Origin of the sequence: Pseudarthrobacter sp. NCCP-2145 (assembly GCF_023708005.1) — a bacterium.
GTDB classification, from domain to species: Bacteria; Actinomycetota; Actinomycetes; order Actinomycetales; family Micrococcaceae; genus Arthrobacter; species Arthrobacter oxydans.
The window spans coordinates 57,672-222,886 of record NZ_BRCG01000006.1 but is presented as its reverse complement, the minus strand read 5'-3'; the positions used below and the strand labels follow the sequence as shown (position 1 = coordinate 222,886).

Sequence of the window (165,215 nt, the reverse complement as noted above, 5' to 3'; positions counted from 1 at the left end):
CTTCACCCGTCTGGACCCGATCAAAGCCAAAAACAACGCCATCAAAAAGCTCAACAACCTCGGCTTCAACGTCACCATAACCCCCGCTACCGCAGCCTGACAGCCATCACCTTCGTATTAGGATGGTGCTAGCCGTAAGCGGTACTCCAGGGTTACCAGCCCACAGACGAACCTCAGCATAGGAGTCAGCATGCCCATTGCAACCCCAGAGATCTACTCCGAGATGATCGACCGCGCAAAGGCGGGCGGCTTCGCATTCCCGGCCGTGAACGTGACGTCCTCGCAGACGCTGAACGCGGCCCTGCGCGGCTTCGCCGAAGCCGAGTCCGACGGCATCGTCCAGGTCTCCACCGGCGGTGCTGCCTACTGGTCCGGCGCCTCCACCAAGGACATGGTTGCCGGTTCCCTGGGCTTCGCGGCGTTCGCCCGCGAAGTCGCCAAGAACTACGGCGTCAACATCGCCCTGCACACGGACCACTGCCCCAAGGACAAGCTGGACGGCTTTGTCCTGCCCCTGCTCGCTGCCTCCGAGGCTGAGGTCAAGGCCGGCCGCAACCCGATCTTCAACTCGCACATGTGGGACGGCTCCGCCGAGACCCTGCAGGAAAACCTGCGCATCGCCCGTGAACTGCTGGAGCGCACCGCTGCCGCCAAGATGATCCTCGAGGTCGAAATCGGCACCGTGGGCGGCGAGGAAGACGGCGTTGAGAACGAGATCAACGAGAAGCTCTACACCACGGTGGAAGACGCCCTGGCCACCATCGAGGCACTGGGCGCCGGCGAGAACGGCCGCTACATCACGGCCCTCACCTTCGGCAACGTCCACGGCGTCTACAAGCCCGGCGGCGTCAAGCTCCGTCCGGAGATCCTGAAGGACATCCAGGCCCAGGTGGGTGCCAAGATCGGCAAGGACAGCCCGTTCGACCTCGTCTTCCACGGCGGCTCCGGCTCTTCGGACCAGGAGATCGCCGACGCAGTCTCCTACGGCACCATCAAGATGAACATCGACACCGACACCCAGTACGCCTACACGCGTCCGGTGGCCGACCACATGTTCAAGAACTACGACGGCGTCCTGAAGGTCGACGGCGAGGTCGGCAACAAGAAGACCTACGACCCGCGCGTCTGGGGCGCCTCCGCCGAAGCCGGCCTGGCAGCCCGCGTGGTGGAAGCCACCAAGCAGCTCGGTTCGGCCGGAAAGACCTTCTAGATGTCGGACGAGTTCCGCCGGAACCTGATGGGCCCGGAACCTACGCTCCTGCCTGCCGAGACCGAGGTCTACGAGCAGCTTGACGCGGGCCAGGAGGCCCTGGACCTCGTGGCCAAGCACCCCACATCCTCGCTGTTGTGGGCCGTGCTGGCCGAGGAGGCCTGGGCGGAGGGGCGCACCATCGATTCCTACGCTTACTCCCGGGTGGGCTACCACCGGGGACTGGACTCGCTGCGCCGCAACGGCTGGCGGGGCGTGGGGCCCATCCCGTGGGAGCACGAGCCCAACCGGGGGTTCCTGCGGGCCCTGTACTCGCTGGGCCGGGCCTCCGCCGCCATCGGCGAGGCGGAGGAGCCTGAGCGGATCGAGAAGTTCCTGAACGACTCCGACCCGTCGGCGAAGGCTGCCATCGAGGCGAAATAGCAAGCACTGAATAAAGTACGACGGCGGCAGGTCACCTTTTGGAGAAAGGGTGACCTGCCGCCGTCGTAAGCGGTGATTCTAATGGCATGGGCCCACATCCGCAGGGTGGCCGGCGCTGACTTGCGGGGTTAGGGCGCGGATGGGGATTTCTGCAGGCCCGTACGTGCCATGGCGTCGGTGTAGGCCACGCGCATGTCCTCGAGGTACTCCTCCTGGCGGGCGGGCGAACCGGCGAACGCACGGCCGCTGAGGGAACGCACCTTGTAGGTCTTCAGGCCGCGGCGCCACAGCAGCGGAACTTCGGTCTTCAGCAGCAGGTTGGCGAGGCGGTTGGCCTCGGTGCCGTGCGCCACGATCACCGACGCGCGGGGAACCAGCGCCAGGAACTTCAGGAGCGGCTTGAGGCCGGCGGAGATCTGGTCCGGGGTGAACTTTCCGTTGGGCTCTCCCGGGAGGTGCCACGGGTGGACGTTCCACGGCATCACGAATTCGGGACGCAGGCCCAGCTTCCACTGGATGCCGAGCATCCGGGTCACGGCATCGTGGTCCCCGGGGGTGATGAACCCGGACTTGTCAGCCTCGCCGATGTTCGAGTACAGGCTGATGATGCGGCACTCGTCCACATCGTGCATGGGGTCGACGTAGGGCACTACGGTGCCGGGCTTGGCGTCCTGCAGGGAATCGCACAGTTCATTGACGGCCGCGACGTTGGGTTCGTAGCGGCGGCTCAGGAGTTGCTCATGGAAAGATTCGGGTGCCAGGGCTGTCATGTAGTGCTTGATCTCCTGCGGGGATTGTTGTTGCTTCCGCCGGTGAAAATGGGCGCACGACGGCACAGCTCATCAACGGCGGTTAGTTGGGGTGGGCCGATTCCTGGTCGGCCTTTCCCAGTTTAGCAAGCCCCGCGAAACGAAACGCCGGTCCAGGGCAACCAATAAACGCGGTCCGCAGGGTTTCGCAACGTAATAACTGACTGCAGATTCCTGTCACGTCCATTGACAGCATTCGTTCAGGTTGGTTGGCTTTTGTCACAGCCGGCATATGGGGGATCACCGCTGGCTGGACACACCCTATGCACTCGAAAGAGGTACCGCACCGTGAGAAAAACCCTGGCAACCTTCAGGACCCTGGCAGCAACCGGAGCGCTGGCTTTGGCGGCAGTGACCGTCCCGGCGCCGGCCCTCGCCGTCGGCGAAGGCCCCAATTACGACGGCAACGGCCAGATCACCACATCGAAGCTTGCCACCTACGACCAGATGGTTGCGTTCCTCAAAGACCAGGACGCCCGCCAGCCCGCCATGGAGCTGGAAGTCATTGGCCAAACGGTCAAGGGCCGGGACATCCACCTGGTCAAGTACATTTCGGACCCCGCCAACCCCACCATCCTCTACCTGACTCAGCAGCACGGCAACGAACAGCTCACCACCGAGGGCGCCCTGGAATTCGTCAAGCACCTGGGCACCGGCAAGTCAGGGGACATCCTTGACGGCGTGAACATCCTCGTTGTTCCCATGCTTAACGCCGACGGTGCGATGGGGGACGTTAACTTCTCCCTGGACGACTACCTGGTCAAGGGCGACCGCAACATGACCCGCTACAACGCCGAGGAAGTGGACCTCAACAGGGACCACGTGGCCAAGGTCCAGCCTGAAACGCAGGCGCTGCACAACAACGTGATGCGCAAGTACCAGGTGGACTACATGATCGACCTCCACCACCAGGGCACGCGCAGTGAACGTGACGGAAAGCTGGTGTCCGGCTCGATCCTGTACCCCACCACGCCCAACGCCGATCCGGCAGTGGTGCAGAAGTCCAAGCAGCTGGGCGCGGTGGTCTTCGACAATGTCGACTCCACTGGCTGGGGCCACCTGGGCAAGTACGTGGGCGGCAGCGCCGAGACCATCAGCCGCAACGGCATCGCCGTGGAGTACGGCATTGCGACGCTGCTCTTCGAGATGCGCGGCATGTCCGACCACTACCTGGACGGCTACGCCCTGGGGCTGCGCAGTAACGGCTACCTGATCAAGCAGACCGTCACCACGCTGACGGCCACCGCCGCCGCCATCGCTGACGGTTCAATCGCCGACGCCGACACCTCCTTCTGGGACAGCCTCGCCACCCAGACCTCCCGCCCGGGTGAGGAAGCCGACGACGAGTAGCGGCCCACGCTGACGCTCCGCCGCGGTCCCTTCCTGCAGCAGCCCGCGCTGCGGGAAGGGCCGCGGCGGACCAACGAGTGGACAAAGTCGCCCATCGGCTAAACTTGGGTGGTAAGGGCCCCGGAACTCTTGCGTCGCTGTGCCGCCATCGGACCAGTGACAGCCGGTACATTCGGGGCATTCTCATGAACGGCGCTGCGCAGGACCGCCACAGTGTGGCCGGAACCTGGCAGCCCGAACGAATGGGGGAGGATCCCATGCCAGCAATTGTGATCGTAGGAGCCCAGTGGGGCGACGAAGGAAAAGGCAAGGCCACCGACCTGCTCGGCGGCCGTGTTGACTACGTCGTCAAGCCGAACGGCGGCAACAACGCCGGGCACACCGTCGTCGTAGGCGGTGAAAAGTACGAACTCAAACTGCTGCCGGCAGGCATTCTCAGCCCCAACGCGGTCCCCATCATCGGCAACGGCTGCGTGGTCAACCTCGAGGCCCTCTTCCAGGAAATCGACGGCCTGCAGGCCCGCGGCGCCGACACTTCAAAGCTCCGCGTTTCCGCCAACGCCCACCTGGTGGCCCCCTACCACCAGGTCCTGGACAAGGTCACCGAGCGCTTCCTCGGCAGCCGCGCCATCGGCACCACCGGCCGCGGCATCGGTCCGGCCTACATGGACAAAGTGGCCAGGCTGGGCATCCGCGTGCAGGACGTCTTTGACGAATCCATCCTCCGGCAGAAGGTGGAAGGCTCCCTCCGCCAAAAGAACGAACTCCTGGTCAAGGTCTACAACCGCCGCAGCGTCGTGGTGGATGAAATCGTGGAGTACTTCCTGTCCTTCGCCGAACGGCTCCGCCCGCTGGTCATCGACAGCACGCTGGTCCTGAACACCGCCCTGGACGAGGGCAAGGTGGTCCTGATGGAGGGCGGCCAGGCAACGTTCCTGGACGTGGACCACGGCACCTACCCGTTCGTGACCTCTTCCAACCCCACCGCCGGCGGCGCGTCCGTTGGGTCGGGCATCGGGCCCACCCGCATTTCACGCTCCATCGGCATCATCAAGGCCTACACCACCCGCGTTGGTGCCGGGCCGTTCCCCACGGAACTCTTTGACGAGATGGGCATGTACCTCCAGAAGACCGGCGGTGAGTTCGGCGTCAACACCGGACGCCCCCGCCGCTGCGGCTGGTACGACGCCGTCCTGGCCCGCCACGCATCGCGGGTCAACGGCTTCACGGACTACTTCGTCACCAAGCTGGACGTGCTCACCGGCATCGAGCAGATCCCTGTCTGCGTGGCCTACGACGTCGACGGCGTCCGGCACGACGAAATGCCCATGACGCAGACCGAGTTCCACCACGCCGTACCGATTTTCGAGTACTTCGAAGGCTGGACCGAGGACATCACCGGCGCCCGCACCCTCGCGGACCTCCCGGAAAACGCGCGCAACTACGTCCTGGCGCTCGAGAAGCTGTCCGGGACGCGCTTCTCCGCCATCGGCGTGGGCCCAGACCGGGACCAGACCATCGTGGTGAACGACCTCATCAACGACTGACCGGTCCGTGATCGGGTAGAAGCAGGAAATTACGACGGCGGCGGGGCACCTTTGCAAGGGTGTCCCGCCGCTTGCGTCCGCCCGGCGGGAGGGTCCTGCGGCAATTTACACAGGGTTAACGTGGTTGGTCTTGTGAGGCTGCCGGGAAGCCCGCGAGACTCGTTTGTACACCCTGTGACTGCGAGGAAGGACTTGCCATGGCCGGGAAATTCGAGGCATTTGTGGACTCTGATTCGTCTTTCAGGTTCCGGCTCCTGGCCCCTGACGGCGCAGTCATGGCCGTATCCGGCCCGTACCAGGACAAGGCCGCCCTCGCTGCCGGCATCGCCGCCGTCCGGGAGTGCGCCGGTACAGGTCTGGTCACCGATCTTTGTTCCACCCCCGGGGCCGCAACCCGCCAGGCACCCGCCCGCGTCCCTGCTCCGGCGGAGGAACCGGCCACGGCTGCACCACGGACCGAGTGCGACGACCAGCGCGTCCCCGCCGGAGGGCACACCTTTGTTCTCGCCAAGGGCCCGCGGCGGCAGGGCACCCGGCCCCGCTGGACCGCCTCGGTCCGCTGACCCGAAAAAGTTTTCAAAGTTTTTTCGGTGGCGCGTAACCCTTTACGTGCCTGCGGCGATTACCCCTATGTAGCGCCGGCCTGGAACTTGTCCCCCATCACGTTCCAGGCCGGCTCTTTCACTTTCCGACGGCAGGGGCAGCTGCCTTGTCGGACCGGCAGCATACGCGTGGCGGTCCCGGGCGGTGGTTACTCGGCGGTAAAGTGGGGCGGGGAAAAGGCGTTCCGCATGCCGGACGGCCTCTCCGCGCAATCACACCCCATCTTTGACCGAAAGCTCCGCGTCCGTGACTGATGCCCTGACAGACGAGGCCCTGGACGGCCCCGCCGGGACAGCGGTGTTCAGCGTTGTCTACCGGACGTATGCATCACAGGTCCTGGGCTATCTGACGGCCCGGGGAGTCGAGGATCCGGAGGCGGCCATGCAGGAAGTGTTCCTCTCCGTCCTGCCGCGCCTTGGCTCGGTGCACGGGGGAGCCGCCGGGCTGCGCACATTCATCTTTTCGGTGGCCCATGCCCGCATGGTGGACGACTACCGGCGCCAGAGCCGTACTCCCGCCAATCTCCCGTTCGAACCTGAGCTGGACAGGCGCGAGGATTCGTCGGCGGAAACGGAAGCGCTGGAGCGGATAGCACCGCAGGAGGTCCTTGGCCTGCTGGATGCGCTGCCGCAGGACCAGCGCGAGGTACTGGCCCTCCGCCTCGTGGCTGGACTTACCGTGGAGCAGTCCGCGGAAGCCATGGGCAAGAGCGAGGGCGCCGTCAAACAGCTACAGCGCCGGGCGCTCCTCAAGCTCCGGGAACTTGCGGATGTGAAGGAATACCTTAAGCCATGACACCACAGGCGCCCCACACAGCGGACACTGTGGAGGAACTGCTCCTTGAGGCGGGCTTTGGGCAGGACGCAGGCCTGCGCCGGACCCTCCTGGCAGTCGGTTCCCTGGCGGACCTTCCCGTGCCGGCTCCCACGGGACAGCTGGCTGCCCTGCTGGCCGCCGGTCTCTGCGCACCCGGGACGGACGCGCAAGGCAGCGATACGGCGGAAGGCACCCCGAACGACGAACCCGGGCGGCGCCGCCGGCTGCGCGCGCACCGGCCCACCGTCGTCGGGCTGGCACTGGTGGCGGGCATGGGGATGGGAGTTGGCACCGTGGCAGCCAGCTCCGCCAATCCTGCCCATACCGGCAGCCCCTCAGTCCAGCAGCTGCTTGAGGACTGGTCCCCCTCCTGGACTATCCGGACACCCCAGGCCGCCGCGCCCGGACCGCTCCAGGATGGCAGCAACGACGCTGCGCAGGATAACGGCGGGCCGGCGGGCGGCACCGCCCCTGGCAGTGAACCGCCGGTGGAGACGCAGCCTGCGGAGGAGTCCGGGCAGGCCACAGCTGTCCCTTTGCCCGGCCAGGGCGGGCAGGAACCCGGCGAAGGTCCCGCGGCCGACGGACAGGACGGGACCACGGAACGGAAAGAGGCCGCAGAAGCCGACGCGGCATTAGCGCCGGAACACACCCGTGGGCCTGATGCCGGGAACCGCAACGGGAGCCATCCGGACAACCCAGGACAACCGCCAGTGGATGCTCCCGGTGTGCCGGGAACAGCCGGACAGGGACCATCAGGCCAGGGAGCCGGCGCAGCCGCCGCAGATAACCCTGTCCCCGGGGCCAAGTGGCGGGACAAGTTCGTCCGCTAGCTTTACTGACGTGAGAGGTTGGGGACGCTGCGCAGCGGGGTGCACGCTTGCCGCCGCTGCCTCCGCGTAGGCTGAACCCATGGGCCACACGAACGATCCTGCAGTCATAGAACGCCTGATGCGCACCAAAGGACGCTGGGCCATTGTCGGCCTGAGCACCAACGAATGGCGGGCCGCGTTCGATACTTCGCTGTTCATCCGCGACCGGCTGGGCATGGAAATCATCCCCGTCAACCTGCCCGGCGACCCTGTCCACGGCGAACCCGGGTACCGCAGCCTCCTGGACATCCCGGCCGCCAAGCTGCCCATCGACGTCGTGGACTGCTTTGTGAATTCCCAGAAAGTTGGGGCCGTCGTGGACCAGGCGATCGCGGCAGGCGCGAAGGCGGTATGGATGCAGCTGGGGGTCGTCGATGAGGCGGCAGCCAAACGGGCCAAGGACGCGGGGCTGGACGTGGTGATGGACAGCTGTCCGGCGCAGCAGGCATGGAAGTTCAATCTCTGACAGGCTCTCAGCCTTAGCTCTTCAGCAGCTCCGGATAGTGCCGCTCCGTGACATCCGGGTGCGCCCGCATCCTGCCTTTCAACATGTTCATTCCAAACGAGGCCAGCAGGGGGTTCGCCGGATCATCCGTGATTCCCCTCGCTGCAGCCTTCAGTTCCGGCGGCAGCGGCACCGGGTGGATGACCGCGTCGAGCCGTGGCGACCAGAAGAACGGAACGGAGTACCGGTCCACCCCCGGCGGCGGTGCCTGTACCCGGTGGATGGTGGCCGCCAGGTAGCCTTCCGTGGCCACCTCAAGCATTTCGCCGAGGTTCACCACCAGCGCCCCCGGGAGCGGCTCTACCGGAACCCACGATGCCGCACCCGGCGGCAGGACTTCCAGCCCGCCCACGTCGTCCTGGAGCAGCAGCGTGACGAATCCGTAGTCTGCGTGCGATCCCACGCCCTGGTCTCCAGCGGCCTCCACCACGCCGCCCACATAGTGCACCAGCTTGCCCATCCATGCCGGCGACCCCTGGAACGGTTCGTCGAAGTAGTCCTCAGGAAGCTGCAGGGAAACGGCGATCCCCCTGAGCAGCTCCATCCCCACCCCGGACATCAGTTCAGCCCAGGCCATGGCCACGGGGCGAAGCTCGGGGAACGATTCATCGGGCCAGAGGTTGGGGCCCTGCAGCAGCCAGAACGGCTGGTCCTCCGGATAGTCCCTAACGGGCTGCCGCTCGGGCGAGTAGTCGATCTGCTCCCGCGCGTCTGCCTTTCCCTGGGTGACCTCGGTGCCCATGCGGGTGTAGCCGCGGAAGTGTGGTGAAAGCCGGTTGTCCAGTTTCAGGCGCTCCTCGAGCGGAAGGCTGAAGAAGCGCCTGATGGTGTCCAGAAGCTGTTCCGGTTGGCCGGGGGCCGCGCCATAGCCCGTGATCTGGAAGAAGCCCACATTGTGGGTGGCGTACCGCAGCTGCTCGATGAAATCCGCGCTGAAGGACCCGTCGGCCTGCCGCGCCGTGCCCAGGTCCAGAACAGGTATCAGCCCCTGATCGCGTGCCATCCTCGCAGACTAGCACCGGACGCGTTGGCTTTATAGGCTTCCTGGATGGACCCCGACGCACTGCGGAAAGTTTGCCTCTCATTCCCGGGCGCCTACGAGGATTACCCCTTCGGGCCGGAGACCGCTGTCTTCAAGGTGCGCGCCTCCAGTGCCGGCGGTTCCCCGACCCAAGGCAAGGTCTTTGCCTTGTCGTCGATGAGCCCGGACGGCTACGTGAACCTCAAGTGCGAGCCGGGCCTCGCGGTACAGCTCCGTGCCGCGCATCCTGAAATCACGGGGGCCTGGCACATGAACAAAACCCACTGGAACGGTGTGCGGCTGGATGGGGCGCTGCCTGACGACATGGTCAGGGACATGGTGGAGGACTCCTACGACCTTGTGGTGGCAGGCCTGAGCCGGAGGCAGCAGGAGCAGCTGGGATGGGCCCGGCTGAGCGGAGCGGCTGGTACGGAACGTGGCTGAGAAAAGGCCGGCCCGGGGCGGGCTCAACTATCCCGGGATCGGCAGCACCCAGCGCGCCACCGCCCCTGCGGGCTACCCGGAGGTCCTGGAGGAAGCCTTCCTGGGTTGCGGGATGGCGGTGTACCAGCGGGTAGCCGCCGGCATCCTGGGCTGGGAACTGCAGCGTCGGGCGGGGCTCCGCGTCCGTGCCGATTCACCCGTGGCGGCACCGGGGGTGCGGGTGGTCAGCGGCTTCGGTGCCGGGCCTTTCCGGCTGAACGCACCATGCCAGGTGGTGTGGGTTAGGAAACCTGCGCAGGAGCGGATTCCGCAGTCAGCCGGATTTGGCTACGGAACGTTGCCCGGGCATCCCGCCCGGGGCGAGGAATCCTTCGAAGTGGAGATCAACGGGCGCGGGGAGGTGTTCCTGCGGATCCGGGCCTTCAGCAAACCAGCCAACTGGTTCTACGCTGCCGGCGGACTGGTCACCCGTGCTGCACAGCGCCACGTGACGTCCCGGTACATTGAAGGGGCACGCACTCTCGCCTCGGAAGGAATGCCCCCGTGATCTTCATTGTCGTCAAGTTCAAGGTCAAGCCCGACTGGTCGGAGCGCTGGCTCGACCTGGTGGCCGGCTTTACCCAGGCCACGCGGCAGGAACCGGGAAACCTGTGGTTCGACTGGTCCCGCAGCGTGGACGACCCCAACGAGTTCGTCCTGGTGGAAGCTTTCAAGGACGACGCCGCCGGCGACCACGTCAACAGCCCCCACTTCAAGCAGGCCATGGCAGACATGCCGCAGGCCCTGGCAGAAACCCCCAGGATCATCAGCCGCCAGCTCGACGGCGAAGGCTGGGACCGGATGGGCGAACTCACCATCTGAGCCCATCGACTGCTCCGTATCTGGCGTTTTGGCCCTCCTAAACGGCAGTTAGGGAGCAGTCGATAGCATGAAGGCATGTGGATCGGCTGGATCGAATTCGACATCCTCTTGGGCGACGTCCAAAGCCTCAAGGAAAAGCGCTCGGTCATCAGGCCGCTGCTCGCAGAGCTCAGGCGGCGCTTCGACGTCTCCGTCGCCGAGGTGGGGGACCACGACCAGTACCGGCGTTCGCAGGTGGGCGCCGGGCTGGTGGCGGCTGACCGCGCCCATCTCATTGAGGTGCTGGACGCCGTCGAACGCTTTGTGGCAGCCCGGCCGGAGTTCGAACTGCTCAGTGCGCGGCAGCGTGACCACCATAGCGAGGACTAATCCCCGCCCCCACCCATCGATTGCTGAGTAATTGTCGTTTTCAGGCGCCAAAACGACACCTGCTCAGCAATCGATGGGGGATGTGGATAACTTCTGCGTGTCCCGGTCCATTCTGGTGTCATGGACCGATGAAGACCCCACGCCCCCTGCCGGAGGAGCTCCGCGGCCGCCCGTTCACCCTCGTCGACGCCTCGCTGGCCGGAGTGTCCTCACGCCGCTGGCGGCACAGTTCGATGGAACGCTTCGGCCGGGGCATCCGGATGGAAAGCGCGACGGCGGCACTCCCCTTGAGCGTCGGGGTGCGGCCTTTCATCGAAGTCAACGGGCGATGCGCCGCATCGCATGCCACCGCCGCGGAACTCCATGGCCTGCCACAGCGGCGGCAGAACGAAGGCCTCGAGGCCTACCACCTCATCCGGCCCGAAGGCGCAGCGCATCTGGCGCGCCCGCACGTCATCGTCCACCGGATGAAGCTCTTTAGGGGCGAGGTGATGTCGATGGGCGGACTCCCCATCACCACCCCTGCGCGCACCTGGCTGGACATGGCGGAGATGTTGGACTCCGCAAGGCCAAAGAAGCCATGGAGCTCATCCGGGCGGGCTCGGATTCGCCCCAGGAAACCCTGCTTCGGCTGGCGCTGATCCGGGCAGGCATGCCCGAACCTGAGCTGAACGTCGCCATCACCGACAACACCGGCCAACGGCACCATGAACCGGATCTGAGCTACCGCACATACCGGATCGGGATCGAATACGAGGGTGAACACCACGGCGAGGAAGGACAGATCGTGCGGGACATTGCCCGCTCGGAGCGCTACACCGCCCTGGGGTGGACTGAAATCAGGATCTCCAAGCGCCACATGCTCAACGATGCGAAACCTGCGGTTGCCAAAATCCGCACAGCGCTGGTGCAGGCCGGCTGGCGACCGGGGCGTTAAGCATCGATGCTCCCCACCGGCTCCCGGCCTTCGCAAGCTCAGGCCGGGTCCCTCGCCGGTGTGGGCCCCCGCACCTGCCGTTCTAAGGGTTCAAAACGGCAGGTACGGAGCAATCGATGGGTGGGGTGCCTAGCCGAAGTACTTTGGCAGGGTCCCTTCGTGGGCTTCGCGGAGGGCGTCCAGGGACAGGGACTCCACGCCGTTGATCTCCAGGGTGCCGCTGGCCGCATCCACCACACCGATACGCGTGTGGGCGAAGCCGCGGGCGGTGCACATGTCCGTGAAGCGGACTTCCTCCGAACGGGGAACCCCAACAATGGCGCGGCCCTGGGATTCGGAGAAGAGCGCCGTGAACAGGTCCACGCCGTCCCGGTCCAGGACGTCCTGCAGGGCAATCCGGGCACCTACGCCGTAGCGCAGCGAGGACTCCACCAGGGCTGCCGCAAGGCCGCCTTCGGACAGGTCGTGGGCCGAGTCGATCATGCCGTCGCGTGATGCGTTGATCAGGATCTCGCCCAGCGCGCGTTCGGCCTCAAGGTCAACCTTGGGCGGCTGCCCGCCCAGGTGGCCGCGCATGTTCGCCCACTCGGAGCCGTCCAGCTCGGCGCCCGTGGTGCCCAGCAGGTAAATGGCCTGGCCGTCTTCACGCCAGCCCGACGGCGTACGGCGGGCAACGTCGTCGAGCTTGCCCAGGACCGCCACCACGGGGGAGGGGTGGATGGGCGTGGTGCCCGTCTGGTTATACAGGGAGACGTTGCCGCCGGTGACCGGGATGCCCAGCACCATGCAGGCGTCGGACAGGCCGCGGATGGCCTCGGCGAGCTGCCACATGACGTCCGGGTCCTCGGGGGAACCGAAGTTCAGGCAGTCGCTGACGGCCATGGGTACGGCACCCGCGGTGGCCACGTTGCGGTACGCCTCGGCCAGGGCCAGCTGCGCGCCGTGGTACGGGTCGAGGTAGGTGTAGCGGCCGTTGGCGTCGGTGGCGAGGGCCACGCCCAGGCCGGTTTCCTCGTCGACGCGGACCACGCCGGCGTCATCGGGGAATGCCATGGCGGTGTTGCCGCCCACGTAGCGGTCGTACTGGTTGGTGATCCAGTCCTTGGAGCACATGTTCGGCGATGCCACCAGCTCGGTGACGGCCTTGGCCAGTTCTGCGGGGGCAGCGGGCCGGCCGGCGTCCTGGACAGAGCCGGTGAAGGTGTCAGCCTGCACGCGGTCCTGCCACTCGGGGCGGGCGTACGGGCGGTCGTAGACCGGTCCGTCGTGTGCCACGGTGCGGGGATCGACGTCGACGATCACCTCGCCTTCCCAAGTGATGATGAGGCGGCCGGTATCGGTCACTTCGCCGAGCCAGGAGTACTCCACGGCCCACTTGTCCATGACGGCCTCGAACGCTTCCACGTTCTCCGGGGTCACCACGGCCATCATGCGTTCCTGCGACTCGGACATCAGGATCTCGCCCGGGGTCAGGGTGGGGTCGCGGAGCAGGACGGAGGTCAGCTCAACCTGCATGCCGCCGTCGCCGTTGGAGGCCAGCTCCGACGTGGCGCAGGAGATACCTGCAGCGCCGAGGTCCTGGATGCCTTCAACGAGGGAACCCTTGAAAAGTTCCAGACAGCACTCGATGAGGACCTTCTCGGCGAAGGGGTCGCCCACCTGCACCGCGGGGCGCTTGGACGGCTTGGTGTCGTCGAAGGACTCGGAGGCCAGCACGGAGGCGCCGCCGATCCCGTCGCCGCCGGTGCGGGCACCAAACAGGACCACCTTGTTGCCCTTGCCGGAGGCGTTGGCCAGGCGGATGTCCTCGTGCCGCATGACGCCGACAGCCAGTGCGTTCACCAGCGGGTTGCCCTGGTAGACGGAGTCGAAAACCATTTCGCCGCCGATGTTGGGCAGGCCCAGGGAGTTGCCGTACCCGCCGATGCCTGCGACGGCGCCGTGCATGACGCGTGCAGTGTCTGGGTGGTCGATGGCGCCGAAGCGCAGCGGGTCCATCACGGCAACGGGGCGGGCGCCCATGGAGATGATGTCGCGGACAATGCCGCCGATGCCGGTGGCCGCGCCCTGGTAGGGCTCAACGAACGACGGCGAGTTGTGCGACTCGATCTTGAAGGTCACGGCCCAGCCGTCCCCAAGGTTGGTCACGCCGGCGTTTTCGCCGATGCCCACCAGCATGTCCTTCTTCATTTCCTCAGTGACCTTCTGGCCGAACTGGCGCAGGTGGTTCTTGGAGGACTTGTAGGAGCAGTGCTCGCTCCACATCACGGAGTACATTGCCAGCTCGGCGCCGGTGGGGCGGCGGCCCAGGACCTTGACGACCTCGTCGAACTCGTTCTGCTTCAGGCCCAGTTCGGCCCAGGGGAGCTCGACGTCCGGGGTCTTGGCCGCGTTTTCGACCGTGTCGATGTTGAACTTCTTGGTGGTTTCCGTGGTCACTTGGCGCCTCCCACAATCTTGTTCAGGACGGAGGTGAAGAAACCGAGGCCGTCGGTGTCGGACCCGGCGATACCCGTCTCACGGGACACAACAGTCTCGGGGCCGAAGCCGACCTCCACGGCGTGCTCGGGGTGCGGCATGAGGCCCACCACGTTGCCGGCTGCGTTGGAAATGCCGGCGATGTCCCGGCGGGAGCCGTTCGGGTTGAAGCCAACGTAGCGGAACACCACGCGGCCCTCGGCCTCAAGGGCGTCCAGGGTCTTGTCGTCGGCGATGTACTGGCCGTCCTGGTTCTTCAGCGGGATGGTGATCTCCTGGCCCGCTTCGTAGTCCAGGGTCCAGGCGGTGTTGCTGTTCTCGACGCGCAGGACCTGGTCGCGGCACATGAACTTCAAGTGGTCGTTCTTGATCATCGAGCCGGGCAGCAGGTGCGACTCGGTGAGGATCTGGAAGCCGTTGCAGATACCGAGCACCGGCAGCTTGGCGTCGGAGTTGGCGGCGTCGATGATCCTGGACATCAGCGGCGCGAAGCGGGCGATGGCGCCGGCGCGGAGGTAGTCACCGTAGGAGAAACCGCCGGGAATAACCACGGCGTCTACGTCACCGAGTTCGGTGTCGGCGTGCCAGAGTTCGACGGCGGTGCCGCCGGCGAGGCGGACGGCGCGGGCGGCGTCGCGGTCATCAAGGGTGCCGGGGAACGTGACGACGCCGATCCGGGCGCCGGCGAGCCTGCTGGCCACTGCAGCGTCGCCGGGGGCGTCTCCGATCAGGGGGAGTTCAGTCATGTCAGGCCTCGACGACCTCGACGTTGACGACGTCCTCGATCACGGGGTTGGACAGGAGGGTTTCCGCGGCGTCGCGGGCCTGGGCCAGGATTTCCTCGGTCACCTCGCCGTCGACCGTCAGTTCGAAACGCTTGCCCTGGCGGACAGAGCTGAAGCTGGTGAAGCCCAGGCGGGGGAGAGCGCCGACGATCGCCTTCCCCTGCGGGTCCAGAATCTCGGGCTTGGGCATGACGTCAACAACGATCCGGGGCATCCGGTAACTCCTGTGCGTGAGCTTGGGTAAGGGCGCAGCGGAGTGGTGCCGTCTCACGCCGTTCCGGGTCCGGGGCACGTTGTGTTAGACAGTGACGTCAGGCCGTGAGTTCAGACAATGAGGACGGGCGCTCCGCGAGCTTGCTCGTCCATTCTACCGGCCGAAGGGCCACAGCCTGTATTCGGCCGGTTGCGGCAGGACGGCCGCGGGCAGCCTGCCTGCCGGACGGGTGCCGGCAGCGGTTTCCGGCCCCCGTGCTGTGGAGTTGGACGGGCGGCATCACTAGGATTGGTGGATGGCTGAAAATTCGAAATCCGTGCTGTTGCCCGTGGTCGCCGCAGCAGTGTTTGCAGGGCTGGGCCGGATGGTGCTCCAGAAGATTAAAGCCGACCGTTTCGCCCGGGAGAACCGGGTGGCGGGGCCGGTGGATGAGAAGACCCGGCAGTGGATCAGCGACGTGGTCCGTACGCCGCGCCAGTAGCGGCGGAGCGTATTCCGCTGGGTTCAAGGGCGTCCTTCAGGGCGCCCTTTTTTCGTGCCCTTTCCCCCTGTGGCAGGAATCCGGCGGGCGGGCGTATGACTGGCGGAAAATTCAGTTTTGTGTCCTATGTCATATTCAGCTATCAGTCTGTACTCTGTGATCGGCTGGTCTCACGAAATGACAAAATCTGTAACTTCGCGTGCCATGCCGTGTCGTTTCGGGCCCCCAACCATGGCTGGGCCGGTACATCGTGAAAGGTTTGCACGTGAGATCTACTGGAAAAAGCCCCATGCGGGGCGGGGGATTCCGGAAGGCAGCGGCGCTTGCCGTGGGCTTGCCGCTACTCCTCACCTCGATGGCCATCACTCCCGCCACCGCGGCGCCGGCCGGGCAGGACAACGCAGTAACAGCCAAGGAGAATGCACCCGCCGACTTCAAGGACGGACGCTACATCGTTGTCCTGGCAGGCGCCGCAGCGGCCGCGTATGAGGGGGAGACGCCCGGACTTGGTGCAACCAAGCCCGAGAAGGGGCGGAAGCTGGACGCAGGCGGACCCAACTACCGGGCCTACGACGCACACCTCCGGAAGCAGCAGCGGGAGGTCGCTGCCAGCCAGGGGGTAACCCCGGGAAAGCAGTTCACCGCTGCCCTCAATGGTTTCACGGCAGAACTGACCGCCGCCCAGGCCATGGAGCTGTCCAAAGACGACCGCGTGCTGGTTGTGGCCCCGGACGTGGAGAACGCCCCGGACTACACCACCACCGACTTCCTCAAGCTGACCGGCCCCGATGGGGCCTGGGCAACCCAGTTCGGCGGCGAAGCGAACGCCGGCAAGGGAGTGGTTGTGGGCGTCATCGACTCCGGCTACGCCCCGGACAACCCCTTCCTGCAGGGGGAACCGGTCCAGCTGCTGACCGGACCTGCCCAGGTGGGCGTGCCCTACCGCACTGCTGAGGGCCGGATCGCCATGCTCAAGGCTGACGGCACCACCTTCGAAGGAGAATGCCAGAAAGGCGAGGGGACGGGAGCCTCCTTCGACGGCTCCCTGTGCAACTCCAAGGTCGTCGGGGCCAGGTACTTCGCCGACACCTTCATGCAGTACGTAGCCCCGGAGAACCGGGCGCCCGAGGAACTCATCTCGCCGGTCGACGTCGGAAGCCACGGAACCCATACCGCCACCACGGCCGCCGGCAACGCCAACGTGGAACAGGTGATCGACGGCGCAAGCTTCGGCAAGAGCTCCGGCGTTGCTCCCGCAGCCAAGGTCTCGGTGTACAAAGTCTGCTGGGAAGACACCAACCCTGACACCGGCGGCTGCTACTCCTCCGCCTCCGTCGAGGCAGTGGACGCCGCCATCAAGGACGGCGTGGACGTCCTGAACTACTCCATCTCGGGCAATAACAACAACACCACCGACCCCGTGGCCCTGGCGTTCCTCAACGCCGCCGCCGCAGGCGTCTTCGTCTCCGCTTCAGCCGGCAACTCCGGTCCCACGGCGTCCACCGTCAACCACGCCTCGCCGTGGCTGACCACGGTCGCCGCGTCGACGTTCCCCAGCGACCTGCTGGGCACCGTCAAGGTCTCGGACGGATCGCTGTACCGCGGAGCCTCCATCATGAAGTCGGAAGTGGCTGACAAGCCCGTGGTTGTTGCGGCGTCAGCGGCAGCGGCCGGGGTGGCCAACGCCAACCTTTGCGGCCCCGGCAGCCTGGATGCGGCCAAGGTGGCAGGCAAGGTTGTTGTCTGCGACCGCGGCGTGGTGGACAGGACTGCCAAGAGCCAGGAGGTGCAGGACAAGGGGGGCGTGGGCATGATCCTGGTGAACCTCACCAGCAGCTCCGAAGATGCCGATAACCACGTGCTGCCCACAGTCCACGTCAACGCGCCCAAGAGCCTTGAACTGAAATCAAAGCTGGAGGCAAACCCCGCGTTGACAGTCAGCCTGGTCAAGGGCGACCTCACGGGCCTGCCGCCGGCGCCTGCGCCCCAGATCGCCGGTTTCTCCTCCCGCGGACCCACCCTCGCCGCCGGCGGCGACCTGCTGAAGCCGGACATTGCGGCTCCGGGTGTGAACGTCCTGGCGGGCGTCTCCACCATCGGTAACGACGGCGACCAGTTCGGCTTCATGTCAGGCACCTCCATGGCTGCCCCGCACATCGCAGGGTTTGGCGCGCTGGTGCTCAGCAAGCAGCCCACCTGGTCCCCCGCCACGGTCAAGTCGGCCATGATGACCACGGCCTACCCGCTGGTCAACGCCGATGGTTCGCCGAACGCTGATCCCTTCCATGGCGGCGCAGGCCACATCGACTCAACCCGCGTCCTGGATCCGGGCCTTGTCTACAACTCGGGCATCAAGGATTGGCTCGGCTACCTCAATGGGCAGGGCGTGGACACCGGCGCACCGCAGGCCGACACCATCGCCGCCCGGGACCTGAACCTGCCGTCCGTTGCGCTCGGCAGCCTGGTGGGGGAAGTGCAGGTCAAGCGCCAGCTGACCGCGCTCGTTCCGGGTATGTACCGGCCGGAGGTCAACATGCCCGGCTTCAACATCCAGGTGGAGCCGAAATCGCTGAACTTCGCCAAGGCAGGACAGACCCGCGAGGTCACCCTGACCATCAGGAACGCCAGCGCTCCGGTGGGCAAGTTCAGCACGGGCACCCTTACCTGGAAAGGCCCCCGCACGGTCAGTTCGCCCATCGCCATCCGGCCCGTTGATGCACAGATCGCTCCGTCCTTCTCCTTCAGCTCGGCCACGGGCAGCGGGAGCGGCACGATGGAACTGGTGTCAGGTTCGGACAACCCCATCAACGTGGGCGTGGAGGGCCTGGCACCCCTGAGCCAGACCGCCATCACCAAGACACCCGGTGAATACGCTCCCCGGAACGACGACCACAACGCGCTCCTCCGGGTGACGGTACCGCAAGGAGCATCCTTCGCCCGCCTCGGTGTCCAGGCGCAATCGGACGACGTCGACTGGGACATGGTGGTCTACGCACCCAATGGCTCGGGTGGACTGACAGCCACCCAGGTGGCGACTGCTTCCGCCAGTGAGTTCCTGGACCTGGAGTCTCCGCGCGCGGGAACGTACTACCTGGCAGTCAACCTGTACTCCACTCCGGACAACGGACCGGCCAGCGCCTCCGTCCAGGCCGTTACCTTCGCGGGTGACGCCGGCAACCTCACTGTGGAACCGAACCCGGTCGTGGCTCCCAACGGAACTGCCACCTCGGCCACTGTGTCCTGGACGGGCCTCTCCGAAGGTGCCTACCTGTCCCGGCTCAGCCTGGGCGGCAACGGCATCAGGACCTGGGTCAACGTCCAGGTGGGCGCTGCGCCTGTTGCCCCTGCCGGGGCTCCGCAGGTGGCGTTCGCAGACGCCGTACCAGCGGTGTAGCGGCCTGACGCTAGAGAAGAAGACAGGATCCCGGGCGCTCAACCGCCCGGGATCCTGTCTTTTGTTTATCCGGCCTTAGCAGGGCCCTTAGGCTCCGCCCGCGCTCCCAAGCAACGCCGCCATGGCATTCCAGCGCGAGATTTCGCAGCCATCCGTGCGCGTGAACACAGAATCAACGGTGCGCCCATGAAAGATGCCCGTGACCACGGCTACCTGGGGCCCGCCGTACTGCTGGGTGCACAGCCGGGGTGGGCCGGGCTTGGGAAAGAAGATGCCCTCGCCGTACTTTTCCACCGCTGCCAGGGCCGCATCAGGGTCCGGCAGGGTGGTGGCCGGCTGGGCGCGGCCGCCGTCGGCCACCAGCCGGAAGACATGTTCGACGGCGGCAGGATCTTCCCGGAGCCTGACGGTCAGGTCGATCACGCCGGAACCGTCCTGGACAGTGCCTCCAGTTCCACGGCCAGCTTCTCCCGGAGGGCAGCCGCTTCCGCAGCGAAGGAGCGCTGGTGCTCCACGTACTCGGCCTTGCCCTGCGGCGTCTCGATGGGAATTGCGGGGTAGCCCCACTCCGCAAGATCGTAAGGGGAAGCCTGCATGTCCATGGCGCGGATCCGCCAGGACAACTCAAAACAGTCCATCACCAGCTCGCTGGGCAGGGCCGGCAGCAGCTTGTACGCCCACTTGTACAGATCCATGTTGGCGTGGAGGCAGCCGGGCTGTTCGAGGTGGCGCTGGGTCTCGCGGCTCGGCGCCAACTCATTCAGCGGGACGGCGTCCGGAGTGTAGAAGCGGAACGCGTCGAAGTGGGTGCAGCGGATCCGGTTGTCCTCCACCACCTTGTCCGTGCCGGCCGGCCCCAACCGCAGCTGCAGGTACTCGTGGCGCAGGTCGAACCTGTCCTGGTGGTACACCATGGCCCATTCGTGCAGCCCGAAGCAGCCGAACTGGGCGGGGCGTGCTGCGGTTCCGCGCAGGATGACGCCCGCAAAGGCGATTGCCTCGCTGCGGTCGGCAAGAAAGGCGTCCCGGTCAAAGGTGACCGCGGTACTCCCTTCCGGCAGCCCCAGGAAGGCAAGCTCGCCGTCGTCGAGCCGGCGGTAGTGCTTCCAGTCAAGGCGCCCAGCCGCTTCCCGGCCCAGCAGGACGTGCCCTGCGCCGGGGTGCCAGCGGCGCAGCTGGCCGGGTTTCTGGGTGTAGTAGGTGAAGAGGAAGTCTTCCACCGGGTGCTTTTTGCCTGCCGACCTGCGGGCCAGGTAGGGGTCCGCGTAGCGGCTGACGCGCAGTTGGTGTGCCTTCTCCAGCGCCTGCCATTCGTCCGCCGCGAGGAGCCTAGGCTCCACCGGCAACACCAAGGACATCCCTTGCAGCATCCCAGCTGCCGATCTCACAGCCATTGGTGCGCGAGAAGGCAGTGTCTACGGGGACACCGTCCACAACTCCCGTCACGGTGGCTTTCTGGGGGCCGCCCCACTGCTGCGTGCAGGCCTGCGCGGTTCCCGGGACGCTGGGGCTCAGCAGCCCCGCGTTTTCTTTCAAGGCGGAGCAGGCTGCATCCGCGGCGGGATGCACGCTCTCGGCAGCGGGGACTCCGTCTGTGCACACCAGGGTGTAGCTGGTCTCGGGTTCTCCCTCTGCGGTGGTCACGATGATGGACAGTTCGGCATTGCCCTGCCCGGGTCCGGAAGGCGCCGCTGAAGGTACCGGGGCGGGGGCGGGGACGGAGGTCTCAGTGTCGGCGGACGGGCTGGCGGATGGGCTCTCCGACGCGGTGGCGGAGGCCGTGGGAGTTGCGGAAGGTTCGCCGGAAGGGCTGCCGCCCCCCTGGTCCGGGGAGCACGCCGGGAGCAGCGTTGCTGCCAGCAGCAGGGCGAGCGCCGTTTTCCTCATGGACCGTGGCCTGTCCGTCATCCCCTTATTCTACTGCCGGTTCTGGTTCTGTCTCCTGGCCGGAGGTAGCCGCAATCAGCCCCATCATGGAGGTGTGCAGTTCCGTGACCTGGGCTCGGGTCAATCCCAGGCGTTCCATCATTGTTCCCGGGACCTTGAGGGCCTCCTGGCGCAGCGCGGCGCCCTTCGTGGTCAGTTCGACGGCGAGGGCGCGCTCGTTGCCGTCCACCCGCCGTCGCGTGATCAGTCCCGCAGCCTCAAGCCGGCGGAGCAGGGGTGAGATGGTGGCCGGTTCCTGGGCAAGGGCGTCGCTGATGTTCCGGACAGTGCGCGGACTCGCCTCCCACAGGCAGAGCATCACCAGGTACTGCGGGTGGGTCAGGTTCAGCCTTTCGAGGACGGGCTTGTAGGCACCCACAACGCTGCGCGCAGCCACCGTCAGGGCGAAGCACAACTGGTGCTCCAGGAGCAGGTCCTCGTCCTGCCCCGGTTCGGTGCCGGTCGCCGTCTCCATGCTCCTCCAATTGTTAGTGCACTAACTGTTAGCGTACACTTCCAGTAGCTATCATGTCAGGTAAGGAGCCGGGTTCATGGGCAAGGGCAACTCTGAAGGCAAGGAAAACGCGTCGCAGCGTTTCATGCGGGCCACAGGAAGGCTGCGGGCCATCTTTGGTCCGGCCAACCGTTCATCCCTTGTCCACGACATGACGGAGGAAAACCGCAGGCTGCTGGCCCAGCGTGAGGCGGAGACCCAGCAGTGGGAGACCGTCACCAGGCCCGATGGCAGCACCTACGTTGTACCCAGGAACCCGGAAGACAAGTCACTCCGCTGAGCCTGCCAATTTGGGGTCCGGGCGGGAGCCTTTTCCGGTCCGCAGGCATAAAATAAGGGCACTGGCTCCAGCACGGAGGCATGGACTCTTTCCCCCGGATAGTCGGGAAGGGGGTGGAAACAGTGGCACATGTAGTCAACAGGTTCATGGGCCTGACCGACAGGCTCCGGTTCTTCTTTGGGCCCGCCGCGCGGCTGGACCCCGATACGCCGGTGGTGCACAGGCACGATGCCTTCGAACAGGCCTCGGAAGAGGAACTCTCGCACTTTGTTGTGGAGACCGATGCTGCCGGCCATCACTACGCCGTACGACGCGAAGACCTCGAGAAGCAGGGCTGAACCGGTCCCGGTTGCTCCGGCCACCCCCGACAGCAGGACATAAAAAAGCCGGGCCCCTTTCCGAATGAACGGAAAAGGGGCCCGGCTTTTCGTTGCCGGCTAGCGGCCGGTGCCGCCGTACACGGTGGCTTCGCTTTCGCTGTCCAGGTCAAAGGCCTTGTGGATGACACGGACAGCCTCATCCAGCAGGTCCGCGTGCGTCACCACGGAGATGCGGATCTCGGAGGTGGAGATCATGTTGATGTTGATGCCGGCGTCGGACAGCGCTTTGAAGAACGTTGCTGACACGCCCGGGTGGGAGCGCATGCCCGCCCCGATCAGGGACAGCTTGCCGATCTGCTCGTTGTACTCGATGCTCTCGAACCCGATCTGGTCCTGCGCGGCATGAAGGGCTGCCAGCGCGTCGGCGCCCTCCACGATGGGAAGCGTGAAGGAAATGTCCGTCCGCCCCGTGCCATGGGTGGAGACGTTCTGCACGATCATGTCGATGTTCGAGTGGGCGTCGGCGATGACCTGGAAGATCGCTGCGGCCTTGCCGGGGATGTCCGGAACGCCAACAACGGTGACCTTGGCTTCGGAACGGTCGTGCGCAACGCCGGAGATGATTGGCTGCTCCAAGGCAACTCCCTCTTGTGTGGTGATCTTGTCTTCGGCGCTGGGGATGACCCACGTGCCTTCGTGCTGGCTGAATGAGGAACGGACGTGCAGGGGGACGCCGAACCTGCGGGCGTACTCCACGCAGCGCAGGTGCAGGATCTTGGCTCCGGACGCCGCGAGCTCGAGCATTTCCTCGCTGGAAATCCGCTCGATCTTCTGGGCGGAGGGAACAACGCGGGGATCAGCCGTGTAAATGCCGTCCACGTCCGTGTAGATCTCGCAGACGTCCGCTTCCAGTGCGGCAGCCAGGGCCACGGCAGTGGTGTCTGAACCGCCCCGGCCCAGGGTGGTGATCTCGTTGGTGGCCCGGCTCATGCCCTGGAAGCCGGCCACGATTGCGATGTTGCCCTTGTCCAGGGCGGTGCGGATCCGGTGGGGGTCGACGTCGATGATCCGGGCCTTGCCGTGGATGCCATCGGTGATCATGCCGGCCTGGGAACCGGTGAAGGACTGGGCGGAGGCGCCCAGTTTGTTGATGGCCATGGCCAGAAGTGCCATGGAGATGCGCTCACCCGCGGACAGCAGCATGTCCATCTCGCGGGCCGGCGCGGAATCCGTCACCTGCCCGGCAAGGTCGAGGAGCTCGTCAGTGGTATCACCCATGGCCGAGACGACCACCACAACTTCGTTACCGGCTATCTGTGCGTCCACCACGCGTTTGGCTACCCGCTTGATGCCGTCCGCGTCCGCTACGGAGGATCCGCCGAACTTCTGCACGATGAGCTGCTTTGTCACCGCACGGCCGGCGGGCGGCTCCTGCTGCTGCGTTGCGTTGTGCACTTCGGTAGTGGGCGTACTCATGCGCGTACCTTCACTGAATCAATTGGAGTCCGGCCAGACAGCCGTAACGCTGTGCTGGCCCTGACGCTGGGAACTAACGCCATCCATGGCGCGACTTCTTTTCCCAGTTTATCGCCGCCCGCAGCCCGGGGTTGAATTGTGACCATTTTCAGGCCCGGGCTGCGCCGTTGCGGGGCGCGTTTGCTTGCGACAGGTGCAGCCAGGAGTCCTGGCAGGGCGGCGGAACCTGTTGCGTTGTGGTGTGCCGGTTTGTTGCGCCGTGCCAGGTGGCGCCCGGTCAGGTCAGGGCGTTGCGGCGGCCCTCGAAGGCGCGTCCCAGGGTGACCTCGTCCGCGTATTCCAGGTCTCCGCCCACCGGAAGCCCGGAGGCGAGGCGGGTCACCGTGATCCCGATCGTCTTCAGCATGCGTGCCAGGTACGTGGCGGTGGCCTCACCCTCAAGATTGGGGTCCGTGGCGATGATGACTTCCTGGATGGCGCCGTCGTTAAGCCGGGTCAGCAGCTCGCGGATCCGGAGCTGTTCTGGTCCCACGCCCGCGATGGGATTGATGGCGCCGCCCAGCACGTGGTAGCGGCCCCGGAACGACCGTGTCCGCTCCACGGCCAGAACATCCTTCGATTCCTCGACCACGCAGATCACGGCCGGATCCCGGCGGGGATCCCGGCAAATATTGCAGAGTTCCTGCTCGGTGACGTTGCCGCAGACCGAGCAGAATTTGACCCGTTCCTTGACAGTGGTGATCGCCTCAACCAGCCGCTTCATGTCTTGCGGATCCGCCTCGAGAATGTGGAACGCGAGCCGTTGGGCGGACTTGGGGCCCACCCCCGGAAGGCGTCCGAGCTCGTCGATCAGCTCCTGGACAGCACCTTCGTACACGTTTCCCTCTTCAGCTTGGTGTGGTTTGCGGGTAAAGCCATGACTTGCAGGTGCGCCCCCGGCATGCCGGGGCCGCGGTCAGTACCGCGGCGCGATGGGGCTTCCGTCCGGGGAACGCTCCTCAATCAGCTTCCCGCCCAGAATACGCTCCACGGCGGCACGTCCGAACACTCCCGACTCTTCGATCGTCTCATCGTCGGCGCTGGGGATGTCCTGGACGTAGGTGGCGGCGGCTGCAACTGCCCTGGCCGGAGCCTTGGCACGCCCGGCCTCCGCTTCGGGGCTGTTGGACAGGCGCTGGTACAGGCTCTGCCGTGCTTCTGCTGCGGCAGCAGACGACGCCTGCGGAGACTTTGCCGGGGCCGCCTTCGCCGGAGCGGCCGGCGCAGCAGCAGCGGTCACCGAAGCCGCCGGGGCAACCGGCGCGGGGGATGATACTGCCGGCGACGGTGCTGCTGGAGATGCTGCTGCCGGGGCATGAGTGGCGTGTGCCGGCGTTGCAGCAGCGGGGGAAGCTGATGCCATGGCGTACTCGGGCGCGCGCACGTCCTCCGGTGATGAAGGCGCCTGTCCGTAACGGCCGGCTCCGGGGTGTCCGCTGCCGGGAGACGGGGCAGGTGCCAGGCCCCAGTCGGGTTCAGGACTGGAGCCGGCCTGAGTGACCGGGATGGAGGGCGGCACCTGGGCGGCAGCTGGTTCGTAGTGCGGCGTCGGAGCAGGCGGGTTTGCTGCCTCTTCGGGCCCATCCGCTGAGGCACTCCTGCCCACGTTGCTTTCCTCGCCGACCACCCAGACACCGGGTGCCTGTTCGACTGCGCGGGTCCAGGGATCGTGGGGACTTCCGGAGGCCGACGCCGGATCAGCGCCAGGCCGGCCATTGCCCTGGGCGGTGGTGCCGGAAGCGGAACCCGCCGGAGCGGAACCGACCACTGAGGAACCGGACCTGCTTGGAACACCACCCGTACCCGCACTGCCTGATACCGCACTGCCTGATGCTGCACTGCCTGATACCGCACTGCCTGAACCGGTGCTGTTCGAAGTGGTGCCGGCCGTTGCCGGCGGCCGGGAGTGGGCAGAAGGGTCCCAGTCCATGGGAGGTTCTTCGTCCAGCGGGGGAGCGTCCTCGTCCCTGGCCGGTCCCCAGTCGTCATCAGAATATGAGTAGTCGCCTGCCGGGGCAGCCGCAACGGGAGCCGGGGAGGCATGTGCAGGGGTGGGGACGCGTCCGGGCGCCTGCCCGGGGGCGGACCCGGCACCGCCCTCCGCAAACGGGCTGGCAGGGTTGGCCGAGACGGCCGCCTGATCCGCAGCGGGCTCCGGTGTGGCGGCCCCGGTACGGCCGGCGTTGTCCCTTGCAGCCGCGCCTTCCGTGCGCTGTTGTGCGTCCCGCCCAGGGGTGTGCAGGGCCGCACTGTCCGCGCCGTCCCGACCCGGCAATCCGCCCTGCTGGTTCCCACCACTGGCGCGGCCAGGGGTGCCGGGCTGCTGGACTGAGTCGTCGGGTGACGATGACGGCGCGGGGGCCAGGCCCCACGCGACGTCAGCCGACGTTGCCTGGGCCACCCGGGTGGCGGGCACTTTTGGGTTTGGGTCAGAGCTCGCCTGCGCGCCGCCACCGGCCGACGCAGTGATCTGGCAGTCGATGCCCACGGTTTTGTGGATGGCCTGCCGCAAATTGTCTGAATGGTCTGCCCGGCCGAAGGCGCCGGCAAGCCCGGGCGTGGTGAAGGCGAGGGTCAGGAGGTGGCCGTCGAACGCGGCAACCTGCGCGTTGGGTTCGACGAGCGCCCATGTGCTGCGCTTGATTTTGGACAGCGTTTGCAGGACATCCGGCCAGGCACGGCGCAGGACCTCAACATCGCCCATGGATCCAGCCGCCGGGGCAGCCGCCGGGGCAGGCCTATCCTGCTGGGCAGGGGAGGGCTGTGGCGTGGAAACCGGCGCCGGCCGGTCCGCCGGCTCCTGCCTTGTACCCTGTACCGGGCCCGGGGCTGCCCCGGAAGGGCCACCCTGTGCCTGGCCGGGAGCAGCGGACGCCGGCTCCGCCGTGGCGGGGCGGGGCACGTCGCCGCCGCGGCCGGCGGGAGGGGTGGATGAGGACCTGTTCGCCGCCGGATCCTCTACGGGCCAGTCATCGGTGCTGACGCGCGGTGCGGTCAGCGGGCCGCGGGGTGCACCAGCAGGGGAGGAAACATCCTCTGCCCGGCTGGCAGCATGCGTTGCCGGAGCGGCTGGTGCTGCCGACGCCGGCGGTGCTGCCGACGCCGAATCAGGAGCCGGCGCGGAAGGCGAAGCCGCCGGCGCGGCCGCAGGCGTGCTCGAAGCCCCCGATACTGCAGGCGATTGCGGGGCGCCAGGAGCCGCAGCAGCAGGAACAGCTTGGCCGCCGCCAGAAACCGCCGGCGCCGCCGGGGCGGCAGGAACAGCTTGCCCGCCGCCAGAAACCGCCGGCGCTGCCGGAGCCGCAGGAACTGCAGCCCGGGCGGGGGCCGGAAGCGCCCCCGCTTGAGGCGCAGGGGAAACATCCGCCGCGGTGCGGGGCGCACCTGGGGCGGCGGGAGCGCCGACGTCGTTCCCGGCGTAGTTCAGCCGGCGTTCCACACGGTCTATCCGGGCGGCCATGCCGCGCTCGTTCTGCTCGGAGCTGGGCAGCAGGATCCTGGCGCACAGCAGCTCAAGGTGCAGCCGCGGGGAGGTGGCGCCGGTCATCTCGGTCAGCGCCGTGTTGGTGACATCTGCTGCCCGCGACAGCTCGGCCGCGCCCAGGTTGTGGGCCTGGTTCTTCAGCCGGGCAATCTGGTCAGCGGGCATGCCGCGAAGTATGGTCTGGGCGCTTTCGGGCATGGCCTGGACAATGATGAGGTCGCGGAAGCGCTCCAGGAGGTCCTCCACGAACCGGCGGGGATCGTGGCCGGTTTGGATGACCCGGTCTACGGCCCGGAAAACGGTGGCGGCGTCGGAAGCGGCCACGGCTTCAACCACGTCATCGAGCAGCGAAGCGTGGGTGTAGCCCAGGAGGGCGACCGCGAGTTCGTAGTCCAGGCCGTTCGGGCCTGCACCCGCCATCAGCTGGTCCAGGACGGAAAGTGAGTCGCGGACGGAACCGCCGCCGGCGCGGATCACCAGTGACAGGACGCCCGGGGCCACCGGAACGTTCTCCTGGTTACACAGCAGCTCAAGGTAGGCCATCAGCGGCTCCGGCGGCACAAGCCGGAAGGGGTAGTGGTGCGTGCGGGAGCGGATGGTCCCGATGACCTTGTCCGGTTCCGTGGTGGCGAAGATGAACTTGATGTGTTCCGGTGGTTCTTCAACGATCTTCAGCAGGGCGTTGAAGCCGGCTGACGTGACCATGTGGGCCTCGTCGATGATGAAGATCTTGTAGCGGTCACGCACCGGGGCGTAGGTGGCGCGCTCGCGGAGGTCCCGGGCATCGTCCACACCACCGTGGCTTGCGGCGTCGATCTCGATGACGTCCAGGGAGCCTGAGCCGCCGCGGGCCAGCTCAACGCAGCTGGGGCACGTGCCGCAGGGGGTGTCCGTGGGGCCCTGGGCGCAGTTGAGGCAGCGCGCCAGGATCCGTGCGGACGTGGTTTTGCCGCAGCCCCTTGGCCCCGAGAAAAGGTAGGCGTGGTTGACCCGGTTTTTCCGCAAAGCGGTCATCAACGGCTCGGTGACATGTTCCTGCCCGATAACGTCTGCAAAGGAGTCCGGACGGTACCTGCGGTAGAGGGCGGTAGTAACTGTCACAGAGAAAACCCTACCAATCCGGGCCGACATCCTGCCGCCCTGTGGGGGAATAGTAAAGACCCCCCATGCACCCGCCAGAGCCCATTTACCCTTGCTACCTTCCGGTCCTGGGGGAGTTCAACAGGATGACGCCACATGAGGGGCCGTCAGACACTTTACCCGAACTTGCTGCCCGACTCGAATCGGCCTTCCGTCCGGCGCCAGCCTTCCACCGGCCAGCTCATGAAGGCAGGCTCCCCATACGGATGCGTTGCCCGCACGGCGGCGATGACCCCTTCCAGCAGAGGCCCTTCAACCACGCATTCGATCCTGTCCTCGGCGGCTTCTTCCGGCATGCCGACCCGTCCCAGGTACGGCTCCGCGCCGTCCAGGGGAGTAAAGCGGCCTGTCCCCGCCGTGACGAAGGAACAGTGCGAGTACTTGCCGATCCTGCCTGCTCCGGCATCGCCGATGGCCGCGAGGAGCGCCTCAGTGTGAGTACGGGGGACGTAAACCACCAGTGCATGCAGCTCGTTCATGGCTTCATCCTGCCGGAACCGGGCGGGGGTGGTGGACGAAAATCGTTGCTTATCCCGCCGGCGCCCTTGATCATGGGTATATACACCGATTGGGGCAATCTCAAGGTTGTGAGCTGCGTGGCCTGGCTGAACGGGGCCGGACCCGGCAGCTCAACGGTGTCCGGGGAATGGACGCGTTGGGGGCGTCCATTTCGTGGTTAAAATCGTCCGGGCCGGCGTGAACCCGGCCGGCCGGGAGTCCTCCGTCCGGACCTTACGGCCGTGCAGCCGGGGGTCAATTGGGCGATGCGGAAAAGATCAGGTAATCTAGTATCTGCTTTTGATTCAGAAGCAGCTGGAGAATTCGCCTAGCGGCCTATGGCGCACGCCTGGAACGCGTGTTGGGTTAACGCCCTCGGGGGTTCAAATCCCCCATTCTCCGCCGGTTAAGAACCCGGCTCCGGCACCTGCCGGGGCCGGGTTCTTTCGTTTGTTAGGGTTGCGGACAACGGTCACGCGTCTGCGCCCGGCACGCCCAGCCTGCTGAGTCGTTCCCTGGCGGCGAGTTCGCTGGGGCCCCTGCGTCCCAACGCCAGGCGTACGACGCCGAGAACCAGCTTGGTAGCGAGCCTCACCGGCAGCGTCACAGGACCCAGCCGTGGTACAGCCAGTCCGAGCATCTGGCGGTACCTTGGCTCCAGGCTGTACACCGCACCGGCAAACAGGATCCGATAGCCCGGCCGGAGCACCCGGTTCAACGGCGGGTTCCGGATGAACTCCACCGTCTCCGCCACCCGGGCGTCGACGCGAAGCTCACCGCTCTGGTACCAGCGGTCCAGTTGCCTGTGCATGTCCGCTTCGCTCAGCGGCGGGTCCTCCACTCCCATCAGCCGCCCCGCCTGTGCCCACTCCCGGACATAGGCGTCGGGGCCGCCGGGTATGGCGCCGCCCCAGATTTTGTGGGCTGTCAGGAACGCGTCCGTGAACGCAAGGTGGATCCAGCCGGCCAGTTCCGGGTCGTTCGCACTGTAGCCGCGCTGCGTTCCGAGGTTGTCGCTGTAACTGCCCTGGACGGCCTCGTGCAGCCGGCGCACCCGGCGTGAGGCATTCTCCGCGGCTTCGGTGGAACCGTAGGTCACGGTGAAAATCCAGCGGATCGTGTTGGCCAGCCTGCCCAGCGGATCCTCGCGGAAGTTTGAATGTTCGTGGACGCCCGCAAGCGCGCCGGGGTGAAGGGCCTGCATCAACAGTGTGCGGATCCCGGCCACGATGGGCGACATGGAACCATGCACCGCCCACACCGCCGAACCGGGCAGGTGGTAGCCAGGGTCGTCCCCCTTCGCGAGATCGAGCTGCCACTGCGGAACTCCGTCGGAGCCGTTACTGAACGTGTGGACAAGGCGTTTCTTAATAGGACTCAGGATGTTCTTCATTGTGCACAACCTCCTGCGGCATACCCCGCTGTTGGGCCAATCGTAAGCACAACCCGGGCTCTCGTGGTGCCTGCACGGACAACCTGGTTTCAGCCACCGGACAGCGGGCAACCACAAAAAAACCGCAGTGTCCCGCTGCAGGGTTCCCAGGGTCCCCGCCCGTATGTTCCCATGGGAGATACCGTCATGACAGGGGCGGCCAGCCACGTCCTGGAGTCAGTCTCATGGGCAATCACGCGGTATCCGGGAAGGACGCCACAGGCCCCAAAAGTTTGTGCCTGCCCGCTGTGCGTGCCGTGGCGGCCAGCGGGGTGCTGGCCATGGCCGTCTGGGCGGTGAACCCCTCCGGCAGTGCACCTGAAGCGGGGACCTTGACGGCCTCCGTCATCCGTCCCGGCGCAGGCATGGGTGCCGTGGGGATTCCGGCTGGTTCCGGTACCGGCACCAGTTCAGACCGGCACGGCAGCAGGGAGTCGGGCGCACCGACGCTGGACGGCCTCGTTGCCGGGCCCCTGACCGCGGCCATCCTGAGCGACCCCCAGGTGGAGATCGCCTTTCCCCGTCCGCTGGTGAGTGGCCACGGGGAGGAGACCCCGTCTGCCCTCGCCGTGGAGCTGACAGCGGTGGGCAGGCCGCCGGCGGGGTATCTGATGGCTCCCCTCAAGCAGCTGGCTCCGTCGTCGCCCTTCGGTTTCCGGGTCAGTCCGTTGTCCGGAGCAGCAGGCGATTTCCACCTCGGCCAGGACTATGCGGCTCCCTGCGGCACCCAGGTCCATGCGGCTGACGCGGGAGAGGTCCGCGCGGCGGGCTGGCATCCCTGGGGCGGCGGCAACCGGGTTGAGATTGACCACGGCAACGGGCTGATCACCACGTACAACCACCTGGAGTCCATCGCCGTCCGCAGCGGGGATTCCGTCAGCGCCGGGCAGGCCATTGCGCGGGTGGGCTCCACCGGATGGTCGACGGGATGCCACCTGCACTTCGAAACGATCCTCGACGGGCACCACGTGAGCCCACAGAAGTGGCGCCTGATCGCGCTCAGGCCCTTCGGCGGTGGACCTGCTGACCTGCGGTCCTACCTGCCGGGCACTGACGCTCCGTCCACCGGGCCCATACGCTGGACCATCCCGGTGGGCCAGGGCAGCGAGCCTCCGCCGGCTCCCCGCTGGGTCAAAGCGACGACGACGACGGCCGGGTCTCCGTCTTCGCCAGCGTCCTGGCTGTCGACTCTGAGGCCCGCGGACTCCGGAACGCCGTCACCGACTGCATGGGCCGGGTATGGCACGCCGACGCCATCCGCGACGGAGACTGGGACTGGTACGCCGACGCCATCCGCGACGGAGACTGGGACTGGTACGCCGTCGCCGTCCCCGACGGAGACTGGGACTGGTACGCCGTCGCCGTCCCCGACGGAGAGTGAGACTGGCACGCCGTCGCCGTCCCCGACGGAGACGGGCACACCGACCCCGACGCCGACGGAGACGGGCACACCGACCCCGACGCCGACGGAGACGGGCACACCGACCCCGACGGATCCGGGAACGGGAACACCGACACCGGTTGAGCCGGCACCCGCGCCGGTTGAGCCCGCGCCCGTCGAGCCTGTACCCGTGCCGGTTGAGCCTGTACCGGTCGAGCCTGCACCCACGCCGGTTGAGCCTGTACCGGTCGAGCCTGCACCCACGCCGGTCGACCCTGTACCGGTCGAACCCGCACCCACGCCGGTTCAGCCCGCACCGGTCGAGCCCGCACCCACGCCGGTTGAGCCCGTACCGGTCGAACCCGCGCCGGCACCCACAGCGACTTTTTCCGTCGAACCGGTTCCGGCACCGAGTGAGACCACCGAACCGGTGCCGCTGCCAACCGGCACGACCGCGACCCCGGAGCCCTAGGATCCACGCGGAGGTTCACCCAGGAAACTCCAAGCCCGGACCAGTACACTGGTTCGCCGGTAACGAATTCCAGGCATGAACAACTCTCCGAGGACGCAACCTGTGACATCCCTGTACCCGATCCCCCTGACCCTGAACGACGGCACCACCACTGACTTCGGCATGTTCAAGGGAAAAGTGGTGATGGTGGTGAACGTCGCCTCCAACTGCGGGTTCACGCCCCAGTACGCCGGCCTGGAGACGCTCTACGAAAAGTTCAGGGACCGCGGGTTCGAGATCCTTGGCGTCCCGTGCAACCAGTTCGCCGGGCAGGAACCTGGCAGTGACAGCGAGATCGCCGAGTTCTGCCAGCGGAACTTCGGGGTGACATTCCCGTTGACCGTTAAGGCGGACGTCCGCGGCAGGAGCCAGCACCCGCTGTATGCGGAGCTCACCAAGTTCAAGACAGGACTTCTGCCCGGACTGGTGAAGTGGAACTTCGAGAAGTTCCTCGTCAACCGGGAAGGGGAAGTGGTGGGACGCTTTGCGCCCACAGTGGAACCCGACTCGGCAGAGGTGATCGACGCCATCGAGGGCGCCCTTGGTTAAAAAACCGCCGCTGCGCCGAACGCAGCCACGCAAAAGCGCAGTTCTTTCATCTTTTTCCACATCAGCCACGGCGATTTACCCAAAGTTTGCCAAATGTCTGATTGGATAAACCTTACTGAAGGGTACAAGGGAAGCGCCGTTTCCCACCGACCACAGAGGCAGCAATGGAGCACATCGAGGCCGAACATCCCCGGCCACGCCACTTCCTTCTCCACCTGAGCGATCCCCACTTGATGGGAGGTCCGGACCCCCTTTACGGCGTCGTTGACAGCGAAGCCAGGCTCATTCAGCTCTTTGAAGAGGTCAAGGCCTCCGGTGCACGGCCCGAGGCCGTCATCTTCACGGGAGACCTCGCCGACAAAGGCGATCCTGAGGCCTACGTCAAACTCCGGGCGATCGTCGACCCCGCCTGCGAAGAGCTTGGCGCCAAGGTCATCTGGGCGATGGGCAACCACGACAACCGCGCCAACTTCAGGACGGGCCTGCTGGACGAACCCGCCCATGACGGGCCCGTGGACAAGAGCTACTTCATCAACGGGCTCCGCGTCATCACCATGGATACCACCGTGCCCGGATACCACCACGGTGAACTGAGCGCCTCCCAGCTTGAGTGGCTCACACGGCAACTGGACACTCCGGCCCCCGACGGCACCATCCTGGCGCTGCACCACCCGCCTGTTCCATCAGTCCTGGATCTCTCCGTCCTGGTGGAGCTGCGGGACCAGGCCTCGCTGGAGGCTGTGGTCCGGAACTCGGACGTCCGCACCATCCTTGCCGGGCACCTGCACTATTCGACCACGGCAAGCTTTGCCGGCATCCCCGTCTCCGTGGCCTCAGCCAGCTGCTACACCCAGGACCTGAACGTCCCCGCTGGGGGCACCAGGGGCCAGGACAGCGGCCAGTCCTTCAACCTGGTCCACGTCTACGAGCACACGATCGTTCACTCCGTGGTTCCCATGGGACGTTCGACGACGGTAGGCGAGTACGTCTCCCCGGAAGAGACAAAGCGGCGCCTGGACGCCGCCGGGGTCCGGATTCCGGAAAGCGCCAAGCAACGGAGCAGCCCAAAGCTCGGGCTGCCCAGCAGCCGCTAGGAGTAAAGACAAAGGTCCGTGCCGCCAGCGGCACGGACCTTTGTCTTCCGGCTATTTTTCCCAGGGCGCCTTGATAGGGAAGTACTTGTCCAGGAAATCGGTGACCTGTGCAGCGCGCTCGTCGGCAGGCACTTCCGGGAAACTGCCGTCGTTCAGGCAGAAGAAGTCCATGTTCCGCTTGGCCAGGAGCTTGGGCAGGTACTTCAGTCCCGACTTCATGGTGGTATCAACGTAGCGGACCTTCGCCGCCGTCTGGGTTACTGCCCGGCCGGTGAGCAGTGCGTAGTAGTGGTAGAACGAGTTGGTAACGGAAATGTTGTCCGCTGCCCGGAAACGGCTGGCAGCCGTTTTCCGGAACTCCTCCGGGAACTCCCGCTCCATCTTCGACACAACGCTGCGGCGCAACGGTGCAGCACAGTGCTCCAGGTGTCGGGTGGTGATCCGCCCGAACCGGTTCCACAGCAGCTTCCGGTTGACGCGGGCTGCGTTCTCGAACCCGCTCCGCTCAACGGCGTTCTCACCCAGGCCGATCCGGGTTTCCGCCTCGACAAACTTCGTGATGCCGCCGGGCGTGAAAAACAGGTCCGGGCTGACCGGCCGGCCGAAGAACATGTCGTCGTTCGAGTACAGGAAGTGCTCCGAGAGGCCTTCGATGTTGTGGAGCTGGCACTCCACCGCCTGCGAATTATGCGTGGGAAGCACCGAGGGGTCCGAGAAGAACTCTTCACTGCGGACAATGGTCACCGAGGGATGGTCCGCCAGCCACTCAGGGGCCGGTGAGTCCGTGGCGATGAAGATGCGGCGGATCCACGGGGCGAACATGTACACGGACCGGAGTGCGTATTTGAGTTCGTTGATCTGCCGGAAACGGGCCTCGTGGTCGTCGCCCTCGCCCAGGACAACGTCCTTCTGCTGGGCGCGCCGGGCGGCAATGTACTCGGGGGAGCTTCCGTCCACCCAGGAGAACACCAGATCGATGTCGAAGCTGATGTCGCTGGCGTGGTCGGCGAACATGTTCTCGATGGTGGGCCAGGTGTGGCCGTAACGCTCCACGGTGCCGCGGACGGCATCCTGGCGGAGCAGGGTCCTGCGCGTGAGGGAGTTCTCGATCGGCAGGGTGATTTCATTGGCCTTGAAGGACCACAGCTCAATCTGCACACCTGCTGACGAGCCGAACTCGAAGCCGCCGTTGGGTTCCACGCGGGGCCGGTACAGGCGGAAGATGCGCGCCTGGCGGTTGGTGGAAAGCTCGCCGTCCGCAACCAGCAGCGAGGTCTTCTTCTTGGCATCCACCGTCATGGAGTAGAAAGGCTCGTCCCGGCAGGCTTCCACCAGGGCCGCCCGCAGTTTCTTCCGGTCTTTCCAGTCCAGGGCAATGACCGGCCGGTCGTTGTTGCCCCTGACCAGCAGGTACGCCAGGTCCGCGTTGGCCAGCACGTTGCGCACGAACAGGAGGTCCTCCACCATGGCCTGGTAAGGGGTCCTGGTCTGGTTGATCAGCGCGATGCGGCCCTTATGCGTGATGACATCAGGGCGGGGGTTAAGCCGCTGCTCAGCTTCGGGGGAAGTGATCTCCGCGTGGAATTGTTCCTCTACGGAGGCCTGGCCTCCGTAGTAGACCTCGTCTTGAACCGGTGCTTCTGTAATGGTCGTCTCCGTGCTCGTCAAAGTATGCGTTCCTACCTGCATGATAGCCGGGCGGCCTAAACAGCAGGTTTCGGGCAGGATGCCCGGGGCCGGGGAACCGGCCTAGGCGCCCAGCGCCTCCCGCCAGCTGCGCAGGAAAGCCCCGCCGGCGTCGTCGTGGATAACGGACGCCCCAAGCCCCAGGTCCCCGGCCGTCAGGACCGGGTACGGTTTCTCCGGGATGCCGTCGGCCGGACGGACGTCCACGTGCTTGACTGCGTGGTCGTTGTGGTGGAGCCAGTCGGCCATGGCGTAGTCGGTGCGCGAATCGCCCACAGTCCGCCACGCCGCCGGCGTGATGCCCTGCGCGGCCAGCAGTTCCACTGCCCGGCTGGCGCCCAGGTCCTTCCCGAGCCGTACCGACTCGATGTCCGTGGAGATGATGGTGGGATCCACGCGGTAGTCCACCTCGTCGTCGGAATTGGGGGCGTGGTGGTCGAGCCGGACCACACCCAGCCCGTGCCGGGCCATCAGGTCCATCGCGTCGGCGTCAAAGAGTTTCTGCTCTGCAAGGTAGTCGGCACTGGGTACGTCTATGTGCTGCTCCACGGACACCATGGCGCGCTTGGTCTCGTCAAAGAACATGTGCTCGGCATAGTCCTCCGCCACCATGCGCCGGATGTCGTCCCCGTAAGCTGTGGGCACGGCGAGCTCCCGGTCCACGTGGATGGGGCCGGGTCCGGCCGCGGTGTAGCTGAACCAGACGGCGCCCTTTTCGCAGATGGCGTGGATGATGGTCCCGGCCGGGATTCCGGCGGCGATCATGGGTTCCATTACCTGTTCCCGGATGAAAGCGTCGGAGCGCCCCGTGTTGAAGACAACGGGGATTCCCGCCGCCGCGAGGGCAACCAGGTCATCGATGATCTCCCGCTTCACGTCCCGCGTCACCGGGCTGGCCACCGGCCCGTCCACATCGAGCAGCAGGGCCAGCGGCGGAATGGCAGGCGCGTGGATTCCGGGTGCGGACACGGCGGGGGACTCGGATGCTGTCATGCCTCTATTCTGTCAGCTGAACCTTCCGCAGCGCCCACGACGGCCTGGACCGGCAACCGCAGGTGCTGGCGGGCCATGGTCACTGTTTGGCCACAACCTGCGGGAGGAACCGCCGGGTACTTTCGCTGGGCCCGCAGGATGCCTAGTGTGGCAAGGTGATATTTAAAGCTGTGGGCGAGGGCCGCCCTTACCCCGACCATGGTTATACGACGCCCAAGGAATGGGCGTCGCTCCCGCCGCGTCCGGTCCGGCTGGACGAACTGGTGACCACCAAGCGCACCCTTGACCTGGAAGCACTGCTGGCTGAAGATTCCACCTTTTTCGGCGACCTGTTCCCGCATGTGGTGCAGTACCAGGGAACCCTCTACCTGGAGGACGGGCTGCACCGGGCCGTCCGCACCGCCCTGCACCAGCGCACCGCAATCCATGCCCGTGTCCTGGTGATAGATGGCTAGGAAGAAGGAGCAGGACGTCAGCGTCCTCCACGGCCACCACGTCGTCAGCGGCCCGGAACTGCGTGCCACGTTTGGGGCAGCCCAGGCCGACGAAACAGCCCGTGTGCGCCGGCGTGTGCTGCACGGGGTTGTCCTGGTGCTCCTTGTGGGGCTCATCGCGGCGGCCATCATCACGGCGTTGGCGATCATCAACGGGCAGCTGAAGATCCCCTCGGCGGCGCCCGCGGAAGAGGCCGTCTCCACCTGCCCGGCCGCAACGTTCGACTACACTCCGAACGACCAGATCAACCTGAACGTGTACAACTCCACCAGCAGGCCCGGGCTGGCACGTTCAGTGGCGGATGAGTTCCTGGCCCGGAAGTTCGTGGTGGGCGCCGTGTCCAACGTTGACGCGGGCTACCGCGGCGCCGCCGCCGTGATTTCGGGAGCGGCCGGGCAGTCTGCCGCGTTCAGCGTCCAGCGGAACCTGCCGGGCTCGGACTATTTCCAGGACAGCCGGACAGACGGGAGCGTGGACGTGATCCTCGCCCAGGACTACAAGGCGCTCACGCCGCCGGAACTCGTTGACCAGACCCCGGGAACCCTCAGCTGTCCGCGGGAAAGCCGCCGCATCGCGGATGACGACAAATGGCCCGTCTTTCCGTCGGCGGCACCCTCCCCGTGAACGTCGGCGGGTGGATCAGCCGGCCACAGCCGGAAGGGGACTTACCCTCACGGGGCGGCCGTCGTCGTCGAACCTGGCGCCGGCACCCAGCTGGATGAAGCGGACGGTCCTGGCCACGCGTGCTTCCAGTTCGGCGGGCTCGTCGCTGCCCCTGGCTGCGCTCGAGGACAAGGTGCCCAGGATGAGCTGTGCCTGCTGGTTGATATCGGCCGCCGGCAGGTAGCCCTGCTCCATTCCATCCCGCAGGATGCCCTGCAGCAGGACGCTCAGCTCGCCAACATGGTCGGCGAGCTTGGCGAAGGACGACGGCGACAGCACGGCTCCCATGGCGGGTCCCGGCGGCAGGTGCCGGCGGCTGAGGTCGACCACCTGGGCGCGCACGTACAGGGCGAGCCTGTCAACGGGGTTGTCCAGCCGGCCCAGGGAGTCCCGCAGCTCGGAGAGGAACTTCTCGGTCTCATCGAGGGCATAGGAGATCAGCAGCTCCTCGATGTCCGCGTAGTAGTTGTACACGGCAGTCCGGCCCACGCCCGCGTGCCGGGCCACGTCCGTCATGGTGAGGCCGGGCAGGCCATGGGAAAAGAGGAGTTCGCCGAAGGCGGTGAGGATGCGGCGCTGGGTGTCCGCTCGCTGCTCGGCGTTGCTGGCCGCTGAAATCCTGGGCATACAGACACTTTACCGCGATGTGTCAGTAAACGCGCTGGGCATTTCCCGGGCGCCCTCCTAGGCGGGGCAGCCGTCCGGCCCGCACGCCCCGCCATCCGCGGAATTGACCAGTACCAGCGGGTTGGCGTCCTGCCATGCCTGGTCCAAGGCTGCAGAGAACGTCTCGGTCGGCTGGGCCCCGGAGAGGCCAAACTTCCGGTCAATGACGAAGAACGGCACGCCGCTGATGCCCAGGGACCGGCCCTCTTCGACGTCAAAGCGGACGTCATCCGCGTACTTGTCGGTGGTGAACAGCTCGTCCACCTCGGCCCGGCCGATGCCCAGCTCCACCGCCAGGGACGTCAGGTATTCGCGGCTGCCGATGTCCTTGCCATGCTCGAAGTGGTCACTGAGCAGGCGCTCCTTGGCGGCGTCCTGCCTGCCGTGCGCGGCAGCGAGATGGATCAGGCGGTGTGCGGTGAAGCTGTTGGCCACGACCACGGAATCGAAGCGGTAGTTCAGCCCTTCACCGCTGGCTTCCCGGGCCACATGGTCGAACATCTGTGAAACCTGTTCCCGCGGCATGCCCTTGCGGGTGCTGAGGTAGTCCAGTTCGGTTCCGTCGTAGTGCTCAGGAAGGGCGGGGTCCAGCTGATAGCTCCGCCAGGTCACCTCCACCGCATCCCGGTGCGGAAACGCCGCCAGGGCGGCTTCAAAGCGGCGCTTGCCGATGTAGCACCACGGGCACGCGACGTCGGACCAGATCTCAATCTTCATACCTGGGACAACCCGGTGGCGCGCGGCGTCATTCCGGCGGCCGTTGTTAGGTACCCCACAGTAGGGCTTGTGCTGCGGCCCTGTTAGGGCGATAGTCGGAGCAAGGTTAAGCAAACGCCCTCGGAGAGCTGTTCCGAATCGCCATGCGGACCGTCGAACGGATCCGATGGAAATGCCAGGACACCTGGGGATCCCGGCCTGTCAAAATCCTGGAGGCCAGGAATGCGGATAGGACTTGTTGCGGGACCGTGGATCCCGATTCCACCTGTGACCTACGGGGGCATTGAACGGGTAGTGGACAACCTGGCCCGGGGGTTCGTGGCAGCAGGCCATGAGGTTCTGCTGGCAGCGCCCTCGGACAGCACCTGCCCTGTCCCGCTCGTGGCGGGCATGCAGGACTCGGCGCCGCATGAACTGGGTTCCACCACCTCGGAACTCAGCCACGTCGTCAGGGCTTACAAAAGCCTTGGGAGCGTGGACATCATCCATGACCACACAATGGCGGGGCCCCTTTACGTGAATTCTCCCCAGGGGACGCCAGTGGTGACCACTATCCACGGCCCACTCAACGCGCATGCTGTGGACATCTACGGGGCCATCGCGCGCCGCCGGGCCGCCATCATCGCAATCTCCCGGGACCAGGCCTCGCATGCTCCGGAAGTGCCGATCACCCGGGTCATCCACCACGGCATGGACGTTTCCTCGGTGCCGGTGGGTGCCGGCGATGGCGGGTACTTGTGCTTTGTAGGGCGGTCCTGCCCGGACAAAGGGCTGCTGGAAGCCATCATGATCGCGCGCGAGGCCGGCATGCCGCTGCGGATCGCGGTGAAGATGCGCGAACCCGCCGAACTCAGGTACTTCCACGAGGTCATTGAGCCGCGGCTTGGGCCAAACGAGGATTTCGTGGGGGAGGTGGATGACGTGACCAAGTACCGGCTGATGGGCGGGGCGCTGGCCTTCCTGAACCCTATCCAGTGGTCCGAGCCGTTCGGGCTGGTGATGATCGAGGCGCTGGCCACCGGCACGCCTGTCATCGGGACAAAGATTGGTTCTGCTCCGGAGATTGTCGACCACGGACGTACGGGCTTTCTCGGCAAAACCAGGGACCTGGCCGGGTTCGCCGGGGCTGCTGCCGGGCTGGACAGGACTGCCTGCCGCAGGGTTGTGGCGGAGCGCTTCAGCGTGGAACGCATGGTGGGCCAGCACCTCCGGCTGTTCACGGAACTGATCGAAAGCAGAATGCCTGGAGGGGTTCCGGATACCGCACACGTGCACCAGAATCTATAAGGGGCCGGCGGTCCTCCCAGCCCCGGCAGCGTCCACTCCCTGAAGGAAGGAGTCCTGCCATGACCGCGTGGAACGAAGACACCGAGGCAGGTGCGGCCGAGTCCGGTTCCGTGACAGTGCTGGAGGGGTCCTCATTCTGCATCTCGTCCGGGACCGGGGACATCAGTGCCGACGGCGGCACGAACGGTGTTTTCTTCCAGGACACCCGCATCATTTCCCACTGGGTGCTGCGGGTCAACGGCGTGCTGCGGGAGCCGCTCTCGGCCCAGCGGCCAAAGCCTTTCGAGGCCACGTTCGTTGGCCGTGCGAAGTGGCCGGACGGCCGGTTCGACAGCCCCCTGGTGGTCCGGCAGGTCCGCCACATCGGGCCGGGCCTGCAGGATGACATCACGCTGGAGAACTACTCGGCGGAGCCCGTTGAATGTGACATTGAGCTTCTTGTGGCCGCTGACCAGGCTGATCTCTTCGACGTCAAGGGCGGACGGATTCCCGGTACCCACGAAACCACCCGGTCTGTCCGGGACGGCCAGCTGGTCATCGAAAGCGTCCGTGACGGGCAGCAGCGGGGAACGGCGGTGCGTGCCCGGGGAGCCGATGTCAGCCTGGATGGTCTTCGGTTCCGGGCAACGGTCCCTGCCCGCGGCAAATGGTCCACCAGCATCATTGTGGTACCCCTGATCAACGGCCAGGGGCCCGCCGAAGCCTTTACCGAGACCGGGCTTCCGCATCATCGGGAAGGCGTCCGGCGGCACCACCGGTGGGAGCAGAACGTTCCCGTGATTACCGTGGCGGACGCCAACCTGCAGGCTGTCCTCAACCGCAGCCAAAGTGACCTGGGTTCACTCCGGATTTTTGACCCCCATCACCCCGAACGGGCAGCCGTGGCGGCGGGTGCGCCATGGTTCATGGCTCTGTTCGGACGGGACTCCATCCTGTCCTCCTACATGAGCCTTATGGTTGATCCACAACTGGCTGCCGGAACGCTGCAGACACTGGCAGGCCTCCAGGGGACGAAAGTTGACAAGGACTCGGAGGAAGAGCCCGGGCGCATCCCGCATGAAGTGCGGCTTGGCGTCACCGCGGGCCTGGCAGTTGGCGGAACCGCCTATTACGGAACCGCCGACGCCACGCCGCTGTTCGCTGCCCTCGTTGGCGAACTCAGCAGGTGGGGGCTGTCGAAGGACGTCGTGGAACCTTTGCTGCCCCACGTGGACCGCGCACTGGAGTGGATCGAGCATTACGGTGACCGCGACGGAGACGGGTTTGTGGAGTACCTCCGTCCCAATGACCATGGACTCATCAACCAAGGGTGGAAGGACTCCTGGGACGGCATCAACTTCGCGGACGGAACCATGGCAGAGGCGCCCATCGCCCTCTGCGAAGTCCAGGCATACGTCTACAGCGCCTACGTGGGCCGGTCCCTGCTGGCCCGCTGGACCGGCGACCACGCCCTGGAACAGCACTGGGAGGGCCGCGCGGAGCAGTTGAAGGCTGCTTTCAACGAAAAGTTCTGGCTGCCGGACAAGGGCTATTTCGCTGTTGCGCTGGACAAGGACAAGCGGCCCGTGGATGCCTGTACGTCAAACATGGGGCACTGCCTGTGGATGGGCATCGTGGACGAGGACAAGGCGCCGTCCGTCGTGGAGCACCTGATGTCGCCCCAGATGTTTACCGGCTGGGGTATCCGCACCCTGGCCTCCGACATGGGCGCGTACAACCCGGTCAGCTACCACAACGGTTCCGTCTGGCCCCACGATTCGGCCCTGGTTGCCACCGGGCTGATGCGCTACGGGTTCGTTGAGGAAGCCCGGCGGCTCGCCACCGGCATCATTGACGCCGCTGAGCACTTCGACGGCAGGCTGCCCGAACTTTTTTGCGGGTTTGACCGCGGCGAATTCCCCGGCCCCGTCCCCTATCCGACGGCATGCTCACCTCAGGCGTGGGCTGCTGCGGCACCGATACAGCTGATCCGCGCCCTGCTCCGGTTCGACCCCGTGTTCACGCGCGGAGTGGTCCACCTGGCGCCGATCCTGCCCGAGGATATGGGCGACTTCCAGGCCGCGAACGTCCTGCTGGACACCTCCCGGGTCACCATCAGGGCCCACGGTACCGGCGGCAGCATCGACGGCCTGCCGCCGGGCCTCAAGCTCATCGCCGAACCGCGCCCGCACTTGGCCTACCCGCCCCGGAACGCCTGAGATCGGGCAGGCGGAGCCGTGGACCGGCCGGGCAGTCCTTCAGGGAACCTCCCGCTCAAGCACGAAGTCGTGTTCAACCGCGCTGCCCAGCCGGAACGACTTGGTACCCACTTTCCGGAACCCGGACTTCTCATAAAACCGGATGGCCCGGGCGTTCTGGCTGTTGACTCCCAGCCAGACGCCCCGGCCGCCGGCTTCCGCCGCTGCCCGGAGGCTGGCGTGCATCAGCTCGGAGGCCGCCCCGAGCCCGTGGTGTTCAGGGTGGACGTAGCATTTGCTCAGCTCCACCGACGGCATGATTCCCAGTGCCGAAACGACGTCCGGGTCCTCGGCCGGCCGGTTCACCAGCAGGCTGTAGCCGCGCAGCCCGCTGCCGTCGATCACCAGGATGGTGGTGTCCGGATCGGCCAGGTAGTCCTGGAAGTGCCGTTCGCTGAGCGTGTTCGCAAGGTGCGCTGCGATGTCATCAGGTGACGCCGACGGCGGGCACGCCAGCGGAAAGGTGACGGCCGCCAGCGCAGCCAGCGCGCCGGCGTCGTCCGCTGTTGCCTTTCGGATGGAAGAGGTCATGCAGGGATTTTACGTCCCTGCCGACTCTTCGCGGTTACTGCTTGAAGGCGGCGTCGAAGGAGGTGTTCGACGCCGGGAAGTCGAACTTTTTGAGGGCGGCGAGGGCTTCGGGGGCGCCATGGAGGCGGTCCATGCCGGCGTCTTCCCACTCGACCGAGATGGGGCCGTCGTAGCCGATCGCGGACAGCGCGCGGAAGGACGCTTCCCAGGGGACGTCGCCGCGTCCGGCGGAGACGAAGTCCCAGCCGCGGCGGGGATCGCCCCAGGGGAGGTGGGAGCCCATGACGGTGTTGCGGCCTGTCTGGCGGACCTTGGTGTCCTTGCAGTCCACGTGGTAGATCCGGTCCTTGAAGTCCCAGATGAAGGAGACCGGGTCGATGCCCTGCCACATCATGTGCGAGGGGTCCCAGTTCAGGCCGAACGCTTCCCGGTGCCCGATCGCTTCGAGGGTCCGGACGGTGGTCCAGTAGTCGTAGGCGATTTCGGAGGGGTGGACCTCGTGGGCGAACCGGACGCCGCATTCGTCGAAGACGTCCAGGATGGGGTTCCAGCGGTCGGCGAAGTCCTGGTAGCCGGCGTCGATGACCTTCTCCGGGACGGGCGGGAACATGGCGACGTACTGCCAGATGGAGGAGCCGGTGAAGCCGACGACGGTGTCCACGCCGAGTGCCTTGGCGAGCCGGGCGGTGTGCTGCATTTCCTCGGCGGCGCGCTGGCGGACGCCCTCGGGGTCGCCGTCACCCCAGACCTTCGGCCCCACGATGGCCTGGTGGCGGAAGTCGATGGGGTCATCGCAGACGGCCTGGCCCTTGAGGTGGTTGGAGATGGCCCAGACCTTGAGGTTGTACTTCTCCAGCAGGGCGAGCTTGGACTCGACGTAGCCGGGCTCGTCCCAGCGCCAGGCGTCCAGGTGGTCTCCGGAGACGGCGATTTCCAGGCCGTCGTAGCCCCAGCCCGAGGCGAGTCTGGCAACTTCCTCGAGCGGCAGGTCGGCCCACTGGCCGGTGAACAGGGTAAACGGGCGGGGCATGTCAGGCTCCTTCGGTGGTACCGGCTGTGCCGGCTGCCGGGGTTGCGGCGGGGGAGAGTTGGACCAAGGTGCTGTTGGAGGCGGCGGATTGCTCCACCGCGTCCAGGATGCGCTGGACTTCCAGTCCGTCCTCGAACGACGGCGATGGCGCGGTTCCGGAGCTGACGGCCAGCAGGAAGTCGCGCACCTCGTGCGTGAAGGTGTGCTCCCAGCCGATGATGTGGCCCTGCGGCCACCACGCATCCACGTAGGGGTGCTCCGGCTCGCTGACCAGGATCCTCCGGAAGCCCTGCTCCCGGGCGGGGGCGGTGGCGTCCAGGAACTGGAGTTCGTTGAGGTTTTCCAGGTCGAACCGGAGGGCTCCCTTGTCGCCGAAAACCTCGAGCTGGAGGGAGTTTTTCCGGCCGGTGGCCACCCGGGATGCCTCCACTGAGGCGATCGCTCCGGAGGCGAGGGACAGCGTAGCCCAGGCGGCGTCGTCGACCGTTACGTCCTCCAGCCCGCCTGCCTGACCGCCCGTGCCGGGGCGGCGGTTCACGAAAGTGTGCACACGGCCCGAGACTTCCGTGACCCGGTCATCGAGCAGGAACAGGACCTGGTCGATCGCGTGGGAGGCGATGTCGCCGAGCGCGCCGGAGCCCGCGGTTTCCTTCTTCAGCCGCCAGGACATCGGCGCCTGGTCATCCGCGAGCCAGTCCTGCAGGTAAGCGGCGCGGACGTGCCTGACTGTTCCGATCCTGCCCTCGACGATGAGCTCTTTGGCCAGGGCGAGGGCCGGGACCCTGCGGTAGTTGAACCCGACCATGGACTGCACGCCCTTGGACCGGGCATGTGCTGCGGCAGCCGTCATTGCTTCAGCCTCGGCCGTTGTGTTGGCCAGCGGCTTTTCCAGCAAAACGTGCTTGCCGGCATCCAGGGCGGCAATCGCGATTTCCGCGTGCATCCAGCCGGGTGCGCACACATCGATGATGTGGATGTCGTCCCGGTCCAGGACAGTCCGCCAGTCAGTGGCGGTTTCGGCCCACCCGTACTTGGCTGCGGCCTCCGCAACGGCTGCGGCATCCCGGCCCACCAGGACCTTCTGCTCGAAGGCGGGGACGTCGAAGTAGCTGGCGACGTTCCGCCACGCATTGGAGTGCGCCTTGCCCATAAAGGCGTAGCCGATCATGGCCACGCCCAGCGGCGCGGTGGTGCCTGCGTCCGGGCTCATGCGAAGCCTCCGAGGGTCAGGGCTTCCGGTGCCCAGTCTTCGGGCAGGGGTGCCGACGCCGGTGCGGAGCTTGACACGTCCACGAACGTTCCTGAAACCTCGGACTCCGAGATGGAGACCATCGCATCCAGCACGTGGTACGCCAGATCGCCTGTGGCCCGGTGCGGGACACCGGCGCGGATCGAACGCGCCATGTCCAGGACGCCCATGCCGCGGCCGTTCGCAGGCCCCGTGGCCGGGATTGTGGTCCAGTCCTCGTCGCCCGCGCGCCAGAGCCTGACGTCGCCGTCGAAGTTGTTGGGGTCCGGCAGGGAAAGGGTGGCCTCCGTCCCGGTGATCTCCACGAAGCCCATCCGCTGGCGGGGGGATTCGAAGGAGAAGACGCTGTGGGAGGATGCTCCGCTTTCGAACTGGGCCATCGCTGAGACGTGGGTGGGGACCTCCACCGTAAATTCCTCGCCGGCCTTGGGGCCGGAACCGATGACGCGGACGTCTTTGGCTTTGGACCCGACGGCGGCCACCTTGCGGATGGAGCCGAATGCCTGGACCAGGGTGGTGAGGTAGTAAGGGCCCATGTCGAACAGGGGGCCCGCCCCGTACTGGAAAAGGAACGCCGGGTTGGGGTGCCAGGACTCCGGTCCGGGCGTCTGGAACGTGGTCATGGCCGTCAGTGGGGTGCCGATGTCGCCGCGCTGGATCAGGCGCAGCGCGGTCTGGAGGCCTGCGCCGAGGAAGGTATCGGGGGCGCAGCCCAGGCGGAGGCCTGCGGAGTCGGCCGTCTTGAGGAGCCCCAGCCCTGAGTCGCGGTCGAGGGAAAAGGGCTTCTCGGTCCAGACGTGCTTGCCGGCGTTGACGGCTGCGGTGGCCACCTCGACGTGCGCTGCCGGGATGGTCAGGTTGACGATAATTTCGACGTCGGGATGGTGCAGTGCCTTTGCCACCCCGCCCCACTCGGCGATTCCGTATTCCTTGGCCCGGGCTTCGGCGGCCTCCTCGAAGAGGTCGGCAATGACGTGGACCTTCAGGTCAGGGAACGTGGTGAGGTTGTCCAGGTACTGCTTGCTGATGTTGCCCGCGCCGATGACGCCGACGCCAACCGGGCCCTTGGCCGTGGAGGGGGTGCTCATGCCTGGGCTCCTTCGGTGCTTGCGGCGGCCTTGAGGAAGGCAAGGCTCTCCGCGATGCCCTCGAAGATGTCCCCGGCATAGTCATCGAATTCCACCACGCCCACTTCCAGGGAAGTGGCCGCGGCGATGACGTCGAGGACGGGAACCCGTCCCCTGCCTGCAGGCTGCTGCGCCTTGGTGTCCGTAGTGAGGGGGCCGTCCTTGATGTGGATCAGCTTCACCCGGTCGCCGAGCCTGGTGAGGATGTCCACGGGGTCCTGCCCGCCGACAGCCACCCAGTAAGTGTCCACTTCAAGGACCAGTTCCGGATCGAGCAGGCCGGCGAAGTATTCCAGGGCGGTCCGGCCCTCAATGGTGGACTCCAGTTCCCATTGGTGGTTGTGGTAACCAACCCGGATGCCGTATTCGGCACCCTTCTTGGCGGCTTCATTCAATGCCGCTGCCGTGGCCTGGATGTCCTCAGCTGTCTGCCAGCGGTCGGCGGGGATGAACGGGTCGATCACCGTGGTGATGCCCAGGCTTTTGGCCGCCGCGAAGATCTGGTCTTGGTCCTGGCTGAGCAGCGGTGCGTGGCCGGACGGTGCCGTCAGTCCGTTCTCTTTCAGGGCGGCCCCCAGTTCCTTTGCGGTGGCCACGAAGTTGTAGGGCTCCACCTGGGTAAAGCCGATGTCCGCCACCCTGCGGATTGTCCCTGCCAGGTCCTCCTGGATGGCGTTGCGCAGGGTGTAGAGCTGAATTGAGTAGGACAAGGTGTCTCCTGGTTGCTTGGCCGTACCGGCAAGTGTGATGCAGGTCTACCTGCAAAGCTAGGAGTACTTTTGCCGAACGTCAAGCAAAAGCTGCTGCCGTGACATAAATAAGTGGATCTGCTATCCATGTCCTATGAACAAGACGACCGGTCGGCAGGTTTCCGCCGAGGCCCAGGCGTTGCCGGGGCGCGCCGGCGACATCTTCCAGCTGCTGCGGGATGGCAGGGCCCGCACCCGCGCTGAGCTGGCCGGCATTACAGGCCTGGCCAGGTCCACCGTGGCCGCCCGGATCGATGCCCTGATCTCTTCCGGACTTGTTGGCCCGGCAGGTGAGGCAACCTCCAGCGGCGGCAGGCCGCCGTCGCGCTTTGCCTTCAACCCGGCCGCCCGCGTGGTGCTGGCGGTGGACGTCGGAGCCACGCATGTGGCGCTGGCCGTCACGGACCTGGGCGGATCGGTGCTCGCTGAACGGCGGGTGGACCAGCAGGTGGCGGGCGGGCCGGAGAAGGTCCTGGGGCTGGTGGTCCGCGAGGCGGCGAAACTTCTGGCGTCGGCATCCCGCGGCGTGGCGGACCTGGCGGGTGTGGGGATCGGGCTGCCCGGACCCGTGGAGCATGACACCGGCCGCCCCGTCAAGCCGCCCATCATGCCCGGCTGGGACGGGTTCGATGTGGTCCGGTTTGTCCAGCGCTCGCTGCCGGTCCCCGTGCTGGTGGACAACGACGTCAACATCATGGCGCTGGGTGAGCGAACCGCCCACTGGCCGGACCAGGACAATTTCATCTTCGTGAAGGTGGCCACCGGCATCGGCGCGGGGATCATCAGCAGCGGCCAGCTGCAGCGCGGTGCCAACGGCACGGCCGGCGACCTTGGACATGTCCGCGTCCCCCGGGGGGACCACGTCCTGTGCCGGTGCGGCAACCATGGCTGCCTCGAAGCCCTCGCGTCAGGACCCGCCATTGCCACTGGCCTTCGCAGCGAGGGGCTGGAAGCGGCGACGGGGGCGGACGTGGTCAGCCTGGTGGCCCACGGGAACCAGCAGGCTGTCCAGGCACTGCGCCAGGCAGGCCGGGACGTGGGCGATGTGCTCGCCACTGTGGTGAACCTCCTGAACCCGTCGGTCATCGTCATCGGCGGGAGCATCGGGGAATCGGGCGAGCACCTGGTGGCCGGCGTCCGGGAGGTTGTCTACCGGCGCTCGCTGCCCCTTGCCACGTCGCAGCTCCGGATCGGGCTGTCCCATGCAGGGGACAAGGCCGCGATCCTCGGCGCCAGCCAGCTGGTGACCCAGCATGTCCTTTCCCCGGCGGTTATCGAGGCAACCCTCGCGGGGAACGCCATGGCGGGCTGAAGACCGGCTACGGCGTGATGGTCCGGACGGGGGCGCCGGCCAGCCAGGCGGTGACATCCTCGAATGCCCCGCCGTAGAACTGGCGGTAGCTTTCCCGCGTGACGTAGCCGAGGTGCGGCGAGAGCACCGTGTTGGGTGCGGTGAGGAGCGGATGCCCGGCCTGCAGCGGTTCCTGGTCGAACACGTCCAGGGCCGCCCCCCGGATCCAGCCCTCGCTGAGGGCCCTGAGCAGTGCGTCCTGGTTGACCAGCGGGCCCCGGGCGGTGTTGACCAGGATGCCTTCGGGTCCCAGCAGGCGCAGCTCCGGTTCACCCACGATGTTCTCCGAGCGTGCCGAGAGCCGGAGGTGGAGCGTGGCGACGTCGGACTGGCGGAACAGCTCCTCCTTGGACACCAGCCGCGCACCGGCCTCCTCCGCCGCCCCGGCCGTCAGGTTCTGGCTCCAGGCCAGCACCTCCATCCCGAAGGCCTGCCCGTAGGCCGCAATGCGGCGCCCGATCTTGCCAAGTCCCACAACACCAAGGGTTTTTCCTGCCAGCTCGAATCCCACCGAGGTCTGCCAGGTACCGGCGCGCAGGGAGTTCTCCTCGGCTGTCAGGTTCCTGGCGATGGCCAGCAGGAGTGCCCACGTCAGCTCGGGAGCGGCGGTGGGCGAACCCGGAGTTCCGCAGACGGTGATGCCCTGCTCGGCAGCCGCGGCAACATCAATGGAGGCATTCGCCATCCCGGTGGTTACCAGGAGTTGGAGGCCGGGAAGTTTCTCGAGCACTTCGCGCGGAAAGGCGGTCCGCTCGCGCATGGCAACCACAATGGTTGCATCCGCCAGCGCGGCCACCAGGGCCTCGGCCGAGGCGAAAGGTTCACGGTAGGTAACAACGCTGACCCCCTCCGCTTCCAGGGCTGCCCAGTCGGCAAAACCATGGGCTACATCCTGGTAGTCATCAAGGATGGCGAGGCGGTGCTGCATGGCGGTGTCCTTCGTCCCGGGTCTCTCTGGCGTGAAGTTCATCGTAAGGCAGCAGGTCCTGCGGGGACGCCTGGAACCGCTGAACCGCCGGGCGTGATAGCAATGGGAGTGATGAAACCACCCCCAGACCGGTCCCTGGCCCTGTGAGCGGCCGGATCCTCGCCCGGGTTCCCTCCAGTTGGATCCTGCTGGCCTGCATCGGCCTGCTGGCGCTTAATCTTCGGGGACCGTTCATAGCCGTTGCCCCGGTGGTGGACCTGATGCAGGCCGACCTGAAGTTCTCGCCGGTGATGCTGGGGCTGCTGACCAGCATCCCGATCCTCTGCTTTTCCCTGGCCGCACCCCTGGCATCATTGGCAGCCAGGAAGTTCGGCGCTGAGTTCGCAGTGACGCTGACCATCCTTGGAGTGCTGGCCGGCGTCCTGGTCCGTTCCTCGGGAGGGCCGGTCCTGGTGATGGCCGGCACGGTGGTGCTCGGCCTGGCCATTACAGTAGGCAATATCGCGGTGCCCCTGATTATCCGCCGCGACTTCGCGCCGGCCCGGCAGGGGACTGCGATGGGCGTCTACACGGCAGCCCTGAACATCGGCTCGTTCCTGACGTCGGTGGCCACGGCACCGCTGGCCGGCGTGGCGGGGTGGAGGTTCGCGCTGGGATCGGTGGCGGTCCTGGCGGTGGCAGCGGTGGCGTTCTGGATCCTGGCAGTGGGTGGGCGAAACGCATTCCTCGTCTCGCCCGAAAGTGCAGCGGACAGCAGCCTGGCGCCCGTCCGGGGCTCGCGGTGGATCACTGCCGGGCTGACGGCGGGCTTCGCCGGGCAGGCGTTTTCCTATTACGGGGTGACGGCCTGGCTGCCCAGTTACCTCAACGACGAGCTGGGAATGTCCGCAACCGAGGCCGGCGCAGCTTCCTCCATCTTCCAGATCCTCGCCATCGTGGGCGGTCTTGGAGTGCCGTTTGCCGCCAAATACATGAGCATGACGTCCTTGGCGGTCACCTTGGGTGTCCTGTGGATTACCGTGCCCGCCGGTCTGCTGCTGGCACCCGGATTCTGGTGGCTGTGGTCCATTGCCGGCGGCATCGCCCAGGGCGGCGGCATCACCGTCATCTTCATCGCCATCATCCGGCTGGCAAGGGACCAGGCGTCGGCAGGACGCATGTCCGCCGTGGTGCAGGGCGCCGGCTACGCAATCGGAGCTGCCGCCCCGCCGCTGTTGGGCTTCATCCACGACGCCTCCGGCTCCTGGACCCCGGCCCTGCTGGTGATCCTGGCGTCCGTGCTGACGTTCTTTGCCAGCACTGCCCTCTCCGTGCGGCAGGTGCCAAAGGGCCGCTGAGCCAGGCGCCGCCGTCGTACGTCCTTCCGCTCCAAGGGACGCTCTCTCACTTAATGCCGCTTAACGACGATCGCTCTCTCACTTTCCTGGGGAAAGTGAGAGAGCGATCGGGAATTTCCTGCATCAAGTGAGAGAGCGTCCGGGGGGTGTTCCGTCGCCGGGCCAGCCCTCCGGATTTCGGAGGGGCCTGTTGCGGAGGGCGTGCCGGCCCGGCGAACGGAATTCTGGTTATGCGGCGGCGAGTTCCTCGACCGTGGCCTTCTCGCGGGCCTCTGTCAGGTACCGCGCGTAGGCGGGCAGGGTGAGGAAGGACGGGAAGTCCCGGGCCATGGTGACCTCCTCGAAGATGTCGCGGGCGTCCTCGAAGCGGTCGCCGTCGAAGCGTTCCAGCCGCGCGAATTCCTCGTCCAGGAGTTCCTCGATCCAGTGGTGGGTGACGATTTCCCCGCGGTCCGTGATGGCGCTGGCGAACATCCACTGCCAGAGCTGCGAGCGGGAGATTTCCGCGGTGGCGGCGTCCTCCATGAGGTTGTGGATGGCCACCGCGCCGTTGCCGCGGAGCCAGGATTCGATGTAGCGGATGCCCACTTCGATGTTGTTCCGGATGCCCTGTTCGGTGATGGTGCCGGTGGTGGCGGCAACGTTGATGAGGGCCCGGTCGTCGGGGACCACGTCCTCGCGGGTGCGGTCCAGCTGGTTGGGCTTGCTGCCCAGGATGCTGTCGAACACCTCGCGGCAAACGGGCACCAGGTCAGGGTGGGCCACCCAGGAGCCGTCGAAGCCGTCGTTGGCCTCGCGGGTCTTGTCCGCACGGACCTTTTCGAGGGCGTTGGTGTTGGCGGCTTCGTCCTTGCGGTTGGGGACAGCTGCGGCCATGCCGCCGATGGCCATGGCGCCGCGCTTGTGGCAGGCACGGACCAGCTGTTCGGTGTAGGCCCGCATGAAGGGCTGGGTCATGGTCACCTGGCTGCGGTCCGGCAGGACGAAGCGCGGGCCGCGGGTGCGGAAGTTCTTGATGAGGGAGAAGATGTAGTCCCAGCGGCCGGCGTTGAGTCCGGCGGCGTGGTCCCGCAGTTCGTAGAGGATCTCCTCCATTTCGAAGGCCGCGGTGATGGTTTCGATCAGCACGGTGGCGCGGATGGTGCCCTGCGGAATGCCGAGCAGGTCCTGGGCCAGGATGAAGATGTCGTTCCACAGGCGGGCTTCGAGGTGGTTCTCGATTTTCGGCAGGTAGAAGTACGGGCCTTTGCCCTGGGCCAGGAGGCGGCGGGCGTTGTGGAAGAAGAACAGGCCGAAGTCCACGATGCCGCCGGCGATGGGTTCGCCGTCGATCAGCATGTGCTTCTCGGGCAGGTGCCAGCCGCGGGGGCGGACCACGATGGTGGGGAGGTCGCCGGCGGGGCGGAGCTTGTATTCCTTGCCCTCGGGGGAGGTGAAGTCGATGCGCCGCTCCAGGGCATCGGTGAGGTTCAGCTGGCCCTTGATGACATTCCGCCAGGTAGGGGTGGAGGAGTCCTCCATGTCCGCGAGCCACACCTTGGCCCCGGAATTCAGGGCGTTGATGGTCATCTTCTTGTCCACCGGACCGGTGATTTCCACGCGGCGGTCCTCCAGCCCCGGGGCCGGGGGAGCGACGCGCCAGGACGGGTCGTTGCGGATTTCCTCGGTCTCGCGGAGGAACCGCGGGTCCTGCCCGGCAGCGATCTCCGCCCGCCGCGTCCGGCGTGCCTGCAGCAGCTCCTGCCGCCGGGCCGCCGTCGTCCTGTGCAGCTTGGCAATGAAAGCCAAGGCATCCGGTGTCAGCACTTCGTCCTGCCGGCAAATCGGCTGGGCAGTCATGGTGATTCCATTGATCGTGAAACTGTCAGTGAAGCTGTTCATCTCGGTCTCCTGGTGCATGGCCCATCTGGGTAGCAGTAGGTGTCGTTTTGAGCCCTCAAAACGACACCTACTGCTACTTACTTGGGAAAGATTTAGTGGAACTGGCCCTCTTCGGTCGATCCGACCAGTGCGAGGGTGGATGCGTTCGGGTTGAGCGCAGTGGCGATGTCGTCGAAGTAGCCGGTGCCGACTTCGCGCTGGTGCTTGGTTGCGGTGTAGCCGCGGGATTCGGAGGCGAATTCCTTCTCCTGGAGCTCGACGTAGGCGCTCATGCCTTCCCGGGCGTAGCCGTGGGCGAGATCGAACATCGAGTAGTTCAGGGCGTGGAAACCGGCCAGGGTGATGAACTGGAACGTGAAGCCCATGGCGCCGAGTTCACGCTGGAACTTGGCGATGGTGGCGTCGTCCAGGTGCTTGCGCCAGTTGAACGACGGCGAGCAGTTGTAGGAGAGCATCTGGTCCGGGAACTCGGCCTTGACGGCCTCGGCGAACTTGCGGGCAAGTTCGAGGTCCGGGGTGCCCGTTTCCATCCAGATGAGGTCGGAGTACGGGGCGTAGGCCTTGGCGCGGGCGATGCAGGGTTCGATGCCGTTGCGGACCTTGTAGAATCCTTCGGCGGTGCGCTCGCCAGTGATGAATTCCTGGTCGCGCTCGTCGACGTCGGAGGTGATCAGGGTGGCTGCCTCGGCGTCGGTGCGGGCGATGACCACGGACGGGGTGCCGGCGACGTCGGCTGCGAGGCGGGCCGCGTTCAGGGTGCGGACGTGCTGCTGGGTGGGGATCAGCACCTTGCCGCCGAGGTGGCCGCACTTCTTCTCGGACGCGAGCTGGTCCTCCCAGTGAACGCCTGAGGCGCCGGCCTGGATCATGGACTTCATCAGTTCGTAGGCGTTGAGCGGCCCGCCAAAGCCTGCCTCGGCGTCAGCAACGATCGGGACCATCCAGTCCTCGACGGTCTGGATGCCTTCGGAGAACTCGATCTGGTCCGCCCGGAGGAGGGCGTTGTTGATGCGGCGGACCACCGTGGGAACCGAGTTGGCCGGGTAGAGCGACTGGTCCGGGTAGGTGTGGCCGGAGTTATTGGCGTCGGCTGCGACCTGCCAGCCCGAGAGGTAGATGGCGCGGAGGCCGGCTTTTACCTGCTGCACGGCCTGGTTGCCGGTGAGGGCGCCGAGGGCGTTGGTGTAGCCGCCGGTCTTGTGCTCTTCGGTGAGCTGCTTCCACAGCTTCTCCGAGCCGCGGCGGGCCAGGGTGTGCTCTTCGGAGACGCGGCCGCGGAGGCGGACGACATCGGAAGCCTTGTAGTCCCGGGTCACACCTTCCCAGCGCGGGTTGGCGGCCCACTCGAGCTCCAGGGCGGCGGCCTGCTCTGCGGGCGTCTGCTGGGTGGGCTCAAATGCTGCAGTCATCGTTGATCTCCTTGATTGAGCTCCGGAATCGGTAGGCGGGAACTGCGCCTTTGCAGTTCCCGCCGGCTTCCGGTGCGGTGTTTCTTTCCGTGATCACTACTTTTCAGCACTTTCAAGCACCTTTCTAGAGAAAAAGTATGGAAAGAAATGCACTTCTTCACGTATCCTTCAGAAATGACGCCTGGAAGCTGGAACAGAGAAGTCACGCCGCAAGCACCCTCCGCCGCGTCCGCCGGCCTGGACGTCATCAGCCTCGGCCGGCGGGTCAGGCATCTGCGCAAGCAGGCTGGACTGACCCTCGATGACCTCAGCGCCGCCGTCGGCACGGCGCCCAGCCAACTGAGCCTGATCGAGAACGGAAAGCGGGAACCCAAGCTGGGGCTGCTCCAGCACCTGGCCTCCGCGCTCAACGTCAGCATCGACCAGCTTCTTGGTGCCGAGCCGCCCAGCCGCCGAGCTGCCCTGGAGATCGAGCTGGAACGCTACCAGCGCAGCCCGCTGTACGAGACGCTGAACCTGCCCAAAATCCGCATCAGTTCGCGGCTTCCGCTGGATGTGCTGGAGGCCCAGGTGGGCCTGCTGCATGAGCTGGAACGCAAGATGAACGAGCAGGTGGCCACCCCAGAGGAAGCCCGCCGGGCGAATGGCGAACTGCGGGCGATGATGCGTGAACGCGGCAACTATTTCCCGGAGTACGAGGCCGAGGCGCAGAAGGTCCTTAAGGCCGTGGGCTACGCCGCCGGTCCGCTCAGTCAGCACGTCATCGCGGACATCGCCGAGAATCTTGGATTCACGCTCCACCACGTGGGTGACCTGCCGCATTCAACGCGGTCCGTGACCGACCTGAAGAACCGCAGAATTTACCTCACCCAGAACCAGCGGACGGACCATGACCCCCGGTCGGTGCTGTTGCAGGCGCTGGGCCACTACGTCCTGGGCCATGAAACCCCGAAGAATTACGGCGACTTCCTGGCCCAGCGCGTGGCAACAAACTATTTTGCCGCCGCACTCCTGCTCCCCGAGCAGGCCGCCATGGAATTCCTGCACAAGGCCAAGGCCGCCAAGGAGATCGCGGTGGAAGACATCCGCGATGCTTTTGCCGTGTCCTACGAAACGGCCGCCCACCGGTTTACCAACCTGGCCACCCAGCACCTGGGCATCACCACGCACTTCCAGAAGACCCACCAGAGCGGGATCATCTACAAGGCCTACGAGAACGACGGCGTGGCGTTCCCCCAGGACCACACCGGCGCCATCGAGGGCCAGCCGTCATGCAAGGCGTGGACGTCCCGGGCAGTGTTCGACGTCCCGGACAAATTCAGTGCCTACAGCCAGTACACCGACACGCCCTCGGGGACTTACTGGTGCACCGCCCGCACCGAACGCTCCGCCACCGGGGAGTTTTCGCTGAGCATCGGGGTCCCGTACCAGCACGTGAAATGGTTCCGGGGGCGGGAGACGACGGCAAGGGCCAAGTCCACCTGCCCGGATCCAAACTGCTGCAAGCGACCGCCAGCCGAGCTTGCGTCGCACTGGGCCGGTAATGCATGGCCTTCCGCGCGTGCCCATTCGCACCTGCTGGCCGCCATGCCGCCCGGGGCCTTCCCCGGTGTGGACGAGACCGAGGTGTACAGCTTCCTTCAGGCGCACTCGGGGAGCTAGCCAGCGGGGGCAGTCGTGGCGACGTTAGCCGTCTCCGCGCCGCCGGGTGCCGAGCGCATGTCCAGGCAGATGATGTCCGTCAGGATGCCGCTTACTGCCCGGTACGATTCCGGCTTGCCGGACCACCGGCCGGAATCGTGGAGAAAGCGCAGGAACGTCGTCAGCGAATAGGTGGCCACGATGCCTTCATAGACGGTATGGATGATGAGGGACGCCAATCTTGCTGCGACCTCGGCCGGGTCGAGGGCAGTGATGGAACGCTTTTCACCAGACTCAGGGTAGAAGCGGAAGAAGAGCTTCAGGCTCGCCAGCACCTCTTCCACGTCTGTGCTGAAGGGGCGCTGGACGTACCAGCAGATGAAGGCCGGGGCCAGGGTTTCCAACTCCCGGACGTTGCCCGATGAAGGGGTGGCCACTTGCGGCGCGGAGGCTTTGAACGGGTCACCTGGTTGGTTCCGCACATGATTCGTTCGTGCCGCCTGCCGTCCCTGCTTTCGTGCCACCTTGATCCTCATCTCGCTTGCTGTTTCCGATTAGCTCAAACGTAGGGAGGCAGCATCCCGCACCGCCAGAACATAAAAGCTGTATGTGGAAAGCCCGGAAGCCGGGCCCTGCGGGCGACCTTGTGATAGGGCGTACCGGGTTTTCTTGCGTTAAGTGAGAGACCGTCCGGCGGGCCTCCGGCGCGCGCGAGACCAAATCGAGTGCAAAGCGTGATCCTGCCGGCATGGTCCTCCGCCGCCGTCGCTGTTTCACTGGGAGGAGGCGGATTCCCGCCTCGGCGCGCCGGGGAGGCAACAAAGATGTTTCGTTTTCAGCGGATGATCGCGTGGGGTGCCTTGATGGGACTGGCAGGGTGTGGGGCGCCAGCCCCGCCGCCGGCGCTCCCGGAGCTCCTCACGGCCGACGGCGTCGAGCGCGTATCGGTGGACCGTGCGGACTACGCCGCTGAACTGCGCTCCTTCCGGGCGTCCGCGTTCTTCCTCGGCGAAGCATTGCTGGCCGACGGCGGCGACGGCTCAAACGGGAATGTGGTGTCCTCGCCCGGGAGCCTCCTGATTGCCCTCGCCATGCTCCGTGCAGGTGCCACCGGTAAGACCGCGGCCGAGATGGACAGCATCCTGCAATTTCCTCCCGAGACGCGCGATGAGGCCATGAACGCGGTCCTCCGCTCGCTCGAAAGGTTCGAAGGTGACCCCGGTGCGGTGGATGAGGAGAACCCGCCGCAGAAGCCGGTCATGCACTCGGCCAACGGCCTGTTTGTAGATACAGACGTGCCTACCGGACAGCCCTTCCTGGACACCCTGGCCCGGCACTATGGGACCGGTGTTTATCCCATGGATTTCAGCGATGAGGGTGCAACCAAGCCCGCCATTGATGCCTGGTGAACAGGAACACCGGCGGCAGGATCAAGGAAGCCCCGGCGGAGTACGACCCCAACAACACTTTCAGCCTGCTCAACTCGTTGTACTTCGCCTCTGCCTGGAGCACACCGTTCGACCCGAACGCCACCTCGGACCTGCCCTTCACCACAGCCGCGGGGGAGGAAATCGACGTGCCCGCCATGCACAACGAACTTACGATGAAATATGCGGAAGGCACCGGCTGGCAGGGTGTGGATCTTCCCTATGCCGACGGTTTCGTCATGCGGCTGGTCCTTCCCGACGGCACGGCCGCTTCCCGTGACACTCCCGCCCCTGCGGCCTTCGACGCGGAGAAACTGACGGAAATCGCGGACACGTTCGATACCGCCCGGCCCGAATCAGTCCAGATCCAGCTGCCCCGCTGGGACCACAGGTCCAGTTTTGACCTCCGCAAGGTCTTCGAGGCGCTGGGACTGGAGAACATGCTCGGCACCACGGAAGACTTCAACAACATCCAGCCGCAGATGATGATTACCCAGGCCGCCCAGGCTGCCAACATCACGGTGGCCGAAAAGGGCACCATTGCCGCCGCTGTGACCCAGATCAACGGAGAGGCCACCAGCGCTCCACCAGAGCCCGAGCGGACCATCGAGTTCGACCGGCCGTTCCACTACCAGATCGTTCACGGCGAAACCGGGCTGCCGCTGTTCATGGGAACTGTGGCCGACCCCAGGTGAACGTCGTGGGATCGGTCCGCCGCCGTCCCCCTCCCAGACGACGCTCCATCAGCTAATGCAGGAAAAGCCGGAACCCTCTCGCGCGCAGTGCAAGAGGGTTCCGGAAAAACGCGCATTAAGTGAGAGAGCGTCCGGAAAAACGCGCATTAAGTGAGAGAGCGTCCGGGGCTGGGCGGCGAAACTAGCGGGCGCCGCCCTGCCACAGCGCATCGAACGGGGCACCGGAGGCCACGCGGTTCCGGATCCCCGCGGTGACAAACTCCTTGGCGGTGCGGGCAGCGTCAAGAGGCGACGCGCCCTTGGCGAGTTCGGCAGTCACTGCGGCCGCCAGCGAGCAGCCGGCGCCGGAAACGGCCACCTCGCCCACCTTGGGCGCGCTCAGCACTTCCAGGGTTTCACCGTCGTAGAAGACGTCGACGGCGTCCGGGCCTTCCAGCCGTACACCACCCTTTGCGAGCACGGCTGCACCGCTGAGTTCGTGGATGCGGATAGCGGCAGCCTTGAGGGACTCGACGTCGGTGATTTCCAGGCCGGACAGCGACTCGGCTTCAAAGTGGTTGGGCGTGACAAAGGTGGCCAGCGGCAGGATCTGCGCCTTGAGGGCCTGGTCCGTATCAAGGGCATGCCCCGGCTCCTGGCCCTTGCAGATCAGGACCGGGTCGAGGACAACGTTCCCGAACCGGTTTCCGCCCAGGGCATCGGCCACGGTGGCGATGGTGGCGGGGCTTCCCAGCATCCCGATCTTGACGGTGTCCAGCACCGGCCGGCCGGGCACGGACTGCCCGTCCGGGGCCGGACCGTACGCCGCCGTGGTCGCCTCCAGCTGGTCCGCGATAACCTGCTGGTCCACCGGGACAAAGCGGTGGTTCCAGTCGTCGTTCGGGTTGAACGAGACGATGCAGGTCAGGTTGGCGATGCCAAAGACGCCGAGCTCCTGGAACGTCTTCAGGTCGGCCTGGGCGCCGGCGCCGCCAGTGGCTTCGGAACCGGCGATGGTCAGGACGACGGCGGGAGTGTCAGCGGGGGACTGGGCGTCAAGGGAAGCGGAAGTCATGGCACCATCCTGCCATCCGGCGTCGAACGCCCGCTTTGTGGTGCTGTACAGCATGTGGCCGTGCTGCTGGTCAGGGTTCCAAGGCCGCGGCGGGGCCGAAAGTCACCCTGCGCGGCCGGCTCATGCGCCCCTGGCGATCTGCTGGAGCGCTCGGCCCAGTTCGGGCTGGCTGTAGACGAAGCCCGCGTCCAGTAGCTTCTCCGGCTGGACCCAGCGGCTCTTCAGCACCAGTTCCGCCTCCGTCCGGATCAGGATGGCTCCCAGCCGCAGCAGCCAGGCCGGAGTGGGGATGCCGAACCTGGCTCGATAGGCCCGGCGGACCATGCGCATCAGCTCGCGGTTGTCCACCACATCCGGAGACGCCACATTCACGGGGCCGCTGAGGTCCTTCCGGGCATGCACGAAGCGCACGCACCGGTAAAGGTCCTCCACATGGATCCAGCTGAACTTCTGCGTGCCGGGGCCCATCCGGCCGCCCAGGCCCAGCCGGGCAAGGGTGGCGAAGGGCCGCAGTGCTCCTCCTCCGGGGCCCAGGACGATCGAGATCCGCAACGGGATCTTACGCGTCCCCGGGGTAACGGCGGCTGCAAGTTCGGCTTCCCACGCGCGGGCAACGTCCACTGAAAATCCCGTGCCCGGTTCGCCGTCACGTTCGGTTTGCGGGCCATCCATGGCATGGCGGTAGATGGTGCCGGTGCTCGCATTGAGCCAGGTCGACGGCGGCTGCCGGCACAGTGCGACGGCACGGCCTAGTGCCGCTGTAGTGGAAACGCGGGACTCCCGTATGGCGGCCTTGTTCCGGGCGCTGTAGCGGCAGGAGACGGAGCGTCCGGCGAGGTTCACGAGGAGCTCCGCACCGTCCAGCACCCGGGCCAGGCGGGCGTCGTCGTCATCCCACGTGGCCGACGGCGACCCCTTGGCGCCTTTGCGGCCAATGGTGCGCACCGACCAGCCGTCCTTCTCGAACCGGGTCCGGAAATACCTGCCGATGAATCCGGAAGCTCCGGCCAGTACCACCGTTTTTATGCCGCTCATGGTCCCCCCACTGTGTTGTTTCGATCGTCAGCCACGGATGCTGCGGCTCAGGCTCAGGAAGTCGTCCAGGATCCTGCCCACACCGGGAACCCGGGCCAATGAGAGTCCCCGTGTGATCAGCGGGACGGCGCCGTCCACCAGGCGCCTGGTCCGCTGCTGCCCGTCGGAGGTGTCGTAGACCCAGAAGAGGGTGACGGCCATGTAGAAAAGCCACAGCAGTTCCGGAAGATCGGACCTGAGCTTTTTCGGTGCCGGCGGTTTCGCGGCCTCAACCGCCGTGCGGAAGATGTCCAGCGACGCTTCGCGCGCCGCCGTTGACCCGGCGGCGAAGGGATTGACCGGGGACGTCGGGCGGATGGCCGTGGCGATGAAGTCGCCGCCAAACCGGTGGTAGGGCGCCATGGCGTCCAGGCCCGTGTGAAGGGTGGCCCTGAGCCGGCTGGTGAGGTCGCCGGCGTCCTTGAGCGCTTCGGCCGCCCTGGCCGCATGCTCAGCCTGTACCTGCAGGTACAGCTCCTGCACCAGATCGTCCTTGGACGCGAAGTAGTAGTAGGCGTTGCCCACCGAGACGCCCGCCTCGGCTGCGATGGCCCGCATGGTGGTCTTGGCGAAGCCGATTTCCCGGAACATGCGCAGTGCGACGCCGGCCACCAGCTGTCGCGTCTGCTCGCTCTTTACGGTCATGGGCTTTTCTCGAATTGAACGTGTTCAAGAAAACTACCACAGATTTGAACGCGTTCAGATTGGGCCCATCACGCCGCCGCACGGCAGTCTCCCGCACAATGGGAGAATGGGGGGACAGTGCTAATACAGCCGGTGTTCCCGCTCCCCGGGCGCCGAGCGAACCACTACGAACGGACCTCCGCCATGACCCCAGCTTCAGGCCACCACACCATGCCCCAAAACCCTCCAGTTCCGGACCGCCCACGGTTCGCCTCGATCGGGTCCCCGTACTTCGGCATCATGCTGGCGATCATGGCGGTGGTGCTGATCCTGTCCAACATCGGGGCGTCCAAGGGAGTGGCCATCGGGCCGATCATCACCGACGGCGGCTTCTTCCTCTTCCCGCTGGCGTACATCCTTGGCGACGTCATCAGCGAGGTCTACGGCTTCAGGGTGGCACGCAAAGCCATCCTCACCACCTTCGGGCTGTCCGTCTTCGCATCACTCTGCTACTGGGCGATCATCGCCCTGCCCGGATTCGACGACGAGTTCGGAATGTCCAAGCAGGCAGCCCTGGAGGGCGCGCTCGGTCCCGTCCCGCAGATCGTGCTGGCGTCGCTGCTGGCGTTCCTGGCCGGGCAGACCATCAACTCCTGGATCATGGTGCGGATGAAGGCACGCTCCGGCGAGAAGTCCCTGTGGGCCCGCATCATGGGCTCCTCGGTGGCCGGCGAGTTCGTGGACACGCTGATCTTCTGCAGCATCGCCGCCTCGGTCATCGGAATAACCGACGCCGCGACCTTTGTGAACTACGTGGTGGTTGGCTTTGTGTACAAGACCCTGGTGGAGTTCATCCTGGTCCCCGTAACGTCGCTGGTGATCCGCTGGGTGAAGAAGCGCGAACCGAGCTACGGTGCCCCGGCGGCAGCGGTGACGAACGCAGCTTAGGCGCCGCCCTTGAGCGTCCCGTCGAGCAGGGCCCGCAGTTCCCGGAAGTGCCGTTCCGTGGCCTTCGCGTGGAAGGCAGAGGTGTCGGCCATCGAGTAGCCATGCGATGCGCCCTTGTAGACCTCGTTGGATGACGCAAGGCCGGCCGCGTCGAGGGCCTTACCCAGCCGGGCCACGGCGTCGGGGCCCATGCTCTGGTCGTGGTCGGCGTGGCCGAACACGAACCGTGCCGTTGCCCTGTCCAGCCCCAGATGCGGGCTGTCCGGCTCGTCTGTGGCAAGACCGCCGCCATGGAATCCGCCACAGGCTGCCACCACGTCCGGGTGGGCCGTGGCGGTGCGCACCGCCAGCCTGGCTCCCATGCAGTAGCCGAACGTGCCGATGGGGCCCGGCGCAACGCCGTCGAGTGTTCCAAGGGCCGCCACCCAGGCGTCAATGTCCGGCAGCGCCTTGTCCGTGGTGAGGCGTCCCACCCGGGGAAAGGCAGCCTTGCCGGCCGCCTGCCTGCCCTCCGGCGTGGTCATGTCACCGCGCGGTGCCAGCTCCGCGGCCGTCCCTTCGCGGTAGAAGACGTTCGGTGCCAGGACCACATAGCCCCAGTCGGCGACGCGCTGGGCCATGTCCTCTATGCGCGGGCGCAGGCCAAAGGCGTCCATGTACAGGATGACGCCGGGAAACGGGCCGCTGCCCGTGGACGGGCGGGCCACCAGGGCTTCGGCAGTGCCGTCGGCGGCGGGGATCTGGATCAGCATCGGGTCAGGATACCGGAACAGCTGGCGACGGCGGCCTTCCGGGCAGGTCAGGAGTAGTACTGCCCCAGGGTCTCCGCCTTGAAATCGAAGAAGGTCCCGTCCTCGATGGCGAGGCGGGCGTCGTCCACCATCTTCACCACGAACCGTTCGTTGTGGATGGAGATCAGCGTGGCGGAGAGCATCTCCTTTGCCTTGAAGAGGTGGTGGATGTAGGCCCGCGAGTAGTTGGTGCAGGCGTAGCAGTCGCACCCGTCCTGGAGCGGGCCGAAGTCGCGCTTGTACTTGGCGCCGGAGAGGTTGAAGCGTCCCTGCGGGGTGTAGAAGGCGGAATTGCGGGCCACCCGGGTGGGGGAGACGCAGTCGAAGGTGTCGGCGCCGTTCTCGATAGCCGTGAAGATGTCGTCCGGTTCCGAGATGCCCAGCAGGTGGCGCGGCTTGTCCTCGGGCAGTTCCTCGTTGCACCACCGGACAATGGTGCCCAGGTTCTCCTTCTCCAGTGCCCCGCCGATGCCGAACCCGTCGAACGGCATGGCGCCGAGGTCCCGGCACGCCTTGCGCCGCAGGTCCTCGTACTGCGCACCCTGGATCACGCCGAACAGGGCCTGGTACGGCTTGCCCGCCCGGGACGAGGTCAGCCGGAAGTGCTCCTCGATGCAGCGCAACGCCCACAGGCGGGTGCGTTCGAGGGATTCCTCCTGGTACCTGCGGGAGTTCTGCAGGGTGGTCAGCTCATCGAAGGCGAACATGATGTCCGCGCCGATCTGGTGCTGCACCTGCATGGAGATTTCGGGGGAGAACCGGTGCCTGTCGCCGTTGAGGTGGCTCTTGAACCACACGCCGTCGTCGTCAATGTGGGCCAGGCGTTCCTTTCCGGGGGCGACGGCGTCATCCGGCCCGGACGCATCCACGGCTTTCATGTCGATGACCTTCTTGAACCCCGAGCCCAGGCTCATCACCTGGAATCCGCCAGAGTCCGTGAACGTGGGCCCGGACCAGTTCATGAATGCGCCAAGGCCGCCCGCCTCGTCGAGAATGTCCGCGCCGGGCTGCAGGTACAGGTGGTAGGCGTTGGCCAGCACGGCCTGCGCGCCCAGGTCCGCCACGGCTTCGGGCAGCACCGCCTTGACGGTGGCTTTGGTTCCGACGGCGATGAACGCGGGCGTCTGGATTTCACCGTGCGGCGTGGAGATGGTCCCGGTCCGTCCCAGGAACCGGCCGCCGTTGGAAGCCACCTGGGCAGCGGTCGGCGGGCAGTTCTCGCTGAGCCGGGTGCCCACCCGGAAGGAGAATTCCGACTGCCGGTCCGCCGCGGCGCCGGCCGCAGTCCACGGCGCCGTTCCAGTAAGGGCCGTTTCAGCCGCGGCGGCAGGGAAAGGAGCTGGGGCAGGGTTGGCTGGCACCGTACCAGTGTGCCAGCTTTCCGTCCCGTCCCGGCAACCGGCCCTGTCAGCTGACCGGTTCGGATGCCGGGTAGTTCCCAGCCCGCCAGGCATCCCAGGAGGAGCGCACGGATTCGAGCCTTGCGGCGCCCAGGTCGTAGGTGGAGACGATGACCAGCGAGCCCTCGCCTTCCTCGCGCACGTCCTTGATCGCCGGGTGGTCGGCCACCACCAGGAGCCCCTCCCCATGCTCGGCATAGCTGTGGACAGTGAGGCCCACCTGGTGGCTGGTCCGGTACCAGACCTTGCCGCTGATCTCCTCGCCGGTCCCCAGTTTCACCTGGTAGTTTTCGCCCGGCGCCGGGACGTCGGTCAGCCCGAGCTTCTCGATGGCGGAGCCTCCTCCTTCCGTGAGATGCAGGAAGAGGGTGTGGCGTTTGCCGTGCGGATGGCGTTCCAGGGCGAAGCGGAGCTGCTGCAGGAACGTGAGCCAGCCCTGGGTGATGTCCTCGTCCCAGGCAGCCCATTCGGAGTCGTGGTCCAGTGCCCCGCGGGTCACGCTGACCTGCGTTCCGTTGGGCACGGGTTTCAGCTCAAAGATGTCCCCGCCATGGACGGTCAGGCTGGTGTGGTCCGGGGACTCCTCAACATCGCCGGAGAAGTAGATCTCCTTGATCTCGGAGTCCAGGTCTTCTGCCTGCCAGCCATGCCACTGGGCTACTTTGGACGGTTCACGCAGCATGGTCCAGACCTGCGGCGCGTCGGCGTTGATCACTACGCTGAGATTGTTCGTCATAGCCCCGAATGTACAACTCCGGCACGGCGCCGGGTAGGGGGCAAATTACCCAACCAGGCACCGTACCGGCGGGAGGGGTCCGACGTCAGGCGCGGACGGCCTCAAGCTCGTTGCTGATGCGCCGCTCCAGCTCGACCATTCCGATGGTTTCGGAGCCCCCGTGGGCCCGCAGGAACAGCAGGGACTCGAGCCGCAGCAGCCGCCATTCGCGTTCGGCGTCATGGTTGGAGTTGTCGATGGAGCGGAAAATTTCCTTGTCGTACAGGTTGGGCTCATTGAGGGAGCGCTGCCGTACCTTGGCTGCCATCCTGGCCTTGAACGGGTCCGTCTCCTGGTTTTCCGGGGTCCGGATCAGCTTCTCGTACACCTCGGCCCGTTCCGGCTGGCCGTTCTGGCGGCATATATAGCTGGAGAGCGCCAGGGATGCTTCCACGGATGACCACCGGCCGGGATTCCCGTCGAAGGGAAGGACGTTGAGGAGGTCGGCCACGGCAAGGGCGCCGTCTGCGTCCTTGAGGGTGATGAACAGCTCATGGGCGAGGTCGCTCAGGTCCTTCAGGCAGCTGCCGGACTTGAAGTTGACGCCCTTGGCCAGCCGGTCGGACAGCAACAGGACGCCCATCGCGTCAGGATGGGCCTCCGCGGCAGCTTCCACAACGGACTCCGGGGTGCCCTGTGGGGCGGGAATCAGTGCCAGGTCCTCTTCGCTGGGTCCGCTGAGGGCCGGCGGGACCGGCGGAAGGGGAGGAACGACGACGGCGGGAGCGGCGGCAGCGGGCGCCGCCTCTTCGCGGAGCTGCCTGGGCTGCTCCTGCCCTGCGTCTTGCCCTGCCTTCTGCCCTGAGCCGGTCGCAGGGCGGGCCGCCCGCGGAAGCTGGGTGACGGCGTCGGGGTTTTCGTCCACCACCGTCACGGTGGTGCCCACCGCGATGCGCAGGGTTCCGCCGCCGGTAAGGCTGGCGAGCACCAGTGCGGGGGCTCCGAAGTCGTCCCGCTCCAGCTCGACCTGGTGGACTTCCGCCGTGCGCCCGCCGTCGGGCAGGACGATGTGGGTGCCGGTGGTCAGAGATCCAGCCTGCTGTTCAAGATGGTGCCTGGCGGCTGGTGTTTCGGTCATGGGAGTCCTTAAGTTCTCTTGCGGTCCGCCCTACAGTCTACAAAGGCGGGCACCTAAAATCGGGGACCCCCAGGTTCCGGCGTGAGTGTCAGAAGCCAACGCCGGCAAAGGCCAGCGCTTGGCGGATGAGGCTGCCGCGGCCGCCGACGAACTCCATCTGGACGCCGGGGCTGAGGACTTCCTCGGGGGTCATCCAGGTCAGTTCCAGGGCGTCCTGGCGGGGCTCGCATTCACCCGTGACCGGGATGACGTAGGCCAGGGCCACGGCGTGTTGCCGCTCGTCCGTGAAGCCGGTCTGGGACGGTGCGGGAAAGTATTCCGCCACGGTGAAGGGCACCGGGCTGATGGGGAGCTGAGGGAACGCCAGCGGTCCCAGGTCCTTTTCCATGTGCCGCAGCAGGGCAGCGCGGATGGTCTCGCGGTAGATGACGCGGCCCGAGACCAGGGAGCGGACCATGGTCCCGTCCTCATCCGCCTGGAGCAGGGTTCCCACCTCATTGACGAAGCCCAGCGGGTCCAGCCTGACCGGCACAGCCTCCACGTAGACCATGGGCAGCCGCCCGCGTGCCTCAAAGAGGTCTTCTTCGGAGAGCCAGCCGGGATTCGGGTCAGGGGTGCGCACGTTCATGGTTAAGTTCTACCCCATGGGACGCTGCGTGACGGGTGGAACTCAGCTGCCGGCGGAATGCGTCGGGTCATCCGGTCTTCCCGTGGAGGTCCTGTCACGCGTGACGCTGGGAGATCCAGAGCGTCGCCGGCACGTGCGCAGCTGCCCCGGCATCCGGGTTGGCAACGTGGAGGGTGCGCGCGAAGGCTTCCTCCGTGATGCCGGCCTGGATACCCGCTGAGGCGAGGCGTTCCCGCAAAGGTTCCAGTCCGCCGTCGTACTCAAAACCCAGGCCGGAACGCGGCGCCCCCGAGGCCGGCCGGACCATCAGGACCCCGCCGTTCTTGGCGGTGAAGTCGGCGGTGTCGTCCTGGTCCGGAACCGGACGCGGACGCGCGCCCACCTGCTGCAGGGTGCGGGAGGCAGAGGCGGGGTCCTCCGTGAACCAGACCCCGACGACGGCCAGGGCAGGATCGGCGTCGGCACACTGGGCGCCGTGGGCGGCTTTGTCCGCAAGGAAGCTGAAACCGTCGGGAGCCGTGATCCGGCAGGCGTCGCCATGGTCCGCGGCGACCAGCTCTGCGGGTGTGGTGCCATCTTCCGCAGCAGCCAGGTTGGTGCGCCGGGCGAACTCCGCAAGGTCCCCCACCTCCACTGCCAGCGCGGTGCTGCCGTCTTCCGCGGCCCCCTCGGGGACGGCGTGGAGGGCCAGGCGTCCCAGCCCGGCGTCGAAAACCTGCCAGCCGGCGTCGTTCTCGGTCCGGACCATGCCCAGGGCGGTGAGGAGCCTGCCCCAGGAATCCAGCCTGGACGTGAAGTGGAGGGGGCGCACACGGAGCATCTTGGTTTCCTTAATCCTCGGTATCCAGGGACCTCTAGGCCCATGATGCCACGGCGCCGGCGCTTGTGGAGAGGGGCTGCCGTGGTGCCGTGATGCGGGGGCAGAATAGGGCCATGACCGTTGAACTTGAGGAGCTGCTGCTGCCGGACGCGGCGGCGTGGCGCCGGTGGCTGGAGGCAAACCACAGCACCAGTCCCGGGGTGTGGCTGGTCCTGCACAAGAAGGGCGGAAACGTCACGGAACTGGATTACGCCGCGGCGCTGGATGAGGCCCTGTGCTTCGGCTGGATCGATGGCCAGGCGCGCCGCCGTGATGAGCAAACGTCGCTCCAGCGGATGACACCGCGCCGGCCCAGGAGCCCGTGGTCTGCCAGGAATGTCGGCCATGTGGCGCGCCTGGACGCGGCAGGCCGGATGACCGATGCCGGCTGGGCAGCCGTGAATGCGGCGAAGGCCGATGGCCGCTGGGACAATGCGTACGGCGGCCAGGCGGTGGCGGAGGTCCCGGCTGACCTGGCGGCGGCCATCGCCGCGGTTCCAGCCGCCCAGGCGATGTTCGATGTCCTCACCGGGACAAACCGGTTCGCAATGATTTACCGGGTCAACTCCGCTGTCCGGCCTGCCACCCGCGCGAAGAGGATCACTGACTTCGTGGAGATGCTGGCGCGCGGGGAATCGCTCTATCCGCAGAAGAAGCGTCCCGGCGGCGTGGCCTGACCGTACGGGAAGTGGATCCAGGAATCCGTGCCCGGTTGGGTTCCTGCCGGCCTGCCTGTAAAATTGACGGTTCACTTGCGCTGGTGCCGTTCCCCTGCTGGGGAGCGGCACTTGTGCGTTCAGCGACGGATCGAAAACCATGCCCCGAAAAATCCTCGGACCTGTACTCCCTGCCCTTAGAAACCGGCCCCTGCTCTGGGTGGTTGCCGCCGTGGCCGCTGCCCTGGCCCTGGTGGTTTCCCTGCTGCTCGCCGGCAACGTCCGGACGGGGCCGGCCGCCGTTGCCGGCCGCGTCCTGGACGGTGTTGCGTCGGCGCAGGCAACGGCCAGGGACTCCACCGGCAGCTACGCGACGCTGTGGCTGGACGGCGGGGACACCACGCTCGTGGACCGTGGCCGGGCGCTCGACGCCGAGGGTGCGGAGGATGTGCGGAGCATTGAGTGCGGTGCGGGCTGGCTGGCCGGAGCGCGCGTGGACGGCAAGGTTTTCCTGCGCAGCAGCGCGGCCCCGGACACGGTTGGGGATGCTGCTGCGGCGCGCCTTCCTGACTGCATCAGCACCGAGGCGCGCGATGCCCTGCTGGCTGACCTCGGCGTGGACCGGACGTGGCCCGCGCCGGCTGCGGACCGCTTCGAGCCGCCCGCGGGGGAGTACCGCCCCGCCTACCACCTCACCCCGGACCAGCGCTGGATGAACGATCCCCAGAAGCCGTTCTTCCTGGACGGCCAGTGGCACTACTACTACCTGTACAACGCCGATTACCCGGAAGGGAACGGCACCGAATGGTTCCACGCCACCAGCACCGACCTGGTCAACTGGAAAAACGAGGGCGTGGCCATCGGGAAGTACCGCAACGGACTCGGCGATATCGAGACCGGCACAGCGGTGGTGGATACGGAAGGCACCGCGGGATTCGGCAAGGGAGCCGTGATCGCGGTCCTTACCCAGCAGCATGACGGCGTCCAGCGGCAGTCACTGTTCTACTCCACGGACAACGGCTACAGCTTCGAGAACTACGAGCAGAACCCGGTGATGGAGAACCCCGGCGAGGAGCACTGGCGGGATCCCCGCATTGTCCGCGACGACGCCAACAACCAGTGGCTGATGCTGCTGGCCGAAGGCCACAAAATCGGCTTCTACACGTCCCCGGACCTCAAGGACTGGACCTATATTTCGGCATTTGAGCGCGACGGGCTGGGCATCCTTGAGTGCCCGGACTTCTTCCAGTTGGACGTCGACGGCGATCCCTCCAAACGGACCTGGGTGCTGGCCGCCAGCGCTAACGGCGCGGACGAGGGCCGCACTACCGGGCTGGCGTACTGGACCGGCAGCTTTGACGGAAAGGGCTTCACGCCCGACGGAGACCACCAGTGGCTCGACGGCGGAACGGACTTCTACGCCGCCGTCACCTGGGATGATCCGCGCCTGACGGACGGCCAGCGGAAGGCCTCGCGGCACGCCATAGGCTGGGTGAACAACTGGGCGTACGCCCGGGAATTGCCCACCGGCGATTGGTTCGGGGCGGCCTCCGTGGTGCGTGACATCCGGCTGGTGTCCGACGGCGGTCGCCCGTTTCTGGCCTCGGCGCCCACCCCTGCGCTGGCGTCGCTGGAGGGGAGCCCGGAGCGGATCCCTGCGGGAACGGCCCGCGAAGGCGCGGGGGAGCCGTTGCCGGTTCCGGACAGCGGTGCGTTCAAGGTGGACCTGGAACTGGAAAGGCCTGCATCCGGGCGCGGTGAAGCCCGCGTCCTCCTGCAAAGCGCCGGCAAGGTTTACGCCACGGTGGGCTACGACTTCGGGACCGGGCAGGCCTTTGTGGTCCGGGACGGGGATTCGGTGGCGCAGGCTGCCGGCGGCCCGGCGGAGGGGTACCGGACGGTGAGCTCAGCCAGGGGCAACACCGACGCGGACACGGTTCAGCTGACCGCCTATATTGACCGGTCTTCCGTGGAAGTCTTCGTGGACGGCGGCCGCGAGACGCTGACCTCGCTGGTCTTCCCGCCGGCGGGGGCCAAGGACGTCCGGCTTGCGGCTTCGGGTGGTGCCGTCGGCATCAGGGGCGGCACCGTCACGCCGCTTGCCGCCATCCGCTGAGCCGGACGTCCCATGGCGAACGTGGGCCCACGCCTGTGCGCGGGCCCACTGTTCAGAAATGGAGCCTGTTCAGGAATCGAGCGGGAATGCCACGCCTTCACCCACCACACGCAGGCACAGCTCCATGCCCGGACGGGCGATGGATGCGTTCCAGTGCCGGATGGTGATGATCTCGCCGCCGCCGGGGTAGCGGTGGTCGGGGGTGGAGGCCAGCTGCGGCGGGACCGAGAGCTTCAGCCGGACGGTGGTTTCCGGACCAAAGTAGTCCGTGTCCACCACAACCCCGCGGATGGCCGCGTCCTCGGCAATCCGGATCTGCTCCGGCCTCAGCATCAGCTGCACCCGGCCCTGCGCCGGCGGCCTGCGGACGGGGATGGCACCCAGGGAACAGGTGGCGAGCGATCCCTCAAGCCAGGCATCCAGGATGACGGCATCTCCAAGGAACTCCGCCGTGGCACGGTCCGCGGGGCGGGTGTACACCACGAACGGGTTGCCGATCTGGGCGAGTTTGCCGCCGCGCATCACGGCCACCTGGTCCGCGAAGGACAGTGCCTCGGCCTGGTCGTGGGTGACCAGGATGGTGGTGACCCCCGCCTCGTTCAGGACCTTGGCCACGGCACGGCGGGTGGCCACCCTGAGTCCCGCGTCGAGTGCTGAGAAAGGCTCATCCAGGAGCATCAGTTCCGGCTCGCGCGCCAGGGCCCGCGCCAGGGCCACCCGCTGCTGCTGCCCGCCGGACAGCTGGTGCGGGCGGCGCTTGGCCATGGCCGGGTCCAGGGACACCATTTCCAGCAACTCGCTGACCCGTCCGGCCACCGCCCGCCGGCCGCCCGGCAGGCGGTCCTGGTCCAGCCCGAACGCGATGTTCTGCCCCACGCTCAGGTGCGGGAACAGGGCGCCATCCTGGGCCACGTACCCAATGTGCCGTTTATGCGCCGGCACCCACACGCCGTCGCCCGCCACCTTGGCGCCGTTCAGCGCGATGCTGCCCGTGTCCGGGTGCTCAAACCCGGCAATCAGCCGGAGCAGGGTGGTCTTGCCCGATCCGGAGGGTCCCACAATGGCAGTGGTTCCGCCCCTGGCCACGGAAAGGTTGACGCCCTTCAGGACGGCCTGGTTGCCGAAGTTCTTGGTGACGTCGGTGATCTCCAGGTGGCTGTTGGTGGTGGGTGCCACGGACGGGGCCACCCGCGGCTCAGGCAACCTGGAAGGGGCTTGTTCTGTCACTGTCCGGCTACTTTCTTGGACTGCTGGAAGAGGAGGTACGTCATGGGCGCGGAGAGCAGGATCATCAGCAACGCATACGGCGCGGCGCCGGCGTAGTCGATTTCGCTGCTCTTGCTCCAGAATTCGGTGGCCAGGGTGCGTGTCCCGTTGGGGGACAGCAGCAGGGTGGCGGTGAGTTCGTTGGCGATGGCCAGGAACACCAGCGCCGCACCGCCTGCGGCGGCCGGCGCCGTGAGCCGCAGGGTGACCCTGATGAAGGACACCAGCGGGGGCTTGCCCAGCGCCTGTGCCGCCTCGTCCAGTTCCTTGGGCGCCTGGGCCAGGCCTGCCCGGAGGTTGACCAGGGCCCGGGGCAGGAACAGCAGCACGTACGCCGCCACCAGCACCCCTGCCGTCTGGTAGATCCCGGGAACCACCCGGATGCTCACCGTGACGAAAGCCAGGCCCACCACGATTCCGGGCAGCGAGCTGGTGACGTAGTTGGAGAGCTCCAGCGACTTGCTGAACCAGCCGGGATGGCGGACAGCAAGGTAGGCCATGGGGAACGCCACCACGGTGGTGGCAAGGGCGCCCGCCAGGCCGTAGCCGAGCGTTGTGAGCAGCGCCGGGAGGAACTCGTCCGCGGCCCAGGCTGCCGTTCCGCCGGAAGCCACCCAGCGCAGCACAAAGAACAGGGGCAGGCCGAAAGCCAGTGCCGTCAGCGCCAGCAGGAACAGCTGGGCGGGAACCTGGTACACGTGCAGCGGCAGGCGCAGCGCCTTGGCCTGTGCTCCGGGGCCGATGCGTGCGTACCGTGCGGTGCCGCGGCTGCGGACCTCGGCCAGCAGCAGCAGGAGGCAGAAGAACACCAGCACGCTGGCGAGCATGTTCCCTGCCGCCCCGTTGAAGGTCGACTGGTACTGGACCATGATCGCCGTGGTGAAGGTATCGAAGCGGATCATGGCGAACGCCCCGTACTCGGCCAGCAGGTGCAGGGCCACCAGGAGCGCGCCGCCGGTCATGGCGATGCGGAGCTGGGGGAGGACCACCCGGAAGAACGTGCGCCAGGCTCCGAGGCCCAGCGCGGCCGCGGACTGCTCAATGGCCGGGTCAAGCCGGCTGAGGGCGGCGGCGGCGGGAATGTAGACCAGCGGGAAGTAGGAGAGTGTGGCAATCAGGACTCCGGAGCCCAGGCCGCCCAGGGAAGGAATGGCGGAAACCCAGGCGTAGCTGTTGACGAACGCCGGGATGGCCAGCGGCGCAGCCAGCAGCACGGCCCACACCCGCGCGCCCCGCAGCGTGGTGCGTTCCACAAGCCAGGCGCCTGCAACCCCCAGGACCAGGCACAGCGGGACGGTGAAGAGCATCAGCAGGACGGTGTTCAGCAGCAGTTCGGCCACGCGCGGCCGGAAGATGAGTTCGACGGCGGTGTCCCACCCCGTTGCCACGGTCATGTAGGCCACGTAGCCCAGCGGGACAAGCGAAAACAGGGCAATCAGCACCGCCAGGGCGGACACCGCAGAAACGCCGAAAGGCGGGCGGGGGCTGATGCCCCGGCCCGCCGTCGTCGTGCTCCCCCGCGGGGGAGCCGATAGATCAGGAGTCACGAAATCAGAGGAGTCCTGCCGAGGTCATCAGTTCGGTGACCTTCTCCGAGTTCAGCTTGGCAGGATCCACGGTGGGGGCCTGCAGCTCCGCGATGGGAACGAGCTTCTCGTTTGCAGGAACGTCGGACGCGATGGCGTACTCGAAGGAGGTGCCGTCCTTGAGGATTTCCTGGCCCTTCTTGCCGGTGACGTACTTCAGGAACTCCTGGGCAGCTTCCTGGTTCTTGGAGGTCTTCAGCACGCCGCCGCCGGAGACGGACACGAACGCGCCCGGATCCTGGTTCTTGAAGTAGTACGGGGTGACGTTGTTGGAGTTCTCGCCGGTCTTGGCCTGGTCACCGTAGTAGTAGTAGTGGTAGATCAGCGCGGCATCAACTTCGCCGGCGTTGACGGCCTTCATGGCGGTGCTGTTGCCCTTGTAGGCCTTGAAGTTTTCCTTCATGCCCTTGAGCCATTCCTCCGTGGCGGCCTCGCCCTTGAGCTCCAGGAGCGCCGAGACGATGGCCTGGAAGTCGGCGCCGGACGGGGAGGCCGCCCACTTGCCCTTCCACTCCGGGGTGGCCAGGTCCAGCATGGACTTGGGCAGCTGGTCTTCGGTCAGCTTGTTCTTGTCATACACCAGGACGGTGGAGCGGGCAGCGATGCCGGTCCACTTGCCGGTGGACGGGCGGAACTCTTCAGGCACCTGCGCGATGGTGGCTTCGTCCACGTCGGCAAACAGGTCGGCGTTCTCCACCTGGGTCATGGCCGGGGAGTTCTCCGTCAGGAACACGTCAGCCGGGGAGGCTGCGCCTTCCTGGATGATCTGGTTGGAGAGCTCGGTGTCCGAGCCCTGGCGCATGGTCACCTTGATGCCGGTCTCGGCGGTGAAGCCATCGATCCATTCCTTGGTCAGGCTCTCGTGCTGTGCGTTGTACACGGTGATTTCGCCGTTGCCCGCACCAGCGGTGGCGTCGGACGAGCCAGTGGCTGCGGGGGTGGTGCTGCCGCCGCAGGCGGTCAGTCCAAGTGCTGCGGTGGCGGCGAGTGCGATGCCTGCCAGGGCGCTGTTGCGGATCTTCATTGAGGGACTGCTTTCTGGGGAAACGTCGGGCGGACGGGGTCCTGTTGGGCGTCGGGGAAGGATGCCCACGCTTGGAACTGTAGGGTAGGCAAACCTAAGCAACAAACCAGAAAGCGCTTTAAGTGACAAGGGTCACAAGAATTACAAAACTATTGCGTGTCCTAATTGCCGGCGTCATTACCGGCGTCGCCGGTGTTGCCGGGGAGAGCTGCCGCGGCCTCCAGGGCCATCCACGCCTGCAGCTGGGTGGAAAGTTCGACGGCGGCGCCCGGGGGGTACGTTGCGTCCGCCGGTTGCGCGGCGTGCTGGGAGAAAATGACGGCGCCGCGGTGACCGTCCGCAGCCTCGCCGGCCTGCACGGAGCGCTTTCCGGACCAGAAGGCCTCAGCCGTTCCTGCCACCAGCCGGGCGGCGGTGGTGCGGGTCTGCGCCGGGAGCCTGCTGTCGGCTGCGGCGAGGGCAAGGTAACGGCACAGGATCCCGGTGAACAGGCCGCCGTCGCCCGATCCCTCGCAGCGCAGCACCCGGCCCCCGCTGCTCGTCATGGCGCCGGTGGCTGGTGCGTGGCCGGCTGTTTTCGTGGGTGAGGGGGCCTGTGGCTGTCCGGCGGGGGACGGGAGTGTGAGCAGCCGGTCCACCGCGTCCACCACCACGGCTGCCCTGTCAAGGTCTGCCTCCCTGCCCATTTCCAGGAAAGCGCCCAGCACCGGGCCCTGGTTGTAGGTGTAGACCGCGCGTTCCACCAGCACTTCCCCGGACGGGCCAAGCCGTGCACCGTCCAGGTACAGGCCCTGGTCCGGGTCGAAAAGGGTGGCATCCAGCCAGTCCAGCAGCGCCCTGGATTTCTGAGGGTGGCCGGTCCGGGCAAAGTGGAGCGCTATGGGCGCCGAGGCCGGGGTGTTTTTGAAATCCCGCTTCTTGCTCCAGAAGGCACCGCCGTCCAGGTCATCCGTGCACGCGGCCTCGAACTGGAGCGTGAGGGACCTGCGGACGCGGGCGTTGCGCCGGCGTCCGGACCTGCGTGCTTCTTCGGCGAGGGTGTCGAGCCGGTGGGTGGCGAGTGCCAGCCAAGCCATGTCGTCGTAATAGCTGTTGACGAAGGTGAAGGCGTTGCGCAGGCGGATTCCCGTCACCAGCCGGGATGCCAGGCGGCCGGCGCTTGGGTGGCCGGAGCCGTTGAACCTGGCGTCCGGCGTGCCGCCGTTGGCCAATTCCCGCCGTCCCGCATCAACCAGGCAGTCAACATAGTGTGCCTGCCACCAGTAGTGCCAGGGCCCTGCCAGCGCTCCCTTGGGATCCTTGCGCCATGCGGGGGCAGGCCACTGCACGGCACCCAGGTGGGTGCCCGGCAGGAAGAACAGCCTCCGCCCGAACAGTGCGGTCACCGACTGTGCCGCCTGGTTGGCGCGGGCATCCCAGCCCAACGGGTCCTGGCGGGCGGGGGCGGGGTCCAGGCGGGTCATGCTTTCCACCCTAACGCGCGGCCCCGGGCCGGTCCCGGCCGGCGGCTGGTGCGGGTCGCCGGTATTTCAGTTAACATTCACTAACTAACACCGGGCGGCCGGCAGCCGCTGCGGGCCCGCATCAAGGAGGATGTATGGACGTCAAAGGCGCTGTTGCACTGGTGACAGGGGGAGCCTCGGGCCTGGGGGCGGCTACGGCCCGGCGGCTCTTCCGTGACGGCGCCTCCGTGGTGGTGGTTGACCTCCCGTCCTCCGGCGGCGCGGCCCTGGTAGAAGAGCTCAATGCGTCCGGGACTCAGGGGCGTTCCGCCGTCTTTTCCCCCGCAGACGTGACGAACGAAGCCGAGGTGCAGGCCGCCGTCGACACCGCTGCCAGCCTGGGGCCGCTGCGCATTGTGGTCAACTGCGCCGGGATCGCCACGCCCGGGAAAGTCCTGGGCAGGGACGGCGTGCTTCCGCTCGAGGCCTTCAACCGCGTCATCCAGGTGAACCTGGTGGGCACCTTCAACGTCCTGCGGCTGGCAGCGGCGGCGATGGTGGCCACCCGGCCGGCGGTCACGGAACTGGGCGGCCCGGAGCGCGGCGTGATCATCAACACCGCCTCCGTTGCCGCCTTCGAGGGGCAGATCGGCCAGCCCGCCTACGCGGCTTCCAAGGGGGCCGTGGCGGCCATGACCCTGCCGGTTGCCAGGGAGCTGGCGCGCTCGCTGGTGCGCGTGGTCACCATCGCGCCCGGCATCTTTGAGACACCCATGATGGCCGGGCTGCCGCAGGAAGCCCAGGATTCTTTGGGAGCGCAGGTGCCGCATCCTTCCAGGCTCGGCAGGCCCGGCGAGTACGCGGCCCTGGTGGCGCACATCGTGGAGAACGCCATGCTGAATGGGGAGACCATCCGCCTTGACGGGGCCATCCGGATGGGACCGAAATGATGGGGGCTGACAAGGCGGGCTCCGAAACAGTGCGGGACAGCATGCCGGACCTGCCCTCAGCGGACTTTTTTGATTTTGAGTCCCTGCTGGACCGGAAGGAACGGGACAAACTGGCCGAGCTGCGGGAGTTCCTGGCCGCGGAGATCGCACCCCATGCGGGCGACTGGTGGAACAAGGCCGAGTTCCCGGCGCATATCCTGCCCAAACTGGCTGCCCTGGAACTGAGCACTCCCGCCGAGCGCGGCTACAGCCATCTGTTCGCCGGCCTGGTCATTGCCGAGATGACGCGCGTGGACACGTCGATCGCCACGTTCTTCATGGTCCACCACGACCTGTTCGTCCAGTCGCTCTATGACTTCGGCAGTGAGGACCAGAAACAGCGGCTGCTGGCCGACGCCGCCAGCCTGCGCATCACCGGTGCGTTTGCCCTCACCGAACCCAACCACGGTTCGGACGTTGCCGGCGGGATGGAGACGCGGGCGCGGCGGATCTCGTCGGCCACCGGAGAACCGGACGGCGGCGGTGACGCCTGGGTGCTGAACGGGGCAAAGCGCTGGATCGGCAACGGGACGTTCTGCGACTACATGCTGGTGTGGGCCCGCGACGAGGCTGACGGGTCCGTGCGCGGCTTTATTGTGGACGCCACCCTGCCGGGCGTCAGCCGGACCCGGATCGAAAACAAGATCGCGCTCCGGACGGTGCAGAACGCGGATATTGTCCTGGCGGATGTGCACGTGGCCGAGGCAGACCGGTTCGCGAATATCGGCAGTTTCGCGGACACCAGGGAGCTGCTGCGGGGTTCGCGGATCATGGTGGCGTGGCAGGCCGTGGGCCAGCAGCTTGCCGCCTTCGACGTCGCCCGGCAGTACGCCGTGGAGCGGCGGCAGTTCGGCCGGCCGCTGGCCCAGTTCCAGCTCATCCAGCAGCAGCTGGTGACCATGCTGGGCAACGCCGTGGCCGGCATGGGGATGATGGCCGGGCTTGCCCGGCTGCAGGATGCAGGCGCCGCGGACATGCCGCAGGTGGCACTCGCGAAATCGTACGTGAGCGCACGGATGCGGGAGACCGTGGCACTGGGCCGGTCCATCCTGGGCGGCAACGGCATTGTCACCGACTACCGGATGGCGAAGATCTTCTCCGATGCCGAAGCCATCTACACGTACGAAGGGTCTTTCGAGATCAACACCCTGATCGCGGGCCGCGCCGTCACCGGAATGTCAGCCATCGCCTGACGCAGCCAGTCGGCTGGATCAGCTCAATCAGCGGAGGGCAGCTTCTCGCCTGCCTCCACGCGCACATCCAGCGAGTTGTTCTTCACGGGCATGGGGCACGTGCCGTAGGGGGTGAACGCGCTGGGATAGTTGATGGCGCGGTTGAAGTCCAGGACCACGGAATGGTCCGGCCGCGGGCGGGGCACGGCGAGCTTCCGCCAGTCGTCCGTGGTTTCCCCGTTGGTTTCGTCATGGAACGTGACGGTCAGCGCCCCAAGCTTCTCCTCTTCCGCCTGCAGCCGGAACTCGTGCCCGCTGCCGGGAACACGGAACACCACCTCACCCACGGTCCGGTGGACGCCGTCCACCAGGGGGTTGGCGGTGGCGATGGGAACGTCCACGGGCTCGGGGTACGGCTCGAACCGGCCCGCCACCTCCCACTCCGGTTTGTATCCATAGGTGGGGACGCCGGTGAACTCCGTGAGTACCGGCGAGGCCGCGTCCCGGGTCCGGATGGCGTAGCGCCCGGCCCGCCTGGCCAGTTCCACCACCACTTGGTCCCCGCCGGGGCCGCCGAACTGGACCCACATCAGGGACTCCTCATCGGCCAGGGCCGCCGTGATGGTCCCGGTTACAGCGTCCCCTGACTCCACCAGGGACAGCTTGTCCGCGGGCACTGCGGTAAGTGACGCCGTCGTACCATCCGTTGACCAGAGACCGGGTGCCAGTTCGACGGCGGCAGGGGAGTCCTCCAGCCACTGGAAGGAGGTGAGGGTGAGCCAGCCGTGGCGGGCGGCGAGGGCCTTGTTGCGGTTGTCGCGGAAGCGCTGCCAGCGTTCCAGCTTGGCGGCCGGGAGGGTGCCCATGGTTCCTTTCAAGCGTTTCGGGTTGCCCCGGCTACAACCGCTCCGCGCCGTTGTTCATTCCGGCGCTTGCCTTGTCCGGGCCGGGGAGTACCCTCGGAACCAGAGGGACCGGGTGCTTCACGGCCCCCGCACCTGCTTTTGACACCACTTCCAAACTGTCTGCTTTCCAGAGGGGGAGGCCATGAAGATCGCGGTGCTTGGCACAGGCATGGTGGGACGGACCCTCGCGGGGGCGTTCACCGCGCTGGGGCATGTCGCGGACAGCGGAACACGGGATCCAGGCGCCACCTCGGCCAGGACCGGGCCGGACATGATGGGTGCGCCTGCTTTCAGCGAATGGCATGCCGCGAACCGCCACATCCCGCTGATGACCTTCGCCGAGGCTGCGGAGGCCGCTGAGCTGGTGGTCAATGCCACGAACGGCGCGGGAGCGCTGGACGCGCTGGGGTCAGCCGGGGCAGCACGCCTTGCCGGCAAAGTGCTGATGGACGTTTCCAACCCCCTGGATTTCTCCCAGGGCATGCCGCCGGTGCTGAACCCGGTGAACACGGACAGCCTCGCCGAGCGGATCCAGCGGGCCTTTCCCGGCGCGCGGGTTGTGAAGACCCTCAACACGATGAACGCCGGACTGATGGTGGACCCGCGCCGGCTCGCGGACGGAGACCATTCCGTTTTCCTGTCAGGGGATGATCCGGACGCAAAGGCGGTGGTCAAGGGTCTGCTGGAGGAGCTGGGCCACCGCGATGTGATCGACCTGGGCGACATCACCACGGCCCGCGGAGCCGAGATGCTGCTGCCGCTGTGGCTGCGCCTCTACGCCGCCCTGGGCACACCCAATTTCAATATCAAGGTGGTCCGCGCGGTTGAATAGGTGCCGTGGACATACTTGCTGGCATAAGTGGTGACTGGCTCAAAGCCCTGACGTGGATCACGGCCGTGACAGCCGGGGTGGCGGTCCTGCTGTGGCGGCCGCGGCGGCCCGACCTGGCAGGGCTGGCCTCCGTGATGGTCTTCATGGCAGCCAGCGCGGGCGCAGGGATCTACGTCCTGAACCACCTCGGCGACGGCCGCTGGGGCGGTGGGCGGCAGTCCCGGCTGAGCCCGCCCCCGCTCTCCGATGCGCCCATGGTGGGGCAGTTCCTGGAACCGCTGGAAGGGATGCTGGGCGGCGTCACGGACGGCGTCAACGAGTTCGTGGACTTCCGCTCCGCCCTGCCGGTGGCACTGGATTTCTTTGCTGCCGCGGGCTGGGCCCTGGCGCTTTCCGTGCCCCTGGCATTGGTGGCCCTGGCGGCCGGCGCCCGGGCTGCCAAGCGCCGCACCGCGGAAATTACCGCGTACCGGGCCGAAGTTGACCAGCTCCGCCAAGAGCTGGACCACGTCAAGCGCCATGTAGGTTACCCGGTGCGCGACATTATCTGAGACGGATTCCCCCACGGCGCCGCACTGCGGGTAGCATCTTTAGCTAGTTACGTGGCTCACAGTATCCAGCGCAGTGTACGAGCCAAGTCCGAACCCTCGAAAGATAGTTTCCATGGCTCACACTGCAACGAATCCCGAAACCGATCTTGCCTCCGAACTGAGGGCAGACGTCCGCCGCGTGTCCACCCTGCTGGGTGAATCGCTCGTCCGCCAGCACGGTCCCGAACTCCTCGACCTCGTGGAGCAGGTCCGCCTCCTCACCAAGGAATCCAAGGAAGCCGCCCGCGGCGGCGCCGATGCCACCGGCCCGTGGAGCGCACACGACGTCGTGGCCCAGGTCCGCGAACTCCTTGGCTCGCTGCCTATCGAGCAGGCCACCGACCTGGTCCGTGCCTTCGCCTTCTACTTCCACCTTGCCAACGCCGCTGAACAGGTGCACCGGGTGCGCGGCCTGCGGACCCGCGCCGAAAAAGACGGCTGGCTGGCCAAGACCGTAGCGGACATCGCAGAGCAGGCGGGCACCGGTGTGCTGCAGGAAGTGGTCAACGGGCTGGACGTCCGCCCCATTTTCACCGCGCACCCCACCGAAGCCTCGCGCCGTTCGGTGCTGGACAAGATCCGCAAGCTCTCCGACGTCCTGGCCCAGCCCAGCGCCGAGGGCACCACCGCCCGGCGCCGCCAGGATCGCCAGCTGGCCGAGATCATCGACCAGATGTGGCAGACCGACGAGCTCCGCCAGGTCCGGCCCACTCCGGTGGACGAGGCCCGCAACGCCATCTACTACCTGAGCAGCATCCTGACGGACGCGATGCCGGAGATGCTCACCGAACTCTCTGAACTGCTCGGCGAGCACGGCGTGAGCCTTGCTTCCCAGGAAGCGCCCATCCGCTTCGGCTCCTGGATCGGCGGTGACCGAGACGGCAACCCCAACGTCACCGCGGCAGTCACCCGCGAGATCCTGCAGATCCAGAACCAGCATGCGGTCCGGATCAGCATCGGAATGATCGATGAACTGATCTCCATCCTCTCCAACTCCACCGCGCTTGCCGGCGCGGACCAGGAGCTCCTGGACTCCATCGAGGCGGACCTGAAGAAGCTGCCCGGCCTGGACAAGCGCGTCCTGGAGCTCAACGCCCAGGAGCCCTACCGGCTCAAGCTGACCTGCGTTAAAGCCAAGCTGATCAATACGGGCAAACGGGTGGCTGCAAACTCCAACCACGAGCACGGCCGCGACTACAGCGGAACCGGCGAACTCCTTGCCGACCTGGAACTCGTGGAACTCTCGCTCCGGAACCACTCGGCGTCGCTGGCTGCTGACGGCGCGCTCGCCCGGGTCCGCCGCGCCATCGCCTCCTTTGGACTCCACCTGGCCACCCTGGACATCCGCGAACACGCGGACCACCACCATGACGCCGTCGGCCAGCTGATGGACCGGCTGGGCGGGCCCGGCGTGCGGTACGCGGAACTCAGCCGCGGGCAGCGGCTCGAGGTGCTCGGCTCCGAGCTCGCCTCGCGCCGGCCGCTCTCCGGACACCCCATTAAGCTCGACGGCGCCGCCGACGGTACGTACGACGTCTTCCGTGAGATCCGCCGCGCCCTGCGCGCCTACGGCCCGGACGTCATCGAGACCTACATCATCTCCATGACCCGCGGCGCCGACGACGTGCTTGCCGCGGCAGTCCTGGCCCGTGAGGCCGGCCTGGTGAACCTCTTCGGCGAGAAGCCCTACGCCAAGATCGGGTTCGCGCCGCTGCTGGAGACCGTGGAGGAGCTGCGGGCCTCGGCCGAAATCGTGGACCAGCTGCTGTCCGATCCCTCCTACCGGGAACTCGTGCGCCTCCGCGGCGACGTGCAGGAGGTCATGCTGGGCTACTCGGACTCCAACAAGGAATCCGGCGTGATGACCAGCCAGTGGGAAATCCACAAGACCCAGCGCAAGCTGCGCGACATCGCCGCCAAGCACGGCGTGCGCGTGCGCCTGTTCCACGGCCGCGGCGGATCCGTGGGCCGCGGCGGCGGACCCACCTATGACGCCATCCTGGCCCAGCCCAACGGCGTCCTGGAAGGCGAAATCAAGTTCACCGAGCAGGGCGAGGTCATCTCGGACAAGTACTCGCTGCCCGAACTCGCTCGCGAAAACCTGGAACTGTCGCTCGCCGCCGTGCTGCAGGGCTCGGCCCTGCACCGCGATCCGCGCACCTCCGCGGACCAGCGGGAACGGTACGGGCACGTCATGGAGACCATCTCCGACGCCGCTTTCGACCGGTACCGAAAGCTGATCGACCATCCGGACCTGCCGGCCTACTTCATGGCTTCCACCCCGGTGGAGCAGCTGGGCTCCCTGAACATCGGGTCGCGCCCGTCCAAGCGCCCGGACTCCGGCGCCGGGCTCGGCGGGCTGCGCGCCATCCCTTGGGTGTTTGGCTGGACGCAGTCACGCCAGATTGTGCCCGGCTGGTTCGGCGTCGGCTCCGGCCTGAAGGCTGCCCGCGAGGCAGGCAACACCGCGCAGCTGGTGGAGATGTGGGAGAACTGGAACTTCTTCCGGTCGGTGCTGTCCAACGTGGAAATGACGCTGGCCAAGACTGACCTGGACATCGCAGGCTACTACGTCTCCACCCTGGTCCCCGAAGAGCTCCACCACATCTTCCGCGCCATCCGCGAGGAGTATGAGCTCACCGTGGCCGAGGTCCAGAACCTGACCGGCGAAAACCTGCTCCTGGACGCCCAGCCAACGCTCAAGCGCTCGCTGGAAATCCGGGACCAGTACCTGGACCCCATCAGCTACCTCCAGGTGGAGCTCCTCCGCCGTGTCCGTGCGGAAGCTGCCGAAGCCGCGGAGAAAGCCGACGGCATCACCGGCGCAGAGATCGACGAACGGCTGCAGCGCGCCATGCTCATCACCGTCAACGGTGTGGCGGCAGGCCTCCGCAACACCGGCTAGCCCCGACGCTCTCTCACTTAATGCAGGTTTTTCACCAACGCTCACGCACCGGTGAGAGAGCGTTGGCAGTTTCCCTGCAGAAAGTGAGAGAGCGTTGCAGGGGCTTGGGGGACAGGGAAGCCGCCGGGATAGGCTGGAGGGCATGCCTTCCTTCCAGACCCGACTGAAAATCACCGGGCTGCGGCCGGGCAACCCGCCCGAGGCTGTCATGGACACCGCGGTGGAAGCCCTGGGGACCCGGCACCATGTGGAGGCGCACCAGCTGCAGCTTGCCGGGGGAGTGCCGCAGCTGAACCTGCGCTTCCTCGTTGACGCCACAGAATACAGCGGCGAGAACCGGCAGGCGCGGGATTCGGCAGCCATGATGCGTGACGCCGTAGAACGCGTGGCCCTGACCGGATCCCTGACGGTGCTGCGCCGCAGCCGCGGCCGCTGGACACCGGTTTAGCTGCCCGCTGGACGCCGGTTTAGCGGCCGGTGTAAGACGGCGCTTCAGGCTTCGGGAGCCAGCGGGCCAGGTTCCTCCACGGGGGACGGATTGCCGCGCCGGCGCGTGGCAATAACGCCGACGGCGGCCCCCACCACCAGGCCGAGCACCACGCCGATGAGGGAGCTGGCCCAGAACGGAAGCCCTGTGGCCGAGCCGGTGAAGTAGCCCAGGCCCACCAGCCAGCAGGCCCAGAGCACCGCCCCTATTCCTGCGCACAGGCTGAAGCCCCGGACGGCGACATTGGCGATGCCTGCCGCGGCAGAGGTGGCGAGGCGGCCGCCCGGGATGAACCTGGCGCCGATGATGGTCCCGTACGTGGAGGAGCGGCCGGCCCGGGCGATGGCGTCATGGATCCCGCGGTGGATCCGGCGGCCCCACGCCCAGCGGTCCAGCACGTGGCTTAGCCGGCGCCGGAAGAGCTGGAATACCACCATGTCGCCGACCCAGGACGCCAAGGCGGAGAGGAACCCCACCAGGAAAACATTGGTCCGGCCGTCCGCGGACAGGGCACCGCCGGTGATCACCACCATTTCGGAGGGGATCAGGGGAAAAATGGCGTCGCCGAGGACCACGGGGATGATCCAGAAATAGATCGCCGACCCCCAGCTTTCAGCGCTGCCCAAGTCCATGGCCACAACGTACCGCAGATTTGGCCGGCCGGCCCTGCCCTTACGGTTCGGACTTCGGTGTACGACTAAGGTGCTGCCCCGCCAGGAAGTACCAGTAGGGCCAGGCGACCCAGGCGGCTGCTCCCGCCGCGACGCCTGTTCCGCCGATGCCGTAGCGGATCCAGAGGGGAAGCTGCTCCGCCCAGGTCAGGCCGGCCACCGGCAGCGCCACCAGCAGGGTGCCTCCGATGGCCTGTCCCAGCCGGGCGAGGTTCCGCGGGTAGGCGCCGGAGGCCAGGAGCGCCCGGTGCGCCAGCAGGAACCACCCGGCCTGGACCGTCATGGCCGCAACAGAGACAACTGTGGAGCTCTTGAAGTCGAGCTGTTTGATAACAAGCAGGAACGAGCTTGCGGATCCGGCGGCGCAGGAAGCGGTGACCACCCATTTGCCGGCCTCAGAGGCCCGCGTCCGCGGCAGCCGGCGGTGCACCTGCAGGATTACGGGGATGGCCGCCAGGTTGAACAGGGCACCTGTTGCGTCATTGATGGTGCCGAAAACGTAGGGGCCGTTGCGGGGTACTTCCACCGCATACATGGCACCGAGGGTGGCCACCCCCACTGCGCCTAGGCCTGCGGCGGCGTAGGCGGCCCTGGCGGCGGTGCGGTCGCCCGGGATCCAGGCCAGTGCGTCCATGATGGTTCCTTGCCTTGCCCCAGGTACCCCTCAGGATAGTCCTCTCCGCACCGGCCATCCAGAGGTAGGCGGCGGATCAGGCCTTGCCCGGGTGTGCCTCGCTGAGTTCCAGCCCGCTGCGGTACTCCACGGGCTTGCCGCTGATGGGATCCAAGAACCGGATGCCGCGGGCCAGGAGCTGGAGGGGCCTGGTGTAGTCGTCCGGAGCCTTGTCCAGCAGGTCCGGGTAGAAGGCGTCATTGACGATGCCCAGCCCCAGCGACGCCATGTGCACCCGCAGCTGGTGCGTTTTTCCGGTGTGCGGCTCGAGCCGGTAGCGGGCCAGCCGCCGGGGACTGCCCGGTGCCGCGGCAGAGGTGCCCGCCGCACCCGGCGCAGCGCCGCCGTCGAACGTTTCCAGGCGTTCGATCCGCGTTTCCGCGTTCGGTTCGCCGTCGATGACTTCGGCGAGGAGGTAACTGCGCGACTTGGTCATCCGGTTGCGGACCACCACCGGGAAGCCGACGGCGGGATAACCCTCCGCGGGCTCGGCGGCGGACACGCACTCGTAGTCCTTCTGGACCTGCCGCTTCTCGAAGAGGACCTGGTACCTGCCGCGGGTCCGGGGATTGGTGGAGAAGAGCAGGACCCCGGCCGTCATGCGGTCCAGCCGGTGCATGGGTATCAGATCCGGCAGCTCCAGCTGGTTGCGCAGCCTGACCAGCGCCGACTCCTGGATGTAGGTGCCGCCGGGGGTGGTGGGCAGGAAGTGCGGCTTGTCCACCACCAGCAGGTGCTCGTCCTGGTGGAGGATGGTGATCTCCACCGGAATCCGCGTCTCCGGCGGGAGGCTGCGATAGTACCAGATGAACGTGTGGTCCTGCAGGGGAGTGGCGCGGTCCAGTGGCACCCCGCCCTCGCCAACGATCTCGCCGGCGTCGAACCTGTCCTCGATGCCCTGGGGGTCGATGTGTCCCCAGCGGTGCATCATGTAGTCCATGGCCGTGTCCCAGGGCCCTTCTCCGGGGAGGCGCAGCCGGGTGGCGTTGACGCCGTCGCGCACGGGGAGGGGGGATTGCATCACCGGACCATTCTACCGGCGGGTGCTGCCGGCCCGGGCGGAGCCCCCAGGGGCACACCCGGCACCGAACACAAAAAAGTTATTGACAATAAAAATTGTCGGTAGCGATACTTGAATCATGTTGGAGATAGCCGTCATCGAGGATCCCGCCGCGGCCGAGGCGTCGCTGGATCCGATCCGGACCCGGATCCTTCGCGAACTGGTGGTGCCGGCCTCGGCAACCCAGCTCGCGGTGCGGGTGGGGCTGCCGCGGCAGAAGGTCAACTACCACCTCAGGGCCCTGGAAAAGCACGGCCTGGTGGAGCTGGTGGAGGAACGGCGCAAAGGCAACATGACCGAACGCATCCTCCAGGCCACAGCGTCGTCCTACCTGATCTCTCCCCAGGCGCTGGCCTCGGTGTCCCCGGACCCGGGCCGCTTTTCCAGCCATTTTTCAGCATTCTGGCTGCTGGCGCTTGCGGGCCGCATGGTCCAGGAGATGGGAAAGCTGATCGCCGGCGCGGCCGCTGCCCGCCAGAAGCTGGCCACGTTCGCGGTGGACGGTGAAGTCACGTTCCGGGCCGCGGCCGACCGCGCAGCGTTCGCCGAAGAGCTCGGCGTGGCGGTCACCCGGCTGGTGGACAAATACCACGACGGCGATGCCCCCCGCGGGCGCCGGCACCGGCTGGTGGTGGCGCTCCACCCCGTTCTCAAACCCGCCAAAGACCCCACACAAACCCCTTCAGGCAAGGAGCAGGACAATGACTGACAACCGCAACTTCGAAATCGTCTACGACACCGAACTTCCGGGGACGCCGGATCGGGTCTGGGAGGCTGTGACCACCGGAACGCCCGCGTGGATGTTCCCCACGGACGGGTGGCCGGACGTCAAGACCGTCCAGGAGTACCCCACCCACCTGGTCTCCCGGATCGAGGGCCCGGACGGCTGGTTCAACCAGCTCGAGCATGTGCTCGAACCGCTCGACGGCGGCCGCGCCCGCCTGCACTATGTCCACAGCGGCATCTTCGCGGACAACTGGGACGAGCAGTACGACGGCGCCAGCCGCCACACGGAGTTCTACCTCCACACCCTGGGCCAGTACCTGAAGTACTTCGACGGACAGCCCGTGGTGTTCACGGACATCCAGGCGCCGGCAGCGTCCCAGGCTCCGGACGGCTTTGCGCGGCTTCGCAACGCGCTGGGCGTGGACTCCGCCGGGCAGGGTTCCCGGGTGGATCTGGAGCTTGACGGCGTGGGCCGGCTTTCGGGGGAAGTGGACTTCTCCAACGAGCACTTCCTGGGGTTGCGCACCTCCGACGCCATGTACCGCTTCTTCGGCCGCAACGCCTGGGGCGCTCCGGTGGGGATGACTGTGCATGATTTCAGCGGCACCGGCGACCCGGATGCCACGGCCAAGGCCTGGGGCGGCTTCCTCGAAAAGGCCTACGCGTAGGAGCCCGGGACCCAGTGATCGGCGGGCACGGGCTCCCGTCGGTCACGCAATGGCCACGGCCGGGGCGCTCTTCAGGGTCCGTCGGAGCTGCGGGGCGGCATCGAGCCGGTCCTGCGCTGAACGCAGGGCCAGGACCGCAGCTTCAAGCTTGTCCGGCGGCAGGGTGAACGGCACCCGCAGGTAACGCTCGAAGGCGCCGCCTATCCCGAAGCGCGGCCCTGCCGCCAGCCGGACCCCGAAGTCGGGGGCGATGACGGTGAGCGCAGTGCTGATGGGAGCGGGCAGCCGGCACCACGCGGACAGTCCGCCGGAAGGGTAGGCCGCCTCCCACTCCGGCAGGTGGCCGGCAAGGAGCTCCAAAAGGGCGGCGCGGCTGTCCCGGAGGGCGGAAATCCGTGCCGGCAGCGGCTCATCGAGGGCCCGGACCAGGTGCGCTGCGGCCAGCTGTTCCATAAGGGGGCCGCCGAGATCCAGTGAGGTCCGGGCTCCCGCAAACCGTTGGATCAGGTCCTCCGAGGCCCTGATCCAGCCGGTGCGCAGCCCGCCCCAATGGGACTTGCTGAGCGAGCCGATGGTCACCACCGCCGGACTGAACGCCGCCACCGGTGCGGTCACAGCGCCGTCGAGGTTAAGCTCCCGCAGCGTCTCGTCCACCACCAGGACCGTCCCGGCGGCCGCAGCTGACCGGACCAGGTGGCGGCGCTGGAGGTCGGGCATCAGCTGGCCTGTGGGATTGTGGAAGTCGGGCACCACATAGGCCAGCCGGGGCCGCTGCTGCTGCAGGGCGGCCTGCAGGGCGGCCATGTCCCACGCCTGCGCGGCCCCGGCCCGGGCGCCGTGCGTGCCGGCGCTGGTGCCGGCCCTGCGTGGGCTTACTCCGGTACCGGCCGAGAATGCTACCGGGACCGGCCGGCAGCCCACAGCCCGGATGGCATCGAGGGCGTTGGGGTAGCTGGGGTGTTCCACCAGTACGCGGTCCTGCCTGCCGGCCAGGGCGCGGAGGATGATGTTCAGGGCGTGCTGCGCCCCCGATGTCACCATGATGTGGCCGGCGGTTGTGGGCACCCCGGCCGCCGTGTAGCGCGCAGCAACTGCTTCCCGGAGCGGGAGCAGGCCCAGGGCGTCGTAGCCGAATCCGGGGAGCAGGGCCGGAAGCTCGGTGAGGGCCGCGGCGAACGCACGGTGCACCACCTCCCCGCTGGCAGGAAGCGAGGCGTAGGCGAGGTCGATCAGTCCCTCCGGGGCGGCGAGCCCGGGGGCGGTCAGCGCTGGATCGTTCCGCACCGGTCCCGTGAAGAGCGTGGTGCCTGCCGGGGTCAGGCGCGGGATCCGCGTCCGGCTTCTGCTGCCCTGGCCGCCTGTGAGGAAGCCCTGCTCCCGGAGCAGCCCATAGGCGGCAGTCACCATGGTCCGGCTGACGCCCAGGGCTTCGGACAGTGCGCGCTCGCTGGGCAGCGCAGTGTCCAGGGCCACCCGGCCGTCGAGCACCAGCAGGCGTACGACGTCGGCCAGCTCGCGGTAGCCGGGCGTTGCGCCGACGTTCCACTCGCCCAGGAGACGGGACAGGCCGGAGGCCGTGAGGGATGACATCAGACCAGTATCTCAAACTGGCTATGTAATTCAAGGCCAGTTTTCTGCCAGAGTCGTTCCTATGTTGACCCGCAGACTCCTTCAGCTCTTTACCGGCCTCGCCATGTACGGCGTTTCCCTGGCCATGTTCATCCGCGCAGGACTGGGCCTGGACCCCTGGGATGTCTTCCACCAGGGCGTGGCCGGCAGGACAGGACTCAGCATCGGCGTGGTGGTCATCATCGTGAGTTTCCTGGTGCTTCTGCTGTGGATTCCGCTGCGCCAATGGCCCGGTTTCGGAACACTGTGCAACGCCATCCTGGTGGGTGTGTTCGCGGACATTGGCCTCGCCCTGATTCCGGCCGTGACCCATCTGGGCGGGCAGATCTGCATGCTCGGCGGCGCGGTGGTGTTGAACGGCGTCGCTTCCGCTTGTTACATCGGTGCCCGGTTTGGTCCCGGCGCCCGCGACGGACTGATGACAGGCCTGGCCAGGCGCACCGGCTGGTCCGTCAGGTGGTCCCGCACGCTGATCGAGGTTGTGGTCCTGGCTTTCGGGTGGTTCCTGGGCGGATCGGTGGGCGTGGGCACCGTTGTCTACGCCCTGGCCATCGGCCCCCTGGTCCAGCTGCTGCTTCCGCTGTTCATGGTGCCGGCGCCACGCCGCGCAGACATCGCTTCACCGGGAGGCAGCAACCCTGGAACTCCTGCTCCGGCCTCCCTGGCCGGCAACAGCTGAGGCACCACACGGAGGCCTAACCCTGGGCCGGGAGCGGCTGGCACTGGGGGCAGTAGTAGATGTCCCGTTCCTCGTCGCCGTTCAGCTTGCCCAGCACGCCGCGCCGGATGGGGGTCCCGCACTTCAGGCAGGGCTGGTGTTCCCGGCGGTAGACCCAGTAGCCGGGCCGCCCCGCCATCCGGCCGACGGGCATGCCGCGGGCGTTGAGGATGGTGACGCGGCGGCCCGGGCCCAGGTTGACCTCCAGGAGCTGCTTGGCGTCCGTCATCATGGTCCGCACATCCTGGACCGCCGAGACCGGGGAAGCGGGGTGCACGCCGGACAGGAAGCATGTTTCGCAGCGGTAGATGTTGCCGATCCCGGCCAGGTTGCGCTGGTCCAGCAGCGCCACGCCGATGGGGACGTCCGGGGCGGAACGGACCCGCCGCTCCGCCTCGTCCAGGTCCCAGTCCGGCCCCAGCAGGTCCGGACCCAGGAAACCCACGATGGAGTCCTCGCTGGCGGTGGCCACCACCTCAACAACCCCCAGGGAAAATCCGACGGCGTCCGCTGCGGCGGTGCGCAGCACGCACCGGGCGGTGTAGCCGGGTTTGCGCCACCTTCCGCCGGGCGGGTACACCTGCCAGGTTCCCTCCATTTTCAGGTGCGAATGGATGGTGAGCTTCTTGTCGTCCGGCCCCACCACGCGCATCAGCAGGTGCTTGCCGCGGGGCACCACTTCCGCCACGGTCCAGCCGGTGAGGTTGAGGGTTGCAAAGCGGGGCACGCGGAAATCGGAAGCAAGGAGTTTTTGTCCTGCCAGGGCCTGGTGCAGCTGGTTGGCTGCCCGCCAGACGGAATCGCCCTCAGGCACGGATCCTCAGTCCTTTCGGGGTGGAGTAGGCGCCGGCCGAGCTCAGCGCGGCAGCGACAGGGGTATCCAGGATGCCGTGCCCGTTGACCTTCTCCATGATCAGTTTGTCCACGGCTCCCCGGGTCACCACGCCCACCAGCGCCGCGCCGGCGGCCGACAGGACGGCTTCATCGCCGCTGAAGGCCAGCAGTGTCTTGCCGCCCCGTTCAACATAGAGGACCAGAGCCCCGTCCACCAGCACCACCAGGGTACCCGCCTTCCGCCCGGGCCGGTGCCCCGTGCCGGCGTCGTCCTGGAGGGCCGGCCAGGGGAGGGCCGCTCCGTACGGGTTGGCAGGGTCCGTCGCCGCCAGCGCCAGGGCGACCGGTTCGGGCCTGGCGAGCTGGGTGTCCTCCGAATAGGACCGCAGCCGGTCAACAGTGGCCGGAACCGCGAACTGGGCCGCCCCCAGGTGCTCAATGAAGTAGCCCCGCCGGCAGCGTCCGGCTTCCTCCAGCCTCGCGAGGACCTTGTACATGAGGCCGAAGCCGCCCAGGATCTGTTCCGCCATCACGGACCCCCTGGTGACCACGCCATAGCGGTCCAGCAGGAGTTCAGCCGTGGCCCGGGCATGGATGGTGGCGTCCAGTTCCGGCTGCGGCAGGGCAGACCAGCGGCCGGCGGCCATCGGGGGAGTTGACGCACCTCCGGCCGACGCACCGTACCTGCCGCCCGCCAGGCCCGGCGATCCCATGAGCCCGCTCCCGTGGGAACGGCCCAGCCTGCTGAGCCGGGGTGCCCTGGCGCGGGGTGCGCGGGCCACCTGCCGGTGCGCGGTGTGGCCACCGGCGATCAGCGCGCGGACCGGGGCGAACGTATCCCCGGTGATCCGGCCCGCCCACGCCAAGTCCCAGAGTGCCGTCACCACTTCCTGGTCGCTGAGGACGGTATCCATGCCCCCGGCGACGTCCGTGAGCTGCCGGAAGAAGTAGCCGCCGCCGTTGTTGCGAAGGTGCTCCAGGAGGCGCTGCTGCGCATCCCCGGGCTCGTACTCGATGGCAGGGTTAAGAGTCAGTTCGGCGGAGTCGGCAAGGTGGAGGCTGATCCAGCCGTCGTTTCCGGGCAGGGCTCCGGCGCCTGACCAGAGGACCTCCCCGGCGGCCATCAGTTCATCCAGCATTGCCGGCTGGTAGTTGGACACCCTGCCGGCAAGGACCAGCGGTTCCCAGGCCGAGGCCGGAATGGGCACCCCGGAAAGCTGGTCGACGGCGGTGATGATGCCGTCCAGCCCCCGCAGCGACGGCTGGCCGCGCCCTCCGCCGGGTGTCCTGACGTGCTGCCAGGCGGGCAGGAAGCGCCCATAGGCGGCCGCGTCCACCGGTTCCACTTCCGCGCGGAGGGCTGCCAGCGAACGACGGCGGAGCTTGCGCAGGACCTCTGCGTCGCACCATTCGCTGACCACCGTGTGCGGGGAAAGGTTGGGCGGGGGTGGCTCACTTGCAGGCTGGCTTTCCTCCGGTCCGCTGCCTTCTCCGGCGGCACCGCTGGTGGTGTCCGGGGCGGTTTCCGCTGGCCCTGCATGCGGCCGGAACTCGCCCTCCACCACGCGACCGTCTGCTGCCAGGCGTTTCAGGGCAGTGCTGACCACTGCCACGCCCAGGCCAAGCCGTGCTGCTGCCTCGGCCGCGGTGAAGGGTCCGTGCGTGCGGGCATACCGCGAAACAAGGTCGCTGAGGGGATCCGCGACGGGTTCGATGAACGCGAGCGGGACCCCCATGGGCAGCGGAACGCCTATGGCGTCCCGCAGCCGCGCGGCATCCTCCACAGCCGCAAAGCGTTCCACGCCGCCGATGTTGACCTTGATGGCACGGTTGGCGCGCTGCAGGGCCACCAGGTGGGCGGTGGCCTCTGCCGGCTGGGCGTGCCCGGCGTCCACCGTGGCGTGGCCGTGCCCGGTGTCCTCTGGGCCAACGGAGTCCTCAGCGTCAACCAAGTCCTCTGCGACAACACCGGTGGCCTCCGCCGGCTGAGCTGCTGCCCCGTCCTGGTCGGCTGCGGGGGGCGGCACCACTGCCGCGGGCTGGCCACCCGTTGCGGCCGGTTCCAGGCGCGCGGCCACCTCCTCGGGTGCCAGTGGGCCAAGCAGCCGCAGCAGGTCCGCCACTCCTTCCATGCCCCGCACCCGCCTGTCCTGCGCCAGCCGCTGGAGCTCGCGCTCGGTGGCTTCGATGACCTTGGCGTCCAGCAGTTCGCGCAGCTCAACGCGCCCCAGCAGCTCGTTCAGGAGCGCGGAATCAAGGGCCAGCGCGGCGGCACGTCGCTCCGCGAGGGGAGAATCGCCTTCGTACAGGAACTGCGCCACGTACCCGAACAGGAGGGACTTGGCGAACGGGGACGGCTGGGACGTGGTGGTCTGGACGATCCTCAGCTCGCGCCGTTCCACGGACGCCGCGATGTCCTTCAACGCCGGGAGATCGTAGACGTCCTGCAAGCATTCGCGGACGGTTTCCAGCACGATGGGGAAGGTTGGGTACTTCCGGGCGACATCGAGCAGCTGGGCTGACCGCTGCCGCTGCTGCCACAGCGGTTGCCGCTTGCCCGGGGTCTGCCTGGGCAGCAGCAGCGCCCGCGCGGAACACTCCCGGAACCTCGATGCGAAGAGTGCACTGCCGCCCACCTCGGCTGTAACGATCTGCTCCAGTTCCTCGGGGTCGAAGAGGAACAGCTCCGCCCCCGGCGGCTCATCCTCCATCATGGGCACGCGGAGCACAATCCCGTCGTCGGCAGCCATCGCCGAGCCGTCCAGCCCGTATCTCTGGTGGAGGCGCTGTCCGACGGCCAGTGCCCAGGGAGCATGCACGGGCATGCCGAACGGGCTGTGCAGGATGACGCGCCAGTCGCCCAATTCATCGTGGAACCGCTCAACCACCAGCGTGGTGTCGCTGGGAACGACCTCGGTGGCCAGCTTCTGCTCGGTGAGGTACTGGATCAGGTTGTTCGCGGCGAACTCATCCAGGCCGCTGGCTTTGCAGCGCTCGGTGGCAGGGCCGGCGTCGGACGCCGAGAGCTCACGGACGAACGCGCCAAGGGCGCGGCCCAGGTCCACTGGCCGGCCGAGCGAGTCGCCCTTCCAGAAAGGCAGCTTGCCCGGCTGGCCGAAGGCGGGCGAGACCAGCACGCGGTCATGCGTGATGTCCTCGATCTTCCAGCTGGTGGCGCCCAGCGCAAAGACGTCCCCCACCCGCGACTCGTACACCATCTCTTCATCCAGCTCGCCTACCCGGCGCCCGCCCTTGGGGGCGGGCGCCGGTTTGCCCTCCGTGGAAGGGGAAGCCGATCCTTCAACCTCCGTGCCGATGATGTACACACCGAAGAGCCCGCGGTCGGGGATGGTCCCGCCGGAGGTCACCGCCAGGCGCTGCGCGCCCGGCCGGCCCTCGATGGTGCCCGCGTTGCGGTCCCAGATGATCCGTGGGCGGAGTTCGGCGAATTCGTCGGACGGGTACCGTCCGGCCAGCAGGTCCAGGGTGGCTTCGAACGCTGAGCGCGGGAGTGATGCGAAAGGCGCCGAGCGCCGTACCGTGGCAAACCATTCCTCGACGTCGATGCTGCCCAAGGCGGCGGCGGCAACAGTCTGCTGGGCCAGGATATCCAGCGGGTTGGCCGGGATGCTGAGGCGCTCGATCTTTCCGCCGAGCATCCGTTCCACCGTAATGGCGGTGTGGACGAGGTCCGCCCGGTGTTTCGGGAAGAGGACGCCCTGGGAGACTTCGCCCACCTGGTGCCCTGCCCGGCCCACCCGCTGCAGGCCGCTGGCCACGGACGGCGGTGATTCCACCTGCACCACCAGGTCCACGGCGCCCATGTCGATGCCGAGCTCCAAGGAAGACGTGGCCACCACGCACCGCAGCCGGCCCGATTTCAGGTCGTCCTCGATGAGCGCCCGCTGGTCCTTCGAAACGGAGCCGTGGTGCGCGCGGGCCAGCACCGGATCTGCCCCCGCAGAGCTTCCGGCCTGCGCCATCATGTGCGCCGGCGTGGCGGTGGAGGCGGGAACGCCGGGTGCCGCTGCCTGCTGGGCCGGGTCATCCCAGCCGCCGCCTGCCGCCACCAGCTGCCGCTCCGCGTAAATCTCGTTGAGCCTGGCCGTGAGGCGCTCCGAGAGGCGGCGGGAGTTGGCGAACACAATGGTGGACTGGTTGGCCAGCACCAGGTCCACGATCTTCTCTTCCACGTGCGGCCAGATCGATGCCTGCGGCTGGAGCCCGGAGGCGGGGCCGGAGTCGAAAGCCCCCGCGGCGCCCTGGAGGTCGGACATGTCCTCCACCGGGACGGAGACGGTGAGGTCCCAGTTCTTTTTGGCAGGAGGGGCAACAATTTCCACCGGCGCTGTGCCTGCGAGGAACTGCGCCACGAGTTCCTTGGGTTCCACGGTGGCGGACAGTCCGACGCGCTGGGCCGGTTTGGGCAGCAGCGCATCCAGCCGCTCGAGGGAGACCGCCAGGTGGGCGCCGCGTTTGGTCCCGGCCACGGCGTGGACCTCATCGATGATGATGGTGTCCACTTCGGTGAGCGTTTCCCGCGCCTTGGAGGTGAGCATCAGGAACAGGGATTCCGGGGTGGTGATGAGGATGTCCGGCGGGTTGCTCAGCAGGGCGCGGCGGTCAGCAGTGGTGGTGTCACCGGAGCGCACGCCCACGGTGGTCAGCGGGGCCGGCAGCCCAAGGCGCTTGGCGGTCTGGGTGATGCCGATCAGCGGTGAGCGGAGGTTCCGTTCAACGTCCACGCCCAGGGCTTTCAGGGGTGAAATGTACAGGACACGGGTCTTGCGCTTCGGCGCGCGGGACCGCTTGCCCTTCGAGGTGGCCGCGCCGGCGGCCACCGTGGCCTCCGGTGCTTCCGCGGCGGAGGCCAGGAGCCGGTCCAGCGCCCAGAGGAAAGCGGCGAGGGTTTTCCCGGACCCCGTCGGGGCCACCACCAGGGCGTGCGAGCCCGAGGAAATGGCGCGCCAGGCGCCCTCCTGCGCGGGCGTCGGCTCTGAGAAGGCACCGAGGAACCAGTCGCGCGTGGGCCTGCTGAACTGGGCCATGGTGCTGGCGCCGGGGCCCTTTCCACTTGTGCCCTTTCCGCCTGTGCCCTTTCCGCTGGTGGGGGCCTCTTCCTCGATCATGCCTCCATCATGCCCCAAGGCACCGACACCGATGCCGGCCGCCTGCCCGGGCTCACGCCTTGTCCGCGGTCGGGAGGTCCCTGGTGGCCGACCCCTCCAGGAGTTTTCCGTCGCTGCTGAACCGTGAGCCGTGCAGCGGGCAGTCCCACGTGAGTTCGCTGTCATTCCAGTGCAGGATGCCCCCGAGGTGCGTGCAGACGGCGGACAGCCTGCACGTGGTGCCGTCCACGGTGGAGACAGCCACCGGCCTGGGTCCTTCGCTGTACACCCTGCCCTCGCCGTCGGCCGGAACCACCGGGGCGGGGGCCGGCTCCTTGCTGCGCTTCCGCAGGCCCTCCGCGGCCAGTTGTCCCCAGCCGGCGGCAAGCTTGCCTGCCACGCCGGCGTTAAGGGCGACGGCGGAGAAGGCTCCCGAGGGCGAGGTGACCCTGCGGTGGATGGTGTTTGCCCAGTGCACGTTCCCGCCGAGGATGTCGGCAGAGATGCCGACGGCGGCCGCCACCGCGTTGGTCATGCCCCACTTGCCGTAGCCGGTGCCGAAGTGGATGTGGCCTTTGCCGCGGGGGAACCTGCCGAAGAAAGGCATGAGGTTGGTGGGCATGTAGTCCTGCGCGGACCAGGTGTGGGTGGCAACGGCGCCGGGGTAGTGCCGGCCGGCCCAGTCCAGGAGGCTGCCAAGATGGTGTTTCTCGGACCGGGCCCGGCCCACGTGGTGCCCGTGGCCGCCCACCAGGAGCAGGCGGCGGCCGTCCGCGTCGTAGTCCCTCAGCGAATGGGTGGGCTGCTCCACGGAGAGGTACATGCCCGGGGGAGGAGCCTGGTCGTCCTGGAGCTGGAGGGCTGCCGCGTAGGAGCGGCTGGGCTTCAGTTTGGCGAAGTACAGGCCGCGGTCCAGCACGGGAATGCCGGTGGCGAGCACCACCTCGTTGGCGGTGACGGTGCCGTGGTCGGTATGCACCGTGGCGGGCCCGCTGCCGGTGACGTCCTGCAGCCGCACGCCGCCCACCACGGATCCTCCCCGGCCCCGGATGTCCGACACCAGCGTTTCCAGCACCTTCACCGGGTGGATCTGCGCCTGGTCCGCCAGGCGGACGGCGCCGTGGACGGGAAACGGCAGGCCGGCGTCGCGCACGTATTCCAGGTCCAGCCCGGCGGTGGTGCCGGCGCTGACTTCTTCGCGGAGCTTTTCGGTCCCCTGCGCGGAGGCTGCGTAGGTGTAGGCGTCCCTGCGCTGGTAGGGCACACCCTGTTCGTCAAGGTACCGCAGGAGCCAGGCCTGGCCCTCGCGGTTGGCATCCACGTACGCCTGCACCTGCTTCTGTGAATACTGGCGGGCGAGCTGTGACAGGAACGTCCCCTGGAGCAGGGTTACCTTGGCGGTGGTGTTTCCGGTGGTTACGGCGCCGGGGTACCTGGCCTCGAGGACAAGCACGTTCTGCCCGGAGCGTGCCAGCAGCAGCGCGGTCACCAGGCCGGTGAGTCCTGCTCCGGCCACCACGGTGTCGTAGGTGCCTCCCGGCTCGAACGGATCGGAAACGAACGGTTCGCTGTGGTCCAGCCAAATCGACGTCATGCCTGCTCAGCCTGCCTTTTGTCCAGGCCCTGCAGGGCCGGTTTGTGATGGGTCCCTTATGGCCCCCCACCCATCAATGGCGTATTTGCTAAGTATACTTATGATGTTGGGGTTTAAGTCTATGGTCAGGTGGCAGCCACGAAGTGAACATAGCGACAAAACAGCAGGAGACGTCATGACAAGCATGAGTTCCGACGGCCGCGCAGTGGGCCGGACTACCACGGCCACCAGGTAGCCACAACCAGGCAACCAAAGCCCCGAACAAGTCAAAAAGAGAAACTGCAGGCGGCCCGGCATCATGCCGGACCGCCTGCAGTTTCCTTGTGGAGCGCCGCCGCGGAGGAATCAGGCGGGCTGGAACGGGCTGATTGTCAGGAGCGTGATCGCACCGTTGCTGCAGGCCCTGGTGGGCTGGGGCAGGAACAGGGACTCCGTGTCCTCGGGCGGGTAGATCCGGTAGCCGGCCGCATCCACCAGTGCGCAGTCCGAATAGTTGCCGGCCTGGGTGTAGCGCAGCACGGCAGAGCCGGTTTGTCCGGGGGCCAGGAGGACGTCCACCGCAGCGGTGGATTCGTCGCGGACCGCCGGAGCGCCGATGGGAGCGCCGGCAGCATCAGCTGTCAGGGACACCCCGGCATAGCCGCGGAGGATGCAGGGATCGGAGCCGGTGTTGGTGAGGTTGAGCTTCATGTACACGCTTCCGGCCGCCCCGCCCCCTGACGCGTCGGTAGCCGCCGAGAGCACTGCCGCCTTGCAAAGTGCGGGGTCGCCCGGGGCCGGAGCCGCGGAGGACGGGGACGTGCCGGGGGACGACGGCGGCGCAGACGCCGTGGGCGCCGCGGACGATGCGTCGGGGCTGGCTGGGCTGCTGGCCGAGCCGGTGCCTGTGCCGGTTCCTGCCGCAGTCGGCTGCGACTGCGGCTGCGCCGGCCCGCAGGCACTGAGCATCAGTGCCGCCGCCGCGGCCGCCGTGGACATGACCAACCCCTGGAATATTCGCTGAGACCTCATGGCACCACCTTCGCCGCAGCGGGTGTCCGCGTCAACGGCACAACGGGCCGCCCCGGCATTTTGATGCCCGGATCGTGATGATCCGGGCATCAAAAGCCGTGGCACTGCCGGCTGGGGCCGCCCTTGGTGCGGCTTTGTGACGGTGCGGCGCTACTTCGCCGGGGTGTCCGCCGGGTTGCGCCGCGCCGTGCTGCGGACCAGGGCCGTGCCGCCCAGCACCAGCCCGCCGAGGCCCGCTGCCAGGCCTGCCCAGCTGCGCGCTCCTGCCCCGCCGTCACCTGCCCCGCTGCCGCTGACCGCCGAGGCTTGTTCGGAGGAATGGGACGCAGCCGGGGCAGCCCCGTGGCCGTCAGTGCTTGCGGCTTCCGTCACGGTCACCGACGGTGCAGGTGCCTTCAGGGAATGGGGGTCCTGGCCGTCCGCCGGAATTTCGGACCAGTCAGTCTCGCCTGTTTCGCAGGTCTGGAGCGTGGGGAAGTACAGCGTTTTCCCGGCTGCATCAGGCAATTTTGCCGAGAGGACCAGGGTGTCCCGGAGCTGGTGTTCCAGGGGCGCCTTGGCGGTGTAGACGATCTGGCTGGTCCGCTTGGTGATGGAGGTGCCGTCTGCGAGCTTCTTCGGTTCAGGGAGCTGCTCGGTCACCTTCTCCACGGTCCAGTTCGGGTTGACCGTGGGCTGGGCGTCGTTCAGCTCCGCGGGCAGCGTGATGGCCACCCTGGTGGTGCCGGACTCGTCGCAGCCGTGGGGGACCGCAAACGTGAGCAGGGCATAGGAGTTGGCCGAGGTCTTGTCCGGCGTGACGCCGACGTGGGCGGCGGCGCCGCCCGCGGCTGCCAGCAGAAGCGCAGCGGCGCCTCCGGTGGCTGCTGCCGTTGCCAGGGAACGTCGAAGGATGGAGGTGTGCATGGTTGCCTTTCCGGCGCACGCCCGGAACCGGGGTGCTAAAAGTCTTTTGTGGGCCCGGCGCCGCAGGACGCGGAGCGGGTCAGGAGGAAAGCACGACGGCGGAAGGCGGGCCGCGCCGGCTGTCCTGCCGGAGGTTGCGCCAGGGGCGCAAAGGGGCGGCGGCAGGAGGAAAAGCAGCTAAAGGCGGGGCGCCGTCGTCGCACGCCACCGGCTGGGGGAGCGCAACAAGGGGCCGAAGCCAGGCAGCCAGCGCCCACAGAGCAGCCTCGCCTTTGGCGAGGAGCAGCGCGGAGCCCAGTGTCGCCAGGACGTGCGCAGCGAGCATCAGGGGAGCGGCTGTTGCCGCGGCTCCGGCGAGGTGGTCTGCCGCCGGGGTGAGGAAGCCGGGTCCGGCCACATGGCTGACGTGGGATGCGGCAGGGCCGGACCCCGCTGCCGTACCGGAAGAACTGAAGGCCGTAAAGACCTCATGCAGTGCCACCTGCCCGCCGCCCAGGAGCGCGGCCAGCGCGGGAAATCCCAGGCGCAGGCGTGTTGCGGTGGTGCTGCCCAGCGCGGTCAGGGACAGCACGGCCAGCATGATGGCGGGCGCGGGGAGCTCCCCGCCGGCAGCGAGGTGCGCTCCGGCGGCAAGCGCCAGGATGACGGTGGCCACGGCGGTGGCGCGCAGGAGGTGGAAGGGGGTCCGGGGACGATGTGCCGGCACGGATGGTCCCCCTCCCAATGGCGGAACGGGCCGCGGACGGCGGCGCCGGTTTAATGATGGCCGTTCAGATTCTACCGGCGGGAAGGGTGCGTGCGCGCGCCCCGGGGCGGGCAGTTCCCGGCACGCCCGCAGGCCCGCCCGCCGGTATGTACCGCCCCTTCGGGCCCGCGTAGACTGCGAGCGTAACTGCCAGGCGATCTTGAGGAGAAGTTCATGGACTACACCGGAAGCCAGTCAGAGAAGGCCGTTCCCGCCGGTGAACTGGACCGCGGGCATGTTGGCCACACGGTCAGCTTCCAGCCGAACGAGTTCACCGTGGTGTTCGGGAAGATCGCCGGAATAGCCCGCACGGAGGCCATGGTCTACCTGTCCCTAGCCGGAGTCTCGGGCGGCACGCACCTCAAGGATGAATACGATCTCCCGGTCACCCATCCGGTATACCTCCAGGTGGACGTCATCTCCAACGCCGAGTCCACCATCAAGGACCTGTTCGGCAAGGTGCAGGAGAATCTCCGCGGCTCGGGGCACAAGGGCGGCGAGGAAAGGACCGACCGGCTGTAGCTTTCCAGCCGCAGGGGGAGCGGCCGGCGACGGTAAGGCTGGGATCCGAGGGGTCCCGGCCTTCTTTCGTCGAACCACAAAGATCGACAACGTAGAAAAAGTTGTTGAACAATACCTTGCGCGGATTGTTCAACAACCTGTAATGTCGATCGGGACGACCACTGTGACTCCAGTCACCCTGAAAATTGGACGAACCCATGGCAGAAACCGGCATAAAACTGAACCTGAGCTCCTCTGCTCGGCGCACGGCCCTCCTGGGAGCCATGTTCCTGATGGCCACCAGCGCCATCGGGCCCGGCTTCATCACCCAGACCACTGTTTTCACCGCCCAGATCGGTGCGTCGTTCGCTTTCGCGATCCTGGCGTCGATCCTCATCGACATCGCGGTCCAGATGAACGTCTGGCGCGTTATTGGCGTCTCGGGCCTGCGCGCCCAGGAACTCGGCAACAAAGTCCTCCCCGGTATTGGCTGGTTCCTGGCGGGCCTGGTCTTCCTCGGCGGCATGGTGTTCAACATCGGCAACATTGCCGGAACAGGACTTGGCGTCAATGCGATGATGGGCGTTGACCCGAAGATCGGCGGGCTCGTGTCCGCAGTCGTCGCCATCCTCATCTTCGTCAGCAAGAAAGCCGGCATGGCGCTGGACCGGATCGTGGTCCTGCTGGGCGCCGTCATGATCCTCCTGATGATCTACGTGGCCATTGTTGCCGCCCCGCCCTTGGGCGAGGCCCTGAAGAACACGTTCCTGCCCGAGACGGTGGACTTCCTCATCATCACCACCCTCGTGGGCGGAACCGTGGGCGGCTACATCACTTACGCGGGCGCGCACCGGATGCTGGATTCCGGTGCCACCGGAGTGCGGCACGTCAAGGAGATCACCCGCAGCTCCGTCCTGGGCATTATGGTTACCGGCCTCATGCGCGTCCTTCTCTTCCTGGCGATCCTCGGCGTTGTGGCCGGCGGCACGGTGCTCAGCAGCAACAACATGGCCGCCGAAGCCTTTGGCGCCGCTGCCGGCGAAATCGGCCTCCGGATGTTCGGTGTGGTTCTCTGGGCCGCAGCAATCACCTCAGTGATCGGCGCTGCCTTCACCTCCGTCTCCTTCATCACCTCGTCCCGCACTTCAGAGCGCAAGCGCAACCTCATCACCGTTGCCTTCATCGCAGTCTGCGCCGTGATTTACGCCTTCCTCGGCCAGGCGCCGCAGCAGCTGCTGATCTTCGCCGGCGCCTTCAACGGCCTGATCCTCCCGGTCGGCTTCGGTGTCCTCCTCTGGGTGGCCTGGCGGCGCCGCGACCTCCTGCACGGCTACGCCTACCCCAAGTGGCTGCTGCTGGTCGGCGTCGCCACCTGGCTGATCACGCTGTTCCTTGGCTGGAACTCCGTCATGGGCCTGGCGAAGCTGTGGTCATGACCGGCCGCGCCTCCATGCTCCCCGCCGAAGCGCGCGAGGCCTTCCGCGCCGGACTGGTGGAGCCGACGTCGGGCTGGTCCCGCGGCTACGCGCAGGCCAACGTCCTGTCCATCCCGCGGGAGCATGCCTTCGACCTGCTGCTGTTCGCCCAGCGCAACCCCAAGCCGTGCCCCATCCTGGGCATCCTCGAACCGGGCCACACCACCGGGCCGCTGCTGGCCGGCGGGGACATCCGCACGGACGTCCCCAAGTACACCGTCTACAAAAACGGTGAAAAAGTGGATGAACCCACGGACATCACCGGCTACTGGCAGGACGACCTTGTGACGTTCCTGATCGGCTGCTCCTTCACCTTCGAGGCAGCCCTGCAGGACGGGGGCGTCCGGATCGCGCATATCGACCAGGGCGTGAACGTGCCCATGTACCGGACCAACCGGGCCTGTGACCCGGCGGGATCAATGTCCGGTCCGATGGTGGTTTCCATGCGCCCGGTACCGGCCTCGCAGGTTGCGGACGCGGTCCGCATCACCTCGCGGTACCCAGCCGTGCACGGCGCCCCGGTCCACGTGGGCAACCCGGAGGAACTGGGCATTGCCGATCTGGGCCGGCCCGATTTCGGCGACGCCGTGAAGATCCCGGCCGGCCACATCCCGGTGTTCTGGGCCTGCGGAGTGACGCCGCAGGCGGCCGTGATGCAGTCGAGGCCCCCGCTGGCCATCGGCCATGCGCCCGGCCACATGCTTATCACGGACGCACGGGACAGCGACTACCTGGTGCCGTAGGCGCCGCTCATAACAAGGGGTGCCGTAGGCGCCGCTCATAACAAGGGGCGCCGTAGGCGCCGCTCGTAACAACTGGTGCCGTAGGCGCCGCGGACAACTAAAGAACAAGGTGTGGGGCAGGAGGAAACCTCCTGCCCCACACCTGTATGTTTCGGCGGCGTGCCTATCCGGCGCGCTGCCGCATCCCGGACCCGCGGTCCTGCTCCGAGCCCAGGTGCGCCAGCAGCTCCGCCTCAGCCTCGTCCAGGTAGGCGCGCAGCCCCTCTGCAGCATCCTGGCGTGCGCCGGCGCGCAGCTGCTTCACCAATGTCACGTTGCGGTCCACGTAGTGGCTGTGGAAGTCCGGTGCCGAAGCCATGGAGTGGAACACCAGCCGCATTTCGGCCAGCACCCGGTCCATGAGCTCCTGCAGCGAAGCGCTGCCGGTCAGGGCTACCACGGCTCCGTGCAGTGCCTGGTTGGCATCGGCCATGTCGGGCACTGATCCGCTGTCCCGGGCCTGCTGCGCCCGCTGCACAATGGTTTCCAATCCCTCCAGCACCTGCGGTGTCAGCTCGCCCCAGAGGACGGCGGCAGGCTCAATCATCCGCCGCACGCGGTAGATTTCGCGGACTTCCTCCACGCCCGGTGACGCCACAAAGACGCCGCGGTTTGGTATGCGCGTCACAATGGATTCGCCGGCGAGCGTGGTGAACGCCTGGCGCAGGGTGTTGCGGGAAACACCCAGCGCTGCGCACAGCGGCTCCTCGGACAGCTTGGACCCCGGCGTAAGTTCACCCGCGGCAATGCGGGTGCGCAGCACCGACGCGATCCAGGCCGTGGTGTGTGCGTGTTCCGCCGTACCGTCTGCCGGAGTGTTCATTGGTTTCCCCCATTCCCGTTCGACTAACGATGCTAGCCGACAGTACCCAGCACCTCGCCGCGGGCCACGGCGGCGCCCGGTTCCTGCCCGCCGCGCCGGAAGGTTCCGGTGGCGGAGGCCACCACCACGGTTTCCATCTTCATGGCCTCCAGGACGGCGACGGGCTCGCCGGCGCCGACTCCGGCCCCGTCGCCGGCCACCCACTTGACCAGGTTCCCGCCCATGGGGGCGGTCACCTCGCCGTCCGCGTCGGCGCTGTCCGTGCCCGCGGAAGGTTCGACGGCGGCCCCTCCGCCATGGAGCAGGGCGTGGAAGACCTTGGCGGGCAGACCGAGCTGGACGGCCTTCCCGTCGATTTCGACAGTCAGGGTTTCGCGCCTGGCCAGGGGGCCCTGGGCGCCGGTCTGCAGGGAGGCGGCCAGGCGGCCGGCGAACTCCGTTTCAATCCAGGTGGTGAACACGCCCAGCCGGTCCGGTGCGGTGAAGTCGGGATCCCGCACCACGGCGCGGTGGAACGGAAGGACGGTGGGGACGCCCTCGATCCGCAGCTCGTCCAGGGCGGCGCGGGCGCGGCGCAGGGCCTGCTGGCGGTCCTCGCCGTGGACAATCAGCTTGGCCATCAGGGAGTCGTATTCGGCAGGAACGACGGAGCCGGACCGGACGCCGGAATCAACGCGGATCCCGGCCCCTGTGGGCGCCTCGAACACGTCCACCGGTCCGGGGGCCGGCAGGAAGCCCCGGCCGGCGTCCTCGGCATTGAGCCGGAACTCGAACGCATGGCCGGTGGGTGCCGGGTCCTCGGTGACGGACACGGGCAGCCCGTCCGCGATCCGGAACTGCTCCCGCACCAGGTCCAGCCCGGACGTTACTTCGGTGACGGGGTGCTCCACCTGGAGGCGGGTGTTCACTTCAAGGAACGAAATCACGCCGTCGGGGGCCACCAGGTACTCCACCGTGCCGGCGCCGGTGTAGCCGGCCTCCCGGCAGATGGCACGCGCGGACTCATGGATCCGGGTGCGCTGTTCCGCGGTCAGGAACGGAGCCGGTGCCTCTTCCACCAGCTTCTGGTTGCGGCGCTGCAGGGAACAGTCCCGCGTGCCCACCACCACCACGTTCCCGTGGGTGTCGGCCAGGACCTGGGCCTCCACGTGCCGCGGCCGGTCCAGGAAGCGCTCCACGAAGCATTCGCCGCGGCCGAACGCCACGGTTGCCTCACGGACCGCGGAGTCGAAGGCGTCGTCGATGTCTTCCATCCGGTGCGCGATCTTGAGGCCCCGGCCGCCGCCGCCGAAGGCCGCCTTGATGGCCACGGGGACACCGAATTCCGCGGCAAAGGCGCGGACCGCGTCGGCGTCGGCTACCGGTCCGTCGGAGCCGGGGACCAGGGGCGCACCCGCACGGACCGCAATTTCGCGGGCGGTGACCTTGTTGCCCAGGCTGCGGATCGCGTCAGGTGAGGGGCCCACCCACGTGAGTCCGGCGTCGAGCACTGCCTGCGCAAAGTCGGCGTTCTCGGAAAGGAAGCCGTATCCGGGGTGGACGGCGTCGGCGCCGGACCGGGCAGCGACGGCCAGGAGCTTAGGGATGTCCAGGTAGGTCTCCGCGCTGGCCGAGCCGCCCAGCGCGTACGCCTCGTCGCTGAGGCGCACATGCAGCGCGTCCGCGTCGGGGTCCGAGTACACGGCCACGGACACCAGGCCTGCGTCGGTGCAGGCGCGGGCAATCCGGACGGCGATTTCACCGCGGTTGGCGATCAGGACTTTTTTCATCATTGCTTCTTTCGCGTGCTCGGAAGAGGGGCCGGGGGCTGCAGTGTTTCGGGGTCAACCTCCACGAAGCGCACGGTGGCGCCCGGAGGAAGCTGCGCTGCGGCAGGAAGGTCTTCGGGAATAACGGCGCCGATCACGGGATAGCCTCCGGTGACGGGATGGTCGGCCAGGAACAGGACGGGAAGGCCCGACGGCGGGACCTGCAGCGAGCCGGCCACCACGCCTTCGCTGGGGAGTTCTCCCTCTCGTGCCCGCTCCAGCGGGGTGCCGGCGTCGGCTCCGGGCGTGGACGGCCCGGTGCCGAGCCGGACGCCGATGCGGTTCGATTCGGCGGTCACGGTCCACGCCTGCCCGGTCAGGGCCTCATGGGAGCGGGGCGTGAACCAGTCGTGGCGGGGGCCGGTGGTGATGCGCAGTACCACGGGACTGCCGCCGGCGCCTGGTGAGAGGTCTGCCGGCAGGGCAGGCGGTTCGGCGTGGCCCACTGCCCGGGCGCTGTCCACGGCGCCGACGGGCAGCACCGTTCCGGCGGCCAGCGGGGCCGGGCCGATGCCCGACATCAGGTCGGTCGAGCGGCTTCCCAGCACGGGCGGAACATCAATCCCGCCGCGGACGGCGAGGTAGGTGCGCAGGCCTGCCTCCGGCACGCCGAGGTGGAGGCTTTCGCCGTCGTGCAGGGGGAAGGGGGCATACATCGGCGCCTGCCGGATGATGCCGCCCTCGCTGTCGCCGCCCTCGCTCCGGATGTCCGCCGCCGTGCCCGCGCCGCTGAGCGCAACCGTCAGCTCGCCCCGTGCCTGCACGGAAAGGCCGCCCATGACGTTTTCGATCACGGCATCGGTGGGCAGGTTTCCCACCAGCCGGTTCGCCTGGCGGGCGCTCGCAGTGTCTGCAGCGCCGGCCGGGGAGACTCCCAAATCGCCGAGGCCCGGCCGTCCGAGGTCCTGGATGAGTGCCTGCGGCCCGGGTGAGAGGACCTCCAGGGCGGGGCCGGCGGCAGGTGTTTGAGCAGCCGCGGCGTCAGCCTGGGTCCCGTCAGCCTGGTCCGTCTCAGTCCGGCTGAGCTGAATGAGCTCGCGCACCGCGACGTACTGGACGGTGGTGCCGGGGCGGACCAGGGCGGGCTGCTCGCGCTGGAGGTCCCACATGCGCGTGGCGGTATGCCCAATGAGCTGCCAGCCGCCCGGTGACCGCCGCGGATACACGGCCGAGAAGTTGCCGGCCAGGGCCACCGACCCGGCGGGTACGGCGGTCCGCGGGGTGCCGCGCCGGGGAACGTTCAGGGCGTCCGTTTCCCCCACAAGGTAGGCGAATCCGGGCGCGAACCCGCCGAAGGCTGCGGTCCACAGCTGGCCGGTGTGGGCGGCGACGACTCCCTCGGGACCCATGCCGGTGAGTTCGCCCACCTCCGCAAGGTCTTCGCCGTCGTACACCACCTCGATGCGCACCGGCGTGTCCTGGACGGCAGCGGCGCCTGCGGGCATGCTCCCAAGCCGTGCAAGGGGTCCGCGGGCAGCGCGGGCGCTGGCGCGGGAGTCGAAGACAACCAGCACGGTCCGGGCGGCAGCCAGCACATCGACCTGTCCCGCGGCGGGGTTGTCCCTGAGGCGGGAGTGCAGGGACAGCACTGCGTCAAGGGAGTCCAGCTCCAGGAGCAGAGCGCGGGGCCCGGCCCAGCGTATCTCCGGGGAACTCACACGAAGCTCCTGATGTCCACGCCGGCTGCTTCGAGTTTGCGGCGGACCGCGGCCGCCATGGATACGGCGCCGGCGGTGTCGCCGTGCAGGCAGATGCTTTCGGCGGAGGTTTTGATGGTGGAACCGTCCCTGGCAACGATGGTGCCCTCGGTGGCCAGCCGCACCATGTTGGCGGCAACAGCATCCTCGTCATGGAGGACGGCGCCGGGTTCGCGGCGGGACACCAGGGTTCCGTCCGGGTTGTAGGCGCGGTCCGCGAAGGCCTCGGCTACTCCGCGCAGGCCGGCTGCTTCGGCGGCGGCCAGCGCCACCGAACCCGGCAGCAGCAGCATCGGCAGGTCCCCGCCGAAGGCCTTGACCGCATCCACCACCGCCTGCGCCTGCACCTGGTGGGTCACGATGGTGTTGTACAGCGCCCCGTGGGGTTTTACGTAGCTGATCCGGCCGCCGGCTGCGCGGGCAATGCCTTTAAGGGCGCCCAGCTGGTAGAGCACGTCATCGGCGAGTTCCGTGGGGGAGCAGTCTAGGAAGCGGCGGCCGAAGCCCGCGAGGTCGCGGTATCCCACGTGGGCTCCGATGCTGATGCCGGCGGCGACGGCGTCGCGGCAGGTCCGGGCAATCGTGGAGGGGTCGCCGGCGTGGAAGCCGCATGCGATGTTCGCGCTGGAGACGGAGCGGAAGATGGCGGCGTCGTCGCCCATGGTCCAGTTCCCGAAGGATTCGCCGACGTCGCTGTTGAGGTCAATGGAGGCCATAGTGATTCTCGTCTCGTTGAAGTGGTCTCTTTAGGATGCACGAGAATCCAAGATTGTTCAACAATTTTGGCCAAACTGGTGCCCAGGGCACCTGCCCGGCCGCGCGTTCCTGCCACCGCATCCCACGCATGCAACAGAAGGAGCGGACGACGGCGGAACCTCCCGCCGTCGTCCGCTCCCCGTGGGCGGCAGGCTCAATAAGCCTTGACGCGCTGTTCCACCACGAGGTGGACCAGGGCGAAGACGCCGTCCCGGTCGATGGCGGCAAGGGCGGCGTCCAGCGCGGCCGGAACGTCCCTGTCCTCGGTGACGGTGATGCCGAACCCGCCGAAGGCCCTGGCCATCAGGCCGAAATCGGGGTTCTTCAGCTGGGTCCCGGAGACCCGTTCCGGGTAGTGCCGTTCCTGGTGGGTGCGGATGGTACCGTATTCCTGGTTGTCCATCACCACCACCAGCGGCGTGGCCCCGTACTGGGCGGCGGTGGCGAGTTCCTGACCGTTCATAAGGAACTCGCCGTCCCCGGCAATGGTCACCACGCGGCGGCCGGGCTCGGCCAGCGATGCCGCGATGGCCGAGGGGACCGAGTAGCCCATCGAGCCGTTGCGGGCGCTGATCATGGAGGCGTAGCGGCGCGTGGGGAAATACCGGTGGGCCCAGTTGGTGTGCTCGCCCGCGCCGAAGGTCACCATCGCATCTTCCGGGAGCCGTGGCACCAGGTTCGCCATCAGGGTGTCCATCCGCGCCCGGCCCGGCGCGGGGGCTGCCGGAGGCAGGGCGGCGAACCGTTGCTGCTCGGTCCGCATCCTCGCGGTCCAGGCCTTCCACTCCTCCTTGGCCGGCAGGCTGATGCCGGCGAGGTCGCGGACGAAGGCGTCCGGCTTGGCCAGGATCTGCCGGGACACCGGCCCGGACCGGCCGCGGAGGGAGGGGTCGATGGTCACCAGGAAGTTCTCCTTGGTCCAGTCCTGCCGGCAGACGAATCCGTCCGTGATGACGTCCCCGGGGACGGTTCCCACAAACACCAGTAGGTCGGTTTCCTCCAGCAGGTCGTAGGTGGGGCGGGGACGGCCGTAGCCGATGGGGCCAACGTAGGAGGGTGAATCGAAGGACACCGTGCCCTGGGTCCGCCATTCAGCCGCGGCCGGGATGTGATGCTGTTCCAGCCAGCCGGTGAGCTGGTCTGCCGCCTCCTGCGTCCAGTCGTTGCCGCCGGTGACGAAGAGCGGCTTGCTGGACGCCGCCAGGGCGGCTTCCAGGGCTGCGGCGTCGGTGCGGCTCATACCGCCGGCCGCTACCGGGATGGCAGGGTGCAGTGCCGGGTCAATCTGCTGCCGGATGATGTCCTCGGGCAGGCCCACCACCACCGGGCCGGGCCGTCCGCTCATCGCGGCAAACATTGCCTCGGCCACGATCTCCGACGCCCGCTCCGCGTGGTCCAGGACCATAACGCGTTTTGCGCCGGTATCGAACCAGGCCTTGATGTCGAACTCCTGGAATGCCTCCCGGTCCCGGTGCGCGAACGGGATCAGGCCCACGAACAGCAGCATGGGGGTGGAGTCCTGCCAGGCGGTATGCAGCCCCACATGGGCGTTTGCCGCGCCGGGCCCCCGGGTCACCATGGCGATGCCCGGGCGCTGGTTCATCTTTCCGTCCGCCTCGGCCATGTAGGCGGCGCCGCCCTCGTGCCGGCAGACGATGGTTTCGATGCTGGAACTGTGCAGGCCGTCCAGCACGTCCAGGAAACTCTCGCCCGGCACCACGAAGGTGCGGTCCACCCCGTGCGCCACCAGCGAATCGACGATGACATGCCCGGCCGATTTCAGTGCCGGCGGGGTGGCCTGGGGTGCGGGCGGCCGGCCCGGCTGCCGGCCGGCGCCAGCAGGGGGTACGACGGCGGCAGGCTGGGTGGGGGATGCGGCTGGGGTTGCTTCGGTTTCCGTTGTCATGGGCTTTCTTTGGCGGTTCGGACGGTTTGGTGGAGGTGGTCTTTATCTGAAGGTGGTTGCGGGCGGGTTGGCGATGACGGGGGAGAGTCCGGTGTGGCCTTCGCGGGTTTGGGCGATTTCGCGGATGCGGGTGCGGCAGGCGTACCAGCCGGCGATCATGAGGGCGGAGGCGATGGCGGTGACGAGCATGGTGAGGGGGGAGTCGATGAAGACCATGGTGAGGACGCCGGCGAGGAAGAGCAGGGAGAGGTAGCCGGTGTAGGGGGCGCCGATCATGCGGAAGGAGGGGCGTTCCAGCCAGCCCTTGTCTGCCCAGCGTTTGAGCTGGAGCTGGCATAGGACGATGGTGGCCCAGGTCATGATGATGCCCACGGAGGCGACGTTGAGGACGATTTCGAAGGCCTGGGCGGGGACGAGGTAGTTCAGGGGGACGCCGAGGAGGGAGACTCCGGCGGTGATGGCGATCCCGCCGTAGGGGACGCCGGCTTTGTTCATGCGGGAGGCGAACTTGGGGGCTGAGCCGTTGACGGACATGGAGCGCAGGATCCGGCCGGTGGAGTAGAGCCCGGCGTTGAGGGAGGACAGGGCGGCGGTGAGGACGACGAGGTTCATGATGACGTCCACGCCCTGGATGCCGATGGAGCCGAAGAACGTCACGAAGGGGCTGACGCCTTTTTCGTAGGAGGTGTAGGGCAGCAGCAGGGCCAGGAGGATCACGGAGCCGACGTAGAACACGGCGATGCGGAACACCACGGAGTTGATGGCTTTGGGCATGATCTTTTCCGGGTTTTCGGTTTCGCCCGCGGCGGTGCCGACGAGTTCGATGGAGGCGTAGGCGAACAGGACGCCCTGCATGAGGATGATCATGGGCAGCAGGCCATTGGGGAAGATCCCGCCGTTGTCTGAGAGCAGGCTCAGGCCGACCTGTTGGCCGTCCACGGGGGTGCCGAAGATGACGAAGTAGGTGCCATCCGCTGCTACGGCATCCTTGCCAAGATCCTGGATATTGCTGTGAAGGACCGGCGCCTTTCCTCGAATGTCGCCAGGGGGGTGAAGATGCCTAGGGAGGTCAAGAAGGAGCATGTCTATCTGACCCATCAACAGGTGCACGACCTTGCCGCCGAAGCGAAACACGGCACTTTGGTTCTGGTCCTCGCCTACACCGGCCTCCGCTGGGGTGAAGTCACGGCGCTCCGGGTCAAGGACGTAAATCCTATGCGCCGTCGTCTCAACGTCGTTCTAAACGCCGTCGAGGTCGGCAGCAAGATCGAGGTCGGTACTCCCAAGACGCACAAGAAGCGCACCGTCCCGTTCCCGGCGTTTCTGGCTGACGCGCTCGCAGTGCAGATGGCCGGGAAGCACCCTGATGATCTGTTGTTCCCTGGCGACGACGGCAAGTACATGAAGCGGGGCGGTACAAGCCAGACAAGCAGGGGCTGGTTCGTAGGTGCGCTTGGCCGCGCTGGTCTCGAACGGATGACGGTCCACGATCTCCGCCATACTGCCGCATCGCTGGCCATCTCGGCGGGAGCGAACGTGAAAAGCGTTCAGGCGATGCTGGGTCACGCCTCCGCAACAATGACGCTGGACACCTACGCTGACCTGTTCCCGGATGACTTGGACGCTGTGGCCGTCGCGCTCGATGCCGCTGCATCACAACAGGTTGCGCTCAAAGTGCGCTCACGAGACTGAATTACAAAAAGCGAAGGCGCCTACTTCGCTGTGTTATCAACGATGTAGACGCCTTCTTACTTGGCGGTGACGGTGGGATTTGAACCCACGTTGGCTTTGACACCAAACAACATTTCGAGTGTTGCACCTTCGGCCGCTCGGACACGTCACCAACCTCAATAGGGTACCGGAGCAAGGCGTGCATCCCCAAAACGGGATTGTCGGGAGGAGCTCCCGCTGCCCTGGCAAAGAGGCCGGAAAAAGATTTTCACAATTCTTTTCAGCCGGGGTGCACCGGGCCCCTTAAATGTCAGACCCCACTGCCAGGATGGATTTATGGAAGGCAATCCGGTGGTGGTGGAGGCGGAGGCGTTTGTTGATGCCTCCGTGGGTGCTTTCACGGCCGTGCTCAGCGGCGCTGCTGTTGCCGGCACGACCGGTTCTGGGACGGCTGTTTCCGGTCCGGGTGCCGCTGGGCCTGGCGTCGGCGGCTGCGGTGCCGCTGGACCTGGCGCTGACGCTGGCGGACTTGGTGATGATCCGTTGCAGCGGGTTGCTGATAATGCGTTGGATGTCCTTGCGGGGGTGGCGCGGTCGGAGGCGAAGCTGGCAGCGGTGAAGGCGCAGGCGGTTCAGGTGCTCGCTGCCGCCACGAGTGTGGTGAACGGTCCGCCGTCATCGCCGCAGGAGGCCACGGCCCAGGGCCGGAGCCTGGTGGCCGAGGTCGGGTGTGCGCTGGTGATTGGTGACCGTGCCGCCGGTGCCTTGTTGGCCGAGTCCCACGCCCTGGCCACCGCCCTGCCCCGGACCCTCGCCGCGTTGGGGTCCGGGACGATTTCCTGGGCCCATGCCCGGGAAATGGTGGACCAGACCGTGGGGCTTGACCGGGCCGGTGCCGCCGCCCTGGAGGCCCACTTCCTGGACCCGGACACGCCACGGCCGGCCGGGGCGGCGACGATCGGTGAGATGCCGGCGTACCGGTTCAAGGCCAAGGCCCGGACGTGGCGGGAACGCCACCATCCCGAATCGCTGGAGAAGCGCCATGCCAAGGCCGCGGCGGACCGGCGGGTCGAATACCGGCCTGACCAGGACGGGATGGCTTGGCTCTCCGCTTGTTTGCCCGCGCACCAGGCGCTGGCAGGCTGGAACCGCCTTAACGCTCTCGCGCGGGCCGCACAAGGACCCAACGAACCCCGCACCCTGACCCAGCTCCGGACCGACAAATTCGCCGAAGCCATCCTCACCAGCGGAACCAGTGCAACCTTCCATGCAGACAACAGTGCAGGTAACGGCGAAGAAGCAAGCGACAGCGACGGAGCCGGCGCAGGAACCGGTGCTGGCCTGCTTTCCCCGGGGATCCGGGCCCAGGTCCTGGTCACCGTGCCGGTGTTCTCGTTGATGGGCCTGACGGAGGAGCCGGCGGTGCTGGACGGGTTCGGCCCCGTTCCGCCGTCCCTGGCACGGGACCTGGTCGCTAACGGTTCTGATTCGTTCTACCGGGTCCTGGTCGATCCACGGGACGGGGCGCCGTTGGAGATCGGCAGGAGCAGCTACCGGGTCACCAAAGCCATGCGGAACTGGCTCCGGCTTCGCGACGGCCAGTGTCCGTTCCCCGGCTGCAGCAACAGCTCTTTGGACAATGAGGCAGACCACCTCCTCGCCTGGCACCACGGCGGGACCACCGGGATCAGCAACCTGGGACAGCCCTGCCCGAAACACCACAAACTCCGGCACACCAGCGGCTGGACACCGACACCAGCCACCAAGGACGAACCACCCGGCTGGACCTCACCGACCGGACGCCACTACAAAAGCGAACACCAGGACTGGGAACCACCCCACTGGCCCCATTCTGTCCTGTCGGCCTCCGTGGCAGAGCTCAGGATCCCTGATGATCTTTCCGAGGCCGTGCCTCCGCCTGATGAACTCCCGCAGCGGCGCCAGTTTCCGGGCTACCTCTCCGAAGTCAGGGCTTCTGCCGACGATCTTGACTTCGAGAGCCTGTTTCCCCACGACGAGTTTCCCGAGGACACCTTTGCTGACTGGTTCCTGCCCGGATACCGGCAGCCGAAGGACCCGCTGTCCGAAGAGGCCTGGTGGGTGTTGGCTGGCGAAGGAGTTCCTGCCGCCCCCTGATGGAGGGCGCGGCGGGGTGATGACCATCTGCTGGCGGCCACGGAAGAGCACTACGGTTCTGTTCCGAAACGGCAGTACGGTTCCCTTTCGGAACAGCAAGACGATTCCCGTTCTGGCGGCAATTGCGCAGGCCCTCACCCACAAGGGGACCATCCAACTTTCGCGGTACACGCCAGGAGGGCTAGATTCATCAGCAAGATGACTCATCAAACCAGTCCCACGCACGCAACCGCCTACTGGACAACGGCCAAGGAACACGGCGAGCTCCGGACTGAGGACCTTCCCGCGCCCGGCCCAGGCGAAGCCCTGGTGCGCACCCTCTATTCCGGCATCAGCAAAGGCACTGAGATGGTGGTCCATGCCTGCGCCGTCCCGCCCCGGGTGGCCCAGGAGATGCGGGCGCCCCACCAGGAGGGTGAGTTCCCGGGGCCGGTGAAGTTCGGATACCTGTCCGTGGGTGTCGTCGAGGAAGGGCCGGAAGGTTGGCCGGGGCAGCGCGTCTTCTGCCTCAACCCCCATCAGGACCGCTACGTGGCAGCCGTCAGTTCACTCACCAGGATCCCCGACGACGTCCCCTCCTCCCGCGCAGTGCTCACCGGAACGGTGGAAACTGCGGTCAACGCACTGTGGGAGGCCGGCCCGCGCCTGGGAGACCGGGTCGCGGTGGTGGGCGCAGGTCTTGTGGGCGGCATGGTGGCCACCCTTCTGAGGTCCTTTCCCCTGGAACGCCTGCAACTCGTGGACCTCGACCCGGGACGGAAAAAACTGGCGGACATCCTTGGCGTCGACTTTGCCCATCCGGATGACGCCCTCGCCGACTGCGACATCGTATTTCACTGCTCGGCCTCGCAGGAGGGATTGGAGCGGAGCCTGCAGCTTGCCGGTGATGAAGCGGACATCATCGAAATGTCCTGGTACGCCAACCGCGGGGTCACCCTGCCGCTGGGGGAGGACTTCCACGCCCGGCGCCTGTCCATCAGGGCAAGCCAGGTAGGAGTGGTGGCACGGGCGCGCAGGCACCGCAGGACCAACGCCGGCCGCCTGAACCTCGCCGTCTCCCTGCTGAAGGATCCAGTCTTCGACGTGTTCCTCACCGGCACGTCACCGTTCGCCGAACTGCCTGGCGTGGTGCAGGACCTCGCTGACGGCAACCTCGACGCCTTGTGCCACGTCATTGAGTACCCCGGCGACAAAACCCCCGAAACCCCCGAAAACGCCGAGAACCCCGCCCGAGAAGACCAGAGGTAAACCATGTTCAGCCTGACTATCCGACGCCACTTCATGATCGCCCACAGCCTTCCGCGCAAGGTTTTCGGGCCGGCCCAGGCCCTGCACGGGGCAACGTTTGTCGCGGAGGTGAGCTTCCGCCGTCGGACGCTCAACGACGACGCGATCGTGCTGGACATCGGCGCGGCGGGGACCATGATCGAGGAGGTTCTGGCAGGCCTGAACTACCGGAACCTGGACGAGCACCCCGATTTCGCGGGCAAGCTCAGCACCACGGAAGCGCTGGCGGAGTACGTTGCCACGTCCGTGGCGGAAAAGCTGAAGGATGACGACGACGGCGGCCAGCTCGCCGGGATTGACGTCACCCTGCGCGAGAACCCGGACGCCTGGGCCACCTACTCGCTGGACCTTCCAGCCGCCTGATCCCATGGACCGCATCCGCCTGCTGGTTCCGGGCAACATCCACCATCATTCCGGGGGAAACATCTACAACGCGCGGCTGGTGCAGGGGCTGAAGGTCCTGGGAGTGGACGTGGAGGTGCTCCCCGTCGAAGGCTCCTGGCCCTACGCCAGTGCCCACGCCCGACGCCGGCTGGGCAGCCTCCTCGGGGCGTGGGAAACGGGGAGCGAAGCGGAACAACCGGATACCGTGACCATTGTCGACGGGCTCATCGCCATGGGCACGCCGGATGAGCTCGAATTCGCGGCCAAGGCCGGACGACAAACATGGGTGCTGGTACATATGCCTGCCCCGGCACATCACGAGCGTGAAGCACGGTCCCTCCGGGCTGCCACCGGTGTGGTGTGCACCAGCACATGGGCCCGCAAAGTCCTGGAAGAACGCCACGGACTCCATGGGCTCAAGGTCGCACTCCCAGGCACCGACCCTGCGCCGTTGGCCGAGGGGTCCGCGCCGCCCCACATGGTCATAGTGGCCGCGCTCCTGCCCAATAAGGACCAGCTGCTCACGGTCTCCGCGCTGGCACTGCTCCAGGACCTTGAGTGGACAGCGTCGTTTGTCGGGTCAGACCAGGCAGACGGGGATTACGCACAAAAGGTTAAAGCCGCAGTAGAAATGCACGGAATGGACGGGCGGATCCAGTTCACCGGTGAGCTGGCCGGTGAAGCACTGGAAAACGAATGGCGTGGGGCGGACCTCAGCCTCCTGGTGTTCCGTGCCGAGGCGTTCGGCATGGTGGTCACCGAATCACTCGCCCGGGGGATCCCCGTGGTGGTGCGCGATGGCACGGGCGCCGTCGAGGCCTTGCGCCTGGGAATGGCGGGGAAGGACGACGACGGCGGCGCGGTTCCGGGAGCGAAGGTAGCCTTCCCGGCGGATGATGATCCTGCAAATCCCGCCCTGCTGGCCCAGGCACTTCCGCGCTGGCTGGAAGATGCCGGGACCCGGGATGCCTGGCGGGCACGGGCCCTGGAGGCACGAGGCGTCCTGCCGGGCTGGGAACAGCCAGCGGCCCACGTGCTGGCCGCAATCAGGGGGTGACGCTGACAGCCTGGGGCATGAATCAGAGCCGCGAGCGGTGCCCGGCGAAGAACTCACGCAGCAAGGCGGCGCACTCGGCCTCGCGCACGCCCGGATACACCTCAACCCAATGGTTCAGGCGCCGCTCACGGAGCACATCGAACACCGACCCCGCAGCTCCTGCCTTCTCGTCCCAGGCGCCGAAGACCACCCGGGGGATTCGTGCCAGGACAATCGCGCCGGCGCACATGGCACAGGGTTCAAGGGTCACCACCAGCGTGCAGTCGGCGAGCCGCCAGCCGTCTCCGCTGCCGCCGTCGAGCAGGGAAACCTGGCGCAGCCGTTCCGCCGCCTCGCGGATGGCAACCACCTCGGCGTGCGCGGTGGGGTCGCCCAGCTCCTCCCGCTGGTTCCGCCCGGAACCCAGCACGGAGCCGTCGGGCCCAATCACCACCGCTCCGATGGGCACGTCCTCGGTATCGAGGGCGCGCCGGGCCTCGGCGAGGGCAAGGCCCATCCACGCGTGGTGTTTCTTATCTGCGGAGACCATGGCTCAATGATAGTTTCGAAGGATACCCAGAGCCCGTGACGCACATCCGCCGGGAGGCACAGTGAGCACAGTCCGAGACCGCGTGGACAAGTGGATCAAGCCGTACGCCGCCTTGTGGCTGACCATGATCATCGGCGGGACGCTGGTGATCGCCATGGCACTCCTGGGTGCCGAGGTCTACTCGGATGTCGTGGACGAGGAAGGCCTGGCCAGCCTTGATATTCCTGCGCTGGAATACTCACAGTCCTTGCGGAACCCGGAGATGGACGCCTTCGCCACAGGATTCACCAACGTCGGCGGCGGGATCGGCATGCCCATCCTGGCGAGCATCCTCACAGCCTGGCTGACCTTCCTGAGCAGGACATGGCGGCCCATTGTCCTGGTGGGCGGGGCAGCCCTGGTCTCCACCCTGGCCACCACCCTGGGCAAGCGGCTTGTCGGCAGGACCCGTCCTGACCACTCCGAGGCCGTCCCGCCCTTCGAGACCTCGCCGTCGTTTCCCAGCGGCCACACCCTGAACACCACCGTGGTGATCGGGGTCCTGATCTACCTCATGTGCCTGCAGTTCCAGGTGCTCTGGGCCAGGATTGCGGCCATCACCGTGGGGACGATCTTCATTATCGCCATGGGCCTGAGCCGGGTCTTCCTGGGGCACCACTGGATGACGGACGTGATGGCGGGCTGGTTCCTGGGGCTGGCGTGGGTGGGCATCGTGATCCTGGCCCACAGGCTGTTCCATGTGATGCGGCGGCGCGAACACGCGGGCCCGGCACCCACCTTCGAACATCCGGTCCTGCGCGAGGACCACTCCGGAGACGCGGAAAGCACCACCGGTACCGCCCCGACGGCGAACGGCGGCGGTGCCCCGCCAAGGGTCGACGACGGCGCTTCCCAGTCGGGCACGGGCGGCGGACGGCAGGCGAGCGGCCCGGCGGCCGGGTGATAGTTTTGACCCATGCGCACTCTCGTTGTGGACCACCCGCTGGTCGCCCATAAGCTCACCGTCCTGCGGGACAAGAACACTCCGTCCCCGGTTTTCCGGCAGCTGACGGAGGAACTGGTGACCCTCCTTGCCTATGAGGCCACGCGAGAAGTCCGCACCGAGCCCGTCACCATCGAAACCCCCGTCAGCACGACCGTGGGCACCGCGTTCACCAAGCCCACCCCGCTGGTGGTTCCCATCCTTCGGGCAGGCCTGGGCATGCTGGAGGGCATGACCAAGTTGGTCCCAACCGCTGAAGTGGGCTTCCTGGGCATGGCCCGTGACGAGGAAACCCTGGACATCATCACCTACGCCGAGCGCCTCCCCGAGGATCTCACCGACCGGCAGATCTTCGTGCTGGATCCCATGCTTGCCACCGGCGGAACACTGCGCGAAGCCATCAAGTTCCTGTTCAAGCGCGGCGCCTCGGATGTCACGTGCATCTGCCTGCTCGCCGCGCCGGAGGGCCTGGCCAAGCTGGAGGAAGAACTCTCCGGTGCAAACGTCACCATTGTCCTGGCGTCCATCGACGAGAAGCTCAACGAAAAGTCCTACATCGTTCCGGGCCTGGGCGACGCAGGCGACCGCCTGTACGGCATCGCAGGCTAGGACTCAAGCCTTTCCCGCTTCCCAACACAAGGCTTAGCCTGTGCGCATGGACTGGAAACTGGAACTCGTTTTTGTGCCCGTGTCCGATGTGGACCGCGCCAAAGACTTCTACGTCAACAAAGTGGGCTTCAACGCCGATTTCGACGAGCGGCCCAGCGACTCCATCAGGTTCGTGCAGCTGACCCCGCCAGGGTCTGCCTGCTCCATCTGCATTGGGGAAGGGCTCACGGACGCGCCTCCAGGCACAGGGTCAAACCTGCAGCTCGTGGTCAATGACATCCAGGCCGCCCACGCTCAGCTGAAGGCCAACGGGGTGGAGGTCAGCGATGTGGACGTGCAGGACTGGGGCCATTTTGTGTACTTCGCCGATCCTGACGGGAACCGGTGGGCAGTCCAGTACATCCCGGGCCGGGACGCACTGGACCGCGAGGGGCACGCTGCTTCGGTTTAGTACCAGTTGTTGGCGTAGTGGAAGTTCAGGGCTCCACACGGGGACTGGTAGCGCTCCTGGATGTAGTTCAGGCCCCAGTTGATCTGCGTACGGTAATTGGTGAGGTAGTCGGCGCCCGCGCTGGCCATCTTCTCGGCAGGCAGGGACTGCACAATGCCGTAAGCGCCGCTGCTCGGGTTGGTGGCCGTGGTGGTCCAGTCTGATTCCTTGGTCCACAGGGTCTGCAGGCACTGCATCTGGTCGGCGGCCCAGCCGTAGGAGGCCAGCTGGCCGGCAGCGTAAGCCTGTGCCCCTGCGGGGTCGTTGACCGCGACGACGGGCGCAGGCTCCGGAGCGGGCGCCGGTGCCGGTGCGGGTTCAGGCGCCGGGGCCGGCGCGGGTGCGGGCTCGGGGGCGGGAGCAGGGGCCGGTTCGGCTGCCTGCGGTACCACGTTGATCGGCTCAGCTGCAGGAGCGGGAGCCGGGTTCGCCTGGATTTCGCTCTTTTCGATGCTCAGTTTCGACTGTGCCTCAGCCGCCTGAGTCTGCGTGGCTGCCACCTGCACTGCGGTGTCGGTAGCCTGGCCCGCGGCTCCAACGCCTACAAGGAGGGCGCCGGACGCTGCGAGGATGGCAGCGCGCTGGCCGAAGGACGGGGTTTTGCCTGACGTGCGCGGGGCGCGGGCTTCAGGGCCTGGTTTCGGGCGTGCTTTACTAAGGAACTTAGACATGATGGATCGCCTCTCACACCTGCGGAGTTAGCTGTCGGGTTCGGATGAGGGCATCCGGCCACACGGAAGAATCACGTGCTGGCTTAACCCCAAGGGCAGTTGAATGCCCGGGACTGTTGGGTCCCCCGCCTCTGCCTATGCTCAAGCGGAATCCGGGAAGCGGCAGAGCTTGGCGTCATCCGGATATGCGGCCCGAACGGGAACCGCACCCAATCGACGGTACAGGAGTGTAGCGCTTAAGTCACATTTTGGTAACAGGGATCACGCTAGCGGCGCGCCGTCTTGCGCCTGAACTTGCGGCAGTGGGAGCTGGAGCACGAACCGGGTGCGGCCGGGCTGTGATGTCACCGTGACCTTGCCCCCGTGCGCCTCAACAATGGACTCCACGATGGAAAGCCCCAGGCCGCTGGTTCCTTCCGTGCCGGATGCGCCAGGCCCGCCGCTCTTGCCTGTCCGGGCCGCGTCTGCGCGGGCGAACCGTGCGAAGACCTGGTCCACGAACTCCGGCGGAATGCCCCCGCCGTCGTCCGTTACCGTTACCACCGCGGCACCCTCCGGCGTCTTCCCCACCCCGGTGACCACGGTGGTCCCCGGCGGCGTGTGCTTGCGCGCGTTGGACAGCAGGTTCATCAGCACCTGCCGCAGCTGGGACGGATCCCCGTTCACCACAACGGGCTCGTGGGGGAGCTCCAGCCGCCAGGTGTGCCCGGGCGCCATGACCTTTTCGTCGCTGACGCCTTCCACCACCAGCTGGTTCAGGTCCACCTCGCTGAGCTTCAAAGGCTGTCCCTCATCAAGCCGCGCCAGCAGCAGCAGGTCCTCCACCAGTGCCGTCATCCGCTGGGACTGGCTTTGCACCCTGGCCAGCGACTTTTCCCCGTCAGGAGTGAAGTGTTCCGTCATCCGCATCAGTTCCGTATAGCCGCGGATGGCCGTCAGCGGCGTGCGCAGCTCATGGGAAGCGTCCGCCACGAACTGCCGGACCTTGGTTTCGCTCTTCTGCCGCGCCTGCAGCGCGTTGGCCACGTTGTCCAGCATCAGGTTCAGCGCGTGGCCCACGCTGCCCACCTCCGTTGCGGGATTGGAGTTCGACGGCGGCACGCGCACCGCCAGCGCCACCTCGCCGGCATCCAGCGGCAGCTGTGAAACGCGGGTGGCAACTTCGGAAAGCTGCTCCAGGGGCTTCATGGTGCGGCGGATCAGGACCGTTCCCACCAGGCCGATCAGGAGAAGTCCGCCCAGGGAGACAAAAACGAACGTCCACACCAGGGACGCGAGCGTGCTTTCCTTGGCGGCCAGGGGAAGTCCTGTCACCAGGACGTCACCAAAGCTGGTCTGGATGGCCAGCAGCCGGTAATCGCCGGTGGACAGTGTCCTGTCCACCGGCTGCATGTTGGCGGGCAGGGCCAGCAGGACCTGTTTGTCCTCCGTGGACAAGGGGGAGCGCGTGGTATTCGAGGTGAGGAAACCGCCGCTGTTGACCTGGCCGTTGAGGATCCGGGCGTTGAGGGTTCCGACGCTTTGGCCGCGGGCGTCCAGGGGATCCCTGCCGTTGAAGCCGCCCGAGGGAGGGCGGCCGGGATCGTTGGAACGGTCTGCGGCCTGGCTTAGCTGGTCATCGAGTTGCCGGGTGAGGAACGCGTCCATCGAGGCATAGCTCGCCACGCCCACCGCCCCGCAAATGGCGATCAGCAGGGTCATGGCCAGGAGGACAAGGCGGGTCCGCAGGTGCCAGGTGCCGGGCTTCAGCCAGCTCGGGGGCTGCGGCTCCGTACTGTGCGCTGACGCCATCGCTTTCCTAGTCCGCCGGCTTGATGACGTACCCGGCGCCCCGCACGGTGTGGATCATCGGCGGGTGGACGGCGTCCACCTTCTTGCGCAGGTAGGAAATGTAGAGCTCCACGATGTTGGCCTGGCCGCCGAAGTCGTAGTTCCAGACCCGGTCCAGGATCTGCGCTTTGCTGATGACGCGTTTGGGGTTTTCCATGAGGTAACGGAGCAGCTCGAACTGGGTGGCCGTCAGCTGGAGCTCTTCCCCGGCGCGGGTCACCTCACGGGTGTCAACGTTGAGGACCAGGTCTCCCACCACCAGCTCGGCGGTGTCCATCGCGGCCACGCCCGACCGCTGGACCAGGCGGTGCAGGCGAAGCAGGACCTCCTCCATGCTGAACGGCTTGGTGACGTAGTCGTCCCCGCCGGCCGCGAGGCCAACGATCCGGTCCTGGACGGCGTCCTTTGCGGTGAGGAACAGGGCGGGAACCTCGGGCGCGAAGGCGCGGATCCTGCCCAGGACCTCGACGCCGTCGAAACCGGGGATCATGACGTCAAGGACCAGGACATCCGGCCGGAAGTCTTTGGCCATTTTCACTGCCCCGGGACCGTCGGCGGCAACTGCCACGGACCAGCCGGCCATGCGGAGGCCCATGCTCATGAGCTCGGAGAGGCTCGGCTCGTCATCCACCACCAGGGCCCTGATGGGGGAGCCGTCCGGATGAGTGAGCGTGGGGAGGTTGTTTGTCATGGAGTGGGAGGTGGCCATGGAACAACTCTCCGATCATTGGTTTAAGCCCGGCTATGGCTTTCCTGTGCGCAAGCTGTGAATCCCAGCCTAGCGAGCTGGATCCGTGGAGGGTCCCCGGCGTGTATCCCCGCGTCCGCGGCCGCCCGGACGCGGACGTTCAAACGGCGGCATATCGGGCTTCGGTATGCCCAACATCCGCTCCGAACACAATTTTTTCTGTCCAAAAGCGGGGACGGCTGGACACGCCACCATGGTGAAGAGCGAGATTCCGCTATCAGACGCTCTGGTGAACGGATCAACCGCAGGACGCTCTTTGGTCGAACAAAATTCTGTAGACCACGTGGAGAAAGGCAGAATGCCGGATAACGAGCGTTATTTTTTACAGCGTCCAGAATTGTGATTTGGAACACTATCGCGGAATTTGTCTCATTATGCGGACGATCGCGTCCATTGTTACTTGCAAGTTGCCATTGTTACGCTGCACACTTCCAATGTGAACAAGAACTCAACAGCACCTGCAGCCGCAGAATATTGGCCCAGCACATCCGCTGCTGCCGACATGCGCTGTTGTCGAATGCACGCCTGACCTTCCCACCCTCCGAAGTTCTTAGGCATTCGCCCCCAGCCCAGCGTCGGGCGCCCCTCCCCAGTTCGCATTGCGGGGATTCCCAGCATTCGGGCCGCGATGACGGCCATTCACATTGAGGTAAGCATTCCATGTCAGTTGCATCCGGATACGTCCACATTTCTGTCCGTAACGCCGCCAAGGCCGGCCAGCCCTCGGGCCTCCGCCCCGGGTTTGGACCGCGCCCCGCCCTGGCGCCATCATCATCTGGAAGCAGCTTCCCCTCCCAGGGCTACGCGCCGCAGGGCTTCAACCCCAGCTCCTACGGGCAGCTCCGGGCGGTCCAGCCCGCAGAGGCGGCACCCATGACCGTGCCCACTCCCGTGGTGGCCGGTCCGAATACCGTCCGGCCCGTAGCCAACGACAACGTTGCCCGTGGTTTTGTCCTCTACATGGGCATTGACGAGGAGACGGCGGCAGCGGCCGGAACCTCCATCGCCAAGCTGGCCCAGGAGATCCGCGCCTACGCCCAGTCCCTCGTGTCCGGTGCCGAAAGCTACGCAGCAGTTGCCGTTGCCCCCGCCGGCACGCCCGGTTCCGCGCTCGACGTCGTCCGTTCCACCTTCGGTGACCCCACCGTCAACGCCCGCCAGCGCACGGAGGTCCCGCGTCCGTCGCAGGCACAGGAGCCGCGTCCGTCCGGCGTCCTGATCGACCTGGCCCGCCGCGAAGTCCACCTGGACGGCGAGTCGCTCAACCTGACGTTCAAGGAGTTCGAGCTCCTGAACTACCTCGTGGAGAACGGCACCCGCACCGTGGGGCGCGACGAACTCCTTGAGGGGCTGTGGCGCAACGCCGAAGAGGTGCCCAACGAGCGCACCATCGACGTCCACATCCGCCGGCTCCGCTCCAAGCTGGGCCGCCTTGCCAACACCGTGCGCACAGTCCGCGGCCAGGGGTACCGGTTCTACGAGCACCCCGAAGTTGTTGTCTGGGCCGCTCCGGAATACTCGATCTAGCACTACCCCTGCCGCCCTCCCGGGGGCATGTGCCCCCGCGGCTTGTGGCAGGTTCGCTAGGCTTGGGCCATGAGTGAGCACCATCTTCGACGGCTTGTGATCATGCGGCATGCCAAGGCCGACTGGCCGGGCGGGGTGGCTGACCACGAGCGTCCGCTGGAGGAACGGGGCCACCGCGAGGCGCCGCTTGCCGGCCGGTGGCTGCTCAAGCACAACATTGTGCCGGACTTCATCCTCTGCTCCAGTGCCCTTCGCACCCGGCAGACCTGCACGTGGGTGTGCTCAGAGCTGGGGGACAAGGCCCCCACGCCCAAGCTTGAGGACGGGCTGTACGCTGCCTCAGCGCTCCGGATGCTGACGGTCATCAACCATGTCCCGGATACAGTCACCACGCTGATGCTGATCTCGCACCTGCCCGGAGTGCAGGACCTTGCCATGCACCTGGCCTCACGCGATTCCGACCACGACGCCTACATGGATGCCGCCACCAGGTACCCCACCAACGCCCTCACAGTCCTTGAGACTGAAAAGTCATGGGCGGAGCTGGACGGACAGGACGCGCGCATCACAAGGTTCAAGGTCCCCCGCGCGCACTGACTCGAGCACCAACCAAGGCTTTGGCGGCGATCCTGCCGCCCGGGGTCAGCGCCGGGGCGCGGACTTGGCTCTTGGGGTCAGCGCCGGGGCGCGGACTTCGCGCCCCCTGCCGACGACGGGTTCCTGGCCGGAGGGGCCGACGACGACGGCCGCCTGGCAGGGACGGAAGGCACCCGCGCGGGTGCGCGGAGGCCGCCTTCGCCCTTGATGCCTGTGCCTGCTCCGCTTGTGCGTGCTGCCGGCCTGCGCTGGGCCGTTCCCTTGGCAGCCGGGCGGGCCGCCGTCGTCGTGCGTCTGTTCCCCGCTGCGCCCCTGCCGGGCCTGCCCTGCGTTTGCCTGCCCTTGCTGGCCGCGGTGCGCAGCCGCCGCCCCCGCGGCCAGGCCGCGCCGAGGAACAGGACGCAGAGTGTTGCCACGGCTGCAGCGGCAGCGCCGAAAAAGTAGTTGTCCGGGTCGCCGGTGGGGAGCGGCGTGCCGAAGACCGAGGGCTCTCCGGCAAAGGCCAGCTCCCACGTGCTGACAAACGCGAGGGAGAAGGCCACGGTAAAGCCGGTACCGGCACCGGCAGCCAGCAGGGCGATGCGGCGCCCCCGGTTCAGGATTTCGATAAGGCACGCCAGGCACGCCAGCGCCAGGGCACCGAGGAACGCCACGAACACCGGCTCGGCGAGCGTCATCCCGGTCAGCACCAGCAGGCCGGCCGCAACAATGCCGGCAATGACCGCGAACTTTCCGCTTTTCCCCATACGCTCCATCATCCCCGAGGACCGGGCTGCTGCAGCACGTAGCCGCGCATGAAGGCCATGATTGCCGCAACGCTTTGGTCACGGGTGCGTTCAGGGTGGTACGTCTGGCGGTCGAGCCCCACAACAAAGCAGGCACCGAAGATTGCTGTTTCAAGGCTGCCCCGCGGAACGGTGCTGTCCACGGGGTAGGCCTGAGCCACCCTTTCCACTGCCTCCCCAATCACGGCCAGCAGCTCGCCCCGCAGGACAGCGAACGTGCCCTGCCACTCGCTGGGCGTCCGCCAGTTCTCGCTGACCCAGAGCCGGGCAAAGGACGGGTACTCGGACATGAAGTCCAGGGCCTGCCCGATCATTGCCTCCATCGCGAGCAGGGGGTCCCCGGACACGGCGGTGGCTGCCCCCTGGGCCGCGGCCTCCTGGCCCGGCGCCTCCTGCAGGCGTGCCTTCAGGATGTCCACCCCGTGGCGGAGCAGCTGCGCAATGAGCTCCGATTTGCTGCCGAAGTTGTAGTAGACGGTCCCCTTGGAGACGCCCGCGGCAGCTGCGATCTCGTCAACGGTGACCCCCGCTGCGCCCCGCTCGCCGATGAGTTCCATGGAGGCGTCGAAGAGTTTCTGGCGGGTGGCGGTGGTCCTGGCGGGTCGAAGGGTCCTCACTGGCCCCGGCGGTCCGGCGTTCATACCGCGATCTCGGGCTTCAGCGTCTTCAGTGTCCAGTACTTGTTCCTTCGAACGGCCAGCGTGGACATGGCCACACCCAGAGCGGTGTAGCCCGCCAGGCCCAGGACGGTGGGAGCGATCATGGACAGGTCAGCGCCATAGATGAGGTGCCTCATGCCGGTCACTACGTAGCCCATGGGGAGGATTTCATGCGCCGCGTGGAGCGGCTGCGGCGTGGTCTGCCAAGGGAACGTGCCGCCCGAGGACACCAGTTGCAGGACCAGCAGAATGAGCACCACGAGTTTGCCCGGCGATCCAAGCAGCGCAACAACGCCCTGGATGATCGCGCTGAAGGCCATGGCGGCCGCAAGCATGAACAGCCACATCAGCACCGGATGCGCGGGGTTGAGGCCCAGGGCAAGGTTTACCACCAGGGTGAGGAGGCTCGCCTGCACCACAGAAACCGCCAGGAAGGGCAGCCAGCCGCCAACCGCGATCTTCCAGGACGGGGCATTGGAGGCCAGCGCCCGCTGGGTAATGGGACGCATGGCCTGGACCAGCATGAAGATGCCGATCCACAAGGCGAGGGTGAGGAAGAACGGCGCCAGCCCGGCACCGTAGGATTCCGCCTTGGCCTGCGAGACGTTGCTGACCGCAACGGGGTCGGCCATGACGCGGGACAGGTTGCTCTTCTGGGCATCATCCGGGTTGGGCACCTGCCCGGCGCCCTTGCCGATCTCATCCGCCAAGGTCCGCGAACCGTCCGCCGCCGTGACGGTGCCGTCCGCCAGCCGGGCCGCCCCGTCGTCTACCTGGCGGGCTCCGTCCGCCAGCCGGCCTGCGCCGTCGAGGGCCGCCTGCCCTCCGGTGGCCAGCGCGGCCGCGCCGGTGTGGAGCTGGTCGGCGCCGGAGGAAGCCTGGGAAACGGCGTCCCTCAGGGCGGGCGTGCCCGCAGCAAGCTGGGCAGCGCCGGTACTCACGGCTTCGGCTCCGGAGGCCAGCTGCTGGATCTGTGCCGCATCTGCCTGGATCTTCGTCCTGGCGGCTGCCACCGGGCTCGAACCGGCCGCGGCGTCAAGATCCGCCACGATCCTGTCCGCCTGCTCCTGGGTCAGGACGCCTTCGGCCATGAGCCTGCTGTTCGATTCCACCACCCGTGCCCGGAGGCCCTGGTCAGCGGCATCCAGTTGGGCTGCGACATCCTGCACTTTGGCGTTCAGCTGTGCGTTTCCGGCAGCCACCTGTGCCGCCCCCGCAGCCAGCGTCTGGGAGTCCGTGGGCAGGGTGGCGGTCTTTTCCTTGAGCGTGGACAGGCCGCTGCTGAGCTGGCCCGCGCCGTCGGTCAGCTGGCTGGCTCCATCCCGGAGTTTCACCTGGCCCGCGTACAGCTCGCCGGCTCCGCTGCTCAGGGCTGAGGTGCCGTCGTGGAGGGTGGCAGCCCCGTCCCGAAGGTCGGCCACACCGTCGGCCAGGTGGCCGGCGCCGTCCGCTGCCTTGACCATTTGGGAGTGGATGGTCCCGAAGCCCGTCAGCAGCTGGTTTGCCGTTTCCTCGCCTACCTCGGTGGCCACAGTGCTGTGCACAGCGGTGGTGAGTTTATCCACGATGGTGCTCAGCAGGTAGTTGTTGGCATCGTTGGTGGTGACGTTGAGCATGGCCTGGCTGGCGGAATCAAAGCTGCCGGGGGATACCAGGTTCGCCGAAAAGTCCTCCGGAATCTTCAGGGCGAAGGCGTAGTCCCCGCTGCTGACCCCCTGGTCCGCCTCCTGTGTTGTGGCCACCGGGATCCAGTGGAAAACATTGCCATCCACCAGGCTCTCTGCCACCTTTGCCCCGGCTTCAAGGCGTGTGCCCTCGCTGGTTGTGGCACCTGCATCCTCCACCACCAGGGCCGCATCGAGGTTGTCCAGGTTGCCGTACGGGTCCCAGTTTGCGTACAGGTACACCGCCCCGTACAGCAGCGGGACCATGGTCAGCGCAAGGATGGTGAGTTTGGGCATCAGCCCGGCGGTCATGCGCTTAAGTTCGGAGCGGGCCAGCCGCAGTACCGTCACGTGGCAACCTCGGTTTCGAGTTCAGTGGTGTTTACGGCATCCGGTTCCCTGCCATCCCCATGCGCGGGGAATTCACCCGTGGGGCTTTCAAGGGGGACCGCATTGCCAATAGCGGCGGCGGGTCCGTCCCACGAGGGCGGGAGGGCGCCAATGGTGGCGACGACGGCGAGCGGCCGTCCGGCGTCGGACGCCAGGCGCTGCAGCCTTGGCAGCCATTCAGCGGCGTCGGCGGTGTGCCGGTCAGGGGAGTCGACCACCAGCAGGTCCGTGTGCGGGTTAGCCAAGGCAAGCGCAGTCAGGAGTTCGAGCCGCCGGGCAGGGTCCAGCTGTTCCGTCCAAGAGTCCGCGATGTCCTCGAAGCTGTTCACCTTCAGCCAGGGGCCGCTCACCAGGGCGCCCCGGTAGCGGCGCGGGATCAGGGCCAGGTCTTCGGTAACCAGGTCGCGCACGCTGAGGTGTTGTTCGGGCTCGTTGACGCCGGGGGAGTCCACCAGGGCGCTCGCCAGCCGGCGCGCCTTGAGCCGCTCGCTGCCGTCCCAGCTGACGAGCCCTTCGGACGGCTTCATTCTCCCGCTGAGGAGCAGGGCGAGCGCCGTCCGGTGGTCCTGCCGCCCGCCGGTCACCAGCAGGAGTTCGCCGCGCCGGACGTGGAGTGAGGTTGCCGGAAGGAGGGGATCCCTGCGGCCATGGGCAGAGAGCCGTTGTGCTGAGAGCAAGGGTGGCCTTTCGCGGAATGCATCTGCTCCCAGCCTAACCAAACTGACCAGTCAGTTCAAATAAGCCGTCTAGGCCGGTTTTTAGAGGCCGTACCTCTCAAGAAGGCGAAGCCACACCTCGCTGATGGTCGGATAGGACGGCACCGCATGCCATAGGCGGTTCAACGGCACCTGGCCCACCACGGCGATGGTTGCGGCGTGCAGGAGTTCGGAGACATCCGGTCCGGCGAACGTGGCCCCCAGAAGCACCTGCCGGTCTTCGTCAATCACCAGTTGGGCCCAGCCCTCGTAGTTCTCCGAATGCAGCGAGGACCCCGCCACCTGGATGGGCAGCTCCACTGAAGAGGCGTTGAAGCCGTCCTGGCGGGCGGTTTCCAGCGTGCGGCCCACAGTAGCCAGTTCAGGATCGGTGAAAACTACATTCGGCACCGCGTGCTGGTTGGCTGTGTGGGAGTACCGGCTCCAGTCCTCCGGTGCTCCGTTCAGTTCACCCCTGGCGCGGGCTGCGATGGCGTCGCCCGTGGCCCGCGCCTCGTACTTTCCCTGGTGCGTCAGGAGGTTCCTGCCGGCCGCGTCACCCACCGCATACAGCCAGGGCCCTTCGCCGGGTACGCCCTGCACCAGGCCGGAGTTGTCCGTGCTGATGGCCAACTGGCCCCGGTCATCCGGTTCAACGCCGATACTCTCCAGGCCCAGGCCCTCCAGTGCGGGGTGCCGGCCGGTGGATACGAGTACTTTGTCCGCCGTGACGGTGGTGCCGTCGCCCAACCGCAGGCTTAACGTGCCGTCGTCGTTGGTGCTGATTCGCTGCGTCTCGGTGTGAAGGCGGAGTTCCACGCCGTCCGCGCGCAGCCCCGCGGCCACAAGGCTGGCGGCCTCCTCCGGGTACTTTCCCAGCAACCTGCCGCGGGTAACAAGGGTCACCGCCGAGCCGAGGCGGGCGAACGCCTGGGCAAGTTCGGTTCCGGCAACGCCGCCGCCAAGGACCGCCAGACGCTCGGGGACCTCGCTGGCGGACGTGGCCTCCCGCGTACCCCAGACCTGCACGTCTTCGAGCCCCTCAATGGGAGGAGTATTGGGCATGGAGCCGGTGGCCAGCACCACTGCGTGGCGGGCACGCAGCCGGTGAGAGGTACCGTCCAGGCCCGCGACCTGGACGCCCTGCGGGGCGGTGAGCCAGGCGTGGCCCCTGATGAGGTCGATCCCGGAATCCTTGACCCAAGCGACCTGGCTGTCATCCTGCCAGTTGGACGTGAAATAGTCCCTGCGCTTGAGGACGGCTGCAGCGTCAAGCGTCCGCGTGACGGCTTCCTTGGCGCCCGGGGTTGTTTGGGCCGCATGCAGTGCAGTCCCGGGCCGAAGCAGCGCCTTGGACGGCATGCACGCCCAGTAGGAGCACTCTCCGCCCACCAGTTCCGCTTCCACCAACACCACCGAGAGGCCGCCCTGCGCCACGCGGTCCGCAACGTTTTCTCCGACGGCGCCGGCGCCGATAACAACAACGTCAAATTCCTGCTCAACAGGCTCGGGCATCATGGGGAAAGCCTACGCCCGGGTGCGGCGGAGTGGTCCGCGTGCGCCGGGGAAGTCGGGTCGGAAAGTCGCGCTCCCCAACGTAACTTGCGCGGATGACGTAACCCACCGCCCAGCGAAAGCCGCGCTCCCCAAACTAAGTTGCGCTGCTTAACGCAAAAGGTCCGCCCCGGCGAACCGGAGCGGACCTAATTGGTGCGCCCAAAGGGATTCGAACCCCTGACCTTCTGTTCCGTAGACAGACGCTCTATCCAGCTGAGCTATGGGCGCATCTCGTGTTCCTGGAGAAGAACCGCTCTCCCTGAACCTCGAATTACTTTACGCGAGGGGTGGCTGCCATGACAAATCGGGAGGCATGTAATCTCCACAACTAGACCGGTATAGGTGACCTTCGTCACATAAATCCCAATTTTGACATCGAAATTCCTTGATTTCCCGCGGAATTCCATTTTTGTGGCCTCGAAAGATCAGCCTACGTCCCAAAAACGGCAGTGGTCCGGACCATAGCATTTAGCTCACACCGATGTACCCCAAGAAAGGGAACCGAAATGGGCGATCTGGCGCAGAAGCCGTTGCTTGAGAAAGCACCCACCACACATGCCGGCCTGCTGGCGTGGGTCGAAGAGGTTGCAGAGCTAACGCAGCCGGACCGCATCTACTGGGTGGACGGGTCCGAAGAGGAAAACACCCGGCTGACTGACGAGCTCGTGGCAGCAGGGACACTGACCCGGCTGAACCCCGAACTGTTCCCCAACTCTTTTGCGGCCTTCTCCGATCCCGCCGATGTGGCCCGCGTTGAAGAGCAGACCTTCATCTGCTCGGAGAACAAGCGCGACGCCGGGTTCACCAACAACTGGATGGCGCCCGCCGAAATGAAGGAAAAGCTGCGCGGCCTGTTCTCCGGGTCCATGCGCGGCCGCACCATGTACGTCATCCCGTTCGTCATGGGCCACCTGGACGCCGAGGATCCCAAGTACGGCGTGGAGATCACGGACAGCGCCTACGTTGTGGCCTCCATGCGGATCATGGCCAACATCGGCACCGCCGTGCTGGACAAGATGACCGAGACCAACGCGTTCTTCGTCCCCGCGCTGCACTCCCTGGGTGCGCCGCTCGAAGCCGGCCAGACGGATGTTCCGTGGCCGTGCAACCCGGACAAGTGGATTGTCCATTTCCCCGAGGAGCGCTCCATCTGGTCCTTCGGCTCCGGTTACGGCGGCAACGCCCTGCTGGGCAAGAAGTGCTACGCCCTGCGTATCGCCTCGGTCATGGCCCGCGACGAAGGCTGGCTGGCCGAGCACATGCTCATCCTCAAGCTGACCTCGCCGGAGAAGAAGAAGTACTACATCTCCGCTGCCTTCCCGTCAGCCTGCGGCAAGACCAACCTGGCCCTGCTGGATCCCACCATTAAGGGCTGGGAGGTCGAGACCCTCGGTGACGACATCACCTGGATGCGGATCGGCAAGGAAGGCGAACTGCGTGCCACCAACCCGGAGGCCGGCCTGTTCGGCGTGGCCCCCGGCACCGGCTGGGGCACCAACCCGAACGCCATGCGTGCCATCGCCAAGGGCCACAGCATCTTCACCAACGTGGCACTGACCGACGACGGCGGCGTGTGGTGGGAGGGCATGACGGACGAGGTGCCCGCGCACCTGACCGACTGGCAGGGCAATTCCTGGACGCCCGACTCCGACAAGCCGGCAGCCCACCCGAACTCCCGGTTCTGCACGCCGATCTCGCAGATCGACATGCTGGCCGAGGAATACTACAGCCCAGAGGGTGTTGAGCTCTCCGCGATCCTCTTCGGCGGCCGCCGCAAGACCACGGTTCCCCTGGTCACCCAGGCCCGCAGCTGGACCAACGGCATCTTCATGGGTTCCACGCTCTCCTCGGAAACCACGGCCGCCGCTGCAGGCCAGGTTGGCGTGCTCCGGCGCGACCCCATGGCCATGCTGCCGTTCATCGGCTACGACGCGGGTGACTACCTCAAGCACTGGATCAGCGTCTCGGGCAAGGCCAACCCGGAGCGGCTGCCGCACATCTTCCTGGTGAACTGGTTCCGCCGCACTGCCGACGGCGGGTTCGCCTGGCCGGGCTTCGGCGACAACGCACGCGTCCTGAAGTGGGCCATCGAGCGCATCGAGGGCAAGGCTGACGCTATCGAGACCCCCATCGGCTTCGTACCGGCGGGCCACTCGCTGGACCTCACAGGCCTGGACCTCACCCACGCCCACGTGGAAGACGCCGTTCGCGTCGACCGCGAGGAATGGGATGCCGAGCTGGCCTCCATCGAGGAATGGTACGCAAAGTTCGGCGACTCGCTCCCGGAGGCCCTGCGCTCCGAACTTGACGCCCTCAAGGAGCGGATGGCTGACCACAGCTGACCCTCCGGGGACAAACATAACGACGGCGGCGCCGCACCTTTTCCCACAAGGTGCGGCGCCGCCGTCGTTCCCCCATCGACTGCAATGGATCAGCTGGCCAGCCAGATGTCCGGGCCGAAGACCTCATAGTGGATCCGCGTGGCCGGGATGCCCGCGTTGATGGCCTCGTTGCGGATGTTCTTCATGAACGGCAGCGGTCCGCACAGGTACAGCGACGCGTCGGCGGGAAGGTCCACCTCGCGCAGGGACATGAAGCCTTCCTTTGCGCCGGCCACCGGCTGCTCGAGCCACAGCTGCAGCTCGGCACCATCAAGCCGTTCGACGTCGTCCGTCATCTGGCTGCGCAGTGCCCAGCTGTCCAGGGTGCTTTCCGCGTGGAGCACCAGCACCTGCCGCTCGGATCCGGCCTCTGCCAGTGAACGAAGGATGGACGCGGTGGGGGTGCAGCCAATCCCTGCGGACGCCAGGACCACCGGGCCGTCGCCGTCCTTGAGGGTGATCTCACCGTAGGGGTTGGAGATCTCCAGGACGTCGCCCACCTGCACGCTGTTGTGGAGCACGGGGGAGACCTCGCCGCCGTCGTCGAGTTTGGTGGTGAAGCTGCGGCTGGTGCCGGCCTCGCCGGACAGTGAGTACTGGCGGACCTGGCGGAGGCCGTCCGGCAGGGTTACCTTGACGCTGATGTACTGGCCGGGCAGCGCGTCGGTGACGGGGGTGTCGTCCGCCGGCTCAAGGGTGAAAGTCATGGAGCCCGCACCGGCGGGGGTCTTGGCTGCCACCCGCCACGGCATCCACATCCTGTCATTGGCCTGCGCGGCGTAGAGGCCCTTCTCGAGCTTGATCAGGGCGTCGGCCATCAGCCAATACACCTCTGTCCAGGCGTCCGCGATCTCCGGCGTGATGACCTCGGCCAGGTCCTCTGCTATGGCGGCGAACAGGTGCTCGTAGACCACCTGATACTGCGGCTCGGTGATTCCCAGGGACGCGTGCCGGTGGGCGATGCGGGACAGGACGGTTTCGGGAAGGGTGCCCGGGTTGTTCACAAGGTGGGTGGCGAAGGCGGCAATGCTGCCCGCCAGCGCCTGCTGCTGGTTGCCGGAGCGCTGGTTGGAACGGCTGAAGAGGCCGTCCAGGAGTTCGGGGTGGGCAGCGAAGAGTCGGGCGTAGAACTTGGGCGTGATGGCACCAATCCGTGAACCCACAAGCGGCAGGGTTGCTTCAATGACGGGGCGGGATTTTTCCGAGAGCATGGGAACTCCTGAGGGTAGTGACCGGGGCCTTCGTCCGGCCTTAGCGAATACCCGCATTCAAAATGCAAGTTTTCATACCCAAGTTCTACAGCTTGTAGAAAATTGACGCAAATCGGGTAGTAACAGAGTCTTCTGAAGGGGCGCCGCAGGGGCAGTCCGCGCAGCTGCGGGCGGGTTCAGAGCCCCGGGCGCAGTCCGATCATGTCGAAGACCGGAGCCATCTGGCGGGAACCCGGGAGGTCCGCAATCACCACGGAATCGAGTTCCCGGTAAAAGGCTTCGCGGGCCCGGGCCAGCGCGGCGCGGAGCCTGCACTCAGTGATCAGCGGGCAGTTGCCTCCGGGGGCAACGCAATCCGCTGCGTCGGTCCTGGTGTCGAGCTGGCGCAGGACCTGCCCCACAGTGGCGGTGCGGCCGGCATGGCTGAGCCGGGAGCCGCCTGTCCGGCCGCGGACCACCTCAATCAGCCCCAGGCCGCGGAGCTTCGTCATCGCTTTGCTGACGTGGTTGTAGGGGGTCCCCACCGAGTCGGCAATGTTCTGTGTTGTCAGCAACGCGCCGCCTGGAGCCGCCGCAAGCACCATCAAAGCCCGGAGGCTCACGTCCGCGAAGGCATTGATCTTCATGGTGGCCTGGCCGGTCTAGTCCACCCAGATGGCGGGCTCGCTGGCATCGGCGGCCAGTTCGCCGAATTCCCACGTCTGCGTTCCGGCATTGGCCGCGTAGGGCAGCACGGCTGCGAAGACAGATCCGTCGCGGTGCTCGGCTGCCACGTGGATGGCGTCGGAGTCCTCCTCAACCAGCAGGATGTCGCACACGATGGCGGCAGCCCGGAAGTCCTCCCGGTTCTGCTGCAGCAGGGCGGTGAGGTCGCTGATCATGGCCTCGGCGTCGAAGTCCCCGTCCGAACCTTCGCCGGCATCTGCCGGGGAGACCGCCACCAGCCGCACCTCGCCGTCGTTCTGTACGGTCAGCGCGAAGGGGAGGAAGCCGCCGTTGCGCTGGAGTTGTTCCTGGGCAGCGCTGACACCCGTCCCTAGAAGGTTCTCCAGGTCCGTTGCCGTGCCCTCGGGTACTGAGTCCCGCCAGGATTCCCGGTGGCCGGAACCCTGTTCTTCAGTGGCGGGCCCCGTGCTTTCCGTCATGCTGCCCTATGCCCGGACAAGCGCCAGGACACGGTCCCGGATGCGTTCCATGGTGGCCTGGTCCGTGGCTTCCGCGTTGAGCCGGAGGAAGGGTTCGGTGTTGGACGGCCGCAGGTTGAACCAGTAGCTGCCGTCGTTGGCCGTGAACGTGCTGCCGTCCAGGGTGTCGATGGTGACGTCCTCGCCGGCGAAATCCGCGCGGACGCGCTCCACGGCGGCAGGCTTGTCATCCACTTCGGAGTTGATTTCACCGGAGCTGACGTAGGGCTCGTATTCCCGGCCCAGCTCGGACAGGGGGCCGTCCTGTTCGCCCAGGGCTGCCAGGACGTGCATGGCGGCCAGCATGCCCGTGTCAGCGTTCCAGAAGTCGCGGAAGTAGAAGTGGGCCGAGTGTTCGCCGCCGAAGACCGCCCCTTCCTCCGCCATGACGGCCTTGATGAAGGAATGGCCCACGCGTGTACGGACGGCTCGGCCGCCGTCGTGCTCTACGAGCTCTGATACGGCGCGTGAGGTGAGCAGGTTGTGGATGATCGTGGGTGTCGCTTCACCCTGTGCCTTCGCACGGGCGATTTCGCGGCGCGCCACCATTCCGGTGATGGCCGACGGCGACACAGGGTTGCCCTTTTCGTCCACCACGAAGCAGCGGTCGGCGTCGCCGTCGAAAGCGAGTCCGATGTCGGCGCCGTGCTCAACCACTGCCGCCTGCAGGTCGCGGAGGTTTTCCGGCTCCAGCGGGTTTGCGGGGTGGTTGGGGAAGGATCCGTCCAGCTCGAAGTACAAGGGAACGATGTCAAGGGGAAGCTTGGGGAGCAGGGTGTCGCCCAGCACGGCGGGGGTGGTGAGGCCGGCCATGCCGTTGCCCGCGTCCACGACCACCTTCAGCGGCCGGGAACCGGAAAGGTCCACCAGCTTGCGGAGGTACTCGGAGTAGTCCTTGAGCACGTCCCTGACGCCGATCTGCCCGCGCTTTTCGGCAGCCGGCATGGACCCTGCGTTGAGGTACTGCTCGGCCAGCGCCTGGATGTCCTTGAGCCCGGACTCGGAGGAGATGGGCACTGCGCCGGCCTTGGACATCTTGATGCCGTTGTAGCCGGCGGGGTTGTGGCTGGCGGTGAAGGTGGCGCCGGCACGGTTCAGGTAACCGCAGGCAAAGTAGAGCTCATCAGTGGAGATCAGGTCCAGCAGCTCAACGTTGGCGCCACGGGTGGCCGCGCCGTTGGCGAAAGCCTTGCTGAAGTCCGGGGAGGACGGGCGCATGTCGCCGCCCACCAGGATGGTCTGGCCTTCGAGCTTGAGGACATCCACGAAAGCGGCCCCCACGGCTTCGACGATTTCGGCGGTGATGGACTCGCCTACGATGCCCCGGACGTCGTACGCCTTGAAGGATGCCGAAAGGTCAAAAGCCGTTGTCTGTTCGCTAGTCACGGGCTTTATCTTACGGTGCAGCCGGTGCTCGGCAATTGAGGGAGGGCTATGTTTGTGGATAAACACATCTGGAGTAATGGGCCTTCCGCCCCCTGTCGTCGCATATCCACATAGCAGCGGCCGTGCTCCTGGGTGTCGGACGTGGCTGGGATACTGAATCAATGGTCGATAACCAGCACGCCAGATTTCCTGAACCAGCTCTTAGCGAAACCGCACATTCCGAACCGGCATTTCCTGGGACCGGGCTTTCTGGACCTGCAACCACAGATGTCCCTTCTTCGACAGCTACGCACGCACAGGCCCTCGAGGTCCTCCGCGAGCTGGTCGGCAACCCGACGGCAGGCTTCCACGAGGGCCAGTTCGAAGCAATCGAGGCGTTGGTCGACGGCGGCCGGAGAGCCCTGGTGGTCCAGCGCACCGGCTGGGGAAAATCGGCAGTGTACTTCGTGGCTTCCCTGCTGTTGCGGCGCAGGGGCGCCGGGCCCACCCTGATCGTATCGCCCCTCCTGGCCTTGATGCGGGACCAGGTGGCTGCCGCGGCCCGCGCCGGGGTGCGCGCTGTGGCCATCAACTCCGCCAACCAGCTGGAATGGGACACCGTCCGCGAACAGCTCGCCGCTGACCAGGTGGACGTCCTGCTGGTGTCGCCGGAAAGGCTGACCAACCCCTCCTTCCGCGAAAACCAGCTACCGGAACTGATCCGCCGGACCGGCCTGCTGGTGATTGACGAGGCCCACTGCATTTCCGACTGGGGCCACGATTTCCGCCCCGACTACCGCCGGATCGCGGACCTGATCACCCAGTTGCCGGACACCGTCCCGGTGCTCGCTACCACCGCCACGGCCAACTCGCGGGTGGTGCATGACATCGAAGAGCAGCTCGGGGCCGGCGTCCTGACTATCCGCGGCGCCCTTGGCCGGGACTCCCTGCGGCTGGGTGTCCTGTCCCTTCCCGACGCCAAACAGCGCCTTGGCTGGCTGCTGACGCATCTGGCGGACCTGCCGGGCAGCGGAATCATCTATACCCTGACGGTGTCCGCAGCGGAGGACACGGCCCGGCTGCTGGCCGAGGCCGGCCATGAAGTGCTCGCCTATACGGGCCGCACCGACCCCGCCGACAGGGAGCGGGCGGAACAGCTCCTCAAGGACAACCAGGTCAAGGCCCTCGTGGCCACCTCAGCCCTGGGGATGGGCTTCGACAAACCAGACCTGGGCTTCGTGGTCCACCTCGGCGCGCCTTCTTCCCCCGTTGCGTACTACCAGCAGGTGGGGCGTGCCGGCCGTGGAGCGGCGAACGCCGACGTCCTGTTGCTTCCGGGCGCGGAGGACCGCGACATTTGGCAGTACTTTGCCACCGCCTCCATGCCCTCTGAAGAGAAGGCGGCGGCCGTCCTTACCGCCCTGGCAGAAGCGGGCACCGCACTTTCCACAGTTGCACTGGAAGCACGGGTAGACCTTCGCCGAACTCCGCTGGAACTGCTGCTCAAGGTGCTGTCAGTAGACGGGGCCGTGGAACGGGTGGGCGGCGGGTGGCGGTCCACCGGCCAGCCCTGGATATACGACGCCGAGCGGTACCAGCGCATTTCTGAAGCCCGCGTGGACGAGCAGGACTCCATGGTGATCTACCAGGACACGGCCGGATGCCGGATGGAGTACATCACCTCAGTCCTGGACGACGAGACCGCGCACGCCTGTGGCCGGTGCGACAACTGCGCCGGTCAGTGGTTCCGGGCAGACATCGCTGAACAGGCCACGGCGGCGGCCAGCCAGACCCTCAGCAGGGCGGGCGGCGTGCTGGAGGCGCGGCTGCAGTGGCCCAGCGGAATGGACCGCCTCGGAGTTCCGGTGAAGGGAAAGCTCAAGCCCGGTGAGGGGCTCGCCGAGGGGCGCGTCCTGGCAAGGCTTACCGATCTTGGCTGGGGCGGTGCACTGCGGGAGCTGTTCGCGGCCGGTGCCGCAGACCGGCAGGTCGATCAGGGCATGCTGCAAGCCTGCGTCCAGGTTCTGCGCGAGTGGGGCGCCGGAGACTCACGCAATCCCGGCTGGAGCGGGGCGGGACGGCCTGCAGCCATCGTCAGCGTCCCCTCGCGAGGAAAACCGGAACTGGTGGGCTCCCTTGCCAGGGGCATTTCCGAGATCGGGCGCATCCCGTACCTGGGAGAGCTGCAGCTGGCCCACGGTGGTCCCACCGGGAGCCGCGGCGGCAACAGTGCCTACCGCCTGGCAGGGGTATGGGACCGCCTGGTGGTGGGGCCCGAACTTGAGGCGGCGCTGGGCTCCGTGCAGGGCGGCAGCGTGATGCTGATAGACGACATCGTGGACAGCCGGTGGACGCTCACGGTTGCCGGCCGGGCGCTTCGCGAGGCAGGTGCGGGAGCTGTCCTTCCGCTGGTGCTGGCGCAGGCCGGCTGACGCGGGGGATGCCTGGTCCAGCGGGCTGACGCCGGACCGGACCACCCGTGGGCCGCTGTGACGCACACCGGCCAAGGCAGGGCTGGTTCAAACCTGTTGGGCTCTGCGCTGGCTGACTTCTGCGCCGGCGTGCCGCGGCAGGAACAGGCTGTCCGCGGTGCTCGCCAGCATCAGCACCGCCATCGCGAGGAATGCTCCGCGGAAGGGGCCGGCGGCGTCGGACGGGAAAGTGCCGAGTCCGTCGAACAGCCGGATGAGCAGGGCTCCAACGGCGATGCCGGCGGCAGCGGCGAGCTGCACCAGTGTTGCTGAGACGACGTTCGCCGAGGTGAGCTGCGCAGGGGCGATGTCCGCGTACTGGACCGAGGCGTAGGCGGAGAAACCGATGGAGCGGAAGGCCCCGCTGCAGACCAGCAGCGCAAAGGTCAACGGCTCAGGGGTGTCCGCCGTCAGCAGGGCGCAGAGGGCGAAGGTCGCTGCAGAAGCCAACGAGGCAAACACGAGCATGGCCTTGAAGCCAAAACGCCGGATCAGGGGAGTCGTGGCCGGCTTGATGCCGATGTTGCCGATAAAGACCGCAGCCACCATGGCACCGGCGTGCAGGGGGGACCAGCCGAACCCGGCCTGGAACATCAGCGGCAGCAGGAAGGGAACGGAACTGATGGTCAGCCGGTAGGCGAACCCACCGGTGGCCATCGCCCTGAATGTTCGGGTGCTGAAAACCCCCAGGTCAAAGAGCGGATTGCGGGCCCTGCGCATCCAGAGCACGGCGCACGCCAGGGCAGCCGCTCCTGATCCGGCACTCAAGGCAGCCCAGGGAGCGTCCGGATGCGTGCTCGCCAGTTCAAGGCCCACTACCAGTGCCCCCACGCCGAGCGTGGTGAGGGCCAGCCCCAGCCAGTCCAGCCGCCGCCCGCCATCGCCCGCTCCTGCGGGCACCAGCCGGAGAGCCGCCAGGAATGCGGCCGCACCCAGGGGAAGGTTGATCAGGAAAATCCAGTGCCAGGACAGGTATGTCGTCAGCGCCCCGCCAACCAGCGGAGCCAGGACGGGCGCCAGCAGTCCGGGCCACACCAGGAATGCGGTGGCGCGCAGCAGTTCGGCCTTGGGCGTCCCGCGAAGGACCACGAGGGTTCCGACGGGAACCATCATGGCGCCCCCGAAACCTTGGGCGATCCTGCTGAGGGTGAGGGCGGCGAGGTCCTGGCTCAGCGAACACGCCAGTGATGCGATGGTGAAGATGGCAATGGCAAGGCAAAAGATCCGGCGGGCACCGAACCGTTCCGCCAGCCAGCCGCTGAGCGGAATGCCCATGGCCACGGTCAGCAGGTACGCCGTCATGGTGATGTTGACGTCCGGAGCCGGCACCCGGAAGTCGGCAGCGATATTGGGGATGGCCGTTGTGAGGACGGTGCCGTCGAGGAATTCCATAAAGAAGGTGGCGGCCACCAGGAGGGCCAGGCGGGGACTCCATGCCTGGGCGGTCCCGGGTGTCCCATCCACCGCGTTGCTTGCTGCCATCCGTTCATCCTGCCACCGGCAGAACGTGCCGGGCCCCCGGTGTCCGCACCCCGGACGCAGGAACCGGACATTAAATCCCGGGTCCAAAGGCCCGGGTGCCCAAAGGCCCGGATCCCAAAGAGCCCGGAAACGCAAAAAGGCCCCGGTCCAGGACCGGGGCCAAAACGCGGAGACGGGGGGATTTGAACCCCCGGTGGAGTTGTGCCCCACACTTCATTAGCAGTGAAGCCCATTCGGCCGCTCTGGCACGTCTCCAATTGCTATTACTAGCCCACCAAGGATACGCAGAACGGGCCATGCAGTGCAAAACGGATCACCTGCCCGCCCGCGGCACTCCTCAAAGCACCCCGCAGTTGCCTGGGGCCCGCGTCACTGCCGGGGCTGCCCGGCCCGGACCATCCTGATTTCGCGGAGGTGTTCCCAGTCCGGAATCGTGTCCGCGGCCCCGTCCGGTTCGAAGCCGAAGTGCCGGTAGAAGCCGATGGCGCGCCCGTTGTCCGCGGCCACCCACAGGCTCGCCGCGCTGGTGCCCAGGGCGGCCTCGAGGAGGCGGCGTCCCAGGCCAAGCCCCTGGTGGGACGCCAACAGGTACAGTCCCCAAAGTTCCAGGTCCCCTGACGACGGCGGCGCGGCAGCATGCGTCGTATCCCCGGCAGGCACGTGGTGGACGCCCGCAAACCCAACCAAAGTTCCGCCGTCGGACGCCACCCACACGACTCCCGGTTCTGCTGACTCCAGCAGGTGCCGCCAGAGAGGCAGCCGGTCGGCCGGGACCCGGGAGTCGAGAAACCCGTCGGACAGCATCCCGCGGTAGGTCTCCTGCCAGCAGCGGACGTGGACCGCCGCCAGCCGTTCAACGTCGGCAGGCTCCGCCCGCCGCAGGTCCAGGCCCACCGCTACGCCAGTCCGCCTGCCAGGGCCTTCCACAGGAAGTGCTGGCTCCGTGCCTGCAGTGCCGCCGCCTGCCGGTTGTCGGATGCCCCGGCATGCCCGCCCTCCAGCGCCTCATGGAACCAGACGTTCGGAATGCCCATGGCCAGCATCCGGGCGGCCATCTTGCGCGCCTGGACCGGACCAACCCGGTCATCGGAGGTTGCGGTCCAGATGAACGTTTCCGGGTATTCCACCCCGTCCTTGAGCAGGTGGTAGGGGGAGAAAGTCCTGATGTATTCCCACTGTTCGGGGACGTCCGGGTCGCCGTACTCGGCAATCCATGAGTGGCCGGCGGAAAGCCTGGTGTAGCCGCGCATGTCCAGCAGCGGCACCCCGCAGGACACGGCGCCGAACAGTTCCGGGTAACGGGTGAGCATGTTGCCCACCAGCAGCCCGCCGTTGGAGCCGCCCACGCAGCCCAGCCGTTCGCGGGAGGTGACCCCGCGGGAGATGAGGTCCCGGGCGACGGCGGCGAAGTCCTGGTAGGCCTTGTGCCGGTTCTCCTGGAGGGCTGCGCGGTGCCACGCCGGCCCGTACTCGCCGCCGCCGCGGATGTTCGCCACCACGTAGACGCCGCCGCGGGAGTGGGGAGCATCCCCGTCAGCACCGGCAGACAGCGAGGTGCGGCGCTCCAGCCACGCCCTGCCCACCGTGCCGCTGTAAGCCGGCGTGCGGGACACCTCAAACCCGCCGTAGCCGGAAAGCTGCGTGGGATTCTGCCCGTCCAGCGCCAGGTTCCGCGGGGCCACCTGGAAATAGGGAACGCGGGTGCCGTCCTCGGACACGGCAAAATGCTGCTGCACTTCGTAGTCGGCGTCTGCAAAGAACGACGGCGACGCCTTCACCACGGCGTGCCGGCTGACCACGCCGGGTGTTCCGTCTGAGGTCCGCTCCAGGGTGCCGCGCATCAGCGTGGTGGGAGTGGTGAACCCGGTGGCGACGAGCCAGAAGTCGTCACCCGCACCGCCGTCGGACGCTTCCGCGTCTTCATCGTCGACAGCGTAGGCGTTGACATCGTGCAGGGGCGGGCAGGCGTCGAGGAGCGTGGCGGCCCAGGCGCCACCCGGACCGTCAGACGGGCGGGAAGGATCAAGGACCCGGATTTCGGACGAAACATCCTTGAGGAGGTTGAGCAGCAGGAAGTTCCGGGTCCAGCTCCAGGACTGCAGCGACGTGCGGGCGTCGGGCGCGAACAGCACCGCCAGCTCCCGTGCGCCGGCGAGGTAGTCCTCGAACCCGCAGGCAAGCAGTGAACCGGCCGGGTAGGTGGTTCCGTCGATTGCCCAGTCCTGCTGGGGCCGGAACAGGAGCCATTCCCGGTGCGCGCTGACGTTTACGTCGGTGGGCACGTCGATCTGCACCCATTCACCGTCCCGCAGCACCAGGTTCCTGCGGTTGAAGAAATCGATGTAGTCAACGGCGAAGGTCCGCTCGAATCCGGGCGTGGAGTCGTGCGCCACCACTGCCATCATGTGGTGCTCGGGGACCTCGAACAGCAGGGGCGCGCCGGCCAGCTCAGCGCCGCGCTTGAGGGTGACCGCCGTGCGGGCGTAGGACGAAGCGGTCTTCGGCAGCCCGTCCGCGGTGGAGGCGACCAGCAGTGTGTCCGCGTCCAGCCACGAAACGTTGCCCTTCGCCGTCGGCAGGTCAAAACCGCCCCGGGCCGGATCCACGAAGGACCGGCTCTCCACGTCGAACTCCCGGTACCTGTTCGCGTCGCCGCCATCCGGTGAGAGCGCCAGCAGCGCCAGCCGGTAGGGCTCCCCGGCACCGGGGCGCAGGAATGTAGCGCCGTGGAAAACCCACTCCTGGCCCTCCGCCGCAGCCAGCTCATCGACGTCGAGCAGCACGTCCCATTCCGGGGAATCCGTGCAGTAGCTCTCCCACGTTGTGCGCCGCCACAGGCCCTTGGGGTTGTGGCGGTCCTTCCAGAAGTTGTAGTACCAGTCCCCGCGCTTGCCCACCATGGCGATCCGGTCCGTGGAGTCCAGCACCTCCAGGATGCTTCCTTCCAGGCCGGCGTAGTCCGCGTCCTCCAGGAGGTCTTCGGTGCGCGAGTTCTGTTCCTTGACCCAGGCAAGCTGCTCTTCGCCGTAGATCTCCTCCAGCCAGACGTTCTCGTCGACGGGCTCGGGCGCTGAGTCAGCTGCAGTGGTGGTCATTGGGCCATCCAAACAACTTAGCTGCCGGCGGGCAAGTCACGCGTTCAGCCCGTACGCTGGATGCCGTGGAAAAAACGCAGAGCATCCGGACCTCCATCATCGGTGCAGGTCCCCGGGGCACCAGCGTTCTGGAACGCCTGCTCGCGCACGCGGCTGCCCTTGCCACGGACGGTACCGGCGCCGTGCAGCTCCACATCGACGTCATCGACCCCTACCCGGCAGGGCCCGGGCACGTGTGGCAGCCGCAGCAGTCACGGCTGTACCTGATGAACACGCAGTCCTTCTATCCCACGCTGGTTCCGCAGGACCCTGCCCTGGCAGCGCCCGTCGCCGGGACCACCTTTGACCAGTGGCGGGCGGAGCAGCAGGCACACCCGTCGCCGTCCCTCACCCCGGATGAGCTGGCGGAGCTGGCGGTGCTTGGATCCAGTGACTTTCCCAGCCGGGCCCTGTACGGCCGGTACCTCCGCTGCACACTGGACGAGCTGACGGAAAAGGCTCCCGACGGCGTCACCATCCAGTTCCATGAAACGTCCGCTGAGTCGGTGCGTCCGGCCGCGGACGGAACGTTCGACGTCGGCCTGGCAGGGGGATCGACGCTTCGCACCGGCGCCGTGGTGCTGGCCCTGGGGCACGTCCCTTCCCGGCTGAACCCGGAACAACGGGAACTGCAGGGCGCGGCGGAGCAGCTGGGCCTGCGGTACCTGCCGCCCGCGGTGCCTGCAGACGTCGACTGGGCGGCCATTCCCGCCGGCCGGCCCGTCCTGGTCCGCGGCATGGGCCTGAACTTCTTTGACGCCATGGGCCAGCTCACCGAGGGCCGCGGCGGGAAGTTCGTCAGCAACGGCGGGAAGCTGGACTACGAACCGTCCGGCCAGGAGCCGCTGATCATCGCCGCCTCACGCCGGGGGACGCCATACCGGGCCAAAGCGGCGCTCGCCGGCTACTACCCTGCTTCGGTCACCCTGCGGTACCTCACTGACGCCGCCCTGGAACGCTTCCGCACCGCCGGGATCCGGCCGGGTTTCGACCACGACCTTTGGCCGCTGCTGCACCGCGACACGCTCTGGGCGTACTACTCAACCCTGGTGCGCTCGCAGCCCGGCGCGGTTCCCGATACCGCCGCTTTCCTTACCGCGCTTGAAGAGGCGCTGCACCCGCATGCCCACAGCGCTGCCAAGTGGGAGGACAGTGTCGAGAGCGTCCTGGCCGTGCACGTGGGCCCGCGGCACCGGCTCGACCTTCCCGGGCTGGCCGCGCCGCTGGCGGGGCGTTCCTTCGCGTCGCGCACCCAGCTTGACGCCGCCGTCGTCGAATACCTGCTCGACGACGCCCGCCGCTCGGCCCTTGGCGAGGATGATCCGGTGAAGATGGCCATCGGCGCCCTGCACCGCGGCCGGGCGGTCCTGAAAACAGCAGTGGCCGACGGCGGCATCACCGACGAATCATGGGTCGCCGGGCTGCGGGGCTGGTTCGAGTCCTTTGTGGAAGGGCTGGCCAGCGGGCCGCCGGCGCTCCGTTCGGAGCAGCTGGCTGCGCTGGCACGGGCCGGGATTGTCAGCTTCGTCGGGCCCGACCCGAAGTTCGGCGTGGACCGCAGGAACGCTGTGTTCACCGCCTCGTCCCCCTGGGTGGACGGACCGCCCGTGGCCGCAAGGACCATGGTGGAGGCGCTCGCCCCCGGCAACAGGGTGTCCGCAAACGATTCGCCGGTGCTTGAGCAGCTGCTCGCGGACGGGCTGGTCAGGCCGAGGCTGATGATGACGGCGGAGGGCGCCCCCGTGCAGTCCACGGGCCTGGATGTTGTGCCCCACCCCTACCGGCCCCTGGCAGCGAACGGGTCCGTGACGGAGAACCTCTACGTGCTGGGCCTGCAGCTTTCGTCCTCGCAATGGGGGACAGCCATCGCCGCGGAGGCCGTGCAGCCCGGCCAGCCCGCCTACCGGAGCGGCCAGCGGACGCTCCGGGACGCCGACGAAATCGCGCGAGCCATCCTGGGGCTGTAAACCCCCGGGACGCTCTCTCACTTAATGCGCTTAAAACCCACATGCTCTCTCACGAGTGAGAGAGCATGTGGGGAAATGGCGCCTTAAGTGAGAGAGCGTCAGCGGTATTCCGGACCTTTCACGCTTCCAGACGGGGCGTCAGCCGCGCAGGCAGGCCCGGTAGGCAGCCATGGCCTGGCCGTAGTTCAGCTGGCCCGCCAGGTCCGCAGGCCGTGCGGGCTTGACCGGGGCCGTGCACACCGGCCCGGCAGGATCGGCTGCCGCCACCTTGACCCCCACCGTGACCCTCGTGCCCGATTCCGCGGCGGTGAGGACCAGGGTTCCCGGCCCGACCGCGGCACCGGACGGGACCGGCAGGTTGACCGTTGCGGAACCGGCCGTGACCGGCACGGACCCGAGCTCGGCCACAACCCCGGCGGTGTCCGTAAACACTGCCGTGAGGGTCTTGTTGACCGGGCTGCCCAGTGAGGTCACGTCCAGTTTGGAGACCGTGAGGCTGACCTGTTCGCCGGGCTTGACCTCCGTGGCGGTGGTGTTGGTAACGGCCACTGAGCGGCGCGCGAAATCGGGCGAAACCGGGCTGCTGTCCTGCAGGTAGCCGATCCAGGCGTCACGGTCCACCAGCCCCGAGTCCTTGGTGTTGGATCCTTCCGTGAAGACGCGGAAGTTGTCGCCCCCGGTTGCCAGGAAGCTGAACGTACCCACCCGGTAGGACCTTGCCGGATCGAGCGCAGCCCCGTTCACCCGGACCGAGGTGATGCGGTCACCGGCCGGCCGTGCGGCGTCGTACGTGTAGTTCACGTTCTTGGACAGACCCAGCTGGATGTAGGCGCGGCTGGGAACCGTGCCGTCCGGGTTGGTCTGCCACTGCTGCTCCAGCAGCGTCTTGAACTGCGCACCCGTCAGGGACGTGGTCCACAGGTTGTTGACGAACGGAAGTACCGCGTTGGCCTCGGCATAGGTGATGGTGCCGTCCGGGGCGTAGTAGAGCTCGTTCCGCAAACCGCCGGCATTGACCACACCGATCTCGGCGCCGCCCAGCTCGGCGGGCTGCAGCGAGTTGAGCAGGGAATCTGCCACCAGGTTGCCCAGGGTGGACTCGCTGCCGCGGTCATCGCGTTTGGCCACACCGGCGGCATCCGTGGTGAAGGCCGTGGTGATGTCCGCCGTGACGGTACCAACGGGCTGGTTGCCGACGACGGCGGCGTCCGCGAGTGCCTTCCTGACGATCGCGTCGACGGCGGCCACGCGCGGGTAGGCTGCGATGAGATCCGCGGCAGGATCCGTGGTGCGCTTCACGTTTCCGGCCTTGTACGCGGTCACCTGCCGGGTGGCGGTGTCCACGGTGAGCTGGATCTGCCCCACGTTCTCGCCGTAATTGCCCGTCTGGACGATCGGGCGGGTCTTGCCCTCGGCGCCCGGGACGGGCGCGTCCCAGGCGTACTCCTTGTGCGTGTGGCCGGTGAAGATGGCATCAACATCCGCGGAGGTTTCGGTGACCAGCTTCGCGAACGGACCGCCGGCAGCCACCTCCTCTTCCAAGGTGGAGCCTTCCACCGTTCCCGAACCGGCGCCGTCGTGGTTTTCCACGATGATGACGTCGGCCAGCTTCTCCGCGGTGATCCGTGCAGCTGCACGGTTGATGGCGTCCACAGGATCGCCGAACTCAAGGTCGGCGATGCCGGCGGGGGTCACCAGGGCGGGTACTTCCTGGGTGACCGTGCCGATGACGGCAACCTTGATGCCGTTCATGTCCAGGACGGTGAACTCGGGCAGGGCCGGCTCGGTGGTGCCCTTCCTGTAGACGTTCGCACCCAGGTAGGGGAACCGGGCGTTGGTGCCGCCGGCGATGACGCGGTCCTGCAGGTCGGCCCAACCGCCGTCGAACTCGTGGTTGCCGACGGCAGAGGCCCTCAGGTCCAGGGCGTTCATGACGTCGATGGTGGGCTGGTCCTTGGCTACGGCGGAGGCAAACAGCGACGCGCCGATGTTGTCGCCGGCTGAGAGGAAGGCGGTGGCGCCGGGGGCGGCCGCCGCGCGGAGTTTCTCGATGGTGCCGGCGAACAGGACCGTGTTGGTGTCGATCCTGCCGTGGAAGTCGTTGACGCCCAGGAAGTTCAGGTCAACGGCGGCGGGAGCGGACTGCAGGTCCAGGCCCACCACCACGGGATCGTGGTCGCTGGCGCGGAACTGGTCCGGTGCGTAGTAGTTGGTGACGTTGTTGTTGTAGCGGCTGTATTCCAGGGCCACGGACTCAACCGAGTTGATGTTCCAGATGTCCGCCCCGGTGACCACTGCATTGGCGGCGGGGGAGGCCAGGATGTGGTCCAGCGAGCCCACCATGCCGCCGAAGAGGTAGGAGTGCTTGGCGGAGCCGTCGGCGCTGCGGGCTTTCTCGTCCTGGTTGACGTAGCCCTCAGCCGTGAAGACATTGATGGGGTCTTCCTTGGCATAAGCGTTGAAGTCGCCGATCAGGAACACCTTGTCCGTGCCCTTGGACTGCTGCAGGGACTTGGTGAACTCGAGCAGGGACTTCGCCTGGGCTGTGCGCGCCAGGTTTGATGCGCCCTGCCCCTGGTCCGTGTCCTCGGGCGTGGCAGCGGAGCCTTTGGACTTGAAGTGGTTTGCGATGGCGATGAACTCTGTCCCCGCACCGCCACCCACCGGCTTGAACACCTGGGCCAGCGGCTTGCGGGCGTTGGAGAACGCCACGGTGTCGTTGTGGATGATGGATTCACCCACGGGCTCCGCAACGGCCTTTTTGTAGATGAACGCGGTGCGGATCATGTCCTCGTCGCTCAGCGGCGGTGCGTTGGCAGGCGAGCGGACGTAGTCCCAGATGCCCGGCGTCTCGATGTTCAGGGCGTCCACCAGCTTGGCCAGGGCGTCGTCCCGGTTCTTGCCGAACTGTGCCGAGTTTTCGATCTCCATCAGCGTGACAACATCCGCGCCGGCCTTGGAGATGGCGGAAACGATCTTGTCCTGCTGCCGGTTGAAGTTCTCCGCGTTGGCAGCCCCGCGGGCATCGCACCCGCCGCGGACCGTGATCGGGTTGCCGGCCCTGTCCTCGTAGTAGGTGCAGCCGGTCAGGGTGTCCCCTGTGGTGGGGAAGTAGTTGAGCACGTTGAAGGAGGCGATCTTGAGGTTGCCGCCCACCGCTGCGGGAGCTTCCGTCCTGGTGGCCCCAAAGGTTGCGGGCTGGACAGAGGCCTTGTTCGTATCCGTGAGGTGGGTCAGCGGCTGGAGTTTCCAGGCATTGTTGCCGTAGCCCAGCACCACATTGGTGGTGAAGGTGGCAGGGGAGCCTACCCGTACCGGGTCGGCCGTGGTCAGGTAGGGAAGGACCTGCGCCTTCGTGGTGGGGTCCTTGAGGAAGTTGGTGCTGGAGCCGTCGTCGAGCTTGATTCCGCGGGCGGCGTTGTCCGCCACCGTCGCGGTGTACCCGGCGGAGCCGTAGGGAGCGACGGCGGTGGGCTGGACCAGCGGCGTTGTTCCGCCGGCGAGGCCGATCTCGCCGTACTGGTTCAGGGAGTAGTTGTCCGTGACGGTCAGCGGCCCCTGGGGTGCCAAAAGCATGCCTTCCAGGGATTCGCGGAAGGCTTCGCCGGCGGGCAGGGTGAAGGGCGTGGCCTTGACCTCCGGCGCGGCCTCGGCCAGCTTGGTGAGTCCGGCGGCCGCGGTGACGTTCAGCTGGGTCATCCCGTAGTACTCCGCCACGGCACCTGTCACCTGCACGTGGTCTCCGGCCTGGACCGATGCCACCGTGGCGGGGGAGTAGACGAAGATTCCGTCCGACGCGGCATGGTTGGTTGCCGTCAGGTCGCCGCCGGTTCCCGGTGTCTGCAGGTAGTAGCCGTTAAGGCCGCCGGTGGGGAAGACTGCGGTGACCTTTCCGGTGGTGGTCACTGTTGAGCCGGTGAGGGGGCTTTGCGCACCCGTGCCCTGGATCTCGGCAATCGACGTGCTGGACGGCACGGGGGCCGGATCCGGGGTGGGGTCCGGACTGGGATCGGGCCCGGGGGCAGTGGAGCCGCTTGGGGTTGGACTGATTGTGGTGCTGAGGCTGAAGTCGGCGGCGTTGCTGTTGCTGTCCGCACCTCCGCTGCGGTTCAGGCTCCTGGCGTCGCCCGTACCCGCAGGGCCTGCAGCTGCTGCGGTCTCGAAGGTGTTGGAGGAGCCGTAGCCCAGCAGGTCCGCAACGCCTGCGGGCTCCACCTGGGAACCTGTGGAAAGCGCGACGGCGGTGGGCTGCTTGGCGAGCACGATGGTGCCGGATGGGCCGCTGAAGTTCAGGCCGCCCGCCACGAGGTCCGGGGTGGGGAGGGCGGCGCCGTTGGTTCCGTTGCTGGCACCCTGGATCAGGTAATGACCCTTTGCCGCGATGGTGCCGGTGAGGGGTGCCACGGTGGTGGGGGCTGCGAGCCCGGTTGCGGAACGGTACTGGACTGACCAGCCGTCCAGCCGCACCGGGGCGTCCGAGGAGTTGTAAAGCTCCAGGAACCGGTTCTTGTAGGCGGCGCCCGTGCTGCCGCCGCTGAGGTAGGCCTCGTTGATGACAACGGGGGATGTGCCTGCCGCGGGTGAGACCTCCGCGGCTGTAGTGTCCGCAACTGCGGGAAATGCTGCCAGGGGAGCCAGCAGCCCCGCCGACAACGCTGTCCCCAGCGCTAGTTTCCAAGGTGTGTGATGCATCCGCTCTTACTTTCATAGGGGTGTCCCGGTGGGGACCCAATGGAAGATGTCCGGGTTGTACCGACGGACAGGGGCCCGGATCCTGCTCCTGGTCAAGTGGTATCCGGCACATCACAACAGCGCTGAATGAACGCAGGGTTGATAGCGCGTGCATTCGGCGGGACGCTCCCCAGCGGAACGGGCCACCTTCCGGCCGGGAGCCCCAGTAGCCCCGGTTCCGGTGATGCTGTTGGCGGTATGTGGTGGCCGGCATCTGCCCCAGTGTGCCGACTATCACAAAGGATACCGGCCAGTAGCTTTGCTGGACGGGGACGGCGGAAATTTGCCAGGACGATTTACGTGGCGGCACCGGTTCCCGTCATGGCGGCCACGTCAGGGCCGGCGGTGCCCGCCGCAGGTTAAACGAAGGACCCCTGTCTGCCAGGCGTGCTGGCGGACAGGGGTCCTTTTCGCGGAAGGTAAGAGATTCGAACTCTTGGTACGGGGTTACCGCACACTAGTTTTCAAGACTAGCTCCTTCGGCCGCTCGGACAACCTTCCTCAACAAGTAGTGTTTCATAGGCACTTGCCTGCAACAAAACAGAGTCCGGAAGGTGTCCGGTGCACACTGGTTGCACGCAGTATTCAGTCAGAAACGGGAGTGTTCCATGAAAGCCGTCTACATTTCGGAGCCGGGCGGCCCGGAAGTGCTGGAGGTCCGCGAGGTCGAGGCCCCGGTACCCGGTAACGGAGAGGTGCTGATCGACGTCGTCGCGGCCGGCCTCAACCGGGCGGACGTGCAGCAGCGCAGGGGTTTCTACCCGCCCCCGCCCGGCGCATCGGACATCCCCGGCCTTGAGGTATCCGGCCGGATCGCCGGGTTCGGTCCCGGTGTCACGAAGGCGTTTTCCCTCGGGGACAAAGTGGTGGCGCTGCTGGCCGGGGGCGGCTACGCCCAGCAGGTGGCCGTCCGTGCCGAACAGGTCCTGCGGGTGCCCGACGGCGTGGACCTGGTGACCGCAGCAGCCCTTCCCGAAGTTGCCGCCACCGTCTACTCCAACCTGGTCATGACCGCCCAGCTTCAGGAGGGTGAAACTGTCCTGATCCACGGAGCCACCGGCGGGATCGGCACCATGGCCATCCAGCTGGCCAAGGCGCTCGGCGCCAGGGTTGCCACTACCGCGGGCTCTGATGAAAAAGTGAGCACGGCGAAGGCCTTCCTGGGTGCGGACATTGCCATCAACTACGCCGAAGAGGATTTTCCCGAGAGCCTCCGCCGCCAGAACGGAGGCAAAGGCGCAGACGTCATCCTCGACGTCGTCGGAGCCAAATACCTCAAACAGAACGTGGACGCGCTCGCTGACTATGGACGCCTGGTGGTGATCGGACTGCAGGGCGGCACCAAGGGGGAGCTCGATCTGGGGCAGCTGCTGCAAAAGCGGGCCGCCGTGGTGGCTACGGCCCTGCGCCCGCGGCCCGTGGAGGAAAAGGGTGCCATTATGAACGCCGTCCGCGAGGCCGTCTGGCCGCTGGTCAGTGACGGTCGGGTGCGGCCGCTGGTGGCAAAGACCTTTCCGCTCGACCAGGTTCGTGCGGCCCACCGGTACTTCGACACGGGTGACCACGTAGGAAAGATCCTGCTGCTCATGTGAGTGCTCCGCCCCGCAGACCGTTGCCCGCCGAGCACAAGGAACAGCATGTCCATCCGCCATAGCCTCCTCGCCCTGCTGCAGGACCAGCCGCGCTACGGCTACCAGCTGCGGGCCGAGTTCGAGAACCGCACCGGCAACACCTGGCCGTTGAACATTGGACAGGTGTACACCACCCTGGACCGCCTGGAACGCGACGCTTTGGTGGCCAGGGACGGCGACGACGGGAACGGGCACGTGGTGTACAGCATTACGGCGGCCGGAAGGGCGGAGATCCGGGAGTGGTTCGCGGCCCCCGTGGAGCGGAACAACCCGCCGCGCAATGAGCTGGCCATCAAGCTGGCCCTCGCTGTCACCGTGCCCGGCGTCGATATCCAGGCCATCATCCAGGGCCAGCGGATGGCCTCCGTCCGGGCGCTGCAGGACTACACCAAAGCCCGCCGGGAGACGGCTTCGAGCCAGCGGAGCGTTGATACGGCGTGGCTTCTGGTCTTGGACTCCCTGATTTTCCAGACCGAGGCGGAGGTCCGCTGGCTGGATCTGTGCGAGGCGAGGATGATCCAGCAGGCGCAGGGGAAATAGGCAACACAATTGGGTCTTTTTGATTGCAGTGGACAGGTTTAGCGTGGGGCTCAGGAGCCGCCCGGCCGGGCGGTGGAACTTGGAGGAAGCTCATGGCAACCCACGTGGCCGACTGCAGCGTAACGAACTGTTCCTTTAACGATCACACCAACTGCAATGCTGCCGCCATCACGGTCGGCGGCGCCGAAAACCACGCGCACTGCGCCACCTTTATCGACACGGGCATGCACGGCGGACTGCCCAAAGTCCTTGCCGACGTCGGAGCCTGCCAGCGCTCTGAATGTGTCCACAACGACCACCTGATGTGCAAGGCCGCAGAGGTGCATGTCGGTCCCGGGGCGGACAACGCTGACTGCCTCACCTACTCACACGCCTGAGGAGCAGCTTTACGCTTTTCCCACGAGCCGAGGCCTCCGCCCGAAGTGTTCGGACGGGGGCCTTCGCTGCGTTGGTCCGGCTGCGACCCCAAGCTGATCCGTCGTTCGTCGCCGCTTCCCCTCCGCTCAGCGCAGGTTTCTGCGCCACCTGGCAGAACGCCCCTGGAATGGGGCTGCGGGTTGGTAGGGTGCGTCACAGCAGAAGCGAAACAATCTCAAGGAGGAGACATGGCCGAAACGCCTGATCAACGGAGGAACGCATCCGGGGAAAGGGGCGTGGTGGCCACTGACCCGGCCCTGCCCCCGACAGCCATCGATGAGGAGGTCCGCGAGGCAGAAGACCGGAAATGGACGCCGGGGAAGATCGCGCTGTGGGCAGGCATCGCCCTGCTGGGCGGTTTGGCCTGGTTCATGCTGGCCATCATCCGCGGAGAGACCGTCAACGCCATCTGGTTCGTCTTTGCCTCGGTGTGCACCTACCTCATCGGCTACCGCTTCTACTCCAAGGTTATTGAGCGCTACATCACCCGGCCTGACGACCGCCGTGCGACGCCGGCCGAGTACAAGGCCGATGGCAAGGACTACGTCCGGACTGACCGCAATGTCCTGTTCGGCCACCACTTCGCCGCCATCGCCGGCGCCGGACCGCTGGTGGGTCCTGTCATTGCAGCCCAGATGGGCTACCTGCCCGGCACTATCTGGATCATTATCGGCGTCGTCCTTGCCGGCGCTGTCCAGGACTACCTGGTGATGTTCTTCTCCATGCGGCGCGGTGGAAGGTCCCTGGGCCAGATGGCACGCGAGGAGCTTGGCGTGATCGGCGGCACGGCGGCCCTCATTGCCACCCTGCTGATCATGGTGATCATCGTGGCCATCCTCGCGCTCGTCGTTGTCAATGCCCTGGGCGAAAGCCCGTGGGGTGTCTTCTCCGTGGGTTTGACCATACCCATCGCCCTGTTCATGGGCGTCTACCTCCGCTACCTCCGGCCCGGCAAGGTCATGGAAGTGTCGCTGATCGGCTTCGTCCTGCTGATGGCGGCTATTGTCGGCGGCGGCATCGTGGCCGAAACCCCGTGGGGCGCTGACATCTTCAGCCTGGACAAGGTCACCATCGCGTGGGGGCTCATCGTCTACGGCTTCATTGCCGCCATCCTGCCCGTGTGGCTGCTCCTGGCACCCCGGGACTACCTCTCAACGTTCATGAAGATCGGCGTCATCGTGATGCTCGCGCTGGCCATCATCGTGGTCCGCCCGGAGATCACCGTCCCCGCCTTCAGTGAATTTGCCAGCAGGGACAACGGACCCGTGTTCCCGGGGGCCCTGTTCCCGTTCCTGTTCGTCACCATCGCCTGCGGTGCCCTGTCCGGTTTCCACGCCCTGATCTCGTCCGGCACCACCCCGAAGCTCGTCGAAAAGGAACGCCAGACCCGGTTCATTGGCTACGGCGGCATGCTGATGGAGTCATTCGTGGCCATCATGGCCCTGGTGGCCGCCATTTCCATCGACCGCGGACTCTACTTCGCCATGAACTCACCGGCCGCGCTGACCGGCGGGACGGTGGAAACAGCAGCCACCTGGGTCAACAGCCTGGGCCTCGCCGGGGTAAACATCACCCCGGAGTTCCTGTCCCAGACAGCAGCCAATGTGGGTGAGGAAAGCATCGTTTCCCGCACCGGCGGTGCTCCCACCCTGGCTGTGGGCCTCGCGCACATCATGCAGCAGTTCATTGGCGGTACCGCCATGATGGCCTTCTGGTACCACTTCGCCATCATGTTCGAAGCCCTCTTCATCCTCACCGCCGTGGACGCCGGCACCCGCGTTGCCCGCTTCATGCTGCAGGACTCGATCGGAAACTTTGTCCCCAAGTTCAAGGAGCACTCCTGGCGGCCCGGCGCCTGGCTCTGCACCGCCATCATGGTGGGGGCCTGGGGCGCGGTGCTGCTGATGGGCGTCACCGACCCGCTGGGCGGCATCAACACGCTGTTCCCGCTGTTCGGCATTGCCAACCAGCTGCTCGCGGCAATCGCGTTGTCCGTGTGCCTTGCCATCGTGGCGAAGCGCGGCACGTTCAAGTACCTGTGGATCGTTGCCCTGCCGCTCAGCTTCGCTGCCGTGGTGACCATCACCGCGAGCTACCAGAAGATCTTCTCGTCCACGCCCGCGGTGGGCTACTTCGCCAACAACGCGGCGTTCAGCAAGGCCCTCGCAGAAGGGAAGACGGAGTTTGGGACGGCGAAATCCGTGGCGGCCATGGAGGCCGTCGTACGGAACACGGCCATCCAGGGCTGGCTCTCCGTGATCTTCGTGGTGCTCAGCATCATCGTGATCGCGACGGCGTTGCTCGCCACGGCCAGGGCCTTCCGCAACCGCGCGGACGGCACCGCCGTCCAGGACAACGAGGACCCTGCCCTCCCGTCGCGGGTCTTCGCCCCTGCCGGAATTATCCCCACCCCCGCCGAGCGCGAGCTGATGGCGGAGTGGGACAAGGTGCCGGCTGAGCTCAGGTTCGAAAGGGGTGGCCACCACTGATGGCAGCGGGACTGGCTGTGCTGACGCGGGGAGTCCGGGGCGTTGCCCGGTATTTCGGCGGCGTCCTGGGCGCGGATGCGTACGCCAAGTATCTGGAGCACCACAGGGCGGCCGGCCACGTGGATGCGCCGCTCACGGAGAGGGAGTTTTGGCGTGACCGGACAGACCGCCAGGACAGCAATCCGCAGGGCCGGTGCTGCTGATTGAGCTTGCAGCGGACAAACCGTCAGGTGGGTTCGTCCGGTGGGTCGCGGGTGGATCGCTCATGAGAGTATGAACGCATGAGCGATCCACAAGACACTCAGCCAGCTGAGGACCTCCCGGTAGAAGGCACTCCCATTGACGACCGGCAGCCGCCGGTGCACGCCCACCCCGGCCCTCCTGAAGGCGTGAGGCCCAAGGGGAGCAACCTTCAGGACCTGGTGGATGAGCCGGCCAAAGTGATGCGGATCGGAACCATGATCAGGCAGCTCCTGGAGGAAGTGAAGTCCGCACCCCTGGATGAGGCTGCCCGGGGCAGGCTGGCCGAAATCCACGAGCGCTCGATCAAAGAGCTGGAAGACGGACTGGCTCCGGAGCTGGTGGAAGAGCTGGACAGGATCAGCCTTCCCTTCTCCGACGACGGCACTCCCTCGGACGCTGAACTGCGCATAGCCCAGGCCCAGCTCGTGGGGTGGCTTGAGGGGTTGTTCCACGGGATCCAGACGGCCATTGCCGCCCAGCACGCCGCCCGTGAGCACGCGGCTGCGCAGATGCAGCTGCGCCAGCTGCCGCCGGGAACCATGATTGCCCCCGGCGTGGTGATTGGGGAAAACGGTGAGCCGCAAAGGGCCGCCGCAGGTTCGCGCTCCGGCAATTCCGCGCGGCCAGGCCAGCGGGAAGACCCGGACCACGGTCCCGGACAATACCTGTAAGGGTGCGCTTGGGCTTTTTCAGCGCCGCCAGGCAGGGGCGCAAGGATGATGCGGAACTGGGGAAGGGACTGTGGCGCCGGGCCCACGACCGCTTCCAGCGGGGACTGGACCGCTTCCACCAGGTCCTCGAGGGCGTCGAGGACGACCAGCTCTACGGCGAGCTGCTTGAGATCGCCAACGAGCTTGCTGCCCTCCTCGAAAGGGTACGGCTGGTCTGCATGGAAGCGCAGCGGCGTTCACCGAATGAAGGCCTGGATATTCCCGTTGGCCTGGCCGGCGTGCACCGTGCCCTGTCCAAAGCCGGCAACTCGCTGGCCACCACGGCCGAGGCGGCCGCCATGCTCCGGCTCGCCGTGGGCCCGGTCCCGGTAGGTGCGGCGTCCGTCCGCAGGCGCGCCGAGTCCGTCTTCCAGCAAGTGGCCGACGCCGAGCGCCACCTGAGCGAGGAGGGCTAGGGACCGCGGCAGCGGATATTCCCGGTTAAGCGCCTGGCTTACTTCCGGCCGATACCCTCCTGCTGGGCCCAGGGGTTTGGCAGGATAAACTAATGACTCTTTCACCTACATTGACGTTCAATGACGGAAACACGATTCCCCAGCTCGGCTATGGCGTCTGGCAGGTTGAGGACGACGTCGCCGAAAAGGTGGTCCGGCAGGCGTTTGAAGCAGGCTTCCGCCACATTGACACCGCCAAGATCTATGGCAACGAGGCAGGCGTGGGACGGGCAATCGCCAGTTCCGGCCTTTCCCCGGAGCAGCTCTTCATCACCACCAAGCTCTGGAACGCTGACCAGGGCTACGAGTCCACTCTGGCAGCCTTTGAGGCGTCGATGGACAGGCTGGGGCTCGAGACGCTGGACCTGTACCTGATCCACTGGATGCAGCCCAAGCAGGATAAGTACCTGGACACCTGGAAGGCGCTGATCGAGCTCCAGAAGCGCGGCAGGGTCAAGTCCATCGGCGTATCCAACTTCACCGTCGAAGGCCTGCAGCGGCTCATCGATGAAACCGGCGTTGTCCCTGCCATCCACCAGATTGAACTGCACCCGTACTTCAGCCAGCGTGAACTGCGCGAGTTTGGTGCTTTGAAGGGCATCCTGACCCAGGCCTGGTCGCCGCTGGGCCAGGGCGGCGAGCTCCTCGAGGATGCAACCGTGGCCTCCATTGCCGCCAAGCACGGCGCCACGCCAGCGCAGGTGGTCATCGCCTGGCATCTCGCCATCGGCAACGTGGTGATCCCCAAGTCCGTCACCGAATCCCGGATCCGCGAGAACTACGCGGCTCTTGAGGTAAACCTGGACGCCGAGGACATCGAGGCGATCAACGCCCTTGACCGCTCGGCCCACGGCGAAGGCCGCATCGGCGCAGACCCGGCTGTTTCCGACTTCGCGTAACTGCCAGACGGCGCCCGCGCCAGGGCTTTAGCTACGCACTGCCGCCCTGCCTGTTCTTACAGGCAGGGCGCTTTGTGTTTAAGCGGGAACTCTTTAGGCGGCTGTGCGGAGCTGCTCTATGGCCACGGCGTCAACGACAGCCCAGCTGTCCTCCCCGGCGCAGTGCCGGCTGGCGAAGCGCTCCGCCTCTGCCAGGGTGTCAAAGACCTCAGCCCGTGCCCGGCCGCAGTCGGCGTCGAAGTACGTGACGTGAAATTCCTGTACCAGTTGCTTTTCCATGAATCCAGTCTGCAACCGGGGTCTGACAATCACGGGAATCAGTCCCGCGTGTTGCCCAGCCGAAGGACCCGTTCCTGGGCAAGGACTGCCGTCCGCTCGGCTTTGTCCGCGGCCCGCACCGCCTGTTTCGCCTCGGCGACGGTGGCCGCCAGCTTCTTCTTTGAGCGCTCCAGCTGTCCTTCTGCTGTCCCCAGCCGGGCACGAAGATCTGCGGCCTCCCGGACCAGTTCCGCAATGTCGGTCCGTAGGTCGTCGGCCTGGTCCTGCAGCTCCCGTGCCGCAAGGGCCGCCGCGGCCTCTGCTGCCTGTGCTTCTTTTAGGACCGCCCTGGCCCTTTCCAACGCCGGCGGTGACGCAGGCCGCGGAGTCTGCCGGACCGCCTCAAGCCGCGGCTTGTCCGGCTTGCGCTGTTGCGGCGCTGCCGCCGTCGTCGAACGCATCTTCCTGCCGGCGGGAGCTGCAGGCCCGGAGGCGGGAGCTGCGGCAACGGGCGGAAGGACCGAGGGGACTGCCACGGTGCCGTCCAGGTCAACGGCGTTCACGCCGTCTGCCTGCAATGTCTTGAGCAGCCGCCCGCTCCGCACGGCCGCTGCTGCTCCCTCATCCGCTGTCAGCGCGCGAAGTGTCTCCTCGACCTCGCCTGCCATGGAATCGCTGATGGCCCGGCCGTGCTCCCGGGCCACGGAACGGGCGGTGTCGACGGCGGCGGCGAGCGAAGTGCGGCGCTCACGTCCCAGGTCACGGAGCGACGCGGCGTCCAGCGCCACCTGTGCCGCGCGCATCCTGCCGCCGAGTTCCGTCAGCTGGGCCAGGACATCCGGTTGGTGCTGGGCCAGCATATTCACCGCCCAGGCGGCAACCGAGGGCTTCGGCAGTGCCCGCACCGCAGCCGCCAGCTCTTTGTCCGCCGAGGCTGCTTCCTTGGCAGCACTGGCCCGGGCTGCCACAAAATCTTCCAGCGGCCCGGCGTAGAGCTGGTTGGCGACCTCTGCCAGGACCTTGTCTTCCATGCACGCCATCTTAGATACCCGACGCACACGCGCCCCAACAACCGGCGGCATGACGCCGGTTGTTGGGGCGACCGTGGTAACTGCCGCAACCGCGCGGGATATCCTCCGCCGGAGTTCCTTGGGTCAGAGACGCTCTCCGAAGGTGTTCATCCCGGGCTTGGGCGCGCCCGGGACCCTGCATGATCACCCACGGATACGATGCCACTGCATCATTGGAAGCTTTCAAGGGGGAAGCATGTCTAAAACCATTCCGCAGGCATCGAAGAGGTCTCGTGCCTGGATCTGGCTGATTGTAATCGGCCCCATTCTGAGTGTTGTTGGTCTCATCACAGGTTTCGCGAGTGCAGGAGCGGCGTGCCGAAGCGTCGTTGGCCCGAAGGAAGGGTTGGTCAAGTCGTACGGGACGTTGCAGGGCATGGGTGGTGGGGAACGCACCTGTGAGAGTGTCATGGACGCCGTGGCTGTGCCGACGTGGACCTTCATCGTGCTGGGACTCGTCCTGTTCCTCACCGGGATCATCGTCCGTTCCGCCACCAGGAAGCGGGCATATGTTGCCGGGGAACAGCGGCCTACAAAACAGGGAGTCAATCGGCGGTCAATTCTTCAGGGTGCGGTGGCGTTTTTCGCGACGGCCCTGGCCGGCGCGGCTCCGGCGTACGCGAATGGAAACGTCCGGTATGTCAGCGCATCAGGTTCAGACAGTAATCCGGGAAGCGTGACGGCACCCTGGCGCACGCTTGCCAAGGTACGCTCAGCCATGGCATCGGGCGACCTGCAACGCGGTTCCACTGTCCTGTTCAAGCGCGGGGACGACTTTTACGGATCCATCCATATGCCGTCCCTGATCGGATCTTCAGGAACGCTGACTATCGGCGCGTACGGTGAGGGAGCTCGGCCCCGCTTACTGGGCTATAAGGTGAGCAAGGCTGCATGGACGCAGTACAGCGGGAACATTTGGAAGCTGAACATCGCGGCGAACAGTGGCCAGTATTCGGGCAACACGTCCGAGGCTTCCACCAACGTGGGATTTCTGAAGGCTGCTGGCATGATTCACGGCCGGAAACGTTGGGCTATTTCCGAGTTGGCGGCAGACTGGGAGTTTTTCAGCGATTCCACGTACGTGTACGTTCGCTTGGGGGTAAACCCTGGGGCGGGCGTGGCCATTTCCGTTCAACGGGACCTTTTGCGGCTGGCCTCGCACACCACAGTGCAGGACCTGTACCTTGGCGGCACCGGAGCGCACGGTGTTACTACCGGCGGCAAGAACGTTGTTATCCAGCGGAACGAAATCGAGTGGATAGGCGGTTCTGCCCTCTCGGGAACTACGCGATACGGCAACGGGGTGGAACTTTACGTGGGCGCGGCGAGGGTCATGATCCGGGAGAACGTAATCCGGCAGACGTACGACGTCGCGCTGTCGGCACAGGGTACCGGCACGGCAGGCTGGACCGACATTACGTGGGAATCCAATCGGCTTGAGAACTGCAACATGTCGCTGGAACTGTGGGGTAAGGGCGGCGGCACGGGATTTCTTAGGTGCAGGTTCATAAACAACACCTGCATTGACGCCGGCTACTCGTGGGCCGCACTCATCCGGTCCGACCGGGACGGCAAGGGAACGCACCTGTTGACCTATTCCATGGAAGTCCCTGTGGACGTGGAAATCACGGGCAACAGTTTCCTTGGGGCGCGGGACAACTACACCCGCAACAGCGGCGACAGGCAAATACCCGCCGGGATCATCACCCATCGCAACACCATCAAGCTGGGCGCCGGTAAAAAGATCGCGTACGGGGCTGAAAACCCGGAGACCAGCGAACAGGCCGCGCAATGGCAGGCGCGGACGGGAAGGGAGCAGGCCTCAATCTTCGCTGTGAGTTACTGACGGCCTAAAACAAAGGAAACCGGCCATCCCAGCAGCGCACCTACTACCGTCGCAGCCTGGACAGGCTGCGACGGTAGCTCTGCGTCTGCGGGTAATAATCCCAGCGCCAGCTGTGGACCTAAAAGGGGGTTACCGCTTAACCAGCGAAAAACCCCGGAAACCCCTAAAACAAGGGGCTGTCCGGGGTTTATCCCGAGCTTCCTATCAGAATCGAACTGATGACCTTTTCATTACGAGTGGATAGGTTTCGCCAAATGTAACATGGGTTTCAGGCCCCTATGGTGACGAAAAAGTGACGAGCTATTCCCAACCGAGCCGTGCCAGCGCGGCGTTCAGCCGGCCAGCGCTGTCGTGCAGATCGTGGTCGAACAGGCCCGCGTAGGTATCCAACGTCATAGTGGCGCTGGCATGTCCGGCAATCCGCTGAACCACTTTGACGTTGGCGCCGGAACTGATTGCCAAACTCACGGCCGTGTGGCGGAGGTCGTGAAATGTGGGGCGCGGGAAATTGGACACCGTTTCCTGCAGTTCCATGATGGCGGGGGAGTAATGGCGGCGGGTCCACGTGCTGTTGCGCAGCACCGATCCACGTGCCCCGCTGAATACTCGGGCGCTTGGGCTTCCTGCCGCCGATGTCGCCTTGAGGCGCTTCGCAACCAATTCCGGCAACGGCACGACCCTGCTGTCGCCGCCCTTTGTTGGGCCGAGAACGAGCTGACCACCGACGTCGGAATAAGCCTTGCTGACGGCCATCGCGGGTTTATAGCCCAGGTCGAGGTCTTCGTAGGTCAGGGCGGTGATTTCGCCCCAGCGGAGACCGCAGGTTCCCGCAACCATCACGAAAAGCTCAAACTCGTCACAGGCCCTGGCGAGTGCCGTCAGTTGGGGCATTGTCAGGTAGACGTGCTCGCGTTGTTTGGCGCGTGCGGGAACGTAATCGGTTTGGCCCAATGGATCCTTCGCCGGATTGGTTGCCAATAGCCGCTTCTTAACGGCGTGCCCCATCAATCTGCCAAAGTAGAGGGCAACCTCACGACGGGTACTTACTCCCGCGGGGCGCCCGTCCTGGCCCTTAAGGGTGACTATCCAGGCTGCCACGTCGTCGTATCTGACTTTGCTGATGGGCGTGTGTGCCCATCGGGGAGCGACATAGTTTTCGAAGCAGCGCCTGTAATTGTCCGCGGTCTTGGGACTGGCGGGCTTGCGGCCGTTGGCACCCATTGTGGTGACTCGCGCGATCCAATCCTCATAAAGCTGTGCGACGGTCAGCCTGGTGGCAGCGCGAGGATCGATGTACGTTCCGCTCTGAACCGATCGAACCGTGACATGCCAGAAGTCTTCCGCCTCCCGTTTCGTGGCAAACCTTTTGCGGCGGCGGGTGCTGTCGGCGGTCGTCCAGTCGACCTCCCAGCGCTTGACTCCGCTGGATAGTTTATTGATGGCCATCGGGTTCTTCCTTCCGCGCTCGTATAGCTGCCCAAATTTCATCCATCGTTTTCAGGTAGGCCGGCGCTATTCGTGCTTGACGGCCCTTGCCTTCCAAGATTCCTTTTGCCCGTGCGCGACGCAGCCGGGCTGACCAGGTGTCGATACTTTCACCGGTCCACTCCGCGAGCCTCTTGATGGGTTCCACGGATACTTCCATCAGGGCAACGTACGCACCGGCGACGTGGATGTAATCGCGGTCAGTGTCCACGCGTGACGGGAAGGGCGTGAAATGGTCGCGGACGTCAGCGACCGAAAGCTGTTCATGGTGGGTACGCATTAGTGCCCGTGCATGAGCCATGGGTATGGATCTCAATAGGGAGGTCGTGATGCCGTCGAATGACTCTGCGCTGGGGGTTTCATTTGTCCCAAATTCGAACTCATCAAACTTGATTTCCAGTTTGTTGGGTTCGCGGAAGTGACCCATTGGGTGCCCGATATCCCAACCGATACTCACGGCGAATCCGTTCACGAGGTACCGCGCGTATAGGACGGTCCACGCCTTTTCGCCGTCTTTATATCGCTCTACAAACGGGCCATCTTCTGGACCCCGGTATTCGACGTTTGGGGCCAGGTCTGGGAGTTGCGGTGCAATCATGGTAGCAACGGTAACACATTCAGCTTTCCAAGGAAAGCGTGTCGGATACGCGGCGATTGGCAGCTATACTGTATTTCAGTTGCCAACACAGTAGGCTTGGCAGCATGACCGTGTTATCTGTCTGACAAGGATTCTATTGAACGAAAACAATAACGACAGCGCCAGCCATTCGGACGCCCCCGCATCCCCGTACCTGACGCGGAAGCAGACTGCGGCGTACCTGAACGTCTCCGAAAAGTGGTTGGCTCAGTCCGGCCGCGCCGTTGGTCCGCGCTTCCACAAGTTCGGTTCCCAGTGTCGCTATCTCCGCGACGACGTCATCAACTGGGCTCGGCAGCAGCGGGCTACTCGCTGATTACTTCGGGGGGCCACGCCCGGCCGCTCGCCTCCTTGAATCCCGGCGCGGCGTCTCCCGTTCATTCTCAAGGAACGGCCGTTATCCGGCTGACCGCAGATATACCCTCCCGTGAAACTACCCCCCAGAAAATACCCAAGGAAACCATGTACACATGCAGCACAATGCGCCTTGCGCGCACCCGTCCCGAAGCGCACTGGAATTCGGCGCGCAGCCGGACCATTGCCCCTCGGACCGGTTACGTTCTCGCGCGGCATCTCTCCCACCGGGCAGCGGGTGGTGCCCTGTGACTGCGGCAACAAATACGTTCCGCGACTGCTGGCTGCAGACTGTAACGGCAGACATGGCACTGAGCACCGGTGCCTGCCTGGTGGCAACGGCTATCGCATCCTCGTTGGGCCTCGGACGGGTTGCACCCACCAACTGGCAGAAGTTAAATATGTCGCTCGGACGCGACAGGAGGAACCGGGCAGTACTCGCCAGCATCACGGAACTTCAGGCCGCAGGCTACCTCGAGCGTTACCTTGGCAGCGGCTGGGCTCATACCGAAGGATGGCGGCTCACTCTGCCAGGGGAGGGGCTGACATGATTTCGGTTTCCCGGCCTCTGCAGCTGAACTAGCTCTGTACTTGGGGCGTTAGGGGGCTTTGAGGGCTCGGACGTGAACTACAACCCCGTTGGGTCAGTAACTCTGCTGACAAAACGACCCGGCAGCCGCGGCCACCTAGGCGAAGAATCCTCGTGGGGTACTCCTACTCGTTGGGGTACCCCACACTGGATATTTCTCCATTGGTACCCACTAAAATCCAGTTCCCAAGTACCTCACCGGTGACTGCCTCAAATGAAACTACTTCAATAAGAACTTCCTTATTGGCCATCGTTTGCCCTGCTCCGCTAACAAAGCCAAATCATGTTGTCGTGCCAAAGCAGCTTCCAGACACCCGGCTTGGCAGGGCCGAAGGGTTGCCTGTACATGGGTCGCTGACTGCGGCTCGGACCCTGTCAGGGTGGCGCGAGGCATTAGTCGCGAAGCTTGCCATAAAGAAACCCGACAAGCCCTTGCAGGGAATGTTTGACAGCGGTGCAGCCGTTGGCTCCAGGACTCCCTTTCCCTGGGCGACGCCCAATATGTAATCCGGTGTGAGCTGCCAGTTGCCGAGCGCATCAAGGGCGCGGACTCTCCCTGGTGGCGTGGGTTGAAAAGCTCGCTCGGGCCCGGAGGAGCAACCAGGTCAGGCCGTGAAGTTTTACCACCATGGCGTTGCTCAAGACCAAAGCAAGGCCATGCACCCACGCCGTGGCTAACCGCCTCCGGCGGTCTGACTCCACACCGAGTCCCTCCCACCCCAGGCATATGCCCACTTCGCGCTAAAGCCCGCGCAGGCGTGGGTCCCGAAGCCGATGAGCGAGATAGTAATTGGAGATCCCGTGGTCAATGCGTCGTCCTATACCCCACTGACAGACCTCGAGGCGGAACAATTTATTCGATCCGTCTATTTGGCTCGCCGCGAAGCGGCGACTGTTGCTGTCATGTCGTGGACGGCCGAGGGGTACCGTCAGGCAATCGAACAGTCCTCACTTAAGGCCCCGGTAAAGCGCACACTGCACGCCATGGTTAACAGTGCCGCTGGCGACCGGACCACGATTGACAGAGCCACCCTTTGTCTCCTTACGGGTATCAGGGTGGAAAGTACCATCACCGAACATTTTAGGAAAGCTCGAGCGGCAGGCCTACTGGAAAGCCAGCGCCGGTTCAATAACAGCTCCATCCACACCTTGCTCATCCCTGGAGTTGTCGGATCAGCGGATGCCGTGCAGGCGGGACGACCGATCAACTGGCATTGCTGGACCGTCGATGAAATTGCTTGGTGGGACGGCCTCGACCCGGAAAAATGGACCCCTCCTCCTTGGCACCCCTGGCCGGGATACTGGCCGCCGTTCTAAAAACACCACTATAAATAAAGAGAGCTACAGCCGGAAGGCTTGCGAGCTTTATGGCCGTCCATGGCGTCAGGGCGCTGTGGCCCGGTGCGCCCTGACGGCAAATTTTCCCTTGACCAGTGATACGAAAGCTGTGGGGTCGCTTGGGCGACCCCCACTCTACGGGAGTATATCGGCACGGTTGCCCATGATGGGCGACCGTCTATCGGAGTAGAAACGTTTTCGACTCCGTAGGAGTAGCCGGCGTGGAATGGAGCGATTGCCTGACAGGTCGGCCTTGTGGGCCGACGGCTAAACCGAGCGGGTAAGGTCTCACCGGGGCGTTGTTCGCCCGGCGAAAACCAGGGACAATAAATCATATTTTATGCTTTCAAACCCGTACGGCAGCTTAGGCGCTATGACGGCCGGGCCGGAAGCCGATGTCAGAGGGGGTATACCCCCACCCCTTGCACGGATGTCTCCGTAGCTATGCCGGTGCGCTAGGGCGGATAATCGTTTTGACATCGACCATAGAAATCTGCGGGTGATCACTTGCCACGGACAACGATCGACAACGCCATCACTGCACTTAATGTCGTCTACTGGGCCACGATGACGACGTGGCTTGTAGTCCTCGTCACTGACAATGACAGTCTCACTGGTTGGGGCAGCGCCGGTTTCCTGGGCACGGCCCTCGTCGCCGCCCTTGGCTGGCATCTGCTCAGGTACAGACGAAAGAGGCTGCGGCAAAGTATCCAGACTACCGAGGAACTATAGGGTGCCAGCCTCGTGGTGACGCCCCCTGTTGGAACCAGCATGCCGGGTGGAAGCAGCTGAGCGGCCGACCTTTTCTGTCGCTCCCCGCTGGCTCTCATTGAAATACCCGTTGTTTTAGTTGTATGCCAAAAGTTGGCCTGGGGCTTTCCAGGATGTTATGGCCATGGGAAAGCT

Annotated in this window: 145 protein-coding genes, 5 tRNA genes, 1 other RNA gene, 3 pseudogenes and 1 riboswitch; of the genes and pseudogenes, 70 read left to right on the top strand and 84 right to left on the bottom strand. The window is 66.6% G+C overall.

Annotated features, from left to right (window positions below; all coding sequences use genetic code 11):
* Window positions 1–84: pseudogene (locus tag NFU08_RS20995) on the bottom strand (hypothetical protein); the annotation flags it as partial.
* A 106-nt stretch (window positions 85–190) separates the two neighbouring features.
* Here NFU08_RS20995 and fbaA point away from each other — a divergent pair.
* Both fbaA and NFU08_RS07615 read left to right on the top strand, forming a co-directional pair.
* Window positions 191–1,210 carry a class II fructose-bisphosphate aldolase gene (fbaA, locus tag NFU08_RS07620; RefSeq protein ID WP_028272257.1) on the top strand — a complete coding sequence of 340 codons (1,020 nt, stop codon included), beginning with the start codon at window positions 191–193 and terminating at the stop codon, window positions 1,208–1,210.
* Window positions 1,211–1,633, top strand: a complete 423-nt coding sequence (locus NFU08_RS07615) for a DUF3151 domain-containing protein (protein WP_104188186.1) — start codon at window positions 1,211–1,213, stop codon at window positions 1,631–1,633. It begins immediately after the preceding gene.
* Window positions 1,634–1,761: 128 nt separating this feature from the next.
* On the opposite strand, the gene NFU08_RS07610 is transcribed toward NFU08_RS07615, so the two are convergent.
* Window positions 1,762–2,403: a uracil-DNA glycosylase gene (locus NFU08_RS07610; RefSeq protein ID WP_174180939.1), complete on the bottom strand. Its 642-nt coding sequence runs from the start codon at window positions 2,401–2,403 to the stop codon at window positions 1,762–1,764.
* A 327-nt stretch (window positions 2,404–2,730) separates the two neighbouring features.
* On the opposite strand from NFU08_RS07610, the gene NFU08_RS07605 reads away from it, so the two are divergent.
* From NFU08_RS07605 to NFU08_RS07580, 6 genes are all read left to right on the top strand, one after another.
* On the top strand, window positions 2,731–3,792 hold the full coding sequence (locus tag NFU08_RS07605) for a M14 family zinc carboxypeptidase (protein ID WP_251421941.1): 1,062 nt from the start codon (window positions 2,731–2,733) through the stop codon (window positions 3,790–3,792).
* Window positions 3,793–4,049: 257 nt separating this feature from the next.
* Window positions 4,050–5,339, top strand: coding sequence for an adenylosuccinate synthase (locus NFU08_RS07600; RefSeq protein ID WP_174180943.1), 1,290 nt, complete (start codon window positions 4,050–4,052; stop codon window positions 5,337–5,339).
* Between the two features lie 197 nt (window positions 5,340–5,536).
* Window positions 5,537–5,902: a DUF1508 domain-containing protein gene (locus tag NFU08_RS07595; RefSeq protein WP_174180945.1), complete on the top strand. Its 366-nt coding sequence runs from the start codon at window positions 5,537–5,539 to the stop codon at window positions 5,900–5,902.
* 286 nt (window positions 5,903–6,188) lie between these two features.
* On the top strand, window positions 6,189–6,737 hold the full coding sequence (locus tag NFU08_RS07590) for an RNA polymerase sigma factor (protein ID WP_251421962.1): 549 nt from the start codon (window positions 6,189–6,191) through the stop codon (window positions 6,735–6,737).
* Window positions 6,734–7,591, top strand: a complete 858-nt coding sequence (locus NFU08_RS07585) for a hypothetical protein (protein ID WP_251421938.1) — start codon at window positions 6,734–6,736, stop codon at window positions 7,589–7,591. The genes NFU08_RS07590 and NFU08_RS07585 overlap by 4 nt, the downstream gene beginning before the upstream one ends.
* A 79-nt stretch (window positions 7,592–7,670) precedes the next feature.
* The gene (locus tag NFU08_RS07580; protein WP_251421934.1) at window positions 7,671–8,096 is read left to right on the top strand and encodes a CoA-binding protein; all 426 of its coding nucleotides are present in this window, start codon (window positions 7,671–7,673) and stop codon (window positions 8,094–8,096) included.
* A 13-nt stretch (window positions 8,097–8,109) separates the two neighbouring features.
* On the opposite strand, the gene NFU08_RS07575 is transcribed toward NFU08_RS07580, so the two are convergent.
* On the bottom strand, window positions 8,110–9,138 hold the full coding sequence (locus NFU08_RS07575; RefSeq protein ID WP_251421931.1) for an isopenicillin N synthase family oxygenase: 1,029 nt from the start codon (window positions 9,136–9,138) through the stop codon (window positions 8,110–8,112).
* A gap of 45 nt (window positions 9,139–9,183) precedes the next feature.
* Between NFU08_RS07575 and NFU08_RS07570 the strand changes: the two genes are divergently transcribed.
* From NFU08_RS07570 to NFU08_RS07545, 6 genes are all read left to right on the top strand, one after another.
* Window positions 9,184–9,600: an MmcQ/YjbR family DNA-binding protein gene (locus tag NFU08_RS07570; protein ID WP_174180954.1), complete on the top strand. Its 417-nt coding sequence runs from the start codon at window positions 9,184–9,186 to the stop codon at window positions 9,598–9,600.
* Window positions 9,593–10,147: a DUF1990 family protein gene (locus NFU08_RS07565; protein ID WP_251421929.1), complete on the top strand. Its 555-nt coding sequence runs from the start codon at window positions 9,593–9,595 to the stop codon at window positions 10,145–10,147. Before NFU08_RS07570 ends, NFU08_RS07565 begins: the two co-directional genes overlap by 8 nt.
* The gene (locus NFU08_RS07560; protein WP_251421926.1) at window positions 10,144–10,461 is read left to right on the top strand and encodes a putative quinol monooxygenase; all 318 of its coding nucleotides are present in this window, start codon (window positions 10,144–10,146) and stop codon (window positions 10,459–10,461) included. The genes NFU08_RS07565 and NFU08_RS07560 overlap by 4 nt, the downstream gene beginning before the upstream one ends.
* 75 nt (window positions 10,462–10,536) lie before the next feature.
* Window positions 10,537–10,830: a DUF503 domain-containing protein gene (locus NFU08_RS07555; protein WP_251421923.1), complete on the top strand. Its 294-nt coding sequence runs from the start codon at window positions 10,537–10,539 to the stop codon at window positions 10,828–10,830.
* A 128-nt stretch (window positions 10,831–10,958) separates the two neighbouring features.
* Window positions 10,959–11,471, top strand: coding sequence for a hypothetical protein (locus NFU08_RS07550; RefSeq protein WP_251421920.1), 513 nt, complete (start codon window positions 10,959–10,961; stop codon window positions 11,469–11,471).
* Window positions 11,411–11,767 (top strand): hypothetical protein, encoded by a 357-nt coding sequence (locus tag NFU08_RS07545; RefSeq protein WP_251421917.1) that lies wholly within the window; start codon window positions 11,411–11,413, stop codon window positions 11,765–11,767. Before NFU08_RS07550 ends, NFU08_RS07545 begins: the two co-directional genes overlap by 61 nt.
* Window positions 11,768–11,896: 129 nt before the next feature.
* Here NFU08_RS07545 and purL read toward each other — a convergent pair whose 3' ends face one another.
* Genes purL through purS form a run of 3 tightly spaced genes read right to left on the bottom strand, consistent with a single transcriptional unit; the run spans window position 11,897 to window position 15,244 of the window.
* Window positions 11,897–14,206 carry a phosphoribosylformylglycinamidine synthase subunit PurL gene (purL, locus tag NFU08_RS07540; protein WP_174180962.1) on the bottom strand — a complete coding sequence of 770 codons (2,310 nt, stop codon included), beginning with the start codon at window positions 14,204–14,206 and terminating at the stop codon, window positions 11,897–11,899.
* Entirely contained in the window at window positions 14,203–14,991 is a 789-nt protein-coding gene (purQ, locus tag NFU08_RS07535) for a phosphoribosylformylglycinamidine synthase subunit PurQ (protein WP_251421914.1), read from the bottom strand. Before purQ ends, purL begins: the two co-directional genes overlap by 4 nt.
* A gap of 1 nt (window position 14,992) precedes the next feature.
* Window positions 14,993–15,244 (bottom strand): phosphoribosylformylglycinamidine synthase subunit PurS, encoded by a 252-nt coding sequence (purS, locus tag NFU08_RS07530; RefSeq protein WP_015935902.1) that lies wholly within the window; start codon window positions 15,242–15,244, stop codon window positions 14,993–14,995.
* A 295-nt stretch (window positions 15,245–15,539) separates the two neighbouring features.
* Here purS and NFU08_RS07525 point away from each other — a divergent pair, with 295 nt between their 5' ends.
* Window positions 15,540–15,725 (top strand): hypothetical protein, encoded by a 186-nt coding sequence (locus NFU08_RS07525; RefSeq protein WP_251421911.1) that lies wholly within the window; start codon window positions 15,540–15,542, stop codon window positions 15,723–15,725.
* A 289-nt stretch (window positions 15,726–16,014) separates the two neighbouring features.
* On the top strand, window positions 16,015–19,119 hold the full coding sequence (locus tag NFU08_RS07520; protein ID WP_397425405.1) for a S8 family serine peptidase: 3,105 nt from the start codon (window positions 16,015–16,017) through the stop codon (window positions 19,117–19,119).
* Between the two features lie 87 nt (window positions 19,120–19,206).
* Here the strand turns inward: NFU08_RS07520 and NFU08_RS07515 are convergent, their stop codons facing one another.
* From NFU08_RS07515 to NFU08_RS07500, 4 genes are read right to left on the bottom strand one after another with little or no spacing between them, the layout of a single operon-like run.
* Entirely contained in the window at window positions 19,207–19,542 is a 336-nt protein-coding gene (locus NFU08_RS07515) for a serine protease inhibitor (RefSeq protein WP_104188222.1), read from the bottom strand.
* Window positions 19,539–20,477, bottom strand: a complete 939-nt coding sequence (locus tag NFU08_RS07510) for a 3-methyladenine DNA glycosylase (protein WP_174180968.1) — start codon at window positions 20,475–20,477, stop codon at window positions 19,539–19,541. Before NFU08_RS07510 ends, NFU08_RS07515 begins: the two co-directional genes overlap by 4 nt.
* On the bottom strand, window positions 20,449–21,027 hold the full coding sequence (locus NFU08_RS07505; protein ID WP_246256457.1) for an SSI family serine proteinase inhibitor: 579 nt from the start codon (window positions 21,025–21,027) through the stop codon (window positions 20,449–20,451). The genes NFU08_RS07510 and NFU08_RS07505 overlap by 29 nt, the downstream gene beginning before the upstream one ends.
* Window positions 21,028–21,031: 4 nt before the next feature.
* The gene (locus NFU08_RS07500) at window positions 21,032–21,520 is read right to left on the bottom strand and encodes a MarR family winged helix-turn-helix transcriptional regulator (RefSeq protein WP_174180970.1); all 489 of its coding nucleotides are present in this window, start codon (window positions 21,518–21,520) and stop codon (window positions 21,032–21,034) included.
* Window positions 21,521–21,596: 76 nt separating this feature from the next.
* Between NFU08_RS07500 and NFU08_RS07495 the strand changes: the two genes are divergently transcribed.
* Window positions 21,597–21,839 carry a hypothetical protein gene (locus tag NFU08_RS07495; protein ID WP_066273642.1) on the top strand — a complete coding sequence of 81 codons (243 nt, stop codon included), beginning with the start codon at window positions 21,597–21,599 and terminating at the stop codon, window positions 21,837–21,839.
* Between the two features lie 122 nt (window positions 21,840–21,961).
* A complete protein-coding gene (locus NFU08_RS07490; protein ID WP_174180972.1) occupies window positions 21,962–22,177 on the top strand; it encodes a hypothetical protein in 216 nt (71 codons plus the stop codon).
* A gap of 99 nt (window positions 22,178–22,276) precedes the next feature.
* Here the strand turns inward: NFU08_RS07490 and NFU08_RS07485 are convergent, their stop codons facing one another.
* From NFU08_RS07485 to NFU08_RS07465, 5 genes are all read right to left on the bottom strand, one after another.
* Complete coding sequence (locus NFU08_RS07485; RefSeq protein ID WP_066273644.1) at window positions 22,277–23,635, bottom strand: aspartate kinase; 1,359 nt, start codon at window positions 23,633–23,635, stop codon at window positions 22,277–22,279.
* 277 nt (window positions 23,636–23,912) lie between these two features.
* Window positions 23,913–24,512: a recombination mediator RecR gene (recR, locus tag NFU08_RS07480; protein ID WP_066273645.1), complete on the bottom strand. Its 600-nt coding sequence runs from the start codon at window positions 24,510–24,512 to the stop codon at window positions 23,913–23,915.
* Window positions 24,513–24,590: 78 nt separating this feature from the next.
* Window positions 24,591–28,259 (bottom strand): DNA polymerase III subunit gamma and tau, encoded by a 3,669-nt coding sequence (locus NFU08_RS07475; protein WP_251421905.1) that lies wholly within the window; start codon window positions 28,257–28,259, stop codon window positions 24,591–24,593.
* Between the two features lie 51 nt (window positions 28,260–28,310).
* Window positions 28,311–28,407: signal recognition particle sRNA small type (gene ffs / locus NFU08_RS07470), an RNA gene on the bottom strand.
* A 7-nt stretch (window positions 28,408–28,414) separates the two neighbouring features.
* Window positions 28,415–28,777, bottom strand: coding sequence for a hypothetical protein (locus NFU08_RS07465; RefSeq protein WP_251421904.1), 363 nt, complete (start codon window positions 28,775–28,777; stop codon window positions 28,415–28,417).
* 336 nt (window positions 28,778–29,113) lie between these two features.
* Here NFU08_RS07465 and NFU08_RS07460 point away from each other — a divergent pair.
* Window positions 29,114–29,198: transfer RNA gene (locus NFU08_RS07460), tRNA-Ser, on the top strand.
* A gap of 70 nt (window positions 29,199–29,268) precedes the next feature.
* Here the strand turns inward: NFU08_RS07460 and NFU08_RS07455 are convergent.
* The gene (locus NFU08_RS07455) at window positions 29,269–30,189 is read right to left on the bottom strand and encodes an oxygenase MpaB family protein (RefSeq protein WP_174180981.1); all 921 of its coding nucleotides are present in this window, start codon (window positions 30,187–30,189) and stop codon (window positions 29,269–29,271) included.
* 224 nt (window positions 30,190–30,413) lie between these two features.
* Here NFU08_RS07455 and NFU08_RS07450 point away from each other — a divergent pair, with 224 nt between their 5' ends.
* The 3 genes from NFU08_RS07450 to NFU08_RS07440 all read left to right on the top strand — a co-directional run bounded on the left by NFU08_RS07450 (window position 30,414) and on the right by NFU08_RS07440 (window position 33,763).
* Window positions 30,414–32,081: a M23 family metallopeptidase gene (locus NFU08_RS07450; protein WP_251421902.1), complete on the top strand. Its 1,668-nt coding sequence runs from the start codon at window positions 30,414–30,416 to the stop codon at window positions 32,079–32,081.
* Window positions 32,082–32,183: 102 nt separating this feature from the next.
* On the top strand, window positions 32,184–32,669 hold the full coding sequence (locus tag NFU08_RS07445; RefSeq protein WP_285835580.1) for a glutathione peroxidase: 486 nt from the start codon (window positions 32,184–32,186) through the stop codon (window positions 32,667–32,669).
* Between the two features lie 164 nt (window positions 32,670–32,833).
* Window positions 32,834–33,763 carry a phosphodiesterase gene (locus tag NFU08_RS07440; protein ID WP_251421898.1) on the top strand — a complete coding sequence of 310 codons (930 nt, stop codon included), beginning with the start codon at window positions 32,834–32,836 and terminating at the stop codon, window positions 33,761–33,763.
* Window positions 33,764–33,814: 51 nt separating this feature from the next.
* On the opposite strand, the gene NFU08_RS07435 is transcribed toward NFU08_RS07440, so the two are convergent.
* Entirely contained in the window at window positions 33,815–35,452 is a 1,638-nt protein-coding gene (locus NFU08_RS07435; RefSeq protein WP_174180989.1) for a stealth family protein, read from the bottom strand.
* Window positions 35,453–35,512: 60 nt separating this feature from the next.
* Window positions 35,513–36,442 carry a hypothetical protein gene (locus NFU08_RS07430; protein WP_174182274.1) on the bottom strand — a complete coding sequence of 310 codons (930 nt, stop codon included), beginning with the start codon at window positions 36,440–36,442 and terminating at the stop codon, window positions 35,513–35,515.
* Between the two features lie 155 nt (window positions 36,443–36,597).
* On the opposite strand from NFU08_RS07430, the gene NFU08_RS07425 reads away from it, so the two are divergent.
* On the top strand, window positions 36,598–36,897 hold the full coding sequence (locus tag NFU08_RS07425; RefSeq protein ID WP_102976783.1) for a type II toxin-antitoxin system VapB family antitoxin: 300 nt from the start codon (window positions 36,598–36,600) through the stop codon (window positions 36,895–36,897).
* The gene (locus NFU08_RS07420; RefSeq protein ID WP_251421895.1) at window positions 36,890–37,561 is read left to right on the top strand and encodes a LytR C-terminal domain-containing protein; all 672 of its coding nucleotides are present in this window, start codon (window positions 36,890–36,892) and stop codon (window positions 37,559–37,561) included. Before NFU08_RS07425 ends, NFU08_RS07420 begins: the two co-directional genes overlap by 8 nt.
* 15 nt (window positions 37,562–37,576) lie before the next feature.
* Here NFU08_RS07420 and NFU08_RS07415 read toward each other — a convergent pair whose 3' ends face one another.
* The gene (locus NFU08_RS07415) at window positions 37,577–38,227 is read right to left on the bottom strand and encodes a TetR/AcrR family transcriptional regulator (protein ID WP_174182278.1); all 651 of its coding nucleotides are present in this window, start codon (window positions 38,225–38,227) and stop codon (window positions 37,577–37,579) included.
* A 57-nt stretch (window positions 38,228–38,284) separates the two neighbouring features.
* Window positions 38,285–38,983 carry a DsbA family oxidoreductase gene (locus NFU08_RS07410; RefSeq protein WP_251421892.1) on the bottom strand — a complete coding sequence of 233 codons (699 nt, stop codon included), beginning with the start codon at window positions 38,981–38,983 and terminating at the stop codon, window positions 38,285–38,287.
* 222 nt (window positions 38,984–39,205) lie between these two features.
* On the opposite strand from NFU08_RS07410, the gene NFU08_RS07405 reads away from it, so the two are divergent.
* Both NFU08_RS07405 and NFU08_RS07400 read left to right on the top strand, forming a co-directional pair.
* Window positions 39,206–40,270, top strand: a complete 1,065-nt coding sequence (locus tag NFU08_RS07405; RefSeq protein WP_251421889.1) for a glycosyltransferase family 4 protein — start codon at window positions 39,206–39,208, stop codon at window positions 40,268–40,270.
* 59 nt (window positions 40,271–40,329) lie between these two features.
* Entirely contained in the window at window positions 40,330–42,468 is a 2,139-nt protein-coding gene (locus NFU08_RS07400; RefSeq protein ID WP_174179973.1) for an amylo-alpha-1,6-glucosidase, read from the top strand.
* Between the two features lie 39 nt (window positions 42,469–42,507).
* On the opposite strand, the gene NFU08_RS07395 is transcribed toward NFU08_RS07400, so the two are convergent.
* Genes NFU08_RS07395 through NFU08_RS07375 form a run of 5 tightly spaced genes read right to left on the bottom strand, consistent with a single transcriptional unit; the run spans window position 42,508 to window position 47,154 of the window.
* Complete coding sequence (locus NFU08_RS07395; RefSeq protein WP_251421886.1) at window positions 42,508–43,038, bottom strand: GNAT family N-acetyltransferase; 531 nt, start codon at window positions 43,036–43,038, stop codon at window positions 42,508–42,510.
* Between the two features lie 34 nt (window positions 43,039–43,072).
* The gene (locus NFU08_RS07390; protein WP_251421883.1) at window positions 43,073–44,068 is read right to left on the bottom strand and encodes a sugar phosphate isomerase/epimerase; all 996 of its coding nucleotides are present in this window, start codon (window positions 44,066–44,068) and stop codon (window positions 43,073–43,075) included.
* Between the two features lies 1 nt (window position 44,069).
* The gene (locus tag NFU08_RS07385) at window positions 44,070–45,278 is read right to left on the bottom strand and encodes a Gfo/Idh/MocA family protein (RefSeq protein ID WP_251421880.1); all 1,209 of its coding nucleotides are present in this window, start codon (window positions 45,276–45,278) and stop codon (window positions 44,070–44,072) included.
* Window positions 45,275–46,405, bottom strand: a complete 1,131-nt coding sequence (locus NFU08_RS07380) for a Gfo/Idh/MocA family protein (protein WP_251421878.1) — start codon at window positions 46,403–46,405, stop codon at window positions 45,275–45,277. Before NFU08_RS07380 ends, NFU08_RS07385 begins: the two co-directional genes overlap by 4 nt.
* Window positions 46,402–47,154 (bottom strand): sugar phosphate isomerase/epimerase, encoded by a 753-nt coding sequence (locus NFU08_RS07375; protein ID WP_251421875.1) that lies wholly within the window; start codon window positions 47,152–47,154, stop codon window positions 46,402–46,404. The genes NFU08_RS07380 and NFU08_RS07375 overlap by 4 nt, the downstream gene beginning before the upstream one ends.
* Before the next feature lie 133 nt (window positions 47,155–47,287).
* Between NFU08_RS07375 and NFU08_RS07370 the strand changes: the two genes are divergently transcribed.
* A complete protein-coding gene (locus NFU08_RS07370) occupies window positions 47,288–48,505 on the top strand; it encodes an ROK family transcriptional regulator (RefSeq protein WP_251421873.1) in 1,218 nt (405 codons plus the stop codon).
* A gap of 7 nt (window positions 48,506–48,512) precedes the next feature.
* Here the strand turns inward: NFU08_RS07370 and NFU08_RS07365 are convergent, their stop codons facing one another.
* Window positions 48,513–49,472 (bottom strand): D-2-hydroxyacid dehydrogenase family protein, encoded by a 960-nt coding sequence (locus NFU08_RS07365; RefSeq protein WP_251421871.1) that lies wholly within the window; start codon window positions 49,470–49,472, stop codon window positions 48,513–48,515.
* Window positions 49,473–49,615: 143 nt separating this feature from the next.
* Here NFU08_RS07365 and NFU08_RS07360 point away from each other — a divergent pair, with 143 nt between their 5' ends.
* Complete coding sequence (locus NFU08_RS07360) at window positions 49,616–50,809, top strand: CynX/NimT family MFS transporter (RefSeq protein WP_251421868.1); 1,194 nt, start codon at window positions 49,616–49,618, stop codon at window positions 50,807–50,809.
* A 228-nt stretch (window positions 50,810–51,037) separates the two neighbouring features.
* Here the strand turns inward: NFU08_RS07360 and aceB are convergent, their stop codons facing one another.
* Window positions 51,038–52,690 carry a malate synthase A gene (gene aceB / locus NFU08_RS07355; RefSeq protein WP_174179989.1) on the bottom strand — a complete coding sequence of 551 codons (1,653 nt, stop codon included), beginning with the start codon at window positions 52,688–52,690 and terminating at the stop codon, window positions 51,038–51,040.
* 92 nt (window positions 52,691–52,782) lie between these two features.
* The gene (aceA, locus tag NFU08_RS07350) at window positions 52,783–54,099 is read right to left on the bottom strand and encodes an isocitrate lyase (RefSeq protein WP_174179991.1); all 1,317 of its coding nucleotides are present in this window, start codon (window positions 54,097–54,099) and stop codon (window positions 52,783–52,785) included.
* Between the two features lie 147 nt (window positions 54,100–54,246).
* Between aceA and NFU08_RS07345 the strand changes: the two genes are divergently transcribed.
* Complete coding sequence (locus NFU08_RS07345; protein WP_251421865.1) at window positions 54,247–55,761, top strand: XRE family transcriptional regulator; 1,515 nt, start codon at window positions 54,247–54,249, stop codon at window positions 55,759–55,761.
* Here the strand turns inward: NFU08_RS07345 and NFU08_RS07340 are convergent.
* On the bottom strand, window positions 55,758–56,177 hold the full coding sequence (locus NFU08_RS07340; RefSeq protein WP_174179995.1) for a hypothetical protein: 420 nt from the start codon (window positions 56,175–56,177) through the stop codon (window positions 55,758–55,760). The genes NFU08_RS07345 and NFU08_RS07340 overlap by 4 nt on opposite strands.
* Window positions 56,178–56,564: 387 nt before the next feature.
* On the opposite strand from NFU08_RS07340, the pseudogene NFU08_RS07335 reads away from it, so the two are divergent.
* Window positions 56,565–57,862 (top strand): annotated as a pseudogene (locus tag NFU08_RS07335) (serpin family protein).
* Between the two features lie 181 nt (window positions 57,863–58,043).
* Here the strand turns inward: NFU08_RS07335 and NFU08_RS07330 are convergent.
* The 3 genes from NFU08_RS07330 to NFU08_RS07320 all read right to left on the bottom strand — a co-directional run bounded on the left by NFU08_RS07330 (window position 58,044) and on the right by NFU08_RS07320 (window position 60,635).
* Window positions 58,044–58,916, bottom strand: coding sequence for a hydroxymethylpyrimidine/phosphomethylpyrimidine kinase (locus NFU08_RS07330; protein ID WP_174179997.1), 873 nt, complete (start codon window positions 58,914–58,916; stop codon window positions 58,044–58,046).
* Window positions 58,917–59,036: 120 nt separating this feature from the next.
* Window positions 59,037–59,951 (bottom strand): TIGR01777 family oxidoreductase, encoded by a 915-nt coding sequence (locus tag NFU08_RS07325; RefSeq protein WP_251421863.1) that lies wholly within the window; start codon window positions 59,949–59,951, stop codon window positions 59,037–59,039.
* A 27-nt stretch (window positions 59,952–59,978) separates the two neighbouring features.
* The gene (locus NFU08_RS07320) at window positions 59,979–60,635 is read right to left on the bottom strand and encodes a TetR/AcrR family transcriptional regulator (protein ID WP_251421860.1); all 657 of its coding nucleotides are present in this window, start codon (window positions 60,633–60,635) and stop codon (window positions 59,979–59,981) included.
* Between the two features lie 183 nt (window positions 60,636–60,818).
* Here NFU08_RS07320 and NFU08_RS07315 point away from each other — a divergent pair, with 183 nt between their 5' ends.
* On the top strand, window positions 60,819–61,562 hold the full coding sequence (locus NFU08_RS07315) for a queuosine precursor transporter (RefSeq protein ID WP_174180002.1): 744 nt from the start codon (window positions 60,819–60,821) through the stop codon (window positions 61,560–61,562).
* Here NFU08_RS07315 and NFU08_RS07310 read toward each other — a convergent pair.
* The 6 genes from NFU08_RS07310 to NFU08_RS07285 all read right to left on the bottom strand — a co-directional run bounded on the left by NFU08_RS07310 (window position 61,559) and on the right by NFU08_RS07285 (window position 67,054).
* Window positions 61,559–62,314, bottom strand: coding sequence for a dienelactone hydrolase family protein (locus NFU08_RS07310; protein ID WP_174180004.1), 756 nt, complete (start codon window positions 62,312–62,314; stop codon window positions 61,559–61,561). The genes NFU08_RS07315 and NFU08_RS07310 overlap by 4 nt on opposite strands.
* 47 nt (window positions 62,315–62,361) lie before the next feature.
* Window positions 62,362–63,714 carry a tRNA guanosine(34) transglycosylase Tgt gene (gene tgt / locus NFU08_RS07305; protein ID WP_374724857.1) on the bottom strand — a complete coding sequence of 451 codons (1,353 nt, stop codon included), beginning with the start codon at window positions 63,712–63,714 and terminating at the stop codon, window positions 62,362–62,364.
* A gap of 46 nt (window positions 63,715–63,760) precedes the next feature.
* The gene (locus tag NFU08_RS07300; protein WP_251421857.1) at window positions 63,761–64,489 is read right to left on the bottom strand and encodes an SRPBCC domain-containing protein; all 729 of its coding nucleotides are present in this window, start codon (window positions 64,487–64,489) and stop codon (window positions 63,761–63,763) included.
* An 85-nt stretch (window positions 64,490–64,574) separates the two neighbouring features.
* Window positions 64,575–65,606, bottom strand: coding sequence for a DUF6707 family protein (locus NFU08_RS07295; RefSeq protein ID WP_251421855.1), 1,032 nt, complete (start codon window positions 65,604–65,606; stop codon window positions 64,575–64,577).
* Window positions 65,607–65,694: 88 nt separating this feature from the next.
* Window positions 65,695–66,234: an NUDIX hydrolase family protein gene (locus NFU08_RS07290; RefSeq protein WP_066273708.1), complete on the bottom strand. Its 540-nt coding sequence runs from the start codon at window positions 66,232–66,234 to the stop codon at window positions 65,695–65,697.
* A 94-nt stretch (window positions 66,235–66,328) separates the two neighbouring features.
* On the bottom strand, window positions 66,329–67,054 hold the full coding sequence (locus NFU08_RS07285; RefSeq protein WP_174180010.1) for a VOC family protein: 726 nt from the start codon (window positions 67,052–67,054) through the stop codon (window positions 66,329–66,331).
* Between the two features lie 113 nt (window positions 67,055–67,167).
* Between NFU08_RS07285 and NFU08_RS07280 the strand changes: the two genes are divergently transcribed.
* Together NFU08_RS07280 and NFU08_RS07275 are read left to right on the top strand one after the other, a co-directional pair.
* Window positions 67,168–67,770 carry a YdeI family protein gene (locus tag NFU08_RS07280; RefSeq protein ID WP_174180012.1) on the top strand — a complete coding sequence of 201 codons (603 nt, stop codon included), beginning with the start codon at window positions 67,168–67,170 and terminating at the stop codon, window positions 67,768–67,770.
* Between the two features lie 139 nt (window positions 67,771–67,909).
* Complete coding sequence (locus NFU08_RS07275) at window positions 67,910–69,865, top strand: glycoside hydrolase family 32 protein (protein ID WP_251421852.1); 1,956 nt, start codon at window positions 67,910–67,912, stop codon at window positions 69,863–69,865.
* Between the two features lie 69 nt (window positions 69,866–69,934).
* Here the strand turns inward: NFU08_RS07275 and NFU08_RS07270 are convergent, their stop codons facing one another.
* The 4 genes from NFU08_RS07270 to NFU08_RS07255 all read right to left on the bottom strand — a co-directional run bounded on the left by NFU08_RS07270 (window position 69,935) and on the right by NFU08_RS07255 (window position 75,204).
* A complete protein-coding gene (locus tag NFU08_RS07270; protein ID WP_174180016.1) occupies window positions 69,935–71,092 on the bottom strand; it encodes an ABC transporter ATP-binding protein in 1,158 nt (385 codons plus the stop codon).
* On the bottom strand, window positions 71,089–72,678 hold the full coding sequence (locus NFU08_RS07265; RefSeq protein WP_251421849.1) for an iron ABC transporter permease: 1,590 nt from the start codon (window positions 72,676–72,678) through the stop codon (window positions 71,089–71,091). Before NFU08_RS07265 ends, NFU08_RS07270 begins: the two co-directional genes overlap by 4 nt.
* A 4-nt stretch (window positions 72,679–72,682) precedes the next feature.
* Window positions 72,683–73,741, bottom strand: a complete 1,059-nt coding sequence (locus NFU08_RS07260) for an iron ABC transporter substrate-binding protein (protein ID WP_174180020.1) — start codon at window positions 73,739–73,741, stop codon at window positions 72,683–72,685.
* Window positions 73,742–73,902: 161 nt separating this feature from the next.
* Window positions 73,903–75,204: a glycosyl hydrolase gene (locus NFU08_RS07255; RefSeq protein ID WP_251421846.1), complete on the bottom strand. Its 1,302-nt coding sequence runs from the start codon at window positions 75,202–75,204 to the stop codon at window positions 73,903–73,905.
* A 134-nt stretch (window positions 75,205–75,338) separates the two neighbouring features.
* On the opposite strand from NFU08_RS07255, the gene NFU08_RS07250 reads away from it, so the two are divergent.
* Complete coding sequence (locus tag NFU08_RS07250) at window positions 75,339–76,133, top strand: SDR family NAD(P)-dependent oxidoreductase (protein ID WP_251421843.1); 795 nt, start codon at window positions 75,339–75,341, stop codon at window positions 76,131–76,133.
* On the top strand, window positions 76,130–77,365 hold the full coding sequence (locus NFU08_RS07245; protein WP_251421840.1) for an acyl-CoA dehydrogenase family protein: 1,236 nt from the start codon (window positions 76,130–76,132) through the stop codon (window positions 77,363–77,365). Before NFU08_RS07250 ends, NFU08_RS07245 begins: the two co-directional genes overlap by 4 nt.
* A 23-nt stretch (window positions 77,366–77,388) precedes the next feature.
* Here the strand turns inward: NFU08_RS07245 and NFU08_RS07240 are convergent, their stop codons facing one another.
* Window positions 77,389–78,210, bottom strand: coding sequence for a DUF1684 domain-containing protein (locus tag NFU08_RS07240; RefSeq protein WP_251421837.1), 822 nt, complete (start codon window positions 78,208–78,210; stop codon window positions 77,389–77,391).
* Between the two features lie 181 nt (window positions 78,211–78,391).
* Here NFU08_RS07240 and NFU08_RS07235 point away from each other — a divergent pair, with 181 nt between their 5' ends.
* From NFU08_RS07235 to NFU08_RS07220, 4 genes are all read left to right on the top strand, one after another.
* Complete coding sequence (locus tag NFU08_RS07235) at window positions 78,392–79,081, top strand: NADPH-dependent F420 reductase (RefSeq protein ID WP_251421834.1); 690 nt, start codon at window positions 78,392–78,394, stop codon at window positions 79,079–79,081.
* Between the two features lie 5 nt (window positions 79,082–79,086).
* Window positions 79,087–79,632 (top strand): hypothetical protein, encoded by a 546-nt coding sequence (locus NFU08_RS07230; RefSeq protein ID WP_174180030.1) that lies wholly within the window; start codon window positions 79,087–79,089, stop codon window positions 79,630–79,632.
* Between the two features lie 112 nt (window positions 79,633–79,744).
* Window positions 79,745–82,576 (top strand): phosphoenolpyruvate carboxylase, encoded by a 2,832-nt coding sequence (ppc, locus tag NFU08_RS07225; protein ID WP_174180032.1) that lies wholly within the window; start codon window positions 79,745–79,747, stop codon window positions 82,574–82,576.
* Between the two features lie 142 nt (window positions 82,577–82,718).
* Window positions 82,719–83,024: a hypothetical protein gene (locus NFU08_RS07220; RefSeq protein WP_066273735.1), complete on the top strand. Its 306-nt coding sequence runs from the start codon at window positions 82,719–82,721 to the stop codon at window positions 83,022–83,024.
* Window positions 83,025–83,068: 44 nt separating this feature from the next.
* Here the strand turns inward: NFU08_RS07220 and NFU08_RS07215 are convergent, their stop codons facing one another.
* The 3 genes from NFU08_RS07215 to NFU08_RS07205 form a co-directional block, all read right to left on the bottom strand.
* The gene (locus NFU08_RS07215) at window positions 83,069–83,695 is read right to left on the bottom strand and encodes a DedA family protein (protein ID WP_251421831.1); all 627 of its coding nucleotides are present in this window, start codon (window positions 83,693–83,695) and stop codon (window positions 83,069–83,071) included.
* 40 nt (window positions 83,696–83,735) lie between these two features.
* Window positions 83,736–84,368, bottom strand: a complete 633-nt coding sequence (locus NFU08_RS07210; RefSeq protein WP_251421827.1) for a hypothetical protein — start codon at window positions 84,366–84,368, stop codon at window positions 83,736–83,738.
* Between the two features lie 76 nt (window positions 84,369–84,444).
* Window positions 84,445–85,428 carry an RluA family pseudouridine synthase gene (locus NFU08_RS07205; RefSeq protein ID WP_251421956.1) on the bottom strand — a complete coding sequence of 328 codons (984 nt, stop codon included), beginning with the start codon at window positions 85,426–85,428 and terminating at the stop codon, window positions 84,445–84,447.
* A gap of 118 nt (window positions 85,429–85,546) precedes the next feature.
* Here NFU08_RS07205 and NFU08_RS07200 point away from each other — a divergent pair, with 118 nt between their 5' ends.
* Together NFU08_RS07200 and NFU08_RS07195 are read left to right on the top strand one after the other, a co-directional pair.
* Window positions 85,547–86,176 carry a helix-turn-helix domain-containing protein gene (locus NFU08_RS07200; protein WP_251421824.1) on the top strand — a complete coding sequence of 210 codons (630 nt, stop codon included), beginning with the start codon at window positions 85,547–85,549 and terminating at the stop codon, window positions 86,174–86,176.
* Entirely contained in the window at window positions 86,169–86,861 is a 693-nt protein-coding gene (locus NFU08_RS07195; protein ID WP_174180041.1) for an SRPBCC domain-containing protein, read from the top strand. The genes NFU08_RS07200 and NFU08_RS07195 overlap by 8 nt, the downstream gene beginning before the upstream one ends.
* Window positions 86,862–86,903: 42 nt before the next feature.
* Here NFU08_RS07195 and NFU08_RS07190 read toward each other — a convergent pair whose 3' ends face one another.
* The gene (locus NFU08_RS07190) at window positions 86,904–88,451 is read right to left on the bottom strand and encodes a PLP-dependent aminotransferase family protein (RefSeq protein ID WP_397425377.1); all 1,548 of its coding nucleotides are present in this window, start codon (window positions 88,449–88,451) and stop codon (window positions 86,904–86,906) included.
* Between the two features lie 61 nt (window positions 88,452–88,512).
* Between NFU08_RS07190 and NFU08_RS07185 the strand changes: the two genes are divergently transcribed.
* Window positions 88,513–89,169, top strand: a complete 657-nt coding sequence (locus NFU08_RS07185) for a YitT family protein (protein ID WP_251421821.1) — start codon at window positions 88,513–88,515, stop codon at window positions 89,167–89,169.
* A gap of 16 nt (window positions 89,170–89,185) precedes the next feature.
* Here the strand turns inward: NFU08_RS07185 and NFU08_RS07180 are convergent, their stop codons facing one another.
* The 4 genes from NFU08_RS07180 to NFU08_RS20925 form a co-directional block, all read right to left on the bottom strand.
* Window positions 89,186–90,022 carry an Fpg/Nei family DNA glycosylase gene (locus NFU08_RS07180; protein WP_174180045.1) on the bottom strand — a complete coding sequence of 279 codons (837 nt, stop codon included), beginning with the start codon at window positions 90,020–90,022 and terminating at the stop codon, window positions 89,186–89,188.
* A complete protein-coding gene (locus NFU08_RS07175; RefSeq protein WP_397425374.1) occupies window positions 90,015–95,171 on the bottom strand; it encodes a DEAD/DEAH box helicase in 5,157 nt (1,718 codons plus the stop codon). The genes NFU08_RS07180 and NFU08_RS07175 overlap by 8 nt, the downstream gene beginning before the upstream one ends.
* Before the next feature lie 52 nt (window positions 95,172–95,223).
* The gene (locus NFU08_RS07170; protein ID WP_251421818.1) at window positions 95,224–96,744 is read right to left on the bottom strand and encodes an FAD-dependent oxidoreductase; all 1,521 of its coding nucleotides are present in this window, start codon (window positions 96,742–96,744) and stop codon (window positions 95,224–95,226) included.
* Window positions 96,745–97,089: 345 nt separating this feature from the next.
* Entirely contained in the window at window positions 97,090–97,440 is a 351-nt protein-coding gene (locus NFU08_RS20925; protein WP_309296834.1) for a DUF4232 domain-containing protein, read from the bottom strand.
* Between NFU08_RS20925 and NFU08_RS20920 the strand changes: the two genes are divergently transcribed.
* Entirely contained in the window at window positions 97,433–97,747 is a 315-nt protein-coding gene (locus NFU08_RS20920) for a hypothetical protein (RefSeq protein WP_309296833.1), read from the top strand. The two genes, NFU08_RS20925 and NFU08_RS20920, sit on opposite strands and share 8 nt — an antisense overlap.
* A 158-nt stretch (window positions 97,748–97,905) precedes the next feature.
* Here the strand turns inward: NFU08_RS20920 and NFU08_RS07160 are convergent, their stop codons facing one another.
* Together NFU08_RS07160 and NFU08_RS07155 are read right to left on the bottom strand one after the other, a co-directional pair.
* Window positions 97,906–98,661, bottom strand: coding sequence for a YcnI family protein (locus tag NFU08_RS07160; RefSeq protein WP_251421813.1), 756 nt, complete (start codon window positions 98,659–98,661; stop codon window positions 97,906–97,908).
* A gap of 79 nt (window positions 98,662–98,740) precedes the next feature.
* A complete protein-coding gene (locus tag NFU08_RS07155; RefSeq protein WP_251421810.1) occupies window positions 98,741–99,367 on the bottom strand; it encodes a hypothetical protein in 627 nt (208 codons plus the stop codon).
* A 213-nt stretch (window positions 99,368–99,580) separates the two neighbouring features.
* On the opposite strand from NFU08_RS07155, the gene NFU08_RS07150 reads away from it, so the two are divergent.
* The 3 genes from NFU08_RS07150 to NFU08_RS07140 all read left to right on the top strand — a co-directional run bounded on the left by NFU08_RS07150 (window position 99,581) and on the right by NFU08_RS07140 (window position 102,125).
* Window positions 99,581–99,928 carry a hypothetical protein gene (locus tag NFU08_RS07150; protein WP_174180054.1) on the top strand — a complete coding sequence of 116 codons (348 nt, stop codon included), beginning with the start codon at window positions 99,581–99,583 and terminating at the stop codon, window positions 99,926–99,928.
* 197 nt (window positions 99,929–100,125) lie between these two features.
* The gene (locus NFU08_RS07145; protein ID WP_174180056.1) at window positions 100,126–101,343 is read left to right on the top strand and encodes an NRAMP family divalent metal transporter; all 1,218 of its coding nucleotides are present in this window, start codon (window positions 100,126–100,128) and stop codon (window positions 101,341–101,343) included.
* Complete coding sequence (locus NFU08_RS07140) at window positions 101,340–102,125, top strand: putative hydro-lyase (RefSeq protein WP_174180058.1); 786 nt, start codon at window positions 101,340–101,342, stop codon at window positions 102,123–102,125. Before NFU08_RS07145 ends, NFU08_RS07140 begins: the two co-directional genes overlap by 4 nt.
* Window positions 102,126–102,288: 163 nt before the next feature.
* On the opposite strand, the gene NFU08_RS07135 is transcribed toward NFU08_RS07140, so the two are convergent.
* The 6 genes and pseudogenes from NFU08_RS07135 to NFU08_RS07110 all read right to left on the bottom strand — a co-directional run.
* Window positions 102,289–102,987 (bottom strand): GntR family transcriptional regulator, encoded by a 699-nt coding sequence (locus NFU08_RS07135; protein WP_251421807.1) that lies wholly within the window; start codon window positions 102,985–102,987, stop codon window positions 102,289–102,291.
* 32 nt (window positions 102,988–103,019) lie between these two features.
* Entirely contained in the window at window positions 103,020–104,756 is a 1,737-nt protein-coding gene (locus NFU08_RS07130) for a biotin carboxylase N-terminal domain-containing protein (protein WP_251421948.1), read from the bottom strand.
* Window positions 104,756–106,453 carry an urea amidolyase family protein gene (locus tag NFU08_RS07125; RefSeq protein WP_251421804.1) on the bottom strand — a complete coding sequence of 566 codons (1,698 nt, stop codon included), beginning with the start codon at window positions 106,451–106,453 and terminating at the stop codon, window positions 104,756–104,758. Before NFU08_RS07125 ends, NFU08_RS07130 begins: the two co-directional genes overlap by 1 nt.
* On the bottom strand, window positions 106,450–107,208 hold the full coding sequence (locus NFU08_RS07120) for a LamB/YcsF family protein (RefSeq protein WP_251421801.1): 759 nt from the start codon (window positions 107,206–107,208) through the stop codon (window positions 106,450–106,452). The genes NFU08_RS07125 and NFU08_RS07120 overlap by 4 nt, the downstream gene beginning before the upstream one ends.
* 194 nt (window positions 107,209–107,402) lie before the next feature.
* Complete coding sequence (locus tag NFU08_RS07115) at window positions 107,403–109,154, bottom strand: thiamine pyrophosphate-dependent enzyme (protein WP_251421798.1); 1,752 nt, start codon at window positions 109,152–109,154, stop codon at window positions 107,403–107,405.
* Window positions 109,151–110,123, bottom strand: a pseudogene (locus NFU08_RS07110) (L-asparagine permease); the annotation flags it as partial. The pseudogene NFU08_RS07110 and the gene NFU08_RS07115, both read right to left, overlap by 4 nt.
* A gap of 87 nt (window positions 110,124–110,210) precedes the next feature.
* Between NFU08_RS07110 and NFU08_RS07105 the strand changes: the two are divergent.
* Window positions 110,211–110,846 (top strand): site-specific integrase, encoded by a 636-nt coding sequence (locus tag NFU08_RS07105; protein WP_251421795.1) that lies wholly within the window; start codon window positions 110,211–110,213, stop codon window positions 110,844–110,846.
* A gap of 61 nt (window positions 110,847–110,907) precedes the next feature.
* On the opposite strand, the gene NFU08_RS07100 is transcribed toward NFU08_RS07105, so the two are convergent.
* Window positions 110,908–110,997 (bottom strand) — tRNA-Ser (locus NFU08_RS07100).
* Window positions 110,998–111,161: 164 nt separating this feature from the next.
* Here NFU08_RS07100 and NFU08_RS07095 point away from each other — a divergent pair.
* From NFU08_RS07095 to NFU08_RS07080, 4 genes are all read left to right on the top strand, one after another.
* Window positions 111,162–112,961, top strand: a complete 1,800-nt coding sequence (locus tag NFU08_RS07095; RefSeq protein WP_251421792.1) for an HNH endonuclease signature motif containing protein — start codon at window positions 111,162–111,164, stop codon at window positions 112,959–112,961.
* A gap of 198 nt (window positions 112,962–113,159) precedes the next feature.
* A complete protein-coding gene (locus tag NFU08_RS07090; RefSeq protein WP_251421791.1) occupies window positions 113,160–114,209 on the top strand; it encodes a zinc-binding alcohol dehydrogenase in 1,050 nt (349 codons plus the stop codon).
* Between the two features lie 3 nt (window positions 114,210–114,212).
* Window positions 114,213–114,611 carry a 6-carboxytetrahydropterin synthase gene (locus tag NFU08_RS07085; protein WP_251421788.1) on the top strand — a complete coding sequence of 133 codons (399 nt, stop codon included), beginning with the start codon at window positions 114,213–114,215 and terminating at the stop codon, window positions 114,609–114,611.
* A 4-nt stretch (window positions 114,612–114,615) separates the two neighbouring features.
* On the top strand, window positions 114,616–115,689 hold the full coding sequence (locus tag NFU08_RS07080; protein WP_251421785.1) for a glycosyltransferase family 4 protein: 1,074 nt from the start codon (window positions 114,616–114,618) through the stop codon (window positions 115,687–115,689).
* A gap of 22 nt (window positions 115,690–115,711) precedes the next feature.
* Here NFU08_RS07080 and tadA read toward each other — a convergent pair whose 3' ends face one another.
* Window positions 115,712–116,218 carry a tRNA adenosine(34) deaminase TadA gene (tadA, locus tag NFU08_RS07075; protein ID WP_174181255.1) on the bottom strand — a complete coding sequence of 169 codons (507 nt, stop codon included), beginning with the start codon at window positions 116,216–116,218 and terminating at the stop codon, window positions 115,712–115,714.
* A gap of 61 nt (window positions 116,219–116,279) precedes the next feature.
* Between tadA and NFU08_RS07070 the strand changes: the two genes are divergently transcribed.
* Genes NFU08_RS07070 through NFU08_RS07060 form a run of 3 tightly spaced genes read left to right on the top strand, consistent with a single transcriptional unit; the run spans window position 116,280 to window position 118,260 of the window.
* Window positions 116,280–117,161, top strand: coding sequence for a phosphatase PAP2 family protein (locus NFU08_RS07070; RefSeq protein WP_251421783.1), 882 nt, complete (start codon window positions 116,280–116,282; stop codon window positions 117,159–117,161).
* A 12-nt stretch (window positions 117,162–117,173) separates the two neighbouring features.
* Window positions 117,174–117,809: a uracil phosphoribosyltransferase gene (gene upp / locus NFU08_RS07065; protein ID WP_013599856.1), complete on the top strand. Its 636-nt coding sequence runs from the start codon at window positions 117,174–117,176 to the stop codon at window positions 117,807–117,809.
* Between the two features lie 46 nt (window positions 117,810–117,855).
* Entirely contained in the window at window positions 117,856–118,260 is a 405-nt protein-coding gene (locus NFU08_RS07060) for a glyoxalase superfamily protein (RefSeq protein ID WP_251421780.1), read from the top strand.
* On the opposite strand, the gene NFU08_RS07055 is transcribed toward NFU08_RS07060, so the two are convergent.
* The 3 genes from NFU08_RS07055 to NFU08_RS07045 all read right to left on the bottom strand — a co-directional run bounded on the left by NFU08_RS07055 (window position 118,257) and on the right by NFU08_RS07045 (window position 121,509).
* A complete protein-coding gene (locus NFU08_RS07055) occupies window positions 118,257–118,970 on the bottom strand; it encodes a hypothetical protein (protein WP_251421776.1) in 714 nt (237 codons plus the stop codon). The genes NFU08_RS07060 and NFU08_RS07055 overlap by 4 nt on opposite strands.
* Before the next feature lie 5 nt (window positions 118,971–118,975).
* Window positions 118,976–119,138: riboswitch (cyclic di-AMP (ydaO/yuaA leader) on the bottom strand.
* Window positions 119,139–119,231: 93 nt separating this feature from the next.
* Window positions 119,232–120,761, bottom strand: coding sequence for a cell wall metabolism sensor histidine kinase WalK (locus NFU08_RS07050; RefSeq protein WP_251421773.1), 1,530 nt, complete (start codon window positions 120,759–120,761; stop codon window positions 119,232–119,234).
* 7 nt (window positions 120,762–120,768) lie between these two features.
* A complete protein-coding gene (locus NFU08_RS07045) occupies window positions 120,769–121,509 on the bottom strand; it encodes a response regulator transcription factor (RefSeq protein WP_251421770.1) in 741 nt (246 codons plus the stop codon).
* A 699-nt stretch (window positions 121,510–122,208) separates the two neighbouring features.
* Between NFU08_RS07045 and NFU08_RS07040 the strand changes: the two genes are divergently transcribed.
* Both NFU08_RS07040 and NFU08_RS07035 read left to right on the top strand, forming a co-directional pair.
* The gene (locus NFU08_RS07040) at window positions 122,209–123,075 is read left to right on the top strand and encodes a winged helix family transcriptional regulator (RefSeq protein WP_251421767.1); all 867 of its coding nucleotides are present in this window, start codon (window positions 122,209–122,211) and stop codon (window positions 123,073–123,075) included.
* Between the two features lie 69 nt (window positions 123,076–123,144).
* Entirely contained in the window at window positions 123,145–123,672 is a 528-nt protein-coding gene (locus NFU08_RS07035; RefSeq protein ID WP_066273784.1) for a histidine phosphatase family protein, read from the top strand.
* Between the two features lie 77 nt (window positions 123,673–123,749).
* Here the strand turns inward: NFU08_RS07035 and NFU08_RS07030 are convergent, their stop codons facing one another.
* The 6 genes from NFU08_RS07030 to NFU08_RS07005 all read right to left on the bottom strand — a co-directional run bounded on the left by NFU08_RS07030 (window position 123,750) and on the right by NFU08_RS07005 (window position 129,650).
* The gene (locus NFU08_RS07030) at window positions 123,750–124,418 is read right to left on the bottom strand and encodes a hypothetical protein (protein ID WP_251421764.1); all 669 of its coding nucleotides are present in this window, start codon (window positions 124,416–124,418) and stop codon (window positions 123,750–123,752) included.
* Window positions 124,419–124,426: 8 nt separating this feature from the next.
* Window positions 124,427–125,098: a TetR/AcrR family transcriptional regulator gene (locus tag NFU08_RS07025; RefSeq protein ID WP_174181243.1), complete on the bottom strand. Its 672-nt coding sequence runs from the start codon at window positions 125,096–125,098 to the stop codon at window positions 124,427–124,429.
* On the bottom strand, window positions 125,095–127,131 hold the full coding sequence (locus tag NFU08_RS07020) for a YhgE/Pip family protein (RefSeq protein ID WP_174181241.1): 2,037 nt from the start codon (window positions 127,129–127,131) through the stop codon (window positions 125,095–125,097). The genes NFU08_RS07025 and NFU08_RS07020 overlap by 4 nt, the downstream gene beginning before the upstream one ends.
* Window positions 127,128–127,847 (bottom strand): ABC transporter ATP-binding protein, encoded by a 720-nt coding sequence (locus NFU08_RS07015; RefSeq protein ID WP_251421761.1) that lies wholly within the window; start codon window positions 127,845–127,847, stop codon window positions 127,128–127,130. Before NFU08_RS07015 ends, NFU08_RS07020 begins: the two co-directional genes overlap by 4 nt.
* 81 nt (window positions 127,848–127,928) lie before the next feature.
* Window positions 127,929–129,383 carry an NAD(P)/FAD-dependent oxidoreductase gene (locus NFU08_RS07010; protein WP_251421758.1) on the bottom strand — a complete coding sequence of 485 codons (1,455 nt, stop codon included), beginning with the start codon at window positions 129,381–129,383 and terminating at the stop codon, window positions 127,929–127,931.
* Between the two features lie 190 nt (window positions 129,384–129,573).
* Window positions 129,574–129,650, bottom strand: a tRNA-Arg gene (locus NFU08_RS07005).
* A gap of 278 nt (window positions 129,651–129,928) precedes the next feature.
* On the opposite strand from NFU08_RS07005, the gene NFU08_RS07000 reads away from it, so the two are divergent.
* Window positions 129,929–131,764 carry a phosphoenolpyruvate carboxykinase (GTP) gene (locus tag NFU08_RS07000; protein WP_251421755.1) on the top strand — a complete coding sequence of 612 codons (1,836 nt, stop codon included), beginning with the start codon at window positions 129,929–129,931 and terminating at the stop codon, window positions 131,762–131,764.
* Between the two features lie 89 nt (window positions 131,765–131,853).
* On the opposite strand, the gene NFU08_RS06995 is transcribed toward NFU08_RS07000, so the two are convergent.
* The 4 genes from NFU08_RS06995 to NFU08_RS06980 form a co-directional block, all read right to left on the bottom strand.
* Window positions 131,854–133,014 carry a globin domain-containing protein gene (locus NFU08_RS06995; protein ID WP_251421753.1) on the bottom strand — a complete coding sequence of 387 codons (1,161 nt, stop codon included), beginning with the start codon at window positions 133,012–133,014 and terminating at the stop codon, window positions 131,854–131,856.
* Between the two features lie 176 nt (window positions 133,015–133,190).
* Window positions 133,191–133,640 (bottom strand): Rrf2 family transcriptional regulator, encoded by a 450-nt coding sequence (locus tag NFU08_RS06990; protein WP_251421750.1) that lies wholly within the window; start codon window positions 133,638–133,640, stop codon window positions 133,191–133,193.
* Window positions 133,641–133,655: 15 nt separating this feature from the next.
* On the bottom strand, window positions 133,656–134,159 hold the full coding sequence (locus NFU08_RS06985) for a hypothetical protein (RefSeq protein ID WP_174181231.1): 504 nt from the start codon (window positions 134,157–134,159) through the stop codon (window positions 133,656–133,658).
* A 6-nt stretch (window positions 134,160–134,165) separates the two neighbouring features.
* Window positions 134,166–135,584, bottom strand: coding sequence for a phosphomannomutase/phosphoglucomutase (locus NFU08_RS06980; protein WP_174181228.1), 1,419 nt, complete (start codon window positions 135,582–135,584; stop codon window positions 134,166–134,168).
* A 161-nt stretch (window positions 135,585–135,745) separates the two neighbouring features.
* Between NFU08_RS06980 and NFU08_RS06975 the strand changes: the two genes are divergently transcribed.
* Window positions 135,746–137,995 (top strand): RecQ family ATP-dependent DNA helicase, encoded by a 2,250-nt coding sequence (locus NFU08_RS06975; RefSeq protein ID WP_251421746.1) that lies wholly within the window; start codon window positions 135,746–135,748, stop codon window positions 137,993–137,995.
* A gap of 87 nt (window positions 137,996–138,082) precedes the next feature.
* On the opposite strand, the gene NFU08_RS06970 is transcribed toward NFU08_RS06975, so the two are convergent.
* From NFU08_RS06970 to NFU08_RS06955, 4 genes are all read right to left on the bottom strand, one after another.
* The gene (locus NFU08_RS06970) at window positions 138,083–139,516 is read right to left on the bottom strand and encodes an MFS transporter (protein ID WP_251421742.1); all 1,434 of its coding nucleotides are present in this window, start codon (window positions 139,514–139,516) and stop codon (window positions 138,083–138,085) included.
* A gap of 167 nt (window positions 139,517–139,683) precedes the next feature.
* Window positions 139,684–139,771: transfer RNA gene (locus NFU08_RS06965), tRNA-Ser, on the bottom strand.
* A gap of 114 nt (window positions 139,772–139,885) precedes the next feature.
* Complete coding sequence (locus NFU08_RS06960) at window positions 139,886–140,410, bottom strand: GNAT family N-acetyltransferase (protein ID WP_251421740.1); 525 nt, start codon at window positions 140,408–140,410, stop codon at window positions 139,886–139,888.
* A gap of 2 nt (window positions 140,411–140,412) precedes the next feature.
* Window positions 140,413–142,611, bottom strand: a complete 2,199-nt coding sequence (locus NFU08_RS06955; protein WP_251421738.1) for a prolyl oligopeptidase family protein — start codon at window positions 142,609–142,611, stop codon at window positions 140,413–140,415.
* A gap of 65 nt (window positions 142,612–142,676) precedes the next feature.
* On the opposite strand from NFU08_RS06955, the gene NFU08_RS06950 reads away from it, so the two are divergent.
* Window positions 142,677–144,617 (top strand): FAD/NAD(P)-binding protein, encoded by a 1,941-nt coding sequence (locus NFU08_RS06950; RefSeq protein ID WP_251421734.1) that lies wholly within the window; start codon window positions 142,677–142,679, stop codon window positions 144,615–144,617.
* Between the two features lie 138 nt (window positions 144,618–144,755).
* On the opposite strand, the gene NFU08_RS06945 is transcribed toward NFU08_RS06950, so the two are convergent.
* Complete coding sequence (locus tag NFU08_RS06945) at window positions 144,756–149,309, bottom strand: ExeM/NucH family extracellular endonuclease (RefSeq protein ID WP_251421731.1); 4,554 nt, start codon at window positions 149,307–149,309, stop codon at window positions 144,756–144,758.
* Window positions 149,310–149,761: 452 nt separating this feature from the next.
* Window positions 149,762–149,849 (bottom strand) — tRNA-Ser (locus NFU08_RS06940).
* A 107-nt stretch (window positions 149,850–149,956) separates the two neighbouring features.
* Here NFU08_RS06940 and NFU08_RS06935 point away from each other — a divergent pair.
* From NFU08_RS06935 to NFU08_RS06900, 8 genes are all read left to right on the top strand, one after another.
* Window positions 149,957–150,940: an NAD(P)H-quinone oxidoreductase gene (locus tag NFU08_RS06935; RefSeq protein WP_174181207.1), complete on the top strand. Its 984-nt coding sequence runs from the start codon at window positions 149,957–149,959 to the stop codon at window positions 150,938–150,940.
* A 45-nt stretch (window positions 150,941–150,985) separates the two neighbouring features.
* Complete coding sequence (locus NFU08_RS06930; RefSeq protein WP_174181205.1) at window positions 150,986–151,519, top strand: PadR family transcriptional regulator; 534 nt, start codon at window positions 150,986–150,988, stop codon at window positions 151,517–151,519.
* Between the two features lie 92 nt (window positions 151,520–151,611).
* Complete coding sequence (locus tag NFU08_RS06925) at window positions 151,612–151,896, top strand: DUF1540 domain-containing protein (RefSeq protein ID WP_104189059.1); 285 nt, start codon at window positions 151,612–151,614, stop codon at window positions 151,894–151,896.
* 228 nt (window positions 151,897–152,124) lie between these two features.
* Window positions 152,125–154,425 carry a carbon starvation CstA family protein gene (locus NFU08_RS06920; RefSeq protein ID WP_251421728.1) on the top strand — a complete coding sequence of 767 codons (2,301 nt, stop codon included), beginning with the start codon at window positions 152,125–152,127 and terminating at the stop codon, window positions 154,423–154,425.
* Entirely contained in the window at window positions 154,425–154,628 is a 204-nt protein-coding gene (locus tag NFU08_RS06915) for a YbdD/YjiX family protein (RefSeq protein WP_174181201.1), read from the top strand. The genes NFU08_RS06920 and NFU08_RS06915 overlap by 1 nt, the downstream gene beginning before the upstream one ends.
* Before the next feature lie 78 nt (window positions 154,629–154,706).
* The gene (locus NFU08_RS06910) at window positions 154,707–155,339 is read left to right on the top strand and encodes a bacterial proteasome activator family protein (RefSeq protein WP_251421725.1); all 633 of its coding nucleotides are present in this window, start codon (window positions 154,707–154,709) and stop codon (window positions 155,337–155,339) included.
* Window positions 155,340–155,347: 8 nt separating this feature from the next.
* Entirely contained in the window at window positions 155,348–155,794 is a 447-nt protein-coding gene (locus tag NFU08_RS06905) for a hypothetical protein (RefSeq protein WP_174181197.1), read from the top strand.
* 92 nt (window positions 155,795–155,886) lie between these two features.
* A complete protein-coding gene (locus NFU08_RS06900) occupies window positions 155,887–156,732 on the top strand; it encodes an aldo/keto reductase (RefSeq protein WP_251421722.1) in 846 nt (281 codons plus the stop codon).
* 93 nt (window positions 156,733–156,825) lie between these two features.
* On the opposite strand, the gene NFU08_RS06895 is transcribed toward NFU08_RS06900, so the two are convergent.
* Both NFU08_RS06895 and NFU08_RS06890 read right to left on the bottom strand, forming a co-directional pair.
* Window positions 156,826–157,011, bottom strand: a complete 186-nt coding sequence (locus NFU08_RS06895; RefSeq protein WP_174182102.1) for a hypothetical protein — start codon at window positions 157,009–157,011, stop codon at window positions 156,826–156,828.
* A gap of 38 nt (window positions 157,012–157,049) precedes the next feature.
* Window positions 157,050–158,021, bottom strand: a complete 972-nt coding sequence (locus NFU08_RS06890) for a hypothetical protein (protein ID WP_251421719.1) — start codon at window positions 158,019–158,021, stop codon at window positions 157,050–157,052.
* 142 nt (window positions 158,022–158,163) lie between these two features.
* On the opposite strand from NFU08_RS06890, the gene NFU08_RS06885 reads away from it, so the two are divergent.
* Window positions 158,164–159,906, top strand: coding sequence for a hypothetical protein (locus NFU08_RS06885; protein WP_251421716.1), 1,743 nt, complete (start codon window positions 158,164–158,166; stop codon window positions 159,904–159,906).
* 300 nt (window positions 159,907–160,206) lie between these two features.
* Here the strand turns inward: NFU08_RS06885 and NFU08_RS06880 are convergent, their stop codons facing one another.
* Both NFU08_RS06880 and NFU08_RS06875 read right to left on the bottom strand, forming a co-directional pair.
* A complete protein-coding gene (locus NFU08_RS06880; protein ID WP_251421713.1) occupies window positions 160,207–161,352 on the bottom strand; it encodes a site-specific integrase in 1,146 nt (381 codons plus the stop codon).
* A complete protein-coding gene (locus tag NFU08_RS06875) occupies window positions 161,339–161,989 on the bottom strand; it encodes a hypothetical protein (RefSeq protein WP_251421710.1) in 651 nt (216 codons plus the stop codon). The genes NFU08_RS06880 and NFU08_RS06875 overlap by 14 nt, the downstream gene beginning before the upstream one ends.
* A 136-nt stretch (window positions 161,990–162,125) precedes the next feature.
* On the opposite strand from NFU08_RS06875, the gene NFU08_RS06870 reads away from it, so the two are divergent.
* Together NFU08_RS06870 and NFU08_RS06865 are read left to right on the top strand one after the other, a co-directional pair.
* On the top strand, window positions 162,126–162,344 hold the full coding sequence (locus NFU08_RS06870) for a helix-turn-helix domain-containing protein (RefSeq protein WP_251421707.1): 219 nt from the start codon (window positions 162,126–162,128) through the stop codon (window positions 162,342–162,344).
* A gap of 1,401 nt (window positions 162,345–163,745) precedes the next feature.
* Window positions 163,746–164,288, top strand: coding sequence for a hypothetical protein (locus tag NFU08_RS06865; protein ID WP_251421704.1), 543 nt, complete (start codon window positions 163,746–163,748; stop codon window positions 164,286–164,288).
* Window positions 164,289–165,215: the final 927 nt, after the last annotated feature.

Bases quoted from the DNA above. Each gene is read 5' to 3' on its own strand.
- fbaA (WP_028272257.1), top strand. From the start codon at position 191: ATGCCCATTGCAACCCCAGAGATCTACTCCGAGATGATCGACCGCGCA.
- NFU08_RS07615 (WP_104188186.1), top strand. From the start codon at position 1,211: ATGTCGGACGAGTTCCGCCGGAACCTGATGGGCCCGGAACCTACGCTC.
- NFU08_RS07610 (WP_174180939.1), bottom strand. From the start codon at position 2,403: ATGACAGCCCTGGCACCCGAATCTTTCCATGAGCAACTCCTGAGCCGC.
- NFU08_RS07600 (WP_174180943.1), top strand. From the start codon at position 4,050: ATGCCAGCAATTGTGATCGTAGGAGCCCAGTGGGGCGACGAAGGAAAA.
- NFU08_RS07595 (WP_174180945.1), top strand. From the start codon at position 5,537: ATGGCCGGGAAATTCGAGGCATTTGTGGACTCTGATTCGTCTTTCAGG.
- NFU08_RS07585 (WP_251421938.1), top strand. From the start codon at position 6,734: ATGACACCACAGGCGCCCCACACAGCGGACACTGTGGAGGAACTGCTC.
- NFU08_RS07580 (WP_251421934.1), top strand. From the start codon at position 7,671: ATGGGCCACACGAACGATCCTGCAGTCATAGAACGCCTGATGCGCACC.
- NFU08_RS07575 (WP_251421931.1), bottom strand. From the start codon at position 9,138: ATGGCACGCGATCAGGGGCTGATACCTGTTCTGGACCTGGGCACGGCG.
- NFU08_RS07570 (WP_174180954.1), top strand. From the start codon at position 9,184: ATGGACCCCGACGCACTGCGGAAAGTTTGCCTCTCATTCCCGGGCGCC.
- NFU08_RS07555 (WP_251421923.1), top strand. From the start codon at position 10,537: ATGTGGATCGGCTGGATCGAATTCGACATCCTCTTGGGCGACGTCCAA.
- NFU08_RS07550 (WP_251421920.1), top strand. From the start codon at position 10,959: ATGAAGACCCCACGCCCCCTGCCGGAGGAGCTCCGCGGCCGCCCGTTC.
- NFU08_RS07545 (WP_251421917.1), top strand. From the start codon at position 11,411: ATGGAGCTCATCCGGGCGGGCTCGGATTCGCCCCAGGAAACCCTGCTT.
- purQ (WP_251421914.1), bottom strand. From the start codon at position 14,991: ATGACTGAACTCCCCCTGATCGGAGACGCCCCCGGCGACGCTGCAGTG.
- purS (WP_015935902.1), bottom strand. From the start codon at position 15,244: ATGCCCCGGATCGTTGTTGACGTCATGCCCAAGCCCGAGATTCTGGAC.
- NFU08_RS07525 (WP_251421911.1), top strand. From the start codon at position 15,540: ATGGCTGAAAATTCGAAATCCGTGCTGTTGCCCGTGGTCGCCGCAGCA.
- NFU08_RS07520 (WP_397425405.1), top strand. From the start codon at position 16,015: ATGCGGGGCGGGGGATTCCGGAAGGCAGCGGCGCTTGCCGTGGGCTTG.
- NFU08_RS07510 (WP_174180968.1), bottom strand. From the start codon at position 20,477: ATGTCCTTGGTGTTGCCGGTGGAGCCTAGGCTCCTCGCGGCGGACGAA.
- NFU08_RS07505 (WP_246256457.1), bottom strand. From the start codon at position 21,027: ATGACGGACAGGCCACGGTCCATGAGGAAAACGGCGCTCGCCCTGCTG.
- NFU08_RS07500 (WP_174180970.1), bottom strand. From the start codon at position 21,520: ATGGAGACGGCGACCGGCACCGAACCGGGGCAGGACGAGGACCTGCTC.
- NFU08_RS07495 (WP_066273642.1), top strand. From the start codon at position 21,597: ATGGGCAAGGGCAACTCTGAAGGCAAGGAAAACGCGTCGCAGCGTTTC.
- NFU08_RS07485 (WP_066273644.1), bottom strand. From the start codon at position 23,635: ATGAGTACGCCCACTACCGAAGTGCACAACGCAACGCAGCAGCAGGAG.
- NFU08_RS07465 (WP_251421904.1), bottom strand. From the start codon at position 28,777: ATGAACGAGCTGCATGCACTGGTGGTTTACGTCCCCCGTACTCACACT.
- NFU08_RS07455 (WP_174180981.1), bottom strand. From the start codon at position 30,189: ATGAAGAACATCCTGAGTCCTATTAAGAAACGCCTTGTCCACACGTTC.
- NFU08_RS07450 (WP_251421902.1), top strand. From the start codon at position 30,414: ATGGGCAATCACGCGGTATCCGGGAAGGACGCCACAGGCCCCAAAAGT.
- NFU08_RS07440 (WP_251421898.1), top strand. From the start codon at position 32,834: ATGGAGCACATCGAGGCCGAACATCCCCGGCCACGCCACTTCCTTCTC.
- NFU08_RS07435 (WP_174180989.1), bottom strand. From the start codon at position 35,452: ATGCAGGTAGGAACGCATACTTTGACGAGCACGGAGACGACCATTACA.
- NFU08_RS07430 (WP_174182274.1), bottom strand. From the start codon at position 36,442: ATGACAGCATCCGAGTCCCCCGCCGTGTCCGCACCCGGAATCCACGCG.
- NFU08_RS07420 (WP_251421895.1), top strand. From the start codon at position 36,890: ATGGCTAGGAAGAAGGAGCAGGACGTCAGCGTCCTCCACGGCCACCAC.
- NFU08_RS07415 (WP_174182278.1), bottom strand. From the start codon at position 38,227: ATGCCCAGGATTTCAGCGGCCAGCAACGCCGAGCAGCGAGCGGACACC.
- NFU08_RS07410 (WP_251421892.1), bottom strand. From the start codon at position 38,983: ATGAAGATTGAGATCTGGTCCGACGTCGCGTGCCCGTGGTGCTACATC.
- NFU08_RS07405 (WP_251421889.1), top strand. From the start codon at position 39,206: ATGCGGATAGGACTTGTTGCGGGACCGTGGATCCCGATTCCACCTGTG.
- NFU08_RS07400 (WP_174179973.1), top strand. From the start codon at position 40,330: ATGACCGCGTGGAACGAAGACACCGAGGCAGGTGCGGCCGAGTCCGGT.
- NFU08_RS07395 (WP_251421886.1), bottom strand. From the start codon at position 43,038: ATGACCTCTTCCATCCGAAAGGCAACAGCGGACGACGCCGGCGCGCTG.
- NFU08_RS07390 (WP_251421883.1), bottom strand. From the start codon at position 44,068: ATGCCCCGCCCGTTTACCCTGTTCACCGGCCAGTGGGCCGACCTGCCG.
- NFU08_RS07385 (WP_251421880.1), bottom strand. From the start codon at position 45,278: ATGAGCCCGGACGCAGGCACCACCGCGCCGCTGGGCGTGGCCATGATC.
- NFU08_RS07380 (WP_251421878.1), bottom strand. From the start codon at position 46,405: ATGAGCACCCCCTCCACGGCCAAGGGCCCGGTTGGCGTCGGCGTCATC.
- NFU08_RS07370 (WP_251421873.1), top strand. From the start codon at position 47,288: ATGAACAAGACGACCGGTCGGCAGGTTTCCGCCGAGGCCCAGGCGTTG.
- NFU08_RS07365 (WP_251421871.1), bottom strand. From the start codon at position 49,472: ATGCAGCACCGCCTCGCCATCCTTGATGACTACCAGGATGTAGCCCAT.
- aceB (WP_174179989.1), bottom strand. From the start codon at position 52,690: ATGAACAGCTTCACTGACAGTTTCACGATCAATGGAATCACCATGACT.
- aceA (WP_174179991.1), bottom strand. From the start codon at position 54,099: ATGACTGCAGCATTTGAGCCCACCCAGCAGACGCCCGCAGAGCAGGCC.
- NFU08_RS07345 (WP_251421865.1), top strand. From the start codon at position 54,247: ATGCACTTCTTCACGTATCCTTCAGAAATGACGCCTGGAAGCTGGAAC.
- NFU08_RS07330 (WP_174179997.1), bottom strand. From the start codon at position 58,916: ATGACTTCCGCTTCCCTTGACGCCCAGTCCCCCGCTGACACTCCCGCC.
- NFU08_RS07325 (WP_251421863.1), bottom strand. From the start codon at position 59,951: ATGAGCGGCATAAAAACGGTGGTACTGGCCGGAGCTTCCGGATTCATC.
- NFU08_RS07320 (WP_251421860.1), bottom strand. From the start codon at position 60,635: ATGACCGTAAAGAGCGAGCAGACGCGACAGCTGGTGGCCGGCGTCGCA.
- NFU08_RS07315 (WP_174180002.1), top strand. From the start codon at position 60,819: ATGACCCCAGCTTCAGGCCACCACACCATGCCCCAAAACCCTCCAGTT.
- NFU08_RS07310 (WP_174180004.1), bottom strand. From the start codon at position 62,314: ATGCTGATCCAGATCCCCGCCGCCGACGGCACTGCCGAAGCCCTGGTG.
- NFU08_RS07300 (WP_251421857.1), bottom strand. From the start codon at position 64,489: ATGACGAACAATCTCAGCGTAGTGATCAACGCCGACGCGCCGCAGGTC.
- NFU08_RS07295 (WP_251421855.1), bottom strand. From the start codon at position 65,606: ATGACCGAAACACCAGCCGCCAGGCACCATCTTGAACAGCAGGCTGGA.
- NFU08_RS07290 (WP_066273708.1), bottom strand. From the start codon at position 66,234: ATGAACGTGCGCACCCCTGACCCGAATCCCGGCTGGCTCTCCGAAGAA.
- NFU08_RS07285 (WP_174180010.1), bottom strand. From the start codon at position 67,054: ATGCTCCGTGTGCGCCCCCTCCACTTCACGTCCAGGCTGGATTCCTGG.
- NFU08_RS07280 (WP_174180012.1), top strand. From the start codon at position 67,168: ATGACCGTTGAACTTGAGGAGCTGCTGCTGCCGGACGCGGCGGCGTGG.
- NFU08_RS07275 (WP_251421852.1), top strand. From the start codon at position 67,910: ATGCCCCGAAAAATCCTCGGACCTGTACTCCCTGCCCTTAGAAACCGG.
- NFU08_RS07260 (WP_174180020.1), bottom strand. From the start codon at position 73,741: ATGAAGATCCGCAACAGCGCCCTGGCAGGCATCGCACTCGCCGCCACC.
- NFU08_RS07255 (WP_251421846.1), bottom strand. From the start codon at position 75,204: ATGACCCGCCTGGACCCCGCCCCCGCCCGCCAGGACCCGTTGGGCTGG.
- NFU08_RS07250 (WP_251421843.1), top strand. From the start codon at position 75,339: ATGGACGTCAAAGGCGCTGTTGCACTGGTGACAGGGGGAGCCTCGGGC.
- NFU08_RS07245 (WP_251421840.1), top strand. From the start codon at position 76,130: ATGATGGGGGCTGACAAGGCGGGCTCCGAAACAGTGCGGGACAGCATG.
- NFU08_RS07240 (WP_251421837.1), bottom strand. From the start codon at position 78,210: ATGGGCACCCTCCCGGCCGCCAAGCTGGAACGCTGGCAGCGCTTCCGC.
- NFU08_RS07235 (WP_251421834.1), top strand. From the start codon at position 78,392: ATGAAGATCGCGGTGCTTGGCACAGGCATGGTGGGACGGACCCTCGCG.
- ppc (WP_174180032.1), top strand. From the start codon at position 79,745: ATGGCTCACACTGCAACGAATCCCGAAACCGATCTTGCCTCCGAACTG.
- NFU08_RS07220 (WP_066273735.1), top strand. From the start codon at position 82,719: ATGCCTTCCTTCCAGACCCGACTGAAAATCACCGGGCTGCGGCCGGGC.
- NFU08_RS07215 (WP_251421831.1), bottom strand. From the start codon at position 83,695: ATGGACTTGGGCAGCGCTGAAAGCTGGGGGTCGGCGATCTATTTCTGG.
- NFU08_RS07210 (WP_251421827.1), bottom strand. From the start codon at position 84,368: ATGGACGCACTGGCCTGGATCCCGGGCGACCGCACCGCCGCCAGGGCC.
- NFU08_RS07205 (WP_251421956.1), bottom strand. From the start codon at position 85,428: ATGCAATCCCCCCTCCCCGTGCGCGACGGCGTCAACGCCACCCGGCTG.
- NFU08_RS07200 (WP_251421824.1), top strand. From the start codon at position 85,547: ATGTTGGAGATAGCCGTCATCGAGGATCCCGCCGCGGCCGAGGCGTCG.
- NFU08_RS07195 (WP_174180041.1), top strand. From the start codon at position 86,169: ATGACTGACAACCGCAACTTCGAAATCGTCTACGACACCGAACTTCCG.
- NFU08_RS07190 (WP_397425377.1), bottom strand. From the start codon at position 88,451: ATGTCATCCCTCACGGCCTCCGGCCTGTCCCGTCTCCTGGGCGAGTGG.
- NFU08_RS07185 (WP_251421821.1), top strand. From the start codon at position 88,513: ATGTTGACCCGCAGACTCCTTCAGCTCTTTACCGGCCTCGCCATGTAC.
- NFU08_RS07175 (WP_397425374.1), bottom strand. From the start codon at position 95,171: ATGATCGAGGAAGAGGCCCCCACCAGCGGAAAGGGCACAGGCGGAAAG.
- NFU08_RS07170 (WP_251421818.1), bottom strand. From the start codon at position 96,744: ATGACGTCGATTTGGCTGGACCACAGCGAACCGTTCGTTTCCGATCCG.
- NFU08_RS20920 (WP_309296833.1), top strand. From the start codon at position 97,433: ATGTACACGCTTCCGGCCGCCCCGCCCCCTGACGCGTCGGTAGCCGCC.
- NFU08_RS07160 (WP_251421813.1), bottom strand. From the start codon at position 98,661: ATGCACACCTCCATCCTTCGACGTTCCCTGGCAACGGCAGCAGCCACC.
- NFU08_RS07150 (WP_174180054.1), top strand. From the start codon at position 99,581: ATGGACTACACCGGAAGCCAGTCAGAGAAGGCCGTTCCCGCCGGTGAA.
- NFU08_RS07145 (WP_174180056.1), top strand. From the start codon at position 100,126: ATGGCAGAAACCGGCATAAAACTGAACCTGAGCTCCTCTGCTCGGCGC.
- NFU08_RS07140 (WP_174180058.1), top strand. From the start codon at position 101,340: ATGACCGGCCGCGCCTCCATGCTCCCCGCCGAAGCGCGCGAGGCCTTC.
- NFU08_RS07135 (WP_251421807.1), bottom strand. From the start codon at position 102,987: ATGAACACTCCGGCAGACGGTACGGCGGAACACGCACACACCACGGCC.
- NFU08_RS07130 (WP_251421948.1), bottom strand. From the start codon at position 104,756: ATGAAAAAAGTCCTGATCGCCAACCGCGGTGAAATCGCCGTCCGGATT.
- NFU08_RS07120 (WP_251421801.1), bottom strand. From the start codon at position 107,208: ATGGCCTCCATTGACCTCAACAGCGACGTCGGCGAATCCTTCGGGAAC.
- NFU08_RS07115 (WP_251421798.1), bottom strand. From the start codon at position 109,154: ATGACAACGGAAACCGAAGCAACCCCAGCCGCATCCCCCACCCAGCCT.
- NFU08_RS07105 (WP_251421795.1), top strand. From the start codon at position 110,211: ATGCCTAGGGAGGTCAAGAAGGAGCATGTCTATCTGACCCATCAACAG.
- NFU08_RS07095 (WP_251421792.1), top strand. From the start codon at position 111,162: ATGGAAGGCAATCCGGTGGTGGTGGAGGCGGAGGCGTTTGTTGATGCC.
- NFU08_RS07090 (WP_251421791.1), top strand. From the start codon at position 113,160: ATGACTCATCAAACCAGTCCCACGCACGCAACCGCCTACTGGACAACG.
- NFU08_RS07085 (WP_251421788.1), top strand. From the start codon at position 114,213: ATGTTCAGCCTGACTATCCGACGCCACTTCATGATCGCCCACAGCCTT.
- NFU08_RS07080 (WP_251421785.1), top strand. From the start codon at position 114,616: ATGGACCGCATCCGCCTGCTGGTTCCGGGCAACATCCACCATCATTCC.
- tadA (WP_174181255.1), bottom strand. From the start codon at position 116,218: ATGGTCTCCGCAGATAAGAAACACCACGCGTGGATGGGCCTTGCCCTC.
- upp (WP_013599856.1), top strand. From the start codon at position 117,174: ATGCGCACTCTCGTTGTGGACCACCCGCTGGTCGCCCATAAGCTCACC.
- NFU08_RS07060 (WP_251421780.1), top strand. From the start codon at position 117,856: ATGGACTGGAAACTGGAACTCGTTTTTGTGCCCGTGTCCGATGTGGAC.
- NFU08_RS07055 (WP_251421776.1), bottom strand. From the start codon at position 118,970: ATGTCTAAGTTCCTTAGTAAAGCACGCCCGAAACCAGGCCCTGAAGCC.
- NFU08_RS07050 (WP_251421773.1), bottom strand. From the start codon at position 120,761: ATGGCGTCAGCGCACAGTACGGAGCCGCAGCCCCCGAGCTGGCTGAAG.
- NFU08_RS07045 (WP_251421770.1), bottom strand. From the start codon at position 121,509: ATGGCCACCTCCCACTCCATGACAAACAACCTCCCCACGCTCACTCAT.
- NFU08_RS07040 (WP_251421767.1), top strand. From the start codon at position 122,209: ATGTCAGTTGCATCCGGATACGTCCACATTTCTGTCCGTAACGCCGCC.
- NFU08_RS07035 (WP_066273784.1), top strand. From the start codon at position 123,145: ATGAGTGAGCACCATCTTCGACGGCTTGTGATCATGCGGCATGCCAAG.
- NFU08_RS07030 (WP_251421764.1), bottom strand. From the start codon at position 124,418: ATGGGGAAAAGCGGAAAGTTCGCGGTCATTGCCGGCATTGTTGCGGCC.
- NFU08_RS07025 (WP_174181243.1), bottom strand. From the start codon at position 125,098: ATGAACGCCGGACCGCCGGGGCCAGTGAGGACCCTTCGACCCGCCAGG.
- NFU08_RS07010 (WP_251421758.1), bottom strand. From the start codon at position 129,383: ATGATGCCCGAGCCTGTTGAGCAGGAATTTGACGTTGTTGTTATCGGC.
- NFU08_RS07000 (WP_251421755.1), top strand. From the start codon at position 129,929: ATGGGCGATCTGGCGCAGAAGCCGTTGCTTGAGAAAGCACCCACCACA.
- NFU08_RS06995 (WP_251421753.1), bottom strand. From the start codon at position 133,014: ATGCTCTCGGAAAAATCCCGCCCCGTCATTGAAGCAACCCTGCCGCTT.
- NFU08_RS06990 (WP_251421750.1), bottom strand. From the start codon at position 133,640: ATGAAGATCAATGCCTTCGCGGACGTGAGCCTCCGGGCTTTGATGGTG.
- NFU08_RS06985 (WP_174181231.1), bottom strand. From the start codon at position 134,159: ATGACGGAAAGCACGGGGCCCGCCACTGAAGAACAGGGTTCCGGCCAC.
- NFU08_RS06975 (WP_251421746.1), top strand. From the start codon at position 135,746: ATGGTCGATAACCAGCACGCCAGATTTCCTGAACCAGCTCTTAGCGAA.
- NFU08_RS06970 (WP_251421742.1), bottom strand. From the start codon at position 139,516: ATGGCAGCAAGCAACGCGGTGGATGGGACACCCGGGACCGCCCAGGCA.
- NFU08_RS06955 (WP_251421738.1), bottom strand. From the start codon at position 142,611: ATGACCACCACTGCAGCTGACTCAGCGCCCGAGCCCGTCGACGAGAAC.
- NFU08_RS06945 (WP_251421731.1), bottom strand. From the start codon at position 149,309: ATGCATCACACACCTTGGAAACTAGCGCTGGGGACAGCGTTGTCGGCG.
- NFU08_RS06935 (WP_174181207.1), top strand. From the start codon at position 149,957: ATGAAAGCCGTCTACATTTCGGAGCCGGGCGGCCCGGAAGTGCTGGAG.
- NFU08_RS06930 (WP_174181205.1), top strand. From the start codon at position 150,986: ATGTCCATCCGCCATAGCCTCCTCGCCCTGCTGCAGGACCAGCCGCGC.
- NFU08_RS06925 (WP_104189059.1), top strand. From the start codon at position 151,612: ATGGCAACCCACGTGGCCGACTGCAGCGTAACGAACTGTTCCTTTAAC.
- NFU08_RS06920 (WP_251421728.1), top strand. From the start codon at position 152,125: ATGGCCGAAACGCCTGATCAACGGAGGAACGCATCCGGGGAAAGGGGC.
- NFU08_RS06915 (WP_174181201.1), top strand. From the start codon at position 154,425: ATGGCAGCGGGACTGGCTGTGCTGACGCGGGGAGTCCGGGGCGTTGCC.
- NFU08_RS06910 (WP_251421725.1), top strand. From the start codon at position 154,707: ATGAGCGATCCACAAGACACTCAGCCAGCTGAGGACCTCCCGGTAGAA.
- NFU08_RS06900 (WP_251421722.1), top strand. From the start codon at position 155,887: ATGACTCTTTCACCTACATTGACGTTCAATGACGGAAACACGATTCCC.
- NFU08_RS06895 (WP_174182102.1), bottom strand. From the start codon at position 157,011: ATGGAAAAGCAACTGGTACAGGAATTTCACGTCACGTACTTCGACGCC.
- NFU08_RS06890 (WP_251421719.1), bottom strand. From the start codon at position 158,021: ATGGAAGACAAGGTCCTGGCAGAGGTCGCCAACCAGCTCTACGCCGGG.
- NFU08_RS06880 (WP_251421713.1), bottom strand. From the start codon at position 161,352: ATGGCCATCAATAAACTATCCAGCGGAGTCAAGCGCTGGGAGGTCGAC.
- NFU08_RS06875 (WP_251421710.1), bottom strand. From the start codon at position 161,989: ATGATTGCACCGCAACTCCCAGACCTGGCCCCAAACGTCGAATACCGG.
- NFU08_RS06865 (WP_251421704.1), top strand. From the start codon at position 163,746: ATGAGCGAGATAGTAATTGGAGATCCCGTGGTCAATGCGTCGTCCTAT.